Source organism: Cohnella sp. GCM10020058, from assembly GCF_042683485.1.
Taxonomy (GTDB): Bacteria; Bacillota; Bacilli; order Paenibacillales; family Paenibacillaceae; genus Cohnella.
In genome coordinates this window covers 402,091-632,776 of the sequence record NZ_JBHUJV010000017.1, presented here as the reverse complement: position 1 = coordinate 632,776, position 230,686 = coordinate 402,091, and the positions used below count along the sequence as shown (strand labels likewise).

Here is a 230,686-nt window from a genome sequence, read left to right as displayed (position 1 = left end):
GCTTTGTTGCCCACGATCAGATCCGGCTTCAGGCTGGCGATCAATTCGAGATTGGGCTGCAGCTCGTCGCCTACGACGGTCACGTCCTGCATGTCGTCCTTGATAAAATCGTACCAAGGGTCACCGACCCAGGACGAAACGGCGCCGACCGGCTTCACGCCGAGCGCGAGCAGCGCTTCCGTTCCTTCGTTGGTAAGAATGACGACGCGCTGCGGCGTACCCGTCAGCGTTGCTTCGCCCATCGCGTGCTTGACGACGCGGGACGACGCGGCGGCCGTATTGGACGGGGCTGCGGCGGACGAGGCTTGGCTTGTGGACGAGGCCGAGACTTCGGGAGACGCGCTGGAATTCGCGTTGTTGCCCGCTCCGCAGGCGCTTGCCAGGACAAGAATGCATAGCAGCATGGCTGCTGCCATCGACGATCTGAATTTACTGTGCTTCAAAGACTTGTTCCCTCCGGTATATTGAGAATGAATATCATTAACAATATACCTGTGCCCCCACCTGGCAGCAATGGGATATACCGACGCCACGGATGGATAATCGCGACGCGTCGACTTGCCCCGACGATTCTCGCGCGCCTGATACACGGACGGCGAGACGCCCTCTATCTTTTTAAACATGCGGCTGAAATAATAGCTGTCCGCATACCCGACCGCCTCGGCGATTTCCCGGATCGAAAAGTCGGTGTCCAGCAGCAGCGCTTTGGCCTGGGACATCCGGATCTTTATCAGATAATCGATCGGGCTCGTCTGTCTGCTGCTCTTGAACGCGCGCAGCAGCTGTCGCGGATGGCAATCGAGCGCGGCAGCCAGCGAGTCGAGCGTGATCGGCTCCTTGTACCGCTCCGTCAGATAACGGGCGGCCTGCTCCGACAATTCGGGCTTCATCGGCTGCACGGCCCGCGCTTCCATTTGTGACAACACTTCCTGCACGAACTGGTAAAAAGTCGACCGCACGCGCAGCGGCGCAAGATTGCTCTCCTGCTTCCACGCGGCCGCCATCGATTCGACCAAGCCGTGCAGCATGAGCGGATGAAGCGGCGCGAACGCGTACTGGAGCCGGAACGGGCTGTTCCGCTGCACTTGATCGATCAGCTCAGGCCGGGCGTTAAGCGGCAAGATTGCCTTGTATAAAATAAGGCCGTATTCGAAAAGCTCCTCCGCTTCGATATCGAGGCAAAGCCCTTTGCCGCCGTGCAGGATGTTAAATCTTTCCGCCCGCACCGTCTTGCCGTCCAGGCTTACCATAGCACGGCCGCGCGTCACGTAAAGAAAAGCGCTGGAAGGCAGCAAATACGAGCGAAGCGTCTCTCCTTCCGCAAGGCGCATCAGCCGTATATCAATCAATCGTATGTACACTTGATTCCAAAGCTGATTGTGGTTGTAAGCTTCCGACTCCATCCCCCGTCGCTCCTTCTCTCTGTTCATGCTTTGACCTCATTATAAGTGATAATGATTCTCATAACCAAGCAAACAATTTTAGATAAAAAAAAACGACAGCCCATAAAGGCTGCCGCACGAGTGAATTCATTTTGATGCATGGCATACTTGCTCTATCGAATTAATCCGGTTTAATCTGTCTCCATCGAATGGATGTCGTCAGGCGAGCAAGCCAGTCAACGATCGATTCGCTGTTAGAGCCGAGCCAGAGATCGCCATAACGTTCCATCATCAGGATCGTCCCGGTTCGGTAGAACGCATGCGTCGGCCCTTCGGTATCAAGCCCGGTGTAATGGCCATTGAACCAGACCGCTTCAACCGGGCGCTCAAGACCGACCCGGTTAAGCTCGATCTCTCCTTCCGCCACGTACAGGTATTTGCAACCAAAGACAATCTCCTGCAGGCAAAAAGTTTTGAGAAAATGGTACAAAGATCTTTGAACGACAATATGGCCCTTTGCATCGTCATCCCATAACGAGCCTTCGTCGCAGTAGACCGGAGACTCGTCGTTCCCCGCTTCGACCTGGCAAGTCCAATTTGCTTGATTTTCTTCAAGGAACGTAATTCTGTCTCCCTCTCTCCTCAGCATTTCGGCTGCGCAGAGGCAGTCTTGCTGTTGAAAGATTTCGGGCGAGCGCTCGAGGTGACGGTCAGAACCGTCTTTCCAGCGGCCGGCGAAGGCGTATAGTTCTCTTAACGCCTTCGGCAAATCCGCTGGAACCTCTTCTGCCGGCACGCCGTTAGCGCGATCGTACTTGCCGTACCAATCGATAAGGAACGCCTTGAGATCGTCCAGTTGATCCGTGTCTTTAAGCACCGCTGTCATTCCCTCATTCCCTCATTCCCTCATTCCCTCATTCGCTGATTTTCTGCTGCTTCTCAAGCGCCCGCAGGATTAGTGCTGCCGCTTCGTCGCGGGACGCCAGGGACTCGGGCCGAAGCAGCCCGCTGCTGCCCTGCAGCAAGCCCTTCTTCACCGCCCAGTTGATCGCCGGCTTCGCCCAGGCGGGAATGCGTGCGACGTCGGCGTAGCCTTGAAGCGGATCCCCGACTTCGGTCGCGCCGCTTGATTCGTCTTCGCCGCCGAATGCGCGCTGGATCATGGCAGCCATTTCGGCTCGGGTAATCGGGTCGTTCGGACGGAATCGCCCGTCCGCGCCCTGCACGATGCCGGCTGCAACCGCCTTTTGCACCGCCTCCGCATACCATGCGCTAGGGAGAACATCGGTGAAGCTTGCTCCATTTGCGATAAGCGCCGCCTTGCTTGAATCTTGGGGCAGCAGCGACAGGACCAGCTTCGCGAATTCCGCACGCGTCACTTGCCCGTTCGGACGGAAGTTGCCGTCGGGGAAGCCCGTCAGGATGCCGCGCGCCGCCAATACTTCCACCGCGGCGCGGCTCCAATGACCGGCCAGATCCGCAAAGCTCGGCAGAGCAAGCAGCACTGCATACGTACCGGGATCCTGAATGGCCGCGGACACCGTACCCGCCGCAGGCTGAAGAATTCCGCCCGCGTAAGTCCAAGTTTTTCCGTCCCATTTGTAAATACCCAATTTGCGTGCGTCCTCTTGTCCCAGCTCGGAGGCGTCGTAGGCGATCGTGATCCGAACGGACGCTTCGGGCCGCCCTTCCGGCTCCGGACGCCAGTCGAAGGCGTCCGAGACAAGCCGCAGCCTGGCATCCGCCGGGACAGCAGCAAGCGTCGGCTTCGTTCCAACGATCTGTTTGGCTCCGCCCATCGCCATTCCCTTCGGCAGAAGGAGCTTGAGTTTGCCACCGAAGAAGCTCAATTCGCCGCCATCCGCAGGAACGTCCAGGCGCTCTAACGAAGCATTCGTCGTCGGACCGCCCGGTGAACCCGTTCCCGAATCGGTTGCGCCGCGCACGATCTTCACGAACACGGATTGCTGCGGCGACCGGTTGCCCGCGTCGTCCACCGTCCACAGACGCACCTCGTATTCCGTATTCGCGGCGAGTCCGCCGATTGTATAAAAATTCGTGCCTGCCGGTACCAGAACCGCATCGCCTGCAAAAGCATCGCCGATTTTCGTCCACTGCAGCTTCACGCCTGCCAGATCCGCATCCCCGGGTGCCGTCCAGGTCAGCTTGGCAGCGCCGTCTCCAGCCACCGCGACGACATTCGTCGCTTCGGCCGGCGGGACGATATCGAGCGCCGCAGTCTGCGACGATCCGGTGCTCGCGACGATCGTCGCCACGCTGAAGTTGCCTGCCGCGTCATAAGCCTTCGCTTCAAATGTGTAGCGCGTGCCTTCGCGAAGGCCTCCGATCCGGGCATAACGTTGACCTGACGGGACTTCGAGCTCGATCGCCGTATCCGAAGCCCCCTCCACGCGATAAGAGACGACGAACCGGTCAAGGTCCGGATCCTCCGGCAGCCGCCAAGACACGATCGCTTGCGAGACGTCCGTGCTGACGCTCAGACCTTCGACCGCCATCGGCGGCGTTTTGTCCGATGCCGCGACCGTTACCGTATTTTCGTACGTCTCTCCCAAAGCCACGCCTGCAAAGCTGCGCACGGTTCTGTCGACGTAGACGCCATATTCGCTTCCGACCGTTAACGGCTCCGTCGGCGTAAAGCGTACGACTGCCGACGCCATGCCGTCTTGAGCTTGCACAGGATCGATCAGCTGCCAGGTACCGGCTACATCGGCGGAAGCGTCGGTGTCGATTACCGCGAGCAGCGAGCCGATTGCGGAGGCTTCCGCGATCGGACGATCGAACCGGATGTCCACATAAGCGCCTCCCGGTGCGGCTTCGACCTTGATCGGCTTCGCGGGCAGCGTGGAGATCATCGGCACGTTGACGTCGAAATGAGGCGGCAGCACGGTCAGTACTTCGCTTTCCGCTGCGAGATAGCCCGGCTTCGTGAAACGCACCTTCCATTTTCCTGCCGGCACGTCCCAGGCATAGCGGCCGTCGGTATCCGTACTAAGCGGATTTTGCTGACCGTACCAATCCGCGTTCCAAGCTTCCCATCGGCCCGTGGCTTCATTAAGGAACAGCGCGGTCGCTTCCGCGCCCTCTATGCGCCTGTTCTCCGTCACCTCGTACACATAGCCGCTAGGATCGTAGATCCAGGTCGGATCGGCGAGCTTTTTCTTCGGATCTTCATCCTTGATCTTGCACTCCGCTACGATCTGCCTGGCGAACCGCGCGATTTCCCCGCCCAGCTGCGCATCCATGACTTTGCCTGCCGCGTTCGAGGCGATAAATAAAACGATCGTCCCGACGCCGAACGTTGTCGGCCCTGCGATAACCGAAGCCAGCGCGATGCCCTGCTTGATGAGCTCTACGCCGATCAGCCGGTTTTTCAAATGGTTGACATAATCCAGGCGAATCGGGGCGATGTCCGGCGGACAATTGTCTTCGATCGCGGTCATGATGCGTTCGAGCTGCTGCAGCGTATCTTCGCTGTCGCGACCGTCATAGATGCTGTAAGCCGCGTCGATCGCCGTCCAGGTTGCTTCGCCGGCCTTGGACTCGAGCGCAAGCCCGATGCGCACGGCAATCGTAGAGACGGCCGAATTGAGCGCCTTGACCTGAGACGCCGATTTGCCGATTGCCGTCTTTTCCCCTGCCGAGATGCCTTCGCCCAATGCGGCCAGCACATCGCCGACCGCGGGATTCGCCGATGCGAACCGATCCTCCGGCAGGTATGCCGTCAATTCGTATTTCAGCTTGCCGTCCTTGAACGACTCACCCATCTCAAAGCCGTAAAGCGGTACGCCCGTCTGCTGCTCAAGCGCAAGGTCCGCCGACGTAGGGGTATACGTCTTCCTCTCCATCTGCGCGTCGATCCGAATCTGTGCGTCTCCGGAAGCGGCGGGCAATACGCCCACATAAGACATCGTCTGCGCGCCGCTGCCATTCGACCTGGGCGATACGTTCAGCGATTCCTGACGCGCATCGCGGAAAGGCGCGGACAATTGCTCGCGAATCTCTTCTGCCGGAGGCGGATCGCCTGCAAGGCTGACGATCGACGACTTCGTCTCGTAGTCAAGTCCGATGGGACCGACCGCACTGCTGCCGACGATCGCTTTGTAAACGCCGTTTTCTTGCAGGCTTGCCGGATAGCGAACGCCCTTCACGACAAAGGCGACGTCGCTCGACTGCTCGGTCCGATTGAATCGCGCTTCGAGCACGATCGGGGAGCTGGGATTGAGGACGTACGGGAACTTCGCCTCCCCGTTGCGCGGATCGAGGTTGACCGTCCGCCCGTCCGGTTGGGACAGCGTGAAGGAGACCGGCTCCGCGTAGTCGGCGTCATAGTGGACCGTCGAGCCGCGGCTGCTCCACGTACTGCCGTCTTCGCCCCGCGCCGTGGCGCGGATCGGCCATGTGGAGATCGGGCCCGAGCCGGGCAGCGCGACGGAAGCCGACCACAATCCGGCCGGGGAGGCTTCCGCCGAGCCGACGATTCGTTCGCCTGCATAAAGGGTGACCGCGCTGCCCGGGAGTGCCGTACCGCCGATCTTGACGTTTCGCTCAGAGCTGTATGCGGGCGCCGTCAGCGTCACCGGCTCGATCGAAGCTTCGGCGCCGCCGAGGGGCTCAGCAATCTTTCGTCCTCCTAGCGCGTAACGGATCTCCGGCGAGACCCTGAGCCGGACGTTCGAAGGCGAATCCGACAGCTTCAGCTCGTATTGCAGCGTGCCGAAAGCGCCTCTGCCGAGGATGCCCAGCGGGACTGAATAACCGAGTGCTTCTTGCGTAGGTGTCACTGAGCGGCCTTGCCAGACGACGCTCCCTTCGACAATCGCGGTCTCGGCAGGTATGTCCAGCGCGATCTCGCCTTCGCCGAGCTCGCCCGTACCGCCGTCCGAATAGGACAGCCGTACCTGTACGGTCGAACCGGGGACCGGCTGTCCGCTGCCGAGCAGCACGCCGTTGCCCGCTCGTCCGGAGAAACGACCGGGAACTTCCGTACCGAGCGTGCCGAGATCCGTCGTCTCGCCAGGGCCGGCCGAGAAGGTTCGGTTGAAAATCGAGCCGTTCTCCATCGCAACTTGCAGCTCGTAGTTTCCGGCTGCAGGCAGCTTCAGATCAAGCTGCGTGCCGGGATAGGCGCCGTATGAAACGTACGATCTGCGCTGATCGGCATCGATGGCGTAAAGATAATAGTAAGCGGCGTTCGAGGACAGCCGCGCAGTCGCAGCTGCGCCGTCATTGATAAGACGAAGCTCAACCGCCCCGCCGTTGTCTGCCCCGATCTGCGCAGCAGCACAGGCTCTTCCGAATCCGCCTTCGATACCGTCCGCGCAAATCGTGACCTTTTGGCCCGGTTCTGCCGAGATAAAGAAGGGATTTTGGCTGTTCAGGATGCCATGACTCGACGAAATTTGGAAATGGATAAATTCGCGCCAATCCAGCGCGTAAGGCCCCGTCCACTCTTCGCCCGCCGCGCCCGTGAACAGATTGACTCGAACCCTCGCAGGAACCATTTGCTTAAAGACGATATCCGCATGCTGGAGACCGGCCTGAGCGTCCAAGTAGGTCGTCCCGGAGACGATGCCGTTCGCGATCGTCGCTTGAAGCAAGTTTCGGCCAGTCGGAATATCAAGCTTGTAATGCCCTTCATCGTCGGTTTTTGAAGCAAAGCTCAAGCCCGTTTGATGGGCCGCGACTGTCGCTCCGGCTACGGGATTGCCGATCAAATCGGTTACTGTACCTTCGACCGTCGCTTCGGTAAGCGGCCGGAAATCGAAGGCAACAGGATTCGAGCCGCTTAAAGCTTTAATGGTTTTCGTTTGGGGCGCAAATCTGGCATCTCTCGGCGATGCGGTTACGGTCAACGTACGTCCTACCGCGCCCGCAATAGGCGGCGTCACGAGATCATTGCCGGTCCATTCGCGTTCAACGAGGACGTCGCCATTCTCGTTGGCGACCGTAATGCCTGCATTCATCTTCAAGCCGTTCGATATTGTTGCGCTTACGCGCAGATTGGCAGGCGCAACGACCGCGGCGTTCGCCTCCTTGCGTTCGCCAAGGCCGATTGAAATCGCGGGCGGCCTGCCCGAGCTCAGCAGGTCGAATCCGTCAGCGGCGACCAGCAGCAACTTGTAGTCTTCGGCATGCGGCAATCCCTTTAATAGGGTGATGCCGGAGGTCGAAAGTTTGGCATAGGCGTATGCGCCGGCGGTCGCGCTGTTGATACCCAACTGAGCATCCTGGAGAAGAGCGGACTCTCCGCTAACGTCGATAACTGCCGTGCCTCCGACCGGTATCGGGGCTCTCAACAGCTCTCTCTCAGCGTTGCTGCCGGCTAAATCCACCGACGCTTTGAGCGAAGTCAACTGCCGGGCTTCATCCGGTACGGCAAAGGATCCTCTGTAAGAGCCCGCCTCCGTCTGTTCCGCAAGCTTGATCTCGGCCGTACGGACTTCGCCGGTCGTATCTTCGTAGGTAAGCACTGCCTTGGCATTAGCGCCAGCCGGCCCGGAAAGCGCCAATTGACCGTTGTCCCCGTGTCCTGCGTATTGCCGAAGATAGAGCGGCAGCGCGTACGAAGCTTTGGAGATCGCGACGTCGCCCGTCGTGACGCTCTTTTCTACGGAATAAGCCGTTTCGTCGCCCGTCGCGCCGACGGCTCGGACCGCATAGGTATATGTCTGCCCGTATGCGGCAGTCTTGTCGATAAACGTACGGGCTTGCGGGTCCGACAGGGTAGCAATCGCCGTAAAAGATTCGCCTGCTATGCTTCGCGCGACCCGCAGCGCAACGAACCCGCTGCTCGTCGAAGGCGGATTGCCCCAGACCAGCGTTACCTCTGCGCCATTCGCCGTCAGCGTCAGATCGGATAGAGAACCTGCCTGAGCCGGCAGCGTCCGCACGGGTGCGGAAGGACCGTTCGACGTTGCGGCGCCGTCCACGTTGATCGCTTCGATTTTAAATATATACTCGCTGTCCGGGGTCAGACCGGAGACGATCGATTCCGTCGTACCGTCAGGTACCTGTATCGGCTGCGGGCCTCCCAGCACCCTGTAACCATTGTCCGCCCCTTCGGCGGCCGTCCAGCTCAGCTTGACGCTTGTCTTGCCGATCTCCGACGCCGCCGCCGAGCTGCCGGCCGGCCAAGTCGCCGCAGCAGACGCGCCCTGAATCCGCTGTACGTACAAGCCGTGCGACCGGCTCTCCGAGCCGCGAACCAGATCCTTCGCCTCGCTCGCGTAGGCAAGTCTCGTACCGTCGCCGCTAAGAGCCCCCTCCCCCGAGTCGTCATCGATCGACACCGAAGGATCGTAGGGCAGACTGACCAGCGAGGTTTTGGACTGATTCAGATCCCGCACGTACAGCTTGGAATAGGTATCCGCGTAGCCGGGTACAAGACTCGCTGCGGCGGATTTAAAGAATACATAACGGCCGTCCCCGCTAATATCGAGCGCCGTACCGTCCGCCGCCTTCCCGCTCGCCCCGTCCGCCAAACTTACGAGCTTGCGAGCGCTGCCTGCATCAGCCGCCTCGTCGTCATAGACGTAAGCGCCTGCTAACGTCTGCGTATCCGTCGAGGATGCAACGGAATAAGCGACATGCTCTCCACTGTCGTCGATCGCAATGGTCTCTCCGATCCCGACGTTTCCGGGAATCGCCGCCGATACGCGTACCAGACGATTCGTCCACATTTTATACAGATAGACGTCGCCGCTATTCGCCGGGTCGCCCGGCAGCAGCGATTGGTCCGAGTAGAAGGCGATTGCGGAGCCGTCGCGATTCAAGACCATATCGGACGACACCGGACTTGCCCCGCCCGGCAGCAGCAACGGTTCCAGCTTCCGCGAGTCCAGCTTAAAACGGACGGTATAAGCCTTGCCTTGCTCCGGCGAATAGTCGATAAGGTTGGTCGCTTCCGTCTTGAACACGACGGTGCTGCCGTCGTCGCTGATCGCAGGATCGGTGCTGGGTCCGTTCGCTTCCCCGCCGGCGGACGTCACGCTGAGCTTGGTCATACTCGCGGCCGCCGGATCGTAACCGCTGTCGGCGCTGTATCCCCGGTCCAGGAGAAAAACGTCGTTAACGCCGTTGTCCGGTCCGGACGTCGGCGCGCTCATCAGGTTATACGCGGCGGATGCGAACACGATGTAGCGTCCGTCCCCGCTCATGCTTCCGGAGATCGACGCTTGATTGCCGGAAATGCCGGCGCGTGTCCTGCTGACCACTTGGGTGCTGCCCAGCACGGCATCGTAAACGAAGACGTCCGTAGCGTCGTTATAGTCGCGATCGATGAGTTTGTCCGTATCCGAGACAAACAACGTATAACGGCCGTCGTCGCTCATGTCCAGGACGCGGCTGGCCGGGTCGTCGATCGGCAAGCCGTCGGCAAGGCTTGTGTCGATTCGCAAGATCGACCGGCCTGGGGGCAAAGTAACGCGGGTCCAGGCTGTAAGCGCCGCGCACTCGTCCCTTTGGCAATATCGGTTAGCGATTTCGTACGTTTGGCCGTTCTCGAGATTGGAGGCAATGCCGCTAAGCGCACGTTCCGTGAGAATCGGGCCTTGCCGGTATTGACCGCCGGGCTTGCGCCAAACCACCCGCGCGCCGTCGAAGGCACTTTGCGGCGGATAGGTCCAGCTTGCGGATGCGCCTCCGATCAGAGGCGCAACGGACGGCGCGGGCAGCGTGTCCGCGAGCGCCGTTACAGCTTGAGCAGATTCCTTGCCGCCGACTGCCGTGGCATAAGCCTGATTTCCGATACCCGAAAATAGCAGCAAACCGGACAGGCCTGCCGCCAATATGCGATTGGCTTTGCGGAACCGATGCGTTAGACGATTGGACAATGATATCCTTCTCCTTTGCGACCATGCACAATTGTTACTAGATTAAGGAAAAATGCCATTCTATGCTAGTGACATCAGGCGTGCTTGATCCATTTCGTACCTAGTCGCAAAGTTGCATTTTATCTCCGTATTCACGCTCTATTCGACATCAGTCGTTTTTCCGTCCAACATGGGCCGTCCAGAACCCCCTTCAAATGTTGAAGCAGCAAGCTGAAACGAAGCCGAAATAGGAAAACAGGACGGAGCAAGGGAATTCCCCGCTTCGTCCCGTTTGCGTTATTGGTCTATAGCTGCTTCTCAATCAGGCGATGCGCAAAGCAAAGACAGTCCCATAGTAGACCGACCCGGGCGCCAATCGCGGCAAAGAAACGCTGTACAGCGTTACATGGCCGGACCTAGCTGCTAATCATGACAAATAAACGCTGTGCAGCGTTACATGGCGGGATCTTGCCGTCAATCGTGGCCAAGAAACGCTGTACAACGTTACATGGCGGGACATAGCTGCTAATCGCGACGAAGTAACGCCGTACAACGTTACTTGGCTGGACCTAGCTGCCAATCGTGAAGAAGAAACGCTGTACAACGTTACTTGGCCGGACCTAGCTGCTAATCGTGGCAAAGTAACGCTGTACAACGTTACATGGCGGGACCTAGCTGCTAATGGTGACGAAGTAACGCCGTACAACGTTACATGGATGGACCTAGCTGCTAATCGTGGCAAAGTAGCGCTGTACAACGTTACTTGGCTAGACAGCGGCACAATCCTTGGCGAAGTGACGCTGCCCAGCGCCACTTGGCTCGAACCGGCGCCAGCCGACGCAAAGCAACCTCTAGATACAGCCCCCTCAGCTGGTATTTTTCATCTCTTTAATTACTGAGCCGTATATCCGCCGTCTATAAGCAGCGCCTGCCCCGTGATGCCTCTCGCCGCTTCGCCCGACAAATACAGTGCGAGCTCCGCGACTTCGCTCACGTCGATCAGCCGCCGCTGCGGAACCAGGGGAAGAAGCACCTTCTCCAAGGCTTCTTCTTCCGTGACGCCGTGCAATCTGGCAAGGTCCGCGAGCTGGTTGCGAACGAGCGCCGTATCGACGTACCCGGGGCACAGCGCGTTAACGGTGATGCCGTCCGTCGCCGTTTCCAGCGCCACGACCTTCGTCAAGCCGATGACGCCGTGTTTGGCGCTGTTGTAGGCGGCTTTGCCGGCAAATCCAACAACGCCGTTTATCGATGCGATATTGATGATTCTGCCGAAGCGTCTCGACCGCATCCCGGGAACGACATGTTTAATGAGCATAAACGGCGCCGTTAGCATGATTCGGATCATGCGCTCGAACGTGTCCGTCGGGAAGGATTCGACCGGGGAAACGAACTGCATGCCCGCATTGTTGATCAGCACGTCGATGCCGCCCCACCGGTCTTCGGCGATCCGCACCGCCAGCTCGATCTCGTCCTCGCTGGTGACGTCCAGGCGAATGCCGTGAACATCGAGCCCCGATTCCGTCAGCCCTGCAGCCGACTGGATCGCGGCCGCTTCGTTCAGGTCCGTCAGCACGACGGTCGCGCCGGCGGACGCGAATCGCCGCCCGATCTCGTAGCCGATGCCTTGGGCCGCACCCGTCACCAATACGACTCGCTTGTCGGTCATCTCGCTTCCTCCCTTTTAATAAGCATGCAGAAGCAGTTGCTCCGATATCAGAAGCTGCGCCCCGGTCGAAGCTGCAATTTCGTCTGGGGAGAACCCGTTCGCGGTCTCCATCAGCACCAGCCCCTTCTGCGTGACGTCGATGACGGCTCGGTCGGTGATGATTCGGTGGACGACCGCCCGGCCCGTCAGGGGCAACGTGCATTGCTCGACGATTTTCGGCCTGCCGTCCTTGCTCACATGCTCCATGACGACGACGATCCGCTTGGCGCCGTGAACCAGGTCCATCGCGCCGCCCATCCCTTTGATCATCTTGCCCGGTATCGTCCAGTTGGCCAGATCGCCCGAAGCGGACACCTCCATGCCGCCCAGGATTGCCAGATCGATATGGCCGCCGCGGATCATGGCAAAGGAAGCCGCACTGTCGAAATAGGCGGCGCCCGTAACCGCAGTTACGGTTTCCTTGCCTGCATTGATCAAGTCGGGGTCGACCTCCGACGGCTGCGGATACGGGCCGATCCCGAGCAAGCCGTTTTCGGACTGCAGCCAGACCCGTTTATCCTGCGGAATATAATTGGCCACAAGCGTAGGCATGCCGATGCCCAGATTGACATAATAGCCGTCCGCGATTTCCCTCTCGGCTCTCACTGCGATTCGTTCGCGCGATGTTCCTGCAGTCATCGTATCCCTCCTCCGGTTTAAGATTGCCCTGCAACTGTCAGCTTTTCGATGCGCTTGCGCTGCTCGCCGATCGCGATAGATTGAACGAAAATGCCAGGCGTATGGATGCGGTCCGCATCGAGCTTGCCGGCTTCCACCAGCTTCTCCGTCTCGGCGATCGTGATGCGGCCTGCGGTCGCCATGATCGGATTGAAGTTTCTGGCCGTCTTGTTGTAAACGAGATTGCCGTAAATGTCCGCCTCCAGGGCGCGAATCAAGGCATAATCCGCCGTCAGCGCCTGTTCGAGCAAGTACGTTTTGCCGCCGAACTCGCGCGTTTCCTTATGTTCCGCAAGCGGCGTCCCAACGCCTGCGGGCGTATAGAACGCTGGGATGCCGGCTCCGCCGGCCCTGATTTTCTCCGCCAGCGTGCCTTGGGGCAGGAGCTCGACCTCGATTTCGCCGGACAATGCCTGACGCTCGAATTCTTTGTTCTCTCCCACATAGGAAGCGACGATCTTCCTGATCTGCTTGTTGCGAAGCAGCAGGCCGAGTCCCCAATCGTCGACGCCGCAATTATTGGAAATAATCGTCAGATCCTTGACGCCGGTTTCGGAAAGCGCGACGATCAGGTTTTCCGGAATGCCGACGAGCCCAAAGCCCCCGACCATGATCGAAGCGCCGTCCTCCATGCCCGCAACCGCTTCCACAAACGATGAATGAATTTTTTTCAAAGAAGCACGCCTCCTCTATCCGTTCTGTCCGTTGCGTTCCACGATAACCGCAATGCCTTGCCCGCCGCCGATGCAGAGCGCGGCCAAGCCGTATGTGGACTGACGGCGATTCATCTCATGGAGCAAAGTGACGAGCACTCTCGCCCCGCTCGCTCCGATCGGGTGTCCGAGCGCGATCGCGCCTCCGTTGACATTGACCTTGTCTTCGGCCAGATCAAAATGCCGGATAAACGGAATGACTTGCGCGGCGAAAGCTTCATTCACTTCAATCAGATCGATGTCGGAAATGTGCAGCTGCGCCTTTTTGAGCGCCTTCTCGACGGCCGGGATCGGTCCGGTCCCCATATATGCCGGATCCACGCCGGCGACCGCAAAGGCACGGATGACGCCGAGCGGCCGAATGCCTTTTTCCGCAGCCCGCGCCTGGCTCATCAAGACGAGGGCTGCCGCGCCGTCATTGATGCCCGATGCGTTGCCCGCCGTGACCTGACCGTCGGGCTTGAACGCCGGCCGCAGCTTGGCAAGCGTGCTCAGCGTCGTATCGGGACGAATATGTTCGTCTTGCTCCGCGACGAGCGACGGCTCCTTTTTGCCGGGTAAGGCGACGCCTACGATCTCATCGGCAAAAACGCCTTGACTGGCGGCGATTCCGGCTTTCCGCTGGCTTTCGAACGCCAGTTCGTCAAGCTGCTCGCGGGTCAGCTCATACTTCGCGCATAGATTTTCAGCTGTGATGCCCATGTGGTAATCGTTGACCGCGCACCATAACCCATCCTTGACCATGCTGTCGGTCAAAGTGCGATCGCCCATGACATAACCAGCGCGCGTACCCTGGAGCAAATGCGGAGCCTGGCTCATGTTCTCCATCCCGCCCGCGACAACGGTTTCGCAATCGCCTGTCTGGATGGAACGGCTGGCCAGGTAGACGGACATGAGGCCGGAGCCGCACACTTGATTGACGGTGGTCGCAGGCGTTTCGACCGGTACACCTGCCTGCAAGGCAGCCTGTCTGGCTGGATTTTGCCCGAGCCCGGCTTGAAGCACGTTGCCCATATACACCTCCTCGACGAGCGAAGCAGGGATCCCCGCCCGATCGATGGCCGATCGAATCGCGGCTGCGCCGAGCCGTACGGCCGGTACATCCTTAAACATGCCGTTGAATCTTCCGATCGGCGTTCGGACAGCGCTTGCAATGACAACTTCATGGTCGCTCATGCGAGGTCGACTCCTTTATACGGTTTTGTTTTAAGCTTCTTATTCATCATTGTAGATCGCGCTGATTTATGTGTAAAATATAGATAATGGATATGATTTATTCTGAAGATGAATAAATAACGGAGGCGTCAAACCTATGGAGAATATACAACTTCTTTACTTCACCGAGGTGGCACGATTGCAAAGCTTCTCGAAGGCGGCACAGTCGATGCATATTGCCCAGCCTTCTTTAAGCAGAGCGATCAAAAGCCTGGAAATTGAACTTGGCGTCGTACTATTCGATCGCACGACCCGGTACCTGCGGCTGACGGACGACGGCGAGATCGTACTCCGTCATGCGGCCGCCACGCTGTCCATGTCCAAGGATCTGCTGGCGACGCTGAACGAAGGCAAGGAGCTTCAACGCGGCGAATTGCTGCTGGGCTTGCCGCCTGTCATCGGCGCCAGCTTCTTTGCGGGGATTATCGCAGGCTTTAGGTCCGAATATCCGGGTATACAGCTGCGGTTGGTCGAGGAAGGCGGCAAAATCGTGGAGCAGCTGCTGAGCGAATCCAAGCTGGACATCGGAATCGTCGTCCTGCCCGTCGACGAGGAGGAATTCGAGTCGCTGACATTAACGGAACGACGTCTGTTCCTGGTGTTGAATGCGAGCCATCCGCTTGCGGACGCCGATTCCGTTCGGCTAACGGACCTTAGGGACGAGCCTTTTATCATGTTCAAAAAAGGCTTCTCTCTTTACGATCGCGTGAGAGAAGCCTGTATATTGGAAGGGTTCGAGCCCAAAATCGCTTACGAGAGCTCTCAATGGGATTTTATGGCGGAGATGGTCGGCGCAGGGCTGGGCATTGCCTTGATTCCGGATACTGCCGCACGGAAAATTCAATCCAAAGCGGTCTCGGTCATACCGGTTACCGCGCCTGCGATCCGCTGGGACATTGCGGCGATCTGGCCCAGCGGCCGCTATTTGTCCCATGCGGCGAGAGGCTGGATTGCGTTTATGAGACGGTGGAAAACGGACATGGATCTCCTGTAAAAAAGAGCTCCCGTCCCGCCCGGGGGCGGTTAGCGCTCAGGTCCGACAAGCGCCAGCAAAGCGGCTTGCAGTCCCGGATTCGATGCAACCAGCCGGACATTGTGCAGCTTGTAAGGATGGCCCTCGGCATTGGTCACGGCGCCTCCGGCTTCCCGGACGAGCAGCACGCCTGCGGCGACGTCCCAAGGATATAGCCCGTCGTGCCAGAACCCGGTCAGTCGTCCGCTGGCGACCCAGCACAGATCGAGGCTCGCGGCACCGTGAATCCGCACGTTCCGCGAGATGCCGACGACTCGGCCCATACGAGCCAGCGTCACGGACTCCGGACGCCAGTCCGCGGCTTGGAAGCCGGTAGCCAGCACTGCGCGGCCGATGTCGTCCTGTTCGCTCGTCTGCAGGCGTTTGCCGTTCAAGCTGGCGCCTTTGCCTGCAGTCGCCTGGTATAACTCGCGGGTCAGCGGATTATAGACGACGCCGTGCAGCAATTCGCCGTTTTCCATTATTCCGATGGATATCGCGAAGTGAGGGATGCCTTGCACGAAGTTGATCGTGCCGTCGATCGGGTCCACGATCCAGCCATAGCCGGGCGGCGGCTGCCGCATCAGCGCGAACGGATCGCCAGCGCCGTCCGACTCTTCGGACAACAGCCAATGCGCCGGGTAGTCCCGCGCGATCCAGCCGCGAATCAGGCCTTCGCTTTGCAGATCGACGTCGGTCACGAGATCCGACAGGTTCAATTTTCCGCTGATGCCGTAGGCGTCGCTCATTCGTTTGACGATTTGATCGCCGGCGTCCTGCGCGTAACGAATGGCGGACGCCAGCACGGCGTCCCTGCAATCGATATTTTCGTTCATGCTTGCTCCTCTAGTTTAGTTAGATTGGCCTTTCAACAGCCAGTACACGCCTGCCGCGATCGTCGCGAGGCTCCCTAGCTTCTGCAGCGTGATCGGAGATCGCGGCAGTCCGCCGAGACCCCAATGGTCTACGATCGCAGAAGCGACGAGCTGGCCGAACACGGCGGTCACGAAAACCGGCAGCGCTCCTGCCGTCCCTGTCGCTCTGGAGATGCCGAACATGATGCCGACACCAAGGAGCCCCGAGACGATCATCAACGGATCGAAGCCTGCCGCACGCGGCGAAGACCCGCCCAGACGCAGCATCGCAAGCGAAATGGCGATCTGAAAAAGCGATACGCCGACGATCATGACGTACTGACCTTGCGCCTTGCCGATCGAAGCGTTGATCGTTCCCTGCGCGACGGACAGCAGTCCTGTCGCGAAGGCGATCGCTACGCTGACGCCGAGCTCTCTCATCTCTTCGCTCCTCTAATAAACGGCGTCCTTCAGCCGTCGTCATCGCCGATCCATGATTCGATCGGTCCTTCGGTCAAACGCAGTCCGGCTCCCGGTTGCATCGCCCCTGTCAAGCGAAGGATCGGGCCGGACAGCGAACAAAGCCGCTCCCAGCGATCGCGCAGCCGAATAGCGCCTGCAGAATCGATCGGAACGACGCACATTCTTGGATCGACCGCACGGAGCGAAGCCTCCCCGAAGGCGTCCGCCATTCCATGATGCGGTATTTTCCAGACCGCGCTCTGCAGGCTCGTCCGCGCCGCGAGCCGTCTCCAGCCTGATTCCGTCTGATCGCCGCCGAACAAAACGCCTGCAGTAGGGTCTGTCTCGCTGGAGAGCCGATAAACGGAGCTATCGTCGTTGGAAGCGGAGAAAAACGCTTCGCAGGCTGCGTTCATCTCGTCCGCCCGAGGCGTCCGGTCGCGCGAAGCTTCATCAGCCAGCTTTTTCAATACGTCGAGTCCGGGCAGCGGATCGTCCTGCCATGGATAAAGGTGGTCCAGGGCTACCCCTTCCGCCTCCCACAGTGTCTTGCTCTCATCCGCGCCGAATTCGGATCGCCAGCGGATATCCGTTCCTTGGCCGCGCAGCAGATCGATCAGGCGCTCATAATCCTTCAGCATGCCGGCGACTCTGCCGGAGAGCGGCGTCAGTACATCGGCCGCAATCTGCATGACGGCCGACAGCTGCTTGGGAAGCGGATAGGGGAGCACCGCGCGCTTTACCTCTCGGCTGCGAGCGATGTCGATCAGTCCGTTCAGATGATCCTCATGGATATGCGTCAGAATCATCCAATCCAACCGATCGGCGCCACGGCGCTCCATCCAATCCAGCGGATGATCCCTCTCCGGTCCGCGCCGGCCGTCCCCTCCGTCGATCAGCGTCAATTCGCCGGAAGCGCGTCTGATCATATGGGCGTCCCCCCAGCCGACATTTAAAAAGTTGACGATTGCGCGCATCTCGGGAAGCGCTCCTTCCTTTTTATAATTGCGCGGTTTGAACGGCGGCGCCCGCAAGCGCCAGACGATCCGGGCGCTTGCTGTCTTGCTGTAAGCTTGTCCCTTCCCGCCGACCGGGCAGCACGTGCAATTTATCCGGATCGGCTCGCAAGCGGACGCGTCCGCTGCGCACGCCGCCGTATCCGGGATCGGAGACGTCCACCACGAATGTCATGCCGCCGCTAAGCAATTCATAGCGTACCAGCCGTCCCAAAAATCGGCTATTCGCAATCTCTCCCGTCCATTCCGGCCCTGCCGCCCCCGCCTCGTCCTCCCCGACGATGGCGAGACACTCGGGCCGGACAACGAGCGTGACCGCGTCTCCGATCTTGTACGATGGACCCGCTGCAGGAACACTGAAAAAGGCATCCCCGCAGCGGACCTGCAGCTTCCCCTCGTCCGCAGCCGCCACCTCGCCGGGCACGAAGTTCGCCGTCCCGACGAAGTCCGCCACAAAAGCGTCGCTCGGCTTGTAGTAGACTTCCCAGGGCGTGCCTACCTGGCGTATGCAGCCCTGATCGAATACGGCGATCCTGTCTGAGAGCGACAGCGCTTCTTCCTGATCGTGCGTTACGAATACGGCGGTAATGCCGGTACGACGCTGCAGGTCTCGAAGCTCGTCTCTGACTTCCACCCGCATCTTGGCGTCGAGATTGCTGAGAGGCTCGTCCATCAGCAGCACCCGGTGGCCCGTCACGAGCGCCCGCGCGAATGCCACTCGCTGCTGCTGGCCGCCGCTAAGCTGCCTGGGCAGACGTTCGCCTAGTCCTTTCAGTCCGAACATATCGAGCATTTCGCCGATTTTGCGGCGGATGTCGGCACGGGAATCTTTCTGCAGCTTTAGGCCGTACGCGATATTTTCGGCAACCGTCATATGAGGAAATAACGCATATTCCTGGAAGACAAGCGGCGTCCGGCGCTTGAACGGCGGGAGTCCGTTCATGCGGACGCCGCCGATCGCAATGTCTCCGCTGTCCGGCTCGTCAAAGCCGGCGATCAGCCTCAGCAGCGTGGTCTTGCCGCAGCCGCTCGGTCCGAGCAGCGTCGTGAAGCTCCCTTCAGGAATGTCGAGCGAGACGTCGCGGAGCGCGGCGTACGCGCCGAACGATTTGGAGACGCCCGCGATGCGAATATGCGGTTGCGGCGCTACGGTTGTATTCATAGATACCTCCGATCTTGTAAGGACGGAATTAAACGGGATAAAGCCAGCACGGCGAATGCGATGGCAATCAAAACAACGGTAAATGCGGCAGCGCCTCCCCAGACGCCGCTCTGGACGAGACTCAGTATGGATACGGTGCCGACGGACGTATGAACGGAATAAATGAAGACGATGACGCTAAGACAGGTGACCGATCGCAGGAATGATACCGCCAATCCGGACAGCATCGGTCCTCTTACCAGCGGAAGCAGCACCTTGCAAAAGGTGGCGAAGCTGCCCGCGCCCATATTGAGCGACGCTTCCTCCAGCGAAGGTCCGATCTGCTGAAAGCCTGCCAGGCAAGCGCTGTAGCAGGTCGGCAGGTTCCATAACGCCAAGGCGATAATCATGATCGCGGAAGTGCCGCCAAGCTCGAACGGCGCTTTGTTGAAGGCGATCGCGAAGCCGAGTCCGAGGAATACGCCGGGGACGGCGCCAGGCAGAATGGCCAGCAAGTCGAGAAGACGGTTAATGCCGATCCGTCTGCGTTGAACCAGATAGGCGAGCGCCAGTCCAAAGACGGATGCTGCTGCCGACGACCAGAAGGCGAAGCGGATGCTGTTGTAAAGCTCCGAGCCCTTGGCCGAAACGTACTTCAGGTTGCCGAGCGTGAAGCTCCAGTCGTAACCCCAGGTTTTCGTAAAAGCACCGTAGAATAGCACGCCGTAAACCGCAAGAATAAACAGGGAGATCAGCAGGCAGCCCCCGAATAGACTCCATTTGACGGCGTTCGGCAGCGGATAAGGACGCAACCCCGAGCCTTTGCCCGTCACTGTCACATACGATCGGTTGCCCACCCAGCGCCGGTTGGCGAGAAACAGCAAGAGCGCCGGCGCCAGCAAGGCGGTGGACAGCATCGCGGCGGAAGAAAGATCAAACCAGCCTGACATCTGCATATAAGCTTCGGTGGGCAGCAGCGTAAAATTGCCGGCGATGATGATCGGGTTGCCAAAGTCGGCAAGCACGTTCATCGCCGCGATTAAAGCGCCGCCCGCAATGCCGGGACGACATAGCGGCAGGAAGACGTGCCTGAAAGCCTGCCAGCGCGTCGCTCCCAAATTATAGGCGGCATATTCGAGATGTACGGCCGAAGACTTCATAACGCCATATAACACCGTATAGGCGTAAGGAAAAAAAGTAATCGTCTGTACGAGCCATAACCCATGCCAGCCGTAGATATCGACATTCATATGAAGCAGCTGCTTCGTGATCAAGCCTTGTCTGCCGAAAAGCAAAATGTAAGATAATGCCACGATAAATGGCGGCGATACGATGGGAAGCAGCGTGACGAACCTGAACAACCCTTTGAACGGAACATCCAGTCTGGCCAGCGTGAAGGCGAACAAAAAGGCGACAGCCGTACAAGAAACAGTGGATATTGCGGTCATGAAAAGGCTGTTCAATCCTGCGCGAAACCAGCGCGCATTCGTCCATAGCTGCACGTAATCGGCGGCATGAGGCAGACTTACGACCTTGGCAACCGGCCATAACACGAAAAATCCGGTGAGCGTCACGGCGACAGCGATGGCGATCGCAAGCCATGGCTCGTGCCGAAGCTTTTTGATGTCCGTCCATGCGCTTCTGAGGGCGGACATAGTCATCGGGATCACCTTCCCCTTATATTTCTCTTCTTTCCTTTTTCTTACGTGCTGCCGATACGCACGGAACGCCGGCCCCCTCTTTGGCGCCGTCTTGGCGCGCTGCGAGGCGACCGGCTTTCCTTGCTGCCTATAAACTCGCGTTATTTGCTGCCGATCATATCCGTGAACTTTTTGACGACGTCGGCTTTCATGGCAGACGCTTTCGTCCGGTCATAATCGACCAAATGCACGTCCGCCAGCTTGATCATGCCCTGGGGCGGTTCGACATCGTTGCGGACGGAGTAGCGGTTGGAGCTGTTCGCGTTCATTTCTTGCACAGGCTTGGTAAGCAGCCAGTCCACGAATTTCTTGGCGTTCTGGGCATTATCGCCTCCCTTGACGATGCCAACCCCGCCGATCTCGGCCGCAGTCTGATCGGGTACGATGACTTTAATCGGATAACCCTGCTTGGCCGACTTGACGATGTCGTGCGCCCAGGACATGCCGGCTGCAAACTCGCCTGTTGCGGTCAGGTTAATGCCGTCCCCCGCCTTCGCAGTATAGTGATGAACGTTTTCATTCAGCTTCTTCAGGTAATCCCAGCCCTTTTCATCTCCCAAGCGGAACAGCTGATCCGCGATGAAGATGTAGCCCCCTCCCGCGGTCGCAGGGTTGGAGGTCACGAACTTGCCCTTGTAGCTTGGATCCAGCAAGTCATCCCAGGTTTTCGGTTCTTGAACGCCCTTGGATGCGAATTCTTTTTCGAAACGTTCCGTATTCAGCACAATTCCGAGCACGCCCATGTACCAGCCCTGCCAGTAACCGTTCGGATCGCCGAACTTCGCGTCTATCTCCGCGGCATTGGGTGACGTATAGGATTCCAGCAGGCCTTGATCGGCGAGCGGCTGGTAAAATTCCACGGAGCCGCCGACGAGGATGTCTGCCTGAGGGGCGTCCTTTTCCGCCTGTACTCGCGTGCTTGCCTCGCCGGCGCTGCCCAGATTCAGGTATTCCAGCTCGATGCCGGTATCTTCTTTAAACTTTTTTTGCATTTGAATGATGTCGTCCTCGTTCATCGCGGAGTATACGACAAGCTTCTTGGATGCCGGCTCTGCGGCCGAAGCGCCGGCGCTGCCGGTCGCTTGCGCCGCAAGCGTAGCGGCGCCCGCCGCGGCGTTTTCCGATTGGCTCGCGGATGCGTTCCCTCCGGCATTGTTGTTTTGGCCGCACGCGGCCAAAAGCGACAGCGAAGCCGTTAGTACCATTGCGGTTAACAGCCCGCTTTTTCCTCGTTTTCTCCAACTCCCCAACATAGCGATCCTCCTCATAATGTCCAAGCTGTCTGACATCTATAAAGGTACAGGACCTGTGTTACCCGAGCGTCAAGGCTTGGTTAAAGATTCATTAATTATGAGATCAAGCGCAAAAAAACCGCACAGGGCTTGTGCGGTTTCCTTGACTTGATCAGAAAGCATTCGGCAGAAGAACAACGCGGGCGGCGATACGCGGTCACAGCGGATCCTTCTTCAATCCCGACGAACGAACAGCTTGAAGGCGCTGCTCTTAAGGTAGTCTAACGAGTAAAATACAGGCCGGTCTTCCTGGTCGTAGTGGAGCTGCTTAAGTAGCAGCAGCTCGGAACCGAGAATGTCCGCCGCGATAAGATCGCGCTTGTCGGTCGTCCCCACTGCGCATATCTCTGTCATCGCGTAGGAGATTCGGATGCCCAGCTTGCTGCGGAGAAAATCGAAGATCGCGCCGCTGAAACCTTCCGCGAAATGATCGCCCGCGATATGCTGCGGAAATATATTGTAGTAAAAGGCGACCTTCTGGTCGTCCGCCGTGCGCGTTCGTTCGAGCACGACGACCGGACCTTCCGTCTGCAGCTTTTCTTGCCAGTCGGATTCCGCATCCTGTCCGTAAACCTTAACACCCGTTTCGCTTTCTTTATAACCTACGTTTTTGATCATCTCGCCCAGGCTGCGAAGCTTGTTCAAGGGGTTGGATATAAAAGGCGAGCGCTCGTTGACATACGTGCCTACGCCGTTTTTACTAATAAGCGTGCCTTCGCGCTGAAGCATCTTAAGCGCCTCGCGCAGCGTCGGCCTGCTGACCTCGAACGCCTTGGCCAGCGCAGGCTCCGAGATGAGCTTTTCGCCGGGCTTCATCTCGCCCGACAGGATCTTTTGCTCGATCTCTTCCTTGATTCGAATATACAGCAGCTTATTGTCCATGGTCCGATTCCTCTCGCATTTGACTTGCCTGTCCCTTCAGACTATCAAAAATAGGACTGTACTGCCAGCCTCCTCACGCTTGTCGCCGCCCCTTTAAGGCCTCAATTAAAAAGCCGGATCCGCGGCGGACCCGGCGTTAACCGTATTTTTTCGTGCACCCGTTCGTCTACTTTGCCTCGACCGTGGCCGTTAGTCTCGCCTGCCCGTTGCTTGTCGTTGCATTCGTCCAGGTCATGACCGTGCCCGGCGCGACGACTGCCGAGACATAACCCATGTCGTCATCGCCGGATGTGCCGTCCGAGTCGTAGACATGAAGTTCGACATTCGTGTTCGCAGGCTTGGCCACGTACACCGTATTATAACTTTCCGAGAAGTGCGGACCGAACTCCGCCTCGTTGGCTCCGAAGACGATATTGTAGTTCAGGCCGATCGGGGCATCGTTCTTCTTCCAGAACCGGGCATCGGTCTGGCCCTCTCCGTTTACGTAGGCTTTGATGTAAATATCGCTCTTGCCGCCGAAAGGATCGCGGTCGGCCAGGCTCTGCGCACTGGACAACGTGATCTTGTGCGAATAATAAGGATTGTAGACGTAGTTGTGCGAGAAAGAGCCGAGTCCGTCAAGATGGACGTCCACCTGGTGCGCTGGATCGGACCAGTTCATGCCTTGAAGTGCGGGACCGTCGTCGCTGTCGTCCCAGCCCCATGGCGCATTGGCGGAATTCGAGGTATAGTCGTCGCCTGCGATTGTGCCCCAGGAGGAAAAAATATTGGGATCGTTGCGCCGGTTCCACAGATCGCCCCATTCGATCAGCGCATAGCCGTAATGGTTGGCGTAGCTGCCGGACGTATTGGTCGGCAACGTGGCTTGCCCCGTATAATCGTAGACGATTCCATCGCCGCCCGGCGCAGACGAACCGTCGTAAGCCTTGACGCCATGTCCGCCGCTGGGGCTCTGTCCGTTCGCCTGACAAAATACCATAGGATGGCTGCCGTTAAAAAGCACGCCTCCGTCCACGTTGTCGGAACCCGCTGTAATCGTAGGATCGTTGGTATAGTCATACCATTGATTGTGTGCCATCGTCTCCATTAACCGAAATTTCCCATACGTCGAGCCGTCCTTTTTAATGACCAGAATCAAACCTTCAAAATCGTTCTCGTGCGCGTCAAGCGGGCGCGTATACGCGTCGTCTCTGGCATGGAACAGGTCGTATTCGATAAAATAATCGGTTGCTGTCTCCGACACCTTGTAGTAAACGTAGGCGTTCTGATTGAACTTGTCGAGATTGTTCCAGTTGTTGCGCGCCAGGTAGTCCCCGTCATAGTTGAAGTTCGTAATGAAGTCCGCCCTCACGTTCAGGTCCGCATTGACGTCTTGGTAAATTTGCGGTGCCCAGTGAGCGGCCAAATCCGCGTAATTGACGGCTGCCTGGCTGGTACCGGTACCCGCGAACAATCCGACGGCCGCGACCGGCAGGGTCAACAGACTTGCGACTTTTTTCATGAATAATCCCTCCATAAATGAAATGGCGATGCTGTCTGACATCTATATTGTAATGAGGTGTCCATTCTGCCATCAATACACGGTTCGTTAAATGTTTTGTAACGTTTCGATTAAAAACGAGAAGAACGATTAATTTATCGACAACGCGAGCAAAAAAATAACCGGATGCAGCGTGGCTGCTTCCGGTTATCGGCTATCGGCGCCTATTCGACTTGCTTGCGGTCCGTAATATCGCGTCCGAAGCTGATCGTCTGGATGACCTCTCCGGATTCGTCGCGAATATATTCAGACGTCGTCTCATACATGCGATAATCGCCGTTCTTGTGCCGGACGCGTCCGATAAACCGGACGTTGTCGCGATCGATCGACGAGAGGCCGCGGAATTCCAGCAGCTTTAATATGTCGTCCGGATGATTAAAAGCCGCCGAATGCTTGCCGATAACTTCGTCCGGCCGATAGCCAAGCAGCGCCGTGACTGTCGGCGATATGTACGTGAACACGCCGTCCGTCGAAAAGACGGAAATCACGTTTTGCGACTTTTCCAATAGGTATGAAAGAAGCTCTCCCATGCTCTCCTTCTCGCTTGGCTGGTCAGACGCCCGATCGACGCTCTCCAAGGTGATCAGATCGCCGATTGCTTGTCCGTCGCTCTGCAGCGGAACAAGGGTGAGCCTGACGTCTATGGAATGACCTTCCCGATGAAGCGCGCTGCATTCAAGCTTAGCGGCTGCTTGGTCACGATCGCCGGTCCGGTCAATGCCCGAGGAATCAAGGATACGTACCAAAGGGGCGTGAAGCAACGCTTCATGCGAGTATCCGAGAATCGAAGATACGGCAGCGTTGGCGTGCTGGATGAAGCCGTTGGAATCAATGACGAGAAGTCCGTCGGGATGACGGTCGAAATAGTGTTGAAAAATGCCTATCGATGAAAATAGATCGTTTTTAAGCATGGATAGCCGCCTTTAACTACGGTAGACTCTGATCGTTTACATAGGCTAATTATATACTGACTATTCGGGTTCTCAACAGGCTTTTGATTCAAGTTTTCACAAAATCGTGCTGTTATTCATACAAAAAGGCCCCGTGAGCCTAAGCTCAGGGGCATACTGGTGCTGCTTGGTCGTCTTGCGAAGCTCGTTATCGCGATTGAACCATGCCGTATTTTTCTTTGATACGGTCGAGCTTCTCCAGCATCGGCTTGGCAAGAAAGAGCAAAAAGACGACTGTCGCAATGCCATGGATGAGATCGAACGGAACGCCGCGAAGGCAAGCGAGCCAGACGACTTCTATCGTCAGTTTGGACTGCGTCATCAAAACCGATGACAGATTCATCAGCGTGCCATACAGCGCGAACGCCGCGATGCCGCCGAACGCGCATAGCGCGAGCCGGTTTCTTCGAAGCAGGCCCTTCTTGAACAGCAAGCCGGCAAGAAAGCCGATGATGCCGAAACCGAACATCTGCCACGGCGTCCATGGTCCTTGACCGAAGTAATAGTTCGAAATGAATCCGGTGACCGCCCCCACCAGGAAGCCGGCCTCCGCCCCGAACGCGACACCGGCAATGATGACGATCGCCGCGACGGGCTTGAACTGAGGAAGCATAAAAAAGGCCATCCGTCCGGCGACGCCGATCGCGCAAAGAACCGCCAGCGTTACCAGCTCCTTGGCTTGCGGCTTTCTCCCCTCGTAGATGAGTACGAACGGCAGCAGCGTCTCCAGAATCACGAGCATAGATATAAAATAATATTTCCGGTCGTCCAGGTATTCGATGCCGAACCAGATGGTAAGCGGGATGAGCAGCAAAATCATCAGCATGGCCATCGTCGTACGCTTCGGCAGCCGGTGGCGAGCATCGACCTCGCGCATAGGATTTGAGGGCGGTTCGACCTTTAAAATTTCAGCGCTGCGCCTGTTGGCTCGGGAAACGGTTGGCGGCCTGTTAGACGATTCGTCATCAACCGGATAATGGGTCCCCGCGGCGCCGAACGCTTGCAAAATATCTTCCCCCGTGATCGCGTCCGGAAGGACGTCTCTGGCCATTCGGTTCGCTGCCGTCGTATAAAACCGGTTGCCGGCAAAAAAAGCGCGCGGCTTGTCCTCGGAGACGACGACCCCGTCGAATACCATAGCACAGCGATCGGCATGGCTCGCGCAAAAATCGATGTCGTGGCTGACCATGACGATGGCGGTTCCTTCCGCCTTCAAGCGCGTCAATAGGTTCGCCAGCTTGTGCTTGTACGCGGCGTCCAAGCCCTTGGTCGGTTCGTCCAGCAGCAGGACGGCAGGCTCGAGCAGCAGCACCTTCGCAAGCGCCGCGCGCTGCTGTTCGCCGCCGGATAAATCGTAAGGATGTCTTTCCAGCAGCCCTTCAAGCTCGCACAGGCCGATGACATAGGCCAATCGTTGCGAGATTTCCGCAGCGCTCAGCTTTCTGCCCGCCAGCATCTCTAGCAGATCCGCTTCAACCGTCTTCCGGACGAAAAGGGCTTGCGGATTTTGCGGCAAAACGGCCAAGCCGCCGTTATATTTTTCTTGGTCCGTCCATTGCGATAACGGTCTTCCGTGCAGCTCGACGGCGCCGCGGTATGGATTGCGCAGACCGGCAATCAGGGAAAGTACCGTGGTTTTGCCGATGCCGTTGCCTCCAACGATCGCATACAGCTCGCCGGAATAAGCCTTCAGGCTCAATCCTTTTAATACGTCCGGCGCGTCCTTGTCGTATTTGAACCACACTTCGTCCAGCCGGACTGCCGGTTTGCCGCGGCCGATTCCCTCCTTCTCCCGGTTCTGTACCTGGACGATCGGTCTCGTCTCGGCCAACCGGTGTAAGAAGTCTCGACCTTCGCGGACGGTCACCGGACACTCGAACGGACTGTCGATCCCTGCGTAGACGCGCATCGGAGTCGGCATCGCATGAAACATCTCGTGGCGCGATTCGCGCAGCCGCTCCCCGACTTCCCTGGGCGATCCCAGCGTGACGATCTCTCCTTGCGCCATCACAATCGCCAGGTCTGACATCGGCAGCGCCTCCTCCAGCCGGTGCTCCGACAGCACGACAGTCACGCCGAGCTCCCTGTTGATCTTGCCGAGCGCGGCCAGAAATTCCCCTGCTGCGATCGGATCGAGCTGGCTGGTCGGCTCGTCAAGCAGCAGCGCGCGCGGCTGCATCGCCATGACCGAGGCGAGGTTGAGCAGCTGCTTCTGTCCGCCGGAGAGCTCCGTCACTTTTTTGTGAAACCATTCCTGAATGCCGAAAAAGCTGGCCGTCTCGGCAACGCGCCGACGGATCTCGGAGGCGCCGAAGCCCAGGCTCTCAAGTCCAAAAGCGAGCTCATGCCACACTTTGTCCGTGACGATCTGGTTGTCCGGCGATTGCAGAACGAAGCCGATCTCCGCGATTTGCACGCGCCGGTCCGTCTCCTCGATCGGGCTCCCTCGATAACGGACCGTTCCGCTTCGGCGCCCGTGCGGCGCAAGGTCCGGCTTGAAATGCCGCAGAAGCGTCGACTTGCCGGAGCCCGATTGGCCGCAGAGCGTGACGAACTGACCTTGGCGAATCGCAAACGAAACGTCGCGCAGGGCGTTCTTGTCCGATCCCGGGTAGCCGAAGGTCAGGCGCTCGACTGCGAATGCTTCCATCTCAGATCCTCCCGAATGTTGATAACAAGCGGAATCGCGCATAACGCGGCATAGGCCAGGAACACGCTCATGCTGTATGCCGAAGACTCCACGCCCTTCATCGAAGGGAAATAACGATAATACATCGCTTTGGCGCTGGCACCGATCCACACGTAGCCGCCGATCGCTCCGATCGCGATCAACGCGGAGCCGTCCCGTCGGTCGAATCGGAACAAAGAAAAGGCCGTCCTGCCTTTTAAGCCGTAACCGCGGCTTCTCATCGATGCCGCCGTTTCGACGGCGTTCTCGAGCATCCAAGTCGTCATGATGGACAGAATCCGAATGCCGTGCTTCGCGCGGGCCAGCAGACTTCCGTTGGAGATGTCCCTGCCGATGCATCGCTGCGCGGCCGAGACGACGGCAAGCTGCGCCTTGAACCGTGGCACGAAGCGCAGCACCATCGATAGTACGAGCGACAGCGCGGGGATGACCCTGCCGAACAAATAAATGAATTTGTCGGACGTCATCACCGCGTTGTAGCAGGAAAACCAGCAGATGACCGAGACGAACATCGTCGCCGCCACGATCCCGTATGCAATAGATTCCAGCGTCAGCGGATTGCCGCTTCGCAGGTAGCCGAGAATCGTCGCACCCTCGTGATTGAAGGCCGGATTGATCAGCGCCGTCGTGACCAGCATCGGCAGCATGTACAGCAGATTAAATCTGATCGCCCGTCTGCCGTTCAGCGAGATAGAATACATAAAGGAAAAAAGCAAGGAAATGACCAGGCACGCAGGGTGCATGAAAATCATCGAAAAGGCGATGACGAGCGCGAAGTACGCGAAGTTCACGACAGGATGATAGCCCGAGAACGCATCCTTCACTTGTTTCCACCGCCCGAAGCGTTATAGGCGTCGCCGACGTCGCGGCCCAGATCGCATGTATACACCCACTCGATCACGTCCCCCTGCTTCAGCTCGTAGCGGCTGCTCCCGTAATTCGGAAACCAACCGTTCACCTTGTACATCCAACCGGACAGCTCGCCGCAATCGAATTCGTACAAATTGTTGATGCCTTCGATATAGGCGGAGTTGTACATCGGCGTGTTCTCGAACTCCATGTGAATTTTGTTCTTCTTCATTTCCCGCTGCAGCACGTTAAACACGGATTCACCCTCGTAAAAAGTCACTTCCCGCTTCGAGAAAATGACGCCGTCATCCGGAACAAGCTCCAGCTTGTCGGGATCCAGCAGATCCAGATGGTCCAGTATCGTCGCACAGGAGACGGACAAATGCGCCGTCATGGCCTTGTCGGTAATCTTGGCATCCTGCGGCTCCACAGGAAGCGGCTTGCCGGAAGGGACCGGATCGGTCTTATACTGGTCCTTGCCCGTCTTCGGATCGATCGCCATCGACGGCGAAGGCGTGGGCGATCCGGCCGGCCGTGCCGTGGACGTCGGCTTGGGCTTCGCTGTAGAAGCCGACGACTGCGATGCCGCAGGAGATGCGGACGAGGACGCCGCAGACGATGGCGAAGCCGCCGCTGCAGGCGTTGAAGTCGGCGATGGCGATAGTGCCGGAGATAGTGACGACGGCGCTGGCGACGCAGCGCCTGACGGCGATGACGGCGAAGGCTCTGCTTGCGTCGCCCCGGAATCGGAGGACTGGCCATTCCCTGTGCCAGCCCCCTCCTTCCCTTCGGCAGTTTGCGCGTTCTGGCCAGCGTCCGTCGCCGGAGCGGCAGACGGACCCGCGGAGATAGCAGTCCCCGTCGCGGGCCGATCAGCGCTTTTCTCAAGCGGACCGCTGGCAAAATATGCAGCGACCAAAACGGCAACGATCGCAATGGCCGCTATAATCTTGTTTTTCGTAAATCGCATGTGATCGCCTCTTTACAACAGTTTAGCCGCGGTGAGCAGCCGCGCGAGCATTTCGGCGATTTGGGCGCGCGTGACTGCAAGCTTGGGTTCGATATTGAGGTCGTCCTGCGACAAAATATGTTCTCGGTAATCGAAAGCGAGCGAGGTACGCGCCCATTCGGCCGTTTTGACGTAGTCGCCGAACGGGGCCAGCAGATCGCGCGTCTCGGCGACGCCTAGCGCCGTGTCCATGCCGCTAAGCTTTGCGGCGTTCGCGATCATGACGGCGGCTTCCTGCTTCGTGATCGTGGCGCCCGGCGAGAAGGTCGACTTCGAGGTGCCGCTGACGATGCCGTAGGTCGATGCGGTTCCGACATATCCGGCATACCAGGTGCCGGCAGGTACGTCCGAGAAAGCAGCCGAGGTCTTGGGCGACAACCCCAGCCCTCTAGTTACGATGACGGCGAATTCGGCGCGGGTCATCGTCCGGTCGGGCTTGAAGGCGTCCGCGGTCATGCCGTTAATAATGCCGCGCGAGCTAAGCGCTTCGATGGCTTTTTGGTTCGGATGCCCGGCGATATCGGAAAAGGTTTTGGCGGCGTCGAGCACCGGCAAAGATCGAACGTCCGCGTTTTTGTCGGGCAAGCCGACGCTCTCGCTGCGCGAAGAAGGCGTTTTGCGCTTCACGTCGCTCATCCGGTAAAGGCTCGGCTTCCCTTTCGCCGCCCGATCGGCGTTTACGAGTCCGTACAGCGCCTGCTCGGTGGACATCGCCGTCGCGCCGCTCCCATCAGCCGCATGCTGAAACCCATTTCCCTTAACGTAATAATCGTCCAAAGCATCGACGATGGATCTGCCGTTTTTCACGAACCGGCTGTCGTCGACGGGAATGCCCAGCTCGCAAAGCGCCATCAATACCTGGACGGCGCTTTCCGAGTTGCCGATTCCCCAGCTGGCATAGCCGCCCTTGTCGTCCTGCAGCTTCGACAGCCGGTCCAGCGCCCGGTCGGTAGCCGCCTTCACGTTTTTCCGATCCTGATACTTGGCAAGCGCCTGCAGGGCCATGCCGGTAATGTCGGGATCGGCCGCGTCGCCCGTTAGTGCGAATCCGCCGTCCTTCAACTGCCGCGACAGGATTTCGTCGATATACATCTCTCTCGTCGCCTGCACCTTCGCAGAAGGATTGATCGGCATGGCGTAATTGCCGCTGTCCAGCGCAATAAGCGCAAAGATCGGCCCGTTGATCCCCTGCCAGACGGTCTTCTCAAAATCGCCGAGCGGCGACAGCAGGTTATAACCGCCGACGTCCGACGGATCTGCGCCGATCGCCGTCAGCGCCAGAATCAGCCGCGAGTATTCCGTGTACTTCTTATCGTGGAGCTGGCCCTTCAATCCGACGACATATTGCTCGACTGTCTCGTAATAGTCGTCATAGTAGCTTTGCGGCACGTCGTAGTCCGATCGTGCCAGTCCGATCACCGCCCATTCGCCGCCGATCGATCCGACCTCGGGATGACTCACCGTAGACAAGACGTAAGCCGCCGTGTCCGCCGCGATTTCCTGCGACGATTTAGCCGGTGCCGCTAGCGCAGCGGCGCTCCCGAACAGGCAGATCGACAATGCGATTAACGCAAGCCATGTAAACCGTTTTGTAAAACTTCTCATTCCTTTTCTCCTTCCGCTTAAAATGCAAGAGGGGAGCAGCCCCTGAGGTGATCAAGGACTGCTCCATTTTGCATCGACCGATTATTTGGCTTTTTCGACGATCAACGCCAGCATCTTGGCCGCTTCCGCCCGGGTCGCTTGGGCGCCCGGTTCGAATTTGCCCCCGCCCTTGCCCGCTACGATCCCCGCCTGTTGCAACGCGTTCACGGCGCCTTCGGCATAATCTGCGATCCGCGACTGATCTGCAAACGCAGCTTGAGCTTGCGTATTCGTCAGCTTCAAGCCTTTGTAAGATAAATAGCGAGAGAGCATCGTGACCAGATCCTGACGCGTAATTCGCTCGCTTGGCGCGAACTTCGCCGCGTCTTTGCCTTTCGTGACGCCCAACTTGCTCGCCCAGGCCGCATAAGCTGCGTACCACGAGGTCGCCGGGACATCCGCGAAGGAAGTGTCCGCTGCAGGCTTCGCATCGCCGCTCAGCCGGAACAGCATGGCCGCGAACTCCGCGCGCGTCACGGATCTGTCCGGGGCGAACTTGCCGTTACCGACGCCTTCCATAATGCCCCTGGACGCGAGAGATTCGATATAGGCGCTCGCCCAATGCGTATTCGGCACGTCTACGAACGATTGTACTGAATTGCTGGCTAAAGCGATAGCGAATTTGGAAAAATGATCGGTCGTGAACCAGATGCCGGACTGCTGCGGGTCATAAGCAGCGCCGGACATTTCGACCGCTTCTCCGTTGTCGGGCAGATACGCGACGGTCAGGTTGGCAGCGCGCTCGCCGTTCTGAAGCTTGTAAGGCAGCAGCGCCCGTACCGTTCCGCCGTCAAATGACTTGATCTGTTTGTCGCCGGCAGCCAGAATAAGATCGAAGACCGGGCGATCGCCGACGATCGCCGACTGCCGATCCGTCAGATCCGCGCTCTTCAGCAGCCGCATCGACACGACGGCGTCCTGACCGCCGGCATTTGCGCCGATAGTCGACAAGGCCTTGGCATCGATGACGAACGAGCCTGCGGCCGTCTGGATGGACAGCGTCGTTTGCTTTCTGCCAGCCAGCTTCGCAAGCGCGTCCTTGGACAGGGTCAATGCGAAACTGGTCGATCCTTCCGGCACATCGATGCCGATGACGACGCCGGATCCCGCCGTATCCTTGAGCTTGCTCAGATCGCTCAGGAACGCTTCGAGCTTCGCGCCCGCAAGCGTCGCCGTGGCGGTACCGTCTTCCCCTTTTGTCGCGGTAAGCTCTGTCTTTTTGGTCAGTTCCCCGGCATTCGCTCCGGTATCGCCGCCGGTATTTTCGCCAAGCCATGGCTCGGCGCCTTCCTCGTAGCGGTAATCGTCGGTGTAGTGCCAGACGACGTTCTGGCCGTTCGACAGCACGTATTGCGCCAGACCGATCTGCGGATGCGTGCCGTTCACGGTATACATCCAGCCCGAGTACTGGCCGTTCGTGAATTCGGACATCCATACGCCACCCGGGGACTGAATGGAAGAAATGTAGTTGCCTCCGAAAGAATTGACGTATGCCAATCCTGCTTCGGTCAAAGCTTTGTCAAACAGATCGAGGACCGTAGAACCCGCAGGCAGCGTATAGCGCTTTGGCGCGATCCAGCTCTCCATCTTGTCCGGATTGTTCTTGTAAACGAGCAGCGGTCCGGCGCCGTCGTGCTTCGGCATGCCAAGCAGCGAAAATGTCGCCGTGATCGTGCCGTTGTCCGCAGGACCGGCCTCGCGATGAACCGTAAGCGTCGATGTCTCGGTCTGCTCGCCCAGCTTCGCTACGATGCTTATCGTCGTTGCGCCGACGGCCAGCGCGATCGCCTCGGATTTACCGCCCGCGCTCAGCGGATTGCCATCGACGGTGACGATCGCGCCGGAGACGACGGTCGGCTTGACCTGAATGCTCGTCGTCGTATAGGGAACCGTCACGCTGTACTGGTCCGTCGTATCCTGCGACAACGTAATCTCGGCGCCGGTCCGCTCAGCCTTCAAGGCGGTCAGCAGCCGCTGGACCGGCTTGGCGCCGCTCTTGAGGCGGAGCATGACGATGCTCGGCTCTTTCGTGCCGTTTTGCGTGACGACGCGAATCAGTCTCGGGTGGTCCGCGGTCACTTCATAGGACGTGTCGGTGGACTGCTCGGCGCCGATCTTCTGGTTGTTGAAGTAGATGACGTCGCCGGGCTTGGCGCTGACCTTGGCCTTGACGAACTGCATGTCTCCGACATAGACGTCATAGACCGCTTTGCCCGCCTGGATCGGTACGGACAGATCGTCGTGACCGCTTGCCGTCAGCGTAATCCGCGACGGTGCCTCTGTCTTGCCGGCGACGGCCGTGCCTTTATCCTTACGCAGGACGCTTAACACCTCGGGAGACTTCTCGCCGAGCAGGCCTCCGTCCGTCAGTTGGTTCGTGAAGACTTTGATAAAGCTGATCTCGTCCAGCTTGATCGGCATGCCGTCGTCGTCGACGGCCCAGTCGATGTCAAAGTCGGAATAGCTGCCGACGTACGGATTGCCCTTGACGATCTGGTCGTTTTGCGAGTTGACCGTCGTATCCGCGTAGCCGAATCCGACTTTGAGCGTATTGATGTTGACCCCGGTGAAGGTCATTTTCTCCGGGTCGTACCGGTCCTTGGCCGCATTTCCTTCAAATAGGTAATTCTTGGAATTCGGATAATAGATTTGCTTGTGAAAAGTGTTGTAAGTGATGACGCCGATATTCCCTTTGTTGTCCGACCACGGCACGTTCTGTCCGATGTTCGGCGTGAAGCCCGGATCCGGATTCGTATACGTAACGCTGTAATTCCAATCCGTCTTGTCTTCGTAATGCTCGCTTCCCGCGAGATTGAACCAGCGATCGGGCTTGCCGTCCCGGTCCTTGTCCTGCGCGACCATGACGCCGGCCGGTTCGTTGTTGCCGATGAACGGGTTGCCCTGAACCATAAAGTCTACGCCATACGCATTGTTCGGACCATTCTTGATCGGCTCGTCGAACTGGTACGAGACATATCCGCCGAACGAACCGAGCGATACGCCCGGACTGCCGGTCCCGGACTGGTTGATCTCCTCGTCCGTCGCGTAGATGCTCGTATCCCAGCCTTCTCCCCAGCCGAAGCCCGTCGCGGTTCCCGTTACGGTCTGGCTTAGCTCGTTGACGAATTGGCCCGGCGCGGGCATGATCTCGTACGTTCTGCTCGGTGCGGTCGGATGCCTGAAGCGGATTGTCTGCGTGTATTCGTTATTTTTGTCGGCGTGAACGCCATCCCAGATCCGAACCTTTGCAGGCAGGGCCGTATCGAGTCCTTCGGCCGTTACGGTGCCGATGCCGCTGATCGTATAGTCGCCCTGCGTGACCGTCAATGTCGCTTCCGGATCTTCAGCCGTATACGTCACGCCGTAAGTTGCCGTCCCCCGATCCGCGATTCCGATCTGCGAGAGCCTGGTCGCGCGCATCATGCCTGCGGGAACGATGCTCGAATCCGTGAAGCGAACGGATTTCAGGTTAAAGTTTTTGCCTTCCTCGCGCGTAATTTTAAACGTGTATATTTTTTCGCTCGCACCGACCGTGCCTTTCAGCCGGACGATGTTCTCCCCGACCGTCAGCGGCACGATCGCCTTGGCGTTGATGACTTGCGGAATTGTCGTAAATTCGCCGCTGCCTTGGCTCCAGCTCATGACGATATCGTTGGAGGGAACCGTAGGGAGCAGCACGATCTTGTCCATGTTGTAATTCACGTTCACGTAGTAATTCAGTTCGCTCTCGACAAAGGCAGTCGTTGACTTGCCCTCTACGCGAAGAACGCCTTCGCCCGACTTGAAGCCGACATCGGTACCCGACGCCGTCGTCACGTTGCTAAAGCTGGCTGCGGCCGGCTTTTGCTTAGGCACGATGTACGTATACGTCTTATTCTCCGCGTTGATTCCCGGAGGCGCGTGAACGATAACTTCGATATAGGTCGTATCGATGGTCGACACGACTTGATCGCCGACCTTAATCGGATAAGAATAGCCGCCGACATGCGGGATATTGTATTCGCCGGCCGTCTTGCGATCGGCAATCGTATTCGTCTTGTTTACGACGATGCTGTAAGTCGATCCGCCGTTCGGATACAGCAGCTCGGGCTTCAAGTAGATCGAAGCGACCCGCAGTTGATTGGCGTCGAGCTGCGACTGGTCCGAAGTGACCAGCCAGGTATCGTCGTTCGTCAGCGTGAGATCGGCTGTCGGCACCACGGAAACGCCGCCCCAGCCCGTCGCGGGATCGATCTTGCGAACGCCGACCTGATAAGCGGGAATGAACGCTCCCGTCGTGTTCTTGGCTTGAACATTGCCCTTGTACAGCAATGTCGCATTCGAGGCGGTCGGCGGCATCGCCGCGCGCACGATTCGGTAGGCGTACCGGCTGTTCGAGAAGCGATTTGCCGCGGTGACGTCGAATGAAAGATCCTGCGTATACTCCCGCGACAGGTCCGTCATGTTTGTAGACAAATTCATGACGCGTTGGGAGTCCCCAAAGCTGGAAGTCGCGCCGTCGGGAATGCGCAGCAGGCTTGCCGTCACCTTGTTCTGCTCGGCGCCCGCCGGCAAGCGGATCAGCCAAAGCTTGGAATCGGCGGCATCCTGAACCGGAACGAGAGCGTTGCCTTGGGCGTCTTGGAACTTCAAATCGGCCGGCGTTACCGTCGTATCGCTGGACACGCCGACCGTTTTCTCCCGGTAGACGTTCAGGATCCCGTATGCAGTCCAATCCGAATCGCCGATGGCCTTCGTCTCAAACAGCAGGTAGTTGAAGCCCTTATCGAGCGATACCGTTCCCGTAGCGAACTGCTTGCCGTCCGGTCCGATCGTTCCGTCGATATAGGAGCCGAGGCTGCCATCCTTGTTAATCTTGCGGACGCGCAAGCCATCGACCGCATTAAGCATGCTGCCCTGTACGCGTACCGCAGAGATCTCGTTGGCGATGAGCGATTGGTACACGTGATTGTAGTCGCCCATCAGCATGACGTCGCCATCCGTAAAGCTGTAATAACCGCCGTTGTTGGATATCGCCGTATACTTGGAGCTGTCCAGCTCTTTGCCTCTGCCGTCCTGGAATTTGGACAGCTTCGGCAAAGCTTGCTCCTGCGTGCCTTTATAAAGTAATAGGACGTAATAAGACTTTGTCGTGCTGTTATCCGCCGACGTTACGTCAATGCGATGATAGCCGTAATGACTCGTATTCATATGGCCTACGGAAGGATCGAGTTTGCCTTCGAACCACCCTGTGTCGTCTACGCTAACGCTCTGGCCGTCTACCTTCGCCTTCGCGCCTATCGGAACGACGCCGGAGATGCCTACGCCGTTGATGTTGCTCAATCCGGACGTCGCACGCATGAAATAAACGGTGTCGTCATCGTCGAACAGCGCGCTGGCTCCCGTGTAGGTAGGCTGAGCGTTCGCCTGATACATCGCCGTTCGCAGGTCGGAGAGCGCCGTAGATGTGTCATCCTTGACGATAATCATGCTCTGGGGCGCATTCGTTTTGTAAACCGCGCCTTCGACGGACACCTCCGTATTCGCAGTAACGACGTATTGCCCAGGCTTCTCGAAGTGAAGCGTGACCTGCCCGTCGGCGTCCGTCGTTTGTTCCAGGCTCGTGAACGCGCCCAGGTAATCCGTGCCGCGAAGTCCGGTCGTCCCGATCTCCGCGCCGGCAATGGCGCGCGCAGCGTCAGCGCCTTCAGTCGAAGACAAGTCATAGCCTTTTAGCTGCAAGACGACGGGTTCGTTCGGCGCCACGACGATCCGACCCGCATAGGTACCGCCCGCTTGATCCTCGAACCAGCTGTACAGGTTGTTGACCGAGCTTCTTACCCATAGGAACGACACCTCGTCCCCGTTATGAACGACGGTCGTATCCAATTTGTCGAGGCCGATCCGAGTGCCGTTCAATAGCGCGTAGAACGTGTTCGCGCTCGGCTGCTCGTAAGCGCCCGCGACCTGCTTCAATACGCCGTCTTCAAAAACCAGCCGATAATATTTCGTGCTCTTCAGATCCTCGCCGTACACGTCGTATACGGCACGGGCCAGCGCATCGAACATCGTCGCGCTGCCTGCATTGGCCGTCAAGCCGGCGGATTCGTAGCCAAGCGATCGTGCAAATCCGGGCTCGATCGTGCCGAGCGTGCGCGCGGTCTGAATGCCGAGATCGTAATAGGCGGGGCTGTTTAAGCCGTAGTGAATCGTGGCCGGGCCTGCCGGAGGCGCGTCCTCCGCTTCCACAAGCTTAAACGGAACGGAAGTTATGAATATAGCCATAGCCAATACAAAAGAAAATAAAGACCTCATTGTCTTTTTTCGCACATGATTACTCCTCTTCATACGTTTTTACTAAAATTTATGATTCTGTGACGGTCTTTTTTGGTTTACCGGATACCCACAACGCGATTCGCGCGGAACGCTTATCGGTGGCTCACCCGACAGCCGTTCCGGTGGTTCATCCGACCGCTGTTCCGTTGGCTCATCCGACAGCAGCTTCGATAAGTTGGGCGATCGTCGCCCGCGTCGTTCTTTAGCCGCAACTACAAAACCTGCAAATATACATCTTTTAGGGCCGTTGTCGCCCCTTTCGGCCTAAATTCCTGCAAATATGCAGTTATTTTCGCCTTCAAGCCCCATTTCTGGCTTATACTTTGAATTTGCCTGCATATTTGCAGGTTTTTCATCGGGTGTGTCGGGGCGACCGAAAATACCTGTATAAATGCAGGTTTGGAGGCCCGCCCAAACTCCGAAAGCTCCGCCACGCCAAAAGCACACTCGCCTTCCTCGAATCGCTCGTCCACGCTCGCCCGTCCACGCTCGTCCGTCCACGCTCGTCCGTCCACGAATCGCCCATCCACGCTCGCCCGTCCACGCCGCCCGCCCATCCACGAATCGCCCGTCCACGCCGCCCGCCCATCCTCGAATCGCTCGTCCTCGAATCGCTCGTTCACGCTCGCCCGCCCACAAATCGCCGCATCAAAAAGCCCTTGATTCCTGAGAATCAAGGGCTGCCTGTCGCTGCCGTGACCGATTGAGGCAGACAACAAAAAAAGCACCGCCTCCATCATCCGTAGAGTCTGTGAACAACAAGTCAAGGCAGGTCTCCTGGCTATGCGTCATCGCTCCGCTAGTCCTTCCCGGCTTGCGCCAGTGGCACTTCTAGCGTCGCTCTTCATTTACAGTGGCGGGACCGCGCCGGATTTTCACCGGACTTCCCTTTTAAGCAATGCCAAAAAGTAGACATTGCACCTTGACTTGGTCTATTCAATTATTACGATCATATACGCATGTACCCTGTTTGTCTATGCTGCGTTAAGACGCTGACTTATGTCTCTAGTTTGCTTGATTCATTTAAATGCTAAAAAGGAACAATAAACAAAAGCGCGCTTATCTAAACAAAAAGCAGTTTAGTCCGTCGTTCCGGACCAAGCTGCTTTTTTTCTTTGCCTGCTTATGCTTCTAAAATAGGCTTTTTTCGTATGCTCGTAAGCTCAAAGGCTTCTTTAGGTTTTCCTTCATCAACATAGCATCGCATCGCCGTATCAAATCCGAAAATAGGATGTCCACACAGCCTGCTAATATGCAAAAAGAGGAAAATGGCGTTTTAGCCGCCGACCTTCAATTGCTTCGTAAACGCAAAATGATCGTTTGGGTACATCAAATGAATCGTAATCGTGTAATCGCCGGCTGAAGGAAAGGTGTGACTGGACGAATAGCTGTCCCCTTCTTTAACGGCATCGATCAGACTCGGCAGATCGTTTTTGGAGTTGATCTGAAACTGAACCTTGGCTTCCTCGGCCGCAAATTTCTTATTATCAATCGTGGCGATCAGCTTGGTTGCTTGTCCCGCCGCGGGGGGCGACGGCTCGCTAGTCAGCGTAACCTCCGAAAACTTCAGCGTTTGCTGCTTCCCCGACGCCCCGCACCCGGCCAGCATTAACAGAAAGGCAATAGCTGCTACTATGCTTAGCGCACGCAGCGAATTTCCGTAAGCCTTCATTTCCTGTTCCCCTTCCGTAAGTCGCACATGTCCTGAGATCATCCATCATACGCTGTCCACTCAGCATAAACAAATTGCCCCTGCGTCAAATGACCAAAAAGGGCTAGAACTTCTTTTATAAAAGAGTCCAATTAAAAGAGTTCAAAAAATGTCCATATCAAGCATCAAGACATCATGATTCCGACTACGATCCAAACAAGATACCAAATCAAAAGAGGTGATAATAACAGGATAATAACAGCAATCAAGATGAGGGTCGGCCAATGAGGCTTAGGCATACGTATTGGATTTTTTACAGTTTGTTGACCACTATAACAAGAAGCACACTTTTGGTACGGATTCATTTGGCGGCATCGGAGGCAAATCGGTATTCCGCAATGCGTGCAACAGGCCACTGCGACCCATTCAGGATGTCGATAACATTGCATGGGAACCTCTGTCGTTTTTATTAAATATTAGCATGGTCCGCGAACCTTTTATAGGCGAAATTCATATGTATGAGCAATAATGGTTCAGCGCGGAAGGGGCGATGGGACGCGATGCTGGTCTTCATCCTCAATCCGGATCATCGGGCGCTCCCGCCAAGGCTCACGCAAAACGATGTCCTGAGTGCCTTTCCGCTCTGGCGATGCGAGATCGTGGAAGGCGCAATCGGCGAACGAATGAACGCCATCCTGGACGGTTATAACGCCCCCTTTTTCCTTACGCTGCTCGCTGGCGAACGGTTGAACGCCGGCTGCCTGGCAGGCTTACGGACGCTCGGCGATCAGTTGGACGACGAAACCGCATGCCTGTGTCCGAGCGTCGCCCCCGACCGTCGCGGTCCCGTCGTATGGCGCACTTCGGCCGTTCAAGAAAACGACGGTTTCGCCGATTGCGACTGGCTGCCTTTTCAATCGCTGGTTCTAATCGACATGATGAACCGGCTTTCTCAAGGCTGGCGAATAGCCGAGCTGCCCGCAGCATTATGGCAGCCGGGCGTTTATCCCCGACCGGCTGCCTGGCGCAAAGCGCCGGAGATGCGCGAGCGGATCGCGCCGCTGCTACGAAGCCGCCCGGTCCCGTCTTTATCCGCCGGAACGCCGTTTTTTTCCGTCGCGCTATGCGCTTACAATGCTGCCGCCACCTTGTGCTGGTCCATTCGCAGCGTGCTCGCGCAAGCGGATGGAGACTGGGAGCTATTTGTGGTGAACGACGGATCAGACGACGAAACGGCGGCGCTGCTGACACGGCTTCCCGATGACCCGCGCATCCGAATTTTGACCCATGCCCGCAATCAAGGGAAAGTGCGCTGCCTGAACGAGGCGCTGGCCGCATCGCGAGGACGCTGGCTGCTGGAGCTGGATGCGGACGATTGGCTCGCGGACGATTGTCTGACGCAATTTCGAAAACAGATCGCCGATTCGGAAAAACCTTGCGGCTTATGGTACGCAGATCACGACGAATGGCTGGAGCGCCCTGAGGGCGAACCGCTTTTTCGCCGAACCGCGAAGGCCATGACCGAATTCGACGAAACTAAGCTTCTGGAAGCTGCCTCCCCTCTCGCCCCTCGCTTATACAGGACGGAAGCGCTGAGACGGCTGGGGGGCTGGTGGGAGCACGGTTTGTTCGACGGCCGGCTGTATGAGGATTTTCAAATGATCGTCCGTCTGGCCCGCCTATACCCGGTCCGTCGCATCCCTGCCGCCCTCTACCATCGCCGGCTGCGGGCCGACAGCGTCACGCGCACGAATCTGGATGGATACGCGGCTTGGAAAAGCTGGTTCGAGCATGCGGTCCGAAAATAAGGTTAAGGCAGAATCCGAATATAGTGAATTTTGGACGAGACGACTTCGACGGTGCCCGACACCTGCGTATATGAATTTTCGACGGCTTGAACAACCAGCGTGCCGGGCGTGACGTCGAGGAGAACGCCGGAGATGAATTGACTCTCCTGGTATACCTCGATGTGACTTCCGACGATCATAGACAACCTCGCTGTAAAATGCACGTTCTTCCCGCCTCCTCCGATCTATTTTCAGACTATGGAAATGATGCTGACGACCCGCACGATCACGATCGTGCCGCCGGGCTCCCGGATCTCCGCATAATCTTCGCCGACGGCAACCAGCGTGCCGAGCACGGTGCCGGACGGCGTCTCGACCGTGATCGAGCTGCCGATACGCGCCTGCAGCATCGGAAGAATCGCTTGCTCAGCCGCCGTCAGGTCGGCTACGCGCGTCTCCAGCACGTTAATGACGCTGTTCGCGCCGGCCGCCTGATTCTGGAGCGTGTTGACGTCGTTGCGGATCTGATTCACGAACGCCACGATCGACGCCGTGCTTTCCGTCAGCCCTTTTAAGCTGGCGGACATCGCATCGATCAACGGACGCAGATCCGTACGCTCCGCGTCTGCCTTGCGTCTCGAACGTCTCGGCGAAGCCGCACCGGTCTTATTTTTTTTGCGCTTGCAAGCTTTGCTGCACGAAGCAGCGAGCTTCGAGCGATTTCGCCGAAGCTTGGACGTCGGACAACCCGCTTTGACGGCGGCCATACGGGAGACCATGCGGTTCACCATCCCTTTTCCTGGTTTCATGCACAATATGTCGCGGCGAGGCTGCAGTCGACGTTTCGGCTGTAAAACGATGAAAATGCCTAACCGTCAGACGACCAGCCAGACGACCAGTCATTGACGTCCTGCGGAGGCTGCAGTGTCATAATGCAAGTTTCCAGCTTGTATCCCGCCTTCGCGAACGCCTTCCGGGAATATAAATTGTCTCCCTTGATCCGCGCCTCGATCGTCACGCTTCCGAAGCGCGACTGGCATTGCTCTGCAGCCAGACGCAGCATGCGCGGTCCGGCGCCTTTGCCGCGTTCGGAAGCGGCCAGGGCGATGCTGATGACGACTGTGCCTTCGGAGATACGGTCCAGGCGAAAAACGCCGATCGGACGATCGTCCTCCATCGCAATGCGAAGCAATCTGTCCGGGTCGGACAGGCAGCCTTCCAGCCATCGGACATGCGCGTTCCAATCCAGCGGCTTGTCGTCAAAAGACCGTTCCCGCACCGACCGATCGTTGCGCCATTCGAACAACAAAGCGGCGTCGGCCGCCGTCGCTTCCCGGATTCGCATGGACGTCCCCTCCTCCGCGTTCAGATCATCTCCCATCCGATCGGCGTGCCTCTTGGTATCGGCTTGCTTGCGTTTTTGCCGATCAGCGTATCGTAATGCTTGGGCGCGAGACCGTATCCAGGCCGGATGATCGCAATATTAGCCTTGCCGAACCGCTCTCCTACGGCAATGTCCTTGACTGCGTAAATCGACCTGCGAAACCGCAGCGAATCCCGCTCGTCGGCCGAAGGTCCGTACGAGACCCGGCCAATCGCGCTGGACGCGTCCCGACAAGCCGCCGTCAACTGCTTCAGCTCGGCCGGCTCCATGGAAAACGCGGCGTCTACGCCGCCTTCGGCGCGGGACAGCGTGAAGTGCTTTTCGATGACGGACGCGCCTAGCGCTACGCTTGCCACCGCAGCCGCCAAGCCGAGCGTATGATCGGACAGGCCGACAGGACAATCGAACAGCCGCTGCATATGCGGAATGGTAGCCAGGTTGGCGCGATCCACGGGCGCCGGGTAGCTGCTGGTGCATTTGAGCAGCACGATCTGGCCGGAGCCGGCCTCCCGGCAAGCCGTCACCGCTTCGTCCACCTCGGCAAGCGTCGCCATCCCGGTAGACAGGATGACCGGCTTGCCGGTCGAAGCGGCTTTGCGGATCAGCGGCAGATCGGTGATCTCGAAGGAAGCGATCTTATAGCACGGAGCGTCCAGCGACTGCAAAAAGTCCACTGCAGACGCGTCGAACGGCGAACTGAAAACGACAAGCCCAAGCTTGCGGCCGTATTCGAAGATCGCCGGATGCCACGCCCAAGGCGTGCTCGCTTGCCGGTATAGTTCGTACAAGCTTTTGCCGCCCCACAGCCCTTCCCCGTCCGGAATCGCGAAGGCATCCGAGCGAATATCCAGCGTCATCGTATCTGCGGTATAGGTTTGCAGCTTGAGTGCGTGGGCGCCGGCCTTGGCGGCTTCCTCCACGATCTTGAGCGCGCGGTCGAGCGATTGGTTATGGTTGCCCGACATCTCCGCAATAATAAAAGGCGCCGCATCGTCTCCGACGCGCAAGCCCCCGATCTCGACGGCATTCAATCCGCTTCCCTCCCTCTATCGTCAGTAAGCACAGCCATGAGTCTCGGCCATTCTGCGCTGCGTCCGGCCATCGCGCGGCTGGCGCGCTCGGACATCTCGGCAACCTGCGCCGGCTGTGCAAGCAGCCGTCGAAGCGCGATCCCGATATCCGCAGTGGAGACTTCGTCATGCCGTCCCAGGTACACCGCGGCGCCGCGGTGTCCGAGATAACGCGCACCGGCCTCCTGGTTGTCGGCGGCGGTGACGATGAGCGCCGGCAGCGCCAGACAGCAGCGCTCCCACGCCGATACGCCTGCGGCGCCGATCGCAAGATCGGCGCCTGCCATGAGCGCCGGCATGGCGCCGGACCACTCGTGAACGCGAATGCCCGGCAGTCGGTCGCGGTAGGCGCGAATGTCCGGCGCGTGAGCGCTTCCCGATCCGATGACGACGTCGGCTTGAAGCGCTGCGAAGGCCGGATCCGTCAGCGCTTCGAGCGTCCGTCCCGTCAGGTTGACGGCATCGCCGCCGCCGAAGCCGACGAGCAGCCGGCGAATTCGGCCGTCCCGGATCCGCGATCCGGCCTCCTCGAATGCCCTGCGCAGCAGCGCGAAGCCTGGACCGAGAAAGGTGGCGCAATGCCCGGGCACGTGCGCCTTTTGCGTAAAAGCAGATGCGTCGTCATAGACATTGGCATTCAGCAGCAGATCGCAATCGTGTCTTCTGTCCGTCCAATCGTCGATGACCGCGATGCGGCGTGCATAAGGCCTCATCCGACGCTCCCACGCTTCTCCCAAGTCGTAATGATCTACGAGCAGCCAATCAATCGGTCCGAAACGGGCGAGCAAGCCGGTTGTCTCGATCGCATCCGACTCCCGCGCGTCTTCGCCAGCCTCCATGCCAAGCAGCGACACGGAAAATCCATTTTCCTCAATCAGCTCCTTCATTAAATCCGGCAGGATGCGGCATACAAAGCGGCACTCCAATCCAGCCCCCCGCATCCGCTCCGCCAAAGCCAGACACCGCATCACATGTCCGGTGCCGATCGTGACCGACGCGTCCGCGCGGATAAACACCTTCCCCGCCCGTCCCATTTCAGTTGTCCTTTTGCGCAATATGCGCATTGATCGATAGCCATGACGGGTTGCGGTCGAGCAGCGCGAGCACGTCCGATGTGCCGAAATGGGGCTGCTGCGAGTACAAGGCTGCCAGAATTCGCGAGACCAGCTCGAAATCCTCGGTGGTATCCACGGTCCAGCGATGCTCATGCAAATCGCGCGTTCCCGGCACGTTCAACAATCTGAACCGGTCAGGATGCCGGTACATGTAGCGAGTGACATGCTCGCGCTCGGCGGCGTGCTTTGCCTCTCGCGCTGTCCGCTGCAAGGCTTCCGCCGAAAAAACCTCGGTATCCAGCCCTCTCGGATCGGTGCGGACCAGCGTATTCGAGGCATAGTCGACAGGCGAGGAGCGGTCGAGAAAAGCGGACGCCACGCGGTCGATCACCGCCGGATCGATCAACGGACAATCCCCGGTCAAGCGGACGATCGCATCCGCTTGGCACGCCTTCGCCGCCTCGGCATATCGCCCAAGCACATCGGCTTCGTCCCCGCGCATGCAGCGATACCCAAGCTTTCGGCACAGTGCCGCGATCGGGTCGTCCGCCGATTCCCGCGTCGTCGCCACGACGATCTCGTCGACTCGCGTCGCGCGCGAGACGCGCTCAAGCTCGTGCTGCAGCAGCGGCAAGCCTGCCGCCCGCATTAGAACCTTGCCCGGCAAACGCGTTGAGCCCATCCGGGCCTGGAGGATGGCCGCAGTTCTCATGGCTGCTTCTCCTTGTCGTCCGCCGGGCAGCTATAATGCTGCAGCACCTTGTTCACGGCCTGGATGACGTCGCGCACATCCCGCTTCGACATTTTGGGGAACAGCGGGAGCGTCAGAATCTCATCGTACAGTCGTTCCGCACGAGGACACAGTCCCGGCTCGTAGCCCAAGTTTCTATAGTAAGGATGTAAATAAACCGGCAAGTAATGGACGTTCGTGCCAACATTCTCCCGGCGCAGCGCCTCGTAAACGTCGCCCCGGTCGGCGCGAAGCGTTCCCGTATTCAGGCGAACGGCATACAGATGCCAGGCCGACCGGGCAAACGGCTCTTGACAAGGCAGCGTCAGCTCCTTGGTCCCCGCAAAAGCTTCGTCGTACATCGCAGCGTACCGGCGCCGGCGTTCCAGGAAGCGATCCGCCTTCCGCAGCTGGCTGATGCCGAGCGCCGCCTGCAGGTCGGTCATCCGATAATTGTAGCCGAGCTGCTGCATCTCGTAATGCCAGCCGCCGGGCTGCCGCTCCAGCTTGCGGGGATCGCGGGTGATGCCGTGCGTCCGAAACGCGAGGAGCCGTTCGTAAAAATCTGGATTGTCCGTCGTCACGGCGCCGCCCTCGCCGGTGGTGATCGACTTTACCGGATGAAAGCTGAACGCCGTCATGTCCCCGATGCCGCCGATACGCTTCCCGCGGTACCTCGCGCCAAGCGCGTGCGCCGCGTCCTCGATAACGATAAGACCATGCCGCTTCGCCAGGGCACTCAGCGCGCCAAGATCGGCCGGCTGTCCGGCATAGTGGACGGGGAGCAGCGCCTTCGTCTTGGGCGTAATTCGCTGCTCGACGGCTGCCGGATCGATATTCCAGGTCCGCTCGTCGATATCGGCGAAAACGGGCATGCCGCCTCGGAACAGGACGGCGTTGGCGCTGGCGGCGAACGTCAGGGGCGCGGTGACGACCTCGTCGCCCGGGCCGATGCCGGCCGCGTAGCAAGCCGCGTGCAGCGCGGCCGTGCCGTTCGAGAAGGAGACCGCATGCCTGGCGCCGACGTACTCGGCAAGCTTCGCCTCGAAGGCGTCGACCGACGGACCGGTCGTCAGAAAATCGCTCTTCAATACGTTGACGACGGCTCTGATATCGTCTCTGCCGATCCATTGGCGTCCGTAAGGGAGCCACTTTTTCCGAACAGGACGGCCGCCGGCGACGGCTGACAGCTCCTTAGGGTTGATGTCGTTCACCTTCTCGCATGAAGATTGGCAGGCCGGTCGGGATGCGGCTCAGCCATCTGTCGTCCGCTTCGAGGACTGGCGCGGCCGAGGCTGCGTCGGTCCATGGAACGACCCGGCGCTTAAGGCCGTCCTCAAGCGCGAATACAACCGGTCCCGTCCCCCGGACCAATAGTCCTTGCATCTCCAGCTTTGCCGGGATGAACCGAGTCGGTGCCGGTGCAGGCGTATCGTTTTCGCCGATCGGTTCGCCTGCCGGGATCCGCTCCGCCAACCGCTCGTCGAAGCGCATCACTTCGTCCCACCGCCGACCTGACGCTTGAAAAGCGCGCGCCGACACAAACGGATGCAGGCGGCCGCCGCGAATTACGCCCGGCATCCGATCGCCTGCCTGGAGCAGCATGCCCTCGGGAAATAACGCATGAACGCGTGTCGACTGCTCGCCCGTCAGCTCCGCGATCAGCCGCTCCAACTGCTCCCCCGCCAGCTTGAGCGGATAGGCGCGCCGGATAAAGCGCCGGATCCGCTGCATGAGCGCGGCCGCTGCGGCAGGAGCGCCGAGCACGCGCGCGGCGAGCTCGGCCAGCACTTCCGGCTTTGTCGAAATGTACGGTGCCATGGCGTTATAATAGGCATACCTTTTCCGTCCCTCCGGATTTCTGAAGATCAGAACCGGTTTGCCGGACAGCATCGCTTCCAGCCCGACCGTCGAATTTTCCACGATGACCAGGTCGACTTCGGACAATTCATCGTATAGATCCGTCTCGGCGGGCACCAGCTCGACCGACGGCAGCTCCGCTGCGAGCGCTTCGTAATCGCCCAGCAAGCCTTTCTTGATCTCCCACGGATGCGCACGAATCCGTATGCGCGCGTTCCTGAGCCTAGCAATGAGCAGCCGCGCCGCTTCGATCCACAAAGGCCGGTTCGTCGCAGGCTGCGTCACCATGAGCACGCGGGTTTGCCGCTGCGAACGTCCGCTCTCCGCCGAGCCGCCCGGCTGCCTGCGATCGCGGACTCTCGTGAAAATGTCGTCATAACGCGGATGGCCCGTAATTCGCACCGATCCGTGCGGCACGCCTCTCGCCGCATACCATTCCGCCTCGTATTTTCCGTATACCGCCTGTACGGTCGCAAAAACGGGGAGAAAAGCCTCTTCTCCCATAATGACGCCGTGCTGCATGCACACAGACGGGATGCCAAGCTTCCCGCCTGCCAGCGCAAGCGCCCGGCTCGTCAAATCCTCGGTCGTCCCGACCAAAATGCAGGAAACCGGATTCGATTCGAGCATTCGCTCCGTCGCATCCAGCGTTTGGACGATTCGCGGCGTTTCCTTGAGCAGCTTGTCGCGGAAGCGTGCATCTCCGAAGACGGGATGATCCGCCATATCGTCCAGGATCGAGGCGACCTGCCGGGCGATCCGCCCCGTCTCTGCGGACATATCCTTTTCGTAATGGCTGAGCGTCACGACCGGAATGCCAAAATACGGCTTGCCGCGCGACAGGAGCAGCGTGCGCTGCGGATCGAAATGCTCCAAAAACACGCGCGGCGGGAACCTGTGGTACGTACCGTTGATTAAAACCTTGCCGCCTTCGTCCTTGCGCAGCTTCGCGCGATCGCGAAACAAAGAGATATAACGCTCGAACACCGGCTGAATCTCGGCGTTTTTCAGGCTTCCGTTCCGAAGATGCGATTGAAAATCGGGGCGCTCCATCCGCGTTCGCATATCGTCGGTCAAATATTGATAAAAATTGATCAGGAGCGGAACAGGGATCCTCCGGAATACAACCGCTCCGAAGGCGTCGGCAAAATCGGCGAACAACGACCAGTAATGACGCAAATACAGGCTCATCGGCCGGCCTCCGATTGCCGTCTGCGCAAGTCTTCGCGAAGCTCCCTGCATTCCCGCTGCGGCGGGAGCAGCTCGACCAATCTCGACTTGTCCTTCGAGAAAAGCTGGCTATGAAAGGACTGATCCGTCATGTAATTATCGTCCAGCACTTCGTTCAAGGGGTAAAACGGCCAAAATTGATTCAGCCTCCAAAAAAAACGGGCGTCGCCGATCCGGTAAAATGCCGGATTCTCGTCCCAATACGTCCCCCACCGCTCGAAAATCGGCTGCAAGATGGACCGCCGATGCATGACGGAGCAATGATCCACCGCGCAAGGCGCCAGCCAGGTCAATTTGCCGGCGGGCCGGTGCACCGCTTTTTCGACCGTACCGTCCGCGCGAACTCGTGTAGTGATGGAAGCGGAGTAGACGATTTGAGCGTCGGCGCGTTCATCCAGATAACCGGACATTTTCGCAAGCCGCGCAGGACGGTAGACATTGTCGTCCGTCGCGTACGTCACATAATCGCCCTCACACATGCCAAGCGCTTTATTAATCGCTACGGCGTAGCGTACGGCGGATGCCCGCTCTTCGACCGACAGCGGATCGCTGCGGACATATCGGATGCGCGAATCGCGCAAATACGGGGCGATAACGCGTGTCGTCGCCTCGTCGGAGTGATCGTCCATGAGCAGCAGCTCCCAATCCGCATGCGTCTGGTCCAGCACGCCCTGAATGGCTTTTCCGATATAATCCGGCTTGTTGTAGCTGGTCATAATCACGGATACCTTGCCCATTGTGGCGCCCCCTTGCGGACGGGCAACGGCCCTTCCAACCTTGTCGGGTACAGGATATTCAAGGCAAAGAGCGTTGGTTACGCGGCCGGAGACCGCAAAAAACCAGCACGGCTGCCCAAAAATCGAATGGGCGCCGGCTGGTTCTGAACTTTCTATACCTAAGAGTCCGTCTCGCTACCTTTTTCCCCCATGATTAAAGCGATCAGGACCTGGGCGTAGCAGCGAATCAGGAAATCGTTCGGATGGTTGACGTTATTGCCGGTCAGATCGGCGTAATTTTTGTACTTTAGCAGCTCCCCGTGAACCGCCGTCATGTCGGCGACCGCAGCTTTGCCGCCGCTTGCCCCCGCAAGATCCCGCAATACAGCGGCGTACTCCGATTGCTTTCCCGAGAAATAAGTATCCGGATTCGCCAGCATCGGTGCGATCAGAATAAATTCCGCGGCGCCGTTCGCAGCCTCCACGCGCTTCATGATCGCCGAGATGTTGGCGGCATAGCGGTCAGGCGCGACCTTGCTCGTGCCGTCGTTCATGCCGAAGGCGATGATGGCGAGATCGGGTGCCATGTCTTCCAATACCCGGTCTACGATCTGCAGCCCGCCCTCGCTGGTAATGCCGCCGACAGAGCCATTTTTATACGCGATTTTCGACCCGTAGGCTTCTTCCAGCATTGCGCAGACCTGATCGCCCCATGGCGGCATAAAGGGAGCTGCGCCGGTTTTTCCGCTTGCATTGGCGCCTTCCGCGATGCTGTCCCCGAATACGAGCAGATTGAGCGGCTCGGCGTTCGCCAGTTTGGCGGCCGTTCGTTCGGGACATGCAGTCTCAGGTGCGGCAAGCGCGCGATCCCCGCCGGGTTTGCGGCATTTGTAGCTGACAACGACCTGCTTGTCGTGGAAAAAGTGTCCTTCCGAAAACAGGCTGTATCCGCCGCCCACTCTCTCCTGCACCCATCCCTCCCGGTTCTCCTCCGGGAATATTTCCTCGATGCGGGTAATCGGAACGCGCGAGTGGGGAGGGAACCACAGTCGGCCGTCTTCTACGACCCAATCCGTTCCTTCCTCGTACACCGTGTCCAATCTGGCATTGCTTACTTCCACGATCTCCTCCGGCGTGTACAGCATTCGGCCTTCGATCCTTTCCCCCTCTCCCCTAGAGATAGGCAGAATAGGCTCGTACAGCATGAAATCCCCGGTCCAAAAGGGCTTCGTCAGCTCTTTTAAGCGAGCGGTCTCGATTCGTTTCTCTGGCATGGCGTCCTCCTAATCGATGTCGAAGCGAACCTCGAACAGCCGAGCTTGATAGGTTTTCGGAAAACGTACCGTAAGCAGCCCTTTGTTGGCACTATAAGTGGCTTCGACGTCTTGATCCTCCTGCGGATAGATGAGATTGACGGTCGCCTTGCAACCCCGCCAGCGCGCAAGCGGAATCGTATGATATTCGGCACCGCTTCCGATTCTCCATACGGATAGCAGAATGCGTTTCCGGTCGGGCGATGCCAAGCCTACGGAATTCCAGCTGTCCGTGTCGTTTATACGCTTAAAGCCTAGCGGCCAGATCGGATGAGATCCGCCGATAAAAGCTCTTTCCTTTTTATACAACGCTACCGCATCTGCAATCAACCGGCGATTATTCTCGTCGGCCAGGTGAAGATGCCCGGATACATAAAGACTGCCGCACAAACCGTTAACCATATTAAATATCGTTTGTTCCCCGTCTTCCATTTCTTTCAAATACCGGTATTCCTTTAATTTCCCAGGAAAAGCGAGATCGGCATGCAAAAGCGGGTACGGATATGCCCATATCCCCAGCTGCTCCGGCAAGACGGCGGCGAGACTGCCCCCGATGATCGAAGGATATTTGCGGTAATCCTCCTGATCGCTGGAGCTTTGCAGATGAAAATGGGACAGCGCCTCGTAATCCGCACGCATGCCGCCGGATGCGCAGTTTTCCAATATCAGCTGCGGATGCCGCGATTTGACCTGGCCGATAAAATCGTAGAAATCCCGCATCGCCTGCTGCAGGCCGGCCGCTGCCGCTCTTCCGCCCGTGTCGTCGCCCGTTCCGATGCAAAGATTATAGTCGTTTTTGATATATTGTACGCCCATCCGTACGAGACGATCGATGACCCCATGCATATAAGCGCGCACGTCGGGGTTGCTGAATTGAAGAAACCAGCGCGGTCCTCCGCCTGCGCGAATGCCGTAACGCCGGATGAACCAGTCGTCCGGCTTGGCGGCTAACGCGGCATCCTCGCCGCATACCTCCATCTCGAGCCATAAGCCCGGCTTCATCCCATGCTTGGAGATATAAGCAAGGAAGGCTTCAAGCCCTTCTTCGCCGAACCGGTTGCGGCTTGGCCGCCAATCGCCCAGCCCGCTGCCCCAGGATGCGCCGAGATCGCCGAACCAGCCGGCGTCGATGCAGAAATATTCGCAGCCCGCGGCGGCAGCCGCTTCGACGAGCGGCACAAGCTTCTCCTTGGACGGATCGCCCCACAGCGCGTTCATGTAGTCATTGTAGACGACAGGTGCCGCAGGCACGGTCCCATTCGTCGACCGCGTCAAATATCTCCGATATCCCGTCAATTCTCTGACGGCATCCGTAAAATCCCCGTTGCAGCAGCCAAAGGCAGCCGGAACCGCCTCGTACTTTTCGCCGGGCGCCAGCTCCAAGCTCCATCCGCCGTACCGCTCGTCGGCGCCGTCCGCATGAATAAAGATTGCTCCGCTGTCGTCGCTCCAGGAGCCGCGGTGGCCGATCTCGAAATGCCAGTCCGCGGACGTCTCGATCTGCCAATACCACGCCTTTCCCGTTTCTAGGTCCTCCAGTACAGCCATCGGAAGCAGTTTCCCCGTGCTCCAGCTTCCCACGGACGAGAAGTGAGCGGCAGCCGCGCTCGGATGCGTCGACGTGGGGTATAGCCCCAGCTCCTCCAGATCTCCCGATCGCCACTGCCCCTCTCCGTTCCACGTTTGACGGCAATAATGGACGCGTATTTTGTTCTTGTCATGCCAAGGCAGGCCGCCGTCGCTCGCGACACCCTGCACGCACATCGATGAGACATGCGTCAGGACGACCGGCAGCTCGCCTTCGTTCGTGACGACCGTCGACTGCCGGATGACCGCCGTACCCGGAATAAATCGCAGCTCCGTCTCTACCTTGAGACCGAGCTGCTCATGCTTGTAAGCCATCGCCAGCTTCTCTTCGTCGGAGGTCCAGGACAGCAGCTTCATTTCGAGCGGAAGCCTCGTCAGTCCGGCGATCAGCGCGGGCGAATGGCCGTAAGGGACGCCGGCGACCGCCAGTTCGAAGTTTGGAAAAGGAATCGCGGGAACCTTCGTATTAAGCTTGCTTTCGGTATTGAACGTATGTTGCATGCGTCCGTTTTCCGTATCCGTAAAGCCAATCGCCATGCCGGCATGCTCGATCGTCAAGCGCTGCGGTTTGTCGGTCATTCCCTAATCTCCCCTGTAGACGATTTCCAGTTCGCCGATCGCCAATGGCTTCAGCACGTAGCGGTCGGTCCATCGGGACTGGTCAAAGAAATGGGACGGCGTCAAAAAGTTAAAGGCTTCGTCGTCCGCAAGATGATGCGGTCCGATCAGGTTCCGCAGAGAGCCGCTCATCACCAATGTAAACCGGCGGCCTTTGCCTGTCCACAGGTCTGTCAAGTCCCACTCCCATGGCTCCCAAGCGCGCGCACCGCAAAAGGCATCGTCGGCATACAAGCGAACCGAGCCGGCTTGCGGCCGGGTTAAACGAAGCAGCCATTTTCCCGGCGGCCTCTTCTGGCCCCGGTGGCGTTCCATTTCGTCCAATGAGAAACCGAACGCCATGCTGCCGGCATAGAACGGATAACCTTGCTCGCTCAGATCGCCTGTCGGATCTTTTATCGTATCCCGCGTTTGCTGAATGGACGGTTCGCGCCCATCCTTTAACTTAACGGAAAAATCGCCGATTACATACATGTTTTCCATATGCCCGGTACCTTCCCGATCGCCAAGGCGTACGTCTACTTCGTTGCTGCCTTGTCTGACAAGGCCTGACGGAACCTGATAGCATAGCCAATCCGGATCAAGCCAGGCGGAGCCGTCCGAAGCGAGCGGACAGCCGTTCCATCGTACTTCCAGGGCCAAATGGCGCTCGACGACGACCTGCAGCTGCAGCTCGGGCATAGCTTCGCCGAGTCGAACTTCGGCGCGGAACCGCGTACCCGAGCCTGCGGCTGCACCAGCATGAATCCATTCCGCCAGCGGGAGCAGCGAGGACCAATGCGCTGCATGCTCTTCATAGCGCGAAAAGCGGTCCAATAACAGCACGTTCGGCTGCAGCGGAACAGGTGCAGTATCCTGGGGAATCGAAAAGCGTTCTTCCGCGCTATTTATCGGGTATCCGGCGATACCGTCTTTGTCAGCTTGGGGATTGGCGCCGAGCAGCAGCGTGCCGCGCGGTTCGAAAATCCAATTGGTTTCCGTTCGGTTCCCTTCGATTCGGGCCGGGATCGGAAGAACTTCGCCCGTTTCCGCGTTCCATTCGAATAAATTCGCGGCAAACGCAATTTTGAGCGTAACGCGGATGCGCTTCTTTTCCGACATGCTGGCCAGAAAAAAAAGACGCTCCGAGCCGATGACTCGTTCATGAAGCCAGATGGAGCCGCCGTCCTCTCCCTCCACGACAATCGACTGCGGCACTTGCGCGCTTAATCGATCGATCGAGAAAGGCAGCAGCGGAAGCTGCCGGACTTGATCGGGAATCACCAAAGATTCAGGCATCCCATCGTCACCGCCTCCTTGAGGAGTAAGCGCATCTGTCCCGTCTTCGCACAAAATCGGGAAGCCTAGCTCGGACAGCTGCTCCAGCAGCCGAACCGTCGATTTTCGCAGACGCGTACACGCCGGAATGATAACCGCCTGATAAACGGCTTCCTTGATACGCAATCCATCCTTGGACACCGAGCCGTATTTGTCCAGCAGGTGCTCGTTGCCGTAGTCGAAATTCAGGTGGGCGTCCAGAAGCTGCAGCGACAGCTTCTCCAAAGCGACGTTCAACTCGGAGACAAGCGAATGTGCCAGCGGCGAATACAACTCGAATGCCGATTCGATCGGATGTATGACGAGCACCGGCGCGATTCGCTTCCCGCGCGTGAGCGCATAGCTCATTCTCGCCTGGTAGTCCGTCAGCAAGCGATAGTCGCCCCACCAGGGCTGCTGCGGGCCGAGCGTCGGCGGATAGTCGCGCTTCCCCTCGCCTTCCATCGAATACGGAAGCAGATGCGGACTAAAGAAGTTGATGCCGTGTATCAGATGCCAGTCCGTCATCCACTTTTGTCTGCTCAATTCGAAGCCTTGGCCGGCGCAGGCAAACAGCTCGGACAGCGCCCGCTCTCTGCCGAGCTGGTTCGCGACGCTCGTCACCTGCTTCGCAGACAACACCGTCGTGTAAGGCTGTTCATTTTGTTCCGGACGGCTGACCTGGAAGTAACGGCCCAGATGGTCCATGCCGGGAATATGCATATACTCGTACTGCCGCATCACGTCCCCGACCCATTCCATTTGGTAGACCAGCCTGTCCTCGGCCATGAGATGGCCGGTATACTGAAGGCCGCGGCTGTCGCACCAGTCGTACAGCGCTTTGCTGAACCGCTCCGCGAACAGCTCTACGACGAGCGACCAATAATCGTACCGGACGCTCCGGTAGTCGCCTTCCGGCAAGAATAGCGCATGCAGGCGAGGAAGCAGGCTGTAGCCGTATATATCGAAAAAAAGCGCGTCCAGGCCCGTCGTCCACGGCAGCGCCGGTACGTCGGGATTGAGCCACAGCAAGGCGCAGGCTTCGTCGCTGAAGACGCCCGGAACGGTGCGCCCGAAGCTCGAACCGAACCGCTCCTCGTAATGCCGGTGCGTATGCTCGATAAATGCTTCGGTCACGCGCGCATCGAGCAGATCCACATAAGAAGCGCCTTCAAATCGCGCATCGCCCAGCGGTTGAATCCATTCGTACAAATATTGCGTGGCGCCGTCCGCTTCATATACTTCGAGCAGCCTGCAAATCTCGTCGTCCTCCCGCCGCTCCGGCAGCATCACCAGCGCTTTCGCGCGATACGCTCGCCCCATCGAAGGTATAATGCCGCCGGCGAAGCCGCTCGGCCAGCCCTTTTCGTCGTATATCCATGCCTTCATGCCAAGCCGATCCGCTTCTCCGATACATAGTCGGACGCAGTCGTACCAATCTTCGTCCAGATAACCGGTCTTCAGTCCGTTTCTGGCATGCATGAAGAAGCCGCCGACGCCGGCCTCGCGCATTTGAGCGATTTGCGCCCGCAGACGTTCGAGGGTCAGTTCGCCGTTCCACGACCAGAACGGAACGGGGCGGAATTCGACTGCCGGCTCCTTGAATTCGGATGGATTCATTCCCCATCCCCCCTGGTTACCGGCTGCAAGCGATCGCTTCCGGTACTGTCGACAATCTCAATGCCTTCAGGCGCATCGATCGTGGAAGCCAACGTACCGTCAGCTTGCTTCTCCCACCCGACATGTATAGGTCCCAGAGGCGTGCTAACAGTTCCCTGGCAGCGATTCATGCCCGGCACCGCATGCGGCTGGAAGGCGATCTTGCTGTAGCCGGGCGCAAGCGGCCGAATGCCGAGCAGATGCCGACTCATCCACTGGACGGGCGTGCTCGACCAGCTGTGGCACAGGCTGATCCGATATGAATCGTAAGCCGTGTAGGTCGTCAAGGCATGATGAAAATCGTCTGCCGGCGCAAGCGTAATGCTTTCCCAAAAGGTCGTCGCCCCTTGTTTGAGCATCCGGCCCCATACTCGCTCGACCGCCTCCCAGCCTTGGTCCAGCTTCCCACGGAGCGCAAGTCTTTCGGCCAGCCAATAGGCGGATAACGGCGTTACCGGATCGCTTAAAGCGATGCGGTTCAAGGCGGCTGACTCCTGCGCTTCGCTCACATAGCCGCTCTCGGCGCCGAGCAAGAGTGCGATCAAGGATGAGCCGTTCAAAAATTCGGAGGCGGGAATCGCCGGCAAGGGGTTCTCGGGTACGGGCAGTTCGAGGCCCGGAATCGCTTCGTTCAGTTGACGCACGCTTTTGATCGCCAGCGCGAGTACCGCATGCAGCGTATGCCAGGCATCCGCCTCCGTCATCGGCACCCATTCGATGAATGCCTGATGACGCTGCTTCAAAAATCCCGACGCAGGATCGATATTTTCGATGATCCATCCCATATGCCTGATCAGGTCCGGCTTCATTTCGATCACGAATTCCCGGTCGGCGGTATGCAAGTAATAGTCCCATACGTTAACGAACCACCAGCACGTATAGGCGGGAATGGAATTCATCCAATAACCGTTCGGCGTATCGCCCAGCTCCCGGATCGTACGCTTCAAAACGGAAAAATCGTTCCATAGCACGTAATCGGCTTTGGCGGCCATAAAGAAATCGTAGGTCCAGTTCAAGCGGTCGCGCTTGACGCCGTCCCATAGCCCCGTCTGATGACAGATCCGATTCGTATGCACCGAGGTTTGATAGATCCGGTCGGCGACGGGAAGGTCGGAGCGGAATTGCCCGATCGGCTCGAGCATGACGCCGACCGCTTCGAATGCGATGCGCAGTTTAAACGCTTCTTCCGGCGGGCCGATCATGAAAAATTGCACGTATCGCATGCCCTGGGGCAATATCGTGAAGCTCCCGCCAGGGTCGACTGTGAAGCTCTCGCTGATGCAGCCGACATAATTGTCCAGCTCGGCAATCGATTCCGCACCATTCCATAAGAGCAAGGCCGGCCGATCCGAGTCGTTGTCGACGCGAAACCGCATATTGTATTCGGCATCCATCGCTAGGCGAATCCACGGCCCCTCATCCAGACCTGCTTGCTGCTGAAAGGCGCGCAGTTCGGTCCATTCCTGCTGCTTGCGCAAATGGTAAAAAATATGCCGTTCGTTCCGCTGCATCTCCGGGAGCTGCGTCTCCTTCACATACGTCCCTTTTAACGTTAAAATACCGTCCTCGCCGATTTGCGCGTCTAACCTCGATTGTTCCAACACGTCGCAGGATGTCAAGGCGCTCGTCCCGATGTCGCCGTACCCGCCTCTGACGAACCATGAAGGCGCATTCTCTAGGTCGCCGTAAGGTTCTTCCCCATATACGCAGACGGCTCGGGCAGGCAAGTCTTCGGAGGTCCAGCTCTCGTCCGTCGGCTGCCACACGTTGTTACCTTCCAGGAAGCCGATGCAGCCAACGCGCCGTTCGATCAGATGGACATTAACGTCTACGATCGGCATCGCTTCCTTGCACACGATCTTCCATTCGATCCGATGATGGCCCGGGGCAATCGTTTCAGGTAAACCGATTTCCGTAAACGAAGCGAGATTGCCCGGATGCTCCGGCAACTCTCCTATTATTTGATCGTCTAGAGAGATCACGACATGGCCTGTCGCGGCTAAGTAGAGCTTTCCATTATTTAACGCCGTTTCAACATAGAAGCTTCGCTCCAACGCGACCTGCATGCGATCGCTGCCGGCTTCGTGCCAGATCCACTTCGGTACCGCTTTGTCAGCCACGCCCTTCAGTCCCTTCCATTCACCTTTAGCCTTTGATGCCCGTCGAGACGACCGTACCCGAGATCAGCTTCTTCTGCGCGAAGAAAAAGACGAGAATGACCGGGACGACCGCAAGGCTGCAAGCCGCCATCAGCTGCGCCGTCGTAATCGAGCCGATCGTCGCGCCACCTGCTTCGCCAGGGGACAACGCATACAGTCCGAGCGCCAGCGTAAAGCTCTTTTCCTTGCTTAAATAAATCAACGGCCCCATAAAATCGTTCCAGGTCGACATGAATACGCCGATGGCCACTACCGTCAGTCCGGGCCTGCACAGCGGCATGGAGATGCGCCAAAAAATATGCCAGAGGTTCGCGCCGTCGATCTTGGCGGCCTCGTCGAAATCGTGGGGAAGCGTCGCGAAAAACTGCCGCAGCAAAAAAATGTTGAACGCCCCGCCGCCAAAAAAGGTCGGCACGATTAGCGGGAGCAGCGTATTGGTCCAATTCAGCTTGCTGAACAGCACGTATACCGGAATCATCGTCACCGCGCCCGGCAGCATCATCGTCGCGAGTACGATGCCGAAGATCAGATTGCGATAGGGAAACCGCAGCCGGGCGAATCCGAATGCGCAAAAAGCGGCCGACAGCGTGCCCCCGACGACACTGAAAAAGACGACGATGCCGGTATTGCCGATATAAGAAAGAAAGGGCTTGATGGTCCAAATTTCGGAATACGCCTCTGCCGTGAATTGCGTCGGAAAGACGACCGGCGGAACCTTGTACAGATCGTCGAGTCCCATAAAGCTGCGAGCGACCATCCAGATCAGCGGAAACAGAAAAACGACCGCGCTTCCCAGCAGCAAGGCATACAGCGCCAACGAAGATTTTACGGGCGATCTCATCTATCTGACCTCCCCTTCGTAATGGACCCAGGATCTGCTCGTCCTGAAGATGAATGCCGTCAGCATCAGCACGATAATGAACAGCACCCACGCCAGCGAAGAAGCATACCCCATCTCCAGCGTGCGAAACGCCTTCTTGTAAATCATCACCATGAGAAAATTGCTGGCATTGAGCGGCCCGCCCGCCGTCGTCGCCATGACTTGGCCGAACACCTGGAAGGAGCCGATAAAGCCCATGATCAGATTAAAAAAGATGACCGGCGTAATCATCGGAATCGTGATGCTCCAGAATCTCCGCATTCGGGATGCGCCGTCCACGATCGCCGCTTCGTACAGGTGAGCGGGTATGCCCTGGAAGCCGGCCAGCCAGATGATCATCGATCCGCCTGCCTGCCACAGTCCCATAATGATGAGCGAAGGCATAACCGATTCCGGATGCGAGAACCAGGTGTACGGCGGCAACCCCACCATATCCAGCAACCGGTTCGCGAAGCCGTAGGTCGGGCTGTACAGCTGCTTCCACAAAATGCCCAGCGCCACGACCGGAACGACGACCGGCAAATAAAAGATCGTCCGGAAGAAACGGATGCCGGGCAGATTGCGATGAAGCAGCAGCGCCAGCAGAAAACCGATCAGGAGAGAGGCCGGCACGGAAATGCCGGTGAAAATGCCGGTAATTTTTAAAGACTGCCAGAACTCCGGATCGTGCAGCAATTTGTCGTAGTTGTCCGTGCCGACCCACTGCGGCGACTTGATAATATTGAATTTCGTAAAGCTGTAGTAGAGAGACTGCAGCACGGGCCAAGCGGTGAACAGCAGTATGCCGACCGTCACGGGCGATGTGAACAAATAGCCGGCGATCGCTTCGCGCACTTTTTTTCTGGATCTCATGAAGCTCTTCCCCTTTCCGCGTTCGGGCGGAGGGCCTCCTGCTTGCTCCCCCGCCCCGAAACTCCTGCTGCGCTGCCCTTCGGTTATTTCCAAGCCTTGTTGATACGCTCTTCCCATTCCTTAAGCGCATCTTCCAACGGCAGCTTGCCGAGCAAATACTTGTTCATCGCGTCCTCGTAGCCGGCGTTCGATTCGTTGATCAGCGATACGGGGAGCTTCGCGCTCAGGATCGGAAGAATGTCGGCTTCAGGCTCGATCGTATACGCTTCGACGTTCTTGCCCTCCACCGGACTGTTCCGCCACACGTCGTCTCCGGCCAGCGATTTGAGGACCGGAACCGAGTTGCCCGCCGAATTAAACGCCTTTTGACCGGCTTCCGTCAGGAACATGGAGACGAATGCGCCCGCTTCATCCTTGTTCTTAGACTTCGAGCTGACGCTGTAGCCGCTCGTGCCGCCGCCGACCGCATGAACGGAAGGCAAGCGCGGGAAAGGCACGACATCCCATTCGAACCCTTTGGCTTTGGAGACGTCGTTGATGGACGAGGCGACCGACTTCACTGCAAAGTAAAAGGCAACCTTGCCGGCCATGAACATGTCTTCGGGATATTGGCCATTCGGGTCGAGCGCATAGCCGTCCTTGGACAAGTCCCATAGATCCTTCAAGCCTTGGCCGACCAAAGGATCGGAAGCGACTGTTACCTTGCGGGCCGCTTCGTCGATCAGCTTGCCGCCGCGGCCCAGCGCGAACGGCGTCCATACCGCCCACCAGTGAATGTTGGAATTGACCGCCCATTGCGTCGTCGTGCCCGAGGCATCCTTCTTCGTCAGCTTCTTGGCATAGTCCATAAACGTATCCCAATTCCAGTCGTTAGACGGTAACGGCAATCCGGCTTCCTTAAGCAACGACGTATTGACCAGCGTGACGACATGCGCGTAATCCCGCGGGACCATGTATGTTTGGCCGTCTACTTTTCCCAGGTCAAGCATGCTGGGGTAAACGTCAGCGACGTCTACGCCGTTCGGCTCGAAGTACGCGTCGAGCGGAGCAAGAATGCCCAGATCCTGATACTCTCTTACCGAGGTATCCGGCAGCCAGAACACGTCCGGCAATTCGTTCGCCGCCGCCTGCGCGAGCACCTTCGCGTGCGGGTCCCCGACCATCTTTTCGACTTTGACCGTCACGTATGGATATTTCTCCTTGAACACGCTTACAACAGCGTCGACATTTTCGGACTCGCCCGGCCATTCGGGTACGCCTACGCGAAGTTCGACCGGGTCATGCGGCTTGTTTGCGTCCGTTTGAACCGCTGCGCCGCTTCCGGTCGCACCGTTTGTATTCGTTTTCAAATTGTTGCTGTCCGAATTTCCCGCACATGCGGCACTCATCAGCATCGAACCGATCATGACCGTCGCCCATACTGTTGATTTCATTTTGCCAGCTTTCATTTGGTTAACCTCCTCGATTGTTCCGTTCAATTGAGATGATGTCCGACAATTTCAATTGCATTTAAAGCGACTGCGGTGCGTATCCGGCTTTCCTCCTTTTGTATGCTTCCCCCAGTTTGATTCGTCATTGCTTAAGTAAAATAAAAATAAAACGTTTCACTTAAATTATTTTATCTCCGCGAGTTAAAATTGTCAATGCTAAAAACGAGAGCGCTTTTGTAAAAGAAAGCTGCGGGAAAATCGCCATGACGGCCCGATACTGGAGTCGCGCGGAATCGCCTATCGATGATCTGGCTCAACCGACAAACGTACTATTGGGTCCGCGTATCGTCTCTAGCGTCGGGTCTGCGTATCGTCGCCAGCGTCGGGTCCGCGTATCGTCGCCAGCGTCGTTCTTTCGCCGCAATGCCTGCATATATACATCTTTTTATGTCGACATCGACCTTTTTTCAGAGAGTAGATGCATATGTGCAGGTATTTTCCTCCATCAGCCCTTTTTCCGGGTTGTATTTTGCATTTACCTGCACATTTGCAGGTATTTCATCACGTGTCGCGCGTCGGCAGGAAATACATTTACAAATGCAGGCTTTTAACTGTCGAACTTTCGCAAGCTCAAATCGGAGGATGACGCGCTTCACTGTCCGCGAAGTGCAGCCCAATTTAAATTTTCTGCACTTGTAAAAAAAACAGCCTCCGTTCGGAAACTTCCCGGGAGATCCGGGCATTCCGAACGAGGCTGCTTATTACCTGGCTGGGACAAACGTGTTGCGGACGATGAGCTGCGCATCGATGACGATGTTTTCCGGCTCCACGCGACGGGTGTGGCCAATTCGCTTGATCAACAGACGCGCGGATTCCTTCGCGATCGTATTCGTCGGAATATGAATGGCCGAGATGCCGTAGCTCTCCGCAAGCGGGCTGTCGTCGAACGTAATGATCGCTTTATCCCGATGGTCCAATCCATGCTCCTTGAGCGATTCAATCATGCCGATCGCGAGCAGATTGGAACCGGCAATCAGCGCAGTCGGCGGTTCATTCAGGCTAAGAAAATGCGTCATGGCCGCTTTGCCGCTCTGTATATCGCCGTTGCCGATCGAAACATAGGACTCGTCGTAGGAAATATTGTGGCTGAGCAAGGCCTGACGATAGCCCGAGTGACGGTCATTGCTGACGAGGAAGTCAATCGGGCCGGGAGAGGAAAAGGAGATTTTCGTGTGCCCTGCTTTAATAAGCGATACGGTCGCCTGGTAGGCGGCATCTACGTTGTCTACGTCCACCCAGCTGCAGTAGACGCCTTCGGGCGGCCTGCTCATCAGGACATAAGGAAAGTTAAGATCGTTGAGCGCCCGGAAGGTCGTCACGTCGTTAAGCGGCAGGAAAAACACAAGTCCGCGTACGATCCCGCTGCGAACGAGGTCAAGCACCTTGGTGCCGCCCAAGCCTTCCTCCCAATCGAGCAGCATATTATACTTCTTTTCGTTGGCCACCTCGCCGACGCCGCCCAGGATGTCCATACCCACAAAAGGCAAGAACTCGGTACCAGGCTTGGGGATGATAATGCCGATCGTATTGATTTTATTGCTCGTAACCAAGCCTTTCGCAAGCGCATTCGGCTTATAATGGAGCCTTTCGGCCGTCTCGATAATTTTGGCGCGGGTTTCTTCGGACAAGCTTCCTTTGCCGTTGAGCGCCAGAGAAGCGGCTGCGATCGATACGCCTGCCTCCTTGGCGACATCCTTGATAGTAGCCAAATAAACAACTCCTAAATCGTTTAATTAATAAAGTGAACATAACACATGGCATGCAAAAGGCGCAAGCGCGAAGAACCTTCCCCCCGCCCTTGCGCCTTAAACTTTATAATCTTTAACTAAGCTGATAGTGGTAAATCTCGATCTCCGACAATTGAAGACGATAGCTGCCGGGATCGTCGACGGTCGGCGTTCCGAGCTTCGTCACGAGTATGCGAACATGGCGGGCATTTACAGGCGTGAAGTTATACTCCTGCGGAAAGCCGACGGGATTGCCCTGATTCGTGATCGTCGCAACCGTGCCGTAGCTCCCTCCGTCCGGCGCCGTCTGAATCGTGAAGTCGACGGGGAAGTTCGGCGATCCTCCCCCTACCGCATCGGTAAACAGCCTTGGAAACAGCTTTACCTTGTCCACGGTCTGATTCGAACCGAGGTCTACGTCAACCCATACCGGCGTGGCGGAAATATTGGCAGCGCTATAAGCGCTTGTCGTGTATCCGGCCGAACCGAAAACCGGCGTCTCGATGCCGTCCGTCAACCGCGATACGTCCCAGTCGGCAATGACCAGCGAATCGTTCGAGCTTACGGTCTTGAACCTGGCCAGATTGGGGATGTTGGATGCGCCCAGATTCGTCGATCCGCCCGGAACCTTCTGGGTCGTCCACGCGATATTATCGAACGAAACGCTGCTTTTGACATTGGTGAGACTGACATAGCCGCTTCCGAATACCGTATTCGGATCGTTCCAATCGATTTGCGGGCTTGCAACGTTGCCTACGAACACCTGAATGTTGCCGCCGTGCTTCATGATCTTAATATGGACAAAGCCGGTCGTCGGGTTCGCCCCCGTCGTTACAGGCTTCACGACTACTTTATTTTCCGTTCCGCCCTTGTACAAGGAGACATTCCCGCTCGATTCCAGCAGAACCAGATATCCGCTGCCGTAATAAGCGTCCGTCGGGAGCGTTTTTGCGAAGCTGAGTCCGGTCCAATTGCCAGAGCTGCCTGCGTTTATTTTTACGTCGGCTTCGATCACGCCGTTACCGAGCACCAAATTGTTCAGCGTGCTTGAGCCGGGGTCCGCCGCGGCATTCGTTTGATTGTAAGTTCCGCCAGACACGGCCCATGTCCCCGAATTTGCGGTCCAATTGCCGGCGCCGGAGGCGAAGTCGTCACTGAAGTTGTTAAGGGCCGTGACATTATCGAACGTAGCGCCGGCCAGCCGCGTCACCACGCCGAAATAACCGCTGTCATAGTAAAGTCCGTTATCCGTCCAGTTGATTAACGGCGAAGCGCTGCCGTTCGTGAACACTTTGATGTTGCCTCCGCTCTTCACGACCTTCAGATGAACGGTGCCGGCAGTCGGATCCAGGCCGCTAGCCGTTTCTCCCGTTACTTGCCCCGTCCCAGCTTTGAATAGGGCCATGTTGCCGTTCGCCCTCATAAAGACCAGATATCCGCTTTGGGTGAAATTGTCGTTCTCCTTGATCTTTCCGATATGCAGGCCTGCCCATTCGCCGGGATCGGCCGCAGAAGTTATGCGCAGGTCGGCATCGTAAACGGCGTTGCCGAAGACGGTGCCGGACGCGCCAGCATAAGCCGTGTCGGCGGTAAGACTGGTTTGCGTATATGCGCCTCCCGCTACTGACCAGCTTCCCTGATAGGGCGTCCATTTGCCTGCGCCGCTTGAGAAATTATCGCTGAAGGCGCCGCTAGGTTTCAAGCTCATCGTGATCGGAGTCAACCGCGTATTCCAGTTCAACGTGGCGCCGAATGAACCGTAAGCGTAGCTCAGGAATGGGGAATCGGTCGCTTTGATATGGCCCAGGGCATCCCCGCTGAGGCCTGCGTTGCTCGCTCTGGCATAATGATCGCCGTCCATATAGTATTCCTTCGTAAAATCGAAGCCGTTGGACGAACTGTAAACTTCGACATAAGACACGTCCGAGCCCCAATTGTTGGTCTGCACGCCGATGAACTTGTCGAGCGCTTCGACGTATTTGACGTCCGTAGCATCCTCAAAGGACGATTTATTGATGCCTGCGCCATGATACGTCAGACTTCCGGGCCAGTTCGCATTGGCGGTCGACGCGGTAGCTACCCGCATCTGGTTCATATTGTTGTCGGTCCAACTGTAGTAGATATAGAGCGTGGAGCCTTTGACGACAAAGGAAGGCTGACCTGCGCCGTAGACGAGCGGACTGCCGTCATAGACGATAAAGGGCTGCGGATTGCCGCCCCAGCCCGTGCCGTTCCACTTCTCCCATGTCCCCGTCGGGCTTGTGGACCGCGCGACGAAGATCTGGTTGTTCGTGCCTCCGCGGTTGGTCGTTGACGTATAAGCGATATAATAATAGCCGCCGAACTTGATGACGCCCGGATCGCAAGTCGAGAGCGCATCCATCGAACCGGCCGTCGGCGGCAGCACGATCTGGTCGCTTCCCCATGTCGCGCCGCCGTCCGTGGACCGCTGGTAACGGATGTAATCGTAAGGCAGCGGACTGCCTCCCTCGGAGCAGGCCCACATGTCGATGCTGCCGTCGCTGTTTACGATAAATGATGGTCCGTAGCGATAGCCCCCGATCGTCGCTCCGCTGTAAATGTCCCAGCCCGGAGAGCCGACGACCGCAAGCTGCTGCGAGGTTGACGAAACGGCAAATGCGGTAACAGGCAAGCACAATAATAAGAGCAGAATTGCAGGAACAAACGAGAGCCATTTCGTTTTCATAAAAAATCCCTCCAATTTTAGTGAAACGTTTTATGTTTCGATTTAATCATAATGTAAGCGCATTATTTTGACAAGGGAGAATTGCAATATTGCGCCATCGCATCGCCAATTGAGCCCAGAAGCTCCATCTAGAGCTACGTAACGGGACTGCGCCTTCATTCTGCCAAAGAGGCTCTATATGGAACCACATAGCGGGATCACGCTGCTAACTTTAGAGACTGCGTACCTTCCCCGACGTCGAAAAGCCGCCCCCGAGTCGATGATTCGACGTCGGGGTCGGCCTGTTTAGGGCATAACTTTGAACCGCCGCAGTTTACTCTTACCAATCTAATCGTCCAATCCCTTGCCTTCAAGAATTTTGGGCTTGTATTTCTCCACCCTGGCTTCTCTCGTCTTAGCTTGCTTAGGCTGAGAAAAATGGAGCAGGTAAGCTCTTTGACGCCCAGGCGTTAATGCTTCGAATGCCGTTTTTAAAGCCGGATTGTCGTCGAATTCGCGTTGAAGCTCATCGGCGACCTTGAATTCCGTCTGTTTCTTAAACACCACTTCTTGTCCCGACTTTTCTACGTTGATCGCATCGTGAATATAGTCTTTTAATAGCGCTGCCTGCTCCACGATCTCTTGGACGTTCGTGAACCGAATCTGGCGTCCGGCCTGCACGTTTTCCGTTTGTTGGATCAATATCCCGTTCGGGTCCTTCAGCAGTGCGCCTTTGTGAAAAAGGAGCGCGCAATATTCCTTGAACCCGTGGATCAGCACAACGTTCTTACTTTGAAACGTATAGCATGGATGCATCCATTTGAAATCCTCGGTTAATCCGCAGTCCATGACGATTTCTCGCAATTCCTCGTATTCGGCTTTCCAGCGTTTGGACTTGTTGAAAAATTCTTCGGCTTTCGGATGCGTTAGACGGTTGGTCATCTAATCGGCCTCTTTTCCATTCGTACGCTTGAACTCAAATCGTGTGCTTGCCATTTTTTATTTGCTCCATCTCGTCAAGCCAAGTATTTCCCCGTAATCGACCGCTCCTCGCGAACGATCTGTTCCGGCGTGCCCTCGAATACCACCTGGCCGCCTCTGCTGCCGCCATCCGGGCCCATGTCGATGATCCAGTCCGCCTGACTGATCACTTCAAGATTGTGCTCGATGACGATAACCGTATTGCCGGCGTCGACGAGCCGGTTCATGATCTCGAGCAAATGGCCGATGTCGGACATATGAAGCCCCGTCGTAGGTTCGTCCATCACGTAGATGCTGCCCTTCTTGTGCAGCTCGCTCGCCAGCTTGATGCGCTGGCACTCTCCGCCCGATAGCGTGCTGAGCGGCTGCCCGAGCGTAATGTAATTCAGACCCACGTCGCTCATCGCCTGAAGCTTGCGCACGACTTCTTTGAGCTGGAAAAATGCCAACGCCTGCTCCACTGTCATTTCCAGCACTTCGGCGATCGATTTGCCGTTCAGCTTGTACGCGAGCACTTCTTCCTTGAACCTTTTGCCGCCGCAAACCTCGCATGGCAGCTTCACGCTGTCGAGGAAGGCAAGATCCGTGTAAACGACGCCAAGACCTTGGCAGTTTTCGCAGGCGCCTTTGGAATTGAAGCTGAACAGGCCCTGGTTCACCTTGTTCGCAGAAGCGAACGCTTTGCGCACATCGTCCATGATGCCCGTATAGGTCGCGGGATTCGAGCGGGTCGATACGCCGATCGCCGATTGGTCGATGACGATCGCATCCGGATGCTGCCCCAGGAACACTTCATTGATAAGCGTGCTTTTTCCCGAGCCCGCGACGCCAGTCACGACGGTCAGCACGCCGGACGGGATATCGACGCTAACGTCTTGCAGATTATGCAACGACGCATGCGCCACCGACAATCGGCCGGACGGCGTTCTGCAATTTTGCTTCAGCTGAAGCGGACGTTTCATATAATTGCCTGTTAACGTACCTGCCTCCAATAACTGCTGGAAGCTCCCTTCGAACACGATGTTGCCGCCCCGGCTACCGGCATGCGGACCGACGTCGACGATATGATCCGCCACCTTGATCACGTCCGGATCGTGCTCGACGACGATCACCGTATTTCCTTTGTCGCGCAGCTTTTGCAGCAATTCATTTAACCGGTGGACATCGCGCGGATGCAAGCCGACGCTCGGCTCATCGAAAATATAGGTGACGTCTACCAGACTGCCGCTCAAATGCTTGACCATCTTGACGCGCTGCGACTCGCCGCCGGACAGCGTGTCCGTCTCGCGGTCGAGCGTCAGATAATCGAGACCGATATCGACCAGATGCTGCAGCCGTTCCGTCAAGGATTGGACAATCGGCGCGGCGGCCGGATCGTCGATCTCCCGGATGACGCGAACAAGCCGGCCGATTTCCATGGCGGACAGCTCCGCGATGTTATGCCCCTGGACTTTGCAGGATAGCGCTGCCTGGCTCAGCCTGGCGCCATGACAGCTGGCGCAAGTCCCTTCCGTGATGAACGGCGCGACGGTCTTTTGCGTGCGCTCGGACTTCGTCTTCAGATCCTGCTTGATGTACTTGTTGGTAAATTTCTCGATCGCGCCTTCTACCGTAATGTTCATGGCTTTGCCGGCGAAGTCCATCTTCACCTTTCTCGCTTTGCCGTACAGCAGCTGGTTCAGCTCGTCCTCCGAATAATCGCTCAGCTTCTTGTCGAGATCGAAATCCCCGGACTGCACGATCATGTTCAATTCCCAGCCGCCCGCGCCGTAATCCGGCAGCATGATCGCGCCTTCATTCAAGGACTGGTTCATGTCCACCGCCTTACTCATGTCAACGCCGAGGCTGCGGCCGATGCCGTTGCATGCCGGGCACATCCCTTGCGGGTCGTTAAAGGAGAAAAGATTGACGGGTCCGACATAAGGCTTGCCCACGCGGGAAAAAAGCAGGCGGACGATAGGAGAAATATCGGTGATCGTACCCATCGTAGAGTGCGAGCCGCCGCCAAGCCGCTTCTGGTCCACGATGACGGCCATGCTCAGGTTTTCGATCGCATCCGCTTCAGGCTGCGGGTATTTCGGCAGGAATGTCCGCACAAACATGCTGAAGTTCTCGTTCAACAGCCTCGTGGACTCCGCTGCGATCGTATCGAAAACGATCGAGGACTTTCCGGAACCGGATACGCCCGTGAAAATGGTGATCTTCCTTTTGGGAATACGCAGCGATACGTTATTGAGATTGTTCTCCCTCGCGCCGGAGATGACAATGTACTCCTGATTAAGTACGCTCATGATCTCATCCTTCCGTATGTATTCGGTCCGCGAGGCGCCTGGCAGCTTGTCCTCGGCAGACGCAAACCGGCTGCAACCGACATGCAGCCGGTTATCGACGATTCGGGTCAAGACCGTTAAGTCGTCTCCTCTTCTTCCTTTAATAGCTGGTCTAGTCGCAGCAGGTTCATACGCCAGAACTTATCGTAGAAGGATACCCAATCCTGAACCTCTCTGAGCGGCGCTGCGTGGAGTCTGAAGCGCGTCTCCCTGCCGACTTTGCGGTCGCGAACGAGTCCGGCTTCTTTGAGAATGGTCAGATGCTTGGATACCGCCGTACGCCCCATTTCAAATCGCGGCGTCAATTCATGAAGCGGCAGCTCCGACGCATCCGCGAGCAGACGGATCAGCTCGCGTCTGGTAGGATCGGCGATCGCTTCGAATACGTCCCGCACTGCAAGGTTATGGCTCACGACACCCTCTCCTATATATTCCGGCCTCGCCTAAGGCTCCCTATCGAACGGGAACCCGTTGGTGTCGGAGTCATTGTATGACACCGTTCGGTGTCGTGTCAATCTTCACCCTTAACCCTTCACTCTAACTTCAAGCTTCCCCTAACACCGGACATGTTTGCGTTTAAAACCGATCTGGTTTTTCTCTGCAGCCTTGCGGATCGTTTCTGCGGCATTCAAAAACTTCGCCTTGCCTTTGGTTCCGGTAACTTCGACCGGTCCGACGGCCAGCGCGGTTTCCATCGCTTTGGCGTGCAGCGGCAAATACGAGATGCCCACCGTATAGATGAACTGATTCATTGCGTATTTGGTCCGTTCCGGCGCGCCATGGATCGACTGTTCGGCCAAATCGAGCATGCCCGCAAGCTTGCGCTCCGAAAAAGCGCCGTCCGGCTGATTCCCGATCTGCCAGCAGTAACTGTTCCAGCCTGCCGACATTTTCAGCTCGTCGCCGCTGGCGATCCATTCGTCGGAGACGTCCTGCGCGATCGGCGCTTCCGCCAAGGTGACGGCGACGACAAAGTCGGACAGCATATAAAAATAGGCCGAGTCGATCCATCGGTCGAAATCCGCCGCCGTCATGGCTTTCGGGTCCGCAATAATGCCGGCGAAGTACATGGCATCGTAGTTGCCCGTTGCGTAAAGCTGCTCGGCCAGCGGTTGATTGATCTTGATTTTTTTAAAAAGCGGCTTCATCTCCCCTGTCGCGACGCCAAAAACCGGTTCGTGTGCGCCGTTCGAGACATACATTTTTTTAAGCCGCTCCTTGCCAAGCGACTCCAGCTCCTGCATAACCGTATCCAGTTCCATATGCGGACTCCTCTCCGTCGCCGGATGTATTTCATGACTGATTCTATTATACAAGCTGCTCGTGGATAGCCAAATAAGACGGACAGAATGAGCGCATCGGACATGGATCAATACACGAACGCAAGGGAGAGCCCGATTGCGACTCTCCCTCAAAATCAACATATGGCAAGCTAAGCCCTTACACTTCCGTCTCGTACAGATCCGCTGAAGCCCGGGTTGAGATACTCCAGCTTGGCGTAGATTTCTCCGTCCAACGCCCCGGTCAGACGCGATAGCCTTACAATAGGCGTTTGGCCGATCGCCTCGTATACTTGGTTCAGGATCTTTCCGCGCCCTACTTCAAATCGATCAGACGTTTGGCCGCAGAATCCCATCGCCAGTCCAATGCGCCGTGCAGATGCAAGCCGCCGTACCATTCGTCGATTCCTTTTCGCAGCAACCAATCCGCATCCCCGGCCATAACCGCTTCCCCCAGATCCGTCCATTCAAGCCGGCAGTCTGTCCTGAAGGGTAGCGCCAGCTCGAACGAATCGGCAAGAACAGGTTTGCCCAGGAGTGAGATGAGCGCATTCGGCCGTTCCAGCATGTTGGTTAGCCTGTACCGGAATTCTAAGTCTCCCATACCGAGCGCATGCAGCCGATTGCCGAATGCTTCGAACAGCTGCAGCGGCGTACGGGCGCCCTCCCGAATCAAGCTCATGATGGTCTGCTCCACGATGCCAAGTCCGTTCGCTGCGGAGGGCAGCCTTGAAAGATGCATGTCGAAAGCGTCATGAGCGAACGGAAGCGCCGACATATCCGCTTCGAGACATGCGGCGTGGCGCTTGATATCGGATGACGCATACACTTCCCAGATGCCGGCCCCGGTATCCAGCTCCCTTTGTCCGATCCGACGCCACGTGCCCCTCAAATCGAGCAGTTGCTCCGTCGACAGCTGTCCCAGACCTTTGAATGGATCCATGCCTGGATAATCGCCGATGCAGAGTAAATTAAGCGCGGCGTCCATTTTCGGCTGCTGTGCGAACCCATGCAGCAAGCGGCTCAGCATAAGCTGGTCGAACAAATCGTGCTCGAACCACAGCACGATTTCGTCATATTGGCGGCAGTTCAACAATTGGCTTTCTTGCGACCCGCAGGTCTGTTCATATAGCTCCGCCGCGATGCCCAGCGTCCGCTCCAAATATCGCGCTCGGATCGATCGCTGCTCAAGCCCGTTCATCTCAGCGAAAACAGGACCTACGGGATACACCTCTCTCCACACCAGGATGTCTCCGCGAATATCTCCTTGTCTCAGCTTGTTGCCGACGTGGTCTCCGTTAACGATATGGAGCAAGCCTACCTCTTCCCTTCCATCGGTTGGTCCTTTAAATGTAAGGGAAAAGGCAGCTAGGCGTAAAGCTTGAAATAATCGATATTGCCGATTTCATCGCCGGCGGTATTTTCAAACGTCAGGTAAAGGTTCTGAATGCCTGCGGTCGGCGCGATGGCGATCTGCGACGTTTTCCAGGTTTGCAGCCCGCCCGTAGAGACGATGTTCAGCGTGCCGATGACGTCGCCGCCAGGGCCGCCGAGCCTGACCCGCACCGTTCCCGATTTGTCCGATGCCACCTTAAATTCGATATTTTTCATACCGGTTAGATCCACGCTGGCATACGCCGTCCAATCCCCGGGTTTCAGAGATCCGACGTATTGCCCGCCGCTCGTGTTGGAAGCGGTGACTGCGCCCATTTGCTGGCTGTATTTCTCGGCTTCGATCACGACAGACGCAGGCGCCGATACAGCCGGCGAAGCAGTACCTGCATGTATGCTCTCCAGTCTCGCGTGAACGTCCTTCATGATATTTACCATTTCCGTATAAGGCTGATCTTGCTGATTTACGAGGCCGGTATTGTAGCTCTCGCCGTCAGGCCGTCCCGTCACGGGCTGATCGTAATACGAATACCAGCCGGATCCGACGAACAGCGAATTCGCGGCTTCGCTTTCGAGGAATTTCTTGAATGCCGTGCCTCTGTCGGCGATGCTGTCGGTTTTCGTCGGCGCGCTGATATAGGACAGTCCCCGGGTCGAAGTTCCGAAGGAATACTCCTGGTTAATCAGCGGCTTGTCGAAGGCCTTATATCTGGCGATCCAATCGGCGTTTTGCGTATAGCTGTCTACGGAAAACGCATCAACGTAAGCCATGCCTGCCTGATCCCAATCCAGGCTCGTGCGCCACGTAGGAACGACGGAGCTGCCGAGAAACAAATGGTTCGTATCGTATTTCTTGATGATGTTGCGAATCGTAGAATAGTAAGTTCTGGACGCCAGCCGGATATATTCGGATACGTCGATGGCCGGTACCTTGGCGATATCGATTGCGGTGTCCTTCAATGCGGCGAAAGAAGCAGCGGTCGTTCCTAGCAGACGATTGACGGCTGCCAGATCGTTGTTGTACCTGGCCGCCATAAAATCGACGAATGCGCTTTTGGCCGGAGAGCTCGCGTTATATAGCAAGATTTGCTTGACGATCTCGCTATCCCATCCGGCTTCGTTGTCATACGTATAACCGATGAGCCACGGACTGCTTTTCGCGGATTGAAGCTGCGTCTTAAGTGCGCTATCGATAATACCTTCGCTCTGCGGGTCGAAAACGTCGTAGGTCCACGAAATTCTTCTCAAGTTCGAAGGATCCTGCAGCACTTGTACGTACGGGAAGGTTACGCTTTTCGGTTTGGTCCATTTGGCAAAAGCGTTAAAACCCCAATCGATCAACCTTTTCTTGGTCATATCCTCCCAATTCGCCTCGTAGTTGGTTCCGTACTTCTTCATGACATTGGCGACGACGAAGCTCACGTACTGGCCGTTGGCATCGTTAGTATAAGCCGCGGAGTAGGCGGTCTTGTCCGGAAGTTCGTCAAATATGGCCCTCGGCGTCCCATCCGTCTTGTTGACCGGCGTCTTGTAGCCGGCTTCCCACAGGCTTGCCGCATCGACGCCCTTCATCATGAACGGATAGCCTTCCGGCGTGACGAACCACCACTTGCCGTCTATTTTTTGCAACCGGAAAAATCCGGTCGCGGTGTACTTGCCGAGGCTCTTGATCCCGCCGTAAGCGTCATACTTGGAAAGGTTCAAAGAAGTCGTTGCCAGCTGTGCCGCCTCAATCGCATATTCTAGCTGCAACTGCACATCGTAGTCGACTTTGCCCGGCCATGTCTCGCTCATCCATTGACCGTATTTGTCGACCATCAACGCATCCTTGGACAGCTCCGCTTTGATCTCCGATGCGGTAAGCGCGGATGAGGAAGCTTTGCCGGCATCGCCGGTGCCCTTGTAAAATTCAACTTCAGTAAGCGGGATGTGTTGATAGGCTTGCGTCCGGCGGATTTCCAGGATGACGTATCTGGCCATGGCATTGTCCATCGGTACGGATACCGTATAGTTTAAATCCGTCCCCGTTCTGACGTGTCTGGCGGCGATATAATAGCCGAGCTTCGCTTCCGGGCGATATTTAACGGTAATATCTTTAAAGCCCCAATAAATATTTTGGGAATTCATGATGATTCGAATTTGATCCAGTGGGTAATCCTTTAAAAGGTCAAAAACGACTCTTACCGTGAGCGATGCAGTCGCGCTTCCCATCCAGCCGGCATAGGTGCTTAAACCGTCCAGAAGCACGCCGTTGGCGGATGAAATCAAGCCGCTTGTTACGCGATCGGGCGAGCTGCCCGCGTCAGGCATAGGGCTGTAAAAGTAATTACCGGTTTTGAGCGGTACATTTTCCTCGGCAGCGAAGCTGGCAGGCGTAACGGCCGAGGCGGATACAATCGCCGATAATATAAACAATACCAACCTTAATTTCCATTTATATGATTTTATCATCATAAACCTCCTTTGTTATCCTATATATCGGAAATATTTTCATCTTCTTTTATCACTAAAATATGGATTTAATAGTAGGATTGGACACGGCTATTAACCAAATTACATAAAAAAACCGCTAGGGGATAAGGAAAACCACCCTAGTGGTCTTTTAGACATGGAAAATATTCAAAACTTGATTCCAAAGTACCGCTTTTCGTAGACGCTTCGCACAGCCGTTCCGGCTGGTTGGCAAATCGGCGCCCGCATTGTTCTCTCACTGCGTAATGCCACGTAATGCCTGCAAATATACAGTTATTTTCCCGATTTCACCTTCTTTGACAGAATAGATGCAAAAGCGCAGTTATTTTCCTCTGTCAGCTAGATTTTCAGCATGTCCTTAGAATTTAACTGTACATTTGCAGGTATTTCATCATGTCTCAATGGTCGGCGGAAAAAAGATGTACAAATGCAGTTCTTAAGATCCCAAAACAGCCAAAGCGCTCCGGATCAACGGCACTTCCAGATGTTGATTATTCAAACGCGGGCAGGCAATATTAAGTTGCCTTCCCGATGTCTGATCGACGCGGATTCGGGCGGCAGCGCGCTGCAATCAACGCCGCGCTCGACGTTCGAAGCGTATAGCATGCAGCTATCCGCGCCGAACGCTCCCTCGGATACCGCAAAACGCCCGCCTTCGAAAGAGGAACCCGTCACGAAGCATTCATGTACCGCTCCGCTGTCCTCGATGGATAAATGCGCCGTCGTCCGGTCGGCTGCCACGCTGTTCGCGCCGTCGAATCTCCAGCTTGCCGCGCTCGCGCCCGCCTCCCTGCTTCTGCTGAAAAAAGCTTTCTCGCCATTGCTCCCCTTGATGGTCGCGCCCCAGCCAACTTCCAGCCGCACCGCGCCGCCGATCAACCGGAAGCCCGAATTCCGGATCTCCCCGCCGCGGAAGACCAGCTCGGAGCCTGCGAATTGCATCGGAAGCGCATCCGGACTTGCCCCGTCCAAGCGACAATCCTGAAACCGGACGCTTCCCGATCCCGCGAACGCGTTGCCATCCGCCGCCGTGAAGCGGCATTCCCGGAATGTCAGCTCAGAGACGACCTCCTCGTGGGAAACGCGACGTCCAGCCGTCAGCGCGAAAGCGCAATTTTCCACGACGACCGGCCGGCTTGATCGCGCGGACGCCTGTTTGAATTTCACCATCTTTTCCGCCGTGCAGTTTTTCATCTGCACCCCGTCCGCATTCAACCAAAAGGAGCCCGTATTTGCCGCGTTCTCGCATCCTGTCCGCGCAAACACGTGAACGTCCTCCAGCGTCAGATCCGTCACCTTGCGAAATGCCAAAAACCAAGAGGCGACATGCTGCTTGACCGTGATCCGCTTCGCGCTCTCTCCCCAGGTCGGTCCGCTATTCGCAAACGACATGAGTCCGGAATTGCCGACATAGGTAAGGTCGTGCTCGTACTGTCCGTGTGTCACGAACGCGCCGAGATCGTCCCCGTCCGCATGGCAATTTTCGACGTGGCAATAGGCGGAGCCGGTAAAGTCGTTCAAGTGCCTGCCATTGCTCGTCAGGCAGTCCCGCACATGGCCGTACAGGCAATAGATCTGCTGCGTCAAATAACCGGTGCCTCCGACGACGACTTCGGCCGGATTCAACAGCTGACAGCGCTCCGTCACGTAAAAGGTGTTGTAGCGACGCATGACGACCGGCCAGTACGTGCCGGTCGCGTCGATGCCGACCGCGTCGCATTCGATCGCGTATTCAAAGGCGAGCGGATGGGAGCCCGACGCCTCTGTCGTGCCTTTTGCGACGAACTTCATATTCCGCACGTTCGCCTGCACGACGGGCTTCACCCGGCGATACTCGATCGTGCGGCCCGCTTCCAGCGCCCATCCGTTCTTGTACTGCAGGCGCACATGCGTCTGATCAAGCACCTCCGTTACCTTGACCAGCTTTTCCAGCTCGCGCTCCGCACCGCCCGATCGCCTGTCGCATCGCACGATCCACCAATCGCCGACCGCGAACGCGCCGGCATCCGCCACTTCGAAGCGCTCTTCCAGCTCCGCGAGCGAATTCGACAGCGCGACGCGCTGGACGTCGCCCGTCTCCTCGCCTCGGAAGAAAAAGACCGCCGCGAACGGATCGTTCGGCGGCGCCGGCTCGATTCCCGCCGTCGTGACCGTAAAGCCGTTAAAGTCCAGATCGATGAAGCTGCGACCGATGCGGTGCCGCTGCGCGAAGTTCAGATCGCAGTTCGCTTCAATCCGGCGGATCGCGGGATCGGCCAGCATCGCTTCGAGCGCGGCATCCGCCGCCGTCTCGGGCCCGAATACACCAAAGTACCGAAATCTGCCGATGCCGCCATGAAGCACGACCCACCTCCCCTTCCCTCCGTCCGCCGGCGCATGAACGAAGCCTCCATCGTCCGCCGTTTCACAATCCGGCATCCACATTGCCGCCTTGGCTCCGCCGTCCCCGGCCGTCGTATACCCGCGTACCCAGATCGTCTCGCCGGATTGACGTCCGTCCGACGGGAGAAGCTTCAGCGCAGCCACGTTATCGGCTTCTCGTTGCCAACCGTCCATGAACGCTCCCCCTTCGCTTCGATGTTAAGCAAAAGCGGAGAGCCGCCGATGCCGACTCTCCGCCTTCCATGTCTGCCTTTGCCGATCAGTTGCCCGCGTTAAAGGAAACCGTCGTGCCGCGCGCCTCGGACACCTGCTGCGCGTAGTACTCGAAGATTTCCTTGCCCGCATACTTGGTCATCAGCTCTTGGCGGTAAGTCGGCCAGTTGTCCGCGGACTTGTCGTCATAGAGCACCTTGACTTGAAGCTCGTTCATGCGTTTGCGAAGCGCGGCCAGGTCCATGCCTTCCTTGACGACGAGGCTGGTGCCGACGGAGGGTACGAGCTTGTACGCGTTCATCGTCGCCAGAATTTCTTTGTCGCGATCGGTGATGTTGGGATCGGACACCTCGACGCCGAACGCCTCCGGTCCCGAGATCGGCGTGAACCATTGGTAGACGGACAAGAAGTTGCCTTTATCCGTGACGTTCGTCTTGAACGCATCCTGATTCAGCGTTATCTTGCTGCCGCTGCGGGTGAACTCCGTGCCCTCGCGTCCGTAGTGGGTCATGAGGAAGCCTTCTTCCCCGGCGAGCCAGTCGAGAATTTGCATCGACCGGTTAATTTCCTCGTCCGTCGACTTCGAGCTGAACAGGAACGGATTGCCCGGTACCGGCGTCAGGTACGTTCCCGTCTCGGCGAACGGATCGAACGCGACCCAGTTCGCGGTCTCGACCTTCGTAATTTCCTTCGTCTTCGCTTGCAGGCCTTCGGGGTTATTGTCGAAAGCCAGGTTTTTGCCGAAGCCGAGCACGATGCCTGCCTTTCCCTGCTCCGCCTTCTCGAGCTGCTGTCCGTTCTTGTTGAGCAGCCAGTCCTTGTCGACGACGCCAAGGTCCAGAAGCGCGCGGGTATCGGTCAGCACCTGCTGCATGCGGGGGTCCGTACGGGTGTCGATAAATTGGTCGCCTTCGACCATGAAATCGCCGAACAAGCCGTTTTTCACGTAGGTCGGAAATTCAAGCGACATGTTCGTTCCGTTGCCGTAGGCGGTGAAGCCGTAAGTATCGTTCTTTTTGTTGCCGTCAGGATCGCCTGTCGTGAAGGCCTTCATGACCTCCACCATTTCGTCGTACGATTTCGGTACGGACAAGCCAAGCTTATCGAGCCAATCTTTGCGGACGTAATAAGAGCGGTAGTAATTTTTTTCGTAAGGGACCGGCGCGCGCGCGAACTTGCCCTGCACTTGATACTTGGGCAGCTCTTCCTCGCTGACCCAATATTTGAAGTAATTCGGCATGTTGGCAGGCGTGACGAGTCCGGTCATCTCGCGGGCGATGCCGTCCTTGATGTACTGGTTGGAGGGAATGCCTTCGGCGAAGAAGACGTCGGGAATGTCGTTGGAGGCGACCAGCGAGTTGAATTTGTTCTGGAAGTCCGTGCCGAGCGGCATGTAATCGATCACGAGGTCGACGTTGAACTTCTCGTCGATGGCCTTCTTGACAAAGTCGGCGTCTCCCTTCGGGAGCTGGGCGTCCGCCGAAGCGATAACGTACCAGTTCAGCTTAAGCTTGGCCGCGGCCGGCGCGGACGACGAAGAGGAACCGGACGAGGCCGGGCTTGCGGACGACGATGAGGACGCGTCGTTGTCGTTGTTGCCGCAGGCGGATAGCAATAACGATGCGGCGGTAAGGCTTGCCATTATGGCGCTTGTACGTTTCATGTGCAATGACCTCCCTGGATTGGGTTGCATGACGAGCCTGTTTGCATGGAATGTGCTGATCGCTTTTTCATGCCTATCCGACAGTGAATCGCCGGCGCCGCGGCGCTTCGGCTGACGCATTCCCCCCTCGACGTGATCGACGGCTCAGCCTTTGACGGCGCCGAGCAGCATGCCTTTAATGAAGTACTTCTGGAGAAAGGGATATACGGCGATGATCGGCACGATCGCGACGACGACGGTCGCCATCTTGATCGATTCCGGCGGCAGCGAGCTGAGCTGGGATTGGGGCACGGACAGTTCCTGGCTGACGCTGGGCGTGATGATCATGTTGCGGAGGACGACCTGCAGGGGGTACAGATCCCGGTCGTTCAGGTACATGATGCCGCCGAAGTAAGCGTTCCAGTGGTTGACTCCGTAGAAAAGTCCGAGTGTCGCCATGATCGGCATCGACAGCGGCAGCACGATCCGGAGCAGCGTGCCGACGTCCGAGCAGCCATCCACCTTCGAGGCTTCTTCGATCTCCGACGGGAGCGATTCAAAATAGGTTTTCATCACCAGCAGGTTGAAGGTCGATACCATGCCGGGGATGATGAGCGCCCACAGTGTATTCATCAAGCCCGTCGCCTTGACCGTAAGAAACGTCGGGATGAGACCGCCCGAGAACAGCATCGTGAACACGATGCCCATGAGCACGGCGTTGCGTCCCGGCAAGTATTTTTTGGAGAGCGGATAGGCGAGCAGCGTCGTGACGATCAGGTTCAGCGCGGTTCCTGCCAGCGTGACGAAGATCGTCACGTTCAGCGCCTTCGGCACGACGCCGCTGTTAAAGATCGCTTTGTAGGCGTCCCACGTGAACGTCTTGGGAATCAAGAGGAAGCCGCCGTTGCGGAGCACTTCGGTATAAGGCGTAATCGAGACGACGGCGACGTAATAGAGCGGGAACAAGGTCGCCAGTCCGAATACGGAGAGAATGACGATGATCAACACGTCCACGATGCGGTCGGGAATCGACTTTTTGAAAATATAGGGCAATTGCGCCACCTCCGTTCGATGCTTGTTGGCCTCACCAGATGCCGGAGCCGCCGAATCGCTTCGCCAGCTTGTTCGCGCCCAGAACGAGCACGAAGCCGATCACCGACTTGAACACCCCGACCGCCGCTGGCACGCTGTAATTCATCTCCTCGATGCCGCGCCGGAAGATCCAGGTGTCGAGGATGTCGCCGACGTCGTAGACGCGAACGTTGAGGAAAATGTAGACTTGCTCGAAGCCCGCATCCAGGATGCCGCCGAGCCGGAGGATGACAAGCAGCATGAAGACGTCTCTGACGCCGGGCAGCGTCACGTGCCACAGCTGGCTCCATCGGTTGGCGCCGTCGATCGCGGCGGCTTCGTACTGCTCGTGGTTGATGTTCGCAAGCGCTGCCAAGTAGATGATGGCGCCATACCCCGTGCTTTTCCAAATATCCGTCATGACGAGCATCGGCCGGAACAGACCGGAGTTGGTCAGCGCGTCGATGTCGCCCCAGCCCATATCCCGGAAGAACGTCGTCACCAGACCCGAGCCCGGCGCGAAAAAGGAGAACATGATGCCGTAGACGATAATCCAGGACAGGAAGTGCGGCCCGTAGGTAAGCGTCTGGATCGTCTTTTTGAACCACCTGACCCGAATCTCGTTCAGCATGAGCGCCAGCAGCAGATCGGGCAGCATGCCGAACACGAGGCGGTACAAGCTGAGCAGGACGGTGTTTTTCATCAACTGCGGGAAGTCGGGCGATTCGAATACCGCCTTGAAGTTGTCCCACCCGACCCAGGCGCTGCCCGTTACGCCTTTCATCAGGTTGTAGTCCTGGAACGCCACGACCAATCCGAACATCGGCACATAATGATAGATGAGGTAGTAGAGTATGCCCGGTATCATAAAGACGTAAAGCCAGCGGTAGCGCCAGATCTTGCTTCGCAGCGAAGCTTTGTGGACGTATCCGCCCGATCTGTCGGCGGCTTGCGCGTTTGCTCTCGACATGCCGATCGCTCCTCTCCCTCCGCTCTAATCGAAGCGGACGACGATGCCCATTTTATTCTGCGGCGCCGAGGCGTACTGCCGGTACAGCTCGGGCAGCTCATGCATCGAGACCCGATCGGAGATCAGCGACCGGATATCGATGCGCTTCTCCTGGATCATTCTCAGGAAATCCTGCACGTTGCGTCCTTCGGTCCAGCGTACGTACCCGATCGGATAGTCGATACCGTGCTGTTCATAGTCGGGCTCGTAGCGACCGGGGCCTCCAGCGCGAGAGATGTGCACGCTCGCTTCCTTGGAAAACAGCAAGTCCCGGTCGAACGCGGTACCTGTGTCTCCGACGATGACGACCCGTCCGCGGTCCCGCAGCCATCGAATGGACTCGTCGATCAGGCTGGTCTGACGGTGGCTTGCGCAAACGAGCACCGCGTCCGCGCCGAAGGCGCCCGTCGTCTCTTGCAGCGCATCGGCGACCTGCTCGCCGTCCTTGCAGGCGTGCCGGATGCCCGAGGAGACAAGCATCGCTCTTCTCTCTTCGTAGGTCTCCAAGCCGATAACCCGATAATTGGAGGCATGCGCGATTCGTGCGATGATCTGTCCCAAAATACCTACGCCTACCACCAGCACCGTTTCTCCGAACTTCAGCTCGGCTTGGCGGAGCGCATGCACGGCGATCGCGCCGAGGCCGCTGAACGCCGCTTCCTCCGGCGAGACGCCGTCCGGCACGGGAACGGTCAGATGCTTGGGCGATAGCATCACTTCGCGATGCGCCGGACTGCCGTAACAGGCGACGCGCTGTCCGGGTACGACATGGGTAACGCCCTCCCCGGTCTCGAGGACAATGCCGGTCGCGCTGTAGCCCAGCGGCGCTCCGGGATTCGTCCTGATCATGAGCAGCTCGGTACCGATGCTGACGGACGAGTAATCGATCCTGACTTTGACATGCTGCGGTTTAATCTCGGGTTCCGGCAGATCGACAACTTCCGCTGTACCGTTTCGGCTCTTGATCGCTCGCATATGCGCCTCCTGGTTTATGCTTGATTTACATGTTAATCATTGTCAAACCTAAAATAATTACTTTGATGTATATCTGATGTACTGATTATACACAGCTAACAAAAAGACCGTCAACCCTAAATCGTCGATTGCTCAACTTTTATGAACCCTCCACATTTATCGCTCGAAGCCTTTGTCATGAATGCGGTAACATGCAGTTGTGCCAATCGTGTAATCGTTATCATAAAGAGATGGTTTTCCCACCCGAATATTCGAATCGCAACGACCTCCGTCCGCTGCTCCACCAGCCGCTTAGGATGATCCTTCGACTTTCATCAACGTACGAATAGCGCGAATTAACGGCTACGATAAATCAAAACAAACAAAAAAGCCGTCTCCATGCCATAGAAATGACATTAGAAACGGCTTCTGATGTATATTTCCGACCTTTTATCGGTGCGAATATTCGCCAGCTGATGTATTCGCTTCTCCGGGCTTTACCCCTTGCCGTACAGCTCCTCCAGCTTGAGGCGGAGTGTCTTTGCATCGATCATATCGGACCAATATTCCTTCAGCCACTTGGTGAATTGCTTGAGATCCTTGATCTGCAGCCCCAAATCCCGGTGGTATGAAAAGGACGGGAACATCTCGCGGAACATGGCATATCGCGAAGGCTGATGCCGGCCGTCCGCGACCGGCCGTTCCGCCGAGGCCTTGCGCGCAGGGATGCTTGCGGTTCGCTCGCGGATGACATTTTGCGCGTCTGCCGAAGCCAGGAAGTCGACGAATCGCCGCGCCGCCTCCTTCCATTTGGAGTGCCGGACGAGCGACATGCCGATGGAGAGCAGCAGCGTCCGCTGCGGATCGCCTCTCTGCAGGCTCGGCAGCGGACAAATATCGTACTCCAGCGGCAGATGCGCGAATTCGTTCAAGTTGAAGTACGTGCACAGAATGACCGACACCTGGCCTTCGGCAAATAGCTGCACGGTCTCGTCGTTGCCCTGCGCCCAATAATTCGGGAACACCTCCCGGTTGCCGATTAGCCCGTCCAGCGCTTGCAGCCCTTTTTGCATGTCATCGCTAAGCGCCCGTGCGTTTGCGCCGTTCGGGCGGCGATTCATGCCCTGCAGCAGAAAGGCTGGATAACGGTTTTCGGAGGCGGGCAAAAAATAAATGCCGTGGCGTCCCCGGGCCTTGGACAGCCGCGTCGACTCCCGCAATAGGTCGCTCCAGGTCCAATAACTGTCCGGCTCGTGGATGCCGGCTTCCCGGAAGTGCCGCTTGTTGTAGCAGAGGACGACCGGCGAGAACGAGATCGGCTTCGCGTAGCTGACGCCGTCCACAAAAAACGCCTCTTCGGCGATCGGATAAATGTCCGGGTCCGATTCCAGCTTTTCGAGAAGCGGTAACAGCCCTTCCTCGGTCCACTCCTGGAACTGCGGGCTGTTGAACGCGACGACGTCCAGCAGGCCGTTGTCGATCATCTCCTGCGCGGATTGGGCGTAGCTCAAATGATTGAGCGTAATCCTGCGGACATGGATGCCGGGGTTGCGACGGCCGAACTCCGCGATCAGCTCGTCGATCAGAAAGTCGGTGGTAAGCGAGATCGGACAACCGAAATTGAGCGTGATCGACGCCTTCGGACGCGGCGTCACCATGCTGCCGACCCGGTCGATCTTCTGGATGAGACCTTCCTCCACCAATTGATCGAGTCCCTTGCGGATAGACTTGTTGCTGAGCTGATACTGCTTGGCGAGCGCGCTCTCGGCAGGCAGGTACGTGCCTTCCTGCCGGATGCCGTTTATAATATCCGTGCGGAGGACATTCACGAAGTAATCGAGCCGTTCCTGGAAAGAGGGGCGATCTGATTTATAACTCATGTATAATTCACCTGTCTCTCTCATCTTGAACATCAGATATATTCTCAGCCATTTCATAGAAAAAGTCAACGCGGCAGGCCATAAAAAAAGACCCGACGGGAGGATCGCTAATAGCGATCTGTTCCCCTCGAGTCTTAAACTTGCAAGTCCTCATTGCCCGTATTGCTGTTATTCGTGGAAATTCGTGCCGTCGGTCGTCGCCGCGATGACGCCTGAACGAATGACGAAGTCGCCGAAATGCTCCCCGCTCGTTCTTTCCTTGGCGTACCGCGGAAGCAAGGTACCCAGCTCGCGCAAGATTTCTTCCTCGCCGATGTTTTCCCGGTACATCTTGCTCAGACGGCTGCCGTCGAATGCGGCGCCCAGGTACATGTTGTACTTGCCCGGCGCCTTGCCGATGAATCCGATCTCGGAGAGCGCGTGACGCGCGCAGCCGTTCGGGCAACCGGTCATGCGAATCGTGATCTCCTCGTTGCGCAGACCGTTCTCGTCGAGAATGCCGTCGATCTTGTCGATCAGCACCGGCAGATACCGCTCCGCTTCGGCCATGGCCAATCCGCAGGTCGGAAGCGCGACGCAGGCCATCGAGCTCCGCCGCAGCCCGGAATACTGCTGGACGTCGATCAGGCCGTAGCGTCCGAGCAGCTCGGTAATCTCTTCTTTTTTCTGCGGCGTGACGTCGGCGATAATGAGGTTCTGGTTAGCGGTCAGGCGGATGTCGCCGGTGTGCACCTTGGCGATCTCGCGTAATCCCGTCATCAATTCGAACCCTTCAAAATCCGCGATCCGGCCGCCCTGGATGAACATCGTAAAATGCCACTTGTCCCCTACGCCCTGCACCCAGCCGTAGCGGTCGCCGTTGTCGTTGAAGTGATAGGGCTTGGCCGCTTCGAGGGACCAGCCGAGGCGGCTATGCAGCTCGTCCTTGACGTTGTCCAGACCGAGGCGGTCCACGGTATATTTAAAGCGCGCGTTTTTGCGCTGCGACCGGTTGCCGTAGTCGCGCTGGATCGTGATGATCTTCTCCGCGACGTCGTAGATCTGCTCCGGCCTGCAGTAGCCGATGACCTTAGCGACCTGCGGATAAGTCTCCTTGTCGCCGTGCGCCATGCCCATGCCGCCGCCGATCGCGACGTTAAAGCCTGCGAGCTTGCCGTCCTCCACGATCGCGATGAAGCCCAGGTCCTGGGAAAAGACGTCGATATCGTTGGACGGCGGAACGGCGATGCCGATCTTGAACTTGCGCGGCAGATAGAGCGGTCCGTACATCGGCTCGTACTCTTCCTGCTCGGGCGTCGAGGCGACCATCTCCTCGTCCAGCCACAGCTCGTGATACGCTCTCGTCCGCGGCAGCAGGTCGTTGCTGAGCCGCTTGGACCATTCGTATACCTCGGCGTGTATGTCCGATTGATAAGGGTTCGGGTTGCACATGACGTTGCGGTTGACGTCGCCGCAAGCGGCGATCGTATCGAGGAGCGACTGATGAATCTCCTGGATCGTCTTCTTCATGTTCCACTTGAGGATACCGTGCATCTGGAACGTCTGGCGGGTCGTGAGCTTCAAGGTGCCGTTGCCGTACTTGCGGGCGAGCTCGTCCATGACAAGCCATTGGCCCGGCTGGGCGACGCCGCCCGGCATGCGGACGCGCAGCATGAACTGATAAGCGGGCTCCAGCTTCTGCTTTTGACGCTCGTTGCGAAGATCCCTGTCGTCCTGCAGGTAGCTGCCGTGGAATTTCATGAGCCGATTGTCATCGTCCGAAATGCCGGAGCTGATCGGCTCCAGCATCGAAGCGGCAAGCGTACCGCGCAAATAATTGCTCTCTTGTTTAATGCGCTCGACGTCGCTGGGATTGCCTCCCGGCGCGCTTAATTTCTCTTTTGCCATGCTGAACGGTACTCCCCTCTATCTCGCGATCAATATACGTCCCGTTGGTAACGGTGGCTTTTTTTCATCTCGGTCAGGTATGCTTCGGCTTCCTCGAGGCTCTTGCCGCCTTCTGCGGATATAATCTCCGCCAGCGTCTGATGAACGTCCTTCGCCATGTTTTTCATATCGCCGCACACGTAGAAGACGGCGCCCTTGTCCAGCCACTCATACAGCTCCTTGGCATGCTGGCGCATGCGATGCTGCACGTAGACCTTCTCGTCCGTGTCGCGCGAGAATGCGACGTCCATGCGCGTCAGCACGCCGTCCTTGATCCAGCGCTGCCATTCGGTCTGATACAGGAAATCGGTCACGAAGTGCTGGTCGCCGAAGAACAGCCACGAAGGACCCGTCGCTCCCGTCTCCTCGCGCTCCTGCATAAAGGAGCGGAACGGCGCGATGCCCGTGCCGGGTCCCACCATGATGATCGGCGTGCCTGGATCTTCGGGCAGCTTGAAGTGATTGTTGGGCTGCACATAGACCGAGATCTTGTCCCCGGCTTCGAGACGTTCGGCAGTCTGCGTGGAGCAGACGCCCTTGCGGGCCCGCCCGAACGCATCGTAGCGGACCGCGCCGATCGTCAGATGCACCTCGTCCGGATTCGCGGTCTGCGAACTCGCGATCGAGTACAGCCGTACCGGAATCTTGCGAAGATGCGACACCGCGTCCTGCGCGCTGCCTTGCAGCGGGCCGTAGTCGCGGACGAAGTCCAGCAGATCGCGTCCCTTGACGTAGGCCTTGACGGCTGCCTCGTTCCCCGCTGCCGTAAGTTGGGCCAGGTCCGGATTCGTCGCCAGCGGGGCAAGCTTCTCAAGCAGCGCCTTCGTCAGGACGGTGATCTCAAGGTTTTCGATCAGGGCGTCGCGAAGCGGGCGCTTGTCGCCTTGTTTGCCTACGACCACTTCGGCCTGCGGATCCCACTTCGTCTCCGCGAGCAGCAGATCGACGAGCTCCGGATCGTTGTGCGGGTATATCCCCAGCGCGTCCCCGGCTTTGTAGACAAGGCCGGAGCCTTCGAGAGAAAGCTCGAGATGGCGGGTTTCTTTGTTCGAGCCGCGACCGTTCAGGTTAATGTTTGCGAGCACTTCGGCCTCAAACGGGTTCGTTCTGGAATAGGCTGACTCGGCCGCCGGCGCACTTGGCGTCTCGGCTGCAGGAGCTGCAACGGGCGCTGCTGCCGTGCCTGCGCCTCCCTGCGCTTCCGTCAGGCGCGTCAATACCCCTTCGAGCCACCCCTTTGTCGGCTCCTCGAAGTCGACGTCGCAGTCGACGCGATCGTGAATTCGCGTGGCGCCGAGCGCTTCAAGACGCGCATCGAACTCCTTGCCCGTCTGGCAATATTGCTCGTACGAGCTGTCGCCAAGCGACAGCACCGAGAACTTCACGCCTTCGAGGCGAGGCGCGCGCTTGCTATGCAAAAATTCGTGGAAGGAAATCGCATTGTCCGGCGGCTCGCCTTCGCCGTGCGTGCTGACGACGACGAGAAGCTGCTCCACTTTTTTAAGTTGATTCGTCTTAAAATCGTTCATCGAGGACAAGGTGACCCGGAATCCCTTTTCCTCGAGCATTTTAGCCGCTTTTTTGGAGATGCCATAGCCGTTGCCGCTCTGCGAGCCGTATAAAATCGTAATTTCCTTGCTCGCGGGAGCCGCGGCCGGCGAAGCCGCCGGAGCGGCTGCGGAAGGCGACGCCTGCGCCGAAGCGGATGCGATCAGATATCCGCTGAGCCAATTTTTTTGCGCGTCGGTCAGTCCCGGCAGCAGCTTATTCAGAAGATCGGCCTGCTCCTGGCTGAACGGACTGTTGGTTGCCTGCAATTGCAACGTTCTCCACCTCACGATAGTTCGAATGACGAGTGACGGCTCCGGACGCGCCGAAGCCGCGCCGCGCGATTCATGATCCTTTTGAAAACTATACCACATGTAAAGCGCCATGAGGATAGATGCGAATATAAGGATTTTTGATAGCCGTTATAAAATCCGGAGGCATACTTTCGAATCCTAAATATAATTGTTTACTTATATAATTGATCGAATATATAATGACTGGGGATAAGCGAAGCTCGAATGCTCATGGGAAAGGAGGAAATGCCGATGGCGTCAATCGAGGAAATGTCCGATACGTTCAAGCTGCTCTCTGACAAGAGCCGCCTTACCATACTCGCGCTGCTCAAGCACAAGGAAATGTGCGTCTGCGATCTTGTCGAGATTCTCGCCACAACGCAGCCGAACGTAAGCCAGCACCTAAAAAAATTAAAAAGCGGCGGCCTGGTCCGCGAAACACGCAAAAGCCAATGGATATATTATGCGCTGGATATCGAAAACAAGCCCTATTTAAACCCGATCATCGAGCAGTTGCCCTCCATGCAAATGCAGATCGAAGCCGCAAAACCGCAAGCCTGTACATAATCGAGGAGGATTTATGCTGGCGCTCGCATTTATCGTTTTTTTAATCACGCTCGTGTTCGTAATTTGGCAGCCAAGGGGGCTCGGCATCGGCTGGTCCGCATGCGGCGGCGCGCTCATCGCGCTGGCGTGCGGCGTCGTCGACTTCGGCGACGTTGGAGACGTGACGCGCATCGTCTGGAACGCAACGCTGACTTTTGTCGCGATCATCCTCATCTCGCTCGTGCTCGACGAGATCGGCTTCTTCGAATGGGCCGCGCTCCATGTGGCGAGAGCCGCAAAAGGAAACGGCAATGTCATGTTCGTATACGTCGTCCTGCTCGGCGCCGCGGTATCCGTCTTTTTCGCGAACGACGGCGCCGCGCTCATCTTAACGCCCATCGTCCTCGCTATGGTAAGAGCGCTCAAGTTCGACGAGCGCATGATTCTTCCCTTCGTTATGGCAAGCGGATTTATTTCCGATACGGCTTCTCTCCCGCTTGTTATCAGCAATCTGGTTAACATCGTATCCTCCGATTACTTCGGCATCGGATTCGCGGAATACGCGGGACGAATGATTGTGCCTACGCTTTTCTCCGTCGGCGGAAGCTTGCTGGTTCTCTACTTATACTATAGAAGGGGAATTCCTAAAACCTACGATTCGATCCAGGCGCGGCCGCCCGTTGACGCCATCAAGGATATGCGACTGTTCAAAATTTCATGGATCGTCCTGTCCGTCCTTCTTATCGTATATTTACTCAGCGAATACATCGCCGTACCCGTGTCGGCCATCGCCGGAGCCGCCGCCATTATATTCTTGCTCCTGGCCAGACAGAGCCCGGAGATTCATACCGCCAAGCTCGTTAAAGGCGCGCCGTGGGCCATCGTCTTTTTCTCCGTCGGCATGTACGTCGTCGTGTACGGCCTTCGCAACGTCGGTCTGACGGACGAGCTGGGAGACGTATTCGCGTGGGTCGGCGAGCAGGGCTTGTTCGCGGCCGCGGTCGGCGCCGGCTTTATCGCCGCCATCCTCTCCTCCGTCATGAACAACCTCCCGACGGTCATGATCAATGCGCTCGCCATTCAGGAGGCGCATGCAACCGGCATCGTCCGCGAAGCGCTCATTTACGCCAACGTCATCGGGTCGGATCTCGGTCCGAAGATTACGCCGATCGGATCGCTCGCTACGCTGCTCTGGCTTCACGTGCTGTCCGGCAAAGGCGTAAAAATCACGAGGGGCGCCTACTTTAAAACCGGCATCATCCTTACCGTTCCCGTCTTGTTCATCACCCTCTGTGGCCTGTATCTCTGGCTTAAAATAATCGGTTAGCAAAGTTTTTTGTTCCAAAGAGGAGGAGGCCGGCGACAAAAAGCCGCTCCTCCTTTTTTTCATGGCAGGAGCGGCTTGTTATGGAATTCGGTCGGTTATGGCGTGATTTGGATTTCGTAAACGAGCGGCGGTCTTCCGTACTTGTTGACCAGGACGTAAGCGCGGGCACTGCCGACCTCCAGCGGGATGCGATAAATTCCCGACCCTTGCGCGGTGGCGTTCACCCATTCCCAGATGCCGCCTGGCTTCATCAGATAAACGCCGCCGATATAGGTGTCTGAGAGTTCGGCAACCGGCGCCAGCATGACTGCCGTCGATTCGGCCGGCGCCTGGCTTAGCCAGCGCGTGGATCGAGATACGTCCCGTGTAAACGCGACCGGCGTCCCGCTTGAGGCGGCCGTCCCAGTCAAGCTAAGCGAGTACCCGCTTGGCTCGTCGTCGCCCCGGTAAATATCGATATTGTACGCGTCGACGATATTGCCGATCCCGAGCCGGCTCACGCTCACGGTGACACGGTTCCAGCCTTCGGACAGCCCGGCGAGGTAGCCGCTGCCGTCATCGACGATCGGAATGCCGCCCGATTCGACTTGGATCGTGCTGTAGGGTTCCGCGGCTTCGAGCTGCAGACGAATCTGAGCGGTACCGGCAGGCACCGAAGCGATATAGGCGTTCATTCCGGCCATGAACACCGGAACCGTCGCGCCGTCCGAGATCGCACGCGGCGTGTACATAGACAAGGAATTGATATACAGCTTGATTTGAACGATATAACTAGTAGTCGCTCCCCCGCCGTTATTCCACGTGTATTCGATTTGTATCCGATTTTCGCCGTATCTGAGATTCGTCAGCGCTGCGGAGCCGGCGGCTGCGAGCAGGTCGACGTTGCGGGTCGTGCCCTGCAAATCGCTATAACTCAAATTCGCCGCCTGGACATAGCTGTCCAAATGGTAGGTCAAATCGATCGCGTCCGGCATAACGTCGATATACTTGGCAAAGACGAACGTATGGGACCCCTGCGGAGATTCGCCCATGTAAAACGGTTCCAACGGTATGCCGTTGTTTGCCAGGCTCCATTGATCCAGTCCGGCCAGCGTCGGAGCCGGTTGCTTGACGAGTATGGACACGGTAGCAGGCTTGGAAATGTCCGTACCGTTGGAAACCGTATAATCGAAGGTAACAAGCCCCTGCGAATCGGCCGCTGCCTGATACTGAAACGTCCCGTCCGGATTCAGCGTCAGCGAGCCGAACGCCGGCCCGCTTCCCGGTAACAGGGCGTAGGAGAGCGGCAAGCCGGCAGGATCGCTGCCTTCCATTTGATGGTTCAAAGTTTGTCCGGCAAGGTTATCCCAGCTGGCGGCGCCGGCCATGATTACCTTTTTGACGGTCCAGCTGTATGTGTTCGATGCTGTTTGATCCGCGGAGCGCAGGCGAAATTCGATCGTTGTGTCGCCGCTCGCGCTTAACGGGATCGTATATCTGCCGTTCGTGTCGGGCAACACATTTTGATTGGTGTCCATCCGATAAACGGACAAGTAGCGCCAATAAGGATCGTTATCCGGAAACGAAATCGTGAACGTAACGCTGGATTGCGCGACGGCGACTTCCGAGTTCATGCGCAGATTGGAATCCGGCGTCAGGAACATGCCGGGCGAGCCGTTTTCGATCAACCGGACGCCGCCCAGCGCCGCACTGCCTCCGCTGCCCAACGGAATCCGGTCGAGGGCGAGCGTATAGTCGGCGGTCGTTCCGCTTTCGGAGCGAATGGTCACGTGCAGCTCGGAAACATCGGAAGTCAGCGATATCGGCGCCCCGTCCCCGAAATGGTAGGACGTGCCATTGAGTATAAGCGTGGAACTGCTGTCGCCGGGCCAGAAATAGAGCAGACCTTCCGTCAACGCGGCGGGCACGGTCGCCTTAAACTTGCCGTCCTGTTCAAGGAATGCGCCGAAGTTGCGTTGTCCGTCCGCGCTTTTGATCGACAGGCTCGACAGATTCGTATTAAGTGACAGCCGCTTCGCGTTTAGCGTATAGGTTTTGGTCTTGCCGCCTGCTTTGGCCGCAATGGCAATCGTGTTGTTGCCGGTCTGGAGCGGCAAGCTGAAGCGCCAGGAGACATCCGTCACGTTCGTCGTCAACGTGCCGACAAGCGCAGGCATTGACGCTACGGCTGTCCCGTTCACCAGGATGTCCGGGGCTTCCGCCGCCTTTAGTGTCATTTCCAATGAAGCAATATCGCCGGGCACGCTGAACGGCGTCGACAGGCTGCCGCTTGCGAAGTCGATCTGGAGACTGCTTGAGCCGACGGCAATATCCGCTACGCCAAGAAGCTCCCTCGTAATCGAAACGCTATAGTGGCGCGTAAGCGATCGGTCCGGCGACACCACTTGAACATCGACGGCATTCGCGCCGTAGTCCAACGCCACGGTTCTGCCCCCGCTTGTGAGCGGTTGCCCGTTTACGTCGATCGTCGCGGCCGAATCAAGCGCGACAGGCCTAATATCTACGCTTGTTAGGCTGCCGTTTACGGTGGCCGTGTAGTTCGGCTGATTTTGCGAGAAGGCCGGGTTAAGCGTGACGCCGGGTATTGCCAAGGAAGCGAGCCTCGCCTCGGATGAAGAGAGCGTCGGCGTCGCAACCGGTGCCGCAGCCGGCACGCCGGAAGAGGTCTGATTCGACGTCTTGTCCGTCAAAAACTGCTGTTTTTGAGACTCGTTCAATTGCGACAGCAGTGCAGCCTCTGCCCTGGCCTGGGCTTCCGTTGCCGCTTGCTTGTTGGCGGCCGTCTGAGCCTGCTTCGCTTGCTCGATCGTCAGCAGTCGATCTGCGAGCCGATCTTGAAGCGCCTTAAGCTGCGCTGCGTCTGCCGCTGTCTGCTTTTTGACAGCTTCGGCTTCCTGCTGCTTGGCGGCTTCCTGCTTTTGTTTGTCCGTTTCCGTCAGCTGCAATTCCGTCTTGTCGAGATTAAACGTCGTCCGCCCTTCCAGCTCGATCTGCCTCAGCTGCGCGAGGTCGAGTTTTTTCTGCTCGATCGCCTGCTTCGCGAAGATGCCGGACAGGTCCAGCGTATTTTGCCTGAATCGCGCCAGATCCTCGGCTGTCGTTCCAAGCGGGGACGGCAGCTTGTCCTGCGAAAACCGGGCAGCCATCTCCCGATTTTCATCGTCGATTTTTTGCTTGCTTCGAAGGAGCGAGGCGACGACGGCCGGCGACATTCCCTTCACAAGCTCGCCGATGTTCATGGGCATGACCTGATCCGGTACGGCCGGGCCGCCGTCCGGACGCGCCGTGATCTCCTGCGTCGGATACAGGCTTAGCGACATGTTTCCTGCGGCCGTTTTTCCTGTTTTCGCGAATTGAACGACGCCGGACAATACCGCCGTCGTCGTCGATCCCGACGCGGGATTCACGGCCGCATAAAAAGCCGTGCCACGCACGCCCATTACCGCCGTTGGCGTCTCCAGACGGAAGTCGTCCTCCTTGCTCTTGATCGACTTCACGTCCACCCAGGCCGCTCCCCTAAGCATGCTCACTTTGGTGACCGTTCCCTTTTTGTCCGACAGCTTCGAAAAGGCGAGCGTCGCATTTTCGCCTACGCTGAGCAGGTCGTCCTCGGACGTCCCGTTGGCGAATTGCAGCTCGGCAGTCCCATCGCTCCCGGTCATGAGCTTATCCCCCTGGTTCAGGCTCAGCTTCGCAAACGCCTTGAACGTCTTGGCGCCGCCCGCTTTCTGCACCTGCACGTCGCCGCCAAGCGATCGGATCACCGCTATGCGCGACGATGCGGCAGCGGCCCCGGACCCGCAGAGCGTTACCGTTACGGGCACCCCGATCAGCAAAAATACGAGCGCAAAAATCCCCCAGCTGCGAATCATGGCTACACTCCTTTTAGATAAGAAAAAACGGTTGGATTCCATTCATAAACCAATGAAAATCTTGTCATAATTACTCGATTATAATCGAAAAAATGGAAAATCAGCTATATGGACTTTTCCGCATCAGCAACTTCGAATCGGGATTCGCACGCCTTGATAAAATTTATCGTCGGACGAACAAATCTCCCTGGCTTCCTTCATATAGTTCAAATAATGCGCAATGCGCGCCCGTAAGCGCGCATTGTCATCGCTTATGGGACGGAGAGGAGGTGTTCCCAATTCCGCTTATCGTCCGGGCGACCTTCAACGCGACGGGCGCCATTACGTTCACCGGCAACACGCTCGGACTTAGCCGTTCCGACACGGCAGGCGTCCCGGGTACGCTCGACAGCATCGGGGCCTTTACGACGACGAGCGCCGCTTCGCAGTATGGCACTTATCCGGTTGGCACGACAAGCAATTATCTGGTCAACAGTTCGGCCGCCGTCCTCGTTCTCCCCGCCGGAAGCACCGTGCTGTATGCGGAGCTGATCTGGGGCGGCACTTATGTCAACGGCACGGTTAATTTGACCGCGGCCATCAACAATCCGGTCAGCCTGACGACGCCGGCAGGCACGTTCAGCATCTCGCCCGACTCGGCGACCGCCAACTCGGTCGATCTGGGCAACGGCGCGTTAGCTTACGTGCGCTCAAACAATGTCACCTCGCTAATACAAGCGGGGGGCGCCGGTACTTACGTTACCGCCGGCGTTGTCGGCACGATCGTCATTCCGAGCGACTCGACGGCCAATCATGCGGGATGGACGCTTGGCGTCATCTATCAGAATCCGACGCTGCCCTTCCGCAACTTGTCGCTGCGGGCAGGGGCGATACTCGTGCAAGCGACGTCGGGTCCTGTCAATACGACGCTTACCGGCTTCGCTACGCCGATCTCTGGCTCGCTCGGCGGACGGGCGCTTTTCAGCGCCCAGGAGGGAGACGCGAACCGGACCGGCGACCAGGCGTTATTCGGCCCGACGGCCTCCTCGCTCGTTGCGCTGTCCGGGCCCAATAACTTTGCGGCCAATTTCTTTGCTTCGCAGATCAACAACGATCTCGGACAGCTGAACACGACGGGCACGTTTGGCACGCGAAACCCTGTCAACGGTGCGCCCGGCACGAATATCGTCGGCGGACGTCAAGGCTGGGATATCACCAACGTCGACATATCCGCGCGTCTGGTGAATAACCAGTCGTCGGCCGTCCTCAGCCTGACGACCTCAGGCGACGCCTATGTCTTGAACGGCAACGCGATCCAGGTCGACATCAACGCGCCGATCATTACGGTATCCAAGAGCTCGAATGTAACAGGGCCGATCGTGGGCGATACTGTGACGTACTCGGTCACGGTCAGCAACGCCGGAACCGCCAGCGCGGCAAGCGTCGTGCTCACCGACGCCCTGTCGCCCGGCGTGACCTTCGTCTTGGGCAGCGTCGTCGTGGCGGGCGTCTCGCGCCCGACCTTCGACATCACGACAGGCGTATCGCTCGGGTCGCTGGCGCTTGGCACTTCCATCACGACGACCTATCAGGCAAAAGTCACCTCGCTGCCGAGCCCGCAGCAGTTGACCAACGTCGCGAATGCCGCCTTTACGTTCCAGAGCGTTGCCGGCGGTTCGATCATTTCAGGCGTCATTCCGTCGAATTCATACACGATTCCCGTGTATTCGCCGGTGCTCACGATGACCAAGACTGCGAGTACGGCCAACGCGACGGTCGGCAGTCTGGTGACGTACACGGTCTCGATCGCAAACTCGGGCAATGCCGCCGCGACCACGACGTTTTTTGACAATATCCCGGCCGGCACGGCATACGAGCCGAACACCTTCCGTCTGAACGGCGTCATCGTTCCGGGCGCAAATCCGGCGAACGGCGTAGCGATCGGTACGATCGCAGCGGGCGCTACCGCAACTGTAAGTTTCCAGGTGCGCGTCAATGCGCTGCCCGCCCAGTCGCAGCTCGTCAATCAGGCGACGACCACATATACGTTCCAGCCGCCGGATCTGCGAACCGTATCCGGTTCCGCGGCCTCCAATACGGTTACCGTACCGGTGAAGCTGCCGAACGTGTCTGTCGTCAAAAGCGCAAATCTGACGGACGTCGCGGTGGGCGAGACGCTTACGTACACGTCGGCCGTTGCCAACAACGGCACCGAAGCGATATCGAACGCGATTCTCTCCGACGCGGTCCCTGCCGGAACGACGTTTGTAGCCGGGAGCGTCGTCGTAGGCGGGACGTCGATCCCTGCCGCTTCGCCTGCCAGCGGCATCGCGCTCGGCACGCTGGCAGCCGGTTCCACGGTTACCGTGAGCTTCCAGGCACGAGTCGTCTCGCTGCCGAGCCCGGCGCAATTGAACAACCAGTCATCCGTTTCTTACAGTTCCGGCACCTTTAATGGCCAATCGCTGTCCAACACGATAACGACGCCGGTGTACCAGCCGATCGTTACCGTCGCAAAAAGCGCGGACCATACGAACGCCACGGTGGGCGACACCATTCTATATACGCTAAATGTGGCGAATTCAGGCAATATCGCAGTCGCACAGGCAACGCTGACCGACAATATCCCTGCAGGCTCCACCTTTGTCGCGGGCAGCGTCACCGTAGGCGGCGCATCCCAGCCTTCCGCTTCGCCGCTAACGGGCATTGCGATCGGCTCGGTCGCGACCGGCGCTTCCGTGTCCGTGACCTTCCGGACGCTGCTTAACTCGCTCCCTTCTCCGCCGACGTTGGTGGACCAAGGCGCCGCGGGCTATACTTACCAGTTGCCAAGCGGACGGTCGCTGATCGGTTCGGCGGTGTCCAATACGGTGACGATCGGGGCCTCCGCGCCGAACGTATCCGTAACGAAGTCGGTTAATCTGGCGAACGCGGCGGTCGGCGATACGCTCGTCTACACGATCGTCACGACGAACAACGGGATCGAGCCGGTGACGAATGCAGTCTTGACGGATCCGGTTCCGACTGGTGCCAATTTTGTGCCAGGCAGTCTTACGATCGGCGGTGTGGCGCAGCCGACCGCGAATCCGTTCGCAGGCGTCCCGCTCGGCACGTTGAGTCCCGGTACGCCCGTCACCGTCGTTTTCCAGGCGACCGTCGTATCGCTGCCGAATCCGGCCCAACTGTCCAATCAAGCGACAGTCGGGTTCACGTCAGGGGCATTCCAGGGCACTTCAGCTTCCGCGCCGACCGTCACCGCCGTGTTTCAGGCCGCGCTGTCCATGGTGAAAACGGCCAGTGCGACACGCACGACCGTAGGGGACACGTTCACCTATTTCATCACGGTCGCCAATTCCGGCAACACCGCAGCGCAAACGACGATTACTGACATTCTGCCGTCCAGTCTAACGTTTCAGACCAACAGTGTCATCGTCGGGGCCGTTCCGACGCCTGGCGTCAATCCCGTCACGGGCATTCCGCTCACCGTCGGTGCCGGGCAGACGGTCGTCGTAAGCTTTGTCGTCACGATCAACGCGCTGCCGGCGTCCCAACGACTGGACAATCAAGCCTCCGCCTCGTATACCTACACGCTGCCCGGCGGCAGGCAGATCCCAGGGTCAGCTGTATCCAATATCCTGTCCGTTCCGGTCTCCGCGCCCGACGTGCGCGTCGTCAAAGCCGTCGCGCCGGCGTCGGGCATTGTCGGCGACACGCTGACTTTCAGCGCTGTCGTTACCAATAACGGCATCGCTGCGGTGAACAACGTCGTATTCAGCGATCCTCTTCCGGCAAACGTCTCGTTAGTGTCCGGAAGCGTGTTTGTGGGCGGCGCCGCGAGGCCGCTAGCGAATCCGACATCCGGCATTATAATTGGAGCCTTGGCCCCCGGCGCTTCGGCTACCGTCACATTCGAGGTGATCATCACGATGGCGATACCGTCTCAAATTACCAACCAATCGACGGTCAGCTTCACGTCCGGCGCCTTCTCCGGCACGTCGGCTTCGAATACGACCGTCACTCCCGTGTACCAGCCGCAGATCGCGCTCGTCAAAAGCGCAAATACGAGCAATGCAACGGTCGGCGATACGATCGTTTATACGATCAACGTCACCAATTCGGGCAATTTCGGCGCAAGCGTCACCGTCACCGACACGATCCCCGCCGGCACCACATTCTCCCCCAACAGCGTCATCGTTGGCGGCGTTCCGCAGCCCGGCGCCACCCCGACCACGCCTATACCGCTCGGCGTCGTCGTGCCCGGGCAGACCGTCGTCGTCACCTTCGCCGTCGTCGTCACATCCCTGCCGTCGCCGCAGCAGCTGTCCAATACAGCTTCTGCCGTTCTAACCTACGTGCCGCCGGACGGCCGTACGATCACCCAGAACGTAACGTCCAATACGGTCACGTTCCCTGTCTCCGCACCGAACGTCACCGTCTCGAAAACGACGCCCTCAACGTCCGTTGCGCTTGGGGACACGGTGACGTACACGACGACGGTATTGAACAGCGGCATCGCCGCGGTCACCAATGTGCTCTTTACCGACCCGGTTCCCGCCGGCACGGCATTCGTGGCGGGCAGTGTTATCATCAACGGCGTTGCCGCTCCTGCCGCGGTGCCGTCGAGCGGCATTCAGCTCGGCACGATTGCGCCAAGCGCCACCTCGACGGTTGTTTTCAGCGTGAATGTCGTCTCGGTACCGAGTCCTGCGCAGATCGGCAACCAAGCTTCCGTGAGCTTCTCCTCCGGCGCATCCTCAGGGACGACGTTCTCGAATACAGTCTCCACCCCCGTCTACCAGCCGTCGATCTCGGCTACGAAGTCGGCCAGCACGTCCAATGCGACGGAAGGCGATACGGTAACTTATACGCTCGTCGTGTCGAACACGGGCAATTATCCCGCGACGACGGCCTTGACGGACAATGTGCCGGACGGTACCACTTTTGTGCCGAACAGCGTCATCATCAACGGATTTCCGATACCAGGCTCCGATCCGTCGACCGGTATCGCGCTAGGCCTGATCGAAGCCGGCGGAACCCGCACCGTCATGTTTTCGGTCGTGATCACCACGCTGCCGTCACCGCAGCAGCTTGTCAATCAAGGAACGACTTCGTATTCGTTTACGCTTCCCGATTCGCGCACGCTGACAGGGTCCGTCCAATCCAATACGGTCACGATTCCGGTATCCGCGCCCAATGTCGCCGTATCCAAGAGCACGCCGACGACTTCGACGACGCTCGGCGATACGGTCACCTACACGACCGTCATCTTGAATAACGGAATCGCCAGCGTAAACAACGTCATCTTCACCGATCCGTTCCCGCCCGGAACGGCATTCGTGCCTGGATCGCTGACGGTCGACGGCGTCGCCCGTCCGGCGGCAAATCCGGCGACAGGCGTCAGCATTACGACGATCGCCTCCGGTGCGACGACTACGGTGGCTTTTAACGTGACGGTCACTTCGCTGCCGCCGTCGCAGACGTTATCCAACCAGTCGACGGTGACGTTCACTTCAGGCGCGTTTTCCGGCGTCACCTTTTCGAATACCGTCACGACGCCGGTCTATATACCGATATTATCGGCAGTCAAGACCGCCAACACGGCGAACGCAACGGTTGGCGATACCGTCGCATATACGATCGCGCTGTCGAATACGGGGAACTATCCGGCGAACGTTACGGTAACGGACAACATCCCGGCGGGAACCACGCTCGTACCGAACAGCGTGTTGATCAACGGACAGCCGGCTGCCGGCGCCGATCCCTCTGCAGGCATCCTCGTACCCGGCGTCGCCACGACGGCAACGGTCACCTTCTCTGTCGTTGTCGGTTCGTTGCCGCCCGGGCAACTGCTCTCGAACCAGGCATCCTCTACGTACGCTTATACGCTTCCGGACGGGCGGGCGTTCGGCGGTTCGTTCCTCTCGAACCTGCTTGTCGTTCCGGTCAGCGCGCCGAATGTCGGCGTGGTAAAAGCCGCCTCTGCGACCGATGCCGTCGTCGGCGACAATCTTGTGTATACCGTCGCCGTGCAAAATAACGGCATCGAAAATGTCAATAACGTGCTGCTGAGCGATCCGACGCCGACCGGCGCTGTCTTCGTCTCCGGCAGCGTGGTGGTCGACGGCGTGCCGCGGGCGAACGCGAACCCGCAGGCCGGCATCTCGCTCGGTTCGATCGCGCCAGGCGCGACGGTTATCGTCTCGTTTACCATTAATGTCACAACGCTGCCGGTCCCCAATACGCTCAGCAACCGCGCATCCGTCAGCTTCACCTCCGGCGCGTTCTCTGCAACGACGTTCTCCAATACGGTTGTAACGCCGGTCTTCCAGCCCATCATCGGCATGCTGAAGTCCGCGAATACGACGAACGCGACCGTAGGCGATACGGTCTTCTACAGCATCAATATTACCAATACCGGCAACTTGGCGGCCGATCTGACGGTGACGGATACGATTCCTGCCGGTACGGTCTTCGTGCCGAACAGCGTCCTGGTAAACGGCGTGCCGCAGCCGGGCGTAGATCCGTCGAACGGCGTGCCCGTCGGCCTGGTGCTTCCAGGCGCTTCCGTGAACGTAACCGTCAACCTCGAGGTGACCGTTGACGCGCTGCCTTCTCCGCAGCAGTTGTCCAATCAGGCGACGGCGACCTACACGTATTCGCCGCCGGACGGCCGTGTGCTCAACGGAACCGCAGCATCGAATACGCTGATCATTCCGGTGTCCGCGCCGGATGTCGTCGTTACCAAGAGTACGAACGCGGTCGATGCCATCGTAGGCGACGTCATCACGTATACGATCCTGGTCGAGAACAGCGGGATAGAGACCGTCAACAATGTCGTCATCGTCGACCCCGTCCCCGTGGGCACGGTATTCGTTAGCGGCAGCGTCACGGTCGACGGCATCGCACGGCCCGCAGCCAACCCGAATACGGGCATCGTAATCGGCCCGATCGCGGCCGGTGCTACCGTCACCGTTACGTTCCAGGTCAGGGTCGTAACTTTATGACGCCCCTCCTGCCGGATCCGTATTTGCGCAATCAATCGCATGTCCGGTTCACGTCGGGGCCTAATCCGTCCGTCACTTATTCCAACGTCGTTTCGATTCCGCTTTACGGTCCGGCGATCTCCGTCAGCAAGACGACGGACGCTGCAAAGGCCGAGCTCGGATCCACGATCGTGTACCGCCTGACCGTTGCCAATGCGGGCAATGCGCCAGCCGATACCGTGCTGTACGATCCGCTCCCGGCCGGCACGTCCCTCGTTTCGAACTCGGTTCTGCTCGACGGCATGCCGCTGCCCGGCGCAAAACCGCCTGCCGGCATCCCGCTCGGCACCCTCGCGCCGGGCGGGCAAGTCGCCGTAACGTTCCAGCTTATCGTGACCGCGATTCCCGACTCGCGAGAGATCTCGAATCGGGCGCGCGCGACATTCGCTTTCGCGACCCCGGACGGCAGAACTTCCGACGGAGAGACGGAGTCCAACGAAGTAACGGTAACGGTCATCGGCGTCAAGTTATCTGCGATGATCGGTACCAGGTGGAGTCAGACGTTCGCCGGAGACGTTGTATATTACGATGTCGTCGTGATGAACGAAGGCTCGGAGCCTGTCTCCGGCGTCAATGTCGTCGTGACGCTCCCGCAGGGTTTGACCTTCCTGGCGGGCAGCGTCACGGTCGACCAGGTCCGTGCGCCCGGAGCATCGCTCTTGTCCGGCGTCGAGGTCGGAACGATTGCCGCTGGCGGGTCTGCTGTCGTTACATTTGCCGGGCAGGTCGGAGACCTGCCCGACGGCAGCGTCCTGCAGGTGAACGCGCTCGTCTCCTATTCGTCGTCGGGTCAATCGTATTCGACCGGCACGAACACGGCCGCTGTCGTCGTCGTTAAGCCGGAGGTGTCTCTGACGTTATCAGTAAGCCCGGGTCAAGCGGCGCCTGGAGACCCGATCACGTATACGCTGGTCGCATACAACGCTTCACGGATCGCAATCGAAGCGACGCTTCAGGATTTGCTGCCCGGCGGGCTGACTTTTATCGTCGGCAGCGTGATCGCCGCCGGGCAACCCGCTTCTTCGGCTTCGCCCGCTTCGGGCATCTCGCTTGGCACGATCGGACCGGGCGGCAGCGTGACCGTCACCTTTCAAGCGCGCATCCCGCCGCTCGCCAGCAGTGCCGACATCTTGCCTTCCTATACGAATCAGGCACAGCTGATCTATGCGTTCCGATTGAACGACGGCCGCGCGGTGCGAGCGGTCACGGCATCCGGTACCGTCATTACCGTTGTCGTCTCTCCATTGATTGGCATATCGGTAGCAGCCGATCCTGCGGAAGTTTACCCGGGCGACGAGATCGTTTTCCGTGCCGAGGTAAAAAACAACGGCAATACTGCTGCGTCTGTCGTCGTTGAAGGACTCGTGCCCGCAGGTACGAGGCTCGCTGGCTACGGCATCAAGGTCGACGGTGCGCCTGTCGCGATCTCGCTGGACGGGTCGGCCGTGCTGGGAACGTTGGAACCGGATCAAACCATACGAATCGCCTACCGCGTGATCGTCCCAGAGAACACGATACTGGAATTCATCGAAGGATTTTTGACGGCGAGGTTTACGTTCGCGCTGAACGGCCGGGAGCACGCCGGCGCGTCGCAATCGAACGAATACAGCGTGTTGGTCGAGGGGAGCGACGAATGAGCGCCCCAGGCTATGAGCATGCAGAAAAGCACGTCGCGAGAACGCGGCGTGCTTTCTTTGTGACTAATTCCTTCCTGACTCGGGCGGCGGCGAATCGTGGATACGCTTGAGCGTGTTCGGCGTGCCTGATCTCATCGGATGTTTGGCGGGTCGAAAACCTGCATTTTTACATCCATTTTCCACCGTGGCGCGAATCGGGATAAAAAACCTGCAAATATGCAGTTATAATCAAAGCACAAACCGGGAATCGGGCTGCTGGAGGAAAATAACTGCGCTTTAGCATCTATCCGGTCCAAACGGGCAGTCATAGGCATAATTAGCTGTATATGTGCAGGCATTGCGTCGAAAGGACGACGCGGACGCAACACGTTGCGACCATCGAATCCGATTATTGCTGGCCGCCGATCCATTGGAAATGGAAGCTGCCTTCGCGGTCCAGCCGCTCGAACGTGTGCGCGCCGAAGTAATCGCGCTGCGCTTGAAGCAGGTTGGCCGGCAAACGCTCCGTACGGTAGCTGTCGTAGTACGCCAGTGCAGAGGCGAAGGCCGGTACGGGAATGCCTCTCGTTACGGCCGCAGCGACGACTTTTCGCCATGCGCCCTGATACTCGCGAACGACGCCGCCGAAGTATTCGTCCAACAGCAGGTTTTGCAGCTCCGGATTGCGGTCGTATGCGTCCTTGATGTTCTGCAGGAAGCCGGCGCGGATAATGCAGCCGCCTCTGAAGATCATGGCGATGCCGCCATAGTTCAGATCCCATCCGTATGCGTCCGAAGCGGCGCGCATTTGCGCGAAGCCCTGGGCGTACGAAGCGATCTTGCTGGCAAAAAGCGCCTGGCGTACGGCTTCGATGAATTCCTTAGCGTCGCCTTCGTAGCTCGAAGCTTCCGGACCGGTCAGCTTGCGGCTCGCGATGGCGCGCTCGTCCTTCATCGCCGACAGGAAGCGGGCGAAGACGGATTCGGTGATAATGGACAGCGGCACGCCCAGATCGAGCGAGCTTTGGCTCGTCCATTTGCCCGTTCCTTTTTGCCCCGCGGAATCAAGGATGACGTCCACCATCGGCTTGCCCGTCTCCGGATCGGTCTTGGAGAAGATGTCGGCCGTAATCTCGATCAGGTAGCTGTCCAGCTCGCCCTTGTTCCACTCGGTGAAAATGTCGTGCAGCTCGCCGGCGCCCAGACCCAGCACGTCCTTCAGCAAGTGATAGGCTTCGCCGATCAGCTGCATATCGCCGTACTCGATGCCGTTATGCACCATTTTGACATAGTGGCCGGCACCGTCAGCGCCGATATACGTCGAGCAAGGATCGCCGTTCACCTTGGCGGAGATCGCCGTCAGGATCGGCTCGACGAGCGCATAAGCGTCCTTTTGCCCGCCCGGCATAATCGCAGGACCGTGCAGCGCGCCCTCTTCCCCGCCCGATACGCCGGCTCCAATGAAGCGGAAGCCTTTTTCCTGCAACGCCTTATTTCTGCGCTGGGTGTCCGGAAAGTACGCATTGCCGCCGTCGATCAGAATGTCGCCTTGATCGAGGTACGGTACAAGCTGCTCGATCGTATCGTCCGTCGGCTTGCCCGCTTTTACCATGATCAGAATCTTGCGCGGCGTCTCCAGCGATTGGACGAATTCTTCGACGCTGTATGCGCCGACGAAGTTTTTCCCCTTCGCTTCTTCCAGCAGTTCCTTCGTCTTCTCGGGCGAACGATTGTATACCGCGACCGAGAAGCCTTTGCTCTCGATGTTAAGGGCGAGATTTTTGCCCATTACCGCAAGTCCGACCACGCCGATTTGCTGCTTGCTCATCTTTCCCCATCCTCCCGTGCTTCATGCTCTCTCTATTTTTGAACGCTATTTTATCGGAATGCTTAACGCTTATTATTGAACCGCTTTTTTCCAGTCGGCCGCGAACTTTTCCATGCCCTGCTCGGTGAGCGGGTGCTTGGTGAGCTGTTCGATGACCGAGAAAGGAATCGTAGCGATATGCGCGCCGGCCATGGCGACCCGGGTTACGTGGTCCGGGTGGCGGACGGAAGCTGCAATGATCTGCGCGTCGAGGTTATGGATGCGGAACAGCTCCGCAATCTTCGCGACGAGCAGGACGCCGTCTTCGGAGATATCGTCCAGGCGACCGAGGAACGGGGATACGTAGGTTGCACCGGCTCGTGCGGCGAGCAGTGCCTGGTTGACCGTGAAAATCAGCGTGACGTTCGTCTTGACGCCTTTCTTGGTCAAGTAACGGCAAGCTTCGAGACCGGCCAGCGTCATCGGCAGCTTGATCGTAATGTTTTTGTCGTTGTTGTTGATCTTGATCAGCTCGTTGGCTTGGGCGATCATTTCTTCTGCCGTGAGGGCGTCCGGCGTGACTTCGGCGGATACCGATTCGACTTCGGGCACTTCCTTCAGGATCTCTTCAATGCGGTCTTCGAACTTAACGCCTTCCTTGGCGACCAGGGAAGGGTTCGTCGTGACGCCGGACAGTACGCCGATCTTGTACGCTTTTTTGATGTCGGCCAGGTTTGCGGTATCGATGAAAAACTTCATGATTCAAAAACCTCCATTAATTTTAAGTTTGGATGGGCTGCCGTTACAAATTATAGCAGTTCTTTGGCGATTCGCACGACATTCGTTGCGGAAAAGCCGAAGTATTCCATAACCGCGCCGCCGGATCCGGATGCCCCGAATGTGTCGATGGAGAGCACTTTGCCCTCTTTGCCCACGTAACGGTCCCAGCCGAGCGAGATTCCCGCTTCGATGGACAAGCGTTTTGATACGGCATCTGGAAGTACGGATTGCTTGTAAGCATCCGGCTGCCGGTCGAACAATTCGCGGCTCGGCATCGCCACGACGCGTACGGAGACATTGTCCTTCTCGAGCTCCGCCTTCGCGTTAACCGCGAGAGATACTTCCGAACCGGTGGCGATGAGGATGAGGTCCGGCTGCGCATTCGTCTCGGTCAGGACGTAAGCGCCCTTCGCGACTTGCTCGCGGTTCGCTTTCGTCTGTTCGTACGTCGGCAGATTTTGCCGGCTGAGAATCAGCGCGACAGGTCCCTCCTGCTGGGTCAGCGCATAAGCCCAGGCGTTGGCCGTCTCGTTGGCGTCCGACGGGCGGATGACCGTCAGGCCGGGAATCGTGCGCAGCGCGGCCAGATGCTCGACGGGCTCATGCGTGGGTCCGTCTTCGCCCACGGCAATCGAGTCGTGCGTGAATACGTAGACGACCGGCAGCTTCTGCAGCGCGGCAAGTCTGATGGACGGACGCAGATAGTCGCTGAATACGAAAAACGTGCTGACGAAGGCATTGACGCCGCCATGCAGCGCCATGCCGTTGCCGGCCGCGCCCATCGCATGCTCGCGGACGCCGAAGTACACGTTGCGGCCAGCATACGAGTCGACCGCAAACTTGGGCTCGCCCTTAATGTCGGTCATCGTCGAATGCGACAGGTCCGCGCTGCCGCCGAAAATCGTCGGCACTTTTTTCACGTAGTGGTTGATCGCTTCACCGCTCGCTACCCGCGTCGAGATCGACTTGGCCGCGTCGAACGACAGGATATCGCCGTCCTCTAGCGTTACCTTGCCGCTAATCGCGCCGGCCAGCTCTTGACCGAGCACCGGGTGCGCTTCGCCGTAAGCGGACAGCAGCTTTTGCCATGCCTCTTCCTTGGCGGCGCCCTGCCGCTTCAGCAGCTCGAAGTGTCCGCGAACTTCGTCAGGCACCGTGAATTCCTCTTCGTAATGCCAGCCGTATGCCTGCTTGGTCGATTTTGCTTCCTCCAAACCGAGCGGGTTGCCGTGCACCTTGTGGGTACCGGCCGCCTTGCTGCCGTATCCGATGATCGTGCGGATCTCGATGAGCGTCGGCTGATCGCCGTGCGCCTTGGCCTCCGCGATGGCTGCCGAGATCCCCGCCAGATCGTTGCCGTCTTCGACGCGCAGGTATTGCCAGTTCGCGGATTCGGCGCGTTTTTGCACGTTTTCGCCGAAGCTGAGGTTAAGATCGCCGTCCAGCGAGATGTCGTTGGAATCGTACAGCACGATTAGCTTGCCCAGCTTCATATGTCCGGCCATCGACATCGCTTCGTACGAGATGCCTTCCATCAGGCAGCCGTCTCCGACGAGCGCGTACGTATGGTGGTCGACAACCGGAAAACCGGACTGGTTAAACTTCGAAGCCAGGTGCGCTTCGGCCATCGCCATGCCGACCGCCATCGCAATCCCTTGGCCCAGCGGCCCTGTCGTTGCGTCCACGCCGTCCGTATGCCCGAACTCGGGATGCCCCGGCGTCCTGCTGTTCAGCTTGCGGAACTGCTTGAGGTCATCGATGGTTACCCCGTAGCCGAACAGGTGAAGCAAGCTGTACAGCAGCGCGGAGCCGTGCCCGGCCGACAGCACGAAGCGGTCGCGGTTGAACCACTTGGCGTTGGACGGATTGTGGTTCAAATGCTCGGACCAGAGGGCATAGGCCATCGGGGCCGCCCCCATCGGCAGGCCGGGGTGACCGGAGTTAGCCGCGTTGATGGCGTCGATCGAGAGCGTACGGATCGTATCGACGGACAACTGTTCAATGGTTTGCGTGATAGGCATAATCTGCTCCTTCTTTATTATCGGATTTAGGCAGCGCTTCGGATTCTTCGTCGTACCACCAGTGATATCCGTCCTCCGCCAGCAAGGCGTCAGATTCGGCAGGTCCATGGCTGCCGGCTGCGTAGCTGCGCAGCGGCACCGTATTTTCCGCAAATGCGTCCAGCACCGGCTGCACCCACTCCCAGGACATTTCGACCTCGTCCCAATGCGCGAAGAAGGTCGGATCGCCCTTCATGGCGTCGCCGATCAAGTTCTCGTAAGCTTCGGGAGAATCGGCAGGCGTCGAATGAAGGTCGATATGAATCGGCTTGAAGCCGCCATGCGCGCCGGTTTCCTTTGTATTCAGCCTGAGCGTGATGCTTTCGCCCGGACCGATCTCGATCACGAGCAGGTTCGGCGCGACGCCGTCCTCCGTTTGCGACCAAGCTTGCTTCAGCGGCTCCTTGAATTCGACGACGATACGCGTCGATTTTTTGTTCATGCGCTTGCCGGTGCGGATGTAGAAGGGCACCCCGCGCCAATCGCCGTTGTCGATGCGCAATCGGGCTGCGATAAACGTATCGTTCATGGAGTCGGGCCCGATTCCCGGCTCGGACTTGTAGCCTCCGACCGGCTGTCCGCCGATGCTCCCTTCCGCATATTGACCGCGCACGAGATGCAGGCCGACGTCCTCTTTTGCAACGGGGACCAGCGCCTCCATGATCTTTTTCTTCTTAAAACGAACCTTCTCGGAGCTGCTGTCGTAAGGCAGGTGGATCGCCGCCATCATGAGCAGCTGGAGCAGATGGTTCTGGAACATGTCGCGGATCGCGCCGACGTGATCGTAATAACCTGCGCGTTCCTCGACGCCGACCGATTCGCTCGCCGTAATCTGCACGTTGGCAATGTACCGGTTGGTCCAGAGCGCCTGGATGACCGGGTTGGCCTGCTGCAGCGATTCGAGGCGCTGCACGACCGGTTTGCCCAGGTAATGGTCGATGCGGAAGATTTCTTCTTCAGCGAACGATTCGGACAGCTTCGCGTTCAGCGCGCGCGCGGACGGGAGATCGTGGCCGAACGGCTTTTCGATAACGAGCCGCTTCCAGCCGTCGGCGGAGCCGAGCCCGCTCGCGCGGATGTTGTCGGCGATCGGTTCGAAGTGCTCGGGACCGACGGACAGATAGAACAACCGGTTCGGCGGCATTTGCAGCGCTTGTTCGCGGGATTCGACGAGCGCCAGCAGCTTGCGGTAGTCCTCCTCGCGGCCGATATCGAGCACGCTGTATCGGAAAGCCTCCAAAAAGGCGTTCAGCTTTTCCTTGTCGTCGGGCTGCGTTCGCGAAAACTGATACAGCGAGCGTTCGACGGCAGCCTGGAATACTTCATCGGTCCATTCTCTTCTGCCGAGACCGACGACGGAGAAGGCTTGCGGCAGCTTGCCGCGGATGAACAAGTTATAAAGGGCAGGATAGATTTTGCGCTTGGCCAGGTCTCCTGTCGCCCCGAACAGTACAAAAGTGGTCGGTTCCATCTTCCTTCTCCTTCCTTCGAGCGAAGGTACGCTCTGGTTTCTAATTTGTATTTTCACTATAATACGAATCGGAGCCATACAAGTAATCAATATATTTCACAGGAGATATAGACCATGTCTATGGGTAACAATTACGAGCTTTACAAAGTGTTCTATTGGGCGGCTAAAACGGGGAGTTTGACGCAGGCGGCCAAGGCGCTTTTTTTGACGCAGCCGAGCGTGAGCCATGCGATCAAGCAACTGGAGGAAAGCTTCGGCGTGTCGTTGTTTTACCGCAATTCCAAAGGGGTCGAGCTGACGCAGGAAGGGATGGTCCTGTACGCGTACATCGAGCAATCGCAAATTCTGATCACGCTGGCGGAAGAAAAAATGGCCGCGCTTAAAAACCTGGACAGCGGCGAGCTTCGAATCGGCGGCAGCGATTCGTTGTTCAAGCATTACGTGCTGCCTTATCTGGAGCAGTTCCATAAGCGCCATCCCGGCGTGAAGCTGCATCTGAATCATGGTACGACGCCCGAGGTCATCACTTTTCTGAAGGAAGGCCGCATCGATCTGGGCGTCGTGCGCATGCCGATCGTCGATCCCCAGCTCCAGGTGACCGAGAGCTTTCAACTGCAGGACTGCTTCGTCGCCGGCGCCAGGTATGCCGAACTGAAGAACGCCGTGCTGACGATCGATGCCCTGCTTCAGTATCCGATCATCTTGTTCTCGCGCAACAGCCGGGCCCGGATGACGATAACGGAGATTTTCCATAACTATGGCTATTCCATCAAGCCGGAAATTGAAGTCGGCAGCGTCGACCTGCTTATCGAATTCGCGAGGCGGGGGTTGGGCATCTCCTACGTGACCAGGGAGTTCGTATCCAAGGAGCTCGAGGAAGGCTCGTTATTCGAGGTGGCCATCGACATTCCGCTGCCGCCGTCCCACGTCGGATTGTTAACGATGCGAAATATGCCGCTGTCGAGCGCGGCGCATGCGTTTATCGGCTTGGTGAAGTAGCGGAGCCACGGTCCGTTCCCACTCCGAAATCATGCAAAAATCCTAAAATAACGGCGCTGCTGTCCGCTTCAATGAGCCGTTTAAACAATAAACGAGCATGCAGGCTTCATTTCCCGCATGCTCGAACAATTAACAGCATTAAATACCCTGATTCAATTCGATGAGATTCCCCGCTGGGTCTCGTAAATAGGCGACGCGGTGTCCCCACTCGGGGGTGTCGAGAGGCGGCTGAACGAACGAAACGCCCTTTGACTGCAACGCCTCATACGCAGCATCTACATCTTCTACGCGGAACACGAGCGCGACTTGGTCGCGGCCGCTGAACGGCAACGACGCGGGCCTCAATTCGACCGGATCATCTGCCATCGGCGTCTCGAGCGCAAAGCTGACGTCTCCCGTCGCAAACTCCGCAAAAGGCGTCGTTTCGTCCCCGTATCGCACTTCAAGTCCGATGATATCCCGATAAAATCTAAAGCATTCCTGGATATTCGGTGCCAGCAACCGCATATGAGATAGCTTCAAGCCCATCCTCCGCCCTTCGTTTCGGATGATCTCAGTTTAACATGCACCGGGTGCATACGTTTCTTATCGATTGCTGAATACATTTCCCGTACCAATGGCTGAGTTAAAACGAATCCCGGTCCGGCCTCGGGCGGATGCCCCAACCCGCTCCGCCCGGCGCCGGTCTGCGATGGCGTCCGCCAGCCGGATCGAAGCCGTGTCCTCTTCCATGTTCCGGGTGACCGCCGTGACCTCTGCTGCGGGGATCGAAACCGCGAGGACCGAAGCCGTGTCCTGGATGTCCCCGTCCGCCGCGTCGATCGTCGTCCCGGCCCTCCAGGCCTTCCGCCCCGGCTAATTGCCGCTCCAGCTCCGCGATTAACCGGTCCAGGTACTCGCCCATCGTTCGCTGTTCGTCCTCGCTGAGGCACTCGAACAGCTTGTTATGGTTCTCCTGCTGCTTTTCCATCTCTTCCGCCGCCTGCGCGCCGGCTTCCGTCAGCTTCACGTTCATCACTCGACGGTCTTGATCGGACGGCGTACGCGTCACGTAACCGCTGCGTTCGAGCTTGCCGAGCAGCTCGCCAAGCGATTGATTGCGCATATCGAGCAAATAGGACAGCTCCTTCTGTGTAATTTCCGGCTTCAGCTTGAGCAATGACAGCACGCGTCCTTGTCCGCGAAGCGGGTCGCCTCCCCCTGCGCGCTCTCTCAGTAAATGGTGCTGGTATCGACGCAGCAGGATGACGATGCGGAACAATTGCTCCATCAAATTCGATTGATTATTTTCCATGGCGATTGCCTCCAATTATTTATTCAGGGGCCTGACTATCAGGTGCCTGACTTAATAATACAGGTACCTTGTTATTATGTCAAATCGTTATTGCAATAAAAAAAAAGCCTCGCCGAAAATCGGCAAGACTCAGATAAGCTTGGCTGGGGCGCATCGATTAACCGAAAATGAAGACTCCACCCGTCGCATCCCCTCTCGTACAGAAGGCGATGAGCGCCTTCACGCCACTCACACGACCCGATTGGCCGTCTTCCCTGCCAAAAACGCCTCCAGGTTACTGACGGCGATCGCCATCAGCCGCTCCCGCGCTTCCCGCGTCGCCCACGCCTGATGCGGCGTGATGATGCAGTTGGCGGCGGACAGCAGCGGGTTATCGGCCGACGGCGGCTCCGCGGACAATACGTCCAGCCCGGCGCCGGCGATGCCGCCGGCGTCCAGGCAGTCGGCGAGATCCTGCTCCGCGATCAAGCGTCCGCGCGCCGTGTTGATCAGGAAAGCGGACCGCTTCATCCTTGCGAGACTGTCGCGGTTGATCAGTTCTTCCGTATCTGTCGTGAGCGGGCAATGCAAGCTGACCACGTCCGATTTTTCCAGCAGCTCGTGCAAGGATACCCACTCGAAGCCATCGAACGGAGGCGCACCGTCGGGATGACGCTTGTACGCGGCGACCTTCATGCCGAAGGCTTGCGCAATGCGCGCAACTGCTTCGCCGATGCGGCCGTAGCCGACGATTCCGAGCGTCTTCCCGCTCAGCTCCGTGAGTGGCGTCCGCCAATAGCTGAAGTCGGGGCTGCCCGCCCATTCTCCCGCTTTGACGGAGCGATCGTGCAGCCCTGCGTGCTGGCATAGCTCTAGAAGCAAGGCGAAAACGGATTGCGCGACGGAATCCGTTCCGTACCCCGGCACGTTTGTAACGGCGACGCCTCGCTCGCCAGCCGCCCGGACGTCGACGATATCGTATCCGGTCGCCAGCACGCCGATATATTCTAGCGCGGGCAGCTTCGCCAGCAGCTCGGCACGGATCGGCGTCTTGTTCGTCAGCACGATGCGCGCATCTCGCGACCGTTCCTCCGCAAGCGCTGGTTCCGTCCGATCGTATACTTCCACTTGGCCCAGGCGTTCGAAGCCGCTCCAAGACTGATCGCCAGGATTCAGCGTATAGCCGTCAAGCACGACGATTTTCACATTAATCCACTCCCTTTCCGGCGGGTCCGCATCACGGCAGTTCCATGCAACAGATGACGGGACCGCCGTAACCTGCAGACCGCATCGTACGTCTTATTTACAGCATAATCTTCGACTCTGAAAAAATCGAGGTGCAGCAAAAATGAATTCATCCCCTTGCCTCGTCGTCATTCGCGGCTATCCATACGATGAGGGTACCGTTCTGGCACTGGAGCGGCCCAACGTCATTCTGGGCCGCAAAGATGCCGAATGGACGCCGGATATCGGTTTCGACAATGCCTATGTGTCCAGAAAGCATGCCGGGATCGCTTATGAAAAAGGAATGTGCACCTTGACGGACTTTGGCAGCAAGCACGGCACAACGGTAAACGGCAACAGCGTGATGCCATTCAAATCCGTCAACCTGAGTGCTTCCGACATCGTCGCCTTTTCCAAAGGCACGGTTTGCCTGGTTTTTTCCAGCCGGGCATTGGAAGAAACGCTGGAACTCCAGCTCGAGCGCGACACACAGATCCTGCCTGGCACCGTTGCGGACCACTTCGCGCTGGATCCGATCAGGCAAGCGCTAACTGTTCGCAATACCACCTACCCGTTTACGGACAAAGAATACAAATGCGTCGAGCTGCTCCTGCGCAAGGAACGGAGATTCGTCGGCAAAGAGGAAATCGCCCGCTGCGTATGGCCCGAACGAACGGGCGAGGACGGGAGCCCGGCGGCCGGCTCCGAAGAGATCAACTCTCTCCTGTACCGGATCCGCAAAAAAACGGGTCCCGTCCTCTCCATCGAAAACGTTCGCGGCAAAGGGTTCGTGCTCAGCCTTTCATCGCTTGCTGAAAAATCCGTTTGACCTTCGGCGTGACATAGGTGCTGCCTCCGCGTCCGTTGACGTCTTCGACCATGACGGCGAGCAGCAGCTTGGGATCGTTTGCGTCAAAGCCGACGAACCAGCCGTTCTCCTCGCCCTTTATACCTTTCGTCGCCTTAAGCTCGGCCGTGCCCGTCTTGCCTGCGATCGCTGCTCCTTGAATGTAGGCGCCATGACCGACGCCCTCCGGACTCGCCACCGCCAGCACGAGATCCTTTTTCAAAAGCTCCGCCGTCTCGGGCGCCATCGCGGCCGCCTTCCAGATCTGCGGCGAATCCGGATCGTCCTCCAGCGTCAAGCGAGGATAGGCAATATTACCGCCGTTGACGATCGCCGAGAAGGCAAGCGCCACATGAAGCGACGTCATCGTCACCTCGCCTTGTCCATAGCCCGAATCGGCGAGTTGAATCTCGCTTTTGATTCCTTTGTTGGACAACTGGGACTTGGCCAGCGGATAGACGATCGGGATCGCTTCCCCGATGCCGAACTTGGCGACGTCCTCCGTGAACTTGTCCTTGCCGAGCGCGAGCGCTGCCTGCGCGAAGTAGATATTGTCCGAGTACGTGAGCGCCTTGGACAGGTCGACCGGATTGACGGCATGAACCCGCTTCACGTAGTAGCTGCCCCACGAGCCGTCCTTCGTCCATTTCAAGCCGGAGATCTCGACTTCCTTGTTCGGATCGAGCGTGCCTTCGTCCAGCCCGATTGCGGCCGTGACGAGCTTGAACGAGGAACCGGGCGCATAGCCTTTGGAAAACCGGTTCAGAAACGGGTGACGCGGATCGTCGTTCCAGGCTGCGTACTGCTTGGCGGACAACCCGCGCACGAAGGCGTTGGGATCATAGGACGGGCTGCTGAGCAGCGCCAGCACCTCGCCGGTCCGAGGCTCGATTGCCGCAGCCGACGATGCGTCCGCCTTAATCTCCTCGTAAATCTTTTTTTGCAGGCCTGCGTCCACAGTGAGTTGAAACGACGTTCCCGGCTCGGCCGGCTTCTCGGCGAGCACCGCCTTCCGCTGGCCGCCGGCGTCCTCGATCGCGACGACGACGCCGTCCGTTCCTCGCAGCTTGTCTTCAAGCACCTGCTCCAGCCCCGCCTTGCCGATGACGTCCCCGGTCTTGTAGCCTTTATCCTTGAGACGCTCCAACTGCTCGGCATTGATCTCTCCAACGTATCCGGTCAAATGGGCCGCGGCTTCGCCAAGCGGATATTCGCGGAGCTTCTTTTGCTGAAAAGCGACGCCGGGCACGCCGTCGAAGGCATCCATGTCGGCTTCGTCCACGATGCCGATCGGTACGAACAGTCCCGGCTTGACCCAGGAAGCGCCAAGCTTGCGGTCCATATCGGCAACGGTAATGCCGAGCTTGGCGGCTACCTTGGCTTTGACGGCTGCGGGGTCGTCTCCGAGCTGCCCGGGAATGATGCCGAGCTGTGGCGCCGTCCCGTTCACGGCAAGCCCTTCGCTCCTGCGGTCTACGATCTCGCCCCGTTCGGAGGCCAACGTCTGTACGCGCACCTTGTCCCCGTCCTTCATCTCCGGGAAAATCATCGACGGCGCCCAGTCGATCCGCCATTTTTGCTCCTCGCCGTCCTGCGTTTTTCTAGCCGTGCCTTCGCCCTTGAACGAGACGGGACCTGCGATCGTCACCATTTGAACGGTGAACTGAAACTTCTGAACGACCGGCCCGGCCGAGGCGGTCGAAGCCGGCGACCCCGAAGGCGAACTCGCGGGTGCCGGCGAGACATCCTCGACTTCCAGCTTCTCAGCCTTGATACCTTCGTAAATTTTGCCGTAGCGCTCGGCGAATTGCTCTGCGGTCTGCTTGCTCCTGGCGTCGGGCGTCAGCATCGCATACATGCCCGCATAGTCGAGCTGCTGCCAATCCTTGAGATAGACGCCGATCGCGTCTTCGGCCGTCGGCTCCGGCGTCGGTTCCGGCGTCAGGTTGTTGGCGCCGCCTTTGCATCCGCTTAGCACAGTCAAAACCAGCAGGGCTGCGATCGCGCCTTTTCGTATTTTCATTTTTCCGCCTCCCGGCTCGAGTTGTCCGCCTACGACGCTGCTTCGATCGCAATAGCGTGGGATCGATTCTATTGCTATCATAGAGCGGCAACTCTTTCCATTCAATAGAAGAAAAATGATAGACGGCCGATAAGCGCCAATTTGAGCAGATTCGCACGCTTTACGGCGCGATTACCGGTTGAAATCCCGGATTGCCTGATTGATACGCTCCCGCTTGCGCAGCAACCAAACGGCGTCGCGCGGATATTGGGCAAAGGTAAGGGGGGCTTCGAGTCCGCCTTCCGCCAGCGCCGCCGCTGCTTCGCGGCCCGCCAGCGTCTCTAGCAGCCGCAGGGCGCGCAGATCCTGGAGCGCCTCGCGCACAATTTTGAGCCGGATCGATTCAATCGGATCCTCTCCTTCGCTTCCCGGATACACCAGAAAAGCATCCCCGGACGGGAATGCGCCGTCCGCGTCGGTCACCTCGAACGGCCGGATCGGACGCTCCGAATACTGCGCGTACCAGAAGTTAAAGCCCCAGTGCAGGAAACCCTTGATTCCGTACTTATAAAGCTGCAAGCCGAGAATGCGGCTGCGGGCGGAGGGCATGTCGAAAAAGCGGTTAGCGACGTCCTTGTACTGCGCGCAGCAATAATACGTCCAAAGATCGGGTACGTCGGCCGCCAGAAACGGATCGATCCGATCGTTCGCAGGGATCGGCTGTCCGACAAGACCCAACTCATAAAAGGCGAAATCGGACAGCGCATCGATGATCGGAAAACCGGGCAAATGCTTGCGCATGATCTCGGCGGCGGCGCGATACGACTCGACATCGGCTTCATGCGGCTCGTCGGATACATGGAAATAGATGCGGTCTTCCAGGCCGCGGGAGCGAATATAATCGACGAGCTCCGGCAGGAAGGCATCGAGAAAGCGGCGGTAAGGCTCGCCGGCCGCATCGGTATGCCAGCCGAACAGCTTGATCGGCACACCCTCCGCCAGCGCCTCGATTTTCGGCGCATGCTTCGCGCCCCACTGGGTGAACAGATGGGAAAATTCGAAATAACGGATGCCCTTGCGCAGCCCCATCTCGATCCAGCGGGTCAGCTTGTCGAAGCCGAAGCGGTAAGCCTCCCCATCCAGCCGGACGTCGATCAGTTGAACCGTCGGCCGCTCGCCGCCGATCGCCGTGTCGAGCGGCGGCGTAAACAACGGCGTGAGCAGCATGTTCATGCCGTGCGCTGCCGCCGTACCGACGTACGACTCGATCAGCGCCCAGTGCCGCTCGCCGAATATATCGACGCCGTATTCCGTCGCCAGACAATCCGCGTGCAGCCACTCGGTGTGGACCAGCTCCTGCTCGGGCAGTTCGGCCGGCACGATCTCCAGCGTGAAAACCTCATGTCCCAGCGCTTCTCCTTCTTCGGAGACAAACGCGATCTCGATCGCATGCCCGCCAGCGCGAGTGCCGCTGTCGACCGCAACCTCGATCCATAGCGATCGCCACTGGCGCGGCGGCACCTTGAACGTGTCGTCCCGGCCGAGCGGAAGCAGCGGATCGGGATATAGCCCCGGCACGCCGCGCAAAATACCGTCGTCCGGATCTCCGTAGCACGGCAGCGCGGACGGTGCGAGTCCGACGGTCTTGACGACGATCTTGCCTTCAAGCCCGGGCGCCGCAACCTCCACGCGAACCCGCGCAGCCCTCGTCAGTTCCGGTCCCCGATAGGCGACCTGGAACGAATAAAATTCCCCCCGCAGCGCGGTGCCCGTTCCGAAGCGTTCGTCCGGCATTGCCGATTCGTCCGGGAATACCTTGGCGAGCGAGCTCAAGCAACGGGTTTCTAGCGCAAACTTACCGGACATCCTTTTGTACCTCCTCTTGATGATCGAAGCCCGCCGCGCGGAACGCGCGCGACAAGTCCGCGATCAGCTCGGCCGGTTCCTCCAGCCCGACATACAGCCGCACGACGGGACGCGTCGTACGCGGCCGTCCCGCAGCGCCGTCCTGGAGCGAGACCAGACTTTCGTAGCCGCCCCAGCTAAAGCCGATGCGAAAATAAGTGAGCGAATCGACGAACCGCGTAAGACGTTCCCGATCCGATCCGGCCTCAAACGAGATCAGCCCGCCGAAGCCCGACATTTGCGACTGTGCAAGCGCATGCTGCGGATGCGAGGTCAGCCCCGGGTGGCGGACGCGTTCTATGAAAGGCAGCGAGGCCAGATAGCCGGCGACGGCGAAGCCGCCTGCCTGATGACGCTCCATCCGCAGCGGCAGCGTGCGCAGCCCGCGCATGATCACGGCAGCCGTCTGCGGCAGCATGACCGCCCCTAGGAGGACGAGCTCGCTGCGGTCCAGCGCCAGAATCGCTTCGGCGCTGCCGACGACGGCGCCGCCCATCGCGTCGCTATGTCCGCCCGCGTACTTCGTAAGCGAGTGAACAACGAGGTCGATACCGAGCGCGAGCGGGTTTTGATAGCACGGTGTCGCCCAAGTATTGTCGATGATTGTCCGAATCCCCCGCTCCCGCGCCAGCGTTGCGCATCGGCGCAAGTCCTGCAGCTCGAACAATAGACTCGTCGGGCTCTCCAAATAGAGCAGCTTCGTCTCCGGCCGAATCGCCGCGACGATATCGTCTATGTCGGCGCCGTCGACGAAGCTCGTCTCGATTCCAAGCCGCTTCAGGTAGCTGCCCATCAATATTCTGGCAGGGCCGTAGGCTTGGTCTACACATACGATATGATCGCCCGTATTCACGGATGACAGCACGGCCGCCGAGATGGCGCCCATGCCCGTAGCGAAGCAGCGCGCCCGCTCCCCGCCCTCCAGCTCCGCGAGCCTGTCCTCGAGCGCGCGGACGGTCGGATTGTTGCCGCGCGAATAAATAAAGGCATCCGCGTCTCCTCCGGCGCGCTCCATATCGGCGACGTTCGGAAACGTAAACAAGCTGCTGTCGTATATGGGCGTATGCACGGCGCCGAAGTGCCGTTCGTCATGGGCGTCATGCGTCACGGCGGAATGCATCGACATGCCGCTCTTCATATCGCCGCCCCCGCTGTCACGGACGGGATGCCGCGGAAGGCATCGCTCTTCGACGACCGCTCGGCTTCAAGGCAGGTCAGCGCGCTTCTGATGCCCATGGCGAGCGGCGTAGCCGACTTTTCTTTGCCTGCCATGACGCCGATAAAATTAAGCGCCAGCGCCGAGTCGCCGCCGAAATGCGGCAGCTTGGCCGCTTCCAGCTTATAATTTTCTACCCGCCGCGTATGGTGCATGAATACGTTAACCTCGTCGCGGTAAAAGTCGAACTCCGCCGTGCCTTCATAACCGATGAGCCGGACGCCCCGCCGGGCGGCCGCTTTGCGCGAGTAGAAGTTCTGCGAATAGACGGCATGCATGCCCGACTCGTACCGGATGAGGACGCTCGCCGAATCGTGATTGCCGGTGTCGACCGCGAACGCGCACTGATCGCCGGTCACCTCTTCGTCCCTGAACCGCTTCAGAACGTAAGGACTTTCCGGGCAGATGCGGTTGTCCGCGCAATCGCCGCAGCGCAGGCCGGCAGGCTTGTCTCCCTTAAAAACCCGCTTCGAAGCCATCGCCGCGACCGAGACAGGCTGCTGGCCGATCAGGTAATTCAGGCAGTCCAGATCGTGGGTCGCCTTTTGCAAAAAAAGACCGCCCGTCTCGGCTTCGTCCCGATACCAGCTGTGATAGTAGACGCCGCCGTACGGAACGTTGTTGACGGCTTGGGCATGCTCAATCGTCCCCAGCCGCCCAGAGTCGATAATCTCCTTGGTCAGCTTGACGATCGGGGTGTTGCGCAGCGGGAACGAGACGACGACCTCCGAGCGGGACATCTCCTCCGCCTCGGACAATAACTGCAAATCCGCGAACGTGATCCCGACGGGCTTCTCGAGGAAAAGCGGCAGATTGCGCCGCATGACTTTGACCGCCATCTCGGCATGAAGCGCGCAGCGGGTACCGATCATGACGCCTTCAAGCGCCTCTTGCGCCAGCATCTCGTCCGCGTCCTCATAAAAGCGCACGGCCGGCGCCTCGATTCCTTTTTCCGCGAGCAGCTTCGCGGCCTTGGCGGTGTCGATATCCGCGATCGCAGCCACTTCGACGCCCGCCTCCAGCTCCAATAGCCGATCGAGAAAGTAGTGCATCCGCGTGCCGTAGCCGATAATTCCGATTTTCATTTCGATGAACTCCTTTCAGCTTCCGACGGTCCGCGCGGCTTTGACGGCATTACCCAAGCTCCGCTGTATCTTGCAGATTCGCTTGCAGCGAAGACGTTCCGTGCAGCGCGAAAACGATAAGCTCGTTTCGCCCCTTGCGCAGCAGCGGACCGGGCACGTACAGCGTCTTCTGCGGACCTTTTTCCCAGTAGCGTCCCAGGTTAAAACCGTTCACGAAGGCGACGCCTTTTTTCCAGCCGTCCAATTTCAAAAAAGTATCGCCAGCGTCTTCTACCTCGAAAAAACCGCGGTAGAATGCAGGCTCATCCGCTTGCGATGCGCCGTCGCCAGGCGCAAATCGCAATCCGGACAAGTCGTCGAGCGGCAGACAGCGGACGGTCCAGCCGAACATAAAATGATGGTACAGCTTTGCGCCCGCTTTGACGCCTTCGGTGATGCCTTTCGGATCGCGCAGCTTTGCGCCGTAGTTGATGCGTCCCATATTCTCGACCAGGATGCCGAGCTTTGCGCCCCCCGTCGGAATGTCCGCCTTCACCGCGCCGTCGCCGCTCCAACGCTCGACCGTGCCGCAGTAAGCGCCGTCGATGTACACGGTCGCCCGGTCGCGCACCTCCTGCAGCATGATTTCACAGTCCGCCTGCGGTCCGCTGATGTCCGTCTCGTACCAGATGAAGCCATAGTCCTGCCCCAGTCGCTCCATCGTCTCGGGAACGACCGTCTGAACGGCTTCGCCCAGTGCGTCGAAAGCATCGAACAGCGACACGCGCTCCTCCATTCGCACCGTGCCGTAGCTTCGCTTCGCGGGCGTCGCGGGCGGTTCCCCGGGCAGCTCGGCATAGCGGCCGATCACTTCCCGGATCGCCCAATACTTTCCCGTCGGCTCGCCCGATTCGGACAGAAGCGCATTGTAGTCGTAACTCGTCACCGTCGGTTCGTAATGCTCGATATGATTGGCGCCGTTATAGAAGCCGAAGTTCGTGCCCCCGTGGAACATATAGAAGTTGACCGATGCGCCTGCCGCAAGGATGCGGTCAAGCACGTCGACCACGTCAGCAAAGCCGCGCACATGATGCTCGTCTCCCCAGTGGTCGAACCAGCCGTTCCAATATTCCATGCAGACGAGCGGCCCTTCGGGCCGGTATTCGCGCAGCTTGGCGAACGCCTGCTCGGGCTTGGAACCGAAGTTCAGCGTGGCAAGGACGCCGGACAGCGTACCGCCTTGGAGCATATAGTCTTCAGAACCGTCGGACGTGAAGAGCGGTACGTCCATGCCGCCGTTTTCAAGCTCTGATTTTAGAAAATTCAAATAATTCTTGTCATTGCCATAGCTTCCATATTCGTTTTCGATTTGCAGCGCGATGACAGGACCGCCCGACGTACATAGCAGCGGCTTCAGCCGCGGCAGCAGCTCGTCGTAATACGCCTTCACCTTCGCCAGATAGACCGGATGGCTGCACCGCAGCCGGATGTCCGGTTCGGCAAGCAGCCAGGACGGCAGTCCGCCGAATTCCCATTCCGCGCATATATAAGGACTTGGACGCAAGATGACATGCAGCCCAAGCTCGCCGGCCAGCCGAACGAAACGCTCCACGTCCGCGATGCCCTCGAACCGGAATTCGCCCTCTTTTGGCTCGTGCAGGTTCCAGGCCACATACGTCTCGACCGTATTGAAGCCGCAGGCGCGAAGCTTGCGCAGCCGGTCCTCCCAGTATTCCGGCACGATGCGGAAGTAGTGCATCGCCCCGCTGATGATGCGCAACGGCTCGCCGTTATACACGAAGCCGTCGCCTTGGATCGCGAAAGTAGCCATGTTGGATCGCTCCTAGCCGTCGGCCCCTCCGCCCCTATACTCGTTGGGCGTGACGCCGACCGTTCGTTTGAATAGCTTCTGAAAATAAATTTTGTCGCCGTAGCCGACGATATGGGCGATCTCATACACCTTAAGGCCCGGATGATCGCGCAGAAACTGCTTGGCCTTGTCGATGCGCACCCGGTTCAAATAATCCGTAATCGTCTCTCCCCGCTCGCGGCTGAACAGCTTGCTAATATAGCTCGCATTAAAGCCGACCTTGTCCGCGATATAGGACAGATCGAGCTCCTTGTTGTATTCTTGGTCGATCAGACGGCAGATTCGGTCGGCCGTCGAGACGCTTTCGGCAGGAGCTGCGGCGACCGCGGTCCGCTGGGGATCAGCGTCGTCAGCACCGTCTTGGCGCTCGCGCTTCTGCGCGGCGAAGCGGTCGAGCAGCTTGAATACTTCGACCTTGTCCATCGGCTTAAGCAAGTAGTCTGCCGCACCGGCCCGCAGCGCCTGGCGCGCATACTCGAAGTCGTTGTAGCCGCTCAGCATCACGATAAATACGCCGGGCAGCTTCGCCTTTGCCTGCTCGATGAAACGCAGGCCGTCCATCATCGGCATCTCGATGTCGGTGATAATGACGTCCAGTTCATCCGGCTCCATATCCGACAGCCGGAGCATCGCTTCCAGTCCGTTGGCATGCTGGCCTGCAATCTCGAGTCCGCCCGGGTACCTGGACAAGATCTTCGCGATCCCAAGCCGGATGTGCTCCTCGTCGTCGACGATCATCACCTTCAACATCAATCTTCCGCCTCCTCTTCGTCCTGACGGCCAGGAATGGCGAGCTCCACCGTCGTCCCTTCTCCGGGGCGGCTGTCGATACGAAGCCCGTAGCTTTCTCCGAACTGCATTTTGATCCGCTCGTGCACGTTGCGCAGTCCGATGCCCCTGCCGGCCACCGCGAGCGGACGCCTGCCGTAAACGTGATCCCGAATTTCCTTGAGTTGGTCTTCGTTCATGCCGCTGCCGTCATCCGTCACGATAAATACGCACTGCTCGCCTTCGTGCCGGACGCCGATCTGGATCGTGCCCGGACCCGTCCGCTGCTTGAAGGCATGGTGAATCGCGTTTTCCACGACCGGCTGCAGCATCAGCTTGATCGAAGGTATCCGCAAATCCCGTTCAGGAATGTCGACGATCAGCGTGTATTTGTTCGAAAACCGCATGTTCTGCAAGGCGACGTAATTATACAAATGCTCGAGCTCGTCCGCGATCGAGACCCGCTGTTCACCGTGATTGACGCCGTACCGGAGCAGCTTGCCGAGCGTGAACGTCATATCGGCCACTTCCTCGTCGTCGTTCAGCTCGGCCTTCATCCGGATCGTCTCGAGCGTGTTGTAAATGAAGTGCGGATTGATCTGGCTCTGCAAAGCGGCGTATTCGGCTTCCTTCTTGCGCGTCTGCGTCTCCTTCACTTCCTCGAGCAGATCTCGAATACGGGTCACCATAATGTTGAAGTGACGTCCGAGCAATCCGACCTCGTCGCGATATTTTTGATTAAAGCTCACGTCCAGGTTGCCCGTCTGAACCTCCTGCATCAGCAGCTTGATCTTGCTGAGCGGCCGCGTCAGCGCGTATGAGATCGCGATGGCGATCAGCAGCGCCAGCGTGACGAAGCCGGCCGACGTGAGCAACGTGACGTTGCGGGTGACAGTCGCCTGCCGCGTCGCCTCCGCCATCGGGATATAGACGAACATTTTCCATCCGGTGAGCGACGACTTGGCGTATGTCGTAATATACTTTTTGCCTTCGATCTCATACGGAAAAGCCCCTACGTTCCCGGTCGCTTTCCGAATGGACAGGTCGGCGGACAGATCGTGAGTCGTAAGCTGACCTTCGCTGTCGAACACGACGCGGTCGCGGTCGTCGACGAGCAGGGTCTTGCCTTTGGTCACCTGATCGAAATCCTGGATCTGCCGCTTGATCGCCGAAATATTCGTATCGAACACGATATAGCCGATCGGGCTCAAATCCTTGTTGGTCTGCTTCAGCTCGCGAATGACGGAGAACGCATAATACGCTTCCTGGCCGCTGGATACCTCCTGCGTGCTGACGATCATCGGCTTGCCGTCTCCCTCGGCTGCGATCCGCGCCCATTCCGACTTGACCTGTTCCAGATTGTTGCGTTTGCCGCCGGACTTGATGTTGTACGTCATATTGCCGTAATTATCGAATACATACACCGATACGGTATCCGGCTTGATTTTATTAAGTGTAGTAATGTAATAGTACATGCCATTTGTTTTGGCGAGCGTCCATTCCGGGTCGGCCAGCCAGTTCAAAAAATCCTTGTTATACAGAGGCATGGCGGACATATTAAAAAGATCAGTTACGTAGTCGTCCAACTTCTGCAACATCTTGGACGTCATCTCGGTCCCGTAGGCGATCGTATTTGCCTTTATGGACCGCGTGTAGTAAGTCGAGGAAGCATAGCTGATCATGACCAGCGGGAGACAGACCAGTGTCAGAAAGACGATCAGCAGCTTCTGCTGCATGTTCAGGTTGGCGAAGGCGAGCCACAACCGCTCTCCTATTTTGCCGACGGCTCCCTTTATGCTTCCTCTCATCCTTCGTACCCCTCCGTGTCTGCCTATGCGAGTACAGCTATTTTACTGCACCGTTTACGATCCCGGCAAACACGTACCGCTGGAAGAACAAGTAGATGACGACGATCGGCACCATAATCATCAAAATCGCCGCGGACATGAGCTCCCACTCCGTGCTGCGCTCCGAGGAGAAGTTCATCAGGCTCGTGGATACGACGGCGAGCTTCTGTGCGGGCATGTACAGATAAGGGATGAACATGTCGTTGTAGATGTCGATCGTCTTGATGATGACGATGGTCGCCGTCGCCGGCGTCAGCAGCGGAAAGATGATCGTGCGGTAAATGCGGAACAGGGAAGCCCCCTCCATCATCGCCGCCTCGTCAAGCTCCCGCGGAATGTTGAGCAGGAACTGTAAATAAATGAATAGCTGCAGCACGCTCGTACCCAGATGCAGGACGATGGATGCCCAGATCGTGTTGTACAGATGCAGGTTGTGGACGACGGTGAACGTCGCCACTTGCGTGGTGATCGTCGGCACGAACGATACGGCGATATAGGCGCCCATGACGGTCTTCTTCAGCTTGAAGTCGAAGCGTCCGAGGATATAAGCTACCATCGTGCCGAGCAGCACGTTGCCGATGACTGCCACGACGATAATCGTCAGCGTGTTCAGGTAAGCGCGGTCCAGATGCGCCCTGGTCATGACCGTGCCGAAATTTTCGAAGTTCAGGAAGTTCGACGGCAGCTTGAACACGCTCGTTTGCGAAAACTCGGCTTTGCTCTTGAAGGCGTTCAGCACGAGAATCGACGGCGGGAAAAGGATCATGACGACGGCGACCCAAAGGATCGCGTGCTTGACGACGGAAAACGGGCTGAACTTTGCCGCGTTCAATCCGACCACCTCCTGGTCGCAAAGCGCTGGATGCCGAGCACGACGATGACGGCAACGATCAAGGTGACGCTCATCGCGGAAGCCATGCCGAAGTTGTTGAACTTAAAGGCCGTATCGATCGTCTTGGTCAGGAACGTCTCGCTGGCGCCGAGCGGTCCGCCGCCCGTCAGGATGAACGGCAGGTCGAAGATCTCGAGCGTGCCGATAATCGTCAGGAACAGATTCAGTTCAATGACCTTCGTAATATTCGGCAGTACGACGCGCAGCGACGTCTGCAGGCGGGACGCGCCGTCCATGCGCGCGGCCTCGATGATTTCCGACGGAACCGACTGAAGGGCTGCCAGATAAATGACCATGTTAAGACCCATGAATTTCCACAGCGTAATGAAGCCGAGCACATGGTTGACGGCATGCGGGGAACCGAACCAGCTGATGGCGAGCGAGTCGAGCCCGACGCTGCGCAGCAGCGTGTTGAACGAGCCGTACTCCGAATTGAACACGTAGTTGAACATGTAAGCGACCGCGACGCCGTTCATGATATAAGGCATGAAGAGCATGACCCGGTAGGCGTTGCGGCCCTTGAGCTGCGAATTGAGCAGCAGCGCGAAGAACAAACCGAGCGCGTTTTGGAAAAGACCCCATCCGAGGTAAACGAGATTGTGGAGGAAGGCCGCCCAGATTTCCTTGTTTTCAAATACTTCTTTATAATTGCCGACGCCTGCCCATGTTTTTTCTGGACTGAAGCCGTCCCAGCTCATAAAGCTGAGATAAACCAGATAAAGTGCCGGATACAGGGCAAACATCGCCAACAGCGCGATCGGCACAAGCAAGAACAGGATGATCAGTATTTTTTTCTGTTTGGCGTAAGATAGGCTATCGCTCATCCGATTCAACTCCTTTTCATCCGCGCCCGAGAGACGACAAAACGGACGGCGCGGCGCGGACCGGCCATCCGTTTTGTCGGTCGGATCGAGCGGCGGAGCCTGTCGCTTGCTTTACTTCGCGACGGCGGCTTTCGCTGCTTTCCATTTTTTGTTATAGCTGTCGAACACGTCTTGCATTTTGCCGACCGTCACTTCCTGGATGAACTTGAACGGGTCGAACTGCATCTTGTTTTCGACTGCGGTCACTTGCTCGCTCACCGATTGCGCTTCGAGCATTTCCGGCTTGTTGGCCATGAAGTCGGCGATCGGCGCCAGGTCTTGCGGCTGATCCTTAAGCGGTGAGATGATCATGTGGTCCGCGTAGTCGCCGGATTCCTCGATCATAAACTTGATGAACGCTTTGGCCAGCGCCTTGTTTTTGCTCGTCGAGCTGACGGCGTACGCCCAGTCATTGCGCATCATGCCTTTGACCGTGCCGCTGTTGTCGTAAGGCAACGGCGCGAAGCCGATTTGCTCGAGCGGCAGGCCGTTGTTGATGAGGTTCGAGATCGCCCAGTTGCCGATGTACATCATGGCTGCCTTGCCCGAAGCCAGATCCTTTTGCGTCTGATCCCACGTTGCGGAGTATACGTCCTTCTCCAGCTCGCCCTTGTCGTACAGGTTCTTCAGGATGCCGAGGCCTTGTCCATAGGCGCCGTCTGCCGTGAAAGGCGCATCCGAGTTGATCTTGTCGTTGCGCAGGTTCGTGCTGCCGTAGATGAATTCGGCCGGGTCGGTCCAGTATTGCAGCGTCCAGGCATCCTTGAATGCCGTCGCCATCGGAACGATGCCAGCAGCCTTAAGCTTGTCCGCGTCTGCGTACAGCTCGTCCAGCGTCTTCGGCGGCGCGGTAATTCCCGCTTTTTCGAACGCCTGCTTGTTGTACAGCAGACCGTTGATCGCCACTTGCTGCGTGATCCCGTAGAGCTTGCCTTCGTAGGAGTTGTAGTCCTTGAAGTAAATGTTGTCGTCGAGGCCGAGATCGTCGAGCGGCTCGTAGAACTTTGGCAAGTCCGCCTTCGTCGTCTCGACGAGCGACAGGACGTCAGGCAGCTCGTTGGCCGCCATCCGCACGCGGATCGTCTGCTCGTAATCCTTGAGGCCTTCAATCTTGACCTCCGTCCCCGGGTACTTTGCCTCGAACGCGTCGACGTACTTCTTCAGGTCGGTATCGACCAGCTCGGTACGGTGCGTCGCCCAGGTAATCGTGCCCGTAAGGTTGCCTTCGGCCGCTCCTCCGCTCGCCGCGGAGCCGGAAGGACTTGCCGCTGCAGAACCGGATGCGCTTGCTGCAGGCGTGGATGCAGATGCCGATGCGTTCGCATCGTCGTTATTTGCGCTGCCGCAACCTGCGAGCAGCCCGACGCCCAGTGCCATTGCCATTGTTGCCGCTACATTCTTTTTCATCTCTCGTATCTCTCCCCGTTTCTGCTTGTTGTTCTGGCCTAACCCAATAGTATGTAAATTTACGTCACATTCAAATGGCCGCAAATTGTTTTTATTAGCTTATTTTTGTTTATTGTTCGAAATCGACAATTTGAACCTCGTTTGTTGTCGCTTACATTTATTGGTGGAAGCGTATACTTGTGTCTGATTAAAAATGATGTTATATTTCCTCACCTTAAACTGCGATCCGGCGTAAACCACATGCTTATTCTGCCGCTTATGTGATTAAAAAAACCTTGCGCGGCGCATGGCCGTTCAAGGTTTTCGTTGATCATTTAAAACCCGACTCCGCCGATCGGCTTTATTTTGATCCCTCCTGCTTCTGCGATCAGCGGCATGCAGCGGCCGATAAGCTCGCGCACTTGCTCGTTCTGCAGGCTGGCCGCATGCGCTTCGCGGTTTTCCCACAGCTCGGTGATCCACAGTACATCGGGCTCTTCCTCCGCCTCGTGAACGATATAATAGATGCAACCTGCCATGCCGCGAAGCGTATCGCTCGATGCCAGCATCATCTCGGCGAGTTCGCCCCGTTTCCCAGGTAAGGCTGTTAGTTTTCCGAACATCGGTCAAGCGATTCATCCGTCAACGCGTCCAGCAATCCCGCCGTCATTTTAGCTTCCCGCTCCCACTCTTCTACCAAACTTGCGATGGATGTAAACAAAGCCATTCCTCCATGAACGTTTTCTCTAACGATCACGAGTATAAGCCTCTATCCCTGACAGAAACGGTCAGTGTTCTGTAAAAACGGAAAAATAAACCCTACGCCGAGGCGCGGGTTTAAAAATAGACGCCGGTCCGTGCGAACGGCACGTCATGCAGCAGGAACTTAACGGGCCTTTTTGCTTATGCGCGTTGGTAAGACAGCCTGGCCTGGAACACATAGCGATGAATAAAAAACTCAGCGATGCCCGTTATGACCGCGACAACCAAAATTTCTCCCGGACTGATCGTCCATTTCATCGCGTATGCCGCGATCCATACCAGCAAGTAAGCCATAATGCCGTCGGACACGGTCGCGATCGCATTGTTGGTGGACCGCAAAATAATCTGGTCGCCTAGCATGTAAGCGATAATCGTGAGGATGGTGGCGGTCGTCGCCGCGCCAAGAAACGACGCATTGGAATAATACATCAACAAGGTCGTTACGATGACGCCATTTACGAGCCACTTCAATACGAATTTCATCTGACCGCCTCCTTGTCGGGCGTTTTCGACGATTCTCATCGTCGGATGCATGCGTTCGGTCATTTTATAATTTGCCCCGATAGCGTATCGGGCATCCCAAGCAGAAAAATCCCCCGTCCTTCGCCGGAAAGCGAAAAACGGGGGGCTTACTACCTCTCATATTATAAGCCGTTATCGTTACAGTTTGATCTCTTGGCCGCGCTCGGCGGATTCATAAATGGCCGACAAAATTTTGATCATGTCGACGCCGTGCTCGGGCAGGAAAATCGGCGACTCGTGTCCGAGCACGCATTCCACGAAATGGCGGATGTTGGCCGTATGCTGCGGTACCGCCGATTCGGGGAATCGGGGCTGCTCGTCGATCAGTACGCCTTCTTTTTCCGTATAAAGCTTCAGCTTGTCGTTGATCAGGCTGAACCCGCCTTCCGTGCCGCGCCACTCGAGGAACTTCTGCTCTTCTTCGATGTTCGATGCCCAGCTGAATTCGATCTGTAGCGAGGCGCCGCTGTCGAAGCGGATAAAGCCCGCAGCCAGGTCTTCGACGTCAAACGTTCCTTCGGGAACGTTGCCGGAGGCGTCCGGACGGTCCGCGAACTTGCGGTAGGTCGAGCCGGATACGGTAACCGGCTTCGGATTGCCCGCGGTCCACATCGCCATGTCGATCATATGGACGCCCAGATCGATGAGCGGACCTCCGCCGGACAGTCCCTTCGTCGTGAACCAGCCGCCGCGGCCGGGAATGCCTCTGCGGCGGATCCAACCGCAGCGGCCCATGTACATTTCGCCAAGCTTGCCTTGCATAATCAGCTTTTTAATGAACTTGGCCTCTTCGCTGAAACGGTTGTTGCGCATCGTCATCAGCAGCCTGCCCGATTCGCGCGCTGCGTCCGCCATCTTTTGCGCCTCTTCTGCATTCACGGCATCCGGCTTTTCGCAGAACACATGCTTGCCCTTGCGAAGCGCCGCAATCGCAATCTCGGAGTGATACAGGTTAGGCGTGCTGACCCCGACGATATCGATCGACGGATCCGCGATCAGCTCGCGGTAATCCTCATACACCTTTGCCCCGGGAAACGCGAGCGCCGCGGATTCGGCGGAAGCGCGAAAGGCGTCGCAGAACGCGACGAGCTCCACTTCCTTGTGGGATAGCCAACCGGGCAAATGCGCGAATTTGAAAATGCCGCCCGTACCGATAACGCCGACCTTCAACATGATTTATTAATCCCCTTTATGTATCGAAAATGATGGGTTCAAGCTTGCCTTATCCTTTTATATTTTAGACTGAAAAGGCTTTCGTTTCGATTGCAAATTCGGTTCATTTTATACGGTATTCTATCATTTGGGCATTCCAGGCAGACAGAAGAAAAACCGCAAAGCGGAGCGCGTGGCGCTGCGTGCTTTGCGGTGCTTTTTCAATTCGGCGAACTTGGAAAAGCGGAAATCATAGCTTTTTGGCGAGCTGTACCAGCAGGTCGGCTTCCGTCTTGGTAAATGCCTTGCCGCTCTCCGCCTTCACGCCCAGCATGTAAGCAGCGATCTTCAGCGCTTTCACTTGAAGAAGTCCGGCCTTGTCCGCTTTTTCGGCAAGCGCCAGTTCGAGCGCGAGCAGCTTGGCGACGGCCGGTTTCGAAGAAAAACGCGTCGTAAGTCGGCCAAGGCTGGCGTAATCGACCTTGACCGTATAAGTGACGGAGCCCGTGCCCGCATTGCCGGCGGTATCGGTCGCCGTCGCCGAAACCGTATGGCTGCCGACGCCGATAATATACGCGTCCGCATCGACGTTTTTGCAGCTTTGCGCAGCGATGCCGGACAATGCGTCATTGGCCTTGCAAGCCAATACGACACGCTGATCTACCGTGTAAGTGCCGGCGTTGCCGCTCCAGAGGATTGTCGGTGCCGTCAGGTCGATACGAACGACGACCTGGTGCTGCGACTCGACATTGCCGGCCCGGTCGACGCTCCAGAACGCGAGCGCGTGCTTGCCTTCCGTATCGACGGCTACCTCATTGCCGGTCTGGACCGCTCCGCCGTCGAGCTTATAGTGCGTCGCATCTACGCCGCTCCCCTCATCCGATGCAGTCAACGTTACGTTCACCGGTCCCTTTGCCCAGTTGTCAGACGCGTCGCTTGTCGTAACCGGCGCGATGTCGTCGATGCACTCCAGGTAGAGTACGACGATGCTCTTATCCGGCACGACATAGGACGCGAGCGGCTCCGCGCCGTCTACCGCTTCAGTCTGAACCGTAATCGGATGACTTCCGTTTAAGTTGTCCGACAGCATATCGGGCCCGGTCAGCACCGTCTTTTTGACGAGCCGGTAACCGTGTTCGAACGTGAAGCCGACATCGCGCCGCATCTTGTCTTCGCGATTGACCATCACGATATTAAGTCCGCCGGTGTCGGTAGACATGGCGTTGACCGTGAACGATGCGTCGTCCTTCGTCTTGTCCGTATAGTCTCCGGTGACCGTGGAACGGACGACGTCTTTGCCGAGCGCCTGGTTCATGACAATCATCATCTCGGCGATCCCGGTCCGGAAGAGACCGTTCGTGCCTTTGTCAAAGGCGAACCACGGTCCCGACGAGAAGGCGTGAAGCGCGGCCATGGCGACGTCGGGACGGTTGAAAATGCGGTTGATAAACTCGGCTGTCCCAAGCGTGCCTTCCAGATCGTGCGTCCGGTAGCTGTATTTGTTGATCTGGTCGAAAGGCTCGCCGCGCAGCGGCCAGATGCCGTGTTCGGATAAATATAGGCGGATGTGATGAGAAGGATCGGTTCTGCCGCCTCCGTTCTCCCAATCGCGGATGTCGCCGGTGATCGAATCCATGAACTGCTCGACGTAAGCAGGCGTTTCTCCGAAATAATAAGGATGCAGCACGAGATAGTCGATATCGTTGCCGATGCCTGCAAGCACCGCCTTGTGCCAGTCGCGCCAGGTGCCCGTCGGCGTGCCGTCGTTCGTCCCTCCGCCCGCGATATCGCTGCTCCACGGACCGGTCTTCGCTCCGGCGGCAAACTTCGCGTCAGGGTCGACCGCGCGGATGGCTGCGATAATCTCTTTACTCATCTGAATATAGACGGGCGCGGGGAAGCTCTTGCTCTGATCCAGTTCGTTGCCCAGCTCGAAGATGACGCGGATCGGATCCTGAATGCCGTATTGGCGCCGCAACGCGCCCCAATCCGTGCCTCCGTTCGGATTCACGCTGCCGTCTCCCGGGCTCGTCAGAAATTCGGCCAAATCCGCCGCATCCGTCGCGTAGTCGGCCTGTCTCATATTCAGGGTCCATGTGATCTCGCTGTCCGGCGTGACCGCAAGCACGGATTTCAACCATTCGACGATGCCCATGTTCATCGGCACGACCGGGTACCATTGGTTCGGAAACCCCGTGCGGCCGGCATAGGGGCCAAGCGTCTTTTTCCACATGAAAGCCTGAGAATCGGTGCCGGCCATCCGGCTAAGCGGAAGCTCGACGTCTTGCATGAGCGGCAAGTATTGATCGTTGAAAGCCAGACTCGGCATTGGCTGCATGATGACGCGCTGGCTCTCGTTCCAATCGTTGTTGTAGCCGAGGAGCTCCTTGTCCGCCGAACGCAGGACTTCGGATTCCTTCACATCCACGGCGGCCGGCGCGCTCGTGCGATAAGTCGTCTCGAGCGCCAGCTCGGGTCCGCCGACGGACCAATGTCCGTCCGCGTCGACCGCCTCTACGCGAAACGTGTACTTCGTATGCTGCAGCAGTCCCGACACCGTATATTCTTCAGCGGCAGGCACCGTCGCGATCTCCGTGCCGTCACGGAAAATCTTGTAGCCGACGACGCCGACATCGTCGATCGCGCCGTTCCAATGCAGCTTCACGGAAGCGTACTGGATGTCGGAAGCCGTCAACGCCCCGTCCGTCCAGAACGGCTCAGCAGCGGATCTTGTCGCCGCGTCCGCGGCGAGCTTGACGGAGCGGTTGCCGGCGCCGTCCTCGGCCTCGATCTCGAAGCGATAATTCGTGTCGGACGCAAGATCCGCAATCTGGTAGACCGTGCCCGTCACCGAAGCGATCTCCGCTTGATCTAGATAAATATGATAACGAACGACGCCTGTATCGTCGGTCGCCGCAGACCAAGATAAATCTGCCGCGTCCCGGCTCATCCTGGCGGTGAGCTCCGCATTCCCGTTCCAGGACGGCGCCTGCGTATCCGCATTAAAGTGGACCGTGACTGTCGCCGAAGCGCCGGCGTACGAGGCCTTCACCGACACATCCCCGCCGACCGGTCCGCCCTTAAAGACAAGCGCACGGTTCTCGATGACCGCGTTGCCCCCGGCCACCTCCCACACGATCGCTTCCGAAGGCGGCACCGCAATCGCGCTGCCGCCATAATCGCCGACGAGCGTGAGCGCCGATGCCAGATCGAGCGGCGATCCGGACGCATAACCCGGCGCGTTCGCAGACAGCTGCAGCGAGTCGGGCTTGCGGGCCACGAATAAATCGTCGACGAGCATCTTGCCGCCGATTGTCCCGCTTGTGCCGTACCGACCGAAATTGAACTTCAAGGTGGCGGCATCCGCCGGGAATACGAACGAGCCGCTTACCTTCGTCCAGTCTTGATCCGCTTTGAACTGAGGCGGGATCGCCATATTGCCTTTGAACGCCGTTCCGTTATACGCGCTGATCTGAATCATCGGATAAAAACCGTTCGACTGCCCCGTTGGCGAGATTCCGGCGATTTTTACCCATGCTTCGTAGTAATAAGTCTTGCCCGGCACCGCAGCCGCATCCTGATACTGTTGAAGGCTCGTATTGCCCGTAAATTCGGCTGACAATGCATAATTCCCGCTATGCTTGTCCGCCGACTGGACGGCAACGATTACGTTGGACCCGCTATAGGCCCCCCAGCCGCTTCGGTTCCCCGTTTCAAATCCGCCGTTCGACAACACATTTCCTACATTTTCCGCAGCCTGGGCGATCGGAACTCCGCCCGAGGGGAGCAACGATGCTGCGAGCAGGGACAGCGCAAGCGTGACGGACAGCGTTTTTTTGCGGATTGACATGACATTCCCTCCTATCATCCTAACCACGATATGATTGGCTTTTCGGCTAGCCGCTCCCTGACGCGCTCGCTCTCTTTCCGGGATCGATTATGGTAACCGCTTTCAATTTTAGAGTCGCATTCAGTCTTGGCGATACGAGACCTTTTTGCGGTCGTTGCCTTTTGTTGATCATCTTCGAATTTTGACTTTGGATCTCGCCGGTTTTATATTGGACTCATTGATTTCTATTCTACCGATCAGGGAGGGAGCCGGAAGCCGCCGTCCGATTCGCAGGACGAAGTCGGCCCGGCGCGAACATGCGAATCGCCGAAGGAATCGAAATGCTGGAATTGAAGCTGGGCACGATGACAATCCATCCGACCGTCCTTATCGACGAGGACTCGTGGATGCTGGTCGACACGGGCATGCCGGGATCCGCGCCGGCGATTCTTGAGCTTGCAAAGCAGGCAGGTATCGGGGATCGGCCTCTCAAGGCGATCTTGTTGACGCATCAGGACCTGGACCATATCGGCGGCTTGCCCGGCGTGCTTGAGGCGACCGGGGGCAGCGCGACCGTATATGCCCATCCCGGAGATGCCGGCGCGATCAACGGGGCGGAGCCCATGATCAAAATGTCGCCCGAACGGCTCGCCGGCTTCCTGCAGCAAGCAACGGACGAGGTGCGCAACCAGTTTGAACGGACGTTCCTCCATCCCGCCCGGCCGAACGTGGATCGCACGTTCGAGGACGGCGAATCGCTCCCGTTCGGCGGCGGGTTGACCGTTATCCATACGCCCGGACATACGCCAGGCCACGTCTGTCTCTACCATTCCGCCTCGAAGACGCTTATCGCGGGCGACGCCTCCGTTGCGCGTGATGGCGAGTTGGCCGGGCCCAATCCGCCTATGACGCCGGATATGGATACCGCGTTGGCTTCGCTCGGGAAGCTGGCTGCGTTCGATATTCAGAGCGTGATTTGTTACCACGGCGGCTGGGTACAGGGCGATGCCCGTTCGCGTTTCGCCGCGCTCTCGCAAGGTAACCCATCTTAAAAACACAAAAAAGGCTGCATGCCGGCAAGTTCCCCAATCGAGAACGATTTTTGCCGAACATGCAGCCTTGTTTCTTTACTTAGGCGTTCCATTTTTGCTTGCAGTCTCTTTAAGGACCCGAAAAGTGGCTTCGTCCGCCAAAATATAAAGCCTTGCTTCCGGCGGAATCGGCTGATCCAGCTTCCGGTTCACGCCCAGGTCCCCCCGGTCGGAAATGAGCGTCGCGCCGCGGGACAGCAACGCTTGAAAGGCGTCGCCGTAAGTGCGCCACGTACGTTCGACGGGAACCTCGTAGATCTCGTCCCCGTGCTCGCGGATAAGCAGTTGGCTGAAGCGCCGATGGATCGCCGCTTACGAAATGTACATTGCGGCGATGCTGCTGCGGATGACGGTCGGATTCGTCGACGAGGACGATTTCCGCGTCGGGGAGAGCGGCCAAAATTTCGTCAACCGCATACTGCGCCTTCTTGCTCCAGTTGACGACGATAAAATGATCCTTGCCGGGATAGGTCAATTGGCCGGCCTCCCTTTGCCTTTGGATGGACGCGACGGAATCGATGACCTTGCCGATCAGTATGCTGAGCAGGCCGATGCCGAAGATATACAAAAAGATAGTGAGCAGCTTGCCGGAAGCCGTCTTGGCGTAATAATCGCCGTAGCCGACCGTAGACATCGTCGTAAGCACCCAATATAAGGCGTTGAACCAATTGCGGAACGTGTCCGGTTCGATGGCGAACGCCAACGTTGCGCTGATCAGAATAAAACCCAGCGCCACCGTAACGATTGACGCGTTTTTAAAATGCATCGTCCGGATCAGAAGCCTGAGAAAAAAATGCATGCGCGTTCGTCATCCTCTTCCGGCCCTCGGCTCGAGCCTCATACGATCAGGCTGCTGACGGCGAAGCTCGTGCCGAGAAAAACGGCGCAAAGCAATATGCCTATCGCTACGTTTCCTTTTTGCAGATGCTCGGAAATTTTGAGTCCCGGCGTGGCGAGCTCGAAAATCCAGTAGGCGGCGATCAGGCATACATAGCCGACCGCGAACCATAGCATCATGTGCCAGATCGACGTGTTGGTATACGCTGCAACGCCGAGAATGACGGCGGTCGCGATAAACTTTCCGCCGAACGCAAGTCCCACTGCAACGTTGCCTCTGCGAAGCTCCTCCATGTCTTTGAACGGCGTCATCCAGCTGAATACGAGCATCCCGATCAACTGCAAAACGATGATGACGATAACGCTGGCGACGATATTGGTGACGACGACCATCAAGCCCACCCCCTGAATTTTGCGTAAGAAAGATCGTATTGTCCGTAATCGTGGACTTCCTCCACCAGGATGGGCACTTTCTTTAAGCCTTTTAGCTTGGCGTACCTTTCCTGGTCGATCGGCTGCTTGATACGGTTGCCGGACGGCAGCGTAATTACGGCGAAGCGGCGCTGTTGGCCGTTATATTCGGTCAAGTAGACGCCGACCAGCTCGACGTTGGTTTGAACGGAAATTTTCAGTTCGGCAATGTCGGCCTTGGCTTTGGCTTCATCCGGAAAGGATTTGATGGGCGTCCAGGCGGACAGTCTTACCTCGCTGCGGCCGCCTTCGCCCTCTTTCATCTCCGCGCTCATATATTGCAGCGTCCAGATCTTGTCGCCGGTGGCGTAGTTGCCGTCGTTGGGCAGCAGCGCATTGTCGGGCAGCACGGTCATATCGCTGCCGACGATATCCCCGACCGTACCCGCCACGATCCGATAATCCCACGGAACGCTCGTTCCGGACGCCCCGGCATCCGACCTGCTCGCAGATTTGGAGAATACCGATTTTTCGTTCGTGCATGCGCCGAGCAGGCACGCAACAAGCAAAAATGCCGCCGCAAGGCGAAACGCGTTTCCGATCTTTACGGCAGTCCGAGGCGGTACGCAAGCGGCTACGCCGTCTAACCGTTGTTCCTTCATTCGCTTACTTCACTCCCAACGGGATAAAATGACTCGTGTTGCCGGTAATGAGGCCGCCTGCCCGGCCGAGCAGCCCGCACGGCTTGCCGTTGAGCACGAACATGCCGGTAAGCAGGCGGAATTCGCCCGCGGCCGTACGAATGGGAGCAAGCTCCGCACGCTGCTGGTAAACGCTAGGAAACAACGCGCTCGTATCGAACCCGTCGCGGTCCTCCGCTTCAAGCGCGCCGCTCTTGTCGTACATTTTGACCGAGCCGCCCTCTCTGCCGAACATGGACTTGGACACAAAGTCGGACGCGAGCACGGGCTTGTCGTAAGTCGGCAGCATATACCGGGCGATCGCAATGCGCTCGTCCCTGTCGAACAACAATCCGAGCTCGTATAAGCCCCATGCGGCCGCCAGCAAGCCTTTGGATTGCAAAATAATGCTGTGCGGCGAATTGAACAATGCGAGATTGCCCGTGTCCACCGCGTATAAAAGGGCGTCCCCGCCTTCGTCGTAGGCCAGCCACTCCTTGGGGTACAGCGCGAACAGCCTTCGGATCGGCCTGCCTTCGCCGTCCTTCAGCACGCCTTCGTCCACCCATAACTCGAGGCAATCGACGAACCGAACCGGCAGGCGGCCGTGCTTTGCGAGCGCTTCGATCGTGCCCGAATCCTCCAGATGGCTCCCGTAGTCCATGCAAGCGGCCGCCTCCGGGCGCTCTGCCGCCCAGGCCGCGGCGACCAGGTCCGCCATGTTCGCGTTGGGCGATTCGATGCCGGCCTCCGCGCACAGCCATGGCGTCGCGACCGCGGCTTCGACGTAGCCCGTCGGCGTGTCCGCGTTCAGCTCCAGCAGCTTGATCGCGCCGTCCGCCGAGACGGCAAAATCGAACCTCGCATACCGGCTGATCAGCCCCGCGGGCGGCGGAGGCAGCAGGTTGAGCGTATCCCATAAAATCTCCGGGATGCCAAGCAGCGCATATAACTCTCGTTTGCCGAATACGTAACGGGCGGTCTTGTCGAGCACGCCCCAGAGCGCGGCAGACGCAGTCTCGAGCTCTTCGTACAGCGACTTGGGCATGACCAGGATCTGATCGAGCCAATAGGCTTCCTCCTCCAGGTCCGCCCAGGCAAAACCGAGCTCCGCAAGCTTGGCGACCCGGCCAGCCCTGTCGGGATGCGGCATGCCCCGAAGCTCGAATACGCCGCCGCTCATCCCCCGAACCCGCCCGAGGAGCTCGATCGACCGCTCGAGCCCGAAGAACCGAATACGCTTTTGGACTTCGAGCTCCCGGACGACGACCCGCTGAACCCGCTGGAGTTGCCTCCGATGCCGCCCGGCTTGGACGACGAGGAGCGGCGGGTGACCGATCCGCTCTTCTCGCTCGTCTTGGGACGAACCGAGGAGCCCACGACCGGCTTGCTGCGGAAAGCTTCGCTATCGTATGATTTCGATTTGTAAGGCCTGGTCGTTCCCGCATAATAGGTCGTATGGGAATTCGCCCAAGCCGCAGACGAATAGGAAGAACCGTTGTTGAAAATCAAATGGTACAGGAGAAGATCGTCCCAGCCGAAGCCCGAGTGATAGCCGTTGTTGACGATGACCGTTTGTCCTCCGGTTCCCGTACCCGACGAACCGGTGCCCGATCCGGTCCCGCTGCCGGAAGCCGGCGGACAGGGGACGGCCTCATCGCCGTCCTTGCATTCCTCCCCGTCGCCCGCTAGCGGCAGGTTCCAGTCGACTGCCGGGTCGTAAAACGCCTTTACGTCCTCCGACGACCATTCGACCAGCTTGGGCTGGGCGGCTGCCGCCGTCCCCGAAGGCGTCGCTTCCGTTGCGAACGATGCGGAGCCCAAAGCCGCGTTGGCGAGCAGCGCGATACCGAGCGAGGTAGACAGCGTCTTCAGCGGCGCGCCGTCCTTGCCGAAGAGCTTGAACTTTGCCGAATCGTCCGATTTATCTTGTCTTTTCACGATGCGTGCCTCCCGCTGCGTCCTGTCTCAGGGCTCGGTGCCTGTACGGACGACAAGAATTTCCAGCTTGCCTGAATCCAGATTAAGCCTGCCTTCGACCGTCTCGTATTCAAAGCCGCCGACCGTTATAAAGTTGACGTGCTCCAGCGCCGCGACCATGTTTAACGTCCAGGTGCGCTCGTCGATAAACTTGAGCTCTCCCGCTTCGTTTTTCTCCATCAGATAGACGGCAATCCCGTTATCCAACTCCTACACCCTTCCGATTTTGGAATCTTTGCACTGAATTACAGTAAACGATGATAGAATCGAGTGTCAATTGCTATTTTGGAAAAAAAAACAAGCCTGCCGCAACGGCAAGCTTGGATTCCTGACGAAATCCATCGCAAGATCAAGTCCCGCAAAAGGTACGGTAACGGCCGCACGACGGATCCGGGAGCGCGGCGTAAGCGGCATGCGCGGGGTCGTAGGCGTAGGGATCGCGAAGCGCATCGACCAGACGCTCCAGGACGCCGTAGTCGCCGCGTCCGGCCGCAGCCTCCAGCGCCTCCTCGACACGGTGGTTGCGGGCGATTATCGCCGGGTTGCTGCGCCGCATCAGCCGCCGCGCAGCATCGGCCGCCTCTTCCGTGTCGCCGATTCGGGCACGCCATCTGCCGCGCCAGCCCGCGAACGCTTCCGACGCGAACAGCTCCCCTTCTTGCGTCGCGCCCGTCGACAGGCTCGCGAACGTATTCGTATAATCGGCCTTGTGCGCTTCCATCAGATTGAGCAGGTCATAAATGAGAGGTTCGTCATCCGGCGCTTCGCCGGGCAATCCGAGCTTGGCCCGCATGCCCGCGAGCCACTCGGTCTCGAACAGCTCGGGAAATGCCGATATTTCCTGCTCCGCCAAAGCTACTGCTTGCTCTTCGTCTTCGGCGAGCAGCGGCAGCAGCGTCTCGGCGAATCGGGCCAGGTTCCAGGCGGCGATCCGCGGCTGCTGGTTATAGGCGTAGCGGCCGTGCGCGTCGATCGAGCTGAACACCGTCGACGGATCGTACGCGTCGAGGAATGCGCAGGGACCGTAATCGATCGTCTGTCCGCTGATCGCCATATTGTCGGTATTCATCACGCCGTGCACGAAGCCGATCAGCTGCCACTTCGCGATCAGCGAAGCCTGCCGGCGGACGACCGCTCTGAGGAACGACAAATAGTCGCCGGTTTCGACTGCCGGATCGTGTCTTTGCATCGTATAATCGGCGAGTTCGCGAACCTGCTCCGCGCCGCCGGCGCCTGCGGCGTACTGGAACGTCCCGACCCGAACGTGGCTCGCCGCGACACGGGTCAGCACGGCGCCAGGCAGCTCGTCCTCGCGAAATACCGGTTCGCCGGTAGTTACGACCGCCAGGCTGCGCGTCGTCGGAATGCCCAGGCCGTGCATCGCCTCGCTGATCACGTATTCGCGCAGCATCGGTCCGAGCGCCGCACGGCCGTCGCCGCCGCGCGAATAAGGCGTGCGGCCCGAGCCTTTGAGCTGAATGTCCAGGCGCTGACCATCAGGGGCGATGTGCTCGCCCAGCAGCAGCGCGCGTCCGTCTCCCAGCATTGTCAGGTGACCGAACTGATGCCCTGCGTACGCTTGCGCCAAGGGCTCGCCGCCTTCGGGCGACGCGCTGCCCGACAAGACGGCTGTGCCGGATTCGCTTCGCAGCGCTTGTTCGTTCAAGCCGAGCGACTCGGCTAACCGGGCGTTCAATACGGCTAGCTTCGGTGCTTCGACCGGATTTAGCGGTATTTTCGAGTAAAAAAAAGACGGGAGATGCGCATAGCTGTTGTCGAAGCGCCAGCCGACCGTTGTCGTGGAATCAAGATGCGTCATAACGTCTCCCTTCGCGCGCTTTTCTTGTACGAAGCGCTTATTTTGTACTTATTTGCAGAGCCTAGCTTTTATCCGCATAAAATACATGCCACGCACTTAATCGGCCGTCCTCGGCATCCAGGATGCCGAATGAAAATTGCGCTTGCCTCCGCTTGTCGGTCGGCGAGCCGGGATTAAAAATCAGCATGTTGCTCTTCGGGTCGCGCCGTAGAACGGGAATATGCGAATGTCCGTAAACGATCGCATCCGGCATTACTTCCTTAAATGCCGCAACCGCGTGCGCTTCCGTCTTCGTCCGCAGCGCCGCCCCATGCCCGTGAACGACGCCGATCCGGCAGCCGCCGAATGTCAGAAGCAGCCGCATCCCGAACTTGGCCGCGATCTCCGGTCCGTCGTTGTTCCCGACGACGCCGTATACCGGGGCGTACGCGGACAAAGCATCGAATACGCTCATGCGCGTCCAGTCTCCGGCATGGACGATCGCCTCTGCGTCCGTCAGCTCGCGCTGCAGCGCCGCCGGAAGGCGCTTGCTCATTCTCGGCATATGCGTATCCGATACGACCACGATCTTCATGCGCGATTCCTCGCTTTGGCTGCAGACTCGTTTCCATTTAATCTTACCCTAGCCGCGTCCGTTCATGAAGCGATTTTTGGAAATTCTAAATTTCCGCCGCCGCGGTAAGCTCCCGCTTCATCTCCGCTTCGTACTCGGTTCGCTGAGCGTCGCTATATTGGAGGACTTCGGCCATATAGTCGAGGACAGCCGCCAGATTCCGCCGCGCCCAGCCGATATCGAAAAACAGGGCGCCCGTGCGCCTGACGAGAAAATCGGCGGGCTTTACCGCCATCTCCGCCTCGATCGCATACGCAAGCATGCCATAAGTCTCGTCGGAAAGCCCCGCACCGTCGGCGCTTTCATGCCGCCGCCTTGCGATGCGTTTGAACACGTCATCCGCGTTCGATCCGTATCGGCTCGCGATCTGCAGCGCCGTCTCGGCTGACAGACCTATCGCTTCTCCGGCAGCCGCAGCCGTTTTTGCATACGCCGCGTAACGTCCGGAGCCGCCGACGTCGCCGCCGGATATCGGCAGCTCTCTGGTCGTGCAAGGTCCGAATGGACCTTTGCCTTCGGCACGCAGCGCGGCAGCCAGCCGATCGACGACCGTCTCCGCCATTTTGCGGTAGCCGGTGAGCTTGCCGCCCGCGATCGTGATCAGGCCGGACGGCGACACGAAGATTTCGTCGCGCCGCGACACTTCGGAAGGCGACTTGCCTTCTTCATAAATAAGCGGCCGCAGGCCCGCCCAGCTCGATTCGACGTCCAGCTCGCCAAGGCGCAAATTCGGGAACATGCCGTTGCAGGCAGCCAGCAGGTAGTCCCGATCCTCCCTCGTCGCACGCGGCTGCGCCGTATCGCCGGCATAATCCGTATCCGTCGTGCCGACATACGTCTTGCCGTCGCGCGGAATCGCGAACACCATGCGGCCGTCCTGCGTATCGAAATAGATCGCTTGACGAAGCGGGAACCTGTTGCCGTCGAAAACGAGATGGACGCCCTTGGTCAGCCGTAGCGTCTTGCCATGCTTGGACCGGTCCAGCTCCCGCAGCGTGTCGACCCAAGGCCCTGCGGCGTTGACGATCTGCCGCGCACGAATCCGGTATTCGCCCTCTCCGATCAAGTCGCGGGCCAGCACGCCCGTCGCCCTTCCTCGTTCATCGTAAAGGAACTGCTCCGCCTTCGTATAATTGGCGGCAACCGTCCCTGATTCGGCCGCTTTTTTAAGCACCTCGATCGTCAGGCGCGCATCGTCCGTCCGGTATTCTACGTAAGAGCCGCCGCCTCTCATGCCTTCCTTTTTCAAAAGCGGCTCCAGCGCCAGCGTGTCCTCCGGACTCAGCATGCGGCGCCGTTCGTCCCGCTTCACGCCGGCCAGGAAATCATACAGCCTCAGCCCGAACGAGGTGCTCAGCCTGCCGAACGTTCCGCCCTTGTATAAGGGCAGCAGCATCCGCTCCGGCGTGGTGACGTGCGGGCCGTTCTCGTAGACAATCGCCCGTTCCTTGCCGACCTCGGCGACCATCTTGACCTCGAACTGCTTCAAGTATCGCAGACCGCCGTGGACCAGCTTCGTCGATCGGCTTGAAGTTCCAGCCGCGAAGTCCTGCATTTCGATCAGCGCCGTTTTCATTCCTCTTCGCTGCGCGTCCAATGCGATCCCCGCCCCCGTAATCCCGCCGCCGACGACCAGCACGTCATACATGTCCTTTTCCATCTCTTCGAGTTTGGCTGACCGGTTCGTCCCGGCGAATGCGCTCATCATGTCGATGCCCTTCTTTCTGTCGTTTCGAATGCAATAAAACCACGATGATGCAGACCGCGCCATAGTGGCGCGGCCGATATCGTGGTTTCTCCTGATCTCCGACCGGATATGAACTTGTCTTATTACTTAAAAGCCATGGCGGCCCTGACTGCCTTCTGCCAGCCCGCGTACAATCGCTGCCGCTCGGCGTCTTGCATGACGGGCTTGAACGAGCGATCGAGTCTCCAGCTGTCCGCAATGTCCTGCTTGCTCTGCCAGTAGCCGACCGCGAGCCCCGCCAGATAAGCCGCGCCGAGCGCCGTCGTCTCGCCGACCGAAGGACGTTCGACCTCCGCGCCGAGCAGGTCGCTCTGGAACTGCATGAGCAAATTGTTGGCGACGGCCCCGCCGTCGACCCGCAGCCGCTGCAGCGGAAGTCCCGAATCCTCGATCATCGCGTCCAGCACGTCCCTGCTCTGATAGGCGAGCGACTCGAGCGTCGCGCGGATAAAGTGCTCTTTGGTCGTCCCCCGCGTCAGTCCGAAGATCGCGCCCCGCACGTCGCTGTCCCAATAAGGCGTCCCCATACCGACGAAGGCCGGCACGACGTAGACGCCTTCTGAAGATTCCACCCGCGCGGCGTACGTCTCGCTGTCGGCCGAAGTCTTCAGCATGCGAAGTCCGTCCCTCAGCCACTGGAGCGCCGATCCCGCGACAAAAACGCTGCCCTCGAGCGCGTATTCCACTTTGCCTTCGAGCCCCCAGGCGATCGTCGTCAGCAGTCCGTGTTTGGATGCGACCGCGTCCGCGCCCGTATTCATGAGCATGAAACAGCCGGTTCCGTACGTATTTTTAACCATGCCCTTCTCGAAGCAAGCCTGCCCGAACAATGCGGCCTGCTGGTCGCCCGCGATCCCCGCGATCGGAATGTTGCGGCCAAAGAAGTGATGATCCACCGTATGCGTGTAAACTTCGGAGGAGGAACGCACCTCCGGCAGCATGGAACGAGGCACGTCCAGCGCCTTTAGCAGTTCATCGTCCCACTCGAGCGTATGGATGTTGTAGAGCAGCGTGCGGGAGGCGTTGGAGAAGTCGGTCACGTGCGCGGCGCCTCCGCTCATTTTCCAGACGAGCCACGTATCGATCGTGCCGAACAACAGGTCGCCGCTCGCCGCCCTCTCGCGTGCGCCGTCCACATGATCGAGCAGCCACTTCACCTTCGTTCCGGAAAAATACGCATCGATCAGCAAGCCCGTCTTTTGCCTGAACAGATCGTCCAGTCCTTGCTGCCTCAGCGCTTCGCAAATATCGTTGGTCTGCCGGGATTGCCATACGATCGCGCGGTGGATCGGACGGCCCGTATGGCGGTCCCACACGACCGTCGTCTCTCGCTGGTTGGTGATGCCGATGGCCTCGATCTGCTCCGGCCGAATATCCCCTTCGGTCAGGACGCGCGCAATAACGCCCAGCACGGACAGCCAGATCTCGTTGGCGTCATGCTCGACCCAGCCGGGCTTGGGAAAGTACTGCTTGATCTCCTGCTGCGCGGCGGCGACGGCGCGGCCGCCCTTGTCGAAAAGGATCGCGCGGGAGCTCGTCGTCCCTTGATCGAGCGCTAAAATATAGCGTTTTTCCATGTACGCTCCCCCTATCGTATCCCGTTTTCGTAATGCTTCCATAGTTCCTTGTTGGAAGTCGTGACCGCGGAGGCGCCCGCAGCGAGCGCTTGCTCCACGTCGTTTGCCGTACGGATGAGGCCGCCGGCGAAGACGGGAATGCCCGTTCGTTCGTGCACCTCGGCGATCATATGCGGAATGACGCCGGGCAGCACCTCGATAAAGTCGGGCTTCGTCCGCTCGAACATGGCATAGCTCTTCTCGAGCGCGTTGGTGTCGAGCAGGAACAGCCGCTGGATGGCAAGCAGCTTATTCTGCTTGGTCTTGGCGATCACGCTCGCCCTGGTCGAGACGATGCCCGCAGGCCGGGCGATCTGGCAGATGAATTCGGCTGCGTACTCGTCGTTTTTGAGCCCTTCGATCAGGTCCGCGTGCACGATCGGCTTTTTGCCGTTGGACTTCGCGAGCTGCACGATCGGCTGCAGCTGTGCGACATGCATGTCTAGCAGCACGATATATTCGTACGGCAGCTTGATCAGCTTCTCCAGATCCTTCACCTTGCGCGCCGCGGGGAGAATCCGCTGTCGGCTGAATGGCATAGGGAGCTCCCTCCGTTCGGTCTTGTAAAAAAAGAAAAAAGGAAATCACGAACTCATCCCCTAGGGGACCTGAGTCGCGTGCTCTCCTTTTCTCCGCCGCGCATATGAACTTGACACGATTATATTACAGGATCTATGCGGCGTCTACCCTGAGGTTTGGCGTTTGAGGTTTGGCGTTGCGCCGCTCCTTCCTCCAGATTGACTAGGTTGCGGCTGGGGGCGCTAGCGGAAAATAGTTCCCCTACCGGCCACGCAGGCGCCACACTTGGGGCGATAGCGGAAAATAGTTCCGCTACCGGGCCACGCAGGCGCCACACTTGGGGCGATAGCGGAAAATAGTTCCGCTATTGGGCCACGCAGGCGCCACACTTGGGGCGATAGCGGAAAATAGTTCCGCTATTGGGCCACGCAGGCGCCACACTTGAGGCGATAGCGGAAAATAGTTCCGCTATTGGGCCACGCAGGCGCCACACTTGGGGCGATAGCGGAAAATAGTTCCGTTATTGGGCCACGTAGGCGCCACACGTGGGGCGGTAGCGGCATTAAGCGAGATCACGACTGGGATATCGGCCGGAGCCGGGTCGCCCGCACGAGCTTGCGGCCGAGCGCCGGCATGCAGCGTACCGCGGTCAGCGCGGTACGGGCCAGAAGCGGCCGGCCGGCGGCCCGCTGCACCAGGTTGCCCCATCGCAGCGGGCCGTCGAACGCGCTGCGAATCGCGCGGGCGTAGTCCTCCTCCCACTCGCAGAGCGACAGCTCGCCGCCGAGGTATCGCTCCGCCGACCGCGCGCATAGCTGCGCGGCGCGCAGCGCCATCGACATGCCGTCCCCGCACAGCGGCGGTATCGTCGCGCACGCGTCGCCGACGAGCGGGATGCCGTCCCAAGGAATCGGCCTCGCAAACAAACGCACGGGCGCGATTGCAGCTTGCGTGCCCGGAACAGGCTGCGCGCCGGCCAACCGCCGATTGAGCGAGGGGCTGCGAGCCTGCGCGAGCTCGAGCCAGCCTTGCACGGCGGTCGGGGCATCCCGGACCGCGCGCCTATCGAGCAGCGCGGCGGCGTTCACGATGCCGCTGCCCGCCGGGGATAAGCCCAGATAGCCTCCTTCAAAGAAGTATAGCTCTACTTCGTCCCTGGCTTCTATACCTGTAAAGTGCATTTTGACGCCAAGGTAGGGCGAGCTTGCCGGCTTGTTCCTTCGCTTCGCGCCGGTTAATACGGACAGACGGCCTCCGCCTCCCCATGCGCCGATGACAGCGCGCGCCTGCACGGTACGCACGAAGCCGCCGCACACGAGGTTCAGCGTATAGCCGTCCGCTTCGCGCGCCATCGACGCGACGGTCGTTCCCGTCGCAATCTCGGCGCCGGCAAGACGGACTTCGCGGTGAAGCGCCTCGTCGAGATCATAGCGGCTGAGTCCCCATGCCGCGCCGGGCAGCGGTATGCGCAGGGGCGCGCTGCCGAAGGCATGGATCCGCGTCGCGCGGATGTCTGCCGGCTCGAGCGACCTGAGTGCGGAAGCGAAGCCCAGCTCGGATAAAATGCCGATCGATTCCGGCGACAGAAACTCCCCGCATACTTTGTGCCTGGGAAACCCTTTCCGGTCGATCAGCAGCACCCTCCGCCCGCGATCCGCAAGCGCTTTGGCGAGACTGCTGCCCGCTATGCCGGCGCCGATCACCACCACGTCCGTCGTCTCGGAAAACAAAGCGGCGCTATCTTTCACCTCGTTCAAGCGGGCCCGCCTCCTTTTCCGTGGAGGGTCGTCTTTGCGGCGACCGTCTTCGGCACCGTTACGACATACCGGAATAAAGGCCGCCAGCTGTAAGCCATTCCGCTCGCGTCCAAGCGAAGCCGAAGCCGCTCCCAATCCGCAGCCCGGAAGCCCTTCGCGACCGACAACGGACCGTCGTTCACGACAAAGCGGTTGCCCGAGACGATTCTGGCTGCCAGCCACACAGCCGTCCACGCAAGCCAATGGCGGTGGATGTCCTGAATAACCACTCCCATTTTGGACGCCTTCAGCATCGCTCTCGTCACATCGGGCAGTTCCTCGTCTCCAAAATGGTGAATGAACTGGGACGCGGTCACGATGTCGGCAGCATCTTCTTCCAGCGCGAACAGGTCGCGCCGCACGACGGTCACGCGCGGCTCGCCGGCGTAAAATGCCCTCGCTTCAGCGCACGCTTCCTCCGTCCGGTCGGCAAGCGTGATGCCGATCGCGACGCCACGCGCGTCCGCCCATCGGAGCAGCGCCGCGTTGACGTCCCCGGAGCCTGCCCCGATGTCCAGCACCGTAAGCCGCTTCGGACGTCCCGCCTGCTCCCAGAGCCGGGCGACGCCGTACAGCGTCCGGCCGGATGCCGCGAACAGGCGGTTCAGCCTGCGCAAATGCCGGAGCGCTTCGCGCAGCTCGGCTCCGCCCTGCGCAAGATCGTCCATCAGCTCGGGTGCTTGCGCACGCGCCTCCAGCCTTCTAAACATGCGAGGCCAACCGCGCCTCGCCGCTCGGTTCGCGCCCGGTCCCAGCGGCAAGATCCACGTCCGAACGGGCCGCATTCTGCTCGCCCGGCCGATAGGCGATCGGCAGCAGCTCGCAGGAAAGCCCGGGCCCGAACGCAAGGCAGACGCCCTCCGATTGCGGCGCGCCTTCCTCGCGTTTGGCTTGCCGGATGGCCTCCAGCACGAACAGAAGCGTCGCGGAGGACATATTGCCGAAGTCGCGCAGGACGCCTCTGCTGTATCCGGTGTGCTTGTCCGTCAGTCCGAGCTCCGCTTCGAGCGCATCGATAATGCCTTTTCCGCCGGGATGGATCGCCCAAATGTCGGGCAGCGACTCCCGTTCGCCCAACACGGAAGCCAAGCGATCAGGCACATGACGGCCGATCAGCGAGGGAATGCGGGAAGACAGATAAAGGTCGAAGCCGTAATCGCCGACTTCCCACACCATCTCTCCTTCGCCTTCCGGCAGCAGCGCGCTGATCGGCTTTCCGAGCTCGAACCGTTCCCTGGCACCGTCTTCAGCGTTACCGATTACGCAGGCGGATGCGCCATCTCCAAAAAACGAAGCGCCGAAGAGCGCCTCCTTCCCGGCGGATGGCTGAATGTGAAGCGTGCACAGCTCGACGCAAACGATAAGGACGGCAGCCCCTGGCTGTCCGCTCACGATATCGCGGGCCATGCCGATCGCTTTAAGTCCGGCCGCGCATCCGAGAAAAGTCAGCGGGATCCTGTTTACCGTATCCTTTAACCCGAGCTGCTTGGCCAGCACGGTGTCGAGCCCCGGCAGAAACTGACCGGTGCAGCTGACCGTAAGCAAATGCGTCAGCGCCGAGGGCAAAACACGCGCGTCAGTAAGCGCGGCAGATGCGGCGCGAAGCGCAAGCGGTACCGACGCCTGCTTGTAGGCCGCCATGCGTTCCGATGTAACGGGTACCGGAAGTCCCGACAGCTGGGCGAAATATCGGTTGCTTGCTGCAGGCTCGAGCAGTGCAGGCTCGCAGGTGTAGCGGGTTTGCACGCCGCATTGCTTGAACAGACGCCTGGCCCAGCGGGCTGCATCCGGCGAGTTCATCAGGGCATCGGCCAGGCGCTGGGCCGTGTCCAATTGGTCCAGCTTGTGCGCCGGCACTGCAGTCCCGATGCCGAGCATTGAGATCGACGGCTCTATGGTTCTCATCATACGCTTCAACCCCTTTTCGTTCGGATATCGCAAGACAAGCTGCTATCCTTCACTTTATTCCGGGCGGCGTCATAATATGTGAACAAGCCGTGCAGCGCAAAAAGGCCGCGCAAAGCGCGGCCTGAATGAACAAGGTCTATCGATTCAACGCATAGATCAGCACTGCAACGATCACAATCGTACACACGACGTAGATCCAGCTCAGGTTCGCCCATTTCTTGCCCGTCTGCTGGAAATAGGCCGGGTTGCCTTCCCTGTTCGTCCTCGATTGCCCGATCGCGATCGTCGCCGCAAAGCCGACGACCATCACGACGACAACCAGAATAATCGGTAGTATCATATCCGCTCTCCATTATTCGCAAGTTGCCATCATTATAGCAAATTCGGCTTCTTGCCGCTAAGTAGACGAAGCCAGCCGATTACAGCAAGCGTTCGCGCAGCGCTTCTGCCGAATGCGGGGACAGATGTCCGAGCGGAATGTCAAAGACGGTTTTCGCGCCGGTTGCGCCTTCTTGCGACAGCCGTACCGCCGCCCGCGCGTAGGCGACCAGCACGCTCGCGGTGAACTCGGGATTGCTGCCCAGCTTGAGGCCGAATTCGATCAATTGCTGCGTGCCTTCTCCCGTCACGCCGCTGCGGAGGACAAACCCGCCGTGCGGCATGCCGCTATGCTCCGCCTGCAGCTGCTCTTCGGTAATAAACTCGACCGTCGTATCGTATTCGGAAAAGTAGTTCGGCATCTCTTTGATCTCACGTTCGATGGCGGCTGTATCCGCGCCCTGCTCGGCGACGACGTAGCACAGACGTTCATGCTTTTCCCGCGTCGTCAGCTCCGGGTTTTCTCCGCTGCGTACGCTGGCGATCGCGCGTTCGACCGGAATCGTGTACTGGACGCCCGCTTTGACGCCGGCTACGCGCCTGATCGCATCCGAGTGACCTTGGCTCACGCCTTTACCCCAGAACGTATATTCCTTGCCCTGCGGCAGGATCGACTCCGCCAGCAGGCGGTTCATCGAGAACAGCCCCGGGTCCCAGCCGGTAGAAATGACGCTTACATTGCCGCCCTGACGCGCCGCTTCGTCGACCGCGCGGTAAAATTCGGGAATTTTCGCATGCGTGTCGAAGCTGTCTACCGTATTGAACCGGGCGGCTACCAGCGGCGTCTGCTCCGGCAGATCCGTTGCCGAGCCTCCGCACAGAATCATGACGTCGACCTCTCCCCGGAAGCGTTCAATATCCGAGATCGATTCGAATCGCGCATTCACGTTCGTATCCGCACTCATCCGGGCCGCGTCGCGCCGCGTGAAAATCGCGATGAGCTCCATATCCTCATTTTGACCGATTGCCTTATGTACGCCGCGGCCCAAATTACCGTAGCCGACGATTCCGATCCTGATTTTGGACGACATAATCGTTTCCCCCTTAGCGAATATCGACAAAATTATAACTCACATGCGATGTAACTTGCAAAGTTTGATTTTCCAACCCTTGACGCTGACATCATTGTTTCATGACTTCGTCAGTTCGATTGCCGCGCGATTGTGGACAAGCTATAATTTTGTGCTATGATGAGACGAAGATCCCTCAACACAACTTGAATAGGAGAGATCAAGCTTGATCCAACTAAAGGAATTCCTCGATACCGAATATTCGCTCGCGGAAAAAAGAGCCAATGAATTTTTGGCCGGCCTGGAAGAAGAACAAGTCGTCAACGTTTTGTACGGTTCATATGCCAAGTCCCAGACGCAAGGCGTCGTCCATCAACGGGCTTCGATCCTTATCGTGTACAAAACAAAATAATCTCGGCCCCGGACGCTTAACCGGCTGCGCCGAGCGCCGGACCGATACGAACGACAGCCTTGGGCGATTTCCGCTCCAAGGCTGTTTTCTATTTATGCGTCCTTTTACAGATGCTGGAGGTGCAGCACGACCATGCTCTTCTTCGGTACCGTGTACGACGTGATGGCGGACGTTCCCGTCTCGTTTGTCGTCGTCACGGTAATCGGCCGGCTGGTCGCGGTGTCGGTCGACTCCAGCGTATCGGCCGTGAGCACCGTCTTTTTGACGAGCTTGTAGCTGCCGCCGTCGAACGTCAGGCTGAGCGGCCGTTCGATATCCGGATCGCGGTTGACGATGACGAGGTTGATCCCCCCGCTTGCGGTCGTCATGGCGTTGACGGAGATCGTCGACGACGCGTTGTCGGGATTCGTCAGGTCGCCGGATATGCTCGTCTGGACGACGTTCGCGCCGAGCGACTCGCCTTCCACTTTCATCAGATCGCGCAGGCCGGTCGCATACAGCGTGTCGCCGGTCGCTTCGTTCAACACGCCCCAAGGGCTGCCGACCAGCACGTGCAAGGCCATCAGCGACACTTCCGGACGTTTGTACATGCGGTTGATAAACTCGGCCACGCCGAGCGTGCCGTTCAGGTCATGCGTCCGGTAAGCGTACGTGGCGTAATTGGCAGGCTCCCCGTCTCCGAGCGGCCATACGCCGTGCTCCGAGATATAAATCTGAATGTGATGCGCCGGATTCAGATTGGCGGAGCTGCTCTCCCAAGCGGCGATATCGTCGCGAAGCGAATTCAAATATTTTTCGATCTCGCTCGGCGGCAAGCCGTAATAGTAAGGGTGGAACGTAATATAGTCGATGTCGTTGCCCATTTGCGCAAGGATCGCGTTGTGCCAGTCGCGCCAGTTGCCCGTCGGGCCGCCGTACTTCGACCCCCAAGGTCCCGTGACAGCGAGCGCCGCGAACTTCGCGTTTGGATCGACGCGCTTCACTTCGCGTATGATGTCCTTGCTCTTTTGAATATAAGTATTGATCGGAAAACGGGAGCTTTGGTCCAGCTCGTTGCCCAGCTCGTAGGTCGCGATCTGAACCGGGTCCGTGTGTCCGAGATCGATGCGTTTCTGCGCCCAGTTCGTGCCGCCGTTCGGATCGTGGACGCCGTCGCCGGTCAGAAATTCGGCCAGATCGGCCTGGTCCATCGCGGTCTCCTTGAGCATATTGAACGTCCAGGTGATCTTGCGGTTCGCATCGAGCGTCTTCGTGGAATTCAGCCATTCCATGATGCCGTACCGCTGCTTGCCCGTGTTGCCTCCGTATACGCTCGGAAATGCGGTACGTTCCTCGAGCGTGCCGATCGTATACTTCCACCGCATCGCCATCGAATCCGTGCCGGCGACGCGCATGAGTCCGGCAGGCACGCCCTGCATCAAATCATAGAAAGCTTGCTTGACCGTCGTGGAAGTGGTCGAATCGATCAGCATATCTTGCGACGACAGCCAATCCGTATTATAGCCGAGCAGCTGGTTCGTCGCCGCGCGGATCGTCTGCGTCTCATGCACGGCCAGGCTGGCGGCGAGGCTCGCGGGCTTCGCCGTCGTGAGCGAGGCCGCCGGGCCGCCGATCGTCCAACGCCCGCCCGCGTCGCCGGCTTCGATCTTGAACGTATAAACGGTATTGTATTGGAGACCGGTTACCGCATAAGTACTGACCGCGCCGGTCGTGAACGTGACGGTCTGACCCGACGCGCTCGTGCCGGTAATTTTATATTGCGTGACGGCCGCGTCGTCGGTCGCGCCGCTCCAAGCGAGCGTGGCGCCGCTGCTCGTCACGCTGCCGGCGACGACGTGCAGCTCGCCCGACGCGCTCCAGATCGGATCTTGCGAGGACGAAGTCGCGATCGAAGCGGTCAGATCGGACGACGTATAGTTGCCGCTGGCATCCTTCGCCCGCACCGTAATCGCGTAGGTCGTCCCCGTCGTCAGACCCGTCAGCGCGATGCTCGTTCCTGCTTGGAGACCCTGCGAGGTCCCGTTCACCTTGACTTCGTAAGTGATGCCGCTTACGTTGTCCGTCGCCGCAGGCCAGCTGAGCTTGAGCGTGCCCGTGCCTTTGGCGTCGGTCTTGATCGCGGCCCCTGAAGGCCATGTCGGCGCGACGCTCTCCGGCTGGAACTGGATGTTTGCCGTCGCGGTTTTCAAACCGTAGGTGGCCTGCACGGTGACGGTGCCGCCGGTGGCCGCGCCTGTGTAGACGAGTTTGCCGTTCGTGACGGTCGCGCTGCCGGAAGTCACTTGCCAGGCGATCGGGCCCGTAGAAGGGACCGTGCCAGACAGCGAGCCGGCATAAGACGCGCCGACGTTCAACGCGTCCGCAAGGGATACCGACTGACCGACCGAATATGTGCTGGTGCTCGGCGTCAGCGTGATCGCGGTCGGCGCTCTCGTGAACGTGAAGTCGTCGACGTAGAGCGTTCCGGATACCGTCCCCGTTCCGAGCGTGCGACGCTCGATGAGCACCCGCACTTCATAGGCGTTCGGGTTGATCGCGAGCGTGCCTTTATACTGCGTCCAATCCTGCGTCGCAGGCAAGTTCGAGGCGACTTGCGTAATGACCGGATATTGCTGTCCGACGATGAATTGCTGCAGCGAGACGTTCGGCTTGTTGCTCGCGGACGTATTTTGGTCCGTTAGTTGGTCCGTCTTGACCCAAAAATCGTAGTAATACGTATCGCCCGGATTCACCGGCAAATATTGGTCGTAGCCCAGAAAGGCATCCGTGCCCGTAAAGGCGAATTTGAAGGCGCCGGTGCCGCCGTGCTTCACTTGAGACTGCGCACTCACAGCGATCGATCCTAAGTTGCGGTTCCAGCTGCCGTCGTAGTCCATCCCGCCGTTGTTGGACATATTTTCCGCGGGCGAGCGGGTCTTGATCGTCACGGACGGACCGTCCGTGGACGTGCCGGCAGCGGTCGTCGCCTCGACCTTATACACGTAGGTCGTCGACGGCGTCAAGCCGTTCAGCAGCATAAAGGTCCGCGTATTGGCAGCGGTGGTGACCTGCGTGCCGTTCTGATAAATTTTATACTGCGTGACATCGGCCGGCACGGCGGCCGCGCTCCAATTCAGAACGACGCCGGCGTCCGTGCTGCTCGCCGACATACCTTTGTCTACGGTCCAAACGCTGGGTACCGTCGGCGCCGTCAGATCTTTGGACGGTCCGTTCGTGCTCCATTGGTTGGCTTGGTCGCCCGCCTCGATTTTAATTCGGTAAGAGGTGCCGGGCGTCACCGTCAGATCCGCCGATGCCGTCTGCACGGTTTGTTCGACGCGGCCGTTCACGTACACTTTATAGTTCGTGACGGCGATGTTATCGCTCGCGCCGCTCCATGCGAGATGAAGCGTGGACGGCGTCGGATAAGTTTCGTTGACCGCGCCGCTCGTCCAGGTCGGCGCCGTGCTGTCGTTCGGATTGAATGTAACGTTTACAGTCGCGTCCCTGCCCAGATAAGAAGCTTTTAGCGTCACCTGGCCGCCATACGCCGTACCCGTATACGCGACCTGTCCGCCGCTGATCGTCGCCGATCCGCTTTGCACGCTCCACTCGAGGTGAGGATCGCTGGCTGCGACGGCCGTCGGACTGCCGCTATAAACGGCCGCGGCCGCGATCGTCGACAGATTCAGCGTCCCTGGCGCCGTTCCGCTGCCCGAAGGCGTCAACGTGATCGAATCGGGCTGCTTGGCGAGGAAGGCGTCGTCGTAATAAACGGTACCCGCCACCGATCCGGCCGTGTTGAAGCGCCCGATCAAGAACAACAGCTTGTTCGCGCCCGCAGGCGAAGCGAATGAACCGCTCAGTTTCGTCCAGTCCTGATTGGACGTGCCGTACTGGATGCCGCCCGGCTGCGAGACGAACGTATTGTTGTTGTACGCCGAGATCTTCATGCCCGGATAATAAGAGCTCGCTTGGCCCGTCGGCGTAAGACTGTCCGTCTTCATCCACACCTCGAAGTAATAGTTCGTGCCCGGCGTTACGGCCGGCGTATTGTTGTTAAAGTACTGCAGCTCCGCATTGCCGTTAAGGACCGCTTTGAACGCGTAATTGCCGCTGCGCTTGACCGCCGATTGCACCGAGATGGTCGAAAAGCTGTTGTTGAAAAAACCCCAGTTGTACCAATTGCCGCTCTCGAAGCCGGGATCGACCAGCAAATTGTCGTTAGGCGCCGTCGCGTGCGCGACATGGCGGCCCAGCGGCGCGAGCAGCGACGCGAGCATGGCCAAAACGATTAATACGGCCCAACGTTTGTCGATCGCCTTGCGGTTCAAAATCATGATTCACCTCTCCTTTTCGAATGGTGATGCCGTTCGTGTGGCTCGGTGTCGCGCGAAGACCCGTGCCGGGGCGCGCCCCGTCCTTCGCGCCTTGATAAGCGTCCTACCGCCTCCTTCTATTCGGGGGTGGAATCGATTACAGTATAGGAGACGCGCCGGTCCCTTTTATAGGAGACATTTTTGCTGTCATTGCTCAATTTTGATATCGTATGAATACGTATCTGTTTTGCAAGCCCTCATTATCCAAAAGATGTTTAATTAGGTTTTATTAAGGAGATCTCCTTTGAAGAAGAACAGCAGGAGAATCGTCGCTATAGCTGCCGTGCTGTACGCCGTGATCATTTTGTATTTTATGTTTATCGCTTTTAACAGGGCGGGCCGCGCGGACGGCGATTGGGATTATACGTTTATGTTCGTGCCGGAGACGGTACCTCTGCGGTTTCCCGAGCCGACTTTTATGTGGCTGTTCAGCTTTGGAAACGTCGCCGCGTTTATCCCCTTCGGCGTGATGATTCCTTATTTATTCCGATGGTCGTTTAAGAGATTTGTCATTAGCTTTATTGCGGCGATTACGCTTCTGGAGACGCTCCAGGCGCTGACGCGACTCGGATCGTTCGACGTGGACGACATCATTTCCAACACTTTGGGTGCCTGCATCGGTTATGCCGCCTGGCGGATCGGTTCCGCATCCGGACGCCCGGCACGCAGATGGGCGGCAGCGCTCCTAAGCTCGGTTGCGCTGCTCGTCGGCCTCATGCTCATATCGGAAGGATGGGATGCGGCGATCAAAAAGAAAGAGGGAACGTTTCAAGCCTTGAACGTCCCTGAAAAAACCGATGCCCCCGCAGCCGGCAGCCTGTCCTCATTTACTGTAGGCGGAGAGTCCGTAGCGCCTCAGTACAATACTTACGTCGCCAGTTCTATATCAAGCTATACGTTGAAGCCGGGGCATTTGAAAAACGTACGTTTTTACGCCAATTACGGGATTCCGGATCGCTCGGCGCATGAAGGGCGCGTGTCCATCTTCGCTGACGGCGCGCTGTTCGCCGAGTTCAGCGGAGAATACGTCTCCGGCATCGAAACGATCATCGTCCCCTTCAAACGGATCGACGAGCTTCGGATCGTCGTAGAAGGGAACGCGGTGCTGTGGGACGTCGGCTATCGCAAAATGGAGCATTGGTGGGAATAACGCGCCAGCGGGGAAACTTCATTAAACCGCTGAAAGGCTGTCGAGACTTGCGCTCGACAGCCTGCTTTTTGCGTATATGGCTTCCGGGGTCAGGCATTCCAAGCACGAACGGCAATGCTGCGCGTGTCGTTCACGTCGACAAGGCGCGTCTCCCCGGCGTCGAGCCAGAAAAAGTTGTCGGCGCAGATCAAATGCGCCGTCGGCCCGTCGATGTCCCGATGCGCTTCGCTCTTGCGGTACAGCTCGACGCCGACGGCCGGCAGCTCGCCGGTATTTTTCACGGCGATTCGCGTCTCATCGATAGTCTCCAGCCTAAGCGCCGTCCGCGGCAGATGCCCGAGCGCGCCCTGCCGCGCGTCGAAGTTGAACCAGTAAAACGTCCGGTGCAGCATGCCGTCGCCGTCGGACAGCTCGGATACGACGAGCAGCGGCGCTTCCTCGACGGAGCGCCCGGCGACCGCGACTTGGCCGACCTGCTTTACGCGATCGAACGCCCCCTCGCCTTCGAACGCATCGGACGACTGCAGTTCCAATGTCGACCCATACAAGCGAACCGTCGCCTTCCAGCCGCCGCTCAGCCTGCCGTTATCGTCGAAGACGAAGACGGGGAGCGTCTGCGGCTCCTCGGGGCTGTTCAGCTTTGAAAAAAGAACGCTCGCCATCGTCGGCGCGAAGGCATCCTGGGTGAAATAGTGCGACAGCTTCGGCACGCCGTACCAATCGACCGTCGCCCAGGACATGCCGATATAGACGTCGTTCAGCTTGTAGGTGATCACGCCGATCTCGTGCGGCCAGCGGCTGCGCGCATGCTCGATCTTGTGGCGGAGCGAAGTGGCCTGCGCGAGCTGCGTGCCGAGGACGAACGCCTCCATACCGTCGCAGCGGACGAACGATTCCGCGTATTCGGTCAGGATCCGGCAGTCGCCGCGCGTATCGAAAGCGGGCAGATGACGATAAAAACTGCGCCCCTCGGGCTGCGGCCATTGTTCGAGTTCGCCGGCCGGCATGAAGCGGCGCATCGATTCCATATTCGGCGCCGAAGCGAGTCCGAATTCGCCGATCAGCACGCTGTCCAGATTCGCGTAATAATCGAAGCTGTACGCGGGCGTCCAGCCCTTCCAGACGATATGGCTGTGCATGCTCCCGCCCCATGGATCGGTCAGGTGAAAAGGACGGGTCCCGTCGAGCTCGGCGGCCAGCCTGCCCATCATGTCCATGACCGGGCTGTCCAGGCCTTTGCCGATCTCGTTGCCTCCCGCCCACATGACGAGCGAGGGATGATTCCGAAGACGCGGCGTGTTGATCCGCACCGTCTCCTCGAGCGCGTCCGCCGGCTGTTGATCATGGCTTCCCCAGCAGGTGGGCCACTCCTGCATGACCATCAAGCCCTTGCGGTCGCACAGGTCGTAGAAGTCGTCGGTCTCCGGCATGCCTCCGCCCCAGGCGCGCAGCAGCTGGACATGCTGCGCCGCGGCCAGCGAAAGGAAATGATCGTACCGCTCCCGAGTGAAATCCATGAGCGCATCCAGCGTGCACCAGCCGGTTCCCTTGGCGAACGTCGGCCTGCCGTTCACGATAAACGTCCAATTGTAGGCCTCCGGCCGCTCGCCGCCGGGCAGCGGGCCCATCTCGATCGAGCGGATGCCGAACGTCGTCTCCTTGCGGTCCGGCATAGCTCCGTCATCGGGCGAAAACGACAGACTCAGCTTATATAGGGGCTGTTCGCCCATATCGACAGGCCACCACAGGCGCGGGTCGGGCACGGCGACCTCCAGATGCAGTCCGCCGGCATCCCGCGCGGCATCGGCGCGAAGCGCGAACGCATACGTCTCGCCCTCGAAGTTGTCCGGCGCGATCTCGCCGCGCAGCAATCCCGACCAGTCTTCGCTGTGGCCGGCGAACTCCACCGCGATATCCACGATTCCGGCATGCGCCCGGTCCGCAGAGGTCGCGGCGACGAACGGCCGGCCGATCGACACGGCCGGCAGCGCATCGATCCGAACCGATCGCCAGATGCCGACCGCGGGGAGGTCGACGTAATGCCATCCGTAGTTGCAGTTGAACACGACGGAAGCATGCCAGGCCGTCCACTCGTTGCCGAGCGGCGCGGGCAGCACCTTGACGACCAGTTCGTTGCCCGTGTCCAGCAGCGAGACGCCCTGAAAGCCGGGTCCGCCGAAAGCGCCGTTGTGATCGCCGAGCCGGACGCCGTTCAGCCAGGCCTCGCAGCCGGGAGACACGCCCTCGAACGTCAGCGTTGACCCATCGCCTAAGATCGGCCAGCCCGGCGCGTCGAACTTGCGCCGGTACCACCAAGTTTTATGGCTGTAAGCTTTGGCGATTGCCGCGTTCTCGCCGAAGGAAGGATCCGGCAGCACGCCCGCCTCCACGAGCGCGGCGTGAATGCTGCCGGGGACGGTCGCAGCAATCGCATCGTGCCAAGCGCCGGACAGCCGCGCTTCCGGATCGCCCCCCTCCGCCAGCTCCCATCGGCCGTCCAGCAGGAGGGCAGGCGGCGCCTCCGGCATTTCCGGCGCCGTCTCCCCTGTTCGGAGCTCGACCTGACGCGTCAACCGATCGAATGGCGAAGGTCCCGGCGCGAACCTTTGGCGTTCGAGCGCATCCAGGCTCGTCGAAGTGGTAGTATCCCGATCGTTAACGCCATTAACGTTTGATATCCGCTCCATGCTCATCCGCCCTTATACCAACGAATAGATCCAGTAATAAAATTCGTTCCACGTGCGCGACTCGCCCTCCTGGACGAATTCGATGCGGATGCCAAGATCGGTCTTGCCCGCCGTGTATTTGGCCGGAATCTCGAACTCGTCCTCGAGCCACCGCTTGTAGGGATTGCGATCCGCAAAGTACCAGCTGCGCTCTTCGACCAAGACGCCGTCGACGTATACGTTCGCCCGTTGCCGTCCCGTGATTTGGTCGGATCTTCTGCGAAGCCGGACGCCGATATTGTCCGGATCGACCGCGACTCTGAATTCGGAATGTCCGCAGAACTCGTTGCCCCGGTCGCGCAGCGTCGTTCGGGCGCCGTCCTCGTAGCCGCTGTCCAGCTCGTAGCTGCCGGCCCCGCCTTTCATGCTGTACCAGTGATACGTTTGCGAATCGTGATTGCCGACGTCGATCTCGTCCGTGAGCGCCATGCCTGGCGCGTCCACCCCGTAATAAAAAAGAATACCGGAATGCTTGAGGTATTGGTTGTTCGCGCCTCCGGCCTCGATGCCGAAGACGAGCTCGGTACGGAACGGGTAAAAATCGCCGGCGCACAGCCGGACCATCGACCATGGGCTGTCCTTCAATCCGTCGTAGCCGCTCGAAGGATTGACTTCGGGGGGCGTCGGGAAGCCCCACCCGTAGCATACGTAGCTCTCGGACCCGTCGCTCTCGACCTGCGGCGTCCGGATGCCGTCGATGTGGACGCGCACGTCGCCCTCGCAGCTGATGATGCCTGCCCTCCAGGCATGCGCCGTCACGATGGCCGCGACCATGTGGCCTCTGCCTTCGATGCGGCCGATGACGCTGTCCGCCAGATGCGTAGCTTTGGAGGCGCGGTATCCGGACGTCCGGAAATATCCGGTACCGCCTTCGGGATATTGCGCGTTATTCTCGTCGGTCCGTCGAATCTCCCATCTCGGCAGCTCGACGCTCCGCTTGCCCTTGTTGATCAGTTCGACCCGCGCGCTTCGCCAATACGGCATCGGAAAGTAATTGTACAGGACGCCGTCCGTCCGCGTGCCGTGCGACAGCACGCCGATCGCGTTGTATCCGAGTTCGTTGCCGAAAAAGGCGCCAAGCGGACTCTCTACGTCCGGCGTGGCATGATCGTCCCAGGTAGCCCGGATCCATACCTCGTGAAGCCAGTCCGGCCTGACTAAGCCGGACACGGCAGGCGCGTCGGCCAGGATCGAGACGATGCTGCCTTGGCCCGTTATATCGAGAAGCAGCGCCGCTTGGCCGGGTTCGAGCGTCACGTTGCGGATCGTCGCAACCTCCGTGTCGACCTGCGGCTTCGGATCCTCGCCAACGCGATTCCAGATGGCCAGGAGCCGGTCGAACGATTCCTGGCCGGTATAGGTCTCGATGCCGTCCGCCGTCGAATACGCATGGTAGTTGACGTGCCCCCAGCCGCCTTCCCCTTTTTCGAACCCTTTCAGCTGCAGATCGGTCGTGATTTTGCAGGACCGCGCATACGGCATGGGCACGAAGCTACGCACGACGCGGATCGGTCCCCGCCCCTCGTCTTCGGGCCCCATATAGGCGTCTGCGAGCGGCGTCACGAAGGGATGCTTGCGTCCGAACTCCGAATGCTTGATCGTAAATCGCGGCTCGCTCTCGCCGTCGAAGTAAAAGCGAAAGGTCGGTTCCGGGCTGTCCGGGTACCGGTGCTGGACGAAATTATAAATGCATCCGGGGCCGTCGACGTCGAAGATGACGTATTCCGTCCCGTCCTTGTAAAGCAGCCAATCCCAGTCCCAGTTAAAGCCTTTCTTGTCGATGCTGCCTTCATAGTGCACCTGCACGCCGTCTCTCAGCAAAGGCAGCAGGTCGAACCGCTCCAAATTTTCCAATCCGATGGGCGGTTGCTTCATGTTCGTCAACATTCATACCTCCGTATCCGAATAGATGAGATCGATATAGGGGAAAAAGGGGCCCGGCTGAACGACTTCCTTGGGCGCGACGACAAGCGCATACACGACCGGCAGCCCGCCGTCAGCGGCATCGGCTTCGATCGCGAGCCGGTAAGCGCCGGCCTCCGCCTCGAACTGCGCGGCCTGTTCGGGAGGCGCCCGGTGATAGGCCGGCATGAGCGGCAGCGCCGCAGCGCAATCGATGACGGCTTTGCCGTCCCAATAAGCGCGGACGGGAACGTCCGCCGCCGCGATCAGGCGGATCGTCCTGGCGCTCGGCACCGTGACGATCGTCTCGGCGCGGTATGTGCCCGAGATCGCCTGACCCTTCGCCGGGCGGAAGTCGATCCGGTCCCCCGGACCTGCGGACAAGGCAGTCCGGCCCTCCGGTCCGGCGATCCGCCAAGGAATCGCGGCCGCGAGCGCGAGCGGAATCCGCTCTTCGCGCCACAGATGCCCGTTGTGCTCGCGGACGACGGCGAGCGACAGCTCGTACGCGGCGCGCGGCGCGCCGCCGGCCGTCGCGGTCCATTCGAAGCGGTGCGTCGCGCCGGGCGATAACGCGAACGGTTCGCTGGCCGGGAGCCGCCAGCCTTCGGGCCCGAGAAGGGAGATTTGGCCATGCCAATCGGCCGTGGTACGGTTCGTCAGCGAGACGGCGAGCGTCTTCGACGCGCGAGGCGCGATGCAAGGGCCGTCCGGTCCGTAGGCGACGCAGATCGTCAGGCTATCCGCGGCCGATGCGCCGCGGGGCAGCGTGAACAAGCTTTCAGTCGCCGAAGGCAGCGCAGCCGCCGTCGCGGAATCCCGGTTCGAGAGCGAATCCGGCTTCAAGCGGTCGTCCTCCGAGCCGAAAAGCGCGCCGGTGCGCCAGTAAGCTGCGACCTGTCCGGCAACGGCCATCGTCCGTTCGGTCAGCTCGCGAAGATCCTTCGGCGCCCGGAAGCCGTTGATGGCCGGACTGACGACGACGCGATCGCCCACCGGATCGACCCAGCGCGCGGGGAAAATCGCCGTGCCGCCGAGGATGCCGAGCAGCGCGCCGAGCGTCGCGACGGTGCAATCGGTATCGTAGCCGCAATTGACCGCCTTCAGGATCGCGTCTTCGAAATTTTCGCCGTACAGCCAGCCCAGCACGGTAAACGCGATATTTTGCGGGGCGTCCGTGAAATTGTCGCTGCCGTAATCCCTCAGGATGCGGGCCCTCGCTTCCAGCCAGTCGGCGCCTTCCGCATGCCAGCCGATGAGCGCGCGTACGGCCAGAGCGGTTCGGCATTCGGACGGAATATAGCTCAGTCCGATCTCGAGCAGCTTTTCGCGATTCGACTCGACGAACGCGGCGCTTTGCAATGCGGCGAAAAACATCTCGCCGTAAACGCCTTCGCCGCCGGCGTGATCGACGGTCGCGTCTTCGTGCGCATAATGCGCGGCGACGCCCGGAGCGCCCGGCGCCGTCATCGCCCAGATCTCTGAGCGGATCGGCGAGCCCATGCAGTCCGCGAACGGGTTGCCGTACGAGCCGGAGAGCGGCGGCATGATGCCTTTGCGCATGTTCGCCAACGCGTACCCGTACTCGTCGAACGGGAAAAACACATGCTCCAGCCATTCCTGCGCCAATTCCTGCGACGTCAGGCGCGGACCGTATTGCTCGAGGGCATGCAGCCAGACGAGCTGCAGATCGAGATCGTCGTTTTCGAGCGGACCGTCGGGCAAAGAGAGATAATAAGTCAGGTCGAGCAGCCGCATTTCGCCTTCAAGCGGCGCCCCGAGCGTGCCCCCGATGTTTTTGCCCAGCCAGCCGCCATACACTTTGTCCGCATACGTTTTCTCGTTCCACACTTGCGTCGCTTGCGCGTTAACCATGAATTTCTTTTCCCCCTTCATTCCGATCGCGTTTCACATAGGCAAGCACTTCGATCCCGCGAGCCCCGATCGGCACGCGCGTCGTGCCGCCCGCCGCCGTCCCCTTTTCCGCCGCTTCCGGCGAGATCAAGGAGCGCAGCAGGCCCGGCTCGGCGAAGACGAGCTCCGCCTCGGCCGTATCCCCTTCGTTCAGGAGAATGAGCAGTTCGCCCTCCGCATGCGTCAGCCGGCGAAGCCGAAGCCGCCTGTCGCCGTTTGCCAGCCGCACGGGCTCGCCCGATCGGTCGCCGAGCCATGCGGCGAGCAGCGCGAGGCTGTTCGCCGAAGGAGCAGCGAAATAGCGCTGGAACAGCAGCGTTCCGATCCGAAGAGCGGCGCCTTGACCTTCCCTGCGCACGGTCACGGCCGCGGCGCCGCCATGATCGAAGCGCCCGATCGTTTCGGCGCCGTCCGCCGCGAGCGGCAAACGGTAAAACCAGCCTTCCAGCCTGGTCCCTTCAAACCCGATCCTTTCCAACCCGGTCCCTTCCGTTCCGAACCGGATGTCGAAGCGATCCTGCGCCGTTTCCAGCTCCAACACCTTCGCGCCGAACAGCGCATCGGCTTGGCCGAGCGTCTTGCGGTCCACATTGCCGTTCGGATCCTTCATGCCGATCAGCCCGTCGCCGATGACAAGTCCGCCGCCGAGTACGTATGCTTCCAGCGCGGCCGATTCCTCCGCGCCGAGCACGATCGCGTTGGGCACGATTAACGCGCGCGTCCCGGGGGGAACGCCGTTTTCGCGCAGCCGCTTTTCGTTTATAAAGCCGGCCGGCACCGACAGATCCGACAGCATCAGGTACGCGCCTGCGATCGCGTCGAGATACATGTTGCCGTTGCGAGGATTGGCCGGATCGTTGCCGGAGCCTTCGGCTTGCCCTAGCGCGCACGACGCTTCCGAGTACAGCACGTAGACGCGCGGCGCTGCCGTCTTGGCCCTTTCGAACAACGCCGTCTCTCTATCCAGAATCGAGGCTGCGTCCCGCACGGCTTCCAGCCGCGGCGATGGCTCGCCGAGCTGGTTGAGCAGCGACCACTCCGCCGCCTCGTAGCCGCCCTTGCGGGCGTTGAAGCACCAGAAGACGACCGCTCTCGCGCCGGCTCCGATTCCTTCCCAGATCCATTGCCGAATCTCCTCGGCCGTCGGGCAATGGGCGGTTCCCGCCGAGTAGAGCGTCGGCCCGCCCTGCAGCTCGGTTACCCAGAACAGTTCGTCCGACCGTCCCGACGCGCTGTGGGTCAAGTCCGAGAAAAACGCGACCGACTGGCTCCAGCGCCGCTCGGGAAACCGGAGCGAGTGCCAGGCCGGATGCGCGGAGCAGCCGAGAAAGTCGACCGATTCGCTCTCCGCCCACAAGGATTGGCCGGAAGCCTGCATTTCCCCTTGCAGGTTGTGCGGATTGACGTGCACGGGATGAACGGGATCCCAGCGGCGGACCTCGTCCCGGATGAAGCGCAGGATCGCGTTCAGATTGTCGACGGAAAACCGCGCCCAGTCGGTCCGCTCCGCGAAGGAGACGAAAGGCAGCTCAGGCCCTTCCGGGCCGGTGCCTTGAGCGGCCAACTGCTCGAAGCTGGCGAACTTCCAGTAGGAGATCCGGTTGAAGGCTTCGATCGTGCCGTATGCCCGGCGCGCGTATTCGGCATATCCCGCCATCGCTTGAGGGCTTCTGCGGATCTTGCGGGACGGCTCGTTCCATAAAATCCAGGAATGCAGCGCCGGGTGCTGCGCGTACCGCCGCACGACCTGGCCGATATAGCCGCCCATCCGCTCCTTGAGCGTGGATTCGTCCAGGTTCGCGACGCCCTGCGGTCCGTCGGTGATCCGCTGCCAGCCCGGCGGGCTCACGGCCATGAGCGTCGGGACGATGCCAAGCCCGCGCCTCGCCGCCTCGTCGAAGCAGGCGTCGTATACGTCGAACCGCCACCGACCCTTCTCGGACTCCAGTTGCTCCCAGATCATGAACAAGCGGATGAGCTTCAAGCCGTGATCGGCCATCTGCCCGACCCAGCCCCGCACCTCGTCTTCCGTGTCGGAGGCATTGATGAACAGCTGGCTGCCAAGCGCGAGCGCGCCGCCCGGTAGACCTGCTCGATGAACGTATCGCGCCTCCGCTTCGACGGGCCCGAACAAATCGACGAGCGCCTCCGCATACAGCGCGTGTCCGTAAGCCGAAGGATGATTGACATGGCTCCCGAGCAAACTCTCGTGCGTCTTGCCTGCCGCGAGGGCCGCCTCGAACCGCAGCTGCGCGTCCGCCACCGCGGCGCCGTGCAGCAGCCCGACGCGCCGGATCGTCTCGGCGAACATGCGGGCCTGCGGATGGGCGTAGCGCCAGCGCGGATTCGGCAGGCACGGGGTCAGCAGCGCGATGTCCGCGTCCATTCGCGCGCGGACCGTATCGATCATCGCCGATAGATTTGCTTCGAATGTAGCTAGGGGTACCGCATGCCCGCCCTCGTCCGTGCGGTTCTGATCGTTCATGCCGAATCCGATGACGACCAGATCCCAGCGTTCCTCCAAGGACGCGGCACGCAGCCGGCTTAGGCCTTGGCCGCTCGCCTCGCCGCCAACCGCGTAATTGCGCAGCTTGATGTCCGCTTCCGGATAACGCGCGCGAAGCTCGCGGACCCAGCGCTCCGCGAAGGAAGAGCGCTCTTTATTTTCCAGGTCGGATCCGATGCATATGCTGTCGCCGAACATGGCGATGCGGAGTTCGTCGCCGGCGGCGAGCTTGCGAATCGCAGCGCCGAGCGGCCCGTTAAGTCCCTCGCCGCCGCTCGCGGTTCCGGGCTGCCGGACCGAATCCGTGGCCCCTTCCGATCCTTCGGCGAACTCGTAATCGCCGTACACGATGAACGAACCCTCGAAAGGCACCCAGTCCCGCACGTGATCGAACGGATCGAGACCGTAGAACGGGTGCGTCCCGCCATCGGGCAGCCTGCCTCCAGGAAGGCGCACGATCTCTCCCCGCTCGGCGTCAACCTCGTAATCCTCGCCCTCCCGGTACGTCACGTTGTCCGGATGATCCGCATTCTCGCGGCTTCTCAGCGCCAAACTGCCGGGCCGAAGCGCACGATGACGGCATCGCTGCGGCAGCGATCCCGCAAAGAAAAACGATTCTCCAACCTGCTCGTTCCAAATCATGCTCGCGCTCCCCTCTACCATGACACGTCGAGCGTGCCGTTCACGCCGCCAAGGCGCAGCACGCCTCCGCGCGCCGACGCCAGCGCCTCGCCGATCTCCGTCACGGCGCCGTTCAGCTTGACTTCGATCCGCCCGCTCGCGAGCGCTTCGGGCGGCGGACAGACCGATACGTCGGCCCCTCGAAGCCCCGCTACGGTGAGCGTCCGCTTCGCGATCATCATCCGGCTGGGCGCCGGTTGATTTTCCCTGCACCAGACGCGCGATCGCTCGGACTGCGCGACGAAAATGCGGCATTCGTCGTGAAAGCCGCGGTAGCCCGCGAATTCGCCGGGGCCCGGACCGACGGCGACCGTATGGCCGACCGGCACCGGCACGCCTTCGGGAAAGCGCAGCTTCAAGCGGACGGTCGTATCCTGATTGCAGCCGGAGAACCAGTATCCGCCATCCTTGCGCGACACGAGCAGAAGCGCCTCCCTGGAAGCGGGATCCTGCTTCTCCTGCAAGAGAACGTAGCCGAAGGACTGCAGCATATATCGCAACAGGACCGACGCGTCCGCCCACTCCGCTTCCTGCCGCTTGGGCAGATGCGTGACGCCGGCCGCCTCGAACGGCAGCGAGCCGCGCACCCAGGCGATCGCGCCTCCGCCCCACTCCGGCAGCGCGCGCCGCAGCGCGAATACGCGATTGCCCTCTGGGCCGACCGCCTCCGCGCATATTCGCGTATGCGGGTCCGCGGCATCCAGCGGCGTCTGGGCCAAGCCGCCGTCCCCGACTTCGGCACGATGCCGCAGCCGTCTCGGAGGCTGTGCCGCCTTGCCGTCCAACCCGTCCCGTTCGTCCGTCGCGAAGACATGTGAGAGTTCAAAGTCGCCCTCGAGCGCCTGCTCTCGGCGAAGGTTGAGCAGCTCCAGCAGACTCGGCTCGCGGGCGTCGCCGTAGAGCAGCAGCTTCGCTCCGCGCGCCAGCAGCTTCCGCACGACCGCCGTCCCTCGCGCGTCCAGCCAAGCGGTCGACGTCACGAGCACCGTGTCCTCGAGCTTGGCCAGCGCTTCGTCGTCCATCCCGGCGAGCGTATCGGTGCCGAGCACGGCGTTCAGCGGGAACCCTTGATTGATCGCATTGCGGATAAACCAGTCGTGGAAAAAGATGCGGGAGGACGCTTCTCTATCCGCGGCAAGCGCGTTCAGCTCCTTGAACGGATAGAGCCAGGTCGCGAGGCCGGGCCGGTCGGGCGCCGCTTCATACGCCCTGCGGATATGCGGAATGATCTCCGCAGGGTCCTCCTCCCTCAGCTCTCCCCGCTCGGTGTCGACCGTCAATATCTCGACGATCCCCGCGGACTCCATCTCGCCGCTTCGTCCGACGCGCGCGGCGGATAAAGGAATGTAAATGTCGTGCGGCTGGCGATCGTAGTAATCCCGCCACGGATTTTGCCAGAACCACGGATCGTTCGCGTAGAAGCGGAACGGATACGTATCGCCCGGCAGCTCCGCGATGCGGGACAGGAAGCCCGTCAGCTCCAGGCCGAAGTCATAGTTAAGCGCGCCCCAAGGCGAGTTCGGCGGCGGATAGGCGACGTACCCTTCCTCGTAAAGCGAGCGCAAAGGGATGCAGTCCTTGGCCAGGTCCATCCCCGTCCCGTAATTCGTCCCTCTGACTTCGGTCCGCACGGACGGGCATTCGGACTTGAACGCCCGCCAGAAGGACAGCGCCTTCCCCGACAGCTCGGCCGGATCGGCTTTACCGAACGTCGTGCCGTCATAATGGGCGCCCAAGTACGTCCATGGAAAGTAGGAAACGCCGAACCCGTTGGAAAACCAGATATAGTCGAAGCCGATGGCCGGCAGATACGAGTCGCACTGCTTGCCCAGGAAGGTGCCGAATGGCGTGCCTTCGGGGATGCCGTCCGGATAGGCGGCGTAGGCGTGCCGGTCCGCCATGAGCTTGGACCAGGCGCATACGACCGTATAATGCGCGTTCAGCGACAGCGTTTCGCCGCCCAATTCAGCGAGGTTGATCTCCGGATGACGACTGTATTTGAAGTCCGAGTAGGCGAATTCCGGCCCTGCGTCGAAGGTTGCGCCGACCTCCATCGGCAAGCCGTAACGCGTCGCCGCGACGCGCTTGAACGCGGCCACGATTCGCTGCAGATCCGCGTACGTCAGTTCCGGCGGCTCCTCGATATAGGGCTTGGCGATATGCGGCGCGGACTTATCCTGCGCGTGGGTGAACTGCTCCGGATTCGCGAAGCCGACATACTTGCCCCATTCGAAACGATCCGACAGCTCGCCTCTCCACTCCAGAATCTCGCTCCCGTCCGACGCCCATAGCAGCACCGACGCGCCGTCCGCCATTTGCAGCAGCGGCGCCCACTGGCGCAGCGCCTCCGCGCAAGTCTGTTCGACGGACGCGTCGTCCAGCCGCTTGAACGGCTTCAGGCTCATCTCCAGCGTGACGCGGCGGAGACGCTTTCCCGTCGCCGGAGCGATATTGTTAGACATGTGTCCCTTCCTCCTTATGCCTGTTGCGTGTACCTGCCGCGCTTAAAATCAAGCGTCTCTCGGTACCGATTATTCCTTGACGCTGCCGAGTACGATGCCCTTGGTAAAATAACGCTGCAGGAACGGATAGACGCACAAAATCGGCAGCGCGCCCAGGAAGATCTGCGCGGCTCTGGCCGTCCGGTCCGAGATGATGCTCAGCGTCTCGACGTCCGTATTGGAATTCACGAGCGTATCGACGCTCACGATGATCGTGTAGAGATAGCTCTGCAGCGGGTAATGCGTCGGCGAATTCATGAACAGAATGCCGTCGAACCAGGAGTTCCAGTGGTTGACCAGACAGAATAGCGTGAGCGTAGCGAGCGAAGGCGTGGACAGCGGCACGTAGATTCGCCACAGAATGAGCCATTGACCGGCGCCGTCCACGACGGCCGCCTCCTCGAGCTCCTTGGGCAAGCCTCTGAAGAAATTGAGCAGTATGACGATGTTGAATACGTTGACCGCCGGAATCAGGACGAGCGCCCAGATCGAATCGATCAAACCGAGCGAGCGGATCGTCATATACACCGGGATGATGCCGCCGCTGAACAGCATCGTGAACACGAAAATCCAGACGTAAACGGACCTTCCCTTGAACGCGGACGCTTCCTTGGACAGCGGGTAAGCGACCAGGATCGTGATCAGCATGTTGATGACGACGCCGAGCGCGAGACGCTGCAAGGATACGCCGAGCGAACGTAGAAACTCGGGTTTATTTAAGATGAAACGGTACGACTCCCAGTTGAAGCCGATTGGCCACAGCGTAACCTTGCCGGCGGATACCGCTGCATTGGTGCTGAGCGACATGGCCAGCAGGTGAACGAGCGGCAGCACGCATAGGACGGCCAGCAAGATCAGCACGGCATAGTTCGCGGCGTTGAACGCTTTGCGGGGCCAGGCTGCGTATTCAGGCATTTCGAGTCCTCCCTTTCTAGAAAATTCTGTAGTTCGCGAAACGGTAAGCCAGGCTGTAGGATATGGAAATCAGCACGAGCGAGACGACGGAACGGAACAAGCCGACGGCCGTCGCGACCCCGTATTGCGCGTCGATCATGCCGATTCGATAGACGAAGGTGTCCAAAATGTCTCCGCTCTCGTAGACGAGCGGGCTATATAAATTGAATACCTGGTCGAACCCGGCATTCAGAACGTTGCCGATGCTCAATGTGGCCATAAGCACGATGATCGGTGCCATGCCGGGCAGCGTGATGTTGCGGGTCTGCTGCCATCTGTTCGCGCCGTCCACCGTCGCCGCCTCGTACAAGGAGGGGTTGATGCCCGTGATGGCGGCCAGATAAACGATCGTGCTGAAGCCGAATTCCTTCCATTCGTTGGAGAACACCAGGGTGAACGGGAACCAGCTGTTGTCGCCCAGAAAAAATACCGGCGGCAAGCCGAGACCTTTGATGAGGGCGTTGACGATCCCTTCGCTCGGAGACAAAATATCGATGAGAATGCCGCTCAGAATGACCCAGGATAAAAAGTGGGGCAAATAAATGAGTGTCTGGATCCAGCGCTTCCACACCTGCCTGCGGATCTCGTTCAGCAGCAGCGCGACGGTGATCGGCACGATCAGTCCGACGACGATCTTCATGACGGCAATAAAAACGGTATTCCATAGCACGTGATATACGTCGGGCGTATCGAGCACGTACCGGAAGTTATCCCAGCCGATCCAGGGAGAATGGAACAGTCCGCGGTTCGGCATATAATTCTGAAAAGCGATGATGACGCCCGCCATCGGGTAGTAACAAAAAATCAAAATGCCGACGATGCCGGGCATAATCATCAGATGAAGAGGCCATTGCAGCCGCCATTTTTGCATTCGATTCATCTCCTTCTCCGTTTTGTCTCTCTTTAGCGGCAATAGAAAGGGACGAAGCCAGAGCCTCGCCCCCACCCGTTCGTTATTTCACGGCTTCGTTGATTTCCTTGGTGATCGCGTCTCCGCCGAGCTTGCCGAAGTCCGCGACGAACTTGTCGAACTCGTCGACGGATGCGTCGCCCATGATGATCTTGGTGAACGTCTCCATCTCTTTCTTCTTCAGGGTCGGCAGCTTATCCGCCATCGTCGGCGTCGCCGACAGCTGGAATTGGTCGTAGACGCCCCCGCCGTTCTGATCGTAGTAATCCACGACGCCGTAGCTGCCGCCTTCGCCGAGGAGCAGATTGCCCTGCCAGAGCGTGTCGTCGCCGTCCTTGAATTTTTGCAGGCCTTCGGCGCCGAGCTTGGCGTTAAGCGTCACCTTGGAGGCGTCGCCTTCCTTGAGGTACTGCTGGACCTGGCGATAGTTATCCAGGTTGTAATTCATCGGATCGCTGATGACCGGCGCGAACTTCGAGGCCATGATCTTCGTCGCGGGATCCGTCACGAACGGATTGACCTTATCCCCGTAATCCGTCATATATCTGTGCTTCACGTAAATGTTGGCGAGCTTGATCGCGGCTTCGGGATTTTTGGTGCCCTTCTTGACCACGTAGAAGGAGTTCGCCGTATCGAACAGCTGCGGCGTCGCTTTGTCCGCATCCGCGGAGACGAGCGGCAGCACCTTCCATTGCGCCTTCGGATCGTTGGTATGATTGACGTTTTGGATATAGACGTCCGCCACGAAACCGTAGGCGAGCCCGATCTTGCCCGCGCCGATTTCTTCGGCGATCTTGGACGACGGCTTGACGCCGAATTCCTTGTCGATCGCGCCGGCCTTGTACAGGTCCTGCAGCGCGGCCAGCGCTTGCTTGACCTGCGGCTGCGTCGAGCCGAAAACGAGATTGCCGGACGCATCCTTCACCCAAATGTTCGGATAGGCGTGGAAGCCGTTAATAAAGCCGCGCAGCGAGCCTTGGCCGTAGTCGAAGAATGCGTTGTCCACGCCCAATCCGACCGTATCGTTCTTGCCGTTGCCGTCGGGGTCCTGCGTCGCGAACGCTTTGGCGGTCTTGATCAGATCGTCCATCGTCTTCGGCTCGGGCAGGTTAAGCTTCTGCAGCCAGTCCGTGCGGACGTAGATCATCTCCGCCGTGCTGATGCCGCCGTTGGCGAACGTGCGCGGCACGCCGTACAGCTTGCCGTCGAAGGTCGCCGCCTTGATGCCGACGCCGCCGTCCTGGGCCAGCATATCCTTCAGATCCTTGGACGCGTATTGGTCGAAGATGCCGGTGAGGTCCTCCAGCATGTCCGCGTCCACGAGCCGCTTCATCTCTTCGCGGTTGACCTCGACGAAGTCCGGCAGGTCGCCCGAAGCGATCGAGACGTTCAGCTTCTGATGGTATTGACCCGCGTCCACGACCCATTGGTTTTTCACTTTGATGCCGTACTGCTCTTCGAAGATTTTGGTCCAGATGTTGCTGTCGAGCGAATCGCCGGCCGCGAACTTAATGGTCGAATCCGTGGACCGCACGGTCGTCACTTCGATGGGCGGATCGTACTTGGCGAAGCCGACTTCTCCGTCGGTCGCGGACGGCGATGCGCTCGCCGTCGCGGAAGCAGTCGCCGATGACGAAGCGGTGGCCGATGCGCTGCCGGACGCCGTCGCAGACGCCGACGGCGATGCGGCTTCGTTATTGCCGTTGTTTCCGCAAGCGCTTGCAAGAACTGCGGTCAGCGTGAGGATCGTGACCGTTGCCGTGCCTTTGCGAATTCTCTTTTTGTTATGCTTGTTCATTGCGTTTCCCCTCTCGGCATGTTCGTTCTTGTTTACGTTTTCATTATAAATCCGGGCGATTTTTCGGCGATACGGGACGTTTTTGCGCTCCGTTGCCCGATTTTGCTTGTTGCGTTTTAGGATTCGCGGTACTCCTGCGGCGTCGTGGAAGTTTCCTTTTTGAACAGTCTGGTGAAGTAAGCCGGCGATTCGAGACCGATCTGTGCCGCGATCTCGTGCACCTTCAGATCCGTCGTTTTGAGCAGCAGCTTGGCCCGCTGGATGCGGACCTCCGTGATATATTCGAGCAATCCCTGGCCCGTCATTTGCTTGTACACACGGGACAGATAAAACGAGCTGAGGTGAACGACCTCGGACAGCCGGGTCAAGGACAGCTCTTCCCCGATAAATTCATGGATATAGCCGTGCAGCGTTCCGATCAGATCGTTTGCGCGCTCCATCTGTTTTTTGCCGTTGTATTCGGCGAGAGACTCCCCGATCTTGGCCAAATACCGGATGCCGCTCGCCGTGTCGGCATGCGCGCCCAGATTGGCGACGAGATCCGCCGGGAACGGCGCGCCCGCCGGTGCGGACAGCTGCCTTTTGTTCGCGTACCCGAGCAAAAACGCGGACAGCTGCGCGAACAGCTCGCAGCGCAGCCGCTCCCCTCTCGCGCAGCTCGTCAACGAATTTGCCGCGTCCGTCAGCGACTTGAAGAGCTGGACGGCGGCTTCCTTTTCCCCATTGTCCAAATAAGACTCCAGCAGATCGAGCTTGCGCAGCTCCGCCCGAAGCTCGTTCTCGGCCGAGTAATCGCGGCTTGTACGGGATTGAACGGGCTGTTCCTCGTCCTGCGCCATCATGAGCAGCTCCGCCGCATGGCCGACACCGCCCGCGAGCTGAAGCTTCAACCGCTCGAGCCTGCCCGGCAGCTCGGTCCAAGCGACGGGCCGCGAAGCGACCGCGAGCGAGATCGACGCCTTTAACAAACTTGCGCAAGACCGCTGAACATGCTCCGCCTCGCTCACTAGCGTGCGCGGCGTACGCTCGTCCGCCGCCGGCTGCCCGGCATGGCTTCGCGATTGCGCGAGCCATAGAAAACGATCTCTTGAAACCGACAGCGTCACGACGCGCAGCGAAGGCGTCAAGCACTCTTCCGCGATGTTGTGGATGGCGAACGGCAGCAGCGTCCTCGTCGATGCGGAGGCGAACGGTCCCCAATCGTCGATGCGTCCGAAGGCGATCGTCACCGTCCCGGTCGCGTCCAAAGGAATCTTCAGCTCCTCGAAGCGGCGCATTCTCGCTTCGTCCGCATCCGCCGCCCCTTCGGCAAGCTGCAGCAAGTAATCGCGCCGCAGTGCGGGCAGCGCCTCTTGCAGCTGACCGCGCGCGCGGGATAAAATCTCCTCGCGGTCGATCTCCTGCGCGAGGTCCCGCAGCGCCTTGCGGATCGCGGCAAAAATCGTCTCGTCGCCTTCCGTCTTCAGCACATAATCGGTCCCGCCCTGGCGGATCGCCGTCTGCGCGTAGCCGAAGTCGCCGTGCCCCGTCAGAAAAACGACGCGGCATCTCGGCCATCTTTCCCGCACCCGTTCGGCCAACTCGATCCCGCTCATGCCGGGCATGCGAATGTCCGTCACGAGCACGTCGATGCGGACGTCCTCCATCCGGCGGCAGGCCTCGGCTCCCGAATACGCCTTCATCACCTCCGCCTCCACGTCCGCTTGTTCGCGGATCAAGTCCGCCAAATAGTCGATGGCGATCGGTTCGTCGTCAACCAGCATTAATGTCGTCATCTTCCCGTCCCCCCTCTTCCCGTTCCATGCCGATCGGTATCCGGACGCTTACGCGCAATCCGCCGCCTTCCCGCTGCGCGATCTCGACCCCGCCGTCCGCTCCGAACCATAGCGACAGTCTCCGGTGCACGTTGTACATGCCGGTCGTCTCTTCCGGCCGCGACGCGCCGCCAAGCAATGCCTGCCATTTGTCCAGCGTTTCGTCGTCCATGCCCTTCCCGTTGTCCTCGAAGACGATCGCGAGCGTCGGCAGTCCCGCATCCGTCTCCTTTTCTTCGAATTCGACGGACAAAAACCGGCCTTCGTGACCTTCGGAAAACCCGTGCTGATAGACGTTTTCCACGACCGGTTGGAGGATCAGGCGAGGCACGACGACGTCCGCGAACTTCGCGGGCAGATCCTGCATGCGAAAAGCGATGCGGTTGCCGAAGCGAATCGATTGAATGTCCGCGAAGACGCGCGCATGGCTCAGCTCGTTGGCGAGCGTCACCTCCTGGCTGCCCGTGCGGGTCATATATTGGAAATAATCGCCTAAATATTTAGTGAAGCGCGTCGCATTGTCGTAGTCGTGCGCTTTGGTCATCCGGTAGAGCAAATAAAAGCTGTTGTATAAAAAATGGGGATTGATCTGGGATTGAAGCTGCTTCAGCTCGGAAGCTTGCGCGGAGATTTTCTGTTCGTATACTTCGAAGATCAGCGTATTCAAGCGGGCGACCATTCCGTTGAAACGGTCGAATAGATACTGGAATTCATCGCTGCGGTTGGATACGAAGGCGACCTGCAGATCGCCGGTTTCGACTTTGCCGAATGCGCGGACGAGCTTGCTTAGCGGCCTGTGGATCAGCCTGTACATATAGTAGGAAAACACGACGATGACGACGAGCGCCACCGCGGAGATCAGCCATAAATAGACGCGGTATTGATCCAGCGTTCCCAGCACGGCGCGTTCGGGAATGAAGGATAGCAAGGTCATCTTCAGCGAGGCCGAATAGCTGGATACGGTCAGATATCGCTGTCCCCCGAAGCGAATCGTATCGGTAAACGAATGGTCGGCATCGGATTCGATCGCGTCCATTTCCAGCCTGTGGCGAATGGTCGAGCTGATCGCGGCGAATGCCTGTTCGTTACCAATATGAACGAGATCCGCATCGCCTTGCAGAATGGCGCCGCCCGCGCCTTCATAGTTGGTGACGCTGGCTAAGTATCGCTGCAGCTCGGGCAAGGACAGCTCAAGCTCGAGGACGAACATCGGATCGCGTTTGTCGTCGTGCAAGGAATTCGGATAATACTCGCGTAAATAGTAGTCGCCTTCGTCATGGTAAAACAAAGGCTTCGGCTGCTTAAGCAGATCGGTCTTCAAAAGGCGCAGCCGGTCCTGCGTTAACTCTTCCGCCATCGATTCGTCGCTGATCGTCTTGCCGATCGGCGGAATGTATACGCTTACCCGAGAGATGTAGACGCTCGATTCCTTTAAAAAAATGAGCCGCTGCTGAAGCCGTTTGAACGCGCCTAGCTTCTGGAATTCCGTCAAGCTGTCCGGCAGGATGCCCAGCGACACCAAGTCCTCGTCGTTCACGTATTCCCGGAGCAAATTTTCCATGCGCGTAATCTCGTTTTCGAACGTCTCCAAGTAAAAGGACTCCTGGGATTGCAAGGAATGATACACCTCCGACCGGACACGCTCGCCGCCCCAGCTGTTGATCGCCGCGCCGATGCCGTACATCGGCGCGATGACGATCAAAAACGTGACGATCAGCTTGACCAGAATCGAGACCTGCCTTTTGCCGCTGCCCATGACGATCCCTCTCTTCTCTCTCGAAGCTGATGATCTCCCTCGACTGAAGAGAGGCGGCAGCCGCACCGATGCGCGGGCTTACCGCCTCCCTCGTTAACGCGTATTCCAGGCGGTCACGCCGACAATCGTCGCATCGCCGATCCGGATCGACTTCGTCTCGCCGGCGTCGAGCCAAAAATATTGCTCTTCGGGGGCGGCATTCTCCTCGTCGTCGCCGAATGCGAGCCGAACGGCGACGGCCGGCACGTCTCCAACGTTTACGACCTCGACCCGATCGCCATCCATTTGCCACGAGAGGCGCGCCTCCGGCAGTCTGAACAGACAGCCGTTGTCCTGCTCGAAGTTCAGCCAGCTGAACGATCGCTTGACCGGCGCGCCGGGCGTTCGCAGCTCCGTGACAAGCAGCAGCGGGCATGTATCCGTCTGCTCGCCCGACAGCTCGAACGTTCCGATGCGCCGGACGGCTTCGTCTGCGCTATTCTCTTTGTATACCGTTCTGGCAATCTCTGCAAGCTGTTTGTCGAAGGCGCGGATCGTGACTTCCCAAGCCGTGTTCTTCAACGCGCCCGCATCGTCGAACAGATAGACCGGTGCGGACAGGCCTTCCGCGCCGGGCGCGAACGTCTGCAAGAGGATGGCGGCATGGAGCGGCTCGTAAGCGTCCTTGATGAAGTAGTAGGCCAGCTTCGGGATGCCGTGCCAGTCGACCGTCGACCAGGAGGCGGCCGGATTGTTGTCGTTGAGCTTATAGAAGGCGATACCGGTCGACTCGGGCCAGCGCGAGCGCGCCAGCTCGAGCGTGTGGCGCACCCCCGTCGCCTGCGCGAGCTGCGTGCCGGTCACGAACGCTTCGATCGAATCGTTGCCGGTGAACGCGGAGGAATAGAACAGCAGTTTATCCATGCACCACTTGAGATTAAAAACAGGCGTGCGGTGGATAAGCGTGCCGTCCTCCGGCGCGGGCCACACGTCGCGCTCGTTCTCCGGCAAGTATCGCAGGACCGTCTCCAGGTTCGGCATGGACGCCAGTCCGAACTCGCCGATAAACGGCCATGCGAGCGACAGGTTGCGATCCAGCGGCTTTTTGCTCCAATAGACCTCATAGTTGTGGCGGCTTCCTCCCCATGCCTCGCCCCGGTGGAAAGGTCGCGTGCCGTCAAGCTCCCAGGCCAGCTTGCCGAACATGTCGATGGCGGGGCCGGTCGGATCCGCGGATTCGTTGCCTCCGCCCCACATGACGAGCGAAGGATGATTGCGCAAGCGCAGCGTGTTGCGGACGGCCGTCTCCTCGAGGATGTCGAACGGCTGCACGCGGTCGCTGTCCCAGGCGGTCGGCCACTCCTGGATGACCATCAGGCCTTTACGGTCCGCAAGCTCATAGAAGTCGTCCGTCTCCGGCATGCCGCTCCCCCAAGCCCGAAGCAATTGTATGTTGGATTCCTCCGCCAGCGTCAGAAAACGGTCGTAGCGTTCCCGTTCGAACCGCATGAGCGCGTCGAGCGTGCACCAGTTGGCGCCCTTGACGAACATCGGCTTGCCGTTGACGACAAAAATCCAATTGTACCAATCTTCACGGGGGCCTTCCGCCGTCGGGCGCATCTCGATCGTGCGGATGCCGAAAACGCACTTGGCTGTTCCGGCCGTCGCGCCGCCTTCTTCGGTCGAGAAGGACACTTCAAGCTTATATAAGGGGTGCTCGCCGAGCCCGTTCGGCCACCACAGCCGCGGCGCCGGAATATGGAACTCGAACAACAGCCCGGTTTCCGTATCGTCCTCGCTAACCGCATGAATAAAGTTATACGGCTCGCCTTTGAAGTTGTCGGGCGCGATCGTCACCGAAAGCTCGCCTTGAATCGGCAGCTTATCGCTTTTCAGCTCGACATTTAACCGCATTAATCCTTCGCTCGCGTCTATCGTGCCGATGAACGGATTATTGACTTCAATGTCAGGCGTCCGTTCGACCGTCACGGAACGCCAAATGCCGAGCGCGGGCAGATCGATATAATGCCAGCCGTAGACGTTGTTAAAGACGGCCGTCGTGAGCCAGCCGACGTTCATGCCGTTGAAAAAGTCGTTCATTTCCGTCGTGCGTTCCAAATAAGGCGCCGGATCGAGGCGGACGACGAGTTCGTTGGCGCCGGATCGGAGCAAGTCTCCCACTTCGAAATCCGGACCGCCGAACATGCCCTTGTGCTCGCCAAGTCTTCGCCCGTTCAACCAAACCGCGCACGAATCGCAGACGCCTCCGAACAACAGTCGCGTCCTGCCGCCGGCTTCATCCCATTCGAAGGTCTTCCGAAGCCACCATGTCTTGAAGCTGTAGCTCTTGGCGATCCGGTCGTTCTGGCCGACGTACGGATCCGGGATGATCCCCGCTTCGAGCAGCGCCGTATGGACGCTCCCGGGCACTTCGGCGGCGATGGCGTCCGTCCAAGGAACGGTCAGACGCTCCGTCTCCGCTCCTTCCATGGCGAGCTCCCACGCGCCGTCCAGCGACAGCTTCGCGACGCCTTCGCCGTGGCGCTTGTCCCCTCGCGTCAGTTCGACCGCGATCGCATCGCCCTCGAGCGGCGTGCCCGCAGGCGCGAATTTTTCCCGATCGATCTCGTCCATGCTTCTGATTTTCGTTGACTGCGCAGACTTGGCTTCCATTGGCATGCTTGCTCCTTCGGCGCGGCTGCCGTGCCGCCGATGGCGGCCGTACGGCTGTCCGCGGCTGACTTAAAGTTAAAAATCGCTTTTAGTATAGACGACCCCCCGGCATGCCGATAGAAGACATTCTTGCGTTCCTTTGCCCTTTGTTGAGGTATTGGAACCATGAGAAAAACCCTTGCTGCGCAAGGGTCTGGGCATGTCGATGAATTCGGGCTTCCGATTGCGTGCGGTATCTGATCGAATGGAGCAGCCGATAGAATTGGGCTGCGCAAAGCTCAACGGGTCGCGAAGCGCGGCAGCAGGTCGGCATGCGCCTCCAGCATCCGATCGAGCGCGGAGAGCGCCTTGTCTTTGTCCGCGGCTCCGATCGCCGGATCGATCTCGACCGCGCGTCTTGCCGCGTCGCGGCTTCCTGTCGCGGCCGCTTCCGCGACCCACTCGTGGACGTCGGATACGGTCCTTATCAATTCGGCCAGCTTATCCGGGAAAGGCGACAGGGCGACCGGCTGCAACTTTCCGTCCGACAAGGCGACCGGAAGCTCGACGATGCGATCGGACGGGAGCTGTGCGATCGCGCCTTCGTTGCGGACGTTCAGGATGTCTACGCGTGCGGCATTGCCGCCGTGAAGCAGGACGGCCAGATCCACCGGATGCTCCCAGCTCGGATCGTCGAACAGCTCGCGCCAGTCTCGCTTGCCCTCCGCGATCTCCCAAATTTCTTGCAGCCGCGCCTCCCGCTCCGCCTCCGTGCCATGATAGGGCGGCGTCTCCGGATAATGGATGCCTTCCTGCTTGGGCAGGTATTCCCCGTGATGATCGACGGCACCCGCAGCGATACCGCCGTACTCGCCGAGCCAGCGGCGAATAACGGCCAGCTCGCGGCGGAGCCATTCGTCGAAGCGGCCCCAGTCGCCGCTATCGATCAATCGCTTCAACTCCGGCATCAAGTCCTCGCCCGTCGATTTGTCTCTGATGGACATCACCCAGGCGAAGTGATTAAGCCCGCCGGTGACAATGTCCAGACTTTCGCGGTCCCTGTCCAGCAGCTTTGCCAAGAGCTCGTATCCTTTGCTGCCGCGGTAGGCGATATTGCAAAATCCGGCCGATCGGATACGGGTATAGCGGTCGATCGCGGTGACGACGCGCGGCATCGGATTCGTAACGTCGAGCAGCATCGCCAAAGGGCAAATCTCCTCCATGTCAGCGCAGACATCGAGGACAAGCGAGATCGAACGCAGCGAATTCAGCAATCCGCCGAGGCCGCCGCATTCTCTGGCTTGATCGGCCATTCCGGCCGCCGAGAGGATATCGTAGTCCATGCGCCAGCGTCTTGCGCCCTGCGGAGAGGCGGACACGATGACGAAGTCCGCGCCGGACAGCGCCTCCCGGCGATCCGATGCCGCCTCGATCCGAAGCGGTACGTTCAACTCGCTTGCGATCCTTCTCCCCGCCGCTGCGAGCGCCTTCGCCGCCTCCAGATTCGGATCGACCAATACCAGCGAGCCTTCGAGCCGATGCTTGACGATCGCGTCCTCCAGCACGGTCGGCGCGAATACGAAGCTGCCGCCTCCGATCAATACGAGCTTCATGCGTTTCCATCCCCCTTCGAATTGCGTATCCCGAACGAATCGTGATATCGTTACCCGTAGTATAGATGGCTTATTCAAGGAATGTTAGGTTGAAATGGGCCTTAATTGAGGCTAGCGATGCACCAAATCGGACATCCTGCCGGGAACGAGGTTTGACATGGCGCTCATCGGAGGCAACGTGCCTTTCAAATCGTATCCGAATAGCAAAGCCGAAGCGTATTTATACGGTGCGCATGTCGCTTCCGTGCCGGCGGACTGGCGTTGCGCCAGGCATTTGCATCATCGGATGCTGGAAATCAATTTTGTGCTCGAAGGCATGCAGGGCGGTGACGTCGGAGGCTCCCGCATCACGCAGTCGGCAGGGGAACTGTTGGTCGTCCCTCCCATGCTGCTCCATACGTTCCGCGCGGAAACGGCGATGCGCTACTTCGTATTCCATGTTCAGATCGACGATCCCGTATTCATGCGACGGATCGGCGAAGCCGGCGTGATGCTGCTTGGGCAAGACCGTGCTGTGACGCCGAAGCTCATTGAGACTGTCTCCGATATAAGAGAGCGGTTCGAACGCGGAGATTCCAAGCCCGGTACCTACCGTCTCGTATACGCTTTGCTTGAAATGCTGGAAGACGAAGCAAACGCACGCATCGGCGCAAATGCAAGCGAGCCGGATGCGCTGCCGCTGCTCATCGCCAGAGAAATCGAATCCATCGTCTCGCGCCCTGAAGCGGAAGCCTCCGATGAAGATTCCGTATTTCAGGACAACTGGATGGAAGCGATCGCGGACCGGCTTGGCTATAGCCGGAGGCATTGCTACAGAGCGTTCAGCGAAGCTTACCGGATGTCTCCCCGCCAGTACTTGTTTGTGCTGCGGCAGCAAGAAGCGATGCATCTTCTAGCGAACACCCGGTTATCGCTCGAAGAGATCGCACGCCGGATCGGTTATGACAATGCGCAAAGCTTCATCCGTCAGTTTTCCAAATGGACGGGCATGACGCCCGGCCGCTTCCGCAAAGAAAAGAGCGAAGAGCTCTCCTATTTGACGCCGATCGAGCTGGCTTGAAATAAAGACCTCTTCCCGCATGCGACGGGAAGAGGTCTTTATTCTTGCAATTGTGCTTGTGCTTCAAGCGCTCCAGGCTGAACCTCAGCCTTAGCCATTAGCCATTAGCCCAGCGCCGCAAGCAGCTCGAGCGCTTCCTCGTGATCGGGCTCAAGCTCCAGCGCCCGTTGCAGGTACGTCCGCGCTTCTTCCTCCTGCCCCAGCTCCAGACTGCAGATCGCAAGGCAAAAATAAACGGTCGATACCGGATCGTCGTCGGCCTGTGCCGAGGCTTCCAGCAGCGTTTTGGCATCCGCATACATGTCCATCTCAAAAAGGATCAAGCCGGCGTCGAGCGCAAGGTCGTAGCGCTGCGGCATGATATAGAAAGACGTCCACATCCGGAAAATGCCGGCGCGCAAGTCCAGCTTTTCTTCGTCGTTCGCGTCCGCAAGCAGGCTGGAGATGCGCCTCGCGGTCTGAATGAACCATTCCGCATCGTAGCCGCCGAGTCGCCAGAACGCGAGAATTTGCTGAAGCCGCAGCGTCTCGATCTCGCGATCGGCCAGCAGCTTCAAGCTGAAGAAATCGTCGGGTCCAAAACGCGCGACGCTTTTGCGGTATGCAAGTCTGGTGTTCACATAACGTTTGGGCGATTCCAGCACGAGAATACACGCCACATTGATGTTATTGTAATGATGGTCCGTGAAAAGCGCTTCTGCTCCCCTGCTCTCGAATACATGCTGGATCGCGTGATAATTCGCCGTCAGGGAGATGCTCCCATGATGGACGAGCTGCGGCGGTTCCGCGAAGCGCCAGTTGTCGAGCCGATGGTCTCCCTTATCGGCCGTGATCATGGCGAAACCGGCGCGCGACAGGCCCCCCAGCCGCTCCAGACACCGCAAGCCGATCTCCGGAAAAAGCACGTGCGAATCTTCTAGCTCGCGCTGATACAGCGCGATCACGTCGCGGTAAGGGTATTGGTCTTCCTCGTAACGCAGCGCCCGCCGGTGCTCGTACGTCAGCGTCGTCCGCTTAAGCTGCTCCGACAGCGTCAGTCCCGGTTCGGGATCCGTCAAGCCGACGGCGACGTCGCAATCGTATACGAGACCGTCCCCGATGTAGATGAGCTCCTGCGGAATGGCGTCGAAAAAGTAATTTGCCACGACAAGCAAAGGCTGGCGAAGCTGTCCCGGCGCGATCGTCTCGCCGGAGACGAGCAGCTTGAGCTCCGTATCGTGCTCGGCGTCGAAGGTCGCAACATCGAGTACGCCTTGCTCGATAAATGTCGCCAGTGCCGGATGCCGGCGCCAGCCTTCCACGTTTTTAAGCGCAAGATCGGTCATGACGTACCTGAAAGGCGGCAAAGCGATTTCCGCGTATGTTTGCAAAAGGGATAGCTCATGCAGCACATGATAGGCGAGGCGTCCTGCGCCTGCGCCCAGCTCGACAAGCGTTACTGCCTCCTCCGTCTCTCCTTGCGCCGCCCTGTCCTGCAAAAAGCCGAAGATCATTTCCGCATAAGCCGCTCCGATCATCGGATTGCTCGTAATATATTGCGGGACCTGGTCGTTGTTCCAGGCCTTCAAGCCCAGTTGCTCGTAATAAGCGCGCTGAAGCTCCCAAAGCGGAGCTTCACTGAACCGGTATTTCTGACTGTCCGTCGCTGCCATGCCGAAGTAACCTGCTTCCGTCTATTTTTTATGTCTAATTCTCGCGTTATTTCTAGTTCACGCGTTATGTCTAATTTCCGCGTTTAGATTCGCTGTAATGCCAAAGGCAATTCCAAGTGATCGACCGGCAATGCCGGGAAGGCGTCGCGCAGCAGCTTGACGACCGTGCGCATGCCAAGCTCCTCGCTCTTTTGGTGACCAAGAATAATCAATGCCTTGTTCAAGCCCATGTCCGCCGCATCCCGTACGTATTCGTTGGTTTCCCATTCATTGGTCTCGCCGGCAATCAGCAATTCGATGTCCGGCTCCTTGAGAATCGTCATCTGTCTGCGCCCGCCGGGTGCCCCGACCGCGAAGGCGAAGCGAGTTACGGGAAGATCGGGATCGCCCGCGACCTGCACATTATCGATGCCCAGCTTGCTCTTGACCTCCTCTGCGATGGACCGGACGGTGTGTGCCGCTTCCTTTGGCAGCGTCAGCAGCACCGGTTGTTCCGGATCGGCGTAAGCTCCCCAGCCGAGCGCATGCAGCATGCCGTCGACGATTCCGTCGGGCTTGTATTTATGAATATAATCGTGAAGCCGGAAAATCGTAACGCCGGACGAAGCGATCAAGGCGTGCTTGCGCTCGTATACCGGGTCGCCGTTCAGCCAGTCGGTTTCATCCAGGTGACTGTAATAGGTCGGTTCATGCGTGATGATCAGATTGGCCCCGGATGCGACTGCGCGGCGAATAACGTCAAAGGTGGCCATGAATACGACTGCAATACCGCGCACCTCTTCATCCGGATTGCCGCTCTTGAGCGTATCGACCGTGTCCGCCAGCTTGCCGACCGGCGCTATCAATGTATCCAGCACTTGCCCCACAGTAATCGTCATGCGTGCTCTCCTCCCGTATTTTCCCGTATCGACTCCGAATTTAAGTACGCTCCTAGGCATCGTACCATACGCCGACCACGGTCTCCAAACCGAAACTTGCGACGATCGACGATTTATTTACGTGCTGCTTGTCCTTGCCGAGGCTAACGTATGCGCGGCTGATCGAGTCCGCGGCTCGAGGCTGTCGTGATGATCAGCATCTGCTTTGCGATTTCTTCCTCGGTTTGCCGAAGCCCGTTTTGCAGCCAATGCTTATAAATGCCGATCGCGCCGCCAATAATCCAATCGATATACAGGTCGTATTCGATGGCGGGCGAGAGCGCCCCGGCTTTGCGGAATGTTTTATGAAGCGAAGCGCTCATCTGGTCGTGAAGCCGGTTGGACAAATCCGGCACGCCGTTGGTCAGCAGCATGATGCGGTAAAATTCGGCGTGCTTCTTAATATGCCGAACCGAGCTGCGAATCGTATGGTAAAGTTCGTCGGAGGAAGCAAGCGCCTTCGCATCTCCCGGACTGCCTTCTATAATGTCTCCGTATTCGGAAAGCACGTCATCGACGATCTCGTCCAACAGCTCTTCCTTTGTGGAAAAGTGATCGTAGAACGTCACCCGGTTGATGCCGGCCGACCTCGCGATTTCGTTTGTCTTGATGAGGCTGAACGGCTTCTCCGACAGCAGCTGCAGCAGCGCCCACTTCAGCGCTTTGCGGGACCTGACGACTCTCGAATCGGACTCATGCGCACGCGGCATCCGCATCCATTTCCCCTTTCGCGCGATTGCAATGTTCCCTAATTTTGCGGTTAAACTACACATTCGGGCAAAGTGTACGCCGGTAGCCCTTCCCGTTCGTTATTATTATAGGCGACACAATGTCGCCAAACAACACAGCCAACATTACACGATCCGGAGGATGATTCGAATGAAGCTGCAGAATAAATCCGTCGTTATTACGGGCGCCGCCTCGGGCATGGGTAAAGCGATGGCCTTGCTGTTCGCGCAAGAAGGCGCAAAGGTCATCGTCGCCGACATCAACGGCGCAGCCGTCGACGCGGTAGTCGCCGAGATCGCTGCGGCAGGCGGTCAGGCTAAGGGCGTCGTCGCCAACGTTTCCAAGGAAGAAGACGTTTCCCGCATGATCGATACGGCTGTCGAGCGCTTCGGAAGCCTTGACGTCCTCGTCAACAACGCAGGCATAATGGATGGCATGATGTCCGCCGAAGCGGTTACCGACGAGATGTGGACGCGCGTGATGGACATTAACGTGACGGGACCGATGCGGGCGATTCGCAAAGCGCTGCCGATTATGAAGGCGCAAGGAAAAGGCGTTATCGTCAATACGGCATCCGTCGGCGGGCTGTTCGGCTCCCGCGCAGGCGCGGCATACACGGCTTCCAAGCATGCCGTCATCGGCCTGACCAAAAACGTCGGCTTCCAATACGGCAAGCTCGGCATCCGCTGCAACGCAATCGCTCCCGGCGCGGTAGCGACCAACATCGGCATCGGCGGCTCCCAGCCGGATCCGTTCGGTCTCGAGCAAGCGATGGCCGGCATGGCGCTGCAGCGCACGGACGTCGGCGATCCGGCGGCGATCGCTTCGGTCGCGCTGTTCCTGGCTTCCGACGACTCGGCGTTCGTCAACGGCACCGTCGTGACGGCGGACGGCGGCTGGTCGGCTTATTAATAACCGGGCCGGTTTGGTTTGATCATCGCTTAAAAAAGACGCTTCCTTTCCGCAAACGCGGGAAGAAAGCGTCTTTCCGTTTTTCAACCGTATTCGAATGGATGGGCTTCCTTAGTTCCCTGACGGGTCGTCTATGATCGACTCGATCGCCCGCTTCGTCGCCGCATAGGCCGCTTCGGCCGAATCGGCTTGGACCGTTACATGGCGGACGCCGGGTTCGAGCGCGGACGCCGACGAATGCGCATACAGCGGATCGTAATAATATTTCAGCAGCAGCTCTACCGCCGGCGCATAACGCCCGCTTCTAAGGCAGCCGTCGATCTCTGCCGCGATCGGCGTATGGATGCGCTCTCGAATGCGGGAAAAAGCGACGATGCAGGCCTGCTCATGCTTAGAAGGCTCATAGTCGCGCAAAATTTGCGCGGCGCGGACTTCTACAGGAAGCTCGAGCGTGATCTGGTAGCCGCGCGAACGGGAACCGTACAACACGTCGGGCACGACGATTTTGCCGATGCGCTTGCTCTCGGCTTCGAAGAGAACGAAGGGCTCGTCGCGGTAAGCGATCAGCGCATCGAGTAGCAGCGCATCGAACGTCTTTTGATTGTTCGGCTTAAGGCCGATGCCGCCGAAGATCGAACCGCGGTGTCCGGCCATCCCCTCCAGATCGATAACGGGCCGTCCCTCTTGCTTAAGCCGCGTCAATATTTCCGTTTTCCCCGATCCTGTCGAGCCTTGCAGCACGATCGGCGTCGGCGGGAAGACAAGCGTCTCGAGCTGCCCGGTCACCCATTGACGATAGGCGCGATACCCGCCTGCGAGGCGCTGGCTGTAGATTCCCATAAGCGACAGTACGGTGGCCGTCGTCTTGCTGCGCATGCCGCCCCGCCAGCAGAATACAACCTTATCGCCCGGAATCGCTGAAAATTGTTTGATAAATGCAGGAAGCTTGGCCGATACAAGCTCGAGTCCCCGTTCCTTGGCGGCGTCCGAGCCGACCTGCGTGTAGATCGTGCCGACCTCCGCCCGTTCCTCGTCATTGAACAAGGGGATATTGATGCTGCCTGGAATCGTAGCCTTGCCGAATTCGCCGGGCGATCGTACGTCGATCAGCGTGACGGGCTTATGAAGCCGTTTTTCGGAAAGCTCATTCCATGGAATGTCAGTGAACATGCTGCCACGCTCCTCCGTCAGACGACGACGATTTGTCCCGGATGCTCGGCGACCGTCTCGCCGACGATGCTTGCTTCGACGCCGGCTGCAACAAGCGCCTCGAGCAGTGCGTCCGCTTGGTCGCCCGCTGCGGCGATAAGCAGCCCGCCGGAGGTGACTGCGTCGCAGAGCACCCAGCGATCGGTTTGATCCAGCGCATCGGGAAACGTAACGTGCGGCGATACATGCTCGAAATTCTTTTTCGTGCCGCCCGGCACGAGCCCGCTATCCGCGAGTTCCCTGACGCGCGGCAGCACCGGCACGTCAGCTTGTCGGATCCGGATGCCGACGCCGCTGCCTTTGGCCATCTCGAGCGCATGCCCAAGCAACCCGAAGCCCGTAACGTCGGTACAGCCGTCCACCGTATAGCCTGCCATCGTCTCTGCGGCTGTTTTGTTCAACGTGGCCATCACCTGCGTCACGCGTGCGATCTCGCTCTCGCTCAGCCGATCGTTTTTAATCGATGTCGTCAGGATGCCGACGCCGATCGGCTTGGTCAGAATCAGCTTGTTGCCGGGCTTGGCGCCAGCGTTTGTTTTAACGCGGTCCGGGTGAATGATGCCGGTGACGGCCAGTCCGAACTTCGGCTCTTTGTCGTCGATGGAATGGCCGCCGACAAGCGTCGCACCCGCTTCGCGGACTTTGTCTCCGGCGCCGCGCAATATATCGGCGAGAACTTGCTTGTCGAGCGTGTTGATCGGGAATGCAACGATGTTCAGCGCTGTTAACGGCTTGCCGCCCATCGCATAGATGTCGCTAATGGCATTAGCCGCGGCGATCTGGCCGAATTCGTAGGGGTCGTCCACGATCGGCGTAAAAAAATCGACGGTCTGCACGATCGCCAGCTCGTCGTTCAGCTTGTACACGCCTGCGTCGTCGCTCGTATCGATGCCGACGAGCAGATTAGGATCCGCTGACCATGCGGGCAAGCTCCGGATTACCTCGGACAGATCGCCGGGGCCGATCTTGCAGCCGCAGCCGCCCTTGCTCGACAGCGAAGTCAATTTAATTTTTTCGTTGGCGCTCATTGTTTCCATCCTCCTGACTTCAGCGAATCTATATGCATACTTCCTTGAAGTCGAATGCTGCTTCAATATTCGGGAATATCGCCTCGGCTTGAGCGATCAGCGCTTCGACGTCCTCGTCGGCGTACCGCGCGCTGATATGGCTGACAATAAGTCGCTTGGCTCCGGCGAGCGAGGCCGTTTCAGCCGCTTGCAGAAACGTCGAATGCCCGTAAAGCGCCGCCTTCTCTTCCAGCCCGATGCCGAATGTCCCTTCGTGTACGAGCACATCGGCATTTTCGGCCAAGAGGGCGGCGCGTTCGCATTTGACCGTATCGCCCAATATCGTGACGACTCGTCCTTTCGCGCAGGGACCGACTGCTTCGGCCGCCCGGATGACGGAGCCGTCGGGCAGCACAATATCCTCTCCGCGCTTCAGCTTGCCGTACAGCGGGCCGGGCGGGACGCCTCGGCTGGCCAGGTACGCCAAGTCAAGTTGCCCCAAGCGCGGGTGCTCCTCGATCCGATAACCGAAGCTGCGAACGCGATGCACCAGCTCGCCGGCTACAATTCTGAAGCGTCCGTCATCGAACGCTTCGCCGTCGCCTTCGAGCTCGTGAATGCCAAGCTCGTAATTCAAATGCGCCTCGCTGTAAAGCAGAACGCTCTCTACGTATGCTCGAAGTCCGGGAGGGCCGTACAGCTCGAGCTTGTCCGCGCCTTCGTAATACGTTCGGCTGCTTAAAATGCCGGGCAATCCGTATAAATGATCTCCATGCATATGCGTGATAAAAATCCGGTTCAGCTTGCCAAGCTTGAGCTTGGACTTCAACAGCTGATGCTGCGTGCCCTCGCCGGCGTCGAACAGCCAGAATCGGTTTTGATCTTCGGGAAAGACTAGCGCCATCGACGTTACGTTGCGATGCGCCGTAGGCCGGCCCGCGCTCGTACCCAAAAATATCAGCTTCATGAACTGCACCTCGCTTGGTTTCGCCGGCGGTCGGCAGGGATACTTTTAGGATGCCAAATGACCAGGGCATAAATCCAGTCCGGTCCTGAAGCGGTTGTCCACTTCCATTAACAATCTGCGCGATAATTGCGCGCCTTGGAGGCGCAATTATTGATTTCTCATTGATTTCCCATTGAATTACCGGCGAAAGACGCGTCCAATCCGGCATACATTTTGTGCAGCAGCCCATGCAGCGTTTCAATTTCACTTGCCGTCAAATGATCGGTCAACAACCGGTTATATTCGTCCAATATCGCTTGCAGGGTCGGTTCAAAAGCGACGGCAAGCTCGGTCGGGTACAGCCTGTACGACCGGCGGTCGTCCTCGTCCACCGTTCGACTCACATAACCCGCTTCCTCAAGCTGCCGGATGCAGCGCGTCGTCGTCGCTTTGTCGAACTTCACCACGCTCGTCAGCTTGTCCTGATTCATGCCCGGCGTTGACAAAATCGCTTTCAAGTAGCTATGCTGCCCGCCGCTTCCGATGCCGTGCGGCTTCAGCTTTTCGGCCAGTTCCCGTTGCGCGATGCGGTTGATGAATGACATGAGTTTGCCTACCGTGTACGGTCTCATGCCGGCCCTCCTTTAGGCGATGCAATCGAATATGTCTAGCTTAGCGCAAATCAGTTGCTGTCGCAACTAAATTGAGTTAAACTAGGCTTGCATAATTAGTTGCACTCGCAACCATAACTTGTCCATGGACATCGGTAAAGGAAGGTTGGCATGCGATGACTTATCAGGACGATCCGATTATCCAAAAAAACCGTTGGCTCATTCTCGTCATTCTCAATTTGTTCACGTTCATGGCTACATTGGATGGCAGCATCGTCAACATCGCCCTCCCTGTCGTCTCGCGGGAGCTGCAGCTTCCCGTCGCGCAGACCGAATGGATCGTCACCGCCTACCTGATGACCATCTGCGCCGCCATTCTGTTTTTCGGGAAGCTCGGCGACATTATCGGGAAAATCAAAATATTCCGGTTGGGCATGATGATATTTACGGTTGGTTCACTCTTGTGCGGGCTCAGCAGCAGCTTGACGGCCATCATCGCTTCTCGACTCGTCCAAGCGCTCGGCGCATCGATGACGATGGCGAACAGCCAGGGGATCGTCACCGACATCTTCCCCGGCAGCGAGCGCGGAAAAGCGCTGGGGCTGACCGGCACCTTTGTCTCTCTCGGCATTATTGCCGGACCGAGTTTGGGCGGGCTGATATTGTCCGGCCTCGGATGGGAGTATATTTTTTGGGTCAATGTTCCTGTCGGTCTTGCCGCACTCGCGATCGGGTTGCGGAAGCTCCCGCCGGATATGACCAAGCTCAAGGTCAAGATCGACGGGACCGGCAGCGCGCTGTTCACCTTCTTTATTTTACTGCTGTTCGCAGGGCTTCTGCTCGGGCAGCAATATGGATACGATCATCCATGGATCATGGGATCGCTTGCGGCTTCTGTGCTTGTGTTCGCTTATTTTATCCGTTTCGAAAAGAGAACTGTTTCGCCGCTGCTGCAGCTTTCGATGTTTCGCAACCCGCTGTTTTCGCTAAGCATCCTTTGCGGCTTTCTCGTGTTCGTCGCCAATGCCTGCTTTAACATCATCGCTCCCTTTTACGTTCAGGACATTCTGGGCTTGACGCCGTCCCAAGCGGGATTGCTCATGATGCTGTTCCCGATCGTCATGGTTGTCGTCGCGCCGCTGAGCGGCGCTCTCTCCGACAAGATCGGCTCCGAGCTGCTGACGTTTATCGGCCTGATCGTGTTGATTGTCGCTCAGCTTGGCTTGGCCCGACTCGACGAGGGCAGTTCGGTGGCGCTTGCCGGCACCTGGATGGCGCTGCTGGGTCTCGGCAGCGGCCTGTTCCAGTCGCCGAACAATTCGCTAGTCATGTCCAAGGTGCCCAAGACGCAGTTAGGCATCGCCGGCAGCATCAACGCGCTCATACGCAACGTCGGCATGGTCGCCGGCATCACGCTGGCGACAACGACGCTTTTCGGCGTCATGAGCGCCAGAGCCGGCAGCCGAATCAAGGATTTTGGCTCCGCGAGTCCCGATTTGTTCCTTGCCGGCATGCACATCGTATTTTTGACGGCATCGGCCATCTGCATGGCCGGCGCCTTATTGACCGGCTGGCGGCTATGGTCCGCCAGGCGCAGCGCCCGTACGAAGCCGTTGAACGCATAGTTCAACGGCTTTTATATTGTCCGGAGCGGACGTTTGCTTTGAGCCAATAAGGACCGCTTATAACTGCACGCCCATGCGGCGATCGAACGGTCAAATAATACGACTGCGACCGCTCCCCGCCGATCGTCTTGTAAGCGATCTTTGTAAAGGCGCTTGAAAAGCAAGATTCAAGCGACCACTCGACGACTTCTCCTTCCGGGCTGCCTTTACGAAGCAGAATCTCAAGCTCGCCCATATCCCATGCGCCCGAATTGTCCCAACCGATTTCGATTCCGATCTTGATCTCGTCCGTCGGCTCGACATCCTGCAGTTGTACCGCGGTCAGAACGATCTCATCCCGCACGGCAAATCGCGGAAAACTATCCTTGACCGCGCCCGTCTCAACGATTTGCTTCATCGCAATCCTCCCATTACGTATGCCATTCCCTTCAAGTTATGATTCCGGCAAGTCTTTGGACAGGGCCATGGGTAACAGTCAATTTCAGAAGCGGCGCTCCACCCCCTCCCTTCATCCATACCGTCCTGTCCATTTCCGCATTCATTGTAGAGAGAGGTCAACGATCTTGAAGGAGGAATCGGCATGCGGCTAGCCGATATTAAGGGAGAATATGACGGCATTTTCAGTCTCGGTTGGCTATGCCTCACAGCCATTCAACTGGAGCGCAACGGTCTGAGGCCTTACACAGGCCCTCTCGATTGGGTCGCCTCCTACACGCTGCCGGACATCTGCCGATTTCTGCGGAACCGCTGTGAAGGCTTTATGGAGCGGAGACATTTAAAGTTCGAAAACACGTTCGGCGGCACCCACCATCTCGTCAGAGAAACTTTCTACAATGTAATCTCCAATCATGACTTCTTCGCGCATCAAAACGATCCCTTTAACCTTGAGATGTACGCATATGTCAAAACGAAATACGATCGCCAGCGGGACAGGTTTTTGGAGCGGGCCGCCAACGGACAGCGATTGCTATTCGTAAGGTGCGGGGGCACCTTTGAAGAGGTGAAGGAGCTGCGGGATACGCTGGACGGTTTTGTCGCGCATGAATACAATCTGCTTCATATCAGCGAAACAAACACAGATACGCTTATTGAGACTGATTGGCCGCTCCCACGCGTTTGTTCGGTGGAACTGCCGGGAGACCGCGAATCCGTCTGGAACGGCAATCATGATTACTGGAGCTACATGCTGAGCGGGGTCCGTTACCGGGAACCGGAATAAACGCCAAAAAAGAGCATGGCATATTTTCGCCATGCTCTTTAATGTCAAACTCCAACGCCGCCGGCGGTATCCTTGGACGTTTCGCTGATTGAGGATGCTGCTCTACGAATGGAGCTATATGTCTGCCAGACGCCATAGCTGACGAGCAGCATGACGGCCGGCATTAAATCAAGTCGATAGCGCGTCTGAATCTCGATCGCTAGGTGAGCGCCTGCGTAGATCAACAATAGAAGGATATACAGCAGCGGCCCCCTATACATGCCGGCTCTCCATAGCGCAAGCAACGCAAACAACGCAAACCCGCAAAACATCACGTATAGCGGCCTTTCGGCCAAGCTTAGCGATCGCTCCAGTTGAACGTGCCCCGTACCTTCAAGGCTCCAGTAGGCTGACGAATCCCCGCTGCCCCACATCAGCACCAGCTTCCTGCCCATCAACGACAGGACTTCCGTCTTATTTTCAAGCCTTTCCTTGATTCGCAAAAGCTCCGCTTCATGCCTTTCCTCACCAAATGCAAAACCGTTTGCATACTGCGCGTCTTCCTTATTCCAACCGCCATTCGTCTCTGCATTTAAGCCCACCATGAACTTCCAATACTTATCTCCGCCAGACAACGCTTGGTGCGTAATCCCCGCATTCTGTAACGATGCATTTGCAGCCCATTGAATCGTGGCGTAGATTCCGATCATGGCGAGCAACATCCCAGCTTGCCGCCAGGCTTTTCGCCGTCTTCCTTCACGCAGCTTTTTCCACACTTCCAGCAATGCGAACAGAACAATGCCAGACAGGTAAACCACGCCAATAGGCCGAATCAACTGACCAAGCCCGATCGCAATCCCTGCCCATAGCCAAGACAACAGCGAGCCCCTGCGTTTAAGCAGCAGCGAGCACCCCAGAAAAAACAAAAACACGGACAGGTGTTGATTCGTAAGCACCGAGCACATCAAAATATTCGGCAAATAAAAAGCGAAGAAGCACGAAGCGAGCCTACCGCAGGTCTCATTAAACAAACGAGCTCCAGTAAAATACAGGATAACGGCGGTCCCGATATTAAAAATAGCACCGAATACCTTTAAAACAATTAAAGAATCGCCGAACAGGCGTATGATCGCAGCCTCGTACATCGTAAAACCGAACTGATAAGGAAAACTCGTAAAATAAGCCGAATCTGCAAATCCGAAGCTGCCCGCTGCTGCCTCGCGCGCCGCATTATACAAAAACAGAAAATCCGATCGAGGCAACGCATCGTTTATACAAATCCACCCGATCCGCAAACCTAAGCCAATTACAGCAAGCAACACGAGAAATGTCTTCCGACCGGGTCGCCGATTCAGTACATGCGCGATCAGCAGCGCGACAAGCGCGCAACACACGGTCGACGCAAGTGTTTGTGCAAACGAATCATAGGCATCTACCGTAAACGCGAACGACGAAACAAATACAACAGCCATAAACAAGCTTCCTATAGTCAGAAACAAACGAGCTCCATACATGCATGACACTCCCAATAGCGCATTCGTTTTTTATACCGATTGCGCCCATCTTCTATTGGAGTCTATCACACTAACCTCTTGATTAGAAATATTCCGCAAACTCTATCTCGCAACAAGCAAAGTTTTGTAAAATCCAATGCGTTCATCTGCTCACAGTCAAATCGAAATGATCTTTCTTTTATCGAGGACTAATACACCCTTTTCTGACATTTTAACGATATCCCCCTCACTCAGGATGAACTTGGAGAACGGAAAGTAAGAAAAATAGGAAGAACAGAAGTTCATGAAGTTCATGAAGCTCATGAAGGTCAAAATGTTTAAGAAGCTTAAAAAATTCAAGGAATCCAGGAATTTCAAGAAAGGCTTAAGAGACGATCGATTCCTTTTTATACTGAAGTTTAATAGAAATTACGAGTCCGTCCATTGAGACTGACCTTGCAAAATCCAGGTAAATTCAGAGCCTCTGCCGTCAAGAAACGCAGAGTGAACGAGACAGCTTCGCTGCATTCGTATGGCCGGTCCAGCGGATGGAGCGGACGCCGAACCTCTTGCGTACGAGCTCTGGTTGAGTGATGGTACCGGTCCGGCCGCAGAGGGACAACAATGCATTAAAACCATCCGTTCGTACGTTAATGCGGAAGCAGTACTCGTCCAGATAAGCCTGCAGATGCTTTGGCCTGATGCCCCCAAACGTCCGTGCGAGCCAACCGATCGCGCCGCGCCACACGAGGCCCAAAGCCGTTACGCCTTCGCGTCCCGATGCCTTCACGATCTCGATGCGCCGATCCCCTGCGCGATCTTCTGTTGAATGACGCCACAAAAAGCTGCCGAACGAATCGATCTCAAACGTGCGACGATTGAATGTCTTAGCGGACACTCTTTTAATTTTGACCTCCGCAATCTCTCCGCTCTCCGGATCGATTGATGCACCTGCGACGGCAGGCTCCTCCCGGTATGTCAAAGGATCCGAAGGCCGATGGGTCACGGGCCGCGCGTAGAAATCTCCCAACAGTTGCAAGTCGCCCGCCAACGGCCGGCCCTCGTCGTGCATTTGAATCGCAAATCGAAGCTTATGATTGATGAGCCAAGCCGTTTTATATGTAACCTGAATGAACTCGGCCAAAAGTACGGCCGAGATGCCCGTCTGCATCAAAAACAACGCCTGAAACCACTTGACAAGCGGCGTGCGGGTGCCTTGCAAAATCGTGCCTGCGGTAAGCGAGGTTTGACGGGAGCATGAACTGCATTCGAACAGTCTGCGACCACGGGAAACAATGCGATAATAGTCAAGCCCCCCACATCGGGGACAACGAAAGCCGTCAGGCCATTTTGCACGAAAAAGTGCGATCTCGCAGTCTTCTTCGTTAAAAGTCGGTGCCCGCTCGCACAAACGGTTCGAAGCACTCATCCCATTTCCCCCAGATCAGATAAGATCATATGTTCGCATTATAACCTTTTCGTTATACTTCTTGCAACTCCAAATCTGAAACTCCTGCGGGAAAGGGATAGCCTAATGGCGCTTATCAGGGCTAAAATCAGCGTTCGAAATTCCGCTCTTAAAGGCGCATTCCTGCGCGTAGGGGATACCGTCGTAATGTGAGAAAGTAGGTTATGAATAGAGACGTACTTGGGCCAGAAACGCTCAAAGCTTGAATACGCATGCGGAGACGCAAAGACTAAAAAAGCCCGCTTGCGCGGGCTCGAACGGTTACTCTTCAGTATCGACGTTGTGGTAAACCTGTTGGACGTCTTCCAGATCTTCGATGGCATCAAGCATTTTCTCGAACTGGACCTGGGCGTCTTCGGTCAGCGTCACGTAATTCTGGGGGATCATCGAAAGCTCGGCGACGGCGAACTCGGAGACACCGGCTTGCTTAAACGCTTCTTGCACAGCGTGGAATTGCTCGGGATCGGCGTAAACGATGACGGTTTCGTCTTCTTCGACAACGTCGCGGACGTCGACGTCTGCTTCGAGCATCAAGTCGATGACTTCATCGGCGGTCTTGCCGGAGACGCCGATCACTGCGGAGGCATCGAACATATAAGCGACTGAACCGTTAACGCCCATATTGCCGCCGTTCTTGCTGAACGCCGCGCGGACGGCGGAAGCCGTTCTATTGACGTTGTTGGTAAGCGCGTCGACGATGACCATCGAGCCGTTCGGCCCGAAGCCTTCGTATCTCAGCTCGGAGTAGCTCTCCTCCGATGATCCCTTCGCCTTGTCGAGCGCTCTGTCGATGATCGCTCTCGGCACGTTGTATGTCTTAGCACGTTCAAGAACGACCTTCAGCGCGCGATTGGCTTCCGGATCAGGTTCGCCCTTTTTGGCTGCTACGTAAATCTCGACGCCGAACTTGGCATATACGCGACTTGTATTCGCATCTTTGGAGGCTTTCTTTTCCTTAATATTGTTCCATTTGCGTCCCATTCTTCTACCTGCCTTATATCGATATAAAAGCCCGTTAGGCAATATTTTGATAGTACGATATGCGATTGTCAAGCTTCGACATGCCGTTTATCCTTTACAACCGATTGCCTTTTATACGCACCTATGTATTTTAAGCGCGGAACAGCAGATCGGCAAGGACTCGCATCGTATCCATCAATTGATTAAGCGGCGCCCTGCCTACTGACAAACGCAGCGCGTTTTCCTCTGGCGTATCTCCATGAACGGCGTTTATTCGCAGCGAATCGAAGCCGAAGCTGCCGCCCGAGACCAAGTGTATGCCGGCGGGGGCGGCGCTCGCGCACGCATCGATGCGCGCCTGATAATCCTGCTCGGACAGATCTTCATTCAATTGGATGTAAAAAACGGAACCGAGCCAATGCTTTCCTTCGAGCAAAAATTCATCGGATGGATTTACGGATAAATAATAGTGCCTGATACGGCCTTGTGACTTTAGGTACGCCAGAAACGCGCACATCCAGCTTGCGTTCCGGTTAAAACGACCGAGCCGCGCAGAAACCGTAGCCAGATCGGGCACCGGCAGCTGACGGACGTCCAGCGGGCTCGCGCCGGCATCGAGAATCGACAACAGCTCGATCCATCGGGTACGAAACGCCTCCGCTTCCATTGCTTGCCCGCAGGCGACCAGATAGCCGACGTTTGCGAGGTCAAACCCGTACTGCAAATACTTGATCCCGCTCTCAACGCTTATCAGAACGACATGGGATGGCAGACCGGCTGCGTAACGCTCGAACATTCGGTTGGAGATGCCGGTGAGGGTCCGATCGATAATGACGAACAGCTGCTCTTTCGCGGACGGACGATGACGCTGCAAGGATTTGAATAAGGTACGCAAGTGGACCGGTTGTCTGACAGGCCAACATTGTGCGGGATCGACGATCAAGCAGCCTACCGGTTGTGAAGTTTCGAGCAGGTTATAAATTTCACCCGGAGACGCTTCTTTAATATCGTCCAGTAAAGTCCGGGCGAGCTCGACGCCTTCGCCATAGAAGCCTGTTTGGACGACACAAGGCAGCCGGTTATCCGAGAACGAACGGAACGCGACGATGGCGAGTTCCAATGCTTTCATACCGGACGTCGTCAAGAAAAGGACGCTCTGGCTCTTCAATTCATCGGGAATGCCGTAAAACGATTTCATTGCTTCGTCTTCATAGTTTTTCACCGCTTCACTGCCGTAGCAACGTTGGTAGGTCCCTTCTTCCTCTTGTGCGAATCCGGCTTCGTCGGTTAACGATTGCTGCCCGCCCTGAAGCTGTTTGCCGGGCGTCTGCCAATCGCTGCCGGAAACGATGCCGCCAAGTTGCTTATATAGTTTGCGAATCTCATACTTGAGCCCCAAGTATGCGTCCCAGGTGCATGTCGCCGGATCGTCGATAAACGAAGTCGTACTTCGATCAAGCGCCTCCTGCTGACGTGCGAATGCCGCGGCAAGTTCCAGCTCGAACGGGGCATCGGGATAAATGGCCTTGTAAAACCCCAATTCTCGCCGAATGCCTTTTAGCAACCATCGAAGCTCTTCAGCGTCCCTCTTGCGATCGTCCATGCTGATCCCCGCAAGCGCTGCAGAGACCGCAGCATTGAAAGGGGAGCGTCGGCTTTCCGTGACAAGGCTCCAATTCCACGTCAGGGGATCGAGAGCCGGACTCGATAGCTGTGTTTTAATGGACACGACTCGATACCCCCCTTAGTAGTTTGCTACGCAGATGGCCTTTTTTACCCGTTCTCGATTCGCAACAAACGCCTAACGCCTAACGCCAATTAGAGGTCCTCGCGGACCTCTAGCACGATGATGCTCGATTCATGCCTTCGCGGGCTGGGCGTCCTTCTTGGGACGAATGAGGAATAGGGTCAGTAAGGAAGCCGCAAATGCACAAACCACCATGACCCAAAAAAACAAAGAAACGGACTGCTGCATTAGCAGAGAAGCGACCGGCGGTCCCGCTGCAACGCCGACGAATCGCATGCTGCTGTAAAAGGAGCTGATCGAGCCCCGCTGCTCCTTTTCGATGCCTTCGGTCACGAACGCATCCAGACACGGCAAAGCCGCCCCGATGCCGAGTCCCGCCGCGCTTAGTAGCGATATTTGTCCTACCGTTACATCCCAGATCAAACACCCTGCCACGGATAAAGCCGTTATAAAAAAACCGATGGTTACGGTCCATTTCATCAGCTTTTTGTGGCGTCCGATCCATTTGCCCGCTGCAAAGGAAGCCGCGCAAAGAACGGCAAGCGGAATGGCAAGCACCAGCCCCTTCAGGATGCCCTTCATGTGGTGCTCTTTTTCGAGCGTCTCGGACAAGTAAAACAAGAGGCCAAACAAAATGAACATGGTGAAGCAAATGACGATAAACAATGCGGTTAACCAACGCGCTTTTTCTTTGAACAATTTCCAAACGGAACCAAGAAACACTTTGGGACTCGCCGGTTTCTTGGCTTTGTCCGTTTTTGGCGGCCGAACGAGCCACAGAACCAGCACGATCGAAACGGCGCACAAAACCGGAATCGACCAAAACGGCGTTCGCCAAGCGATGAGGGCGAGCGCAGAGCCGAGGATCGGGCTTAGTACTTTGCCAAAAGTGTTAAACGTTTCGATCAATCCGAGTCCGGTGCTGACCTGCTCTTCGTCCTTGAACATGTCCCCGACGAGCGGCAATACGATGGGCATGGCGCCGGCTGCGCCAATGCCTTGAATCGCGCGCCCGGTGAGCAGCAAACCATAGCTGTTCATCCCAGCCGCCCAGATGCACACGCCGCCTCCGGCTGCCGCCAGGATAAGGCTGGGGATAATGATCCGCTTGCGTCCGATCCGATCGGACAAATAGCCGGCAACGGGAATAAGTATTATGGCCATAATCGAATACACGGTAATGACCAAGCTCGACTTCAGCGCAGAAATGCCGAGCGCCCGTTCAATCGCCGGGAGAACCGGGATCAGCATCGAATTCCCCAACGTCATGATAAGCGGGATCGAGGATAGCGCAAGGAGTGCCGCAGTTTGTTTTTGGTTTTTAGACTCCTTCATTTTCGGCAACCTTCTCCTCGCCGTCGATTGTCGTCCATCCGTACTCAAAGGAATTTGTCCTCGCATACTGTTTGCAACTGACGGGCGTTCCATGCATGGCGCCAATTTTCCGCATTCGAACGGCGCAAAAAAAGCCGGAACTCCGGCTTTTTTAAAGCAGCTTCCATTCGCAAATCAAGCACAGCGTATCCCCTTGCATCTCCGCGGTTAACATACCTCCCATCTTGCCCATCAGACCACGCGCAATGGACAGCCCCAGTCCCGAACTAAGTCCCGAGCGGGACGCATCCGCCATGTAAAAACGGTTGAACAGCAGCTCCGTGTCCGTGCCTCGCAGCTGCGGAGCCGCGTTGGACAGCTTGAGAAACGCCGATCCGGAATGGACTTTGAGACGGATGTGAAGGCTGCCGACCGCGTGACGAATCGCGTTGACGACGAGATTTTCGACGACTCTCCGCAGTGCGGATTCGTCGGCTCGAATCTCGATGTGCCGCGTTTCCAGCTCAAAGGTCGGCGTGAGCTCTTTTTCCTTCATCTGGTCGTGGAAACCCATGAGAATCTCAGGCAAAAGCTTGTCCAGCCGTAGTCTGGCCGGCTTCAAAGCATAATCTGTGGAATCGATCATCGCCAGCTCGTAAAAGTCGTGAAGCAAAGCTTGCAGCCGCAGCGTCCGCTTACGAATCACGCCAAGCGCATCGCTGCGCTCCGTATCAGACAGACCTTTGGAATCCAGCAACTGAATGTAGCCGAAAATGGACGTCAGAGGCGTGCGCAGATCGTGCGAGATGTTGGCCACTGCTTGCCTGAGCTCTTCCTCCGTCCGCTTGCGCTCCGCATTCGCCAACACGATTAAATCCGTATGCCGGTTGACTTCGACCGCAAGAGACTCTATGTCGCGATCCGGCATGCCGATCGTGAGCTTGCCGGCGGATTCGCCGTCGTTGTATTGCCGCAGATATCCGGTGAACCTCCGAATCTCCCTTTTCACCAAGAGCAACCGCAGTAGACAGACCGCTGCCGTTAAACCTGCGGCAATGACGGCGGCAAGCACCATGCGACTTTCTCCTTTCAAACGAAGTTACTTGATTTCTTTCTTTCTAAAGACAGCCATGGAAATCGCCACGAATGCAACGGCTACCAGAACGGGCACATAAACACTTTCCGCGAAATGAGCACGGCTTATCATCGGATCCGCATAATTGTTAATCAAGTTAAATATCGAATGCTCGTATAGTGTCTGAACGAACGGCAGGTGCCGGCCAGCCACAATATAAATGCCGTCCGCGAAAAAGTAAAATACGAACGCGAAGCCGATCGTCTTGCCGCTATCCGTAAGCAGCGTTGCGATTGCGCCGGTGACAGACGCAAAAGCGGCCGAAAGCGTAACCGTGAGCACGAATGCCTTAAGGATGAACAGCGTCTCGGAAACGCCGTGTAGCTCCCCTAAACCAAAAAGCGCGGTGCCGAGCGCCAGATTCACGAGCGGAAAAACGAGCGCCGTCAGAATGGAGCCGAACATAAACACAAGCATTTTGGCCATGATAAATCTGGACCTGCTGTAGCCCGATGCGACCGCCCGCTTGATCGTCCCCGTCGCGTATTCGCTCGAGATAAAAAAGCCGGCCAGTACGCTGAATCCGATCTTGATGATATAGGTGTTGCCGGCCATAGCAGCGGTCAGCATGTCAAGCCCGCTTGCGGATATAAGCGCGCCGCCGTCATTCGGGTCGTCGAAATAGTTAAGCAGGACGTATGCCGTTGCAGAGACGAACAAGACGGCAAGCAGCAGCCAAAACGAACGGTTGCGCTGCAGCTTGTACCATTCCGAACGCAAAAGGTTAAGCATGCTGGCCGCCTCCGATCCGCGACGTGAAGTAGCTCTCCAGGTCCTCGCCCATCGGCATGAATTGCTCGAGTGCCAACCCTTCTCCGACAAGCATCGAAGATACGACTGCCGGACGATCCAAGTACGCGTACAAATGAATGGAGCCGTCGCTTGTCACCTCGAAAGCGGTGGTCGCAAGCTCCCGCTCCAGCACGGCTGCGGCTCGTTCGGGACGGTCGACCTTAATGTGTATGAACTGCCTGCACTTTTCCTGAAGCTCTTTGCTCGTCAACTGCTCCAGCAGCTTCCCTCTGTGAATGATGCCGTAATGCGTGGCTAGCAGGTGCAGTTCGCTCAATATATGGCTCGAGATGAGTATCGTGATACCCATCTCCCGGTTGAGCTTCGTCAGCAGGTCGCGCATCTCGACGACCCCCATCGGATCGAGGCCGTTCGTCGGCTCGTCGAGAATAAGAAACTCAGGCGCTCCAAGCAGGGCGACGCCAAGCGCCAAACGCTGTTTCATGCCGAGGGAGAAGTTTTTCGCTTTTTTCCTCCCCGTTCCCGAGAGGCCGACCAGCTCAAGCGTCCGCTTGACGCTATCCCGGCCTGGAACGCCCTGCTGCAGCCGGTGCGCCTCCAGATTTTCGGCCGCGGTAAGCTGCGGATACAGCGCCGGGCTCTCGATCGAGACGCCCATCCGCTTGCGCGCCTGTACAAGCTCGGAACCGCCAGTCGCCCCGAACAGCTCTACCGTGCCGGATGTCGGGAAAGCAAGTCCCGTCACGAGCTTCATCAGCGTCGATTTCCCCGCTCCGTTTTGCCCGATAAAGCCGTAGATCGTCCCTTGTTGTATCGTGAGGTCTACGCCGTCAAGCGCGGTCTGACTTTTGTACTGTTTGGTCAATCGATGCGTTCGAAGTACATATTCGTTCATTTCTACCAGCCTCCTCATCTTGGCTTAAGTGTAGAGGCCGATTCATAAGACTTGTTAAAGCCGATTCATAAAAAATCCTTAAGTTTTGAGCCGGTAGCCCATCCCCCAGATCGTCTCTATATATTCTTCCTCCGGATTCGCTTTGGCGAGCTTGTTCCGCAGGTTGCTCATATGTACGTTAACGACGTTTTCTCCGCCCCCGATATAATCCTCTCCCCACACGCTCTCAAAGAGGTTCGACTTGGCGAACAGCTTCTTGGGCGAAGAAAGGAACAGCGTCAATATGTCGTACTCGCGCGCAGTCAGCGATAACTGGCCATCGCCGATGGCGACCGTCTTCGCCTCCGGATCGAGCGTGAGATCCTTGTGTCTCAGCAGCTTCGTGTCTTGTCCCTGCGATTGCGGCAGCCTCCGGTGCCGGCGCAGCACGGAATCGATGCGCGCAGCGACCTCCTCCAGATCGAACGGCTTCGTAATATAGTCGTCAGCACCCGTTTTAAGCGCCGTTATTTTCGACTGCTGCTCGCTCTTGGCGGAAATGACGATGACCGGATATCCATATCGATCGCCGATCTCCTCCAGAAGCGCTTCGCCTCGCTTGCCCGGCAGCATCAGATCGAGCAGCACCATCGCCCATTCGCGCTGACCTAAATATAGCCCGGCTTCCGTACCCGAGTACGCCGGCTGGGGCTCATAGCCGCTTGACCGCAGCACGCTGCAGAGCAACCGGTTAATGTCGTCATCGTCCTCGACGACCAATATGTGCAGACGATCCCCCATCTTCCCGCTCTCCTGTCCGAATTGCCAGATTATCGCCATTATAGCATGGCGCATGAAGGCGGATAACAACAACCGGCTCCCGTTCATACATTGGATTATTCCAATTTCGAACGAGGGAGACACCTTTCTATGATCGTAGCCGTAACAGGCGGCGCAGGCTTCATTGGTTCCCACTTATCCGAAGCGCTCCTCGCCGCAGGAGCTGACGTCCATGTCATCGACAACCTGTCCTCCGGCTATCGCGCCAACGTGCCTGCCGGAGCCGTCTTCCACGAGACGGACATCCGTTCGCCGGAAGCGCGGGCCGTCATTGCCGGCATTCGGCCGGAGGTTATCTATCATCTGGCTGCCCAAGCCGACGTGCAGCGCTCGATTGCCAATCCCGTGGAGGACGCGAGCGTCAACGTCGAGGGCACCCTGAACATGCTGTCAGCCGGCCGCCAAGCCGGCACGCGAAAATTCGTCTTCGCCTCGACGTCGGCCGTTTACGGCAATGTCTCCAAGGAGGTCGTATCCGAGCGCGAAAAGGCCGAACCGATGTCTTTCTACGGCCTGTCCAAACGAACGGCGGAGCAATATATTCGAATCTATAGCCAATTGTACGGTCTTGACTACACGATTCTCAGATACGGCAACGTATACGGCCCGCGCCAGACGCCCAAGGGAGAAGGCGGCGTCGTGGCCGTCTTTCTGGACCGGCTTCGCCAGGCAATTCCGCCGACCGTACACGGCGACGGAGAGCAGACGCGCGACTTCGTCTACGTTAACGACATTGTGGCCGCCAACATCGCCGCATTCGCGCGGGGTGCCCGCGAAACGCTTAACGTCGGCACCGGCCGCGCCACGTCCGTCAACGAGCTGCTTCGTCTGCTCGAGCTATGCCGGGGAGCGGCCATCGAACGCAGGCACGCCCCTGCCAGAGCCGGCGACATCCGGCACAGCCGCCTCGACCCGCGAAGGGCCCGGCGCGTCCTGCGTTGGGCCAGCGCCTACGACGCGGCCACGGGCATCGCCGAAACTTATGCCTCTACCCTGCCTTCAAGCCGGTAAGGCCCGTTCATGATCGCGAGGCCTTCCGTCGAACGGACGCACAGGTAATACAGCTGATCCGGGAGCCCTCCAGTCGTCCGGTATTCCAGCTTGGTGACCGCGCTTAGAAAGCAAGATTCCAGCGACCACTCGACCATTTCCCCATCCGGGGAATCCTTCCTGAGCGTCACCTCGAGCTCGCCCATATCGAAGGTCCCCGGATTGGCCCAGCCGATCTCGATGTGCAAGACGACCTCGTCTGCGGGGTCGATCCCATGCAGGCTGACGGACGTGAGCACGATCTCGTCGCGAATCGGGAACGGCAGGAAGCTGCCGAGCTCCGCGCCGGTGTTATGCTTGTATTTGATCATGACCGATCCTTCCTTTCCGAACGGTTTATTGAGCGATTTGATTAAGCGATTAGATTTAGCGATTAGATTTAGCGATTAGATTTAGCGATTGGATCAAACGGGTTTATTGCAAGTCACGAAGCATCCGCAGGAAACCCTCGCAGTAAATATGCGGCGCGAACCGGCTTCCGACATGCGAGACCGCCATATCCCGGATGGATGAGCGGAGCTGGCGGTCGGTCAATAGCTTGATCGCCGCTTCGTAAGCCTGCGTAATGTCTCCCAGCGTGTAGTAAATGCCAGTCTGCTCGTGGTAAATCGAAGAAGACACGCCGTCGGAATCGCTGGTCAGTACCGGGCAGCGGCAGCTCATCGCCTCCAGGATCGCGTACGGCGCCCCTTCGACCTTGGATGTGGAGCACAGGAAGCCGCCGGAATCGCCGATATAAGCCAGATGCTTGCGCATGTCCGCGTTCGGAACGTTGGGAAAAAACGCAAGGTTATCGCGCAGGCCGAGCCGATCGATCCACTGCTCCATCCGCTCCCGCTCTTCCTTCACTGCGAGCGCGGGATCCTCATACATGCGAAGACGAATGCCCTTGTCAAACTCATGGACCAGACGCGCGCCGATTAACAGAAATTCGAGCCAGTTTTTGTTGTCCTCGATTCGTCCGATCCACGCGATCTCAGGCCCGGGCGCAAAGCCGACGCACTCGTAAGCGAATGCCTCGGCGTCGAAGCAGTTGTGCAAGCGATACTTGGGCATGTTCGGGAATAATTCCTCAAAAATCGTATCGATGTGCGGCGTGTAAGGATTCAGCAGCGCCGATGCGAAACGCTGTACATAAGGAATGGCTTCCTGAAGCTCCCGCCATGCGACGGCTTTGGGGCCGAAGCCTTGGATCTCCAAGATTAGCGGACCGGCATAGCCAAGCATGCGAAACTTCTTGAGCGACAAATAATCCGAGGTAACGACGATCGCGTCGAACCGGCCGGCATCGAGCAGCCGCTTGATCTCCATGTCGTCGTTCGTGACGGTAACCGGCAGACCTGCGCTGTTCTGCAACCCCGCGCCGTTCTCAAAGTAGAGGCAATGACCGTCAACCCCGTAGCGGCGAAGCGCCCGAATCCGCTGTCTGTTGAGCGTTTCCACGCCGCCGCTCGGCACATAATAAGCAAATAGCACCTTCAACGGTATGGAACACCTCCCCCGGCCTCAATGCATCCGGTCAAAATGCGCTTCGTTAAACACCGCGACCAGGTTTCCTGCATTTTTGACCCGGATCGAGATGCCGATATCGTCGTACGTTTTCGTATTGGTAATCATCAGCAGCGCGAACGGCTGCTCGTACGTATGCATGTCCTGAAGCCGCTTGCTCCGCCCCCCGCCCTGGACGCTGACAAGCATCTCATAGACGAGCCCCGCCGGACCGGACATTTGGATCCAAACATTGAACTCCTCCGCGCCGCGGTTCACGATGTCCACCTCGAGCATGCCGACGAATCGCGAATCGATCGGCATCAGAGCGCCGGCCTCCATCTTGAAGACGGACATGGATTCACCTTCTTGTTCGTTTGATGGTATACGATATTCCGGCGCGGTGCATCGGTTAAGGCATCTATCCGGGGGCGGGACGAGATTCGGCGATCGCCCGGCATGTTCGTCCAAACCTTTCGTTGACGAAAAGCATTTATATTATAGAAACCTGCTGTTAACCGGGAGGCGAACGCATATGCGATTAGTCGACATCGAAGGGGAGTACGACGGTATCTTCAGTCTTGGCGAGCTGTGCCTGTCGTCCATCCAGCTCGAACGGTGCGGTCTCCGGCCGTTTGCGGGACCGCTCGACTGGATGAGCACGCCCCGGCTCGCGGACGTGAACCGTCTGTTAGCGAACCGGTTCCAAGGCTTCATGGACCGCGATCACCTGACCTACGTGCAGAACGCGAGCGACAAGCTGTTTTTGGTGAAGGAGAACGTCTACAACGCCTTCTCCAACCACGACTTCTTCGTTCATCGCAATACGCCGGAGCTGCTCGAAGACCATCCAGCCGTCAAAATCAAATATGACCGCCGCGCAGCACGCTTGCTTGAAAAAGCCGAAACCGCCCGCAAGCTGCTGTTTGTACGATGCGGCGGCTCGATGGACGAAGCGATCGGCCTTCAAGACGTATTGTCGGGCCTCGTCAAGCATGATTTCCGCGTCCTGCTCGTCAATCATACCGAAGTCGATACGCTCACGGAGACCGATTGGCCGTTGGAGCGCGTCTGCACGGTAGAACTGCCCGGGCATCCCGACGTCATCTGGGGCGGCAACAACGCCCACTGGGATCGGATGCTGTCCGGCATCGCGTTTAAGGAATCGCAATAAAGCCGCATCCCGCTGCGCCAAAGCTGCGATAAGCCCTCGCGGGCTTTATCGCAGCTTTTTGCCGCGTTCATCCGACGCCGGGCAACCGCAGGGTCACGACCGGCAGATCGGGCAGCTTGTAGCCCTCCGGCACGGCATTATAAATTCGGTTCCACACTTCGTAGTTTACGGCGAGATCCGGCCCGGCAGCCGCTACGGGATCGAACAAGCCCGCGAATAAGGCGCCCGGCACGAGGATGTTGTCGGAAGTCATGGCATTCCCCTCCCTCCGCTGCGTGCGATATGTCCCGCCGTTTCATAAACGCCGGCGAGCCGCTCGATCATCGCACTCATCGACCAATGGGATTCCGCCCATAGCTTGGACGCATAAGCAAGCCGCGCGCGATAGGCGTCATGCTGGAGCAGATCGTACAGGTAGGCGCACAGCATGCCCGTGTCGCGGCTCGGGAAAACAAGCCCGGTCTTGCCGTGATCGACCATCTCGGGCAGACCCCCTGCATCGGAGACGACGACGGCCGTGCCCGCGAGCTGCGCCTCGATGACGGAAATCGGTTGATTGTCCAGAATGCAGGAATGGACGAATATATCGGTCATGGCGAGAATGGCGGGCGCATCCTGCCTGAAGCCCCAAAAAACGATATCGTTTTGCAGGCCGAGTTCTCTCGCCTGCCGTTCCAGATCGCCTCTTAGCTCACCGTCGCCGATCAGCCAGCAGACCCAATCCTGACGCACTTGCTTTAATTGGGCAAGCGCCGTGATCAGCAGGTCGATGCCCTTGACGAACGTCAGGCGCGCGGAGCAAGCGATCACCTTCTTGCCTGCCGGCTTGCGCACCGGCGTCGCCAACACGCTGCGGGACCGGAAGGTATCCGTGTCGAGGCCGTAAGGGAACACCTCAATGCGCGAAGGCTCGACGCCAAAATCGCGGGTCAAAATCGTTTTCATCCATTGATTGGCTGTGACCGTAACGTCGGCGGAGGAAGCTCCGTAATATTCCATCGCATGGCAATACCGCCAGGCAGGCGAATGCTCTCCGATGCCAAGCTCCGGGTGATCGCGGAAGTGCGCGCGCAGTTCATGGGCGACAGAGCCGTGAATGTGCGCAACGAGCGGCGTATGCGTCGGTTTGACCCGTGCCAGGGACCGCGCGGAGAAAACGTCTTGCGCGTGAATGACGTCGTATTCGCCCAAACCGAAATAAGCGGCTGCGAGCTCGAGGCAATATCTGTCGATCTCGTACTGGCGGATGACCGGGTCGTCCAGATAATGCGCGATGCCTGCCGAGCGCAGCTTGGAGTCGATCATCGGCATGACGTGCGCTTTCTCGAACGTTCTGCCGTCGCTGTACATATGGTATTGTTTATAATCCGGACTATGGCCGAACAGGTCCACTTGATGACCTCGGAGCGACATCGCTTTGCGGATTTGTTCCATAAATGCGTGCACGCCGCCGACATGCGGGAGCAGCCAGTAGGTCGCCAGCAGAATTTTCATTCGTACGCTCCTCCCTCCGCGAACAAGGCCGCGATCCGGTGACCGTAAAACGCGCGAAGGCCGTCATACTCGGCCATGAGCCCGGGACGATTCAGAATCGTGCCCATCCCGTCGTGCATTCGGTATTCCGTCAGCGGCACGGCCAAATAATCGATCGAAATGCCGCTGAGCACTGTCCTTGCCCAGAAATCGTAGTCCTGTGTAAATCTCAGCGTTTCGTTAAACGTCCCCACGACCTGGAAGATGTCTTTGCGCATCATGACCGTACAGCCGTTAATCGCGTTCACGGATGCAAGCAGACGCATCAAAGCGAGACTGTCAGGATAAGCCTCGCCGTAGCGGCTGTCGACCACCGTGCCGCCCCCGTCGATGACGGCAAAGTCCGTGCAGCAGATCATGGCGTTCCGCTCGCGCATATAAGTCAGCTGACGCTCGATCTTGTCGGGACGGAACCGGTCGTCCGAGCTGAGCCAGGCGACGTATTCCCCGGATGCCGCGCGGATGCCGGCATTCAGCGCGCTTGCCGTCCCGCCGTTCGCCTTGCCGATATAGCGCAAGCGCCCGGCATAGGGCGGAAGGATGCGTTCAACGTGCGCCTGAGAGCCATCGTCGACCACGATGATCTCGATCGGCTCGTACGTTTGCGCCAGCACGCTGTCGATCGCTTCGTTTACGTAGGGATCGTTGTAAAAGGGGATGACGACGGTCACGATGGGTTGCAAGCCGATTCTCCTCTCGGGGGCAAGTGGCCGGACCGATCGGATGATCAGTCTAAAGCGCCCGTCGTATATCTTATTGCGGAGCCGGGACTTGCGCATGGTGGAGTCGCCCCGCCGCATCCGCCTAAATAAACGCCAAGCAACGCAAAAAAAGCTTCGCGGGACGCGAAGCTCGTGATCGTGGCATGAAAGGTTACTTGCCGATTCTGCTTAAAAATTGATTCATGAGCACCGGGAGCGATATGAGGATCGGCGGATCGTCCGGCCGTGGCGGATACAACCGGACCTGCTGCGGATAAGGCTCGCTGTGCGGTCCGACGAATAGCGGCGCCCTGGACCTGGTGCGCAGCGTCCGCTGCGGCAGCAAAAAGTCCTTGGCCTGCATCTCCCAAGCGACCGACGTCGCCATGAGGTAATAGATGCCCGGCCTGACGCCACTAAAAGCAAACCTGCCCAGGCCGGGCAGCAGCGTGCCGTAGATCGGCAAGCCCTCCGGAATCGGCTTGGCGAACAAGCCAATCAGTACGAACCCGTCGAACGGCTCGTCGGCGACGACGGTACCGGTCACCGGCATGCCTCCCGTCTCGGAGGCCGCCGCATGCTCCTGCCAATCGGACAGATCGCGAAGCGCCCGCAAGTATCTGGCGGCCTCGGGCTCGGATTGGCGGAACTCGCCCGGTGTCATCCCTACCCGCTCGGTGAACCGGGTCGTAAAGGTACCCAGGCTCTGCTGTCCGATCTCTAGACCGATCTGCCTCACGGACAGGTTGGAATTGAGCAGCAGATCCTTGGCGCGCTGCAAACGCAGCGACGATACGTAATACAGCGGCGGAAGGCCGATCCGTTCCTTAAAGATCCTCGCGAAGTGATAAGAGCTGAAAGCGACGTGACGGGCGAGGCGCGACAACGGCAGAGGCTCGTCCAGATTCTGATGAATGTAGGCGATCGCCTCGTCGATCTCTGCATATCGGACGTTCATGTCTTCGGCCCTTTCCATCTCTTGGAATCGTATTCTTTTCCATTCTAAAGGGGCACGGCCGCTTTTTCAACCTATTTATCGAACATTTGTTCGTTAATTATAAAATGATCACTTTTCAGCGCACCCTCGTTCCCGGGACCGTCCGACGGCACGAAGCGGAGCGCGGCCGAATTGACCCGGTAATGGAGCTTGTCCGCACCCGGCCCGTCGTAAAGCAAATACCCGAGTCTCGTGCCTCCGAGCCTGCTCGCGATCGCCGTGCGTATGACGCCTCCCCGATAATCGGCTTCTCTTCGCACCAAGCCTTCGTGAAGCGGCTTCGTAAAGCTCGGCCAGCCCGTTCCAGAGTCGAACTTGTCTTCGGAGCCGAAAAGCGGATCGCCCGAGACCCTGTCTACATACACGCCGGGTTCATAGACGTTCCAATAGTCGTTGTCGAATGCCGGCTCCGTCTCGCCGTGCTGAGTGACCTCGTATTGAAGCGGCGTCAGCCTGCGCCTCAGACTCGCTTCGTCCTGCTTGGTCCGCCAGGCGCGGCGCAGGAAGTCTTCGCGGCCCGAGCCTTCCGCGTACAGCTTGTAATGGCGCACATGCGTCTTGTAGTAATGCTGGTGCTCGTCTTCGGCCGGATAAAAGGTGCCCGCGGGTACGATCTCCGTAACGATCCGGGACTTGAAACGGCCGCTGGACGCGAGCGCTTGCTTCGACGCCGTAGCGAGCTGGCGCTGCCGTTCGTCATGATAGAAAATCGCCGTCCTGTACGAGCTGCCCCGGTCGCCGAACTGACCGCCGCCGTCCGTCGGGTCGATCTGCTGCCAAAAGAGGTCGAGCAGCCGCTCGTACGGAAATTTTTTTGGAAAAAATGCAATCTGCACCGCTTCCGCATGCCCCGTCGTCTCGCTTCCGACAGATTCGTAGGTCGGATGCTCCGTATGTCCGCCGGTGTAGCCGGACGTAACGCTAATGATGCCCGGCAGTTCGTCGAACGGCTTGACCATGCACCAGAAACAGCCGCCCGCAAAAGTCGCAAGCGCAGGGAGTCCCGTCGCGTCTTCGGTCATCGGCAATCCCCCTTAATCCGGCTGTGGATCCCATTGCCGACATAGTTAGATGCACAAGCTATCCGGTCCGTCGCGCATAAAATGAAGGAAGCAACGTTTACGGCCTCGTCGTCTTCTTTGACCGGCGAACCGATTAACGACAGACGGATCGGAGCCGTATAAAGCTATCCTATACGATTCGAGCCGCAGAATAAAGGAGGTGACCGGTTATGGCAGTTCGGCCGAATGCGCGGAAGCGCAAAACAGCGCGAACCTACCCAGGCCAGCCCGTTTGCGTTTTAATGAAGGACGGTACCTACTATGTAGGGCTGATCGGTCAGATCAAGGGCAGCGAGCTCACGCTCTCCGGCGTTCGGGGGACGGAAAGGTGGAATCCGCAGGCGGCGACGCGGTCTTGGCAAAAAGCGAAAATAAGCGCCCTGGGCGCTGCGACGGAAGCCGCGGCTGCAACAGTGCCCGGTGCGGCAGCGGGCGCTGGCGCCGGCGCCAGCGGCGTTAGTCTTGGTGGCGGACTTGGCGGTCTCGGCGGGATGGACGACCTGATGGGCTTCATGCAGAAGGCGCTGCCGCTCATGAAGATGGGCATGGACATGATCAAGACGATCATGCCGCTTATGAGCGGACTGAAGCTGTAACCGAATCGCTTAAAATCAGCGGAATCAGCGAAACACAACAAGGGAGCGAAACGGCCGTCTCCGGCGTTCGCTCCCTTGTTGTATCAGTGCCCTTTTTTACGGATTTGCTTGTCGTGATCCTCGCCCCACTCCTTGGCTTTGGCCGTGGCGATCGAGATCGCCCGACGCTCGGAGTAGCCGTCCTTCAACAGCTCGTTGGCGATATCGATCGCCTTGTTCCGGACGGGGGCCATGAAGTTTTTGAGCGAATCCGGGTAATCGTCTTTGTCCCAGGGCATAGCCATTCCTCCTGTCGGTTCGTCTAGGTTCGTATAACTAAACTTGGACGGACGCGCTCAAGTTGAATCAGCTTCGGCATACCCCAAGGTCGAATTGAAACATTGCCCTTCTCGTTTAGGACAAGATTTCCTCGATGCGATCGATCGTTTCCTGCGACAGCGATACGCCGGAGGCTTTGACGTTTTCCTCGAGCTGGGACGTCTTCGTCGCGCCGACCAGCGCGCTGGCCACACTCTCGTGACGCAAGATCCAGGCAATCGCAAGCGTCGATAGCGACAGGTCCAATTCCTTTGCGACCGCGTCCAGCCGTTCGACCTTCTGCAGATGCGCTTCGGTCAAAAAGCCTTTGATCCACATATTCGTTTTCGGATCCGCAGCCCGGCTGTCCGCCGGCAATGCCTGACCAAGTCTGTATTTGCCCGTCAAAGCGCCTTGCGCGAGCGGAGAAAAGACGACCTGCGACAGTCCGTTTTTCTCGCTGACCGGCAACACGTCGCTCTCGATGTTGCGATAGAACATATTGTATTGAGGCTGGTTGACGACGATCCGGTCGAGCAGGTATTTGTCCGCGACCTGAAGCGCTTCTTGAATCTGCGCTCCCGTCCACTCGCTCACGCCGACATACAGGACCTTGCCCTGCCGCACGAAATCCTCAATTGTCCTCAGCGTCTCCTCGAGGCGCGTGTCGGGATCGTAGCGATGGCAATAGAATATGTCTACATAATCCTGATTCAACCGCTTCAGGCTGGCATTCAGTTGCTCATGCACATGCTTGCGGGACAAGCCGCGATCGTTCGGTCCGTCTCCCATCGGCCAAAATGCCTTCGTGGCCAGCACGTACGATTCCCGCGGATAACGCGGCAGCACTTCGCCAAGCATGCGTTCGGCTTCGCCGCGTTCATACACGTTGGCCGTATCGATAAAGTTGATGCCGAGCTCGAATGCGCGATCGATCAGCTTCGCGCCGGTATCCTGGCCGACGGTGTGGCCGTAGGTCATCCAGCTGCCGAAGCTGATCTCACTGACTTTGAGGCCTGTTTGTCCCAATTTCCTGTACTTCAAGTCAAACACCTCTTTCTTCGATTGTGAACACGCGTTCAAGATTGTATCATGCTTTCCCCGTCGTATCAAACCGCCGCTAGGCAGCGAATGCGAAGCCTGGCTGGTCCTGCGCTAATCCTTATTCAAGCGCTGCAGCCGTCTGTCTCTCCGGGACTGGCGAGTCGATCGAAGAAACGATCGGCAGCCGCAGCGAGAACTCGCTGCCTTCTCCCTTCGCGCTTCGCAGCGACAATGTTCCGCCGAGCAGTGTCGCTAGCTGCAGACTAATCGACAGCCCGAGTCCCGTACCGCCGAAGCGGCGGTTGATGGAGCCGTCCTCCTGGCGGAACGCTTCAAAGATCAACTCCTGCTTGCTCTTCTCGATGCCGACGCCGGTATCCTTGACCATAAAAACGACGTGACCGTCGCCCGCTCCGTTCGGCTGCCGCTCTGTCGTTACGACAAGCGCGACATAGCCGTTGTCCGTAAATTTAATGGCATTAACGAGTAGGTTCCGCAAAATCTGTCCCAGCCGCAATCCGTCGGATAACAAGGTCTGCGGCACGTCTTCATCGATATGCAGGCGAAGATCGAGATTTTTCACTTCGGCGAGCGGCTTCATCTGGCGGTGGAGCAGCTCGACCGTGTCGCTAAGCGATAGAATATCCAGCACAATATCCATCTTGCCGGCCTCAACCTTGGAAAGATCCAAAATATCGTTAATCATGTGCAGCAGCTGCTCGCCTGACGCCTGAATGATGTTGGCGTAGCGGCGATTGTCCTCGGGTCGGCCCTCTTCCTCGTTCTCTCCGATCATCTGCGACAACAGGATGATGCTGTTAAGCGGCGTCTTCAGTTCGTGCGACATATTCGCCATGAACTCCGACTTGTATCTGGATGCCTGCAGGATCAGTTCGGCCTTTTCTTCCAGCATATTCTGGGTATTGAGCAGTTCTTGGGTGCGCTTTTCCAAGGCTCCGTTCGTTTCCTTCAGTTGAACGGCCCGCTGCTGGTCGAGAAAAAAGTCCCTTATAATAAACAGGAAAAAAGTGCCGAGCACAATGGTCGCCGGCAGCGAATAAGGCAACACGTGCGTTGCGTAACTCAAGCGATCGACCGCGCCGTACGCCAGAATGCCTCCGACCTGCAAGGCGTTGATCGTTAGCAGCGATATGGCCGCCTTGCGCGGATATCCCCAGTCTTTCTTGCGCTTATAAAGACTGACGAGTCCCGCGCCGGCGATTCCGAGCGTAGAGATATTGCAGAATGCGGTAAACGCGGACGCCGACATCCCGTTGATGCCGAACCGCGCCATAGCAATGCCGAAGCCGATCGCCAGAATTGGCCGTGGGTCGCGAAAAACGAGCGTGGCAAAAATAATCGGCACGTTGCGCAGGTCGAATATTGCAGACCCGTTATACCGGACGCCGAACTTCATGGCAAGCCATCCGAGCGCAATAAAACCGACAACCATGGCAGCTTGTTTAATCAGGCCGGACGTATGTTGAAACAAATATTTGTAAATGAGGTTAAATAAAAACGTGAATGTGATCAGGATGGTGATGCTCATAAAAAATGCCGCGCCGATCTCCATGTCACACCTCCCGACTCTTATAGTGTACATCATAAGAATCGGGACCGTATAGCCATAAATTGTTACAGAATGCAGTCGTTGCACTTATTTCAGGAACTGTAAAACGGCCTCCAGCGACTGCTTCGGCACCTTTTCGATCAAATCGCCCATGCCTGCGAGCCTCGCTTCGATCGTATGGAGCGTGAACGCGCGCGGATCGGCGCCATTCCTCACCTCGTCCCAAGTCAAAGGCGTCGATACGGTCGCTTCCGGACGTCCGCGCGGCGTATAAGGGGCCGAGAGGCTCTTGCCGGCCGCATGCTGGACATAATCTACGTAAATCCGGTCTTTGCGGTTTTTGATCAGCCGTTCGATCGTGAACAGCTGCGGGTACTTTTGCGACAAATACTTGCCGACGAAACCACCCGCCTTGCGAAGCTGCGCAAAGCTGTACCCCTGACGTACGGGGATAATGATTTGTATGCCCGTGGCGCCGCTTGTCTTGGGCACGGATGAGATGCCCATGCCGTCCAGCGCTTCCCCGATGAGCGAGACGGCCTCCATCAGCCGGCCTCGCAGCGCATCGCTCGGATCGATGTCAAGCACCCACTCCGCCGGCTCCTCGCCGCCCACGTACTCGAACGAAGGATGAAATTCGAGGGCGGCGAGGTTGCCCATCCACAGCAAGGCAGGCAGCGTGTCTGCGACAACATAGCGGACCTGGTCGCGCATGGCAGTCCGGACAAAAGGCGGCAGCGGTTCTGGCGCGTTTTTCTGATAGAAGGCTTTGCCGCCTGCTCCGTCCGGGTAACGGACGGCCGTCATATAACGGTCCTTGCAATACGGCAGCAAGTACGGTGCGAGCGCGACGAGCTTTTGCAAATACATGGCCTTGTTGATGCCGGCTTCCGGCCACATCGGCTTGTCCGGATTCGTCACCTTGATCTCGCAGCCTTCGACTTCGAGCGTATAGAAGTCCGTGACGCTCATAGCCGGATTCCCTCCAGGTCGATCAATTTGGGATGGCGCAGCAATCCCGCGTCCGTCATCTCCCTGCCGCTGACCCTTCCCGCAAGCGGCTCGTCCAGCCACCTTACATCCGCGCCGCGCAGGCCTTCAGGCACGCCATCCCAATAATCGGCGCGGGATCGTCCCGCGGGCAGCAGGCGAAGGGCAGCCTTCGCCTGCTCGTTCAAGCCCGACGACACACGTCCCATATAGCGGTCTCCTTTGCGCATGACGAGACTGGAGACGCGCCCCTCCTTCCAGATGATGCCGACGATATCGACATCCATATGATGGACGGTCTTGCGCTTGAACCAGTCCCGATGCTCCTTGCCTTCCATGTAAGGCGCCGCCTTTTTTTTGCTGACGATGCCTTCCCATCCGTTCGCTTCGACCCACCGCCACAGCGCTTCGCCGTCCTCGAACTCGTCGGCGACATAGAACGGCGACGTCCAGCCCTGCGTCAGACCAAGCAGCCGCTCCCTGCGTTCCGTATATGGAAGGCGACGAAGGTCCCGGCCGTCCGCGAACAGCAGGTCGAACAATATATATTGAACCGGATTCCGCCTGGCCGAAGCTTCGATCAGACGGTCGCCAAGCAGCTTGCCCCGCTGCTGCATGAGCTGAAAGCTAGGCTTGCCGGTTCGCGGATCCAGGATGACCGCTTCTCCGTCGAGTATGTAGTCTCCCGGCCGGCTCGCCAGTGCTGCGGTCAGCTCGGGATAGGAATCGTTTTGCGGCAGCATGCGCTTGGAATAAAGCCTGACGCTCTCGCCCCGGACTTCCGCGATAAGGCGGTAGCCGTCCCATTTCAACTGGTGTACCCATGCGCTTCCTGTCGGGCTGCGGTCCTCCGCGACGGGAGACATCGGGGTAAACGGGGTAAATAGCTCCATCGGTCAGCTCCCTGTCTTTTTCGTCCTTGACTTTGAGGCCGCGGCCTCCGATTTTGCCGATTTCGTCTTCGGCTCGTCCTTCTCGGCTTTGGACGCGCTGCGCTTGCGGGCAGACTTTTTCGTCGCTTTTTTGTCCGCGTCGCCTCCGTCGTCTTCGCCGCCTGCCTGGGCCTTGTCCGGCCCCGCCTGCTTCAAGCTTGCCTTTAACGCTTCCATCAGGTCGATGACGTTGGTCTTCTTCTCCTCCGGCGCAAACTTGAATTCCTTGCCCTTGACCTTGTCCTCGATCGCGTCCATCAGTTTTTCCTTATAGACGTCCTCGTATTTTTCCGGTTCGAAAGGCGCGCTAAGCTGCTCGATCAGCATACGGGCCATCTGAAGCTCGCGCTCGTCCGCTTTCGTTTCCTCGGGCAGATTGGGAATCTCCTTTTTGCTGCGGATTTCCTCGGCGTAGAACATCGTCGACATCGACAGGACGCCGTCCACGATGCGGATCGCCGCCAGGCTGCTGCGCGAGCGGATGCTGACGTTGGCGATGCCGATCTTGCGCGTATCGAGCAAGGCTTGTACAAGCAAATTGTACGCGTGCGTGCCATTGCTTTCCGGCGCCAGATAATACGTTTTCTGATAATAAATCGGGTCGATCTCGTCCAGGTCCACGAAGTCGAGAATTCGGATCTCGCGCGAGGTCTCAGATGCGATCTCCTCGAGTTCGCCCTTGTCGAAGGTCACGAAGTGGCCGGGCTCGTATTCATAGCCTTTGACAATATCGCTCCATTTCACCTCTTCCTCGCACTTCGGGCAGGTTCTGTGATATTGAATCGGCACGTTAAGCTTCTTGTGCAGCATACGCATCGGCAGGTCGTTATCCTGCGTCGCCGAGAACATTTTGACAGGCACATTGACCAGCCCGAAGCTGACGGCGCCTTTCCATATCGTTTGCATTCGCCTTCCCCCTCTGCAGTGTATCCGCGATTGCTTGATTACCATTCATTAACCGAAGCCGGCGGACCGTGAATCTTCCAACTCTTGTCCGTGTCGGGCGGCGGCGGGCAAGCATATGGTATGGCGATTGGAGGGGGAACCGCTGTGATTAACCGCAGGGGCATGCATATCGCGAACAAGTGGGTCAAGACGGTCGCGGCGCTAAGAGATCCAGCAGTCGCTCCGCATATCCCCGATACGCGGAAAATGGATCGGTCGACGCTCGCGAAAATGCTGGACCGCTACGGCATGATCTACGTGAAGCCTGTCGCCGGAACGTTCGGCCGGGGCGTGATGCGCATCGAACGGACGCATGGGCATCGGCAGCCTTACAGCTGTCATGCTGGATTAAGCAAAAAGCGCTTCTCGTCCATCGACAAGCTGTACGGCCACATCTCGCGGACCAAACGTCAGCGTCTTTATCTCGCGCAGCGCGGCGTGCATCTGCTCAGAACGAACGGCAGGCGCTTCGACATTCGCGTCATGGTGCAAAAAAATCCGGCAGGCGCCTGGGAGCCGACCGGCGTCATCGCAAGGGTCGCCCAAAGAGGCAAAGCCGTCACGAATTATCATGACGGCGGCACGCCAGTCGCTTTAAGTCGTCTGCTTCGGCCGAAGCTGGGTCTCGCCGGCGCGAGGAAGACTGAAGGCAGGCTGAGGACGCTGGGTCTTCGCTCCGCTAGGGCGCTGGCGAGAGCTTATCCCAAGATCAATATGGTCGGCGCGGATATCGGACTCGACCATTCTCTCAAGCCATGGATCATTGAGCTCAATACGTCGCCTGATCCTTATCTGTTCAGGCATCTGCGCGATAAAACCACGCACCGCAAGGTCATGCGTTATGCGCGGGCGCTCGGCCGCATACCCGCTGCGCGATCGGCCGATAAAGCGCGTTCCCGCAAGACATCTGCAAGGCAAATGCGCCGCAAACGTTAAGAAAACCGTCAGGGAGGATCGAAAATCACCCTGACGGTTCATTTAGGTTTGGCGGATATCCGAAAAATGAGTTCGCGCGAGACGCCTATCACTGGCTCATAGGCCAGCCGCTGCCTTGACCGGTCGACTGTCGCCCGTGTCGCCCATTCGCCGCAATGCCTGCAAATATACATCTTTTTTTGCCGTCATCGCCCCATTTGACAAAAAGGATGCGAAAATGCAGGCTTTTTCCTATGCCAGCCGGGTTTCCCGCTTGTGCTGCGAATTTACCTGCATATTTGCATGTTTTACATTCGATACCGTTGTTTGTTAGAAAATACATGTATATATGCAGGTTTTAAGGATCTGCCGAACAACCGCGGAACACCGCAACGCCGCAAGCGCACATACCTGTCCACGAATCAGTTCGCTCTCGCAGCCGACTGGCCAAAGCTCGAAATTGACTCCCGCATGACGAGCCGCTTCAGCAAGCTCCGGCGATCCTCCTGCGTTAATGCCGTCAGTTCCTGCGCGGCGTGCAGCGCGAGCAGCGCCCGCGTTGCCACTTCGCCGGCAGAAGTTTCTTCCTCCAGCAAATAATAGGCCATCCGGTAAGCCTCGAGCTCGAGGCTGCGGAGGATGTCGATGCGGCGTTTCACGATCCCAGTTCCATATTAATCAGCACGGTTTGCCTGAGTTCGGCGTCGGACTCGCCTTCTGGCCCGTCGTAAACGACCTGGCCTTCGTATAGCGTCTTTCCCGAGCTGGCCTCAACGGCAGCGACCTTCGTATAAACTCTGCCGATCGATCCGGTAGCTCGTGCGCCAGGCATCAGAAAGTAGAATATGCCGTTGCGCATCCTGGGCTCCATAAGTTCGTCGCCTTTCAGATCTGAAGCAAGGATTGTATAGGCTGATGTTCGCGCGCCTGATGCCAGATTGATCCCGGTTATATCAAAGCCTTCGCCGCCCCATACGCTCGTCGTTTTGACCGTCCGAACTATATACAGCGTGTCTCCGTCCACAAAATAGTTACTTTCGTCCCCGTTGTCCGGCTCATGAAGTATAAGTAGGGACACCTCGCCATTTTCGTAATTATACGAAAACGCTTTGCGATCCAAAATGTCCGGTGGCGGCGTTGAACTTGCCTGAGGCGATTGATCGTTGTTTAGGGACGAAGATTGCGAACCAGCCTCTTTGACGGCCATAAAGGCTGAATGCCTAGATTCTGCCCGGCTCCCCCGGTCGGTATATGAGGACAGGCGATAATCGGATGACACAGGCAGCTTAATCTCACGCGCTTCAAGAAGCTCGCCGGTTCTAAGACTCATGATATAATCAGTAAACTTCGGAAAGTTCTGTGCACTCGAACGAGAAGCGCTGACTCGCTCCAATAGAACATGAATTCGTTCTCCTTCGACTTGCTGATCCGCCATAGTAATATAAATCTTTGGTTCCCATTCGCCGGCATCCAATTTATAATCCGTTACTTTTTTACTTTCTTTATTTAGAATGGACAGCCTCAGTTGTGCTCTTTCTTCATTCCAAAATAGCTGTGTATAGACGAGCAGACCGTCGGTCTGATAGACAGAACCTTGAGCTTTTCCGCGCATGTAATTACGATAGTTTTTAATTAAAGAAGATGTTTCTGCATCGTAATACTTAAAAAATGAAAAGTAAAACAATCTTCCAAACGTATTGTAATATCTCGGATAGGTTGTTCCTTGAACGTCTACAGTCATTCCTCTGGATCCCTTTCGGCCATTATAACTGCCAACCAGACGGATTGACTCGCCAATCGAATCGTTTCCCGCAATCTTTTCCAAATGAAAGCTCGGCAATCGTTCGTCGGATGCATATCCGTAATACACTCCCAAAAATACGAATGCAAAACCGGTAAGCAATCCGACAAGCGCGTACCTGATCTTCCCTCGCCTCTTTATACTGCGATTTTGCTGGTAATTAGCTTCAAGCTCAACCATATCGCTCCCGCAACCTCCAATCCGAATATCGTCAGGCACACCGACATCGCTTCGCCAGGATATAGCGGGAACCCGAAGCCGTTAGCCGAAAAACTGAGAAGCGTGATATTCACAATAATATAAATCACTGCAATAGCGATTCCGAGTATGCGGTAGCTTCTTTCAAGTAAGATGCCTGCAAACGCGAGCAGCAAAACCAACAGACCTAAACTATAATGAACCAAAAAATCCTCAAATCGGAGCGGGAGCAACAGCTTAAAAATCTCGCTGGCGTACATCGCGTCAGTAAAGATCACCGGTTCCTTTAAAATCTCCGGCGTGAGCAGCGCATACTCGAGACGTAATCCCGCCATTGAGAACAATTGCCAGGCCAGCGTTACGAATATTAACAATAAAATGGCGGTTAGCTTTGCAAAATACAATGGAATACGTCCACCCGGAATCATGAGCTGCCGGTAGGAAAACGGATGACGGCCGGACCAGTCCCTATACCAAATCACAAGTACGTAGGCCATAATGGCTACCAATGGAACAATGATCGCCAGTGCGAAACCCCGTTGTGTATTGCCTATAACATCTGCGAAAGAAAGCGTGTCAAGTCTTACGCTAGGATCTCTTGTAACGTCCTTAAGCCCGGAGCGCTTTGAAAAGTTGCGTATCTCTGCCGCGACGGCCAATATTTCTACGATCAAAACATAAGTCAGCAGCCCGGCCAATATATAACGAAACCTGCGCACCTCTAATGCCAGCAGCTTGAAATAATGGCTCATGCCCGGTACACCTCCCGCATCACGTCAAGCACGGACTTTCCCTGTTCGTCCCGCACCTGCTCGCAATCGATGTCGCGGGCGACTTTGCCGTCCTTCAGCAGGATGGCGCGATCCAGCAAATATTCGACCTCGTCGATCTCGTGCGTCGTCAACAGCACGCCGCGGTCTTCGATCAGCCGGCTCGAGAATACTTCGCCGATCATTTCTCGGCTGAACACATCGATCCCCGAAAAAGGCTCGTCCATCAGCACGAACTCCGTATCCGCAGCAAGTCCGAGCACTAGACCGAATTTGGCCGCCGTCCCCTTGGACAGATTGCCGACGCGCTCGCGCGGGTCCAGCCGAAAGAATGTCATCAGTTCTTCCGCCCGCGAATCGTTCCAGCTCTTATAGTAATCAGCCATAAACTGAAGGCCGTCTTCAAGCCTGTAGCCGCCCGGCATCGCCGCATGGTCCGGGATAAAGGAAACCTTCTCGTAAAGCTCCCGCTTCGAGCCGACTCCGTCGACGCGAATGCTTCCCTTGGACAAAGGCGTCAGTCCCATGATCGCCTTCAGCAGCGTCGACTTGCCCGCGCCGTTCATGCCGACAAGGCAGGTGATCTGACCCTTTTCCGCGGAAAAGGTCACGCCGTCGAGCACCTTGCGCCAGCGGTAGCGCTTGTGGGCGTTCTCGATGCGAATCATGCGCCGCCACCTCCGGTTCCCCGATCCCGATTACCCGCGTCCGATTCGTATTCTTCCTTAACCAATTCAACGATTTCCTGGAGCGGCACCCGCATGTTGCGGATCGAGCCCACAAACGTCCTGACCGCTTCGCCCAGCAGCTCCGACCTGATATTGCGGAGCACGTCCTCGTCCCTCGTAATTCGGCTTGGCGAGTTGCCTTCCGTGACGATCAAGCATTGTTCCTCCATTTCCTTGTAAGCTCGCTGTGCCGTATTCGGGTTCATCTTGAGCAACGAAGCGATCTCCCGTCTCGATGGGATCGCCTCTCCCGCCGCCAGCCGGCCCGTGACGATTCGTTCCTTGAACAGCCGGACGACCTGCAGGTATACCGGATCTCGCGTGTTAAACGCCGTCTCCATCCAGCCGCCGTGATTATCCATCGCTCTGCCTCGCCTTATGGTGGAGTGTGTGTACTAAGTGGTTCATACACTATGAGTGTATTATGCCCTTCATACACGTTGGATGTCAATTGTATGAATGAGATATTTAAGAAAAATTAAGGTTTGCGAATAATCGAATCTTGAGTCGCGCGCAACGACTATTGATGGTTCGTCCGACAGCCGTTCCGACGGGCTGGGCCAGCATTTGGCCGCCAGCGGCGCTCTTTCTCCGCAATTCCTGCAAATATGCATCAATATTCGCCGAAGTCGGCCCGTATTAACAGTATAGATGCAAAACTGCAGCTTTTGGACGCCAGCAGCCCGATTTTCGGCTTGCGCTATTCCTTTACCTGTATATTTGCAGGCATTTTATCGCATCCGTTGTTTGGCGGAAAATAACTGCACAAATGCCGGTTTTTCGGCCCGCAAGCCACCGAAAAGCTTAATTTTATAATTTCTGGTCTATTAAAAAAGCCGGAACGCATCTGCACCCTTCAGGTGAGTGGTTCCGGCATTAAATGGTTGGACGCATCCGCGCTAAGCCGCCAGGCGCATGCCGAACGCCATCGTCGCTTCAGGCGATAAGAGCCGGTGTCTGCCGAACGCGTGCGAGGCAGCCCCTTGCAATGGCAAGTGTCTCGCTTGCATGCGCGCCTCCCCGTTCGCAAGCGCAACCAGCGTGCCGATGTCTCCTCTCGCGTAGGCATCGGCCATCAGATGCGCTTCGATCCGCTCGCCCTCATCCACAGGAATTGGCGGTCCCTCCTCCCGCGAGAGCGCTTCGCGGACGAGCGCGAGCGACCTGCGCGCGCGGACAAGCGCGGCCTTGACGGCACCTTCGGACGTATCGAGCCGGGCTGCGGTCTCCTTGATCGAGTAGTCAAGGACATCGCGCAGGAGAAATACCGTCCGCTGCAGCTTCGGCAAATGCGCATTCAGCGCGGCGAACACCGGCGCCAGCTCCAGCGCCAGCAGCGGCCGGTCATTCGCTGCCTCCTCCGGCCGCATCTCCTGCAGGAGCTTTGCCTTGCGAGAATCGCGGCGCAAGCCGTCGATCCATACATTCCTCGCCACGCGCAGCAGGAGCGCCTCCGGATTGGCATGGCCGCCGCCCTCCCGCAGCGCAGGCAGCGCGCGGCTCCAGCTCTCCTGCGCCAGATCCTCCGCCGCTGGCAGCGTACGGACGAGCGACAGGCTATAACGGCCGACGCTGGCAGACATGCGCTCGATATCCGTAGCAGAATCGATCATACGAATACTCCTCCTCTCATTCTCTGACAGGCCGCAGTTCCATTTCACCCGATTATTCAAGTAAACGAACGAATCAGCGAAAAAGATACGCGGCGAAAAATAAAAATCTGACGTATCCTTCTGCCGGATCTGAACGTTTACCGAAATGAACGTGCAAACCAACCGACGGGAGGAACCTGCAATGAACGGCTACATTCCTTATGTAATCGACCAGACGGCGCGCGGAGAGCGCTCGTACGACATTTATTCCAGGCTGCTGAGAGACCGCATCGTATTCCTCGGCGCGGCGATCGACGACACGATGGCCAACTCCATCGTGGCGCAGATGCTGTTCCTGGCTGCGGAAGACCCGGAAAAGCCGATCAGCATGTACATTAACAGTCCCGGCGGATCGACGACGGCGGGCATGGCGATCTACGACACGATGCAATTCATCCGACCGGAGGTTCATACGATCTGTACGGGGATGGCCGCGTCGTTCGCGGCGATTCTGCTGCTGTCCGGGGAGAAAGGCAAGCGCTTCGCGCTGCCGAACAGCGAGATCATGATCCATCAGCCGCATGGCGGCGTGCAAGGCCAGGCGAGCGATATCGCCATCAGCGCCAAACGCATCCTGCAGATCCGGGAACGGTTGAACCAGATCACCGCGGATCGCACGGGTCAACCGCTGGAACGAGTGGAAAAAGATATGGACCGCGACACCTTTATGAACGCCGAGGAAGCGATGGCGTACGGCATCGTGGACAGCGTCATCCAGACACAGTCTTAATCGCCGCTTATGCTTCCGTCTGCGCCGCCAGCTCGCCCAGCTTGTTCATCGTGTTCCAGTTGCGGGCTGTCAAGGTCAGCTTCATTTTTTGAAACAAAATCGCGAATGCGGAATCGAGAATACTCGGCGTGAGCAGCAAATAGATGGCCCGATCCCCGATCGCGCATTGTTCGCCTTCCGCGGACAATTCGCCGATTCGGGCCAGCTGCCCGTCATCCAGCGGCTTGTCCAGCAGATTAACGTAAAGCTGGCTGGCCGCCGCGATTTGCGCATCGGAGAACGGGCAATCCCGCAGCAACCGCTGCAACTCGGCGTTCGAGCGAAGGAGCACCGTGGCCTTTTTGACACCGAAATTTTCACGCAGCAACTTCTCGAGCATCTCGCGCAGCGCTTCCGCGGAACGGTCCGAGCGAAAGACGATATTGCCGCTCTGAATGTAGGTGCGCACGCCTTCGAGACCGAGCTCCTCGCAAGCAGACTTGAGCTCGGCCATCTTGACCTTGTTGTTGCCGCCGACATTGATGCCGCGCAGCAGCGCGATATGTACTGTCATCATCATTCCTCCATGGCTGCGAATCGCGACGGGATGCTGTGCCTGCTGTTCTTGCGGACGCCATCCGGCATCCGGCAGCCTGATCTTGTCACGAATTCGTCGGTACCCGTATCGGGTAAGATTAAGTTACGATAAGGGTAACCAAATCCGGAGGTGTTGGCAATGGTCTATATCATTATTCTGATCGTCTGCATGTTCGTAGGCGGCGGCGTCATCGTGCTCGGAGGCAAAAGCGCGATTGCATCGGGCGATTGATCGCCCTTTCCGTTCCCCTGCTTGTCAAAACGCCCGCGGCCTGAATCGGCTGCGGGCGTTTTTCAATGCTTAGTTTCTAACTTTAATCGAGTACCTGGCGCGCTCGGTGACGAGCAGCACCGCATCGTCCGCGGTCTCCGTCAGGCTTAAGCCCTCTAGCGGAATCTCGAACGCATCGGAAGGCAAAGGCTCCTCCCTGCCTTCCGTGACGACCGTTCCGTTCCCTCTCAGCAGCAGCGAGGCGCCGTTCGTGTAGTCGTCCGGCGAGTCGCTCCGCTCACCTCTGCGCTCGACGCGCGACAGCCTGATGATAACCTCGTCGAGGTCGCTGTCCTCATGCTTCGTTACGACCAGTTCCTTGTCCGTCTGCGATTCGAGCCATTCCGTAACATCGGCGATTGATGCGGGCATGCCGGCCCCTCCCTTCGGTTGCGGCGACGATTGTTGTGCGCCTATGCAGTCCCTTACCCCATATGCAGACACATGCTACTTGGTTTCCGGCGCCCAAATTCATGCGGGCCGGTGTCCGCCGCGGCATTCGCGGAATAGGCTAACGCATCATTCGATTAAAATGGAGGCGGAAGCAATGTACATTAATCCGCGGGGCTCATTCGGTCAAGGCTACGGATACGGTTTCGTACAGCCCTATAACGGCGGCGTTCCCGATTATTATGGATATCCGGGCCTCTCTTATGCGGCGGGCTATCCTTCGCGCCCCTATTACGCGGATTCTTATCAACCGGGCTCCGCTTATCCCGGCCTCGAGCAAATGCCGATGCCGGTTCTGCCTGCGGAGCAGATCGGCCCCGACAGCGCGGCGCATCATGCCGGCCTTCAGGCGCAAAGCCATATCGGTCCGCTTGAAGCGGGCATGCACGCGCAAGGCTATTATGGCGGCGGGCATGGAACCGGCGTCCATACCGGAGCTTACGTTGGCGGCAATTATGGACTCGGCCTGCAAGCCGGCGGCGGTATCGGCGGCGGGCAGGGCATTCACGCGAAAATAGGCGGACAATTCGGCGGACCGCACGGCGCAGGCGTCCAGGCAGGGGCACAACTCGGCGGTGGCAAAGTCGCTTCGTTCCAAGGCGGCGCACAGCTCGGAGGATCGTATGGTGCAGGCGTTCAGGCGAAAGGTCAAATGAGCGCGGGCGCCGGGATCGAAGCAGCGACGGGCGGCCAGGTGGGAGGCAAATACGGTGTCGGTCTGGAAGCGGGCGCGCATCTGGGTCCGCAAGGCGCCGGAATCCAGCTTGGCGGCCAGGCTGCCGGTCACGGAGCGGGCTTCAAGACAGGCATCAAGTGGGGTTGACGGACTGACGGCTCGTGCCGCCGATCGAACGTCGATGCGCGCAGGCGGCTTCGGCCGTCCTGCGCGCTTAGCCTGCGTTACAGGTCTGACGGCTCTTCAGCGAACGCAGCGGAACGGATAGCGTAAAGCAAGAACCCTCGGGACCGGTGTCCGTCAGCACGACAGTACCGTTCATCAGTTCGGCATATTGGCGGCAGATCGACAATCCGAGTCCGATGCCGCCGTAATTGCATTTAATCGACTTGTCATGGACTTGGGAGAACGAGCGGAAAAGCTGATCCCTGCGTTCCGGCGCGATGCCTACGCCGGTATCCCGCACGCTGAAAGACAGCCAAATCCTGCCGTCCTGGGCGGCTTTGTTCTCTTTTTTAATCGACAACAGCACTTCCCCGCGATCGGTGAACTTGACGGCGTTGCTAACGAGATTAATAAGGATCTGCCTGATTTTCAAGCCGTCCCCCTCGTAGTTTCCGATCAGCTTGTCGTCAATCTCAAGACGGAGCCCGATCCCTTTTTTCCCGGCTTCGAACGCATGGATCTGAACGGCCTGCTCCGCGCACTCGACGAGATTGAAGGGTTCGGTGTCCACGCTCATTTTCCCCGCTTCGATCTTGGAATGCTCCAGAATCTGGTTCAGCATCTCCATCAGTCCCGCGCCGCAGTCCTCGATCACCGCGACATAGTTCTGCTGCTCTTCGGTGAGCGACGTCGACCGCAGAAGATTGGCCATGCCTAGCACGCCGTTCATCGGCGTACGAATCTCGTGGCTGAGGACGGCAAGGAGGGTATCTTTTTCTTCGAGCACGCGCATGGCCTTTTCCTGAGCAGCCTGCAGGTGCTCGACGGATTCGTCCAGCGCCAGCACGTCCGTAAAAAACCGGGACAAGGACAGCAGCAGCTCGACATCCCGCTCCTCGAACGCATAATAACGATCGTCGAACGCACACAGCGAGCCAAAAATCTGTCCGCCGGGCGTTAGCAAGGGTACGCCTAAAAAGGAGCAGCCTCCGACGAACTGCGTCGCGGGCATATCCTTCGTCAACGGATGCGTCATATTGTTTTCGATGACAAGCGGTCCCTTGGCCTTCTCCGTCACCAACGCGCAATACGACTCCTCGTTAGCCACGACCAGCCCTTCCGTCAGGATCACCTTGTCCCGGTTAAAAGCATTGAGGACGACGGTGGATACGCGATCGAGATTGGCAATGCAAAACGTATTGGCCGGAATCATCCGGCTGGCCGTCAGCATGACATCCATGCCCGATTGATATAGTTTATCGGAGATTTTCGCCAGCACGTCTACATAATCGGTTTTCATACGTCCACACCTTTCGATTAAAGGAACAGATTCGCACGGGCGCCTCGTCTCGATCGTCGAAGCATTTCTGATCCTATTAAACACGATCTCATTTATACCCGATTTGAATTAAAAAAGTTGCGCTTCCGGCGGCTTCGCTTCAAGTTTTCAGCCAAAGCACGAGCGACTTCATCTGCCTCTCCGCGCCTTCGGACAGCAGCGCGCGGCCCGCGTCCGTATCGGCGGCCGCTTTGCCGTTCCATTCGTCCAGCTTAAGCTTAACGAGCTTCTGCCGGCGAATGATCGTCTGGAATGCGGCTTGCAGACGGTCGGCCCGTCCTCGCGCCTTCAGATCGTCGGCTTCCGGCTCGAGGCTGAACACGCGTTTGCCGTTGTTTTCGATCCAGTAAAGCCACTTTTCCCCGTCCAGCAGCAGGAAGTTGCCTGGCTTTCGAGCAAACGAGACGCCCTTCGAGCCGGACGGCCACTCTGCGATCAGCCCGAAGGGATTGGCAGGGTCGGCGGCCGACAAAACGGCCAATTGCCCTTCTCCGCTGCCCGCGGGCCGCTTGACGGCATCGCGGAAGTTTGGCGTGGCGAACTGCAGGGCGTCCAGGCCCCGGATAAAAGCGCCCCGGGTGACGAGTCCCCACTCCTCCAGCTGACGCAGCACCCCTTGCAGGACATCCCAAGGAAACGGCGACACCTTCGACACCAGTTCCCGGTTCACCATGCCGTACGTACCGAGCAGATGTTTGGTCCACGCAAGGACCGGAGATTGTCCGTCTTCCGGCGCACTGTGGCTGGACGCGCACACGCGATCGTCTTCGTCGGAGATGTCATCGTTCGCCGATTCAAGCAAGCTCGACACGGCATACCAGCGCCCCAGCCCCGATCCGGTGCGCCCTTGCGCCTGTCGTCTTGCGTTGGCAGGATCGGCGTGAAGCCGGAGCGGCGCGAACTGATCGTTGGAAACGAGGCCTTCCCAGGCCAAATCGAGCAACATGGGCAGCAGCTCCGACGGCCGGGTGTCGGTGTCCCTGGAGAGCTTGGTGAGGAAGCTCGCTCCGCTCTCCCGTATGAGCTTGGCCAACTGCGGATGGCGCGTATTCGCTTCCTGCCGCAGCGCAGCTTCCGCATAAGGTTCGTACAACGACTTGTCGTCCGCCAGGAAAAAAGCGACCTTGCCTTCCCGCTCTTCCTCCTCGCGCCGGCCGATCCAGAGCACTTCGCCCGTTGCGCACAGCAGATCGAGGTCCTCCTTGCGATAGCCCTGGACGCGTGCGGGCAGGATCAGCGTCTCCCAATGCGACAGCGGCAAAAAAATGCCCTGCAGCTTGCCGATCGCGGCAAGCAAGCCCTCGCCGCCCTGCATCTGCGTGCCGGGCAGCGCATGCTGGAGCAGCGCAATCTGGCTGCACCAGCGAATCGCGTCCGCCGGCTCGGCCTGGGATCTGGCCTGACGTACCGACCAGCGAACCAGCTTGGAGGCGACCTGTACGCTCGTCCATAGCCGCTCGTCCTCGCCGGAGGCGTGTGGGGCCCGCTGGATCACCTCCCGCTCGAGCAGCAATTGCACGGCAGCGGCCGCGCCGGACAGGTCCAGCTGCGGATACCGTTCGACGAGATCGGCTTCGGTGAACGACATCCGGTGATCCGCATAACGTCCCAGAATAAACAGAACCGCAGCCGGGTCTTCCGGAAATCGCGCGAACAGCTCCGTTTCGTCGGCCGCGATATATCGCGGCTCTTCGTCGCCCGGCATCTGCAAGGCAACGGCCGCACCGCTCCCTTCGAGCTCGCTCAGCCAGGTCAGACTGCGTTCGCCGGCCGCCTTAACAATCTCGCCGGCCGTGAGATCCCCTCTCGCCTTGAGCAACGACGCTAGATCCGCCGGTCCGCCCGGCTGGCGCGCCGGCGCTGCCAGGCTCGCTTGCATTTGCGATAGCGCCTCCTCGGACACGGCAGAGCCGGCAGCGCCCGCGCCGAACAGATCGCGCGCGAGCTCCTGATTAATCTGCAAGATCTGGCGCCGCGTCGATTCGTCGAGTCCGTCCCCTTCGTAGATTCGCATATTCACGTAGTCGGCCATGAACTGGGAGGCAAGCGGCGACGGATAAGGCGTCTCCCGAACGACGATCTCGATGCGGCCTACGTCGATGTCCTCGAGCATGCGCCGCAGATCGCCGAAGCTGAGGTATTCGTGCAGCGCCTCGCGCATCGCTTCGCCGAGGTACGGGAACTGCGCGCCGAACGGAAGCGCCTTCCTCAGCAGCTCCTCGCTGCGCAGCCGCTTCTGCCACATCGGCGTGCGCGTAAAGCTGCGGGCCAGCAGGAGCGACGTTTCCGCGATCTTGCGAAAGGCGACCGCGAGCAGCGGCGAGCCCGTCACCGCCTCCGACAGCAGCGTCTCGACATTTGCCGTCGATACCTGGCTCAGGATCCGGAGCCAGGAAACGTCCCACTCCGGCAGCACGATCTCGATTCCGTTGTCCTTGGCGTTGCCGTACAGCCGATAGGGCATAATTTGTTCAAACTGCCGCTGAAGCGCAAGCAGCCAAGCCCGGTTCACGCTGCGTCCGACAAAATTGTGTATGACCACATGCGTCTGGTTCATAACGTCCCGATAGTGCTCGACGACGATGCGCCGATCGGTAGGCACGACGCTGGCGCGATGCTGCGCGCGCACATGGCCGATCAACGACTCCGCCGCTGAGGCGTCCACGCCGAATTCGTCGCGCAGCCAAGCCGACGTCTCATCGTCGTAGTCGCGCTCCCGCGACGTCTCCGCGGCGTCCGGATCGTCGGCCTCCGCGCCCAGGCCAAGCCGCCCGGCAATGGCGCGCCAGAACGCGCCGATCTTCTCGCCGAGCTCATACGTGCGCCCGCCGGCCTCGTTTCGCCAGAACGGCACCTCGCTGAACCGGTTTGCCGCTTCTGCAACATATACGCGATCGTTTTTGATCTCGCGGATCATCCATGAGCCCGCCCCGAGCTGGAATACGTCGCCGACGCGGCTCTCCTGGATAAACTCCTCGTCAAGCTCACCCAGATGCGCTCTGCTATCCATATGATGGACCGGGTATCCGCCGCTCTGCGGTATCGTGCCCGCTCCGCGCACGGCCGCAGCTCTTCCGACCGCCTTGGCCGACAACAGGTCGGTGCGCGCGTCCCATTCGAGCAGCGGCCTGAAAAAAGGATAGAAGCCGGACAGCACCTTCAGCATGTCCTTGAACCGCCGCTCGTCGTAGCCCCGATAGCTGTCGCTTCGCCGGACAAGGCGCAGCAGATCCGCCGCGCGCCAGTCGTCCATCGATACGGTCGCCACCGTCTGCTGCGACAGCACGTCCATCGGGCCGTACGGAATCGCAATATCTTCGATCTCGCGCCTGGAGACGAGCCGGCTTAGCACGGCGGCCTCGGGCAGCAGCGCCTTGGCGCGGACGATCATGAGTCCGCGGCTCTCCTCGCCGACGGCATGTCCCGCGCGGCCGATCCGCTGGATACCGCGGTCGGCCGCCAGCGGCGTATCGATCTGGATGACGAGGTCGATATGGCCGATATCGATGCCGAGCTCGAGGGAGGACGTCGCGACGATGCAGCGCAGCTCTCCGCTTTTCAGCAGACGCTCGGCTTCGAGCCGCCGTTCCCGCGACAGGCTCCCGTGATGGGATCGCGCCATCTCGTAGCCGACATGGTCGTTGAGCCGAAGCGTCAGCCGCTCCGAGAGACGCCTGCTGTTTACGAACAGCAGCACGGACCGGCTGTCCGACATCGCCTCCATAATCCGGTCGAGCAGCGGCTTCCAGACGGCCTCGCGCTCCGCGGAAGGCGACGCAGGCTCCGGCACGGTCACCTTCACGCTCAACCGCTTCGTCATGCCGCTCTCGACGATCGTCACCGGCCGCGGGAGCATCGCCTCCGAAGTCCACTCTTGCACAGCTTCTTGCACAGCTCCTCGCTCAGCTTCTTGCCCGGTTCCTTGTGCAGCCTCCTCCCAGCCGCCCAGAAACTGCGCAACCCGAGATAACGGCTTCTGCGTCGCCGACACGCCGATTCGTTGGACGGGTCGTCCGCACAACGCCGTCAGCCGCTCCAACGACAGCGACAGATGCGAGCCCCGCTTGTCCGCGGCAAGGTCGTGGATCTCGTCCACGATGACCTGCTCGACGGTGGACAGCATGTCCCGCCCTTTGACCGAGGTCAGCAGCAAATAAAACGACTCCGGCGTCGTTACCAGCAGATCCGGCGGCCGCCGCAGCATGGAAGCCCGTTTTGCCGGCGTCGTATCCCCGGTACGCACATCGCTCCGGATGCCGGGCCAATGCTCGCCCCGCTCCTTGGCCCATGCGTCCAGCTGCTGCGCAAAGTCCGTCACATGGGAATGGATATCGTTGTTCAACGCCTTCAGCGGCGTAATGTACAGCGTGCGGACGGCAGGCTGACGCTTGGCTTCCGCATCGTTTCGCACGATTAGGTCGAGGCAAGGCAGAAGGGCCGCCAGCGTCTTGCCCGAGCCTGTCGGCGCAGCGATCAACGTATGTTTTCCTTCGGCGATCGAAGCCCAAGCTTTGATCTGAACGTCGGTCGGCTCTCCGAAAGTCGATGAGAACCAGGCGGACAGGACGGGGTGGAACTGCAGCTTGCTGTCTTTAATCAACAAAATCGCTTCTTTCATATAACGTGATCAACGGTCGAAAAAATTCCCGATCATTTCCCTGACCAGACTTGAATAGATCGGTTTGCTCATATACTCGTCCATGCCGGCTGCCATAAATCGCTCCCGGTCCCCTTTGAGCGCGTTCGCCGTGACCGCCACGATGATCGGACATGCATCCGCGGGCAGACGGTCACGGATCATCCGCGTCGCTTCGATGCCGTCGACGCCGGGCATTTGCACGTCCATGAAGATCAGGTCGAATGCGTCGCGCGTCGCCGCTTCGACCGCTTCGAAGCCGTGCGCGGCAATAACGACTTGATGGCCCAGCTTTTCCAATATTTTAAGCATAACCAATTGATTGATCTTGTTGTCCTCAGCGACGAGGATTCGCAGTGGGCGCGTGTCGTCCGGTCCTTGCGCCGCATCCGCAGGCTGTGCCGCGGGATCCGCAGTTGTCTCGGCGGGGTCCAACTCGACCGTAAACGAAAACGCGGCGCCTTGCGCCTCCTGATGCTCCAGCCAAATGTCGCCCCCCATCAAAACCGTCAGCTTTTTGCTTATCGCAAGTCCCAAGCCTGTTCCTTCCGTTTCTTTCGAGTACTGATTGTCAATCTGATAAAACGGTTGAAAGAGCTTGAACGCCTTTTCCTTGGGAATGCCGATGCCCGTATCCTTCACCGTGAACTTGAGCCCTAGCTTGCCGCTTGCGGCTTCGATCTGAACGACGGTCACATATACGCCGCCGGACGTCGTGAATTTGACCGCATTGCTGAGCAGGTTCATCAGCACCTGCTTCAAACGGCTGTCATCGCCGACGGCAAGCTTCGGGACGTTGCGGTCGACCGAAATTTCCAACAGAAGCCCCTTGTCTCTCGCCTTGGCGGAGACGACGTCGACCGATTCATTCACGCAGGCGCGTATGTCGAACGTTTCCGATACAAGCTCCGTTTTTCCCGAGTCGATCTTCGAAAAGTCCAATATTTCCCCGATGATGGCAAGCAGCGTCTCCCCGCTCTTTCGTACGACATT

Annotated in this window: 169 protein-coding genes, 1 pseudogene and 1 riboswitch (2 of these 171 running past the window's edge); of the genes and pseudogenes, 21 read left to right on the top strand and 149 right to left on the bottom strand. The window is 58.4% G+C overall.

Annotated features, from left to right (window positions below; genetic code table 11):
- From ACFSR7_RS30155 to ACFSR7_RS30125, 7 genes are all read right to left on the bottom strand, one after another.
- Nucleotides 1-1,430, bottom strand: the 5' portion of a protein-coding gene (locus tag ACFSR7_RS30155) for an ABC transporter substrate-binding protein (protein ID WP_378168056.1). 580 nt of this gene lie to the left of the window's left edge; 1,430 of the gene's 2,010 nt are visible here — the first part of the coding sequence; the start codon lies at nt 1,428-1,430; the stop codon falls past the left edge of the window.
- Nucleotides 1,431-1,563: 133 nt separating this feature from the next.
- The gene (locus ACFSR7_RS30150; protein WP_378168054.1) at nt 1,564-2,268 is read right to left on the bottom strand and encodes a hypothetical protein; all 705 of its coding nucleotides are present in this window, start codon (nt 2,266-2,268) and stop codon (nt 1,564-1,566) included.
- Nucleotides 2,269-2,296: 28 nt separating this feature from the next.
- On the bottom strand, nt 2,297-10,234 hold the full coding sequence (locus ACFSR7_RS30145; RefSeq protein WP_378168052.1) for an S-layer homology domain-containing protein: 7,938 nt from the start codon (nt 10,232-10,234) through the stop codon (nt 2,297-2,299).
- An 871-nt stretch (nt 10,235-11,105) separates the two neighbouring features.
- Nucleotides 11,106-11,882, bottom strand: coding sequence for a 3-hydroxybutyrate dehydrogenase (locus tag ACFSR7_RS30140; RefSeq protein WP_378168050.1), 777 nt, complete (start codon nt 11,880-11,882; stop codon nt 11,106-11,108).
- A 15-nt stretch (nt 11,883-11,897) separates the two neighbouring features.
- Nucleotides 11,898-12,560, bottom strand: coding sequence for a CoA transferase subunit B (locus ACFSR7_RS30135; protein ID WP_378168048.1), 663 nt, complete (start codon nt 12,558-12,560; stop codon nt 11,898-11,900).
- Between the two features lie 17 nt (nt 12,561-12,577).
- Nucleotides 12,578-13,273, bottom strand: coding sequence for a CoA transferase subunit A (locus ACFSR7_RS30130; RefSeq protein ID WP_378168047.1), 696 nt, complete (start codon nt 13,271-13,273; stop codon nt 12,578-12,580).
- A gap of 15 nt (nt 13,274-13,288) precedes the next feature.
- Nucleotides 13,289-14,488 (bottom strand): acetyl-CoA C-acetyltransferase, encoded by a 1,200-nt coding sequence (locus tag ACFSR7_RS30125; protein ID WP_378168045.1) that lies wholly within the window; start codon nt 14,486-14,488, stop codon nt 13,289-13,291.
- Nucleotides 14,489-14,624: 136 nt separating this feature from the next.
- Here ACFSR7_RS30125 and ACFSR7_RS30120 point away from each other — a divergent pair, with 136 nt between their 5' ends.
- Nucleotides 14,625-15,521 carry a LysR family transcriptional regulator gene (locus ACFSR7_RS30120; protein ID WP_378168044.1) on the top strand — a complete coding sequence of 299 codons (897 nt, stop codon included), beginning with the start codon at nt 14,625-14,627 and terminating at the stop codon, nt 15,519-15,521.
- Between the two features lie 29 nt (nt 15,522-15,550).
- Here the strand turns inward: ACFSR7_RS30120 and ACFSR7_RS30115 are convergent, their stop codons facing one another.
- The 16 genes from ACFSR7_RS30115 to ACFSR7_RS30040 form a co-directional block, all read right to left on the bottom strand.
- Complete coding sequence (locus tag ACFSR7_RS30115; protein ID WP_378168042.1) at nt 15,551-16,375, bottom strand: inositol monophosphatase family protein; 825 nt, start codon at nt 16,373-16,375, stop codon at nt 15,551-15,553.
- 15 nt (nt 16,376-16,390) lie between these two features.
- Nucleotides 16,391-16,834 (bottom strand): DMT family transporter, encoded by a 444-nt coding sequence (locus ACFSR7_RS30110; protein WP_378168040.1) that lies wholly within the window; start codon nt 16,832-16,834, stop codon nt 16,391-16,393.
- Nucleotides 16,835-16,863: 29 nt separating this feature from the next.
- On the bottom strand, nt 16,864-17,832 hold the full coding sequence (locus ACFSR7_RS30105) for a ComEC/Rec2 family competence protein (protein ID WP_378168038.1): 969 nt from the start codon (nt 17,830-17,832) through the stop codon (nt 16,864-16,866).
- Nucleotides 17,833-17,854: 22 nt separating this feature from the next.
- Nucleotides 17,855-19,033: an ABC transporter ATP-binding protein gene (locus ACFSR7_RS30100; RefSeq protein WP_378168036.1), complete on the bottom strand. Its 1,179-nt coding sequence runs from the start codon at nt 19,031-19,033 to the stop codon at nt 17,855-17,857.
- A complete protein-coding gene (locus ACFSR7_RS30095; RefSeq protein WP_378168034.1) occupies nt 19,030-20,673 on the bottom strand; it encodes an ABC transporter permease in 1,644 nt (547 codons plus the stop codon). Before ACFSR7_RS30095 ends, ACFSR7_RS30100 begins: the two co-directional genes overlap by 4 nt.
- A 140-nt stretch (nt 20,674-20,813) precedes the next feature.
- Nucleotides 20,814-21,965, bottom strand: coding sequence for an ABC transporter substrate-binding protein (locus ACFSR7_RS30090; RefSeq protein ID WP_378168032.1), 1,152 nt, complete (start codon nt 21,963-21,965; stop codon nt 20,814-20,816).
- Nucleotides 21,966-22,178: 213 nt separating this feature from the next.
- Complete coding sequence (locus tag ACFSR7_RS30085) at nt 22,179-22,886, bottom strand: GntR family transcriptional regulator (protein ID WP_378168030.1); 708 nt, start codon at nt 22,884-22,886, stop codon at nt 22,179-22,181.
- A gap of 166 nt (nt 22,887-23,052) precedes the next feature.
- Complete coding sequence (locus ACFSR7_RS30080; RefSeq protein ID WP_378168028.1) at nt 23,053-24,387, bottom strand: hypothetical protein; 1,335 nt, start codon at nt 24,385-24,387, stop codon at nt 23,053-23,055.
- Nucleotides 24,388-24,590: 203 nt separating this feature from the next.
- Entirely contained in the window at nt 24,591-25,337 is a 747-nt protein-coding gene (locus ACFSR7_RS30075; protein WP_378168026.1) for a PAS domain S-box protein, read from the bottom strand.
- A 187-nt stretch (nt 25,338-25,524) separates the two neighbouring features.
- On the bottom strand, nt 25,525-28,026 hold the full coding sequence (locus tag ACFSR7_RS30070; protein WP_378168025.1) for an ATP-binding cassette domain-containing protein: 2,502 nt from the start codon (nt 28,024-28,026) through the stop codon (nt 25,525-25,527).
- The gene (locus tag ACFSR7_RS30065) at nt 27,999-28,889 is read right to left on the bottom strand and encodes an energy-coupling factor transporter transmembrane component T (protein ID WP_378168024.1); all 891 of its coding nucleotides are present in this window, start codon (nt 28,887-28,889) and stop codon (nt 27,999-28,001) included. The genes ACFSR7_RS30070 and ACFSR7_RS30065 overlap by 28 nt, the downstream gene beginning before the upstream one ends.
- Nucleotides 28,886-29,884 carry a DUF4430 domain-containing protein gene (locus ACFSR7_RS30060; protein WP_378168022.1) on the bottom strand — a complete coding sequence of 333 codons (999 nt, stop codon included), beginning with the start codon at nt 29,882-29,884 and terminating at the stop codon, nt 28,886-28,888. The genes ACFSR7_RS30065 and ACFSR7_RS30060 overlap by 4 nt, the downstream gene beginning before the upstream one ends.
- 12 nt (nt 29,885-29,896) lie before the next feature.
- A complete protein-coding gene (locus ACFSR7_RS30055) occupies nt 29,897-31,528 on the bottom strand; it encodes an S-layer homology domain-containing protein (protein ID WP_378168021.1) in 1,632 nt (543 codons plus the stop codon).
- An 81-nt stretch (nt 31,529-31,609) separates the two neighbouring features.
- Nucleotides 31,610-37,876 carry an S-layer homology domain-containing protein gene (locus tag ACFSR7_RS30050; protein ID WP_378168019.1) on the bottom strand — a complete coding sequence of 2,089 codons (6,267 nt, stop codon included), beginning with the start codon at nt 37,874-37,876 and terminating at the stop codon, nt 31,610-31,612.
- A 218-nt stretch (nt 37,877-38,094) separates the two neighbouring features.
- Nucleotides 38,095-38,622 carry a hypothetical protein gene (locus ACFSR7_RS30045; RefSeq protein ID WP_378168017.1) on the bottom strand — a complete coding sequence of 176 codons (528 nt, stop codon included), beginning with the start codon at nt 38,620-38,622 and terminating at the stop codon, nt 38,095-38,097.
- A 10-nt stretch (nt 38,623-38,632) separates the two neighbouring features.
- Nucleotides 38,633-38,822: riboswitch (cobalamin riboswitch) on the bottom strand.
- A gap of 336 nt (nt 38,823-39,158) precedes the next feature.
- Nucleotides 39,159-39,554: a FixH family protein gene (locus ACFSR7_RS30040; RefSeq protein WP_378168015.1), complete on the bottom strand. Its 396-nt coding sequence runs from the start codon at nt 39,552-39,554 to the stop codon at nt 39,159-39,161.
- Between the two features lie 539 nt (nt 39,555-40,093).
- Between ACFSR7_RS30040 and ACFSR7_RS30035 the strand changes: the two genes are divergently transcribed.
- On the top strand, nt 40,094-41,341 hold the full coding sequence (locus ACFSR7_RS30035) for a glycosyltransferase family 2 protein (RefSeq protein WP_378168013.1): 1,248 nt from the start codon (nt 40,094-40,096) through the stop codon (nt 41,339-41,341).
- A 2-nt stretch (nt 41,342-41,343) separates the two neighbouring features.
- Here the strand turns inward: ACFSR7_RS30035 and ACFSR7_RS30030 are convergent, their stop codons facing one another.
- The 32 genes from ACFSR7_RS30030 to ACFSR7_RS29875 all read right to left on the bottom strand — a co-directional run bounded on the left by ACFSR7_RS30030 (nt 41,344) and on the right by ACFSR7_RS29875 (nt 86,987).
- Nucleotides 41,344-41,544 carry a hypothetical protein gene (locus tag ACFSR7_RS30030; protein ID WP_378168012.1) on the bottom strand — a complete coding sequence of 67 codons (201 nt, stop codon included), beginning with the start codon at nt 41,542-41,544 and terminating at the stop codon, nt 41,344-41,346.
- 27 nt (nt 41,545-41,571) lie between these two features.
- Nucleotides 41,572-42,099, bottom strand: coding sequence for a DUF2642 domain-containing protein (locus ACFSR7_RS30025; protein WP_378168210.1), 528 nt, complete (start codon nt 42,097-42,099; stop codon nt 41,572-41,574).
- Between the two features lie 89 nt (nt 42,100-42,188).
- On the bottom strand, nt 42,189-42,665 hold the full coding sequence (locus ACFSR7_RS30020; RefSeq protein ID WP_378168010.1) for a GNAT family N-acetyltransferase: 477 nt from the start codon (nt 42,663-42,665) through the stop codon (nt 42,189-42,191).
- Between the two features lie 20 nt (nt 42,666-42,685).
- Complete coding sequence (gene pseI, locus ACFSR7_RS30015) at nt 42,686-43,735, bottom strand: pseudaminic acid synthase (RefSeq protein WP_378168008.1); 1,050 nt, start codon at nt 43,733-43,735, stop codon at nt 42,686-42,688.
- On the bottom strand, nt 43,732-44,808 hold the full coding sequence (gene pseG / locus ACFSR7_RS30010; RefSeq protein WP_378168006.1) for a UDP-2,4-diacetamido-2,4,6-trideoxy-beta-L-altropyranose hydrolase: 1,077 nt from the start codon (nt 44,806-44,808) through the stop codon (nt 43,732-43,734). The genes pseI and pseG overlap by 4 nt, the downstream gene beginning before the upstream one ends.
- Nucleotide 44,809: 1 nt before the next feature.
- Nucleotides 44,810-45,541, bottom strand: coding sequence for a cytidylyltransferase domain-containing protein (locus ACFSR7_RS30005; RefSeq protein ID WP_378168004.1), 732 nt, complete (start codon nt 45,539-45,541; stop codon nt 44,810-44,812).
- Nucleotides 45,538-46,773: a UDP-4-amino-4,6-dideoxy-N-acetyl-beta-L-altrosamine transaminase gene (pseC, locus tag ACFSR7_RS30000; protein WP_378168002.1), complete on the bottom strand. Its 1,236-nt coding sequence runs from the start codon at nt 46,771-46,773 to the stop codon at nt 45,538-45,540. The genes ACFSR7_RS30005 and pseC overlap by 4 nt, the downstream gene beginning before the upstream one ends.
- On the bottom strand, nt 46,754-48,610 hold the full coding sequence (locus ACFSR7_RS29995; protein WP_378168000.1) for a hypothetical protein: 1,857 nt from the start codon (nt 48,608-48,610) through the stop codon (nt 46,754-46,756). The genes pseC and ACFSR7_RS29995 overlap by 20 nt, the downstream gene beginning before the upstream one ends.
- Nucleotides 48,607-49,386, bottom strand: a complete 780-nt coding sequence (locus ACFSR7_RS29990; protein WP_378167998.1) for a glycosyltransferase family 2 protein — start codon at nt 49,384-49,386, stop codon at nt 48,607-48,609. Before ACFSR7_RS29990 ends, ACFSR7_RS29995 begins: the two co-directional genes overlap by 4 nt.
- A 158-nt stretch (nt 49,387-49,544) precedes the next feature.
- Nucleotides 49,545-50,639 carry an SGNH/GDSL hydrolase family protein gene (locus tag ACFSR7_RS29985; RefSeq protein WP_378167996.1) on the bottom strand — a complete coding sequence of 365 codons (1,095 nt, stop codon included), beginning with the start codon at nt 50,637-50,639 and terminating at the stop codon, nt 49,545-49,547.
- Between the two features lie 9 nt (nt 50,640-50,648).
- Nucleotides 50,649-52,844, bottom strand: coding sequence for a glycoside hydrolase family 36 protein (locus ACFSR7_RS29980; protein WP_378167995.1), 2,196 nt, complete (start codon nt 52,842-52,844; stop codon nt 50,649-50,651).
- 3 nt (nt 52,845-52,847) lie between these two features.
- On the bottom strand, nt 52,848-55,799 hold the full coding sequence (locus ACFSR7_RS29975; protein WP_378167993.1) for a glycosyl hydrolase: 2,952 nt from the start codon (nt 55,797-55,799) through the stop codon (nt 52,848-52,850).
- Nucleotides 55,796-57,958, bottom strand: a complete 2,163-nt coding sequence (locus ACFSR7_RS29970; protein WP_378167991.1) for an alpha-L-rhamnosidase C-terminal domain-containing protein — start codon at nt 57,956-57,958, stop codon at nt 55,796-55,798. The genes ACFSR7_RS29975 and ACFSR7_RS29970 overlap by 4 nt, the downstream gene beginning before the upstream one ends.
- Before the next feature lie 25 nt (nt 57,959-57,983).
- Nucleotides 57,984-58,838, bottom strand: a complete 855-nt coding sequence (locus ACFSR7_RS29965; RefSeq protein WP_378167989.1) for a carbohydrate ABC transporter permease — start codon at nt 58,836-58,838, stop codon at nt 57,984-57,986.
- The gene (locus ACFSR7_RS29960; protein ID WP_378167987.1) at nt 58,839-59,729 is read right to left on the bottom strand and encodes a carbohydrate ABC transporter permease; all 891 of its coding nucleotides are present in this window, start codon (nt 59,727-59,729) and stop codon (nt 58,839-58,841) included.
- Nucleotides 59,730-59,812: 83 nt separating this feature from the next.
- Nucleotides 59,813-61,177, bottom strand: coding sequence for an ABC transporter substrate-binding protein (locus ACFSR7_RS29955; RefSeq protein ID WP_378167985.1), 1,365 nt, complete (start codon nt 61,175-61,177; stop codon nt 59,813-59,815).
- Nucleotides 61,178-61,920: 743 nt separating this feature from the next.
- Nucleotides 61,921-62,928, bottom strand: a complete 1,008-nt coding sequence (locus ACFSR7_RS29950) for a LacI family DNA-binding transcriptional regulator (protein WP_378167983.1) — start codon at nt 62,926-62,928, stop codon at nt 61,921-61,923.
- 112 nt (nt 62,929-63,040) lie between these two features.
- Entirely contained in the window at nt 63,041-65,653 is a 2,613-nt protein-coding gene (locus ACFSR7_RS29945; RefSeq protein ID WP_378167981.1) for a galactose-binding domain-containing protein, read from the bottom strand.
- Nucleotides 65,654-65,980: 327 nt separating this feature from the next.
- Complete coding sequence (locus ACFSR7_RS29940) at nt 65,981-66,574, bottom strand: YdeI/OmpD-associated family protein (RefSeq protein ID WP_378167979.1); 594 nt, start codon at nt 66,572-66,574, stop codon at nt 65,981-65,983.
- A gap of 74 nt (nt 66,575-66,648) precedes the next feature.
- A complete protein-coding gene (locus ACFSR7_RS29935; RefSeq protein WP_378168209.1) occupies nt 66,649-68,904 on the bottom strand; it encodes an ATP-binding cassette domain-containing protein in 2,256 nt (751 codons plus the stop codon).
- 116 nt (nt 68,905-69,020) lie between these two features.
- Nucleotides 69,021-69,356 (bottom strand): ArsR/SmtB family transcription factor, encoded by a 336-nt coding sequence (locus tag ACFSR7_RS29930; RefSeq protein WP_378167977.1) that lies wholly within the window; start codon nt 69,354-69,356, stop codon nt 69,021-69,023.
- A 141-nt stretch (nt 69,357-69,497) separates the two neighbouring features.
- Nucleotides 69,498-70,205: a DNA alkylation repair protein gene (locus ACFSR7_RS29925; RefSeq protein WP_378167975.1), complete on the bottom strand. Its 708-nt coding sequence runs from the start codon at nt 70,203-70,205 to the stop codon at nt 69,498-69,500.
- A 334-nt stretch (nt 70,206-70,539) separates the two neighbouring features.
- Nucleotides 70,540-71,538, bottom strand: a complete 999-nt coding sequence (locus ACFSR7_RS29920; RefSeq protein ID WP_378167974.1) for a DUF1835 domain-containing protein — start codon at nt 71,536-71,538, stop codon at nt 70,540-70,542.
- Between the two features lie 53 nt (nt 71,539-71,591).
- On the bottom strand, nt 71,592-74,066 hold the full coding sequence (locus ACFSR7_RS29915) for a carbohydrate-binding protein (protein ID WP_378167972.1): 2,475 nt from the start codon (nt 74,064-74,066) through the stop codon (nt 71,592-71,594).
- 516 nt (nt 74,067-74,582) lie between these two features.
- Nucleotides 74,583-76,643 (bottom strand): hypothetical protein, encoded by a 2,061-nt coding sequence (locus ACFSR7_RS29910; RefSeq protein WP_378167970.1) that lies wholly within the window; start codon nt 76,641-76,643, stop codon nt 74,583-74,585.
- A gap of 85 nt (nt 76,644-76,728) precedes the next feature.
- Entirely contained in the window at nt 76,729-78,345 is a 1,617-nt protein-coding gene (locus tag ACFSR7_RS29905) for an extracellular solute-binding protein (RefSeq protein WP_378167968.1), read from the bottom strand.
- A 144-nt stretch (nt 78,346-78,489) separates the two neighbouring features.
- Entirely contained in the window at nt 78,490-79,377 is an 888-nt protein-coding gene (locus tag ACFSR7_RS29900) for a carbohydrate ABC transporter permease (protein ID WP_378167966.1), read from the bottom strand.
- Between the two features lie 31 nt (nt 79,378-79,408).
- The gene (locus ACFSR7_RS29895) at nt 79,409-80,365 is read right to left on the bottom strand and encodes an ABC transporter permease (RefSeq protein ID WP_378167963.1); all 957 of its coding nucleotides are present in this window, start codon (nt 80,363-80,365) and stop codon (nt 79,409-79,411) included.
- A gap of 24 nt (nt 80,366-80,389) precedes the next feature.
- Nucleotides 80,390-81,379, bottom strand: a complete 990-nt coding sequence (locus tag ACFSR7_RS29890; protein ID WP_378167961.1) for a zinc-dependent alcohol dehydrogenase — start codon at nt 81,377-81,379, stop codon at nt 80,390-80,392.
- A 476-nt stretch (nt 81,380-81,855) separates the two neighbouring features.
- On the bottom strand, nt 81,856-83,238 hold the full coding sequence (locus ACFSR7_RS29885) for an extracellular solute-binding protein (protein ID WP_378167959.1): 1,383 nt from the start codon (nt 83,236-83,238) through the stop codon (nt 81,856-81,858).
- A gap of 168 nt (nt 83,239-83,406) precedes the next feature.
- Nucleotides 83,407-85,125 carry an assimilatory sulfite reductase (NADPH) hemoprotein subunit gene (cysI, locus tag ACFSR7_RS29880; RefSeq protein ID WP_378167957.1) on the bottom strand — a complete coding sequence of 573 codons (1,719 nt, stop codon included), beginning with the start codon at nt 85,123-85,125 and terminating at the stop codon, nt 83,407-83,409.
- 29 nt (nt 85,126-85,154) lie between these two features.
- Nucleotides 85,155-86,987 (bottom strand): assimilatory sulfite reductase (NADPH) flavoprotein subunit, encoded by a 1,833-nt coding sequence (locus ACFSR7_RS29875; protein WP_378167955.1) that lies wholly within the window; start codon nt 86,985-86,987, stop codon nt 85,155-85,157.
- A gap of 270 nt (nt 86,988-87,257) precedes the next feature.
- Here ACFSR7_RS29875 and ACFSR7_RS29870 point away from each other — a divergent pair, with 270 nt between their 5' ends.
- Together ACFSR7_RS29870 and ACFSR7_RS29865 are read left to right on the top strand one after the other, a co-directional pair.
- Complete coding sequence (locus tag ACFSR7_RS29870; RefSeq protein ID WP_378167953.1) at nt 87,258-87,572, top strand: ArsR/SmtB family transcription factor; 315 nt, start codon at nt 87,258-87,260, stop codon at nt 87,570-87,572.
- Nucleotides 87,573-87,585: 13 nt separating this feature from the next.
- Nucleotides 87,586-88,878 carry an arsenic transporter gene (locus ACFSR7_RS29865; protein WP_378167951.1) on the top strand — a complete coding sequence of 431 codons (1,293 nt, stop codon included), beginning with the start codon at nt 87,586-87,588 and terminating at the stop codon, nt 88,876-88,878.
- 95 nt (nt 88,879-88,973) lie between these two features.
- Here ACFSR7_RS29865 and ACFSR7_RS29860 read toward each other — a convergent pair whose 3' ends face one another.
- Entirely contained in the window at nt 88,974-92,750 is a 3,777-nt protein-coding gene (locus tag ACFSR7_RS29860) for a cadherin-like beta sandwich domain-containing protein (protein WP_378167949.1), read from the bottom strand.
- 269 nt (nt 92,751-93,019) lie between these two features.
- Here ACFSR7_RS29860 and ACFSR7_RS29855 point away from each other — a divergent pair, with 269 nt between their 5' ends.
- Together ACFSR7_RS29855 and ACFSR7_RS29850 are read left to right on the top strand one after the other, a co-directional pair.
- Nucleotides 93,020-99,733: a DUF7507 domain-containing protein gene (locus tag ACFSR7_RS29855; protein ID WP_378167947.1), complete on the top strand. Its 6,714-nt coding sequence runs from the start codon at nt 93,020-93,022 to the stop codon at nt 99,731-99,733.
- Nucleotides 99,730-101,409: a hypothetical protein gene (locus tag ACFSR7_RS29850; protein WP_378167945.1), complete on the top strand. Its 1,680-nt coding sequence runs from the start codon at nt 99,730-99,732 to the stop codon at nt 101,407-101,409. The genes ACFSR7_RS29855 and ACFSR7_RS29850 overlap by 4 nt, the downstream gene beginning before the upstream one ends.
- Nucleotides 101,410-101,797: 388 nt before the next feature.
- Here the strand turns inward: ACFSR7_RS29850 and gndA are convergent, their stop codons facing one another.
- From gndA to zwf, 4 genes are all read right to left on the bottom strand, one after another.
- Nucleotides 101,798-103,216, bottom strand: coding sequence for an NADP-dependent phosphogluconate dehydrogenase (gndA, locus tag ACFSR7_RS29845; RefSeq protein WP_378167943.1), 1,419 nt, complete (start codon nt 103,214-103,216; stop codon nt 101,798-101,800).
- Nucleotides 103,217-103,288: 72 nt separating this feature from the next.
- The gene (gene fsa / locus ACFSR7_RS29840; protein WP_090115946.1) at nt 103,289-103,954 is read right to left on the bottom strand and encodes a fructose-6-phosphate aldolase; all 666 of its coding nucleotides are present in this window, start codon (nt 103,952-103,954) and stop codon (nt 103,289-103,291) included.
- A 50-nt stretch (nt 103,955-104,004) separates the two neighbouring features.
- Nucleotides 104,005-105,990, bottom strand: a complete 1,986-nt coding sequence (gene tkt, locus ACFSR7_RS29835; protein ID WP_378168207.1) for a transketolase — start codon at nt 105,988-105,990, stop codon at nt 104,005-104,007.
- A complete protein-coding gene (gene zwf, locus ACFSR7_RS29830; protein WP_378167942.1) occupies nt 105,974-107,506 on the bottom strand; it encodes a glucose-6-phosphate dehydrogenase in 1,533 nt (510 codons plus the stop codon). Before zwf ends, tkt begins: the two co-directional genes overlap by 17 nt.
- A 120-nt stretch (nt 107,507-107,626) precedes the next feature.
- On the opposite strand from zwf, the gene ACFSR7_RS29825 reads away from it, so the two are divergent.
- Nucleotides 107,627-108,505 carry a LysR family transcriptional regulator gene (locus tag ACFSR7_RS29825; protein ID WP_378168205.1) on the top strand — a complete coding sequence of 293 codons (879 nt, stop codon included), beginning with the start codon at nt 107,627-107,629 and terminating at the stop codon, nt 108,503-108,505.
- A gap of 138 nt (nt 108,506-108,643) precedes the next feature.
- Here the strand turns inward: ACFSR7_RS29825 and ACFSR7_RS29820 are convergent, their stop codons facing one another.
- From ACFSR7_RS29820 to ACFSR7_RS29810, 3 genes are all read right to left on the bottom strand, one after another.
- On the bottom strand, nt 108,644-109,027 hold the full coding sequence (locus tag ACFSR7_RS29820) for a VOC family protein (protein WP_378167940.1): 384 nt from the start codon (nt 109,025-109,027) through the stop codon (nt 108,644-108,646).
- Nucleotides 109,028-109,130: 103 nt separating this feature from the next.
- Complete coding sequence (locus tag ACFSR7_RS29815; RefSeq protein WP_378167938.1) at nt 109,131-109,799, bottom strand: MarR family winged helix-turn-helix transcriptional regulator; 669 nt, start codon at nt 109,797-109,799, stop codon at nt 109,131-109,133.
- A gap of 228 nt (nt 109,800-110,027) precedes the next feature.
- Nucleotides 110,028-110,984 (bottom strand): D-2-hydroxyacid dehydrogenase, encoded by a 957-nt coding sequence (locus ACFSR7_RS29810; protein ID WP_378167936.1) that lies wholly within the window; start codon nt 110,982-110,984, stop codon nt 110,028-110,030.
- A gap of 142 nt (nt 110,985-111,126) precedes the next feature.
- On the opposite strand from ACFSR7_RS29810, the gene ACFSR7_RS29805 reads away from it, so the two are divergent.
- Nucleotides 111,127-111,831: an FHA domain-containing protein gene (locus ACFSR7_RS29805; RefSeq protein WP_378167934.1), complete on the top strand. Its 705-nt coding sequence runs from the start codon at nt 111,127-111,129 to the stop codon at nt 111,829-111,831.
- Here ACFSR7_RS29805 and ACFSR7_RS29800 read toward each other — a convergent pair.
- The 14 genes from ACFSR7_RS29800 to ACFSR7_RS29735 all read right to left on the bottom strand — a co-directional run bounded on the left by ACFSR7_RS29800 (nt 111,797) and on the right by ACFSR7_RS29735 (nt 131,948).
- Nucleotides 111,797-113,872 (bottom strand): penicillin-binding transpeptidase domain-containing protein, encoded by a 2,076-nt coding sequence (locus tag ACFSR7_RS29800; protein ID WP_378167932.1) that lies wholly within the window; start codon nt 113,870-113,872, stop codon nt 111,797-111,799. The two genes, ACFSR7_RS29805 and ACFSR7_RS29800, sit on opposite strands and share 35 nt — an antisense overlap.
- Nucleotides 113,873-114,043: 171 nt before the next feature.
- Nucleotides 114,044-115,717 (bottom strand): DUF4091 domain-containing protein, encoded by a 1,674-nt coding sequence (locus ACFSR7_RS29795; RefSeq protein ID WP_378167930.1) that lies wholly within the window; start codon nt 115,715-115,717, stop codon nt 114,044-114,046.
- Complete coding sequence (locus tag ACFSR7_RS29790; protein WP_378167928.1) at nt 115,707-116,894, bottom strand: trans-sulfuration enzyme family protein; 1,188 nt, start codon at nt 116,892-116,894, stop codon at nt 115,707-115,709. The genes ACFSR7_RS29795 and ACFSR7_RS29790 overlap by 11 nt, the downstream gene beginning before the upstream one ends.
- Nucleotides 116,891-118,057: a Gfo/Idh/MocA family protein gene (locus ACFSR7_RS29785; protein ID WP_378167926.1), complete on the bottom strand. Its 1,167-nt coding sequence runs from the start codon at nt 118,055-118,057 to the stop codon at nt 116,891-116,893. Before ACFSR7_RS29785 ends, ACFSR7_RS29790 begins: the two co-directional genes overlap by 4 nt.
- A 49-nt stretch (nt 118,058-118,106) precedes the next feature.
- Entirely contained in the window at nt 118,107-119,867 is a 1,761-nt protein-coding gene (locus tag ACFSR7_RS29780; protein ID WP_378167924.1) for a glycoside hydrolase family 35 protein, read from the bottom strand.
- Between the two features lie 12 nt (nt 119,868-119,879).
- The gene (locus ACFSR7_RS29775) at nt 119,880-120,656 is read right to left on the bottom strand and encodes a response regulator transcription factor (RefSeq protein ID WP_378167922.1); all 777 of its coding nucleotides are present in this window, start codon (nt 120,654-120,656) and stop codon (nt 119,880-119,882) included.
- Nucleotides 120,656-122,482, bottom strand: a complete 1,827-nt coding sequence (locus ACFSR7_RS29770) for a sensor histidine kinase (RefSeq protein ID WP_378167920.1) — start codon at nt 122,480-122,482, stop codon at nt 120,656-120,658. The genes ACFSR7_RS29775 and ACFSR7_RS29770 overlap by 1 nt, the downstream gene beginning before the upstream one ends.
- 37 nt (nt 122,483-122,519) lie before the next feature.
- Entirely contained in the window at nt 122,520-123,362 is an 843-nt protein-coding gene (locus ACFSR7_RS29765) for a carbohydrate ABC transporter permease (protein ID WP_378167918.1), read from the bottom strand.
- Nucleotides 123,350-124,237, bottom strand: coding sequence for a carbohydrate ABC transporter permease (locus ACFSR7_RS29760; RefSeq protein ID WP_378167916.1), 888 nt, complete (start codon nt 124,235-124,237; stop codon nt 123,350-123,352). Before ACFSR7_RS29760 ends, ACFSR7_RS29765 begins: the two co-directional genes overlap by 13 nt.
- A 111-nt stretch (nt 124,238-124,348) precedes the next feature.
- Complete coding sequence (locus ACFSR7_RS29755; protein ID WP_378167914.1) at nt 124,349-125,683, bottom strand: ABC transporter substrate-binding protein; 1,335 nt, start codon at nt 125,681-125,683, stop codon at nt 124,349-124,351.
- A 314-nt stretch (nt 125,684-125,997) separates the two neighbouring features.
- On the bottom strand, nt 125,998-126,234 hold the full coding sequence (locus ACFSR7_RS29750; RefSeq protein ID WP_378167912.1) for a putative quinol monooxygenase: 237 nt from the start codon (nt 126,232-126,234) through the stop codon (nt 125,998-126,000).
- Between the two features lie 331 nt (nt 126,235-126,565).
- The gene (locus ACFSR7_RS29745) at nt 126,566-126,907 is read right to left on the bottom strand and encodes a DUF2512 family protein (protein ID WP_378167910.1); all 342 of its coding nucleotides are present in this window, start codon (nt 126,905-126,907) and stop codon (nt 126,566-126,568) included.
- A 177-nt stretch (nt 126,908-127,084) separates the two neighbouring features.
- Complete coding sequence (locus tag ACFSR7_RS29740; protein ID WP_378167908.1) at nt 127,085-128,119, bottom strand: Gfo/Idh/MocA family protein; 1,035 nt, start codon at nt 128,117-128,119, stop codon at nt 127,085-127,087.
- A 229-nt stretch (nt 128,120-128,348) separates the two neighbouring features.
- Nucleotides 128,349-131,948 (bottom strand): OmpL47-type beta-barrel domain-containing protein, encoded by a 3,600-nt coding sequence (locus tag ACFSR7_RS29735; protein WP_378167906.1) that lies wholly within the window; start codon nt 131,946-131,948, stop codon nt 128,349-128,351.
- Nucleotides 131,949-132,268: 320 nt separating this feature from the next.
- Here ACFSR7_RS29735 and ACFSR7_RS29730 point away from each other — a divergent pair, with 320 nt between their 5' ends.
- A complete protein-coding gene (locus ACFSR7_RS29730) occupies nt 132,269-132,979 on the top strand; it encodes an MBL fold metallo-hydrolase (protein ID WP_378167904.1) in 711 nt (236 codons plus the stop codon).
- Nucleotides 132,980-133,088: 109 nt separating this feature from the next.
- Here the strand turns inward: ACFSR7_RS29730 and ACFSR7_RS29725 are convergent, their stop codons facing one another.
- The 16 genes from ACFSR7_RS29725 to ACFSR7_RS29650 all read right to left on the bottom strand — a co-directional run bounded on the left by ACFSR7_RS29725 (nt 133,089) and on the right by ACFSR7_RS29650 (nt 148,353).
- A complete protein-coding gene (locus ACFSR7_RS29725) occupies nt 133,089-133,817 on the bottom strand; it encodes a potassium channel family protein (RefSeq protein ID WP_378167902.1) in 729 nt (242 codons plus the stop codon).
- 38 nt (nt 133,818-133,855) lie between these two features.
- Nucleotides 133,856-134,248 carry a DUF350 domain-containing protein gene (locus ACFSR7_RS29720; protein ID WP_378167900.1) on the bottom strand — a complete coding sequence of 131 codons (393 nt, stop codon included), beginning with the start codon at nt 134,246-134,248 and terminating at the stop codon, nt 133,856-133,858.
- Nucleotides 134,248-134,928 carry a signal peptide protein gene (locus ACFSR7_RS29715; protein ID WP_378167898.1) on the bottom strand — a complete coding sequence of 227 codons (681 nt, stop codon included), beginning with the start codon at nt 134,926-134,928 and terminating at the stop codon, nt 134,248-134,250. Before ACFSR7_RS29715 ends, ACFSR7_RS29720 begins: the two co-directional genes overlap by 1 nt.
- Before the next feature lie 4 nt (nt 134,929-134,932).
- Nucleotides 134,933-136,129: a glutathionylspermidine synthase family protein gene (locus ACFSR7_RS29710; RefSeq protein ID WP_378167896.1), complete on the bottom strand. Its 1,197-nt coding sequence runs from the start codon at nt 136,127-136,129 to the stop codon at nt 134,933-134,935.
- On the bottom strand, nt 136,126-136,887 hold the full coding sequence (locus ACFSR7_RS29705) for a hypothetical protein (protein WP_378167894.1): 762 nt from the start codon (nt 136,885-136,887) through the stop codon (nt 136,126-136,128). The genes ACFSR7_RS29710 and ACFSR7_RS29705 overlap by 4 nt, the downstream gene beginning before the upstream one ends.
- Before the next feature lie 27 nt (nt 136,888-136,914).
- Complete coding sequence (locus tag ACFSR7_RS29700) at nt 136,915-137,133, bottom strand: hypothetical protein (protein WP_378167892.1); 219 nt, start codon at nt 137,131-137,133, stop codon at nt 136,915-136,917.
- A gap of 142 nt (nt 137,134-137,275) precedes the next feature.
- Nucleotides 137,276-138,745: a protein adenylyltransferase SelO gene (locus ACFSR7_RS29695; protein WP_378167890.1), complete on the bottom strand. Its 1,470-nt coding sequence runs from the start codon at nt 138,743-138,745 to the stop codon at nt 137,276-137,278.
- A gap of 61 nt (nt 138,746-138,806) precedes the next feature.
- On the bottom strand, nt 138,807-139,319 hold the full coding sequence (locus ACFSR7_RS29690) for a metallophosphoesterase family protein (RefSeq protein WP_378167888.1): 513 nt from the start codon (nt 139,317-139,319) through the stop codon (nt 138,807-138,809).
- An 85-nt stretch (nt 139,320-139,404) separates the two neighbouring features.
- The gene (locus ACFSR7_RS29685; RefSeq protein ID WP_378167887.1) at nt 139,405-141,066 is read right to left on the bottom strand and encodes a glycerol-3-phosphate dehydrogenase/oxidase; all 1,662 of its coding nucleotides are present in this window, start codon (nt 141,064-141,066) and stop codon (nt 139,405-139,407) included.
- 122 nt (nt 141,067-141,188) lie between these two features.
- A complete protein-coding gene (glpK, locus tag ACFSR7_RS29680; RefSeq protein WP_378167886.1) occupies nt 141,189-142,682 on the bottom strand; it encodes a glycerol kinase GlpK in 1,494 nt (497 codons plus the stop codon).
- 11 nt (nt 142,683-142,693) lie between these two features.
- Complete coding sequence (locus ACFSR7_RS29675; RefSeq protein WP_378167884.1) at nt 142,694-143,260, bottom strand: glycerol-3-phosphate responsive antiterminator; 567 nt, start codon at nt 143,258-143,260, stop codon at nt 142,694-142,696.
- A 552-nt stretch (nt 143,261-143,812) separates the two neighbouring features.
- Nucleotides 143,813-144,988: an NAD(P)/FAD-dependent oxidoreductase gene (locus tag ACFSR7_RS29670; protein WP_378168204.1), complete on the bottom strand. Its 1,176-nt coding sequence runs from the start codon at nt 144,986-144,988 to the stop codon at nt 143,813-143,815.
- Nucleotides 144,989-144,993: 5 nt separating this feature from the next.
- Nucleotides 144,994-145,746 (bottom strand): methyltransferase domain-containing protein, encoded by a 753-nt coding sequence (locus ACFSR7_RS29665; RefSeq protein ID WP_378167882.1) that lies wholly within the window; start codon nt 145,744-145,746, stop codon nt 144,994-144,996.
- Entirely contained in the window at nt 145,739-146,944 is a 1,206-nt protein-coding gene (locus ACFSR7_RS29660) for a type III polyketide synthase (RefSeq protein WP_378167880.1), read from the bottom strand. The genes ACFSR7_RS29665 and ACFSR7_RS29660 overlap by 8 nt, the downstream gene beginning before the upstream one ends.
- A gap of 136 nt (nt 146,945-147,080) precedes the next feature.
- Nucleotides 147,081-147,284 carry a hypothetical protein gene (locus ACFSR7_RS29655; protein WP_378120222.1) on the bottom strand — a complete coding sequence of 68 codons (204 nt, stop codon included), beginning with the start codon at nt 147,282-147,284 and terminating at the stop codon, nt 147,081-147,083.
- 79 nt (nt 147,285-147,363) lie between these two features.
- Complete coding sequence (locus ACFSR7_RS29650; RefSeq protein ID WP_378167878.1) at nt 147,364-148,353, bottom strand: diaminopimelate dehydrogenase; 990 nt, start codon at nt 148,351-148,353, stop codon at nt 147,364-147,366.
- A gap of 205 nt (nt 148,354-148,558) precedes the next feature.
- Between ACFSR7_RS29650 and ACFSR7_RS29645 the strand changes: the two genes are divergently transcribed.
- On the top strand, nt 148,559-148,744 hold the full coding sequence (locus tag ACFSR7_RS29645; RefSeq protein WP_378120218.1) for a hypothetical protein: 186 nt from the start codon (nt 148,559-148,561) through the stop codon (nt 148,742-148,744).
- Between the two features lie 104 nt (nt 148,745-148,848).
- On the opposite strand, the gene ACFSR7_RS29640 is transcribed toward ACFSR7_RS29645, so the two are convergent.
- The gene (locus ACFSR7_RS29640) at nt 148,849-153,063 is read right to left on the bottom strand and encodes a fibronectin type III domain-containing protein (protein ID WP_378167876.1); all 4,215 of its coding nucleotides are present in this window, start codon (nt 153,061-153,063) and stop codon (nt 148,849-148,851) included.
- A gap of 283 nt (nt 153,064-153,346) precedes the next feature.
- Here ACFSR7_RS29640 and ACFSR7_RS29635 point away from each other — a divergent pair, with 283 nt between their 5' ends.
- Entirely contained in the window at nt 153,347-154,252 is a 906-nt protein-coding gene (locus ACFSR7_RS29635; RefSeq protein WP_378167874.1) for a VanZ family protein, read from the top strand.
- Between the two features lie 89 nt (nt 154,253-154,341).
- Here the strand turns inward: ACFSR7_RS29635 and ACFSR7_RS29630 are convergent, their stop codons facing one another.
- The 12 genes from ACFSR7_RS29630 to ACFSR7_RS29575 all read right to left on the bottom strand — a co-directional run bounded on the left by ACFSR7_RS29630 (nt 154,342) and on the right by ACFSR7_RS29575 (nt 177,958).
- A complete protein-coding gene (locus ACFSR7_RS29630; protein ID WP_378167872.1) occupies nt 154,342-156,939 on the bottom strand; it encodes a glycoside hydrolase family 2 protein in 2,598 nt (865 codons plus the stop codon).
- A gap of 12 nt (nt 156,940-156,951) precedes the next feature.
- On the bottom strand, nt 156,952-158,853 hold the full coding sequence (locus ACFSR7_RS29625) for a DUF2961 domain-containing protein (RefSeq protein ID WP_378168202.1): 1,902 nt from the start codon (nt 158,851-158,853) through the stop codon (nt 156,952-156,954).
- A 12-nt stretch (nt 158,854-158,865) separates the two neighbouring features.
- Nucleotides 158,866-160,755 carry an ADP-ribosylglycohydrolase family protein gene (locus ACFSR7_RS29620; protein ID WP_378167870.1) on the bottom strand — a complete coding sequence of 630 codons (1,890 nt, stop codon included), beginning with the start codon at nt 160,753-160,755 and terminating at the stop codon, nt 158,866-158,868.
- Nucleotides 160,748-163,942, bottom strand: a complete 3,195-nt coding sequence (locus ACFSR7_RS29615; RefSeq protein WP_378167868.1) for a beta-galactosidase — start codon at nt 163,940-163,942, stop codon at nt 160,748-160,750. Before ACFSR7_RS29615 ends, ACFSR7_RS29620 begins: the two co-directional genes overlap by 8 nt.
- A gap of 14 nt (nt 163,943-163,956) precedes the next feature.
- Complete coding sequence (locus ACFSR7_RS29610; RefSeq protein ID WP_378167866.1) at nt 163,957-166,443, bottom strand: hypothetical protein; 2,487 nt, start codon at nt 166,441-166,443, stop codon at nt 163,957-163,959.
- A gap of 69 nt (nt 166,444-166,512) precedes the next feature.
- Nucleotides 166,513-167,397: a carbohydrate ABC transporter permease gene (locus tag ACFSR7_RS29605; protein WP_378167865.1), complete on the bottom strand. Its 885-nt coding sequence runs from the start codon at nt 167,395-167,397 to the stop codon at nt 166,513-166,515.
- Between the two features lie 16 nt (nt 167,398-167,413).
- Nucleotides 167,414-168,316, bottom strand: coding sequence for an ABC transporter permease (locus tag ACFSR7_RS29600; protein ID WP_378167863.1), 903 nt, complete (start codon nt 168,314-168,316; stop codon nt 167,414-167,416).
- A 73-nt stretch (nt 168,317-168,389) separates the two neighbouring features.
- Entirely contained in the window at nt 168,390-170,144 is a 1,755-nt protein-coding gene (locus ACFSR7_RS29595; protein WP_378167861.1) for an extracellular solute-binding protein, read from the bottom strand.
- 116 nt (nt 170,145-170,260) lie between these two features.
- Nucleotides 170,261-171,919: a response regulator transcription factor gene (locus ACFSR7_RS29590; protein WP_378167859.1), complete on the bottom strand. Its 1,659-nt coding sequence runs from the start codon at nt 171,917-171,919 to the stop codon at nt 170,261-170,263.
- Nucleotides 171,897-173,714 (bottom strand): sensor histidine kinase, encoded by a 1,818-nt coding sequence (locus tag ACFSR7_RS29585; protein ID WP_378167857.1) that lies wholly within the window; start codon nt 173,712-173,714, stop codon nt 171,897-171,899. Before ACFSR7_RS29585 ends, ACFSR7_RS29590 begins: the two co-directional genes overlap by 23 nt.
- A 93-nt stretch (nt 173,715-173,807) precedes the next feature.
- Nucleotides 173,808-176,366, bottom strand: a complete 2,559-nt coding sequence (locus ACFSR7_RS29580) for a glycoside hydrolase family 2 protein (protein ID WP_378167855.1) — start codon at nt 176,364-176,366, stop codon at nt 173,808-173,810.
- Nucleotides 176,367-176,644: 278 nt separating this feature from the next.
- Nucleotides 176,645-177,958: a family 4 glycosyl hydrolase gene (locus ACFSR7_RS29575; RefSeq protein WP_378167853.1), complete on the bottom strand. Its 1,314-nt coding sequence runs from the start codon at nt 177,956-177,958 to the stop codon at nt 176,645-176,647.
- Nucleotides 177,959-178,115: 157 nt separating this feature from the next.
- Here ACFSR7_RS29575 and ACFSR7_RS29570 point away from each other — a divergent pair, with 157 nt between their 5' ends.
- Nucleotides 178,116-179,018 carry a helix-turn-helix domain-containing protein gene (locus tag ACFSR7_RS29570; RefSeq protein ID WP_378167851.1) on the top strand — a complete coding sequence of 301 codons (903 nt, stop codon included), beginning with the start codon at nt 178,116-178,118 and terminating at the stop codon, nt 179,016-179,018.
- 104 nt (nt 179,019-179,122) lie between these two features.
- On the opposite strand, the gene ACFSR7_RS29565 is transcribed toward ACFSR7_RS29570, so the two are convergent.
- The 3 genes from ACFSR7_RS29565 to ACFSR7_RS29555 form a co-directional block, all read right to left on the bottom strand.
- A complete protein-coding gene (locus ACFSR7_RS29565) occupies nt 179,123-180,670 on the bottom strand; it encodes an SAM-dependent methyltransferase (RefSeq protein ID WP_378167850.1) in 1,548 nt (515 codons plus the stop codon).
- 83 nt (nt 180,671-180,753) lie between these two features.
- Nucleotides 180,754-181,548 (bottom strand): Nif3-like dinuclear metal center hexameric protein, encoded by a 795-nt coding sequence (locus tag ACFSR7_RS29560; protein ID WP_378167848.1) that lies wholly within the window; start codon nt 181,546-181,548, stop codon nt 180,754-180,756.
- Between the two features lie 143 nt (nt 181,549-181,691).
- Nucleotides 181,692-182,303: a TetR/AcrR family transcriptional regulator gene (locus ACFSR7_RS29555; protein ID WP_378167846.1), complete on the bottom strand. Its 612-nt coding sequence runs from the start codon at nt 182,301-182,303 to the stop codon at nt 181,692-181,694.
- Between the two features lie 163 nt (nt 182,304-182,466).
- Here ACFSR7_RS29555 and ACFSR7_RS29550 point away from each other — a divergent pair, with 163 nt between their 5' ends.
- Nucleotides 182,467-183,228, top strand: a complete 762-nt coding sequence (locus ACFSR7_RS29550) for a glucose 1-dehydrogenase (protein WP_378167844.1) — start codon at nt 182,467-182,469, stop codon at nt 183,226-183,228.
- Between the two features lie 111 nt (nt 183,229-183,339).
- Here the strand turns inward: ACFSR7_RS29550 and mnmH are convergent, their stop codons facing one another.
- The 4 genes from mnmH to ACFSR7_RS29530 all read right to left on the bottom strand — a co-directional run bounded on the left by mnmH (nt 183,340) and on the right by ACFSR7_RS29530 (nt 187,022).
- Complete coding sequence (mnmH, locus tag ACFSR7_RS29545) at nt 183,340-184,398, bottom strand: tRNA 2-selenouridine(34) synthase MnmH (RefSeq protein ID WP_378167843.1); 1,059 nt, start codon at nt 184,396-184,398, stop codon at nt 183,340-183,342.
- A 17-nt stretch (nt 184,399-184,415) separates the two neighbouring features.
- On the bottom strand, nt 184,416-185,474 hold the full coding sequence (selD, locus tag ACFSR7_RS29540) for a selenide, water dikinase SelD (protein WP_378167841.1): 1,059 nt from the start codon (nt 185,472-185,474) through the stop codon (nt 184,416-184,418).
- Between the two features lie 19 nt (nt 185,475-185,493).
- Entirely contained in the window at nt 185,494-186,411 is a 918-nt protein-coding gene (rnz, locus tag ACFSR7_RS29535) for a ribonuclease Z (protein ID WP_378167839.1), read from the bottom strand.
- 158 nt (nt 186,412-186,569) lie between these two features.
- Complete coding sequence (locus tag ACFSR7_RS29530) at nt 186,570-187,022, bottom strand: MarR family winged helix-turn-helix transcriptional regulator (RefSeq protein WP_378167837.1); 453 nt, start codon at nt 187,020-187,022, stop codon at nt 186,570-186,572.
- A gap of 155 nt (nt 187,023-187,177) precedes the next feature.
- Here ACFSR7_RS29530 and ACFSR7_RS29525 point away from each other — a divergent pair, with 155 nt between their 5' ends.
- A complete protein-coding gene (locus ACFSR7_RS29525; RefSeq protein ID WP_378167835.1) occupies nt 187,178-188,626 on the top strand; it encodes an MFS transporter in 1,449 nt (482 codons plus the stop codon).
- Between the two features lies 1 nt (nt 188,627).
- Here ACFSR7_RS29525 and ACFSR7_RS29520 read toward each other — a convergent pair whose 3' ends face one another.
- Nucleotides 188,628-189,023 carry a hypothetical protein gene (locus ACFSR7_RS29520; RefSeq protein WP_378167833.1) on the bottom strand — a complete coding sequence of 132 codons (396 nt, stop codon included), beginning with the start codon at nt 189,021-189,023 and terminating at the stop codon, nt 188,628-188,630.
- A 183-nt stretch (nt 189,024-189,206) separates the two neighbouring features.
- On the opposite strand from ACFSR7_RS29520, the gene ACFSR7_RS29515 reads away from it, so the two are divergent.
- Nucleotides 189,207-189,845, top strand: coding sequence for a DUF1796 family putative cysteine peptidase (locus tag ACFSR7_RS29515; protein ID WP_378167831.1), 639 nt, complete (start codon nt 189,207-189,209; stop codon nt 189,843-189,845).
- Nucleotides 189,846-189,889: 44 nt separating this feature from the next.
- Here the strand turns inward: ACFSR7_RS29515 and ACFSR7_RS29510 are convergent, their stop codons facing one another.
- From ACFSR7_RS29510 to ACFSR7_RS29465, 10 genes and pseudogenes are all read right to left on the bottom strand, one after another.
- On the bottom strand, nt 189,890-191,296 hold the full coding sequence (locus ACFSR7_RS29510; RefSeq protein ID WP_378167829.1) for an ArnT family glycosyltransferase: 1,407 nt from the start codon (nt 191,294-191,296) through the stop codon (nt 189,890-189,892).
- 511 nt (nt 191,297-191,807) lie between these two features.
- The gene (locus ACFSR7_RS29505; RefSeq protein ID WP_378168225.1) at nt 191,808-192,539 is read right to left on the bottom strand and encodes a hypothetical protein; all 732 of its coding nucleotides are present in this window, start codon (nt 192,537-192,539) and stop codon (nt 191,808-191,810) included.
- Between the two features lie 36 nt (nt 192,540-192,575).
- A pseudogene (locus ACFSR7_RS29500) lies at nt 192,576-192,746 on the bottom strand (transposase); the annotation flags it as partial.
- Between the two features lie 300 nt (nt 192,747-193,046).
- Nucleotides 193,047-193,766: a YebC/PmpR family DNA-binding transcriptional regulator gene (locus ACFSR7_RS29495; protein ID WP_378167827.1), complete on the bottom strand. Its 720-nt coding sequence runs from the start codon at nt 193,764-193,766 to the stop codon at nt 193,047-193,049.
- Between the two features lie 130 nt (nt 193,767-193,896).
- Nucleotides 193,897-195,348: a hypothetical protein gene (locus ACFSR7_RS29490; RefSeq protein WP_378167825.1), complete on the bottom strand. Its 1,452-nt coding sequence runs from the start codon at nt 195,346-195,348 to the stop codon at nt 193,897-193,899.
- Nucleotides 195,349-195,603: 255 nt separating this feature from the next.
- A complete protein-coding gene (locus ACFSR7_RS29485) occupies nt 195,604-196,893 on the bottom strand; it encodes an MFS transporter (RefSeq protein ID WP_378167823.1) in 1,290 nt (429 codons plus the stop codon).
- Nucleotides 196,894-196,978: 85 nt separating this feature from the next.
- On the bottom strand, nt 196,979-197,881 hold the full coding sequence (locus tag ACFSR7_RS29480; protein WP_378167821.1) for a sensor histidine kinase: 903 nt from the start codon (nt 197,879-197,881) through the stop codon (nt 196,979-196,981).
- A 24-nt stretch (nt 197,882-197,905) separates the two neighbouring features.
- Nucleotides 197,906-198,673, bottom strand: coding sequence for an ABC transporter permease (locus ACFSR7_RS29475; RefSeq protein ID WP_378167819.1), 768 nt, complete (start codon nt 198,671-198,673; stop codon nt 197,906-197,908).
- Entirely contained in the window at nt 198,666-199,589 is a 924-nt protein-coding gene (locus tag ACFSR7_RS29470; protein WP_378167818.1) for an ATP-binding cassette domain-containing protein, read from the bottom strand. The genes ACFSR7_RS29475 and ACFSR7_RS29470 overlap by 8 nt, the downstream gene beginning before the upstream one ends.
- 78 nt (nt 199,590-199,667) lie before the next feature.
- A complete protein-coding gene (locus ACFSR7_RS29465) occupies nt 199,668-200,369 on the bottom strand; it encodes a response regulator transcription factor (protein ID WP_378167816.1) in 702 nt (233 codons plus the stop codon).
- A gap of 129 nt (nt 200,370-200,498) precedes the next feature.
- Here ACFSR7_RS29465 and ACFSR7_RS29460 point away from each other — a divergent pair, with 129 nt between their 5' ends.
- On the top strand, nt 200,499-201,419 hold the full coding sequence (locus ACFSR7_RS29460; protein WP_378167814.1) for an NAD-dependent epimerase/dehydratase family protein: 921 nt from the start codon (nt 200,499-200,501) through the stop codon (nt 201,417-201,419).
- Here ACFSR7_RS29460 and ACFSR7_RS29455 read toward each other — a convergent pair.
- The 3 genes from ACFSR7_RS29455 to ACFSR7_RS29445 all read right to left on the bottom strand — a co-directional run bounded on the left by ACFSR7_RS29455 (nt 201,389) and on the right by ACFSR7_RS29445 (nt 203,303).
- Complete coding sequence (locus tag ACFSR7_RS29455) at nt 201,389-201,769, bottom strand: hypothetical protein (protein ID WP_378167812.1); 381 nt, start codon at nt 201,767-201,769, stop codon at nt 201,389-201,391. The two genes, ACFSR7_RS29460 and ACFSR7_RS29455, sit on opposite strands and share 31 nt — an antisense overlap.
- A 103-nt stretch (nt 201,770-201,872) precedes the next feature.
- Complete coding sequence (locus ACFSR7_RS29450) at nt 201,873-202,934, bottom strand: glycosyltransferase family 4 protein (RefSeq protein WP_378168200.1); 1,062 nt, start codon at nt 202,932-202,934, stop codon at nt 201,873-201,875.
- Nucleotides 202,935-202,964: 30 nt separating this feature from the next.
- Complete coding sequence (locus tag ACFSR7_RS29445) at nt 202,965-203,303, bottom strand: hypothetical protein (RefSeq protein ID WP_378167810.1); 339 nt, start codon at nt 203,301-203,303, stop codon at nt 202,965-202,967.
- A 178-nt stretch (nt 203,304-203,481) separates the two neighbouring features.
- On the opposite strand from ACFSR7_RS29445, the gene ACFSR7_RS29440 reads away from it, so the two are divergent.
- Nucleotides 203,482-204,120, top strand: coding sequence for a DUF1796 family putative cysteine peptidase (locus tag ACFSR7_RS29440; RefSeq protein ID WP_378167808.1), 639 nt, complete (start codon nt 203,482-203,484; stop codon nt 204,118-204,120).
- Between the two features lie 67 nt (nt 204,121-204,187).
- Here the strand turns inward: ACFSR7_RS29440 and ACFSR7_RS29435 are convergent, their stop codons facing one another.
- The 5 genes from ACFSR7_RS29435 to msrA all read right to left on the bottom strand — a co-directional run bounded on the left by ACFSR7_RS29435 (nt 204,188) and on the right by msrA (nt 208,373).
- Nucleotides 204,188-204,373 carry a hypothetical protein gene (locus tag ACFSR7_RS29435; protein ID WP_378167806.1) on the bottom strand — a complete coding sequence of 62 codons (186 nt, stop codon included), beginning with the start codon at nt 204,371-204,373 and terminating at the stop codon, nt 204,188-204,190.
- Complete coding sequence (locus tag ACFSR7_RS29430; RefSeq protein ID WP_378167804.1) at nt 204,370-205,614, bottom strand: glycosyltransferase family 4 protein; 1,245 nt, start codon at nt 205,612-205,614, stop codon at nt 204,370-204,372. Before ACFSR7_RS29430 ends, ACFSR7_RS29435 begins: the two co-directional genes overlap by 4 nt.
- On the bottom strand, nt 205,611-206,336 hold the full coding sequence (locus ACFSR7_RS29425) for a glycosyltransferase family 2 protein (protein ID WP_378167803.1): 726 nt from the start codon (nt 206,334-206,336) through the stop codon (nt 205,611-205,613). Before ACFSR7_RS29425 ends, ACFSR7_RS29430 begins: the two co-directional genes overlap by 4 nt.
- 190 nt (nt 206,337-206,526) lie before the next feature.
- On the bottom strand, nt 206,527-207,312 hold the full coding sequence (locus ACFSR7_RS29420; protein WP_378167801.1) for a helix-turn-helix domain-containing protein: 786 nt from the start codon (nt 207,310-207,312) through the stop codon (nt 206,527-206,529).
- A 71-nt stretch (nt 207,313-207,383) separates the two neighbouring features.
- A complete protein-coding gene (gene msrA / locus ACFSR7_RS29415; RefSeq protein ID WP_378167799.1) occupies nt 207,384-208,373 on the bottom strand; it encodes a peptide-methionine (S)-S-oxide reductase MsrA in 990 nt (329 codons plus the stop codon).
- A gap of 209 nt (nt 208,374-208,582) precedes the next feature.
- On the opposite strand from msrA, the gene ACFSR7_RS29410 reads away from it, so the two are divergent.
- Nucleotides 208,583-209,008: a hypothetical protein gene (locus tag ACFSR7_RS29410; RefSeq protein ID WP_378167797.1), complete on the top strand. Its 426-nt coding sequence runs from the start codon at nt 208,583-208,585 to the stop codon at nt 209,006-209,008.
- Nucleotides 209,009-209,091: 83 nt separating this feature from the next.
- Here ACFSR7_RS29410 and ACFSR7_RS29405 read toward each other — a convergent pair whose 3' ends face one another.
- The 6 genes from ACFSR7_RS29405 to ku all read right to left on the bottom strand — a co-directional run bounded on the left by ACFSR7_RS29405 (nt 209,092) and on the right by ku (nt 214,747).
- Nucleotides 209,092-209,286, bottom strand: a complete 195-nt coding sequence (locus tag ACFSR7_RS29405) for a DUF2188 domain-containing protein (protein WP_090115892.1) — start codon at nt 209,284-209,286, stop codon at nt 209,092-209,094.
- Nucleotides 209,287-209,401: 115 nt separating this feature from the next.
- Nucleotides 209,402-210,349 (bottom strand): aldo/keto reductase family protein, encoded by a 948-nt coding sequence (locus ACFSR7_RS29400; protein WP_378167795.1) that lies wholly within the window; start codon nt 210,347-210,349, stop codon nt 209,402-209,404.
- A 118-nt stretch (nt 210,350-210,467) separates the two neighbouring features.
- Nucleotides 210,468-211,922: an ATP-binding protein gene (locus ACFSR7_RS29395; protein ID WP_378167794.1), complete on the bottom strand. Its 1,455-nt coding sequence runs from the start codon at nt 211,920-211,922 to the stop codon at nt 210,468-210,470.
- 84 nt (nt 211,923-212,006) lie between these two features.
- A complete protein-coding gene (ligD, locus tag ACFSR7_RS29390) occupies nt 212,007-212,891 on the bottom strand; it encodes a non-homologous end-joining DNA ligase (protein ID WP_378167792.1) in 885 nt (294 codons plus the stop codon).
- Entirely contained in the window at nt 212,888-213,802 is a 915-nt protein-coding gene (locus ACFSR7_RS29385; protein WP_378167791.1) for an ATP-dependent DNA ligase, read from the bottom strand. The genes ligD and ACFSR7_RS29385 overlap by 4 nt, the downstream gene beginning before the upstream one ends.
- A gap of 3 nt (nt 213,803-213,805) precedes the next feature.
- Nucleotides 213,806-214,747, bottom strand: coding sequence for a non-homologous end joining protein Ku (ku, locus tag ACFSR7_RS29380; protein ID WP_378167789.1), 942 nt, complete (start codon nt 214,745-214,747; stop codon nt 213,806-213,808).
- Between the two features lie 144 nt (nt 214,748-214,891).
- On the opposite strand from ku, the gene ACFSR7_RS29375 reads away from it, so the two are divergent.
- On the top strand, nt 214,892-215,722 hold the full coding sequence (locus ACFSR7_RS29375) for a YheC/YheD family protein (RefSeq protein WP_378167787.1): 831 nt from the start codon (nt 214,892-214,894) through the stop codon (nt 215,720-215,722).
- 401 nt (nt 215,723-216,123) lie between these two features.
- On the opposite strand, the gene ACFSR7_RS29370 is transcribed toward ACFSR7_RS29375, so the two are convergent.
- The 6 genes from ACFSR7_RS29370 to ACFSR7_RS29345 all read right to left on the bottom strand — a co-directional run bounded on the left by ACFSR7_RS29370 (nt 216,124) and on the right by ACFSR7_RS29345 (nt 220,811).
- Entirely contained in the window at nt 216,124-216,360 is a 237-nt protein-coding gene (locus tag ACFSR7_RS29370) for a hypothetical protein (protein ID WP_378167785.1), read from the bottom strand.
- Nucleotides 216,357-217,682 carry a hypothetical protein gene (locus tag ACFSR7_RS29365; RefSeq protein WP_378167783.1) on the bottom strand — a complete coding sequence of 442 codons (1,326 nt, stop codon included), beginning with the start codon at nt 217,680-217,682 and terminating at the stop codon, nt 216,357-216,359. Before ACFSR7_RS29365 ends, ACFSR7_RS29370 begins: the two co-directional genes overlap by 4 nt.
- The gene (locus ACFSR7_RS29360; RefSeq protein WP_378167781.1) at nt 217,640-218,452 is read right to left on the bottom strand and encodes a hypothetical protein; all 813 of its coding nucleotides are present in this window, start codon (nt 218,450-218,452) and stop codon (nt 217,640-217,642) included. The genes ACFSR7_RS29365 and ACFSR7_RS29360 overlap by 43 nt, the downstream gene beginning before the upstream one ends.
- Entirely contained in the window at nt 218,449-219,138 is a 690-nt protein-coding gene (locus ACFSR7_RS29355; protein ID WP_378167779.1) for an ABC transporter ATP-binding protein, read from the bottom strand. The genes ACFSR7_RS29360 and ACFSR7_RS29355 overlap by 4 nt, the downstream gene beginning before the upstream one ends.
- On the bottom strand, nt 219,135-219,539 hold the full coding sequence (locus tag ACFSR7_RS29350; RefSeq protein ID WP_378168198.1) for a GntR family transcriptional regulator: 405 nt from the start codon (nt 219,537-219,539) through the stop codon (nt 219,135-219,137). The genes ACFSR7_RS29355 and ACFSR7_RS29350 overlap by 4 nt, the downstream gene beginning before the upstream one ends.
- 558 nt (nt 219,540-220,097) lie before the next feature.
- Entirely contained in the window at nt 220,098-220,811 is a 714-nt protein-coding gene (locus ACFSR7_RS29345; RefSeq protein WP_378167777.1) for an RNA polymerase sigma factor, read from the bottom strand.
- Nucleotides 220,812-220,956: 145 nt separating this feature from the next.
- Between ACFSR7_RS29345 and clpP the strand changes: the two genes are divergently transcribed.
- Nucleotides 220,957-221,580, top strand: coding sequence for an ATP-dependent Clp endopeptidase proteolytic subunit ClpP (gene clpP, locus ACFSR7_RS29340; RefSeq protein ID WP_378167775.1), 624 nt, complete (start codon nt 220,957-220,959; stop codon nt 221,578-221,580).
- 7 nt (nt 221,581-221,587) lie between these two features.
- On the opposite strand, the gene ACFSR7_RS29335 is transcribed toward clpP, so the two are convergent.
- Both ACFSR7_RS29335 and ymzB read right to left on the bottom strand, forming a co-directional pair.
- Nucleotides 221,588-222,133, bottom strand: coding sequence for a DUF1697 domain-containing protein (locus ACFSR7_RS29335; protein WP_378167774.1), 546 nt, complete (start codon nt 222,131-222,133; stop codon nt 221,588-221,590).
- A 324-nt stretch (nt 222,134-222,457) separates the two neighbouring features.
- On the bottom strand, nt 222,458-222,799 hold the full coding sequence (gene ymzB / locus ACFSR7_RS29330; protein WP_378167772.1) for a protein YmzB: 342 nt from the start codon (nt 222,797-222,799) through the stop codon (nt 222,458-222,460).
- A 175-nt stretch (nt 222,800-222,974) separates the two neighbouring features.
- Here ymzB and ACFSR7_RS29325 point away from each other — a divergent pair, with 175 nt between their 5' ends.
- A complete protein-coding gene (locus ACFSR7_RS29325; RefSeq protein ID WP_378167770.1) occupies nt 222,975-223,700 on the top strand; it encodes a hypothetical protein in 726 nt (241 codons plus the stop codon).
- A gap of 67 nt (nt 223,701-223,767) precedes the next feature.
- Here the strand turns inward: ACFSR7_RS29325 and ACFSR7_RS29320 are convergent, their stop codons facing one another.
- The 3 genes from ACFSR7_RS29320 to ACFSR7_RS29310 form a co-directional block, all read right to left on the bottom strand.
- Nucleotides 223,768-225,018 carry a GAF domain-containing sensor histidine kinase gene (locus ACFSR7_RS29320; RefSeq protein ID WP_378167768.1) on the bottom strand — a complete coding sequence of 417 codons (1,251 nt, stop codon included), beginning with the start codon at nt 225,016-225,018 and terminating at the stop codon, nt 223,768-223,770.
- Between the two features lie 139 nt (nt 225,019-225,157).
- Nucleotides 225,158-229,657, bottom strand: a complete 4,500-nt coding sequence (locus ACFSR7_RS29315) for a DEAD/DEAH box helicase (RefSeq protein ID WP_378167767.1) — start codon at nt 229,655-229,657, stop codon at nt 225,158-225,160.
- A gap of 27 nt (nt 229,658-229,684) precedes the next feature.
- Nucleotides 229,685-230,686, bottom strand: partial view of a PAS domain S-box protein gene (locus ACFSR7_RS29310; protein ID WP_378167765.1) — the 3' end only. It continues 1,620 nt past the right edge of the window; the window shows 1,002 of its 2,622 coding nt (coding positions 1,621-2,622); its start codon lies off the right edge, out of view; it ends in the stop codon at nt 229,685-229,687.

Coding starts and splice junctions, on each gene's coding strand:
- ACFSR7_RS29420 (WP_378167801.1), bottom strand. CDS start 207,312: ATGAACGTCCGATATGCAGAGATCGACGAGGCGATCGCCTACATTCAT.
- ACFSR7_RS29575 (WP_378167853.1), bottom strand. CDS start 177,958: ATGAAGCTCGTATTGATCGGAGGCGGCAGCTTCGTATTCGCGCCGACC.
- ACFSR7_RS30075 (WP_378168026.1), bottom strand. CDS start 25,337: ATGCTTAAAAACGATCTATTTTCATCGATAGGCATTTTTCAACACTAT.
- ACFSR7_RS29745 (WP_378167910.1), bottom strand. CDS start 126,907: ATGAAATTCGTATTGAAGTGGCTCGTAAATGGCGTCATCGTAACGACC.
- ACFSR7_RS29515 (WP_378167831.1), top strand. CDS start 189,207: ATGCGGCTAGCCGATATTAAGGGAGAATATGACGGCATTTTCAGTCTC.
- ACFSR7_RS29780 (WP_378167924.1), bottom strand. CDS start 119,867: ATGGCTACTTTCGCGATCCAAGGCGACGGCTTCGTGTATAACGGCGAG.
- ACFSR7_RS30110 (WP_378168040.1), bottom strand. CDS start 16,834: ATGAGAGAGCTCGGCGTCAGCGTAGCGATCGCCTTCGCGACAGGACTG.
- ACFSR7_RS29405 (WP_090115892.1), bottom strand. CDS start 209,286: ATGCCCTGGGACAAAGACGATTACCCGGATTCGCTCAAAAACTTCATG.
- ACFSR7_RS29640 (WP_378167876.1), bottom strand. CDS start 153,063: ATGATTTTGAACCGCAAGGCGATCGACAAACGTTGGGCCGTATTAATC.
- fsa (WP_090115946.1), bottom strand. CDS start 103,954: ATGAAGTTTTTCATCGATACCGCAAACCTGGCCGACATCAAAAAAGCG.
- ACFSR7_RS29525 (WP_378167835.1), top strand. CDS start 187,178: ATGACTTATCAGGACGATCCGATTATCCAAAAAAACCGTTGGCTCATT.
- ACFSR7_RS29755 (WP_378167914.1), bottom strand. CDS start 125,683: ATGAAAAAGAATGTAGCGGCAACAATGGCAATGGCACTGGGCGTCGGG.
- ACFSR7_RS29760 (WP_378167916.1), bottom strand. CDS start 124,237: ATGAGCGATAGCCTATCTTACGCCAAACAGAAAAAAATACTGATCATC.
- ACFSR7_RS30060 (WP_378168022.1), bottom strand. CDS start 29,884: ATGCGATTTACGAAAAACAAGATTATAGCGGCCATTGCGATCGTTGCC.
- ACFSR7_RS29935 (WP_378168209.1), bottom strand. CDS start 68,904: ATGAGCGTACTTAATCAGGAGTACATTGTCATCTCCGGCGCGAGGGAG.
- ACFSR7_RS29520 (WP_378167833.1), bottom strand. CDS start 189,023: ATGAAGCAAATCGTTGAGACGGGCGCGGTCAAGGATAGTTTTCCGCGA.
- ACFSR7_RS29940 (WP_378167979.1), bottom strand. CDS start 66,574: ATGACCAACCGTCTAACGCATCCGAAAGCCGAAGAATTTTTCAACAAG.
- ACFSR7_RS29470 (WP_378167818.1), bottom strand. CDS start 199,589: ATGAACGAATATGTACTTCGAACGCATCGATTGACCAAACAGTACAAA.
- ligD (WP_378167792.1), bottom strand. CDS start 212,891: ATGAGCGTCACGGACTTCTATACGCTCGAAGTCGAAGGCTGCGAGATC.
- ACFSR7_RS29785 (WP_378167926.1), bottom strand. CDS start 118,057: ATGAAAATCGGAATTATCGGCTACGGCACGCGGATGCACTACTTTCTC.
- ACFSR7_RS29735 (WP_378167906.1), bottom strand. CDS start 131,948: ATGTCAATCCGCAAAAAAACGCTGTCCGTCACGCTTGCGCTGTCCCTG.
- ACFSR7_RS29395 (WP_378167794.1), bottom strand. CDS start 211,922: ATGGAGATCGGCGCGGCATTTTTTATGAGCATCACCATCCTGATCACA.
- ACFSR7_RS29475 (WP_378167819.1), bottom strand. CDS start 198,673: ATGCTTAACCTTTTGCGTTCGGAATGGTACAAGCTGCAGCGCAACCGT.
- ACFSR7_RS29975 (WP_378167993.1), bottom strand. CDS start 55,799: ATGAATCCATCCGAATTCAAGGAGCCGGCAGTCGAATTCCGCCCCGTT.
- ACFSR7_RS29665 (WP_378167882.1), bottom strand. CDS start 145,746: ATGTTTAGAAGGCTGGAGGCGCGTGCGCAAGCACCCGAGCTGATGGAC.
- ACFSR7_RS29730 (WP_378167904.1), top strand. CDS start 132,269: ATGCTGGAATTGAAGCTGGGCACGATGACAATCCATCCGACCGTCCTT.
- ACFSR7_RS29885 (WP_378167959.1), bottom strand. CDS start 83,238: ATGAGTTATAAATCAGATCGCCCCTCTTTCCAGGAACGGCTCGATTAC.
- ACFSR7_RS29600 (WP_378167863.1), bottom strand. CDS start 168,316: ATGAATCGAATGCAAAAATGGCGGCTGCAATGGCCTCTTCATCTGATG.
- ACFSR7_RS30020 (WP_378168010.1), bottom strand. CDS start 42,665: ATGCGAATCCGGGAAGCGACGGCGGCCGACGCCGCTTTGTTGTTCGAA.
- ACFSR7_RS29615 (WP_378167868.1), bottom strand. CDS start 163,942: ATGATTTGGAACGAGCAGGTTGGAGAATCGTTTTTCTTTGCGGGATCG.
- ACFSR7_RS29585 (WP_378167857.1), bottom strand. CDS start 173,714: ATGGGCAGCGGCAAAAGGCAGGTCTCGATTCTGGTCAAGCTGATCGTC.
- ACFSR7_RS29775 (WP_378167922.1), bottom strand. CDS start 120,656: ATGTTGAAGGTGATGATCGTCGACGACGAGGAGCACATCCGGCTTGGG.
- ACFSR7_RS29320 (WP_378167768.1), bottom strand. CDS start 225,018: ATGAAAACCGATTATGTAGACGTGCTGGCGAAAATCTCCGATAAACTA.
- ACFSR7_RS29965 (WP_378167989.1), bottom strand. CDS start 58,838: ATGAGATCGCCCGTAAAATCTTCGTTGGCGCTGTATGCCTTGCTGCTG.
- ACFSR7_RS29555 (WP_378167846.1), bottom strand. CDS start 182,303: ATGCGGATGCCGCGTGCGCATGAGTCCGATTCGAGAGTCGTCAGGTCC.
- ACFSR7_RS29960 (WP_378167987.1), bottom strand. CDS start 59,729: ATGAGATCCAGAAAAAAAGTGCGCGAAGCGATCGCCGGCTATTTGTTC.
- ACFSR7_RS29530 (WP_378167837.1), bottom strand. CDS start 187,022: ATGAGACCGTACACGGTAGGCAAACTCATGTCATTCATCAACCGCATC.
- ACFSR7_RS30040 (WP_378168015.1), bottom strand. CDS start 39,554: ATGAAGGCTTACGGAAATTCGCTGCGTGCGCTAAGCATAGTAGCAGCT.
- clpP (WP_378167775.1), top strand. CDS start 220,957: ATGAACGTGCAAACCAACCGACGGGAGGAACCTGCAATGAACGGCTAC.
- ACFSR7_RS29410 (WP_378167797.1), top strand. CDS start 208,583: ATGGCAGTTCGGCCGAATGCGCGGAAGCGCAAAACAGCGCGAACCTAC.
- ACFSR7_RS29910 (WP_378167970.1), bottom strand. CDS start 76,643: ATGGACGGTTGGCAACGAGAAGCCGATAACGTGGCTGCGCTGAAGCTT.
- ACFSR7_RS29495 (WP_378167827.1), bottom strand. CDS start 193,766: ATGGGACGCAAATGGAACAATATTAAGGAAAAGAAAGCCTCCAAAGAT.
- ymzB (WP_378167772.1), bottom strand. CDS start 222,799: ATGCCCGCATCAATCGCCGATGTTACGGAATGGCTCGAATCGCAGACG.
- ACFSR7_RS29435 (WP_378167806.1), bottom strand. CDS start 204,373: ATGACTTCCGACAACATCCTCGTGCCGGGCGCCTTATTCGCGGGCTTG.
- ACFSR7_RS29990 (WP_378167998.1), bottom strand. CDS start 49,386: ATGGGCAAGGTATCCGTGATTATGACCAGCTACAACAAGCCGGATTAT.
- ACFSR7_RS29605 (WP_378167865.1), bottom strand. CDS start 167,397: ATGCCTGAATACGCAGCCTGGCCCCGCAAAGCGTTCAACGCCGCGAAC.
- ACFSR7_RS29740 (WP_378167908.1), bottom strand. CDS start 128,119: ATGTTGAAGGTCGGCGTTATCGGTACGGGCGGCATTTTCAAATTCGCG.
- ACFSR7_RS29510 (WP_378167829.1), bottom strand. CDS start 191,296: ATGGCTGTTGTATTTGTTTCGTCGTTCGCGTTTACGGTAGATGCCTAT.
- ACFSR7_RS29800 (WP_378167932.1), bottom strand. CDS start 113,872: ATGAAAATACGAAAAGGCGCGATCGCAGCCCTGCTGGTTTTGACTGTG.
- cysI (WP_378167957.1), bottom strand. CDS start 85,125: ATGGCAAAAGAGAAATTAAGCGCGCCGGGAGGCAATCCCAGCGACGTC.
- ACFSR7_RS29650 (WP_378167878.1), bottom strand. CDS start 148,353: ATGTCGTCCAAAATCAGGATCGGAATCGTCGGCTACGGTAATTTGGGC.
- ACFSR7_RS29725 (WP_378167902.1), bottom strand. CDS start 133,817: ATGCATTTTTTTCTCAGGCTTCTGATCCGGACGATGCATTTTAAAAAC.
- ACFSR7_RS29815 (WP_378167938.1), bottom strand. CDS start 109,799: ATGGAAAATAATCAATCGAATTTGATGGAGCAATTGTTCCGCATCGTC.
- ACFSR7_RS29720 (WP_378167900.1), bottom strand. CDS start 134,248: ATGGTCGTCGTCACCAATATCGTCGCCAGCGTTATCGTCATCATCGTT.
- ACFSR7_RS29480 (WP_378167821.1), bottom strand. CDS start 197,881: ATGGTGCTTGCCGCCGTCATTGCCGCAGGTTTAACGGCAGCGGTCTGT.
- ACFSR7_RS29455 (WP_378167812.1), bottom strand. CDS start 201,769: ATGATCAAATACAAGCATAACACCGGCGCGGAGCTCGGCAGCTTCCTG.
- ACFSR7_RS29805 (WP_378167934.1), top strand. CDS start 111,127: ATGAATTCATCCCCTTGCCTCGTCGTCATTCGCGGCTATCCATACGAT.
- ACFSR7_RS29945 (WP_378167981.1), bottom strand. CDS start 65,653: ATGAAAACGAAATGGCTCTCGTTTGTTCCTGCAATTCTGCTCTTATTA.
- ACFSR7_RS29850 (WP_378167945.1), top strand. CDS start 99,730: ATGACGCCCCTCCTGCCGGATCCGTATTTGCGCAATCAATCGCATGTC.
- ACFSR7_RS30055 (WP_378168021.1), bottom strand. CDS start 31,528: ATGAGAAGTTTTACAAAACGGTTTACATGGCTTGCGTTAATCGCATTG.
- ACFSR7_RS29445 (WP_378167810.1), bottom strand. CDS start 203,303: ATGTCCGTCTTCAAGATGGAGGCCGGCGCTCTGATGCCGATCGATTCG.
- ACFSR7_RS29350 (WP_378168198.1), bottom strand. CDS start 219,539: ATGGAGACGGCGTTTAACACGCGAGATCCGGTATACCTGCAGGTCGTC.
- ACFSR7_RS29580 (WP_378167855.1), bottom strand. CDS start 176,366: ATGGAAGCCAAGTCTGCGCAGTCAACGAAAATCAGAAGCATGGACGAG.
- ACFSR7_RS29630 (WP_378167872.1), bottom strand. CDS start 156,939: ATGGAGCGGATATCAAACGTTAATGGCGTTAACGATCGGGATACTACC.
- ACFSR7_RS29770 (WP_378167920.1), bottom strand. CDS start 122,482: ATGAGAGGAAGCATAAAGGGAGCCGTCGGCAAAATAGGAGAGCGGTTG.
- ACFSR7_RS29570 (WP_378167851.1), top strand. CDS start 178,116: ATGGCGCTCATCGGAGGCAACGTGCCTTTCAAATCGTATCCGAATAGC.
- ACFSR7_RS30120 (WP_378168044.1), top strand. CDS start 14,625: ATGGAGAATATACAACTTCTTTACTTCACCGAGGTGGCACGATTGCAA.
- ACFSR7_RS29915 (WP_378167972.1), bottom strand. CDS start 74,066: ATGATAAAATCATATAAATGGAAATTAAGGTTGGTATTGTTTATATTA.
- ACFSR7_RS29795 (WP_378167930.1), bottom strand. CDS start 115,717: ATGTCCGGTAAGTTTGCGCTAGAAACCCGTTGCTTGAGCTCGCTCGCC.
- ACFSR7_RS29715 (WP_378167898.1), bottom strand. CDS start 134,928: ATGAAGGAACAACGGTTAGACGGCGTAGCCGCTTGCGTACCGCCTCGG.
- selD (WP_378167841.1), bottom strand. CDS start 185,474: ATGGAAACAATGAGCGCCAACGAAAAAATTAAATTGACTTCGCTGTCG.
- ku (WP_378167789.1), bottom strand. CDS start 214,747: ATGCAAACGATATGGAAAGGCGCCGTCAGCTTCGGGCTGGTCAATGTG.
- ACFSR7_RS29865 (WP_378167951.1), top strand. CDS start 87,586: ATGCTGGCGCTCGCATTTATCGTTTTTTTAATCACGCTCGTGTTCGTA.
- ACFSR7_RS29675 (WP_378167884.1), bottom strand. CDS start 143,260: ATGCCATTCAGCCGACAGCGGATTCTCCCCGCGGCGCGCAAGGTGAAG.
- ACFSR7_RS30085 (WP_378168030.1), bottom strand. CDS start 22,886: ATGGACAATAAGCTGCTGTATATTCGAATCAAGGAAGAGATCGAGCAA.
- ACFSR7_RS29955 (WP_378167985.1), bottom strand. CDS start 61,177: ATGAAAGCTGGCAAAATGAAATCAACAGTATGGGCGACGGTCATGATC.
- ACFSR7_RS29750 (WP_378167912.1), bottom strand. CDS start 126,234: ATGATGCTGGCATCGAGCGATACGCTTCGCGGCATGGCAGGTTGCATC.
- ACFSR7_RS29980 (WP_378167995.1), bottom strand. CDS start 52,844: ATGACCGACAAACCGCAGCGCTTGACGATCGAGCATGCCGGCATGGCG.
- ACFSR7_RS29710 (WP_378167896.1), bottom strand. CDS start 136,129: ATGAGCGGCGGCGTATTCGAGCTTCGGGGCATGCCGCATCCCGACAGG.
- ACFSR7_RS29995 (WP_378168000.1), bottom strand. CDS start 48,610: ATGAGCCTGTATTTGCGTCATTACTGGTCGTTGTTCGCCGATTTTGCC.
- ACFSR7_RS29385 (WP_378167791.1), bottom strand. CDS start 213,802: ATGGAGCTATTTACCCCGTTTACCCCGATGTCTCCCGTCGCGGAGGAC.
- ACFSR7_RS29590 (WP_378167859.1), bottom strand. CDS start 171,919: ATGACGACATTAATGCTGGTTGACGACGAACCGATCGCCATCGACTAT.
- ACFSR7_RS29685 (WP_378167887.1), bottom strand. CDS start 141,066: ATGATGAGCGCATTCGCCGGGACGAACCGGTCAGCCAAACTCGAAGAG.
- ACFSR7_RS29925 (WP_378167975.1), bottom strand. CDS start 70,205: ATGGAACTGGATACGGTTATGCAGGAGCTGGAGTCGCTTGGCAAGGAG.
- ACFSR7_RS30115 (WP_378168042.1), bottom strand. CDS start 16,375: ATGAACGAAAATATCGATTGCAGGGACGCCGTGCTGGCGTCCGCCATT.
- zwf (WP_378167942.1), bottom strand. CDS start 107,506: ATGGAACCGACCACTTTTGTACTGTTCGGGGCGACAGGAGACCTGGCC.
- ACFSR7_RS29985 (WP_378167996.1), bottom strand. CDS start 50,639: ATGCCAGAGAAACGAATCGAGACCGCTCGCTTAAAAGAGCTGACGAAG.
- ACFSR7_RS29655 (WP_378120222.1), bottom strand. CDS start 147,284: ATGATACTACCGATTATTCTGGTTGTCGTCGTGATGGTCGTCGGCTTT.
- ACFSR7_RS29490 (WP_378167825.1), bottom strand. CDS start 195,348: ATGGACGATCGCAAGAGGGACGCTGAAGAGCTTCGATGGTTGCTAAAA.
- ACFSR7_RS29355 (WP_378167779.1), bottom strand. CDS start 219,138: ATGATTCGCATCGAGAACGCCCACAAGCGCTACCGCTGGCGCAAGGTG.
- ACFSR7_RS29460 (WP_378167814.1), top strand. CDS start 200,499: ATGATCGTAGCCGTAACAGGCGGCGCAGGCTTCATTGGTTCCCACTTA.
- ACFSR7_RS29345 (WP_378167777.1), bottom strand. CDS start 220,811: ATGATCGATTCTGCTACGGATATCGAGCGCATGTCTGCCAGCGTCGGC.
- ACFSR7_RS30045 (WP_378168017.1), bottom strand. CDS start 38,622: ATGATGGAGGCGGTGCTTTTTTTGTTGTCTGCCTCAATCGGTCACGGC.
- ACFSR7_RS30140 (WP_378168050.1), bottom strand. CDS start 11,882: ATGACCGACAAGCGAGTCGTATTGGTGACGGGTGCGGCCCAAGGCATC.
- ACFSR7_RS29790 (WP_378167928.1), bottom strand. CDS start 116,894: ATGAAGAGCGGCATGTCGATGCATTCCGCCGTGACGCATGACGCCCAT.
- ACFSR7_RS30150 (WP_378168054.1), bottom strand. CDS start 2,268: ATGACAGCGGTGCTTAAAGACACGGATCAACTGGACGATCTCAAGGCG.
- msrA (WP_378167799.1), bottom strand. CDS start 208,373: ATGACCGAAGACGCGACGGGACTCCCTGCGCTTGCGACTTTTGCGGGC.
- ACFSR7_RS29860 (WP_378167949.1), bottom strand. CDS start 92,750: ATGATTCGCAGCTGGGGGATTTTTGCGCTCGTATTTTTGCTGATCGGG.
- ACFSR7_RS30100 (WP_378168036.1), bottom strand. CDS start 19,033: ATGAATACAACCGTAGCGCCGCAACCGCATATTCGCATCGCGGGCGTC.
- ACFSR7_RS29870 (WP_378167953.1), top strand. CDS start 87,258: ATGGCGTCAATCGAGGAAATGTCCGATACGTTCAAGCTGCTCTCTGAC.
- ACFSR7_RS29560 (WP_378167848.1), bottom strand. CDS start 181,548: ATGACGATTACTGTGGGGCAAGTGCTGGATACATTGATAGCGCCGGTC.
- ACFSR7_RS29465 (WP_378167816.1), bottom strand. CDS start 200,369: ATGGGGGATCGTCTGCACATATTGGTCGTCGAGGACGATGACGACATT.
- ACFSR7_RS29895 (WP_378167963.1), bottom strand. CDS start 80,365: ATGTCGAGAGCAAACGCGCAAGCCGCCGACAGATCGGGCGGATACGTC.
- ACFSR7_RS29365 (WP_378167783.1), bottom strand. CDS start 217,682: ATGGTTGAGCTTGAAGCTAATTACCAGCAAAATCGCAGTATAAAGAGG.
- ACFSR7_RS29335 (WP_378167774.1), bottom strand. CDS start 222,133: ATGACAGTACATATCGCGCTGCTGCGCGGCATCAATGTCGGCGGCAAC.
- ACFSR7_RS30125 (WP_378168045.1), bottom strand. CDS start 14,488: ATGAGCGACCATGAAGTTGTCATTGCAAGCGCTGTCCGAACGCCGATC.
- ACFSR7_RS30025 (WP_378168210.1), bottom strand. CDS start 42,099: ATGGTCTCCCGTATGGCCGCCGTCAAAGCGGGTTGTCCGACGTCCAAG.
- ACFSR7_RS29565 (WP_378167850.1), bottom strand. CDS start 180,670: ATGGCAGCGACGGACAGTCAGAAATACCGGTTCAGTGAAGCTCCGCTT.
- ACFSR7_RS30135 (WP_378168048.1), bottom strand. CDS start 12,560: ATGACTGCAGGAACATCGCGCGAACGAATCGCAGTGAGAGCCGAGAGG.
- ACFSR7_RS29825 (WP_378168205.1), top strand. CDS start 107,627: ATGGGTAACAATTACGAGCTTTACAAAGTGTTCTATTGGGCGGCTAAA.
- ACFSR7_RS29485 (WP_378167823.1), bottom strand. CDS start 196,893: ATGCGAGGACAAATTCCTTTGAGTACGGATGGACGACAATCGACGGCG.
- ACFSR7_RS29625 (WP_378168202.1), bottom strand. CDS start 158,853: ATGAAGCAACCGCCCATCGGATTGGAAAATTTGGAGCGGTTCGACCTG.
- glpK (WP_378167886.1), bottom strand. CDS start 142,682: ATGGAAAAACGCTATATTTTAGCGCTCGATCAAGGGACGACGAGCTCC.
- ACFSR7_RS29905 (WP_378167968.1), bottom strand. CDS start 78,345: ATGAAACGTACAAGCGCCATAATGGCAAGCCTTACCGCCGCATCGTTA.
- ACFSR7_RS29550 (WP_378167844.1), top strand. CDS start 182,467: ATGAAGCTGCAGAATAAATCCGTCGTTATTACGGGCGCCGCCTCGGGC.
- ACFSR7_RS29610 (WP_378167866.1), bottom strand. CDS start 166,443: ATGTCTAACAATATCGCTCCGGCGACGGGAAAGCGTCTCCGCCGCGTC.
- ACFSR7_RS30090 (WP_378168032.1), bottom strand. CDS start 21,965: ATGTTGGGGAGTTGGAGAAAACGAGGAAAAAGCGGGCTGTTAACCGCA.
- ACFSR7_RS29690 (WP_378167888.1), bottom strand. CDS start 139,319: ATGAAGATCGTGGTCGTATCGGATACGCATATGCCGAGAATGAGCAAG.
- rnz (WP_378167839.1), bottom strand. CDS start 186,411: ATGAAGCTGATATTTTTGGGTACGAGCGCGGGCCGGCCTACGGCGCAT.
- ACFSR7_RS29325 (WP_378167770.1), top strand. CDS start 222,975: ATGTACATTAATCCGCGGGGCTCATTCGGTCAAGGCTACGGATACGGT.
- ACFSR7_RS29595 (WP_378167861.1), bottom strand. CDS start 170,144: ATGAACAAGCATAACAAAAAGAGAATTCGCAAAGGCACGGCAACGGTC.
- ACFSR7_RS29890 (WP_378167961.1), bottom strand. CDS start 81,379: ATGCGAGCGATCAAGAGCCGAAACGGTACAGCGGAAGTTGTCGATCTG.
- pseG (WP_378168006.1), bottom strand. CDS start 44,808: ATGGGACGGGCGGGGAAGGTGTTTATCCGCGCGGACGCGTCGGTCACG.
- ACFSR7_RS29620 (WP_378167870.1), bottom strand. CDS start 160,755: ATGGTTAACGCGCAAGCGACGCAAGTGTGGAACGAGAAAACGTATGCG.
- ACFSR7_RS29660 (WP_378167880.1), bottom strand. CDS start 146,944: ATGATGAGAACCATAGAGCCGTCGATCTCAATGCTCGGCATCGGGACT.
- ACFSR7_RS29430 (WP_378167804.1), bottom strand. CDS start 205,614: ATGAAAATTCTGCTGGCGACCTACTGGCTGCTCCCGCATGTCGGCGGC.
- ACFSR7_RS30005 (WP_378168004.1), bottom strand. CDS start 45,541: ATGAGAACTGCGGCCATCCTCCAGGCCCGGATGGGCTCAACGCGTTTG.
- ACFSR7_RS29695 (WP_378167890.1), bottom strand. CDS start 138,745: ATGACGCATCTTGATTCCACGACAACGGTCGGCTGGCGCTTCGACAAC.
- ACFSR7_RS30095 (WP_378168034.1), bottom strand. CDS start 20,673: ATGACTATGTCCGCCCTCAGAAGCGCATGGACGGACATCAAAAAGCTT.
- ACFSR7_RS30080 (WP_378168028.1), bottom strand. CDS start 24,387: ATGAAAAAAGTCGCAAGTCTGTTGACCCTGCCGGTCGCGGCCGTCGGA.
- ACFSR7_RS29360 (WP_378167781.1), bottom strand. CDS start 218,452: ATGAGCCATTATTTCAAGCTGCTGGCATTAGAGGTGCGCAGGTTTCGT.
- ACFSR7_RS30070 (WP_378168025.1), bottom strand. CDS start 28,026: ATGGAAGCATTCGCAGTCGAGCGCCTGACCTTCGGCTACCCGGGATCG.
- gndA (WP_378167943.1), bottom strand. CDS start 103,216: ATGAGCAAGCAGCAAATCGGCGTGGTCGGACTTGCGGTAATGGGCAAA.
- ACFSR7_RS30035 (WP_378168013.1), top strand. CDS start 40,094: ATGCTGGTCTTCATCCTCAATCCGGATCATCGGGCGCTCCCGCCAAGG.
- ACFSR7_RS30105 (WP_378168038.1), bottom strand. CDS start 17,832: ATGCGCGCAATCGTCAACTTTTTAAATGTCGGCTGGGGGGACGCCCAT.
- ACFSR7_RS29440 (WP_378167808.1), top strand. CDS start 203,482: ATGCGATTAGTCGACATCGAAGGGGAGTACGACGGTATCTTCAGTCTT.
- mnmH (WP_378167843.1), bottom strand. CDS start 184,398: ATGTTCACTGACATTCCATGGAATGAGCTTTCCGAAAAACGGCTTCAT.